This is a genomic window from Bradyrhizobium sp. FW305-F6 (assembly GCF_058782905.1).
On record NZ_JBYSYD010000002.1, the window covers coordinates 1 to 226,533 of the forward strand.

Annotated in this window: 210 protein-coding genes; 84 read left to right on the top strand and 126 right to left on the bottom strand. The window is 64.0% G+C overall.

The genetic code is table 11. The features are described from left to right. Nucleotides 1-511: 511 nt before the first annotated feature. Nucleotides 512-736 carry a hypothetical protein gene (locus AC3WLX_RS11240; protein ID WP_492335954.1) on the bottom strand — a complete coding sequence of 75 codons (225 nt, stop codon included), beginning with the start codon at nucleotides 734-736 and terminating at the stop codon, nucleotides 512-514. A 477-nt stretch (nucleotides 737-1,213) separates the two neighbouring features. Here AC3WLX_RS11240 and AC3WLX_RS11245 point away from each other — a divergent pair, with 477 nt between their 5' ends. From AC3WLX_RS11245 to AC3WLX_RS11255, 3 genes are all read left to right on the top strand, one after another. After that, entirely contained in the window at nucleotides 1,214-1,396 is a 183-nt protein-coding gene (locus AC3WLX_RS11245) for a hypothetical protein (protein ID WP_492335955.1), read from the top strand. 172 nt (nucleotides 1,397-1,568) lie between these two features. Further along, a complete protein-coding gene (locus tag AC3WLX_RS11250; RefSeq protein ID WP_492335956.1) occupies nucleotides 1,569-3,536 on the top strand; it encodes a hybrid sensor histidine kinase/response regulator in 1,968 nt (655 codons plus the stop codon). Nucleotides 3,537-3,821: 285 nt separating this feature from the next. Further along, nucleotides 3,822-3,971, top strand: a complete 150-nt coding sequence (locus AC3WLX_RS11255) for a hypothetical protein (protein WP_291621562.1) — start codon at nucleotides 3,822-3,824, stop codon at nucleotides 3,969-3,971. A 302-nt stretch (nucleotides 3,972-4,273) separates the two neighbouring features. On the opposite strand, the gene AC3WLX_RS11260 is transcribed toward AC3WLX_RS11255, so the two are convergent. Together AC3WLX_RS11260 and AC3WLX_RS11265 are read right to left on the bottom strand one after the other, a co-directional pair. Continuing rightward, entirely contained in the window at nucleotides 4,274-5,878 is a 1,605-nt protein-coding gene (locus tag AC3WLX_RS11260; protein WP_492335957.1) for a recombinase family protein, read from the bottom strand. A gap of 231 nt (nucleotides 5,879-6,109) precedes the next feature. Continuing rightward, nucleotides 6,110-6,328 carry a hypothetical protein gene (locus AC3WLX_RS11265; RefSeq protein WP_492335958.1) on the bottom strand — a complete coding sequence of 73 codons (219 nt, stop codon included), beginning with the start codon at nucleotides 6,326-6,328 and terminating at the stop codon, nucleotides 6,110-6,112. Nucleotides 6,329-6,525: 197 nt separating this feature from the next. Here AC3WLX_RS11265 and AC3WLX_RS11270 point away from each other — a divergent pair, with 197 nt between their 5' ends. Then, on the top strand, nucleotides 6,526-6,951 hold the full coding sequence (locus tag AC3WLX_RS11270) for a hypothetical protein (RefSeq protein WP_492335959.1): 426 nt from the start codon (nucleotides 6,526-6,528) through the stop codon (nucleotides 6,949-6,951). A gap of 83 nt (nucleotides 6,952-7,034) precedes the next feature. Here the strand turns inward: AC3WLX_RS11270 and AC3WLX_RS11275 are convergent, their stop codons facing one another. After that, the gene (locus AC3WLX_RS11275) at nucleotides 7,035-7,379 is read right to left on the bottom strand and encodes a response regulator (protein ID WP_492335960.1); all 345 of its coding nucleotides are present in this window, start codon (nucleotides 7,377-7,379) and stop codon (nucleotides 7,035-7,037) included. 285 nt (nucleotides 7,380-7,664) lie between these two features. Here AC3WLX_RS11275 and AC3WLX_RS11280 point away from each other — a divergent pair, with 285 nt between their 5' ends. Next, a complete protein-coding gene (locus tag AC3WLX_RS11280) occupies nucleotides 7,665-7,919 on the top strand; it encodes a DUF7662 domain-containing protein (RefSeq protein ID WP_492335961.1) in 255 nt (84 codons plus the stop codon). Nucleotides 7,920-8,180: 261 nt separating this feature from the next. On the opposite strand, the gene AC3WLX_RS11285 is transcribed toward AC3WLX_RS11280, so the two are convergent. Together AC3WLX_RS11285 and AC3WLX_RS11290 are read right to left on the bottom strand one after the other, a co-directional pair. Beyond that, nucleotides 8,181-8,384 carry a hypothetical protein gene (locus tag AC3WLX_RS11285; protein ID WP_492335962.1) on the bottom strand — a complete coding sequence of 68 codons (204 nt, stop codon included), beginning with the start codon at nucleotides 8,382-8,384 and terminating at the stop codon, nucleotides 8,181-8,183. 86 nt (nucleotides 8,385-8,470) lie between these two features. After that, the gene (locus AC3WLX_RS11290) at nucleotides 8,471-8,701 is read right to left on the bottom strand and encodes a DUF6894 family protein (protein ID WP_492335963.1); all 231 of its coding nucleotides are present in this window, start codon (nucleotides 8,699-8,701) and stop codon (nucleotides 8,471-8,473) included. A 532-nt stretch (nucleotides 8,702-9,233) separates the two neighbouring features. On the opposite strand from AC3WLX_RS11290, the gene AC3WLX_RS11295 reads away from it, so the two are divergent. Further along, nucleotides 9,234-9,437 carry a hypothetical protein gene (locus AC3WLX_RS11295; protein ID WP_492335964.1) on the top strand — a complete coding sequence of 68 codons (204 nt, stop codon included), beginning with the start codon at nucleotides 9,234-9,236 and terminating at the stop codon, nucleotides 9,435-9,437. Nucleotides 9,438-9,613: 176 nt separating this feature from the next. Here AC3WLX_RS11295 and AC3WLX_RS11300 read toward each other — a convergent pair whose 3' ends face one another. The 33 genes from AC3WLX_RS11300 to AC3WLX_RS11460 all read right to left on the bottom strand — a co-directional run bounded on the left by AC3WLX_RS11300 (nucleotide 9,614) and on the right by AC3WLX_RS11460 (nucleotide 36,468). After that, entirely contained in the window at nucleotides 9,614-9,940 is a 327-nt protein-coding gene (locus tag AC3WLX_RS11300) for a hypothetical protein (protein ID WP_492335965.1), read from the bottom strand. After that, nucleotides 9,937-10,152, bottom strand: a complete 216-nt coding sequence (locus AC3WLX_RS11305) for a hypothetical protein (RefSeq protein WP_492335966.1) — start codon at nucleotides 10,150-10,152, stop codon at nucleotides 9,937-9,939. The genes AC3WLX_RS11300 and AC3WLX_RS11305 overlap by 4 nt, the downstream gene beginning before the upstream one ends. Nucleotides 10,153-10,317: 165 nt before the next feature. After that, nucleotides 10,318-10,560 carry a Pam3-gp28 family putative phage holin gene (locus AC3WLX_RS11310; protein WP_492335967.1) on the bottom strand — a complete coding sequence of 81 codons (243 nt, stop codon included), beginning with the start codon at nucleotides 10,558-10,560 and terminating at the stop codon, nucleotides 10,318-10,320. A gap of 30 nt (nucleotides 10,561-10,590) precedes the next feature. Then, nucleotides 10,591-11,250, bottom strand: coding sequence for a peptidoglycan-binding domain-containing protein (locus tag AC3WLX_RS11315; protein WP_492335968.1), 660 nt, complete (start codon nucleotides 11,248-11,250; stop codon nucleotides 10,591-10,593). A gap of 17 nt (nucleotides 11,251-11,267) precedes the next feature. Beyond that, entirely contained in the window at nucleotides 11,268-12,377 is a 1,110-nt protein-coding gene (locus AC3WLX_RS11320; protein ID WP_492335969.1) for a hypothetical protein, read from the bottom strand. Continuing rightward, nucleotides 12,374-12,931, bottom strand: a complete 558-nt coding sequence (locus tag AC3WLX_RS11325; protein ID WP_492335970.1) for a hypothetical protein — start codon at nucleotides 12,929-12,931, stop codon at nucleotides 12,374-12,376. The genes AC3WLX_RS11320 and AC3WLX_RS11325 overlap by 4 nt, the downstream gene beginning before the upstream one ends. Beyond that, nucleotides 12,928-13,770, bottom strand: a complete 843-nt coding sequence (locus tag AC3WLX_RS11330) for a hypothetical protein (protein WP_492335971.1) — start codon at nucleotides 13,768-13,770, stop codon at nucleotides 12,928-12,930. The genes AC3WLX_RS11325 and AC3WLX_RS11330 overlap by 4 nt, the downstream gene beginning before the upstream one ends. A gap of 9 nt (nucleotides 13,771-13,779) precedes the next feature. Further along, nucleotides 13,780-14,367, bottom strand: a complete 588-nt coding sequence (locus tag AC3WLX_RS11335) for a hypothetical protein (protein WP_492335972.1) — start codon at nucleotides 14,365-14,367, stop codon at nucleotides 13,780-13,782. A 1-nt stretch (nucleotide 14,368) separates the two neighbouring features. Continuing rightward, entirely contained in the window at nucleotides 14,369-15,754 is a 1,386-nt protein-coding gene (locus tag AC3WLX_RS11340) for a three-fingered domain-containing protein (RefSeq protein WP_492335973.1), read from the bottom strand. A 13-nt stretch (nucleotides 15,755-15,767) separates the two neighbouring features. Next, the gene (locus AC3WLX_RS11345) at nucleotides 15,768-16,067 is read right to left on the bottom strand and encodes a hypothetical protein (protein ID WP_492335974.1); all 300 of its coding nucleotides are present in this window, start codon (nucleotides 16,065-16,067) and stop codon (nucleotides 15,768-15,770) included. 12 nt (nucleotides 16,068-16,079) lie between these two features. Then, on the bottom strand, nucleotides 16,080-16,487 hold the full coding sequence (locus tag AC3WLX_RS11350; protein WP_492335975.1) for a hypothetical protein: 408 nt from the start codon (nucleotides 16,485-16,487) through the stop codon (nucleotides 16,080-16,082). Nucleotides 16,488-16,499: 12 nt separating this feature from the next. Continuing rightward, the gene (locus AC3WLX_RS11355; protein ID WP_492335976.1) at nucleotides 16,500-17,522 is read right to left on the bottom strand and encodes a hypothetical protein; all 1,023 of its coding nucleotides are present in this window, start codon (nucleotides 17,520-17,522) and stop codon (nucleotides 16,500-16,502) included. Nucleotides 17,523-17,532: 10 nt separating this feature from the next. Beyond that, nucleotides 17,533-19,587: a hypothetical protein gene (locus tag AC3WLX_RS11360; RefSeq protein WP_492335977.1), complete on the bottom strand. Its 2,055-nt coding sequence runs from the start codon at nucleotides 19,585-19,587 to the stop codon at nucleotides 17,533-17,535. A gap of 24 nt (nucleotides 19,588-19,611) precedes the next feature. Continuing rightward, nucleotides 19,612-19,758 (bottom strand): hypothetical protein, encoded by a 147-nt coding sequence (locus AC3WLX_RS11365; RefSeq protein WP_492335978.1) that lies wholly within the window; start codon nucleotides 19,756-19,758, stop codon nucleotides 19,612-19,614. A 31-nt stretch (nucleotides 19,759-19,789) separates the two neighbouring features. Further along, nucleotides 19,790-21,313, bottom strand: a complete 1,524-nt coding sequence (locus tag AC3WLX_RS11370; protein ID WP_492335979.1) for a hypothetical protein — start codon at nucleotides 21,311-21,313, stop codon at nucleotides 19,790-19,792. A gap of 1 nt (nucleotide 21,314) precedes the next feature. Further along, entirely contained in the window at nucleotides 21,315-22,052 is a 738-nt protein-coding gene (locus AC3WLX_RS11375; RefSeq protein WP_492335980.1) for a hypothetical protein, read from the bottom strand. Continuing rightward, nucleotides 22,052-22,267: a hypothetical protein gene (locus AC3WLX_RS11380; protein ID WP_492335981.1), complete on the bottom strand. Its 216-nt coding sequence runs from the start codon at nucleotides 22,265-22,267 to the stop codon at nucleotides 22,052-22,054. Before AC3WLX_RS11380 ends, AC3WLX_RS11375 begins: the two co-directional genes overlap by 1 nt. Continuing rightward, nucleotides 22,264-23,685 carry a packaged DNA stabilization protein gene (locus AC3WLX_RS11385; protein WP_492335982.1) on the bottom strand — a complete coding sequence of 474 codons (1,422 nt, stop codon included), beginning with the start codon at nucleotides 23,683-23,685 and terminating at the stop codon, nucleotides 22,264-22,266. Before AC3WLX_RS11385 ends, AC3WLX_RS11380 begins: the two co-directional genes overlap by 4 nt. Further along, complete coding sequence (locus AC3WLX_RS11390; protein ID WP_492335983.1) at nucleotides 23,686-24,036, bottom strand: hypothetical protein; 351 nt, start codon at nucleotides 24,034-24,036, stop codon at nucleotides 23,686-23,688. Further along, entirely contained in the window at nucleotides 24,036-24,638 is a 603-nt protein-coding gene (locus tag AC3WLX_RS11395; RefSeq protein ID WP_492335984.1) for a hypothetical protein, read from the bottom strand. Before AC3WLX_RS11395 ends, AC3WLX_RS11390 begins: the two co-directional genes overlap by 1 nt. Nucleotides 24,639-24,706: 68 nt before the next feature. Next, nucleotides 24,707-25,162: a hypothetical protein gene (locus tag AC3WLX_RS11400; protein WP_492335985.1), complete on the bottom strand. Its 456-nt coding sequence runs from the start codon at nucleotides 25,160-25,162 to the stop codon at nucleotides 24,707-24,709. A 13-nt stretch (nucleotides 25,163-25,175) separates the two neighbouring features. Then, on the bottom strand, nucleotides 25,176-26,270 hold the full coding sequence (locus tag AC3WLX_RS11405; protein WP_492335986.1) for a phage capsid family protein: 1,095 nt from the start codon (nucleotides 26,268-26,270) through the stop codon (nucleotides 25,176-25,178). Between the two features lie 25 nt (nucleotides 26,271-26,295). Then, the gene (locus AC3WLX_RS11410) at nucleotides 26,296-27,165 is read right to left on the bottom strand and encodes a hypothetical protein (RefSeq protein WP_492335987.1); all 870 of its coding nucleotides are present in this window, start codon (nucleotides 27,163-27,165) and stop codon (nucleotides 26,296-26,298) included. Nucleotides 27,166-27,274: 109 nt separating this feature from the next. Then, nucleotides 27,275-29,317 carry a portal protein gene (locus AC3WLX_RS11415; RefSeq protein ID WP_492335988.1) on the bottom strand — a complete coding sequence of 681 codons (2,043 nt, stop codon included), beginning with the start codon at nucleotides 29,315-29,317 and terminating at the stop codon, nucleotides 27,275-27,277. After that, complete coding sequence (terL, locus tag AC3WLX_RS11420) at nucleotides 29,317-30,687, bottom strand: phage terminase large subunit (protein WP_492335989.1); 1,371 nt, start codon at nucleotides 30,685-30,687, stop codon at nucleotides 29,317-29,319. Before terL ends, AC3WLX_RS11415 begins: the two co-directional genes overlap by 1 nt. Nucleotides 30,688-30,730: 43 nt before the next feature. Continuing rightward, a complete protein-coding gene (locus AC3WLX_RS11425; RefSeq protein WP_492335990.1) occupies nucleotides 30,731-31,177 on the bottom strand; it encodes a terminase small subunit in 447 nt (148 codons plus the stop codon). A 723-nt stretch (nucleotides 31,178-31,900) separates the two neighbouring features. After that, the gene (gene nusG, locus AC3WLX_RS11430) at nucleotides 31,901-32,356 is read right to left on the bottom strand and encodes a transcription termination/antitermination protein NusG (RefSeq protein WP_492335991.1); all 456 of its coding nucleotides are present in this window, start codon (nucleotides 32,354-32,356) and stop codon (nucleotides 31,901-31,903) included. Continuing rightward, the gene (locus AC3WLX_RS11435) at nucleotides 32,353-32,553 is read right to left on the bottom strand and encodes a LuxR C-terminal-related transcriptional regulator (RefSeq protein ID WP_492335992.1); all 201 of its coding nucleotides are present in this window, start codon (nucleotides 32,551-32,553) and stop codon (nucleotides 32,353-32,355) included. Before AC3WLX_RS11435 ends, nusG begins: the two co-directional genes overlap by 4 nt. A 490-nt stretch (nucleotides 32,554-33,043) precedes the next feature. Continuing rightward, the gene (locus tag AC3WLX_RS11440) at nucleotides 33,044-33,316 is read right to left on the bottom strand and encodes a hypothetical protein (protein WP_492335993.1); all 273 of its coding nucleotides are present in this window, start codon (nucleotides 33,314-33,316) and stop codon (nucleotides 33,044-33,046) included. Beyond that, complete coding sequence (locus AC3WLX_RS11445; RefSeq protein WP_492335994.1) at nucleotides 33,313-34,899, bottom strand: DEAD/DEAH box helicase; 1,587 nt, start codon at nucleotides 34,897-34,899, stop codon at nucleotides 33,313-33,315. The genes AC3WLX_RS11440 and AC3WLX_RS11445 overlap by 4 nt, the downstream gene beginning before the upstream one ends. Then, the gene (locus AC3WLX_RS11450) at nucleotides 34,896-35,243 is read right to left on the bottom strand and encodes a hypothetical protein (RefSeq protein WP_492335995.1); all 348 of its coding nucleotides are present in this window, start codon (nucleotides 35,241-35,243) and stop codon (nucleotides 34,896-34,898) included. The genes AC3WLX_RS11445 and AC3WLX_RS11450 overlap by 4 nt, the downstream gene beginning before the upstream one ends. Then, complete coding sequence (locus AC3WLX_RS11455) at nucleotides 35,236-36,024, bottom strand: bZIP transcription factor (RefSeq protein WP_492335996.1); 789 nt, start codon at nucleotides 36,022-36,024, stop codon at nucleotides 35,236-35,238. The genes AC3WLX_RS11450 and AC3WLX_RS11455 overlap by 8 nt, the downstream gene beginning before the upstream one ends. A 42-nt stretch (nucleotides 36,025-36,066) precedes the next feature. Continuing rightward, nucleotides 36,067-36,468, bottom strand: coding sequence for a hypothetical protein (locus AC3WLX_RS11460; RefSeq protein WP_492335997.1), 402 nt, complete (start codon nucleotides 36,466-36,468; stop codon nucleotides 36,067-36,069). 551 nt (nucleotides 36,469-37,019) lie between these two features. Here AC3WLX_RS11460 and AC3WLX_RS11465 point away from each other — a divergent pair. The 7 genes from AC3WLX_RS11465 to AC3WLX_RS11495 all read left to right on the top strand — a co-directional run bounded on the left by AC3WLX_RS11465 (nucleotide 37,020) and on the right by AC3WLX_RS11495 (nucleotide 42,387). Then, nucleotides 37,020-37,907, top strand: a complete 888-nt coding sequence (locus tag AC3WLX_RS11465; RefSeq protein WP_492335998.1) for a hypothetical protein — start codon at nucleotides 37,020-37,022, stop codon at nucleotides 37,905-37,907. A gap of 84 nt (nucleotides 37,908-37,991) precedes the next feature. After that, nucleotides 37,992-38,294, top strand: coding sequence for a hypothetical protein (locus AC3WLX_RS11470; protein WP_492335999.1), 303 nt, complete (start codon nucleotides 37,992-37,994; stop codon nucleotides 38,292-38,294). Next, nucleotides 38,294-38,944 carry a hypothetical protein gene (locus tag AC3WLX_RS11475; RefSeq protein ID WP_492336000.1) on the top strand — a complete coding sequence of 217 codons (651 nt, stop codon included), beginning with the start codon at nucleotides 38,294-38,296 and terminating at the stop codon, nucleotides 38,942-38,944. The genes AC3WLX_RS11470 and AC3WLX_RS11475 overlap by 1 nt, the downstream gene beginning before the upstream one ends. 11 nt (nucleotides 38,945-38,955) lie before the next feature. Continuing rightward, on the top strand, nucleotides 38,956-39,762 hold the full coding sequence (locus AC3WLX_RS11480; RefSeq protein ID WP_492336001.1) for a hypothetical protein: 807 nt from the start codon (nucleotides 38,956-38,958) through the stop codon (nucleotides 39,760-39,762). Between the two features lie 162 nt (nucleotides 39,763-39,924). After that, nucleotides 39,925-40,875: a hypothetical protein gene (locus tag AC3WLX_RS11485; RefSeq protein ID WP_492336002.1), complete on the top strand. Its 951-nt coding sequence runs from the start codon at nucleotides 39,925-39,927 to the stop codon at nucleotides 40,873-40,875. Nucleotides 40,876-40,924: 49 nt separating this feature from the next. After that, nucleotides 40,925-41,215: a hypothetical protein gene (locus AC3WLX_RS11490; RefSeq protein ID WP_492336003.1), complete on the top strand. Its 291-nt coding sequence runs from the start codon at nucleotides 40,925-40,927 to the stop codon at nucleotides 41,213-41,215. Continuing rightward, entirely contained in the window at nucleotides 41,185-42,387 is a 1,203-nt protein-coding gene (locus AC3WLX_RS11495) for a site-specific integrase (RefSeq protein ID WP_492336004.1), read from the top strand. Before AC3WLX_RS11490 ends, AC3WLX_RS11495 begins: the two co-directional genes overlap by 31 nt. Nucleotides 42,388-42,480: 93 nt before the next feature. Here the strand turns inward: AC3WLX_RS11495 and AC3WLX_RS11500 are convergent, their stop codons facing one another. The 4 genes from AC3WLX_RS11500 to fliL are packed head-to-tail and all read right to left on the bottom strand — an operon-like array spanning nucleotide 42,481 to nucleotide 45,435. After that, nucleotides 42,481-43,239, bottom strand: coding sequence for a MotE family protein (locus AC3WLX_RS11500; RefSeq protein WP_291624079.1), 759 nt, complete (start codon nucleotides 43,237-43,239; stop codon nucleotides 42,481-42,483). A 22-nt stretch (nucleotides 43,240-43,261) separates the two neighbouring features. Beyond that, entirely contained in the window at nucleotides 43,262-43,708 is a 447-nt protein-coding gene (locus AC3WLX_RS11505) for a DUF6468 domain-containing protein (protein ID WP_492336005.1), read from the bottom strand. After that, complete coding sequence (gene fliM, locus AC3WLX_RS11510) at nucleotides 43,705-44,907, bottom strand: flagellar motor switch protein FliM (protein WP_291624074.1); 1,203 nt, start codon at nucleotides 44,905-44,907, stop codon at nucleotides 43,705-43,707. The genes AC3WLX_RS11505 and fliM overlap by 4 nt, the downstream gene beginning before the upstream one ends. A gap of 30 nt (nucleotides 44,908-44,937) precedes the next feature. Further along, nucleotides 44,938-45,435, bottom strand: a complete 498-nt coding sequence (fliL, locus tag AC3WLX_RS11515) for a flagellar basal body-associated protein FliL (protein ID WP_291624072.1) — start codon at nucleotides 45,433-45,435, stop codon at nucleotides 44,938-44,940. A 382-nt stretch (nucleotides 45,436-45,817) separates the two neighbouring features. Here fliL and flgF point away from each other — a divergent pair, with 382 nt between their 5' ends. The 4 genes from flgF to flgH are packed head-to-tail and all read left to right on the top strand — an operon-like array spanning nucleotide 45,818 to nucleotide 49,299. Next, nucleotides 45,818-46,579 carry a flagellar basal-body rod protein FlgF gene (gene flgF, locus AC3WLX_RS11520; protein ID WP_291624070.1) on the top strand — a complete coding sequence of 254 codons (762 nt, stop codon included), beginning with the start codon at nucleotides 45,818-45,820 and terminating at the stop codon, nucleotides 46,577-46,579. Nucleotides 46,580-46,595: 16 nt separating this feature from the next. Further along, nucleotides 46,596-47,384, top strand: coding sequence for a flagellar basal-body rod protein FlgG (gene flgG, locus AC3WLX_RS11525; protein ID WP_291624068.1), 789 nt, complete (start codon nucleotides 46,596-46,598; stop codon nucleotides 47,382-47,384). A gap of 10 nt (nucleotides 47,385-47,394) precedes the next feature. Beyond that, the gene (gene flgA, locus AC3WLX_RS11530) at nucleotides 47,395-48,528 is read left to right on the top strand and encodes a flagellar basal body P-ring formation chaperone FlgA (protein ID WP_492336006.1); all 1,134 of its coding nucleotides are present in this window, start codon (nucleotides 47,395-47,397) and stop codon (nucleotides 48,526-48,528) included. 9 nt (nucleotides 48,529-48,537) lie between these two features. Beyond that, nucleotides 48,538-49,299 (top strand): flagellar basal body L-ring protein FlgH, encoded by a 762-nt coding sequence (gene flgH, locus AC3WLX_RS11535; RefSeq protein ID WP_492336007.1) that lies wholly within the window; start codon nucleotides 48,538-48,540, stop codon nucleotides 49,297-49,299. Between the two features lie 131 nt (nucleotides 49,300-49,430). Here flgH and AC3WLX_RS11540 read toward each other — a convergent pair whose 3' ends face one another. The 3 genes from AC3WLX_RS11540 to AC3WLX_RS11550 all read right to left on the bottom strand — a co-directional run bounded on the left by AC3WLX_RS11540 (nucleotide 49,431) and on the right by AC3WLX_RS11550 (nucleotide 52,849). Further along, entirely contained in the window at nucleotides 49,431-50,597 is a 1,167-nt protein-coding gene (locus AC3WLX_RS11540) for a PcfJ domain-containing protein (RefSeq protein WP_492336008.1), read from the bottom strand. A gap of 361 nt (nucleotides 50,598-50,958) precedes the next feature. Next, on the bottom strand, nucleotides 50,959-51,738 hold the full coding sequence (locus AC3WLX_RS11545; protein WP_492336009.1) for a 2-keto-4-pentenoate hydratase: 780 nt from the start codon (nucleotides 51,736-51,738) through the stop codon (nucleotides 50,959-50,961). Between the two features lie 82 nt (nucleotides 51,739-51,820). Further along, entirely contained in the window at nucleotides 51,821-52,849 is a 1,029-nt protein-coding gene (locus AC3WLX_RS11550; RefSeq protein ID WP_492336010.1) for an SDR family oxidoreductase, read from the bottom strand. Between the two features lie 92 nt (nucleotides 52,850-52,941). Between AC3WLX_RS11550 and AC3WLX_RS11555 the strand changes: the two genes are divergently transcribed. After that, on the top strand, nucleotides 52,942-53,340 hold the full coding sequence (locus tag AC3WLX_RS11555) for a winged helix-turn-helix transcriptional regulator (RefSeq protein WP_492336011.1): 399 nt from the start codon (nucleotides 52,942-52,944) through the stop codon (nucleotides 53,338-53,340). A gap of 281 nt (nucleotides 53,341-53,621) precedes the next feature. Here the strand turns inward: AC3WLX_RS11555 and dksA are convergent, their stop codons facing one another. Beyond that, complete coding sequence (gene dksA / locus AC3WLX_RS11560; protein WP_085966600.1) at nucleotides 53,622-53,987, bottom strand: RNA polymerase-binding protein DksA; 366 nt, start codon at nucleotides 53,985-53,987, stop codon at nucleotides 53,622-53,624. A 215-nt stretch (nucleotides 53,988-54,202) separates the two neighbouring features. Continuing rightward, nucleotides 54,203-54,814 carry an NAD(P)-dependent oxidoreductase gene (locus AC3WLX_RS11565; RefSeq protein WP_492336012.1) on the bottom strand — a complete coding sequence of 204 codons (612 nt, stop codon included), beginning with the start codon at nucleotides 54,812-54,814 and terminating at the stop codon, nucleotides 54,203-54,205. Nucleotides 54,815-54,975: 161 nt separating this feature from the next. Here AC3WLX_RS11565 and AC3WLX_RS11570 point away from each other — a divergent pair, with 161 nt between their 5' ends. Beyond that, entirely contained in the window at nucleotides 54,976-55,347 is a 372-nt protein-coding gene (locus AC3WLX_RS11570) for a winged helix-turn-helix transcriptional regulator (RefSeq protein ID WP_291624038.1), read from the top strand. Nucleotides 55,348-55,519: 172 nt separating this feature from the next. Here the strand turns inward: AC3WLX_RS11570 and AC3WLX_RS11575 are convergent, their stop codons facing one another. Beyond that, nucleotides 55,520-55,933 carry a flagellar assembly protein FliX gene (locus tag AC3WLX_RS11575; protein ID WP_291624036.1) on the bottom strand — a complete coding sequence of 138 codons (414 nt, stop codon included), beginning with the start codon at nucleotides 55,931-55,933 and terminating at the stop codon, nucleotides 55,520-55,522. 284 nt (nucleotides 55,934-56,217) lie between these two features. Between AC3WLX_RS11575 and AC3WLX_RS11580 the strand changes: the two genes are divergently transcribed. The 4 genes from AC3WLX_RS11580 to AC3WLX_RS11595 all read left to right on the top strand — a co-directional run bounded on the left by AC3WLX_RS11580 (nucleotide 56,218) and on the right by AC3WLX_RS11595 (nucleotide 58,736). Then, nucleotides 56,218-57,342 (top strand): flagellar basal body P-ring protein FlgI, encoded by a 1,125-nt coding sequence (locus AC3WLX_RS11580; protein WP_492336013.1) that lies wholly within the window; start codon nucleotides 56,218-56,220, stop codon nucleotides 57,340-57,342. After that, a complete protein-coding gene (flgJ, locus tag AC3WLX_RS11585; protein ID WP_291631045.1) occupies nucleotides 57,342-57,710 on the top strand; it encodes a flagellar assembly peptidoglycan hydrolase FlgJ in 369 nt (122 codons plus the stop codon). The genes AC3WLX_RS11580 and flgJ overlap by 1 nt, the downstream gene beginning before the upstream one ends. An 11-nt stretch (nucleotides 57,711-57,721) precedes the next feature. Beyond that, nucleotides 57,722-58,219 (top strand): hypothetical protein, encoded by a 498-nt coding sequence (locus tag AC3WLX_RS11590; RefSeq protein ID WP_492336014.1) that lies wholly within the window; start codon nucleotides 57,722-57,724, stop codon nucleotides 58,217-58,219. Nucleotides 58,220-58,376: 157 nt separating this feature from the next. Continuing rightward, entirely contained in the window at nucleotides 58,377-58,736 is a 360-nt protein-coding gene (locus AC3WLX_RS11595; protein WP_492336015.1) for a hypothetical protein, read from the top strand. A 140-nt stretch (nucleotides 58,737-58,876) separates the two neighbouring features. On the opposite strand, the gene flaF is transcribed toward AC3WLX_RS11595, so the two are convergent. The 5 genes from flaF to AC3WLX_RS11620 form a co-directional block, all read right to left on the bottom strand. Continuing rightward, a complete protein-coding gene (gene flaF, locus AC3WLX_RS11600) occupies nucleotides 58,877-59,245 on the bottom strand; it encodes a flagellar biosynthesis regulator FlaF (protein WP_028181463.1) in 369 nt (122 codons plus the stop codon). 295 nt (nucleotides 59,246-59,540) lie between these two features. Then, a complete protein-coding gene (locus AC3WLX_RS11605; protein ID WP_492336016.1) occupies nucleotides 59,541-61,826 on the bottom strand; it encodes a DUF1522 domain-containing protein in 2,286 nt (761 codons plus the stop codon). Nucleotides 61,827-62,045: 219 nt separating this feature from the next. After that, entirely contained in the window at nucleotides 62,046-64,325 is a 2,280-nt protein-coding gene (locus AC3WLX_RS11610; RefSeq protein ID WP_492336017.1) for a DUF1522 domain-containing protein, read from the bottom strand. A 332-nt stretch (nucleotides 64,326-64,657) separates the two neighbouring features. Further along, on the bottom strand, nucleotides 64,658-66,937 hold the full coding sequence (locus tag AC3WLX_RS11615) for a DUF1522 domain-containing protein (RefSeq protein WP_492336018.1): 2,280 nt from the start codon (nucleotides 66,935-66,937) through the stop codon (nucleotides 64,658-64,660). A 357-nt stretch (nucleotides 66,938-67,294) separates the two neighbouring features. Then, on the bottom strand, nucleotides 67,295-69,574 hold the full coding sequence (locus AC3WLX_RS11620; RefSeq protein WP_492336019.1) for a DUF1522 domain-containing protein: 2,280 nt from the start codon (nucleotides 69,572-69,574) through the stop codon (nucleotides 67,295-67,297). Nucleotides 69,575-69,894: 320 nt separating this feature from the next. Here AC3WLX_RS11620 and flbT point away from each other — a divergent pair, with 320 nt between their 5' ends. Then, entirely contained in the window at nucleotides 69,895-70,335 is a 441-nt protein-coding gene (gene flbT / locus AC3WLX_RS11625) for a flagellar biosynthesis repressor FlbT (protein ID WP_291624596.1), read from the top strand. Nucleotides 70,336-70,438: 103 nt separating this feature from the next. Here the strand turns inward: flbT and AC3WLX_RS11630 are convergent, their stop codons facing one another. The 9 genes from AC3WLX_RS11630 to AC3WLX_RS11670 all read right to left on the bottom strand — a co-directional run bounded on the left by AC3WLX_RS11630 (nucleotide 70,439) and on the right by AC3WLX_RS11670 (nucleotide 84,217). Then, a complete protein-coding gene (locus AC3WLX_RS11630; protein ID WP_492336020.1) occupies nucleotides 70,439-71,938 on the bottom strand; it encodes a pyridoxal phosphate-dependent decarboxylase family protein in 1,500 nt (499 codons plus the stop codon). Continuing rightward, nucleotides 71,935-73,188 (bottom strand): ATP-grasp domain-containing protein, encoded by a 1,254-nt coding sequence (locus AC3WLX_RS11635; protein WP_492336021.1) that lies wholly within the window; start codon nucleotides 73,186-73,188, stop codon nucleotides 71,935-71,937. The genes AC3WLX_RS11630 and AC3WLX_RS11635 overlap by 4 nt, the downstream gene beginning before the upstream one ends. Before the next feature lies 1 nt (nucleotide 73,189). Beyond that, nucleotides 73,190-74,818: a hypothetical protein gene (locus AC3WLX_RS11640; protein ID WP_492336022.1), complete on the bottom strand. Its 1,629-nt coding sequence runs from the start codon at nucleotides 74,816-74,818 to the stop codon at nucleotides 73,190-73,192. Between the two features lie 10 nt (nucleotides 74,819-74,828). Continuing rightward, nucleotides 74,829-75,611, bottom strand: coding sequence for a hypothetical protein (locus AC3WLX_RS11645; RefSeq protein ID WP_492336023.1), 783 nt, complete (start codon nucleotides 75,609-75,611; stop codon nucleotides 74,829-74,831). A gap of 77 nt (nucleotides 75,612-75,688) precedes the next feature. Next, on the bottom strand, nucleotides 75,689-77,572 hold the full coding sequence (locus tag AC3WLX_RS11650; protein WP_492336024.1) for a flagellar protein: 1,884 nt from the start codon (nucleotides 77,570-77,572) through the stop codon (nucleotides 75,689-75,691). A gap of 21 nt (nucleotides 77,573-77,593) precedes the next feature. Next, on the bottom strand, nucleotides 77,594-79,477 hold the full coding sequence (gene flgK, locus AC3WLX_RS11655; RefSeq protein WP_492336025.1) for a flagellar hook-associated protein FlgK: 1,884 nt from the start codon (nucleotides 79,475-79,477) through the stop codon (nucleotides 77,594-77,596). A gap of 35 nt (nucleotides 79,478-79,512) precedes the next feature. Beyond that, nucleotides 79,513-81,765, bottom strand: a complete 2,253-nt coding sequence (locus tag AC3WLX_RS11660; protein WP_492336026.1) for a flagellar hook-basal body complex protein — start codon at nucleotides 81,763-81,765, stop codon at nucleotides 79,513-79,515. A 401-nt stretch (nucleotides 81,766-82,166) separates the two neighbouring features. Continuing rightward, nucleotides 82,167-82,679: a peptide-methionine (R)-S-oxide reductase MsrB gene (gene msrB, locus AC3WLX_RS11665; protein WP_492336027.1), complete on the bottom strand. Its 513-nt coding sequence runs from the start codon at nucleotides 82,677-82,679 to the stop codon at nucleotides 82,167-82,169. Between the two features lie 86 nt (nucleotides 82,680-82,765). Continuing rightward, nucleotides 82,766-84,217, bottom strand: coding sequence for an NAD(P)/FAD-dependent oxidoreductase (locus AC3WLX_RS11670; RefSeq protein ID WP_492336028.1), 1,452 nt, complete (start codon nucleotides 84,215-84,217; stop codon nucleotides 82,766-82,768). A 92-nt stretch (nucleotides 84,218-84,309) separates the two neighbouring features. On the opposite strand from AC3WLX_RS11670, the gene AC3WLX_RS11675 reads away from it, so the two are divergent. Together AC3WLX_RS11675 and AC3WLX_RS11680 are read left to right on the top strand one after the other, a co-directional pair. Next, nucleotides 84,310-84,840, top strand: a complete 531-nt coding sequence (locus AC3WLX_RS11675; protein WP_492336029.1) for a SixA phosphatase family protein — start codon at nucleotides 84,310-84,312, stop codon at nucleotides 84,838-84,840. Between the two features lie 82 nt (nucleotides 84,841-84,922). Beyond that, a complete protein-coding gene (locus tag AC3WLX_RS11680) occupies nucleotides 84,923-85,348 on the top strand; it encodes a universal stress protein (protein WP_291631272.1) in 426 nt (141 codons plus the stop codon). A 1,077-nt stretch (nucleotides 85,349-86,425) separates the two neighbouring features. Here the strand turns inward: AC3WLX_RS11680 and AC3WLX_RS11685 are convergent. After that, nucleotides 86,426-86,662, bottom strand: a complete 237-nt coding sequence (locus tag AC3WLX_RS11685) for a DUF1127 domain-containing protein (protein ID WP_291553955.1) — start codon at nucleotides 86,660-86,662, stop codon at nucleotides 86,426-86,428. 183 nt (nucleotides 86,663-86,845) lie between these two features. On the opposite strand from AC3WLX_RS11685, the gene AC3WLX_RS11690 reads away from it, so the two are divergent. After that, on the top strand, nucleotides 86,846-88,189 hold the full coding sequence (locus tag AC3WLX_RS11690; RefSeq protein ID WP_492336030.1) for an aminotransferase-like domain-containing protein: 1,344 nt from the start codon (nucleotides 86,846-86,848) through the stop codon (nucleotides 88,187-88,189). A gap of 8 nt (nucleotides 88,190-88,197) precedes the next feature. On the opposite strand, the gene AC3WLX_RS11695 is transcribed toward AC3WLX_RS11690, so the two are convergent. Beyond that, nucleotides 88,198-88,779 carry a hypothetical protein gene (locus AC3WLX_RS11695; RefSeq protein WP_492336031.1) on the bottom strand — a complete coding sequence of 194 codons (582 nt, stop codon included), beginning with the start codon at nucleotides 88,777-88,779 and terminating at the stop codon, nucleotides 88,198-88,200. A 61-nt stretch (nucleotides 88,780-88,840) separates the two neighbouring features. Here AC3WLX_RS11695 and AC3WLX_RS11700 point away from each other — a divergent pair, with 61 nt between their 5' ends. Continuing rightward, nucleotides 88,841-89,275 (top strand): hypothetical protein, encoded by a 435-nt coding sequence (locus AC3WLX_RS11700; RefSeq protein ID WP_492336032.1) that lies wholly within the window; start codon nucleotides 88,841-88,843, stop codon nucleotides 89,273-89,275. 3 nt (nucleotides 89,276-89,278) lie between these two features. On the opposite strand, the gene AC3WLX_RS11705 is transcribed toward AC3WLX_RS11700, so the two are convergent. Together AC3WLX_RS11705 and AC3WLX_RS11710 are read right to left on the bottom strand one after the other, a co-directional pair. After that, complete coding sequence (locus AC3WLX_RS11705) at nucleotides 89,279-91,678, bottom strand: bifunctional diguanylate cyclase/phosphodiesterase (protein WP_492336033.1); 2,400 nt, start codon at nucleotides 91,676-91,678, stop codon at nucleotides 89,279-89,281. Nucleotides 91,679-91,887: 209 nt separating this feature from the next. Then, complete coding sequence (locus tag AC3WLX_RS11710) at nucleotides 91,888-92,394, bottom strand: YciE/YciF ferroxidase family protein (protein WP_492336034.1); 507 nt, start codon at nucleotides 92,392-92,394, stop codon at nucleotides 91,888-91,890. A 432-nt stretch (nucleotides 92,395-92,826) separates the two neighbouring features. Here AC3WLX_RS11710 and AC3WLX_RS11715 point away from each other — a divergent pair, with 432 nt between their 5' ends. From AC3WLX_RS11715 to AC3WLX_RS11740, 6 genes are all read left to right on the top strand, one after another. Next, entirely contained in the window at nucleotides 92,827-93,909 is a 1,083-nt protein-coding gene (locus AC3WLX_RS11715) for a lysylphosphatidylglycerol synthase transmembrane domain-containing protein (RefSeq protein ID WP_492336035.1), read from the top strand. Nucleotides 93,910-94,000: 91 nt separating this feature from the next. Then, nucleotides 94,001-95,953, top strand: a complete 1,953-nt coding sequence (locus AC3WLX_RS11720; RefSeq protein ID WP_492336036.1) for an SGNH/GDSL hydrolase family protein — start codon at nucleotides 94,001-94,003, stop codon at nucleotides 95,951-95,953. 414 nt (nucleotides 95,954-96,367) lie between these two features. Then, nucleotides 96,368-97,273 carry a LysR family transcriptional regulator gene (locus tag AC3WLX_RS11725; RefSeq protein ID WP_492336037.1) on the top strand — a complete coding sequence of 302 codons (906 nt, stop codon included), beginning with the start codon at nucleotides 96,368-96,370 and terminating at the stop codon, nucleotides 97,271-97,273. Between the two features lie 340 nt (nucleotides 97,274-97,613). Continuing rightward, entirely contained in the window at nucleotides 97,614-99,062 is a 1,449-nt protein-coding gene (locus tag AC3WLX_RS11730; protein ID WP_291625868.1) for an aldehyde dehydrogenase family protein, read from the top strand. A 126-nt stretch (nucleotides 99,063-99,188) separates the two neighbouring features. Next, a complete protein-coding gene (garD, locus tag AC3WLX_RS11735; protein ID WP_492336038.1) occupies nucleotides 99,189-100,730 on the top strand; it encodes a galactarate dehydratase in 1,542 nt (513 codons plus the stop codon). A gap of 188 nt (nucleotides 100,731-100,918) precedes the next feature. Then, nucleotides 100,919-101,188: a hypothetical protein gene (locus AC3WLX_RS11740; protein WP_291625877.1), complete on the top strand. Its 270-nt coding sequence runs from the start codon at nucleotides 100,919-100,921 to the stop codon at nucleotides 101,186-101,188. A gap of 161 nt (nucleotides 101,189-101,349) precedes the next feature. Here the strand turns inward: AC3WLX_RS11740 and AC3WLX_RS11745 are convergent, their stop codons facing one another. The 3 genes from AC3WLX_RS11745 to AC3WLX_RS11755 all read right to left on the bottom strand — a co-directional run bounded on the left by AC3WLX_RS11745 (nucleotide 101,350) and on the right by AC3WLX_RS11755 (nucleotide 103,779). After that, nucleotides 101,350-101,703: a hypothetical protein gene (locus AC3WLX_RS11745; protein ID WP_492336039.1), complete on the bottom strand. Its 354-nt coding sequence runs from the start codon at nucleotides 101,701-101,703 to the stop codon at nucleotides 101,350-101,352. Between the two features lie 261 nt (nucleotides 101,704-101,964). After that, nucleotides 101,965-102,561, bottom strand: coding sequence for a DUF2147 domain-containing protein (locus AC3WLX_RS11750; protein ID WP_492336040.1), 597 nt, complete (start codon nucleotides 102,559-102,561; stop codon nucleotides 101,965-101,967). A gap of 189 nt (nucleotides 102,562-102,750) precedes the next feature. Next, on the bottom strand, nucleotides 102,751-103,779 hold the full coding sequence (locus AC3WLX_RS11755; protein ID WP_492336041.1) for an NAD(P)/FAD-dependent oxidoreductase: 1,029 nt from the start codon (nucleotides 103,777-103,779) through the stop codon (nucleotides 102,751-102,753). 182 nt (nucleotides 103,780-103,961) lie between these two features. On the opposite strand from AC3WLX_RS11755, the gene AC3WLX_RS11760 reads away from it, so the two are divergent. Beyond that, entirely contained in the window at nucleotides 103,962-104,429 is a 468-nt protein-coding gene (locus AC3WLX_RS11760; RefSeq protein ID WP_492336042.1) for an acyl-CoA thioesterase, read from the top strand. Nucleotides 104,430-104,460: 31 nt separating this feature from the next. Here AC3WLX_RS11760 and AC3WLX_RS11765 read toward each other — a convergent pair whose 3' ends face one another. Next, nucleotides 104,461-104,781: a 2Fe-2S iron-sulfur cluster-binding protein gene (locus tag AC3WLX_RS11765; RefSeq protein ID WP_008143731.1), complete on the bottom strand. Its 321-nt coding sequence runs from the start codon at nucleotides 104,779-104,781 to the stop codon at nucleotides 104,461-104,463. A gap of 165 nt (nucleotides 104,782-104,946) precedes the next feature. Then, the gene (locus AC3WLX_RS11770) at nucleotides 104,947-105,291 is read right to left on the bottom strand and encodes an Hpt domain-containing protein (protein WP_492336043.1); all 345 of its coding nucleotides are present in this window, start codon (nucleotides 105,289-105,291) and stop codon (nucleotides 104,947-104,949) included. Between the two features lie 424 nt (nucleotides 105,292-105,715). Here AC3WLX_RS11770 and AC3WLX_RS11775 point away from each other — a divergent pair, with 424 nt between their 5' ends. After that, nucleotides 105,716-111,490, top strand: coding sequence for an apolipoprotein A-IV repeat region-like domain-containing protein (locus tag AC3WLX_RS11775; RefSeq protein WP_492336044.1), 5,775 nt, complete (start codon nucleotides 105,716-105,718; stop codon nucleotides 111,488-111,490). A 282-nt stretch (nucleotides 111,491-111,772) separates the two neighbouring features. Here AC3WLX_RS11775 and AC3WLX_RS11780 read toward each other — a convergent pair whose 3' ends face one another. From AC3WLX_RS11780 to AC3WLX_RS11790, 3 genes are read right to left on the bottom strand one after another with little or no spacing between them, the layout of a single operon-like run. Further along, entirely contained in the window at nucleotides 111,773-112,639 is an 867-nt protein-coding gene (locus AC3WLX_RS11780; RefSeq protein WP_492336045.1) for an MlaD family protein, read from the bottom strand. A 28-nt stretch (nucleotides 112,640-112,667) separates the two neighbouring features. Beyond that, entirely contained in the window at nucleotides 112,668-113,450 is a 783-nt protein-coding gene (locus AC3WLX_RS11785; RefSeq protein ID WP_291630987.1) for an ABC transporter ATP-binding protein, read from the bottom strand. Nucleotides 113,451-113,452: 2 nt separating this feature from the next. After that, complete coding sequence (locus AC3WLX_RS11790; protein WP_492336046.1) at nucleotides 113,453-114,586, bottom strand: MlaE family ABC transporter permease; 1,134 nt, start codon at nucleotides 114,584-114,586, stop codon at nucleotides 113,453-113,455. Nucleotides 114,587-114,720: 134 nt separating this feature from the next. Between AC3WLX_RS11790 and dgcA the strand changes: the two genes are divergently transcribed. Next, on the top strand, nucleotides 114,721-115,716 hold the full coding sequence (gene dgcA / locus AC3WLX_RS11795; protein WP_492336047.1) for an N-acetyl-D-Glu racemase DgcA: 996 nt from the start codon (nucleotides 114,721-114,723) through the stop codon (nucleotides 115,714-115,716). Here dgcA and AC3WLX_RS11800 read toward each other — a convergent pair. Then, nucleotides 115,686-116,882 carry an MFS transporter gene (locus AC3WLX_RS11800; RefSeq protein WP_492336048.1) on the bottom strand — a complete coding sequence of 399 codons (1,197 nt, stop codon included), beginning with the start codon at nucleotides 116,880-116,882 and terminating at the stop codon, nucleotides 115,686-115,688. The genes dgcA and AC3WLX_RS11800 overlap by 31 nt on opposite strands. Nucleotides 116,883-116,957: 75 nt before the next feature. Between AC3WLX_RS11800 and AC3WLX_RS11805 the strand changes: the two genes are divergently transcribed. Beyond that, on the top strand, nucleotides 116,958-118,388 hold the full coding sequence (locus AC3WLX_RS11805; RefSeq protein ID WP_492336049.1) for a hypothetical protein: 1,431 nt from the start codon (nucleotides 116,958-116,960) through the stop codon (nucleotides 118,386-118,388). Between the two features lie 271 nt (nucleotides 118,389-118,659). Here the strand turns inward: AC3WLX_RS11805 and AC3WLX_RS11810 are convergent, their stop codons facing one another. Together AC3WLX_RS11810 and AC3WLX_RS11815 are read right to left on the bottom strand one after the other, a co-directional pair. Then, nucleotides 118,660-119,019 (bottom strand): hypothetical protein, encoded by a 360-nt coding sequence (locus tag AC3WLX_RS11810; RefSeq protein ID WP_492336050.1) that lies wholly within the window; start codon nucleotides 119,017-119,019, stop codon nucleotides 118,660-118,662. A gap of 134 nt (nucleotides 119,020-119,153) precedes the next feature. After that, nucleotides 119,154-119,597: an RbsD/FucU family protein gene (locus tag AC3WLX_RS11815; protein ID WP_492336051.1), complete on the bottom strand. Its 444-nt coding sequence runs from the start codon at nucleotides 119,595-119,597 to the stop codon at nucleotides 119,154-119,156. A 164-nt stretch (nucleotides 119,598-119,761) separates the two neighbouring features. Between AC3WLX_RS11815 and AC3WLX_RS11820 the strand changes: the two genes are divergently transcribed. Then, nucleotides 119,762-121,558 carry a caspase family protein gene (locus AC3WLX_RS11820; protein ID WP_492336052.1) on the top strand — a complete coding sequence of 599 codons (1,797 nt, stop codon included), beginning with the start codon at nucleotides 119,762-119,764 and terminating at the stop codon, nucleotides 121,556-121,558. 167 nt (nucleotides 121,559-121,725) lie between these two features. Here the strand turns inward: AC3WLX_RS11820 and AC3WLX_RS11825 are convergent, their stop codons facing one another. The 4 genes from AC3WLX_RS11825 to thiD form a co-directional block, all read right to left on the bottom strand. Further along, entirely contained in the window at nucleotides 121,726-122,709 is a 984-nt protein-coding gene (locus AC3WLX_RS11825; protein ID WP_492336053.1) for a threonine/serine dehydratase family protein, read from the bottom strand. Nucleotides 122,710-122,771: 62 nt separating this feature from the next. Beyond that, nucleotides 122,772-123,815 (bottom strand): glycosyltransferase family 4 protein, encoded by a 1,044-nt coding sequence (locus AC3WLX_RS11830; protein WP_492336054.1) that lies wholly within the window; start codon nucleotides 123,813-123,815, stop codon nucleotides 122,772-122,774. Between the two features lie 13 nt (nucleotides 123,816-123,828). Next, nucleotides 123,829-124,641, bottom strand: coding sequence for a UDP-2,3-diacylglucosamine diphosphatase (locus AC3WLX_RS11835; RefSeq protein ID WP_291626161.1), 813 nt, complete (start codon nucleotides 124,639-124,641; stop codon nucleotides 123,829-123,831). A 338-nt stretch (nucleotides 124,642-124,979) separates the two neighbouring features. After that, complete coding sequence (thiD, locus tag AC3WLX_RS11840) at nucleotides 124,980-125,780, bottom strand: bifunctional hydroxymethylpyrimidine kinase/phosphomethylpyrimidine kinase (RefSeq protein ID WP_492336055.1); 801 nt, start codon at nucleotides 125,778-125,780, stop codon at nucleotides 124,980-124,982. Between the two features lie 128 nt (nucleotides 125,781-125,908). Here thiD and AC3WLX_RS11845 point away from each other — a divergent pair, with 128 nt between their 5' ends. Beyond that, nucleotides 125,909-126,154: an Lrp/AsnC ligand binding domain-containing protein gene (locus AC3WLX_RS11845; RefSeq protein WP_018642903.1), complete on the top strand. Its 246-nt coding sequence runs from the start codon at nucleotides 125,909-125,911 to the stop codon at nucleotides 126,152-126,154. Between the two features lie 9 nt (nucleotides 126,155-126,163). On the opposite strand, the gene AC3WLX_RS11850 is transcribed toward AC3WLX_RS11845, so the two are convergent. Then, nucleotides 126,164-127,087, bottom strand: coding sequence for a c-type cytochrome (locus tag AC3WLX_RS11850; protein WP_492336056.1), 924 nt, complete (start codon nucleotides 127,085-127,087; stop codon nucleotides 126,164-126,166). Nucleotides 127,088-127,234: 147 nt separating this feature from the next. Here AC3WLX_RS11850 and AC3WLX_RS11855 point away from each other — a divergent pair, with 147 nt between their 5' ends. Next, complete coding sequence (locus AC3WLX_RS11855; protein ID WP_291619075.1) at nucleotides 127,235-127,654, top strand: CHRD domain-containing protein; 420 nt, start codon at nucleotides 127,235-127,237, stop codon at nucleotides 127,652-127,654. Nucleotides 127,655-127,728: 74 nt separating this feature from the next. On the opposite strand, the gene AC3WLX_RS11860 is transcribed toward AC3WLX_RS11855, so the two are convergent. The 10 genes from AC3WLX_RS11860 to AC3WLX_RS11905 form a co-directional block, all read right to left on the bottom strand. After that, nucleotides 127,729-129,012, bottom strand: a complete 1,284-nt coding sequence (locus AC3WLX_RS11860; protein WP_492336057.1) for a cystathionine gamma-synthase family protein — start codon at nucleotides 129,010-129,012, stop codon at nucleotides 127,729-127,731. Between the two features lie 240 nt (nucleotides 129,013-129,252). Continuing rightward, entirely contained in the window at nucleotides 129,253-129,699 is a 447-nt protein-coding gene (locus tag AC3WLX_RS11865) for a cytochrome c (protein ID WP_492336058.1), read from the bottom strand. A 97-nt stretch (nucleotides 129,700-129,796) separates the two neighbouring features. After that, entirely contained in the window at nucleotides 129,797-132,106 is a 2,310-nt protein-coding gene (locus AC3WLX_RS11870; protein WP_492336059.1) for a xanthine dehydrogenase family protein molybdopterin-binding subunit, read from the bottom strand. Between the two features lie 81 nt (nucleotides 132,107-132,187). Continuing rightward, on the bottom strand, nucleotides 132,188-133,714 hold the full coding sequence (gene murJ, locus AC3WLX_RS11875) for a murein biosynthesis integral membrane protein MurJ (RefSeq protein ID WP_492336060.1): 1,527 nt from the start codon (nucleotides 133,712-133,714) through the stop codon (nucleotides 132,188-132,190). A gap of 94 nt (nucleotides 133,715-133,808) precedes the next feature. Continuing rightward, nucleotides 133,809-134,222: a type II toxin-antitoxin system VapC family toxin gene (locus tag AC3WLX_RS11880; protein WP_492336061.1), complete on the bottom strand. Its 414-nt coding sequence runs from the start codon at nucleotides 134,220-134,222 to the stop codon at nucleotides 133,809-133,811. Next, a complete protein-coding gene (locus tag AC3WLX_RS11885) occupies nucleotides 134,222-134,479 on the bottom strand; it encodes a type II toxin-antitoxin system Phd/YefM family antitoxin (protein ID WP_492336062.1) in 258 nt (85 codons plus the stop codon). The genes AC3WLX_RS11880 and AC3WLX_RS11885 overlap by 1 nt, the downstream gene beginning before the upstream one ends. 93 nt (nucleotides 134,480-134,572) lie before the next feature. After that, on the bottom strand, nucleotides 134,573-135,760 hold the full coding sequence (locus tag AC3WLX_RS11890; RefSeq protein WP_492336063.1) for a DegT/DnrJ/EryC1/StrS family aminotransferase: 1,188 nt from the start codon (nucleotides 135,758-135,760) through the stop codon (nucleotides 134,573-134,575). A 9-nt stretch (nucleotides 135,761-135,769) separates the two neighbouring features. Next, a complete protein-coding gene (locus AC3WLX_RS11895) occupies nucleotides 135,770-136,774 on the bottom strand; it encodes a Gfo/Idh/MocA family oxidoreductase (RefSeq protein ID WP_492336064.1) in 1,005 nt (334 codons plus the stop codon). Nucleotides 136,775-136,956: 182 nt separating this feature from the next. Further along, nucleotides 136,957-138,369 carry a mannose-1-phosphate guanylyltransferase/mannose-6-phosphate isomerase gene (locus AC3WLX_RS11900; RefSeq protein WP_291619089.1) on the bottom strand — a complete coding sequence of 471 codons (1,413 nt, stop codon included), beginning with the start codon at nucleotides 138,367-138,369 and terminating at the stop codon, nucleotides 136,957-136,959. 7 nt (nucleotides 138,370-138,376) lie between these two features. Then, nucleotides 138,377-139,366, bottom strand: a complete 990-nt coding sequence (locus AC3WLX_RS11905; RefSeq protein ID WP_492336065.1) for an SDR family NAD(P)-dependent oxidoreductase — start codon at nucleotides 139,364-139,366, stop codon at nucleotides 138,377-138,379. Nucleotides 139,367-139,600: 234 nt separating this feature from the next. On the opposite strand from AC3WLX_RS11905, the gene AC3WLX_RS11910 reads away from it, so the two are divergent. Both AC3WLX_RS11910 and AC3WLX_RS11915 read left to right on the top strand, forming a co-directional pair. Beyond that, a complete protein-coding gene (locus tag AC3WLX_RS11910) occupies nucleotides 139,601-140,560 on the top strand; it encodes a lysylphosphatidylglycerol synthase transmembrane domain-containing protein (protein ID WP_291619093.1) in 960 nt (319 codons plus the stop codon). After that, a complete protein-coding gene (locus AC3WLX_RS11915; protein WP_492336066.1) occupies nucleotides 140,557-141,576 on the top strand; it encodes an MraY family glycosyltransferase in 1,020 nt (339 codons plus the stop codon). The genes AC3WLX_RS11910 and AC3WLX_RS11915 overlap by 4 nt, the downstream gene beginning before the upstream one ends. On the opposite strand, the gene AC3WLX_RS11920 is transcribed toward AC3WLX_RS11915, so the two are convergent. From AC3WLX_RS11920 to rfaD, 5 genes are all read right to left on the bottom strand, one after another. Further along, nucleotides 141,564-142,511, bottom strand: a complete 948-nt coding sequence (locus AC3WLX_RS11920; RefSeq protein ID WP_291619097.1) for an NAD-dependent epimerase/dehydratase family protein — start codon at nucleotides 142,509-142,511, stop codon at nucleotides 141,564-141,566. The two genes, AC3WLX_RS11915 and AC3WLX_RS11920, sit on opposite strands and share 13 nt — an antisense overlap. 35 nt (nucleotides 142,512-142,546) lie before the next feature. Continuing rightward, nucleotides 142,547-144,460 (bottom strand): nucleoside-diphosphate sugar epimerase/dehydratase, encoded by a 1,914-nt coding sequence (locus tag AC3WLX_RS11925; RefSeq protein ID WP_291619099.1) that lies wholly within the window; start codon nucleotides 144,458-144,460, stop codon nucleotides 142,547-142,549. Between the two features lie 83 nt (nucleotides 144,461-144,543). After that, a complete protein-coding gene (locus tag AC3WLX_RS11930; RefSeq protein WP_492336067.1) occupies nucleotides 144,544-145,830 on the bottom strand; it encodes an O-antigen ligase family protein in 1,287 nt (428 codons plus the stop codon). Further along, complete coding sequence (gene rfaE1 / locus AC3WLX_RS11935; RefSeq protein WP_492336068.1) at nucleotides 145,827-147,311, bottom strand: D-glycero-beta-D-manno-heptose-7-phosphate kinase; 1,485 nt, start codon at nucleotides 147,309-147,311, stop codon at nucleotides 145,827-145,829. The genes AC3WLX_RS11930 and rfaE1 overlap by 4 nt, the downstream gene beginning before the upstream one ends. A 12-nt stretch (nucleotides 147,312-147,323) precedes the next feature. Further along, nucleotides 147,324-148,304: an ADP-glyceromanno-heptose 6-epimerase gene (rfaD, locus tag AC3WLX_RS11940; RefSeq protein ID WP_492336069.1), complete on the bottom strand. Its 981-nt coding sequence runs from the start codon at nucleotides 148,302-148,304 to the stop codon at nucleotides 147,324-147,326. 160 nt (nucleotides 148,305-148,464) lie between these two features. Between rfaD and waaF the strand changes: the two genes are divergently transcribed. Next, nucleotides 148,465-149,553, top strand: coding sequence for a lipopolysaccharide heptosyltransferase II (waaF, locus tag AC3WLX_RS11945; RefSeq protein ID WP_492336070.1), 1,089 nt, complete (start codon nucleotides 148,465-148,467; stop codon nucleotides 149,551-149,553). Nucleotides 149,554-149,596: 43 nt separating this feature from the next. Here the strand turns inward: waaF and AC3WLX_RS11950 are convergent, their stop codons facing one another. The 4 genes from AC3WLX_RS11950 to AC3WLX_RS11965 form a co-directional block, all read right to left on the bottom strand. Then, entirely contained in the window at nucleotides 149,597-150,541 is a 945-nt protein-coding gene (locus AC3WLX_RS11950; RefSeq protein WP_492336071.1) for a hypothetical protein, read from the bottom strand. Nucleotides 150,542-150,625: 84 nt separating this feature from the next. Beyond that, nucleotides 150,626-151,009, bottom strand: a complete 384-nt coding sequence (locus tag AC3WLX_RS11955; protein ID WP_492336072.1) for a helix-turn-helix domain-containing protein — start codon at nucleotides 151,007-151,009, stop codon at nucleotides 150,626-150,628. Further along, entirely contained in the window at nucleotides 151,009-151,305 is a 297-nt protein-coding gene (locus tag AC3WLX_RS11960; protein WP_492336073.1) for a type II toxin-antitoxin system HigB family toxin, read from the bottom strand. The genes AC3WLX_RS11955 and AC3WLX_RS11960 overlap by 1 nt, the downstream gene beginning before the upstream one ends. Before the next feature lie 314 nt (nucleotides 151,306-151,619). Beyond that, entirely contained in the window at nucleotides 151,620-152,657 is a 1,038-nt protein-coding gene (locus tag AC3WLX_RS11965; protein ID WP_492336074.1) for a glycosyltransferase family 4 protein, read from the bottom strand. Between the two features lie 126 nt (nucleotides 152,658-152,783). Between AC3WLX_RS11965 and galE the strand changes: the two genes are divergently transcribed. The 4 genes from galE (at nucleotide 152,784) to AC3WLX_RS11985 (ending at nucleotide 157,101) form a co-directional block, all read left to right on the top strand. Beyond that, entirely contained in the window at nucleotides 152,784-153,797 is a 1,014-nt protein-coding gene (gene galE, locus AC3WLX_RS11970; RefSeq protein WP_492336075.1) for a UDP-glucose 4-epimerase GalE, read from the top strand. A 117-nt stretch (nucleotides 153,798-153,914) separates the two neighbouring features. Next, nucleotides 153,915-155,717 (top strand): ABC transporter ATP-binding protein, encoded by a 1,803-nt coding sequence (locus tag AC3WLX_RS11975; protein ID WP_492336076.1) that lies wholly within the window; start codon nucleotides 153,915-153,917, stop codon nucleotides 155,715-155,717. A gap of 33 nt (nucleotides 155,718-155,750) precedes the next feature. Continuing rightward, a complete protein-coding gene (locus AC3WLX_RS11980) occupies nucleotides 155,751-156,452 on the top strand; it encodes a fumarylacetoacetate hydrolase family protein (RefSeq protein WP_291619112.1) in 702 nt (233 codons plus the stop codon). 106 nt (nucleotides 156,453-156,558) lie between these two features. Next, entirely contained in the window at nucleotides 156,559-157,101 is a 543-nt protein-coding gene (locus AC3WLX_RS11985) for a Spy/CpxP family protein refolding chaperone (RefSeq protein ID WP_492336077.1), read from the top strand. A 112-nt stretch (nucleotides 157,102-157,213) separates the two neighbouring features. Here the strand turns inward: AC3WLX_RS11985 and AC3WLX_RS11990 are convergent, their stop codons facing one another. From AC3WLX_RS11990 to AC3WLX_RS12015, 6 genes are all read right to left on the bottom strand, one after another. Further along, nucleotides 157,214-158,143, bottom strand: coding sequence for an aspartyl/asparaginyl beta-hydroxylase domain-containing protein (locus AC3WLX_RS11990; RefSeq protein ID WP_492336078.1), 930 nt, complete (start codon nucleotides 158,141-158,143; stop codon nucleotides 157,214-157,216). A gap of 145 nt (nucleotides 158,144-158,288) precedes the next feature. Continuing rightward, nucleotides 158,289-158,444 carry a hypothetical protein gene (locus AC3WLX_RS11995; RefSeq protein ID WP_007612486.1) on the bottom strand — a complete coding sequence of 52 codons (156 nt, stop codon included), beginning with the start codon at nucleotides 158,442-158,444 and terminating at the stop codon, nucleotides 158,289-158,291. Nucleotides 158,445-158,620: 176 nt separating this feature from the next. Beyond that, nucleotides 158,621-160,081: a flavin-containing monooxygenase gene (locus AC3WLX_RS12000; RefSeq protein WP_492336079.1), complete on the bottom strand. Its 1,461-nt coding sequence runs from the start codon at nucleotides 160,079-160,081 to the stop codon at nucleotides 158,621-158,623. A gap of 158 nt (nucleotides 160,082-160,239) precedes the next feature. Further along, nucleotides 160,240-161,661, bottom strand: a complete 1,422-nt coding sequence (ahcY, locus tag AC3WLX_RS12005; protein WP_492336080.1) for an adenosylhomocysteinase — start codon at nucleotides 161,659-161,661, stop codon at nucleotides 160,240-160,242. A gap of 74 nt (nucleotides 161,662-161,735) precedes the next feature. After that, nucleotides 161,736-162,932 carry a methionine adenosyltransferase gene (metK, locus tag AC3WLX_RS12010; RefSeq protein ID WP_492336081.1) on the bottom strand — a complete coding sequence of 399 codons (1,197 nt, stop codon included), beginning with the start codon at nucleotides 162,930-162,932 and terminating at the stop codon, nucleotides 161,736-161,738. 60 nt (nucleotides 162,933-162,992) lie between these two features. Beyond that, the gene (locus AC3WLX_RS12015) at nucleotides 162,993-164,348 is read right to left on the bottom strand and encodes a hypothetical protein (protein WP_492337272.1); all 1,356 of its coding nucleotides are present in this window, start codon (nucleotides 164,346-164,348) and stop codon (nucleotides 162,993-162,995) included. A 165-nt stretch (nucleotides 164,349-164,513) separates the two neighbouring features. Here AC3WLX_RS12015 and AC3WLX_RS12020 point away from each other — a divergent pair, with 165 nt between their 5' ends. Then, nucleotides 164,514-166,232 carry a caspase family protein gene (locus AC3WLX_RS12020; protein WP_492336082.1) on the top strand — a complete coding sequence of 573 codons (1,719 nt, stop codon included), beginning with the start codon at nucleotides 164,514-164,516 and terminating at the stop codon, nucleotides 166,230-166,232. 165 nt (nucleotides 166,233-166,397) lie between these two features. Here AC3WLX_RS12020 and AC3WLX_RS12025 read toward each other — a convergent pair whose 3' ends face one another. From AC3WLX_RS12025 to AC3WLX_RS12050, 6 genes are all read right to left on the bottom strand, one after another. Next, on the bottom strand, nucleotides 166,398-167,516 hold the full coding sequence (locus tag AC3WLX_RS12025) for a cobalamin-independent methionine synthase II family protein (RefSeq protein WP_492336083.1): 1,119 nt from the start codon (nucleotides 167,514-167,516) through the stop codon (nucleotides 166,398-166,400). A gap of 19 nt (nucleotides 167,517-167,535) precedes the next feature. Then, nucleotides 167,536-168,252: an ABC transporter ATP-binding protein gene (locus AC3WLX_RS12030; protein ID WP_492336084.1), complete on the bottom strand. Its 717-nt coding sequence runs from the start codon at nucleotides 168,250-168,252 to the stop codon at nucleotides 167,536-167,538. Next, the gene (locus AC3WLX_RS12035; RefSeq protein ID WP_492336085.1) at nucleotides 168,245-169,000 is read right to left on the bottom strand and encodes an ABC transporter ATP-binding protein; all 756 of its coding nucleotides are present in this window, start codon (nucleotides 168,998-169,000) and stop codon (nucleotides 168,245-168,247) included. The genes AC3WLX_RS12030 and AC3WLX_RS12035 overlap by 8 nt, the downstream gene beginning before the upstream one ends. Continuing rightward, nucleotides 168,997-170,025, bottom strand: a complete 1,029-nt coding sequence (locus AC3WLX_RS12040) for a branched-chain amino acid ABC transporter permease (protein ID WP_291626060.1) — start codon at nucleotides 170,023-170,025, stop codon at nucleotides 168,997-168,999. Before AC3WLX_RS12040 ends, AC3WLX_RS12035 begins: the two co-directional genes overlap by 4 nt. Before the next feature lie 8 nt (nucleotides 170,026-170,033). Continuing rightward, on the bottom strand, nucleotides 170,034-170,903 hold the full coding sequence (locus AC3WLX_RS12045) for a branched-chain amino acid ABC transporter permease (RefSeq protein WP_492336086.1): 870 nt from the start codon (nucleotides 170,901-170,903) through the stop codon (nucleotides 170,034-170,036). Between the two features lie 178 nt (nucleotides 170,904-171,081). Further along, nucleotides 171,082-172,260, bottom strand: a complete 1,179-nt coding sequence (locus AC3WLX_RS12050) for an ABC transporter substrate-binding protein (RefSeq protein ID WP_492336087.1) — start codon at nucleotides 172,258-172,260, stop codon at nucleotides 171,082-171,084. A 578-nt stretch (nucleotides 172,261-172,838) separates the two neighbouring features. On the opposite strand from AC3WLX_RS12050, the gene AC3WLX_RS12055 reads away from it, so the two are divergent. After that, nucleotides 172,839-173,123 (top strand): hypothetical protein, encoded by a 285-nt coding sequence (locus tag AC3WLX_RS12055; protein WP_492336088.1) that lies wholly within the window; start codon nucleotides 172,839-172,841, stop codon nucleotides 173,121-173,123. Between the two features lie 76 nt (nucleotides 173,124-173,199). Here AC3WLX_RS12055 and purU read toward each other — a convergent pair whose 3' ends face one another. Then, nucleotides 173,200-174,063 (bottom strand): formyltetrahydrofolate deformylase, encoded by an 864-nt coding sequence (gene purU, locus AC3WLX_RS12060; RefSeq protein ID WP_492336089.1) that lies wholly within the window; start codon nucleotides 174,061-174,063, stop codon nucleotides 173,200-173,202. 141 nt (nucleotides 174,064-174,204) lie between these two features. Between purU and AC3WLX_RS12065 the strand changes: the two genes are divergently transcribed. Together AC3WLX_RS12065 and AC3WLX_RS12070 are read left to right on the top strand one after the other, a co-directional pair. Next, nucleotides 174,205-175,044 carry a uroporphyrinogen-III synthase gene (locus tag AC3WLX_RS12065; RefSeq protein ID WP_492336090.1) on the top strand — a complete coding sequence of 280 codons (840 nt, stop codon included), beginning with the start codon at nucleotides 174,205-174,207 and terminating at the stop codon, nucleotides 175,042-175,044. 123 nt (nucleotides 175,045-175,167) lie between these two features. Then, nucleotides 175,168-176,430, top strand: a complete 1,263-nt coding sequence (locus tag AC3WLX_RS12070) for an MFS transporter (protein WP_492336091.1) — start codon at nucleotides 175,168-175,170, stop codon at nucleotides 176,428-176,430. Between the two features lie 84 nt (nucleotides 176,431-176,514). Here the strand turns inward: AC3WLX_RS12070 and AC3WLX_RS12075 are convergent, their stop codons facing one another. After that, complete coding sequence (locus AC3WLX_RS12075; RefSeq protein ID WP_492336092.1) at nucleotides 176,515-177,189, bottom strand: Crp/Fnr family transcriptional regulator; 675 nt, start codon at nucleotides 177,187-177,189, stop codon at nucleotides 176,515-176,517. Nucleotides 177,190-177,525: 336 nt separating this feature from the next. On the opposite strand from AC3WLX_RS12075, the gene AC3WLX_RS12080 reads away from it, so the two are divergent. From AC3WLX_RS12080 to AC3WLX_RS12105, 6 genes are all read left to right on the top strand, one after another. Then, nucleotides 177,526-178,347, top strand: a complete 822-nt coding sequence (locus AC3WLX_RS12080) for an ABC transporter ATP-binding protein (RefSeq protein WP_492336093.1) — start codon at nucleotides 177,526-177,528, stop codon at nucleotides 178,345-178,347. Beyond that, entirely contained in the window at nucleotides 178,344-180,275 is a 1,932-nt protein-coding gene (locus AC3WLX_RS12085; protein WP_492336094.1) for a long-chain fatty acid--CoA ligase, read from the top strand. The genes AC3WLX_RS12080 and AC3WLX_RS12085 overlap by 4 nt, the downstream gene beginning before the upstream one ends. Nucleotides 180,276-180,495: 220 nt before the next feature. Beyond that, the gene (locus AC3WLX_RS12090) at nucleotides 180,496-181,389 is read left to right on the top strand and encodes a branched-chain amino acid ABC transporter permease (protein WP_291620846.1); all 894 of its coding nucleotides are present in this window, start codon (nucleotides 180,496-180,498) and stop codon (nucleotides 181,387-181,389) included. A gap of 3 nt (nucleotides 181,390-181,392) precedes the next feature. Next, complete coding sequence (locus AC3WLX_RS12095; protein ID WP_492336095.1) at nucleotides 181,393-182,466, top strand: branched-chain amino acid ABC transporter permease; 1,074 nt, start codon at nucleotides 181,393-181,395, stop codon at nucleotides 182,464-182,466. A gap of 43 nt (nucleotides 182,467-182,509) precedes the next feature. Further along, complete coding sequence (locus tag AC3WLX_RS12100; RefSeq protein WP_492336096.1) at nucleotides 182,510-183,793, top strand: ABC transporter substrate-binding protein; 1,284 nt, start codon at nucleotides 182,510-182,512, stop codon at nucleotides 183,791-183,793. A gap of 133 nt (nucleotides 183,794-183,926) precedes the next feature. Next, nucleotides 183,927-184,766 carry an ABC transporter ATP-binding protein gene (locus AC3WLX_RS12105; protein WP_492336097.1) on the top strand — a complete coding sequence of 280 codons (840 nt, stop codon included), beginning with the start codon at nucleotides 183,927-183,929 and terminating at the stop codon, nucleotides 184,764-184,766. A gap of 12 nt (nucleotides 184,767-184,778) precedes the next feature. Here the strand turns inward: AC3WLX_RS12105 and AC3WLX_RS12110 are convergent, their stop codons facing one another. Next, nucleotides 184,779-185,930: an AGE family epimerase/isomerase gene (locus tag AC3WLX_RS12110; RefSeq protein WP_291620838.1), complete on the bottom strand. Its 1,152-nt coding sequence runs from the start codon at nucleotides 185,928-185,930 to the stop codon at nucleotides 184,779-184,781. A gap of 86 nt (nucleotides 185,931-186,016) precedes the next feature. On the opposite strand from AC3WLX_RS12110, the gene AC3WLX_RS12115 reads away from it, so the two are divergent. From AC3WLX_RS12115 to AC3WLX_RS12150, 8 genes are all read left to right on the top strand, one after another. Beyond that, on the top strand, nucleotides 186,017-187,240 hold the full coding sequence (locus AC3WLX_RS12115) for a phenylacetate--CoA ligase family protein (protein WP_291620836.1): 1,224 nt from the start codon (nucleotides 186,017-186,019) through the stop codon (nucleotides 187,238-187,240). A gap of 227 nt (nucleotides 187,241-187,467) precedes the next feature. Then, nucleotides 187,468-188,844: a GHMP family kinase ATP-binding protein gene (locus AC3WLX_RS12120; RefSeq protein ID WP_492336098.1), complete on the top strand. Its 1,377-nt coding sequence runs from the start codon at nucleotides 187,468-187,470 to the stop codon at nucleotides 188,842-188,844. A gap of 22 nt (nucleotides 188,845-188,866) precedes the next feature. Beyond that, a complete protein-coding gene (locus AC3WLX_RS12125; RefSeq protein ID WP_492336099.1) occupies nucleotides 188,867-190,786 on the top strand; it encodes an N-acetylneuraminate synthase family protein in 1,920 nt (639 codons plus the stop codon). Next, the gene (locus AC3WLX_RS12130; RefSeq protein ID WP_291620829.1) at nucleotides 190,786-191,475 is read left to right on the top strand and encodes an acylneuraminate cytidylyltransferase family protein; all 690 of its coding nucleotides are present in this window, start codon (nucleotides 190,786-190,788) and stop codon (nucleotides 191,473-191,475) included. The genes AC3WLX_RS12125 and AC3WLX_RS12130 overlap by 1 nt, the downstream gene beginning before the upstream one ends. Beyond that, the gene (locus AC3WLX_RS12135) at nucleotides 191,468-192,232 is read left to right on the top strand and encodes an SDR family oxidoreductase (protein WP_492336100.1); all 765 of its coding nucleotides are present in this window, start codon (nucleotides 191,468-191,470) and stop codon (nucleotides 192,230-192,232) included. Before AC3WLX_RS12130 ends, AC3WLX_RS12135 begins: the two co-directional genes overlap by 8 nt. Beyond that, entirely contained in the window at nucleotides 192,229-193,077 is an 849-nt protein-coding gene (locus AC3WLX_RS12140; protein WP_492336101.1) for a sugar phosphate isomerase/epimerase family protein, read from the top strand. Before AC3WLX_RS12135 ends, AC3WLX_RS12140 begins: the two co-directional genes overlap by 4 nt. Further along, entirely contained in the window at nucleotides 193,074-193,835 is a 762-nt protein-coding gene (locus tag AC3WLX_RS12145) for an SDR family NAD(P)-dependent oxidoreductase (protein WP_492336102.1), read from the top strand. The genes AC3WLX_RS12140 and AC3WLX_RS12145 overlap by 4 nt, the downstream gene beginning before the upstream one ends. Nucleotides 193,836-193,848: 13 nt before the next feature. Then, complete coding sequence (locus tag AC3WLX_RS12150) at nucleotides 193,849-194,688, top strand: SDR family oxidoreductase (RefSeq protein ID WP_492336103.1); 840 nt, start codon at nucleotides 193,849-193,851, stop codon at nucleotides 194,686-194,688. Between the two features lie 112 nt (nucleotides 194,689-194,800). On the opposite strand, the gene AC3WLX_RS12155 is transcribed toward AC3WLX_RS12150, so the two are convergent. Both AC3WLX_RS12155 and AC3WLX_RS12160 read right to left on the bottom strand, forming a co-directional pair. After that, nucleotides 194,801-196,213, bottom strand: a complete 1,413-nt coding sequence (locus tag AC3WLX_RS12155; protein WP_492336104.1) for a DUF6418 domain-containing protein — start codon at nucleotides 196,211-196,213, stop codon at nucleotides 194,801-194,803. 7 nt (nucleotides 196,214-196,220) lie between these two features. Beyond that, nucleotides 196,221-197,066 carry a hypothetical protein gene (locus AC3WLX_RS12160; RefSeq protein ID WP_492336105.1) on the bottom strand — a complete coding sequence of 282 codons (846 nt, stop codon included), beginning with the start codon at nucleotides 197,064-197,066 and terminating at the stop codon, nucleotides 196,221-196,223. 416 nt (nucleotides 197,067-197,482) lie between these two features. On the opposite strand from AC3WLX_RS12160, the gene AC3WLX_RS12165 reads away from it, so the two are divergent. The 16 genes from AC3WLX_RS12165 (at nucleotide 197,483) to AC3WLX_RS12240 (ending at nucleotide 214,759) form a co-directional block, all read left to right on the top strand. Then, entirely contained in the window at nucleotides 197,483-198,685 is a 1,203-nt protein-coding gene (locus AC3WLX_RS12165) for an HAD-IIIA family hydrolase (RefSeq protein ID WP_291628747.1), read from the top strand. Nucleotides 198,686-198,818: 133 nt separating this feature from the next. Then, nucleotides 198,819-199,838 (top strand): NAD-dependent 4,6-dehydratase LegB, encoded by a 1,020-nt coding sequence (locus AC3WLX_RS12170; protein WP_291628748.1) that lies wholly within the window; start codon nucleotides 198,819-198,821, stop codon nucleotides 199,836-199,838. 16 nt (nucleotides 199,839-199,854) lie between these two features. After that, on the top strand, nucleotides 199,855-201,039 hold the full coding sequence (locus tag AC3WLX_RS12175; RefSeq protein ID WP_492336106.1) for a LegC family aminotransferase: 1,185 nt from the start codon (nucleotides 199,855-199,857) through the stop codon (nucleotides 201,037-201,039). Continuing rightward, nucleotides 201,032-202,201: a UDP-N-acetylglucosamine 2-epimerase gene (gene neuC / locus AC3WLX_RS12180; protein ID WP_492336107.1), complete on the top strand. Its 1,170-nt coding sequence runs from the start codon at nucleotides 201,032-201,034 to the stop codon at nucleotides 202,199-202,201. The genes AC3WLX_RS12175 and neuC overlap by 8 nt, the downstream gene beginning before the upstream one ends. Further along, nucleotides 202,198-203,265: an N-acetylneuraminate synthase gene (neuB, locus tag AC3WLX_RS12185; protein ID WP_492336108.1), complete on the top strand. Its 1,068-nt coding sequence runs from the start codon at nucleotides 202,198-202,200 to the stop codon at nucleotides 203,263-203,265. Before neuC ends, neuB begins: the two co-directional genes overlap by 4 nt. After that, a complete protein-coding gene (locus tag AC3WLX_RS12190) occupies nucleotides 203,262-204,260 on the top strand; it encodes a methionyl-tRNA formyltransferase (protein WP_492336109.1) in 999 nt (332 codons plus the stop codon). Before neuB ends, AC3WLX_RS12190 begins: the two co-directional genes overlap by 4 nt. An 82-nt stretch (nucleotides 204,261-204,342) precedes the next feature. Further along, nucleotides 204,343-205,389: a nucleotidyltransferase family protein gene (locus AC3WLX_RS12195; protein ID WP_291623087.1), complete on the top strand. Its 1,047-nt coding sequence runs from the start codon at nucleotides 204,343-204,345 to the stop codon at nucleotides 205,387-205,389. Continuing rightward, nucleotides 205,386-206,294, top strand: coding sequence for a Gfo/Idh/MocA family protein (locus AC3WLX_RS12200; protein WP_291623088.1), 909 nt, complete (start codon nucleotides 205,386-205,388; stop codon nucleotides 206,292-206,294). The genes AC3WLX_RS12195 and AC3WLX_RS12200 overlap by 4 nt, the downstream gene beginning before the upstream one ends. After that, nucleotides 206,291-207,007: an acylneuraminate cytidylyltransferase family protein gene (locus tag AC3WLX_RS12205; RefSeq protein WP_492336110.1), complete on the top strand. Its 717-nt coding sequence runs from the start codon at nucleotides 206,291-206,293 to the stop codon at nucleotides 207,005-207,007. Before AC3WLX_RS12200 ends, AC3WLX_RS12205 begins: the two co-directional genes overlap by 4 nt. Beyond that, nucleotides 207,004-207,825: an SDR family oxidoreductase gene (locus AC3WLX_RS12210; RefSeq protein WP_492336111.1), complete on the top strand. Its 822-nt coding sequence runs from the start codon at nucleotides 207,004-207,006 to the stop codon at nucleotides 207,823-207,825. The genes AC3WLX_RS12205 and AC3WLX_RS12210 overlap by 4 nt, the downstream gene beginning before the upstream one ends. A gap of 10 nt (nucleotides 207,826-207,835) precedes the next feature. Further along, entirely contained in the window at nucleotides 207,836-209,359 is a 1,524-nt protein-coding gene (locus tag AC3WLX_RS12215; RefSeq protein ID WP_291623093.1) for an MATE family efflux transporter, read from the top strand. Next, a complete protein-coding gene (locus tag AC3WLX_RS12220; protein WP_492336112.1) occupies nucleotides 209,360-210,250 on the top strand; it encodes an SAM-dependent methyltransferase in 891 nt (296 codons plus the stop codon). It abuts the gene before it with no gap. Then, on the top strand, nucleotides 210,247-211,179 hold the full coding sequence (locus AC3WLX_RS12225) for a hypothetical protein (RefSeq protein WP_492336113.1): 933 nt from the start codon (nucleotides 210,247-210,249) through the stop codon (nucleotides 211,177-211,179). The genes AC3WLX_RS12220 and AC3WLX_RS12225 overlap by 4 nt, the downstream gene beginning before the upstream one ends. Before the next feature lie 22 nt (nucleotides 211,180-211,201). Continuing rightward, nucleotides 211,202-212,590, top strand: coding sequence for a surface carbohydrate biosynthesis protein (locus AC3WLX_RS12230; protein ID WP_492336114.1), 1,389 nt, complete (start codon nucleotides 211,202-211,204; stop codon nucleotides 212,588-212,590). A gap of 4 nt (nucleotides 212,591-212,594) precedes the next feature. After that, entirely contained in the window at nucleotides 212,595-213,998 is a 1,404-nt protein-coding gene (locus tag AC3WLX_RS12235; RefSeq protein WP_492336115.1) for a capsular polysaccharide export protein, LipB/KpsS family, read from the top strand. A gap of 11 nt (nucleotides 213,999-214,009) precedes the next feature. Beyond that, entirely contained in the window at nucleotides 214,010-214,759 is a 750-nt protein-coding gene (locus tag AC3WLX_RS12240; RefSeq protein ID WP_492336116.1) for a glycosyltransferase family 2 protein, read from the top strand. Nucleotides 214,760-215,079: 320 nt separating this feature from the next. Here AC3WLX_RS12240 and AC3WLX_RS12245 read toward each other — a convergent pair whose 3' ends face one another. Beyond that, nucleotides 215,080-218,037: a M10 family metallopeptidase C-terminal domain-containing protein gene (locus AC3WLX_RS12245; protein WP_492336117.1), complete on the bottom strand. Its 2,958-nt coding sequence runs from the start codon at nucleotides 218,035-218,037 to the stop codon at nucleotides 215,080-215,082. A gap of 286 nt (nucleotides 218,038-218,323) precedes the next feature. On the opposite strand from AC3WLX_RS12245, the gene AC3WLX_RS12250 reads away from it, so the two are divergent. Both AC3WLX_RS12250 and AC3WLX_RS12255 read left to right on the top strand, forming a co-directional pair. Then, a complete protein-coding gene (locus AC3WLX_RS12250; protein ID WP_492336118.1) occupies nucleotides 218,324-218,548 on the top strand; it encodes a hypothetical protein in 225 nt (74 codons plus the stop codon). Between the two features lie 115 nt (nucleotides 218,549-218,663). Next, entirely contained in the window at nucleotides 218,664-219,857 is a 1,194-nt protein-coding gene (locus AC3WLX_RS12255) for a CaiB/BaiF CoA transferase family protein (protein ID WP_291629482.1), read from the top strand. Nucleotides 219,858-219,933: 76 nt separating this feature from the next. Here the strand turns inward: AC3WLX_RS12255 and AC3WLX_RS12260 are convergent, their stop codons facing one another. From AC3WLX_RS12260 to AC3WLX_RS12285, 6 genes are all read right to left on the bottom strand, one after another. After that, the gene (locus tag AC3WLX_RS12260) at nucleotides 219,934-220,800 is read right to left on the bottom strand and encodes an outer membrane protein (RefSeq protein ID WP_492336119.1); all 867 of its coding nucleotides are present in this window, start codon (nucleotides 220,798-220,800) and stop codon (nucleotides 219,934-219,936) included. Between the two features lie 168 nt (nucleotides 220,801-220,968). Next, complete coding sequence (locus tag AC3WLX_RS12265) at nucleotides 220,969-222,486, bottom strand: tripartite tricarboxylate transporter permease (protein WP_492336120.1); 1,518 nt, start codon at nucleotides 222,484-222,486, stop codon at nucleotides 220,969-220,971. Nucleotides 222,487-222,497: 11 nt separating this feature from the next. Beyond that, entirely contained in the window at nucleotides 222,498-223,040 is a 543-nt protein-coding gene (locus tag AC3WLX_RS12270) for a tripartite tricarboxylate transporter TctB family protein (protein ID WP_492336121.1), read from the bottom strand. Between the two features lie 196 nt (nucleotides 223,041-223,236). Then, a complete protein-coding gene (locus AC3WLX_RS12275; RefSeq protein WP_291628253.1) occupies nucleotides 223,237-224,223 on the bottom strand; it encodes a Bug family tripartite tricarboxylate transporter substrate binding protein in 987 nt (328 codons plus the stop codon). A 142-nt stretch (nucleotides 224,224-224,365) separates the two neighbouring features. Further along, nucleotides 224,366-225,163 (bottom strand): enoyl-CoA hydratase/isomerase family protein, encoded by a 798-nt coding sequence (locus AC3WLX_RS12280; protein WP_492336122.1) that lies wholly within the window; start codon nucleotides 225,161-225,163, stop codon nucleotides 224,366-224,368. A gap of 62 nt (nucleotides 225,164-225,225) precedes the next feature. Continuing rightward, complete coding sequence (locus AC3WLX_RS12285; RefSeq protein ID WP_492336123.1) at nucleotides 225,226-226,425, bottom strand: pyridoxal-phosphate-dependent aminotransferase family protein; 1,200 nt, start codon at nucleotides 226,423-226,425, stop codon at nucleotides 225,226-225,228. Nucleotides 226,426-226,533 lie beyond the last annotated feature (108 nt).

A 226,533-nucleotide genomic window follows, 5' to 3' on the forward strand; every position in this document is an offset into this window, starting at 1 on the left:
AACGGGTGGGCGACTTCAAATCGGAATGGTGGGCGAGATCATCTCGGAATCCTGGGCGACATCGATCGGAATCCGCACATATGATCCGCAATTGAATCGGCAGCCAGGAGCTTGGGGCTGGAACCCGAGCCTTGCCATATTTTCCCGAGGCCGGCAATGCGTACAAAACGCACGCCGGTAGTTGTACGGAATCCATTTCCGGAACGGGGTGTTCTATGGAAAGAACACCGGCGCGATTTGAGCATCAGCCAATTTCAACTTGTCGGGAAACGAGCCGCAGTGGGGCTGGACCGCACTGCGGCTTTTCCTTTTCCAGTCGCTACTTCCTAGCCTGCTCGATCGCGCTCCGTCCTAGGGCGTGTCCTCATAAATGTCAGCTTCCGACATTAAGCGGAAGCCGCCCCGCTTAGTCGGCATGGACGGCTTCTGACCCGAAGCAGACGTTGGCTCGCTTAATCTATTGTGGGTGCGTAGCCTGTTGAGCCATCGCTCAAGCGCTTACTGAGCGCCCCTAGTTGGGATCTATCCCGCTCGCATGCACCGGCGGCGCGCTTTCGTTCTTGCTCTCAAGTGACGCCAGCAGCTTCGTTAGCAAACGGAGTCGGCGCAATGGGCGCTCGGCAGTCCTACCTTGGCAGACAGTCAAAGCGATTTCTTCGATCTCTTCATCCATGCGACGCCGGATGCCCTCGATCAGTCGCGCACGATGTTCTGCATCATCGAACAGAATGAGCATGGCATGCTCCGACCGCTGACCTGCTCAATCGTAGCACATGCTAGTCCAAGTTCCAGTCCCCGCCATTGTCTGCCACAGTGCTGCTACGGGCAGGTCGCGTAAACGCAGCTTGTGCCGAGAGGTTGAAGGCCCGCCAGCTCGCCAGCCCCGGCGGGCCTCCCTGGGGCAGGGAGCGTAAGTTCCTCAAAGGAACAGCATTTTCTCTCCGCGACGAAATACAGCTGAAACAAAGCAGTGCTTTGTTAGCCATACCGGGGCTGGCTCATAGTTCACTTAGACCTCTTTCACCCGGACTATTTTCGAGAAACGAGGCCGCGGCGGCCCCTGCAGCGGCCTCATTTTGTTACAGTCGATGGGGGACGTGCATCAGAGGGCAGGACGGGTGTGGCGAGCGCGAGACCGTCCGGCGAATTGACTAGGATTTTAGATCGCCTCTAAACTCGTTCCAGCCGGAACGTAGCAGTTTGGGGCGGGATCATGCCGAACTTTCGTGCGTACATCATCGACGCCGATGGGCACATACAGCGTCGAATCGACCTTGAGGTCGCGAACGAATCAGCAGCAAGGGATAGGGCTAGGCAGCTCGTTGATGGGCATGCCGTCGAGCTTTGGGATGGCGCGACGAAGCTCGCCCGCTTCGAGCCGATCCGCCGGCATTGAGCGTCCATGAACGCAAACGTTTTGCCGGAGATGTAGACACAAGTATTAGTAAACGATACCCGCCACCCCGGGTGCCAACCTTTTTCGAGACAAGTCGTTTAGGTATTAAGGTACGGAACTAATAACCTGCCTTGGCGTTTCATAGATCCGCTGTTCTGCCGCCCCAGGAAAAATGAGCCAATCATTATTTGAACGCACCGGGGATGCGCGCTTCGAGCTGCTTGTAAATGCTATTGTCGACTACGCCATTTTCATGTTGGACCCTGAGGGCCGCGTTCGCACTTGGAATGCCGGCGCAGAAAGGCTCAAGGGCTATTCTGCTGATGAGATCATCGGAAAGCCTTTCTCGACCTTCTATACGCCTGAAGAACGGGACAAAGAAGCTCCGCAAGCTGCATTAGCTGCTGCACGCGAAACCGGCCGTTTCCATTCCGAAGGATGGCGAGTGCGGAAGGACGGCACCAGGTTCTGGGCGCTGGTCGTGATCGACACCATCCGCAATGAAGCGGGCGAACTGATCGGCTTCGCGAAGGTTACTCGGGACATCACAGAACGCCATCAGGCTCAGCTCGATCTCTTGGAGAGCGAACGCCGTTATCGCCGACTTGTCGAAGCGGTCGTCGATTATGCGATTTTCCAGCTCGATCCAGCAGGTAATGTGAGCACCTGGAATCCGGGCGCGGAGCGGATCAAAGGCTATACTCCATCCGAGATCATCGGGCATCACTTCAGTCAGTTCTACACGCCGGAGGATCTTGAGCTTGGAATACCGAAACGAGCTCTCGCACAAGCCGCCGAGACGGGTCGCTTCGAGGCTGAGGGGTGGCGAATGCGTAAGGACGGCACTCGTTTCTGGGCCTCCGTTATAATAGACCGTATTTCGGACGATGCGGGCAATCTCGTTGGATTTGCGAAGGTTACCCGTGATCTGACCGAACGTAAAAAAGCGCAGGACGAGTTGCGGACGGTCCAAGAACAACTAGCAGCGTCCCAAAAACTCGAGGCCGTCGGCCAATTGAGCGGCGGCATCGCACACGACTTTAACAACCTTCTTATGATAGTGCTCGGCAACATCGAAACTGCTGAGCGGCATAGTCGCCATCTTGTAGGCAGCGTGAACATCCAACGCGCGCTCACAAACGCGAAACGAGGCGCACAAAGGGCTGCGGCACTGACCAGTCGCCTGCTGGCCTTCTCACGACGACAAGCGCTAGATCCCAAACCGATCAATCTCAATACGTTTATAAACGGCTTGCAGGATTTTCTGCAACGCACGCTCGGAGAAGGGATCGAGGTTCAGACTGTCGGAAGTGCAGGTCTTTGGCAGATCGAAGCCGATGCAAATCATCTTGAATCGGCAATCATCAACCTCTGCATCAACGCTCGCGATGCCATGCCCAGTGGCGGCAAACTGACAGTAGAAGCCGTGAACGTCTCGGCCGATGACGACTATTCCCGGATCAATCCGGAGCTGTCGCCGGGTCAATACGTGGTGGTGTGCGTAACGGACACCGGCAGCGGCATGTCGAACGACGTCTTAGAGCACGCGTTTGAGCCCTTTTTCACGACGAAGGAGCCTGGCCAAGGAACGGGACTTGGGCTCAGCCAAGTCTACGGCTTCGTCAAGCAATCGGGTGGCCACGTCAAGATCTACAGCGAGGTTGGCCAGGGCACCAGTATCAGGATGTACTTCCCTCGCTACTATGGAAGCAGTGTTCCGACCGAAACCGAAGCCGATGAGACAGTGCCCGAAGCCGAGAAGTTGGAGACTATTCTTGTTGTCGAGGACGATGCAGACCTCAGGGCCTACGTAACGGACGCTTTGAAAGACCTTAATTACCGCGTTATTTCTGCGCCAAGCGCACAGGCTGCGCTGACCACTCTGCTGCAGGACACGCCTAAGGTCGATCTTCTGCTCACCGACGTCGTGATGCCTGGGATCAATGGCCGCGAACTCGGCAGACGGGCTCAGCAGATCCGTCCCGGCCTTAAAATTCTTTATATGACAGGATACTCGCGTAACGCAGTGGTTCATCAGGGCAGGCTGGAGGAAGGAGTGGACTTGCTGGAGAAGCCCATCTCCCTGGCAAAACTGGCGCTTCGCGTGCGAGAAATGCTGGATCGTAAAGTTGCTGATTAGCGGCACCACTTGCCTGATTGCGATTTCCGCTTATGGCCCTTCTCGGACCTCGCAATGTCCGCTTCCGCGCCGCTGCTGGGAGATGAGCGGACATCGCGGTTTATGAGTACACGCCCTAGCCCAGAATTGCGCCCGGCGAAGTCGGCGCCTGAGTCGCGGCGGGCAAAAGACTTCCGATGTAATTCCACCGCTTTACAACCTGAGGATAACTGGCGGTAGGTCAGCGGGTCTGTATTTTCCGAATCGTTGTGCCGTGCTCGCTCACACAGCGTTCAGGAGTGCGGTATGAGCCAGTTTCTATCGATGCTGCTGATGGTCGTGGCAGTCGTTTTGACCGTCTGTTTCGGAGTGGCGGCATGGCGGCTCTCCGATGGCACCGATATCACCGGCCAGATCCCACAGCAGCTTTACGATAAGTCGAAGTCAAACAACTGACGCTGCACTTGCGCTTGGCTAGCGTCAGGCGTGCAACGTTGCGCTGCACGAGGGCGCGCCTGAATCGGATGGGCGGGTTCATCGTCTCAGACGAAGACATCTGTTCACTTAGTGTCCTTATCCCCTCTGCGGATGTCTCAATACGTGACACAAAACCTTGGCATGTGTTGTGCACACTAATGATCACCGGGGAATTGCCATTCCCCCCGGGGCTGGAAGCCCGCCGCCCGCGTCATATTTAAGCGGGCGGCGTTTTTGTTGGGTGAACGGCCACGGCCATTTCCGGGGCTCCACTGCGGATGTCATCTCCCGCCGTGCGGAACTGATTTCCGACTGGCGCCGGTTGCCGAACGCCTCGCTTTGCGCGCCTTGAAACGAAGCACGGCCTCGACGGCCTCTTCCAGGGTTGCGAACTGGCTGTTGTTGATGTTGCCAGGCGTGCGCTCTCCCGTGAGCAAAAACGCGCCGGTCAAGCGCGCAGGCGGCAGCACGACATAGCTCATGACCTCGCGATTGTCCTCGTCCATGCGTGCGACCACGACGAGATCGGCCCGTTGGTCGATGCAGCGCCTGAGGCCCCACCGCGGAAATTTGCCGCGGGCAATGTTCGCGCGCGCTACTGCGATCGTGACTTTAACTGCCCCATCAATGGTGATGAGGCCTGTTTTCGGGTCGAAAGCGAGCGAATGCCCGAACGCAACCAGTTCGTCGACAAACTCCTCCCTAACTTCAACCAGAGTCGCGATGACCGCGCGGCGCCCGTCTTGATATCTCAGGCTGTCCGGGTAGTAGTCGATCGCGGCATAGGCTTTCCTGAGGCTACCGAACCTTTTGATATACGCGCCGTTGCCGGGAAGATCGAACGACGCATCGATAATCGACTTACTCAGTTCCCCTTTCCGGACCAGCAGGGCCTTCAAGCGGTCCAGCATGTCGCGATCCGACAGCAGCAGCCGTCGGCGGCTGGAAATCTTCTGAGCTTTCCAGAACAGCGATGGCTTCACGATGGGCGCAAACGATGCCTTCGAGCGGATCCAAGCCTCAGGCGGGTTTGGTTTGGGTTTCTGTCCCAGCTTCCAGTTGCTGCGATTGTAGACGTTGACTCCGATATAGTGCTCATTCTTGAGCAGATAACGGAGCGTCCAGCTGGTCCATCGCCGCCCGAACTGGTTCAGAATGCCCTCGCCGTTCAGCTCCTTGGCGATAGCCGACGGGCACTTTCGCTCCTCGACGAATGCACGGAAAATGCGCTGGACGACCTCCTGCTCCTCCGGTGGGCCGGGTCGCAGCAGCACTCGGTCTTCCTGTAAGGCCTTGCGCTGGCCGTTGGCTAGAAATCCCTTCGATCGGCCAGCCGCATCAACAAGCTCACGACGCAAGCCATAGCCCGCGGAACCACCTTGGCGAAATCCAAGTGTGACCAGGCGGCATTGCGCGGCGAAAACCTTTTTCGATAGATCAAGGCTGAACTGACCGGCGCCGATGCGCTTCAGCTGCTTTGCGATGTTCGACATGAAGCTGCCATCGTTGTCGAATTGCTCGGCACAATACTGAACCGAAACGCCGGCGCTTCTGCAGATGAACTCATAGTGGGCGCTTTCATCCGCGTCCTGGAAGCGGCCCCAGCGACTGACGTCGAACACAAGGATCACCTTGAAATCCGCCCTTGCCGTCTTCACGTCATGAAGCAGCTGCTGCAGCGCGCTGCGGCCCTTGATCGTTAATCCGCTCCTCGCCTTGTCGATGTAGCTTTGCACGATCTCCAGGTCGTGCTCGATCGCGTAGGCTGCGATCGCAAGTGCCTGGTTTGCGGTCGAATATCTTTGCTGTTCGCTGGACATGCGAATGTACTGCGCGGCCCGCACCCGCACCTGGCTTGCGTCAGCAACCCTTCGCGCCTGCGCCATGTCCCGACCCCTTCGCCGATGCCATGGTTATGCCACAGCTCTTGACGGGAGTTCGGCAAAGCTCGCCGATGGTTGGTACACTCCCAACCGATCGCGCAAGCTTCGACTCTAGTTTTTGCGAATGCCTTTAGGCGCGGCACCGCTTGAACCCTGCAGCCTTCAGGATTCGGCGCGAGCTGCTTAACAAGTGCGCCACCGGTCTCGCATATCGCTCTTCTTTCCATCGAAGGATCATCGAACCAACGAAGAAAAGTGTTGGCTCACCCACCCCAAGGCAGCCGAGCCGAGAAGCGAAGCAAGCCCGGCCCATAACCATGAACGCCCGCGGGCGGCGCTGATCGACCTCAGATACAGGAATGCGCCCAGCAGCGGACCATAGTTACGTCGGAAGTCTCCGTTAAGTTTTGCAATCCTGAAGAGTTCGGACGAGCCCTCGTCTTCGTCGGCCATATGTGCTGATCCTTGTTGATGAACCAGCGCTTCATGAACCACTGTTTTGCCCGACGGAGCAACTTCAAATTCGGTATTTCAAAATATTCCCGTTCGCTCACGTGTTAATGCTTGACCAATCTATTTGATCCGACAGCACGTGACCCTGCTATCCCTAGCGGCTTGCTTCCGGCTCCATTCGCCGGAATCTATCTCCCATGAGCACGAAGTCGCGTGAGGTCATTTGGGGCGGCCGGATCATGGGCGCGAAGATCCACGCCCAGGGCGCCCGTGAGCGCGCCGAGGCAGCCGTTCGCGAGGCTGACAGGGCGGAGGCGGAAGCCTGGTCCATCCGTATGGAGGGTTACGGCGGCCCTGCCCAGCCCTCCCCGACGATCGGTCAGTGCATCAACGGAGGGCTCCTGTGGCTTGAAGTGGAGTGCGTCCGATGCAAGCAGCGAGCGAGCCTGCCGCTCGACGCCATCCGCCGCCGCCCCGATACGCCACTCTGGAAACTCGAAGCTTCGCTGAAATGCCGATCCTGTCGCACACCGCGCTACGCGCCACCTGCCCGCATGATCAAGCTGACCGAAGCAAGGCAGATCACGCCTTATAAATGGGTGCACCCCACCGAGGAGCGTTGAAGGTCGGTCAGCTCCTCGATCGAAAACGGCTTGCTTGCCGAAGCTACTGGGCTAGGCGCCGCTAGGCCATCGGTTTAAAAGCCTCAGCACAATCCGACGGTTTGCTGCATCATCCGGGCGAGTTCCTCCTCATCGAACGGCTTCCGGATCATCGGGAAGCCATCTCGCCGTCGCTCCCGGCCGGACAGTTGGAGGATCCTGAGCTCGGGACGAAGCCTCCTGGCGCGCTCGGCCAATTCGTGTCCGTCCATGCCGGGCATGTTGATGTCCGTGATCAAAATCGAGATCCCGATGTTCGAACCGAGTGCTTCCAAGGCTTCCGTGCCGCTATTCGCTGTCAGCACGTCACACCCCAGGTTCTCCAGCATGTTTGCGACGACCTCGAGCACCATGTGATCATCATCGACAACCAGGACGATGTGTTTCATATCGCCACCTCCCCACGAAAACGCGAGTAGATGCGCTGCGTTCCCGCCTTCGAGGTGACAGAAGACTGAGGCCGCCTCACGGCCCTTTGTGTTGCCGGCAGCAGGGTGACCGCTGCAGCCAAGTCGCTGACCTCATCTGCGCGTTCTTGCTGGCATTGTCTTCTCTGGTCGGGCCGGCGTCCAACAGCCTTGGTCATCGTGAATCTGGCCTGCTCACGCGTTCCCAACTCCCCCGCTTGCACCACAACTTACCTTGATGTTCAGTGGCCTTTTTGGCTAGATCCAATGAGCATCTACGATCCACTCCGGCAAAAGCTCGAAACGATGCGAGGGCGATCGCTCACTCTCTCATTCTCCGAAATCGATGACATTATTGGAAGGCCGCTGCCAAGGTCTGCCTTCAGGTTCAACTCCTGGTGGGGTAATGAAAGCTCCATGAAGGCGGGTCACGTACAGGCAAGAGTTTGGCTTGAAGCCGGCTTTCGCACATCGAACGTTTCTCTCAGCCGAAGGTCCGTAGAATTCACCCCCCTCTCCTGAGACAACCGGCCGATCCTAAGGAAGTTTGACAGGCGGCCTGAGGCGACTTTCACTCGCTCTTGCTCAGGGAACGGCCCCCAAACGGGGCGACGTATTAGTTGTCTTGCTACACGAGTTGGTCGATTGCCCGAGCTCGTGCTTCCATCTGGTCCGCAAATCTTTGCAAAACGCGCGCAATCTCTGGCGGAAGCTGTCGGGCGATCCGTCTCAGCTCTTCAATATCCCTTTGTACTTCTATGAGCAGTTCGATCGGCGATTTGTTCATCCCGGCGGCCGCAAGCCCGGGGACTGTATCCAATCACTCAGATGAGCGCCGGTCTCGGCAATCCTCGCACGTCGCAGCAAGCGCTCGCGTTCCGCTCCGGCCGGCAATTGACTAGCCTGCTCTTTGAGCTTGGCTGCCTGCTCGGCCATCCGTTCCTCAAGGGAGCGGGTCTGCTTCAGTCTCCGGCGGTGCTCGGTCATCGGCGTCCTCCTGAAAGCCTTGCAGGGAAGATAAACAGCAAAGGGTGAGTTCCGTTCCAAAGGCGGAACGGAGGGCAGCGGAGCAGCTACTTCAATTTCTTCGATGTGATGCCGATGAAAAAGAGCGGCTTGCCGGCTTCGTTCGCCACCTCCAGGCTCCACACTTGGCCGGGCCGGAACTTACCGTCTATGTCATTCAATAGCGCGCCCGCGTAGCTCGTAGCCTCATGCCACGCGGCTTCGTCGTTCGGGAGGTCTTCGCCTTCCTGATCTTGGTTGGGCGCAACGTTATAGACGTGGAAGAAGTACCTGGGCATGCTCCTCAAATGCATGGCAGCGTTGGTAGTTCCTGCAACACTTAAGGTCGCATGCGCTGGTCTATTGCCGCTCCAGTTCTCCTGGAACGACTGAGGCTGCCTCGCTCTCCGCCAGTGTCGTAAAGCTCCGTTCTATGGCCTCAAGGTGCGAGCGGCTAAATGGGTTGGTAGCCTGCTCTCTTGCTAGCCGGTAACGCTCGGATTCAGCAAGGTACTGTCCAAGCGTCATGAACATCCGGCGGCTCCCTTCAACGGCGCGAGGAGGTCGCTTCGTAAGTTGCTGCAAGCCCAGCTCCTGAGGTCTCGCTCTCGGGAGCCGGCTCCGTCGTCGATCCTTGGCCAATGAACGTAAGGACATCATACAACGTAGCTCGTTCGGTCGTGCCCCGTCTTTCGAGCGCGGCAACTGTTTGGCTTATTTGGTGGCTCCGATAGGAAGACAGTCCGTCGGACGGCCTCATGGAGGCCCTTGTAAGATAGGTTAAAGACAGACTCGGGAAATAGTGGCAATTTCGCAGAGCGGAGAGCACCTATGAAGAAGCCGACGCAGGTCCTGTTTCGACGAGACCAGTTCAAATCGATTGTCGAAATCGAGCGGAGACTCGCCGCAATCGAGGAAATGCAGCGTGTTCTCTCAAATGAGAAATTCGATGCTCGACACATTTCCGGAGGTATGGGAACGGCTTCGCAAGATGATGCGCATATCGGGACTTTTCAGCAAAAAGCAGGGGAATGAATTACACCTCCCATCGGCTGCGAACGACAATCGAGCCGACTGGAACTCGCCATTTCCAGCCGAGTGGTGGGCCTCGCCCTGAGGTCACTCAGACGGGTCATTAGGTTGATCAAGGCGACACATCCTAAACAATACTGCAAATAAAGCCCGTTGAAGCCCCGCTGCACCTGAGTGCGTTAGCGCTTGTACTCGCCATCCACGTTGCCGCGGCGCTCCTGAATGAAGCCATTTCCACGGCGCAAGTCGGCTATTTCCTTGTTCGCCGTTTCGATCAGCCCCTCAACGGCGACAACGCGCTGATCAACAAGCGCTAACAGCTTCTCCGTCGCGTTTTGCTTCTCGATCGCGGTTGCGATGATCTTCAATGTGTCTTCAACGGCCTTGACGCGATATTCGAGCATGTCGAGTCGCCCCCCGAATTTGTACCATCCCCCGATGAAAGCGATGATGGCGAGTGCGACGACGATCAGGTTCCCGGCGTTGATGGTCGGATCAAAAGTCATGTTTTCCTATATCCCGAGCAAAGCTGCCGGTAGGTCAGTTCGTTGGCGAGCAAGCGTCGCTTCACTCCGGGAGACGCCACGATGGTGCCATCGCCCTTTTGCAAAACCACCTGATTGTAAACCTGGCAGAAGCTGTCGATCTGCTGAGGTGTGCAGCTACTTGGGTTCAAGGCCACGAAGCTCAGCATCAACGTCGTCATCAGAAAGCGCATTCACTCTCTCCAGAATTGCCTTGCCCACGTCCGTCTTTTTCAGGATGGCCTCGGCCTGCTCGGCTATGGCCTGGTCGTAGCCATACGAGATCAGCTCGCGCTCACGAGCCCATGTTATGATCGTGGAAGCGATCTTGAGAAGCGTGAGCGCGAGAGAAAGCCAAGTCATTTGGTGACGACGCCGGTCGCCTGGCTGACGGTCGGAACGTCAGAGCGCGCCGCGGTCGCTGCGGGAACGGTTGCAGTGCCCGCCTTGACGAACAGGCCCCAGCCGACCGCGAACAGTGTGCCGAGAGCGCCGATGATCGAAGTCACCTGGTCGGCCGTGACCCACCCCTTGCCCGTGGCGAAGCTGCCGGCGGCAATGAGGATATAGCGGATGATCTGCCAGATCGTATCGGAAGTCATTTCAGTCTCCATGGATGATGCGCGATGCCGTCACGCGGCGGATTGCTTCAAGGCTGCCCACGTCATGGGACCGCACACAGCGTCGGCGACCAATCCGTGAGCGGCCTGGAACTGCTTCACTGCGGCCTCTGTCTTCGGGCCGAAGTCACCATCGACCGCGACCTTGATGTCGGCGGCGAGAAGCAGGGTTTGCAGGCTCTTGACCTGATCGCCCTTGGCCCCCTTCCGAAGGGTCGGCGGCGGCGGGACATAGTCCGGCTGGATGACGGGATCCACCTGCACCGCGGTGTTGATATCCCAGTCCCGCGTGTCGTCTGCGAGCGCGCCAGACATGATCGAAATATGGCAATGATGATCGTGCGGGTTGGCCCCGCTGTACTTGCGCCAGACGCCCGGCTGCGGACCGGCCGGACCTGAACCGATACGGTGGTTCGAGATCACGTATTTGAGCCTCTTGTCCTGCTTCGCCAGCAGCATGTCCGCGAAAGCGTAGCTATCGAAGCCGATTTTAGGGTCGTGGGTGATATCGATCGCGTGGACCACGCCGGAACTGTCGGGATTATGGTCCGAGACACGCGCCGAATGAGACGTATCCCCGACACTCCCATCCGATTCCTTGGACCGTTTCGGCCATTTTTCGTTGACTTGAGCTCGCAGCTTTTCAAGCCCGCGAGCGAGGCGCCAGGACATTGGTCTCTCCATCTTCGCTATTGAATTCGAATGCCGGTGATGTAGCTGGACAGATTGCCGCCGCCCGCATTGGCAGCGTTGATCTTTCCTGACGTCGCGGTCTGTTGATTGGAGCAGGCAATGCGCAAATTGCCGGCTGGGCTCGTGACTATCACGTTGGTGAACGTGACATTCGCGCGACCGTTGGCTGTCGTGGTGTTGATCCCGCCCGTGGCAAACGTCGTGGTGCCGTCGTAGAGCTTGCAGAAGAATGGATCGCCAGTGGAATTGGTCGTGCTTAGCAGCACATTTCCGGACACCACCCACGTTCCGGACGTGCCTTGCGTCATCATGGGGCCGTCGTAGTAGGTACCGACAGTTCCAAGGCTGACGTCCGCACTGATGAAGTTGCTGGCGGTCATCAGAGAGACTGCAAGCGAGCCGGTGGTAGTGATTGGCCCACCTGTCAGGCCGTAGCCGGAGGCCACGTTCGTAACCGTACCCGTACCAGCCGTGGCGTTGCAGCCGAAAGTATGGGTCGTCGTCGAATAAGTCAGCGCGCCCGTGCAGTTGTTGATCGCAATGGCGCTGGCGGATGTCGATCCCCAATAGCCGATAACTGAGTCCTGCGTTCCGGTAGCAAGCCCGCTGAGAGCAAGAGCCCCAGCCGAACAAGTGCCGGCGCCTGTTCTAGAGATGACGCCCGTTGACGACAAAGCCGCGATACAGTCGAGATCAGTGTCCCAGGCTTGAACATTGGCTCCGATGACTAGGCCAAGGTTTGTGCGCATCGTGGATGCAGTGCAATCAGTCGGGTTCGCACTGCCGGCGGTAGCGTTGCACTTCGTCGTGTTCGCCGCCATCGTAGCGAGGTGAGCGTTTGTAACTTTGTTGGCGCCGATCGCCGTGACGCCAGAGGCGCTCATCGTGACATCGCCAGACAGCGCGGCGCAGATCGGATCTGCCGAGGTTTGGCCGATCGGAATTTGCGCATTGCCGCAGATCAGCGAAGTGAAGCCTTGAATGCCAGGGCCCTTGCCGAGCGCGAAGGCATGGTTAGAAACTGACCCAGAGGTTTGGGCCCGGGCGGAGGCAATAAAAAAGCCCGCCGAAGCGAGCACCACAAGCAGCCTGTAGTGGGATTTCATATCACGTATCCGGCTCCAGAAATGGGATCAAGATTGACGCTCGCGCCATTGGCGGCGAGGACCCAGCTCGCAAGGTTCGCTTGAAACTTGTCAGAACCGGAAAGCGCAATGGTGATGTTGTTGGTCGCGGCATCCCCCTTCCAATCAACGATCTTGACCGGACACGTCTTGATCGAAGCCAAGGGCATGTTGAGCGTGATCGGGGCGCCTACGGTCTGATTGACCTTCACGATACCTGCATTTGGCAACACCGGGACCGGCCCGCCTGTGGTAACTTCCTGCACAACCTGCGTAGCACTTGCCAGTAGCGACGAAATGCTTTGTAGCTTGTATGTCTCGCTTGCCCGATCAAGGACCACCACCATAGCGGTGCTCGGGTCAACAATGGGAGCCTCGCCAACCAGATCGTAGTCGACCCCAAACTGATAAGTGCCGTCGGAGCGCAGAACCGTCAGAAAGTTGTCCACTGAGACATTCGCCGGGAAGCGAACATCCGTCTTTGCTTTGAATACGCTAAGCCTTGCTATCTTGAGCCGGACGGACTGCGTCGTCATGCAGGGGGTCCTCCATCAACGATGGCGACCGACGCGGCCAGAATTTGGGTGGTAAACCCCTCAAGTGTCATACGGCAGAAGACGCTATACTGAGCGCTGCAAAGGCTTGCCATCGAAGCCGCGTCGAAGTGCCACTGAAATGTGTAGGCGCTCGTTAGCGTGATCAGATCGTTGTCAGTAGTCGCCGTGAGCACAGGCGTATTGGGGCAGTCAGAAGGACAGAGGTAGGCCGCGATTGAAGCGCCGGAAATGTCCAACTGCGTCCCATCCTCTTGAATGAGTTCGATCGCGAAAATCCAATCCTCCCGGTTCGAGACTGCTCCCAGCGAGCCTGTGTACATCTTTAGCTTTCCCAAAGGATTGATCAGACTTCCGGTGACGAGCGCAGCGAATGCCGCGCCGTCTTGCAGTTCCGCGGCAGCGAGGGAGCCCGAAGCCGGGTTCGAAACGCTGATACTAAACGCAAGTACGTCCGAGGCCTCGGCAGCGGCTAGAATGGCAATATTTGCGCCTGCCAGGCTCGCCGTATCCGCTGGCTCCGTCGCCGCGAAGCTGACTCTAACCGCATAGCCGGCGGCCATTGCCGCGGCGTCGGCGGCCTCCGTCGCCGCAAGCGAGCCGAAAACACCTGTACCGACGAAAGCGGCTTTATCCGCGATCTCGGTCGCAGATAGTACGCCAGAAACGCTTAATCCGACGGCAAACGCCGCGGTATCGGTTGGCTCAGTCGCCGACAGCGACCCGGATGCAGCCACCGATGGCGCAAAGCCGCGCCGGACCACCAGGGGGATTGATCCGCCGGAGCCGTACCCGCGTGTAACGACCGAACGGATCGCCATGGCAACGGACTACCTTGAGATCGCGGTCGGGTTGGTCCCGTCGTTAAGCGTGGCCGTGAACGCCGTTGTTGAGTTATCCAGCTTCCTCACCGTTTGGCTCGTCCCAGAAATGGCAAAGCTCATGAGCATCTGGTGGATTGCGTAGAGCGCCTGTATCGGCGTCGGCTGCGCTCCATTTGCAGCGTAGGATTCCGTCATGGCTACGCTGCCCTTGGCAAAATCGAACGAACTCTGCAGATCGAACGAGGCGAGCTGGATTGCCATGGAGGCTTGCACAACGCCGGTTCCCTTGAGAGTGACGACAACGCTGTCACCCGCGCCTGTTGCTAGCGCCGCGTCCGGAATGTCGAGGCGATAGAGCCCCGGCATGTTGGTCGCATCAACTTCCTTGAAGCCGCCAGATGACCACGCTGAGTTCGCTGCGGCGAGCGTCGCCAGCGTAATCGCTGTTGGCGACGCACCGCTGCGGACATAGTATGCGGTAAGCCCTGAGGTATTGTACGCCAGCCCCGTCTTGCGCCCTCCGGTGGTCGAACTCGAATCCAGGAGGTCGAAATAGACCGTTTGGCTCGTTGCACCCTTGGTGATGATCCGCATGTTAGATCATGCCTCCGCGCATGCCGGGGTGAACGAGAATTCCAGCAGAGCCACCGCCGGCGTCGAGGTGCTGCAGCGCGCCGACGTCGAGGAAATTGCTGTTGGCAGGCACTGGGAACGAGGCTGGGAACGATGCGCCGCGCAGCAGCGCGCCGCCGCCAGCGTCGCTATTGAGGCGGAAGTCGAGCGATGCCGCATTGACGAAGAATGACGAAGAGCCGGAGATCGGCAACAGGTCGCCCCAGAACTTGCCGCCTGCGATTTGCGAGCGCCCTGACGTGTTGTTGTAGTCCGCGCAATTGATGAGCGACAGCGTGCCCGCATTGAGGCGATAGCCATAGGCTCCATTCGCTTCCGCGATGCAGTTGATGTAGACGGCCCCGGAGAAGTTGACGGGGTTAAAGCCCATCCCTCCATTCCCATAGGAAACGCAATTCACCAGATAGCAGGAACTGCTATATCCATCGCAATTGTTGCTGTAGGAAATGCATGCGTAGCACAGCGATCCGGTGCCAGACGTCGCAAAAGCCCCCTGGTTCAGCGTCACTGCCAGACCGTTGTCGTGGGCGACGCACCAAAGGCACGTAAAGAAGTTGATCGGGATTGCTACGCAGCCCGTCACCTCACATAGGATTGCGATGCCGTTCGAGTTCTGAATCAGACCGCCGGCGACCCCGTTCATTCCCTTGACGTAGTACAAGATGCCCGACATCTGCGTGCAGCGGCTGCCGGTCTGCGAATTCGCATCGAGAATGATATGCTGTACGTGGTAATTGGCGTTCAAGTTGCCGAACAGCGGAACGCCCGTCACGCCGGCGCCGAGCTGGAATGTCGGCCTGTTGGCCTGTACCGGCCACACCCACATGGCCCGCGTCGTGTCATACCCGACATAGGCCGTTCCCGCCGTCCCGGAAACGATCCCTCCAGAAACGTTTGTCGACGCCGTCGTCGCTACATAGGGCGATGCATTGTACTTGATAAACACGGTCATGCCGGCGACAGTCGCGACGCCGGCCGCCTTGCCAGGCGATGCGAACGCGCCTCCCATCTTGCCGGGACACGTCTGGCCGGCCGTCCCGAGCGACCGATCGACGGTCCAGCGATTGTTGACGGTATCAGCGGCCGTGATCTCGTACACCCCAGCCGTCGCTGTTCCACCAGCGATCTGCACCGCATTGCCGACATCCGCGGCCGTTACGGTGTAGTCCGCAGCATTCACGTTCAGCTGCGTCGTCGTGCTGTGCACCACGGACGCGCTGGTTAACGTCGCCCAAGGCGTGTCCGACTGCGAGCGATCCGCGCCAGTGGCGCCGGCTTTGAAGCCGCCACCGTTGGTGTCGTCGCCAGTCAGCCGGACCTCGAAAACGAATGCGGCGTTGAGCGCCATCGCTTGCGGCCCTTTAGGAAGCCGACAGTGGCCGAACGCATGGCTTGGCGATGATCTCGGCATTGGCCTGGCCGAGCATCGCGATCAGCACGCCAACGGCGAGCTGCACCTGCGCTCCAGTCAGGCGCGACACGCCCTGCCCTTCGCGCCCGTCATCGAGCGCAGTGGTGTCGTTCGGAAACTTTGCGTCGAGGCCACCGAACCATAGCGTCTGCATCGCGGAGATCTCAGCCGACAGCGCGCGCGCCTTCTCGCACAGGGGGCGTACCTGCTCATTGACGAAGCGCACGGCTTCAGGATTTGTGATTGCCATAGCGTGCCTCTGCTAGCCGTGCGTGATCGTGCCAGACGTAACCGTCACGGTCCCGCCTGAGGCAATGGTTGTGGTGCCAAGAATGACATCCGTCCCTGAGGTCCCGACCGTGAGTCCGGAAACAATGACGGTACCGGCGTTGTTGCGGATCTCCGCTTTTGCTGCCGTACCGCCCGCGCTGGCCGTCGCGGATAGTGGAGTGCCGGCGAGGTTCAGCACTTGAGACCCAACGGTAAAAGCCGGGTTTTGCAGTGGAATAGTGGCCAGGACGCCGGTCGCGCCCGATAAGCTCGACGTTCCGATCACAAGCGATCCGGCGGACCCTGATCCGGTCCCAGCAGCATAGGTCTTTGAATTCACCGCGTCGTTGACGACATTCAACCTGTTGTCCTTGACCGTGTTCGAGTAGACCACTGACATTCGGGTTGTCTCCTAAAGCTTGATATACGTGGTCATGAGGATGGTCGGCTGGACGCGAGAGAACGGCGTGCTCGACCCGCCGCCAACGCTGCCGGTGAATGAAGCTGATGGTGCACCGAGGGATGTGCTGCCGTTGTTTCCAACAAACGAAATCTGGTCGATGACGGTGACGCTGGAGCCGCCGCCTACAGGGATCACGGCAAACCGAAACGGCACAGAGGAGGCAGCAACACTCACCGTTCCAGACGGTGTGATGGGCGGAAGGTTCGGCAGGGTCAACGCAACGGTCTCGCTCGCGCCGCCATTGCCGAGCACGGTCCCGCTGACACCAAGCCCGACGCTGGTCAGTCGACCCGCCGCCGAATTGCCCATATCGTCGAGACCGGCAATGACGCGACCTCGAGCATCCGGCAGCGCGATCGTCTTGTTTGCCGCCCAATCGGCAGCCGCCGAAGCTCCACGGCCACCACTGACCGCAAGGTTTGCATCGGCCCCCCAGAGATATTGGAACAGCGCTTGTGTATCGGCATTCGCGCGCTCAGTTGCGCCGGATGTCGCCGATCCGATCGTCCGGCCATTCGCCCGAACGAACCCGCTCAAGGCGCCTGTACCATACATCTGAATGACGTGGCCGGTCTGAAGGATGGTCGTCGGGTCGACGCTGCCACCACCACCGCCACCGCCAGAGCTCGGGCCGAGAACCAAAAGGTTGTCGCCGACAAAGATATCAAGGCCGTTCTTGTCGACCACGCGGATTTTGATCTGACCATCCGCGAGGAAGAACTGCGGCAGACGCCCGGTCGAGTCGCACGGGATAGGGTTCGGCTGCGGGATTGTTAGAGCCGAGTCCTGATAGCTGTTCTGCGGTGTCGCGGTGGTGCCAGCCTGGATCGTGTAGGCCTTACACCCGATGGCGACCTTCCCGGTTTTATCGAACTGCGGCGTGAGCGAGAAGCCGGGTAATGTGCCGGCCCCATGAGCGCTTGCTGCCAGCAGAAAGAGCGCCGCGAGCGCAGCGTAGATCCGAGCGGTCATGTGTGAGGTCCTACTTTCTGTCTTCCCGAGCGCGTTCGCCGAGATAGACAAGGCGGGTCGTGATGGCTGCAGCTCGAGCTGATTGCGGCGGGGCGGTCGCGAGCTGCCGGAAGAGCGTCGCGGCGGCCGGATTGGTCAGGAGATCGGCAATCTGAGCGACGTTGCCACCCATGCGCCATTGTTCGATGCGCTGGTTGATCTTCGACGGTAGCTTGAGGCCGCCGGACGCCACGCCAGTTAGAGCCTCGGCGACAGTCCCGCCGTTCTTGAGCTCGCGCTGGACCTCTTGATTGAACGCCGTCTGCGAGCCAATGCGCTGGCGGTTGCCCTGCGCTTCAAGGATGTTGAGGAAGCGGTCAAAACCTTGGTACGCCTGTCCGCCACGGAGTGCAGTGATTGCAGCCTCGAGGTTCGCCGCCTGCTGGGGGTTTCCGCGCAGCACGGCTGCAAAGCCGGCCCCGCCGAACTCATTCGCGCCCGACTGCAAGCGCTGAACGGCCTCATTGAATGTCTGCTCAACATGCGCCCGCACGAGCTGGGTAGCAGCTTGGGGGCTACGCTGCGCTACCGCTCGCACGGCCGTTTCAATCTCGCGCTGGCTTTGCGGCAATGGGTTGGCTGGAAAAAGCACGTCGATAGCGCGCTTGGTGGAGAGATCGTTCTGAGCCAGCCGGCCAATCGGTCCATTCAAAAGCGGCTGCAGGTATTGGTCGCGCAGGGCCTGCTGCTGCGTGCGCGCGGCCTCGTAGGCGCCCTGAACGCCTGGCCGAGATCCGGTGACAGTGTCAGCCGCGGTCATCGGCACGGTGCGCGCATCCTCGAAGTTCGCCGCAGCAAGATTCGAGGTATTAGCCTGGCCGGGCATACGGGCATTTTCGGCCTGCTCCCTCATGCGCCGCTGTACAAGATCAATCACGCCGACGCTGTCATCCGGCAGATGCTCGATCGTGCGGTTCAGGGCTGGATTGTTGCGGACCTCCTGTAGGGTCTGGGCATATAGAGGGTCTTGGGCAAGCGCCTGATGGACGGCCGGACCGACCCGTTGCTGCTCGGCGGCCTGGTAGAGCGGTCGCGTGTGGCGGTTGATCGCTTGCGTCACGTCCTGGACGGTGCCTTGGGCCGCTTGGCCGATAGCAGGCCCGATATTGCTCGGAGCGGCAGCGGCCGGCGCCAGATTGTCGAAGACGACCCGCGCTGCATCCTCAACCTGTCCCGGCCGCTGCGCCATGAACGGGCGGAGTTCTCCAGCGCCCTCCACCACGCGCTGCAGGTTGCCGAGGTTTGTCGCGCCGCCGGTCACATGCTGGAGCGCTTCCGCCCTGGTGATCGGAACGCCCATCTGCTGAGCTGCTTGGAACAGTTGCTCAGCCTGATCGATCTGCGCAGTCGTCGCACCACGCGCGGCGCGACCCACAGCGGCTTCTGCAGCATTTGGCGCCGTAGCCCAATGTCCCGTGGCTCCAGCGACCACAGCCGCGCCAGCGCGTGCCCACGGCTCAAATGGGGTGCCTTCAGTTGCTTGCCCCGCCGCTTCCGATGCCACCCCCGGCACCAGCCCGAGTGCAATTGCGTTGCGCGCCATGTTCCCCGGGCCAAGGAGCGCGGAGGGGACAAATTCCACGCCAGTCTTGGTGTACCGACCAGCCGTGGTCTGCGGCTCGTAATAGAGCGGAGAAGACTCATGAAATGCCTTGCCGGTATACGGCTCCAAAGCACTCCGCGGAATGACGGCATTTCGGTCGTTTTCTGCCCTCACCTCATCAACTGGACGGCCTTGCACATAGGCTTGCCCGCGGGTGATACCTTCCTGGGCCAGAAGCGCCAAGTCAGCAGGTGCCCCGGCCAGACCTGCCACGCCCTTGTCAAGGCCGGAAATCGCGGACAGCCCAATGTCTTTGCCGTAGCGGATGACCTTGTCCGTGGTAGATTCTGCTGGTGCAAAATCATCAAACGTCAGGGCGCCACCACCACCGTTCTTCTCGGGCTTTGCCGGGCTCACATAAAGGCGCTCGCTCGGCCTTGTTCGCGCTGAAGCGACTTCTTCATCAAAGGTCAATGCAGGCATGTGGCAAGCGCTCGTGAAGCTGGTTCAAGCCGCGATCTTCGTTGCGACGATCGGCTGGGCGATGTCGTGGGGTACTCCAGAAAGCAAAAACGGCATCGCCGTCGCAATCTTTGGCGTCATGGTCGTGTTCGTGACCACCGTCGTCCCTTGGCTCATCTTCATGATGTTCAAGCAGCTGATCGAAGACATCCGAAAACGCCGCTCAAAGCCCACTCGGATCGATGTTGTTGTCCCGGAGCTTCTTGAGGATCGCATCCCGGGCCGCTGGGTTTCTGGCGATAGCCGCCTTCGCATTGGCAAGTGACTGATCGATCTCGACCTTGGTCATCGGCACTTCGCGGACGTTGTCAGGCGCCTTGGGATTTGGCATCGTCGCGGAAGCGGGATTGGTGGGATCAGCCTTGAAGCCCGTTTTCGCGAAATCCTTGAAGTTCTGATACGGGCTCGGAAGCTCCCGCATCTGCTTGAGCGCCTCTGCCGGGGTGATCTCGCGCGTCAGCGCCTTTTCGGCGATTGCAGCCCGGTCCAACTTGTACTGGGCCAATCCAGCCAGCGTGTTGCTGATGATTTCATTGCCCTCCGGGGTGTTGATCAATTTGGGAAGGCTGTTCTTGAACATCCGGCCTTCATAATCCGACGTGGCACCAGATCCTGGGACCCGCTGTTGCGGCGTCAGCTTGTCAATGATCGAGCTGTAGGCTTCGACAGCGCCGACGTTGTCGCCGACCTTGATGCCGTAGTCGGCCAACGCCTTCTGGATCGCGGCCGGCGCACCCGTTTTGACGACGGCGCCCAGGTCACGAAGCTGCCCTACCAAGGCGAGATCGGCCTTGGCATTATCGCCCTCTTCGCTCAGCTTCTCGAAGCGCTTGGCGAGTGCCTTACCACCTTCCTGAGCAAGAGCGGTTTCACCCTTCTGATCGATGTTTATCTCGGTTTTCCCCGCGGCGCGAAGCTGCTTCTCCACGTCGAGCAAGGCGGGATTGGACTGAAGCGCCCGCAGCGTCTGGATCTTCTCCGGCTCCTTCATGTTCTTGAAGGCCTCGGTCAGCAGCATCTTCGCAACTTCCTTCCGCTCGGGAGAAACGTTGCGGGAGGACATGGCTTGTATCAAGCCGGGAACGGCTTCAGCACCGATCTGTCCGGCGGGCGCCGTCACGGCAGCGCCTGGCGCGGCGGCCGGAGCCGTGACTGTCGGCAACGACCCCGCATCAGCCATCTGCACCGGAGGGCGCTGGCCGGAGGCCTTGGGCGGATCATAGATGCCGGCAGCAACACCCTCTGCATCACCCATGACACGCGGAGACGACGGCACGGGAGCGCCGGGCGCTACGGCCGGGATGGCGGCGGCCGGCGCCGCACCTGGCACAGGGGTCGGGTTGGGCAAGGGCACGGCAGGACCCGGCTTCGCGCCATAGAGACCACCGAGCCCCGTTAGACTTTGATCGAACCTGGCATCCGCCTCACGCCCAAGCGCTTCCTTGCGTTGCTGCTCGGCGAGCGCGAGAAACTGCAAGGTGTGCGTCACGTCGCCCATGTCGGCCGTCTGTGCCGCAGCTGCTCGATAGTCGAGCGTGCCATTAGCGAGGCCTTTGCCAAGATCCGAAAGCTTCTGCTGGTTCTGAGCCTGCTTGTAAACCTGACCAAGCTGGGCCAACGACTGGCCGAGGTTGAGATCTCCGACAAAGGCCTGCGAGCTCGGGAGCTGGAGCGGGTTAATCGCCATGCTACTTCAACCAGCTGAAGGCGCCGCCGCCCGTCGCGAGCTGGCCCGCCTGAGTGAATGCTGATCCAAGCCCGCCAAGCCCACCGCCGCCGCCCATTGCCAAAGACGCGATCCCAAGACCGGCCCCGAGCAGGTTTTTTGCGCCAGCGGCCTCACCCTGGGCCTGCAAGTTGTTCGCGCCGACGTTGCCGCTCGTCACGTTACCCTGAAGGCTGATGCGGTTTGTGGCGTCGTTCTGGTACAGATTGCCGATTCCGGTATCGATGCCCGACCTTGCACCAGCGACTGTGAGAGCTTTGTCACTCAGGCCGGTCAGTCCGGTCAGCCAATTCCCCCACTGCTGGTTCTGCGCGTTCTGGCCGAACGTCAGCGCGTCCAGGTCAGCGTTGCCGCTGCTGAGCATGCCGCCGGCCGCGCGGCGCCGATTGAGCACGTCAATCCCGGCATCGATGCCGGCCTCGTAGCCGGGAGCGGTCGTGAATGCCGCCTTCGCAGCCTCATTCCCGGAGGCCCCGTTCAAACCGTATGCGTTGCCGAGCATCGTCAGAGCACCTTGATAGGTGCCCATCAGCGGATCGAACTCTCCCTTCGCCGTTGTGAGCGCGCTGAGGGAATTCTTCAGGCCGGAGTCGAGATAGCCGGTGCCCTTTGCAAGGTAGTCAGCATATTCCTGCTTGTTCTTGGCCGCGGCTTCCTTCTCAGCGCCGCCGCCAAACAGGGTATCGAAAAATCCTGCCATCAGTTGGCTCCGCCTTTGAACTTCTTCGCCGTGGCGTCCCACACCGGAACCTGGCCATTGGTGATGGCCGTGCTGTTATCGAAGTCGATTGCGCCAAGGATGCCGCCGTTGATCGCGTTCGCGATGTCCTTCAGCTTCGTGTACCAGTCCGGGTTCATCTGCCCATTGGACAACACAAGGGGCACGTCGTAGCCCGGAAGCTCGATCTTCTTCATGCCAGCCGATCCGCCATCATGTCAGCGCCCATGAAGCCGAAGTTGACGGGCGATGAAGCATCAAACCTCCAGCGGACACCCTGAACATCGGCGTGGCCCCACAAATGCGAACGCACGCGACCGGCCGTGATGGACTGTCGACCCACTTTGAGTACCCGCGGCTTGCTCCACGTCTGTCCGCCATCCCGTGAGACAGAAACTTCAATATCCGGATCGGTCTGCACAGGATCGGAACCTGTCGCGATGCCGACTCCCTTGGTCAGGTAGAGCTCGAGCGAGTTGACAGCCAGCGGAGACGGGAACGCGCCGAACGGGCCAGTTTCGATCCTCATCCGGATTGGATCGCCGATCTCGTCCTGTATGAAGCCATCAATGGTCAGCAGCTTGCCGCCGAGACTATCGCCGCAGATCCACTTTCCGAACGCGTTGATGGGCTTCACGGCCCGCCAAAAGGTCTTCAGATAACTCTGCCGCTCAACCCAGCACTGTAATCCGACATCGTAGAGCCAGCACCAAGTCGGCGACTGTACCGCGACATAGGAATGGCCTCGCGCAATGAAGCAGGTAATTACGAGAGCCGTTCGATCGATCTTAATCTGCTGCTCGATCAGGTCGTCCAGATCGTCAGGGGATATCTTGACGGTCTGGTATCCATTCAAGGTGTGAACGCCGCTATCGTCGCCGATCAGAAAGCGCCCTTTGCCAAAACCGTCCTCATGACCGCAGATGCAGTAGGGGCCGGCCAAGCCCCGGTCGATGGTGGCGATGTAGTTGAATAGATAGCCGGTGTCGTTCTGCCCGCCCCACACCTCCAGGGAATTCGACCCGCAGAGCAGCACTTGGCCGTTGCCGAGAGGTACTGGGCAATAGAGCGTGTCTGGCTTGCTCTCCGCCGTCGCGTTGGACAGCGAGTTGATCGTCAGTGAGTTCGTGTTCGAATTCTTGGTCGTGCCGTCGCCATAGGTGAAAACGAAGGCTCCCCGAAGGAAAGTGACCGCGTTTGGCTGCCCGATGTTCGGATCCGAATATGTTGAGACCACCCCACCCGCGACCGTGAACGCACCGTCTCCAGGCGACACGATGACGATATGAGGGTTCGCCGCATTGTCCCGCGCCATAAACACGAGAGCCGTTCCGTTAACCGAGCCTGTCAGCTGCGTTCCGGTTCCGCCAGCGGCCGGGAACGTGTAGACCTTCGTGTCGAACACCGCGTAGATCAGCGTCCCGACGAGTAGAGCCCCGCGGAATTTCGCTCCTCCCGCCGTGCCGAAGGCCACAAGCCCAGGAGCTCGGAAGTACGCGTACTTCTGCCCCGCAGTGTCGCTCAGCCGCTCCAGGACGACATTGATCAAGCGTCCGCCCGATGTATTGACCTGTCGTCCCGGCGCCGTGATCAGCGGAAAGGGTACGGCGACCAATCAGAAGTCCTCGAACTCGACCACGTCGCCCTTGTTCGCTCCCGTGCCGCCCAAGGCCCGCAGATCGGCCTCCGTCACCGCGGGCTGGCAATCGGGGAGTTGATCAAGAGGCACCCCGAAGCGGCCCGCAGCGGCCCAAGCGAGCCTGAGCGAAAGCGGATCAAACATCTCGTCTGGGATATCGTCTGCGTCCGGCAAATAGATCACTTGCCGGGCGTTGAGATTGGCGACAAGCGGGTCGATCCGGTCGTCAATAGCTTGAGCGGTCACTGCATCCGGCGATTCGCCGGCAACCAGCTTTTTCAGCCGCTCAAGTGCTGCGTTTCCGAGATCGACCCGCGTCCTGGACATCAGCGGCCCTGCTGCTCAGCGCGAGCGGCGTTGATCTGAGCCTGGCGCTCGGCTTCGGCATTCGCCTCGTCGTTCTGCTCGCGGCGGATATCGGCCATATCAGCTTCGTGCTCCTCAGCACGGGCCTTGGCTTCCTCACGCAGCCGGTCCTTCGAGGGACGACCACGGCGTCGCGGCTGCCGATTAAACGTAGCCTCGCCTTCGCGCCGCATCTGATCCGCAACGTTGGGATCTGCGGTGCCGTATTCTTCCATACGGTTGGCGAGAACATTGTCATCGAAGGTGAGGTTGTCTTCCTCGTCCTCGACTTTCGCTTCCCGTTCAGCCTTTTCGCGCTGTTCGTCGCCGAAGGTCTTCTCGCCTTCGATCGAGAACATCGGGTTGCCGGCGATCTTGTTGCGAAGCTCGGGGCGGACTTCCTTGGCTTCGCCAGCCTTGAACGTCGTTCCGTAGGCCTCGACGGTTTGCGGATCGCCCGGCGCCGGATGATAGGTCACGCTGAGCTTGCCATTGTCCGGATTGTCCACCGGCTGCTGGCGGGTCGCTGGATCAGCCGGGGTATAGGCGGAATCAGCCGCCGGAGTGGATTGGATCTCTGCCATCTGACTGGCTCCTTCAAAAGGGTTGAATGAAAACGAGGGCCACCGATCTCTCAGCGGCCCTCGTCCAATCAGTTGTTCGGCCAAGCCGTTCCGATGTTCTCGCGCTTGACTGCGAAGGTCATCACGACATGGGCCTTGCCGGTCGTCGCCGCGGTGCCCGACTGCGTATACTTCGCATAGACGACCTTGTCGGCCGCAAGCGGGATGCCGGTGAGCGCGCCGGTCAGGTTGCCCTTGAAGCCGGTAGCACCAGACGCAGTGCCGGCGGAGGTTGCGAATCCGTCGTCATCGTCCACGGTGCCGACCACAAGCACGTTGGTCGTGGCCGCATTGAATGCGGTCTCGATCGTAACATGGCAGTAAAGTGGGATGGTGCCCGCCTCCAGCGCGCCGATCGGGATGCCCGGGCTGGTGCCGATCGCCGCATTGCCGGTGTCCGTCATGTTGAACGTAACGGTGCGCCGGACAAACTGAAGGCCAGTGTCTTCCGGGTGCCGAACCGGATTGGTCCAATAGTTACCCATGCTCAGGGCCTCCTTACAGGTTCGATGCGGCGTAGAAGCCGGTCACGATGCCGCGCTGCTTGCCGTAGACGGTCGTGTCAGTGCCGCCGATGGTGGACGAGTAGCAGAGCTTCTTCATGCCCCACTTACCGAACATGCCGAGGCCTTCGACCTGGCCGTAGTCGTCTTCCTGCTCGCGGGAGCGGTAGCGGGACTTGATCGCCCAGCCGAGTGCTTCCTGGCCGCACAGGTAGACGGGATAGACGTTGGCGCCGCCGTTGCCGATGCCGGTATAGACGGGCATGTCGTCCACCTCGTGGATAATCACGCCGTCCATCTCGCGGTCGCCGCCCATGAAAATGGACTCGTTCCGCTTGACGACCGATACCTGGGTTTCGGTCACACGCACCGACTTCTTGTAGTCACGCATGATGCGAGGATGCACGAAGGCAACGAAGAAGCGCTGGTTGGAGCGCTCCTTGACCTCAATCGGCGTAATGCGCGGGCTGGCCGAAAGCGCAATAGCCTTGAGGTCGATCGCGGAATCCATCGTGAAGATGTCGTTAGTGGTGTCCACGTTGCCGGCCGCAGTTGCGAACGTCGTGGAGTAGTTGGCGGTCCCGTTGCCGAACAGCACCCGGTCAGCGTTGTTCGTGACCCAGTTGTTCTTGTCGGTCGTGGTCGCCGTATCGAACGGAACATCGCAGTTCGAGCCTACGTCACCGAGGCGATCGATGGTTTCCCACTTCACATCCTCGTTCGCCCAGGTCTTGAGCGTGGTGCGGGCAGCGTCGCGCAGGTTGATCGCAGCCAGATCCACGTCGAGCTCGTGCAGCGAGATGCCCTTCTTGCGCATGCGCCAGAAGGCCTTGTCGCCGTACTCGCCGAGCACATCCTCATGGCCCCGCAGCGGCTGACGATCGTAGATCGTGCCGCGCTTCAAGTTGGTGATGAACTCGAAGGTGATGCCATTACCACGGCGGGAGGCGAAATCCTCCTTCATCCGGATAATGTTGTTGGGGGACGTTCCCGCATACTGCGAGAACGGATTGGACTGGAAGAATTCAGTCGAGAACTCGTCATCCCAGATCGTGGGAGACAAGTTCGCATTGACGCGAGTCTCAGCCATCTTTGCTCCTTAAGAGCGAGGCGCCTTATCGCCCGCCCATGATTTCAGAGAGTGGTTTTGGGCCTGAGAACGCCACGGCAGCGCGAGGGCCATTGTTGCGGGCCTGCGCAAATGACGTGGGCATGTTCTGCGGCTGCTGCTGAGCCTGCTGCTGTTGACCGCCCTGCATCTCGGCAAGGAGTTCGGCCTTGATCCTCTCGCGCTCGGAATTCCTCCAAGCCTCGGGATCATCGCCATAGGTCGTGAGCGCAGACTGCTCCTTGTGCCAGCGCACGAGTTCACCGTAGGGATGGCGGCTGTTCATGATCCGCATGTACGTGGCCTGCATCCCTTGCGGGTTGGAGTTCACGCGGGCGGTCAGGTCGCTCATCGCTTGGCTAACGGCTTCCTCTCCGAACTTGTCGACTGCCATCATGTGCGAGAAGTCTTCACGCGTCTGGCCCAGACCCTGGGTCAGCGGCGAAAGAGCCTTCTGCAAACGAGCCTCAAAGGCAGCATCCGGGTTCTCGAAGAAATCCGGCGGCGGCGTGGGCGGAGCGGCGGGTTGCGCCGGCCTCTGCTGAAACTGCCTTAGCTGGTTCAGAGCCTGGTCAAGCTGACTGCGTAGGTTGGTGACCTCGCCGGTCCACTTCTCTTCGGCCTTTGCCAGCCGAGCGTCGAAAGCCTGTACCGGAATGTACCCCGGCGGCGGCTTATCCTGCTCGTTCTGCTGCTGTTGCGGCGGCGCCTCGGGCTGCTGCTGAGCTTGCTGGGCGGCTTCCTGCTCGGCCTGTTGTCTGGCTTGGCTGGCGAACCGTCCGCGCTCATCGCGGCCGTCATTGCGCTGCTGCTGTTGCTCGTTCTGTTCCTCACCCCCTTGCGGGCGCGAGTCCATGATTGCATCCAAGTCCTGCATGACACTTCTCCGATATCGCTGTGAGTTGCGGACGCCCGATTAGGCCCGGCATCGGCCATCGCCCTTGAAGCTGGCGGCGCTATCGCCCGGATCCCGGCGGCGGTAAGCTTTACTGAGCTGGTTGGCGGCTGGCCGCGGCTTCGCGGCTCTGCTGCTGATCGAAATGCTGCTGATCCTGCCAAGACGGCGTCTCGCGAAGCCGGTGGCCATGATCCGCGATCGCAAGCCCAATTTCGGCGAGCGTCTTTTTGGTCTGCGCTTCCTTGTGGCCCGCGCTGGCGTTCTTGTCCCTGATCTCTGCGGCGGCCTGGGCGGCGGCAAAGACCGGCGGCAGCTGCGGCTCTCCCGGCCCGTCCGGCATGCCTTCGGAGCCCGCCCGAGCCAGGTTGAGGGCAACCTTGGACCTGGTCTCCTCGACCTTCGCCGCCTCGCCTGCCAACGCGATCTGCTGCGCTTGCTGCTGCTCTGGGCTGGCCTGCCGCCGCTGCTGGACGATCTTCATGATCTTGCCCTTGTTGCGAAGGCTGGACATCTCAACCCAAGCCTCAGCGGGCAGCTGCTGCATTTCAGGCGACACCTTGGCGAGCTCGGTCATCTTGCCGAACTCCTCGTCCTGCATCGTGCCCGCGTGCGGCGCCTCATCGACCTCAATATCCACGTCGATCTGGGACAGCTGGTTCTGCACGATGGGCTGCCCGGTCTGCGGGTTGATGACTGGATTACCCATCTGATCCATCATCGGGACGTTGATGCCGACCCAGCGGAGGTTCTGCATGTCGTCTGTGACCCGGATCCAGTCCTGCGCGGTCCAGAACTGCCGAATGCGGTTCCAGATCTTGCGGTAGAGCTGCAGATCCATCTCATGCAGCACGTCGTAAACCGGCTGAGCCTCTATCGAGCCGCCCTGCTGATTGGCGAGGATGGCCCGTCCCGACTGATCGGCCCCGCCCTTCCCCATCAGCGAGGCGTTTGGCCCCTGCGCGAGGAAGCGGGCTTCATGCTGCTGCAGCAGCTCGAACTGCTTGTCGGCCATATCCCCGGTCGGGATGATGCCGAAGTGCTTGCCGAACTCTACGCCAGGCGCCAGCACCACATCCCCGTCCGGCCGTGCCAACTGGCGCCGCATCTCCAATGGACTTTGCGAGCCTAGCGCGGTCTCGGTCCGAAACGTCTGCCGTGTCGAGATCAGATGCTGGAACTTCGACGTGCGGTGGTTGATGCCGTCCTGAAGGTCGATCAGGTCGCGGATTTCACCATAGCGGTTGTTGTCGCGATCGACGTTGGCCGATCCCCAGGCATACGGATCTTCAGGCTGGCCGAACTCGTCAAGCCACGGCGACGGGCCATAATTGAGAAGCCCGCCCTTTGTGAACTCGGCAAAGCAAATTTGGCCCGTGCCGAGGTGCTTGAAATACAGCTGCACGACGCGGACGCGCCAGCGCTTGTTATAGGCCACCCAGGTCGTCATGCGAGGCTTGTCGTCAAACGATCCGCCAGCCCGGCCAAACGACACGGTCTCATCGAAAACCTGCCCCGCGCCCTCGCCGTAGCGCGCAATAGCCTCCTCCCGGTCCATCCACAGCACCAGGAAGCGGTAGTTCGCGTCCTCGAACATGTCGTCCGAGGAATACGGGTCCCAGCCCATGCGGTCCCAAGGACAGCGACGAACGATGACGACCGGGTTCGGGCGCCCTGGCCGTTGCTCAACCGTGACCTCGTAGCCGCCCCAGCCAGCGGACAGTACGTCCTTGAAGGCCTTGGACCTGATCTTGTTGAACTTGTTTTGGTCGCAGACAAACCGTAGCGCGTCGGTGCAAGAATTGGCATCCTGCTCATGCTGCGGCGTGCGCGGCGAGGCTTTCGGATCGGTGCGGCGGCTCTGCTCGAGGCCCTGCAAGAACCTGATCTTCGGCTTGATGTGGTTGTCCATCAAGGCAGCCTGGCCGCGCTTGCGGAGCTTCTTGACCTCTTCCTCAGTCCACTGCTTGCCGTCGTAATAGTCTACATCACGCTCGGCCTTCTGCACGTTCGGCCGGCCGGCATCCTCCGATTCCTCGAACATGGACACCAAACGCGCGTGCTCGCTCGCCCAGTCGATTTGCCCGGCAGCTGCCGGCTCCTGATACTGAGCGAGCGCGACGACTTCACCCATTAAGCGACCTTCCAGTCGTCGCCGGCTTCGTCATCACCCCCATCAAATTTGCCGAAGTAGTCCGGCTTGCGCGGGAGATCGTGACCGCGCTTCTTTTCGGGTCTGACGCCATCGGCCATCTTGTCCAAAAGCTGCCCTACGAGTCCAAGGGCATCGACTTGATCGTCGTGCTTGCCGGCAGGAAAGCTAAGGAGCTCGCTCCGGAGATCGGCGTACCATGATGCGTTGTGAGGTACGTATAGCCCTTCAAGTGCCATGCGACCGCGAATCGATTGAGCTCGGACGGCTTTGTCTCCCCGCGTTGGGAACTGCTCGCGGACGACCCAGGCTTTCCGCTCACGTTGCCTCCGATCTATGAAGGGGCCCACGCCCGATCTGATCTGCCCTGTTTCCTCTGCCCAGCCGACCGGGCGCCACTTGATTACGAGGTCACAGAACGCTTCGATCCACCTATCCGCTGCGGTCTGACCACGCCAAAGATCAAGCAGATACATCCGGCCTTCAGGATCAAGTCCGACAACCACATGGCAGGTGTAGTCGCCCCCGTCAGCCGTCACAGCGTAGTCGCTACCGCCGTAGACCCTTAGCGTTTTCGGATCTGGCGCCTTGTCGTACGGCCGCAACCAATCCGACTTGAAGTAATCCCCCTCTTCCGGAGCCGGCTGCTGCTGGTAGAGCGCGGCCCACATCATGGGCGTTGACTCTGCCTTGCGCTGCCTCAGATAGGCGCCGTAGTTGTAGCCCTTCGGGTCGTCCCAGAGAAATTCACCAGGCTTTCGGCCAAGCAGATCACCTTCGCCGGCAATTGCCGGGATCGAGATCACACGGGCATTCAGAATGCCCTTGTTAACTTGCGCAAGCACGCGGCCTGCAATGTCCTCCTCGTGCCAGCGCGTATGCATGATCACACGGCGGGCGCCGGGTTTCAGACGAGCCGAGAAGTCGTCAATGTACCAATCCCAGCGCTTTGCTCGGACCGTCTCCGACCAAGCATCTTCGCGGCTGCCGAACGGGTCATCGATCAAGCCCAGATCGGCGCGGAATCCGCTGATGCCGACACCCGCGCCAACGCCGTAATATTCTCCTCCGCTCGTCAGCGCCCACCGTGACGCGGCCTGATTGCTTTGATCGGGCTCAATTCCGAGGGTTAGCGCGTTGTCCCGAACGTCGCCGCGAACCTTCCGTCCCCAGCGCTCGGCAAACTCAACCGAGTGCGTCGCAGCCAACACGTTGTGCTTGGGATGCGCCGCCATGTACCAGGACGGGAACAGATGCGAGACGTATGTGCTCTTGGCCGAACCTGGCGGAGCGAAGATCAGCAGATTGTCGATCACCCCGAAGGTGATGTCCTCAAGGCCTTGGATGATCATCTGGTGATGCTCAGCCGGCTCAAATCCCATAGACCTAGCGTATTCAGTTAAGCTGCGCCTTATCGACCGACGCCTCTGCAGTTCCCTCGCCGCCGCTGTCCTTGAGAACGGCTGCGAGTTCCGCGTCACTGACTTGGGCGGGGTCGACAACATTACGGTTCGTGTTCTCTGCCTTGTCGATCCAAAGGCCTGCGAGCTTTGCCTTGGCCGTCAGCGCAGCGACAGCGGCGGAAATCTGCTTGGCTTCCTTGGCCGCCTCCTGGAGCTCGCCGGCTTCCCGGATCAGGCTCTCGAGCGTGACCTCCGCGCGAAGTGAGCCGACTTCCTGGAGTTCAGCTACTCGCTTCAACACGCTTTCATTTGCTTTCAGCCGCGTGGCGTTGCCGCGGTTTTCTGAATACCCAGCAAGAACATAAGCCTCATCAGCCGTCTTGCCCTTCGCAAGGGCTTGAGCAAACCGCTCATGTTTGGGATTTGGCAGTACAGGCATCGACGCTTACCCCCCCCGACGACAAGACCCCTGCGGAGGTCAGGGCGCAAAGGATGGACAAAGAGGAGCTCTTGAGACTCAGCAGCGAATCGCTGGTAAATTGCGACCGAGCGGGAGTTGCCCGCGAAGAACAACAGCAGCCTCCTGACCAAGCCTGTTTTTCAACCTCGGGTGACGGCAGGCTTTGGGCGGTAACAAGCAGGACTTTGATACTCAACTCGCCCCATAAACTGGGGAAACGCATCGCCAAGCGCAGGCGGTGAATTCTGATGCGTCCTCTAATCACCTGGAGTGTCTAATGGCAATGTCAGACGAGGAGTGGAATGTCAGGGCGGGTGCAGCCGCGCTGGCGGCGTGTTTAGTCCAAACAATCCAGGAGTCAGACCCAACGTTTAAGGATCGATTCCTAAAGAACCTGGAGCACGCCTACTATCATTTTCGAGATGATAGCGACGCCAAGACGAGCGATGGGAAGCCGCGAGATACCGTCGGTGCCCTCGAGGTTATCTCCTGGACGCGAGAAATGATCACCGGCTGGAGTCCGATAAATGGACAATCTAAGCCTCTTTTTGACTGAAGTAGAAGGGTTTCCGAACTAGCAGAAAAGGGCATAGGCGCCCCTCTGGCCTCTACCGATATCGGTAGGCCCGGCGGAAAGGCCATTGACCACATCACCGTTAATCTGAACATGCACATCGTGTGATGATTTGCCTATTGTGGAGACTACATAGACGGAGCGTTGCGCAGGCGTTTTCCAGGTCGAGGCTTGCGGCTCGACTTACGGGGCGCTGATTGTCGGTCTGGATTGTAGTAGCGGGTATAGCGAGGCGCCGCGCGCTCATCGTGGCGGCCGTGCACATGCCCCATGAACATTCGCAGCATTTCCCGATCGGTGACACGCTGAGCCTTACCCGTCGGGTTGGCCGGTACGCGATAGATGCCGTGGATGTCAGGAATGCCCGCCCAGTCGTACAGCCGCCTGTTGTCATCGGCCTCGGTCATGAAGAATACATAGCCAGTGAACAGCGGGATCTCCCTGCGGTTCTCAAGACCGTCAACCTTCTGCGATCGCGCATAGGTCGGGATAAACGCGCCGTGATTTGTCTTCTCGATCTCCCGGCGGGCGATGTGCTCCATCCTCGAAACCGTCTGCGCGACCGTCCAATAGCGTTCTGTCATACCGCTGCTCCCAGCATCTTCCGTGTCAGTTCGACGGCGTTTCTGACGCCCATTTTCTCGTAGATTTTCGCGCGATGTGCTTCGACGGTGCGGGCGGTTATGTGAAGTCTCATCGCGATTTCCTTGTTGCTCCAGCCGCGCGCCAGTAGGTCGCGAACCTCGGCTTGCCGTTCTGTCAGTGTGTGTTCTGACACCATTCGTTCCTCATCAGGTCGACTTGCAGGACTGTGTTAGTTCGTTGCTTCATCAGGCTTTCGGATGGGTTCGTCGGGGCACACTTCGCCTGTTGAGGGCGAAGCTGCTTCAGGCTCACGGATTGGGACGCCATTCAGCACATTGCAGTAGCGGTTTCCCTTTTCTTGGGAGGAGCACGGTAGGCCGGATATACCCCTGAAGCCGCTGCTTCGATTCCTACGGCACCGACCTCAAACCACTGCAACGATAGAGAGGCCGGCTCCCGGTCATTTTCAGCCGGGGTCTCGTGTGGGCAATCTCGCTTTCCGACGTCGCTTTCCCCGTTCGCTTCCGCCACACATCAGAGCGGGTGCTACTTGTAGAGGGGCTATGTTGGTCCATGTCGGTGACCGTGCACGGGGATTGCCATCCCGCTCCCGTCCAACTTTACCAGGCGACGCCTGTCAGGTTGGATGATGCCTCGCAGCGACGATGAGGCCAGCTGAAGCTAGGTCATTCGACGAGCTCCTGGGTGTAGCCAGAGCCAATCTCTGCAACCTCGAAATCCCGCATTACGGTCTCGATACATCCGGGCGCGACCTGGTTCGTCATCGCGATGGCCGCAGCCGGCGACAAGAGACCCTGGGAAAGACCGACGCCAGCGGCCTCGACTATTCCGTCGATCGATTTCAGGTTGCGGCTGATGGCACGCAGCACGGCTATGACGAAGGCCTTGTCCGTGCTCTTGTCGCGTGGAGGAGCGGGAACTGAACGTTGTCTGGTCATGCGGCCCTCCGCGTTGTCTTCCTGAACCGCTTAACTTCCCGCTCAATCAGCGAAAACTGTTCTGCCGTCACGGCTGAATGATCCACCGGGATGCGGTTGAAGCCACGGGGCGGCCAGCGCTCGTAAATGCCTTTCCAGATCCCGGCTGCCCACTTGCGAGCGTGATCCGGGCCCTTGCTCGACGCAGCTGTCGTGTAGGACAAAGCCGCATTCCAGATTTCTCGCGGATGCCGCAGGCACTCTGCACGCAACCCGGAGCGGGGCTTGAAGGAACCTGATGCGCCAAGGTCGACGTCGATCAGTTCGCCTTGCACGATTTGGATTTCGCCCCGCTGAGGACGCTCCCAACCACACGAACTGCAGGCTATGCTGCCGGCCACCATCTGCATGCCGCAGTCGGCGCAGAATTGCTCCTTGCGGGTTTTCTCCTGCGGCTCGCGGACTACGCTGTCCTTTTTCTGAGCGTTTGACAGGCTATCGACGCCATTCTCGAACAGCCACGCGGTATCGTCGGCGAACGCAATACTGTTCCCGGAGTGATCAAGCCAAAGCCCGAACTCCTTGCCTGGTGCAATACGCATCACCCGGCCCATCTCCTGGATATGCGAGGAGAACGACTTGCGATACGGGCGGCATGAAATTCCGACCTTCACATCCGGAACGTCGAAGCCCTTTGTGAGCACAGCGCAGCTCACTAGCCCGTCGACCTCGCTGTTGGGCTTCCGGAATTCAGAGATCAACGACCGGCGGTCATCGTCATCGCCATCGAGATAGCTGATTTGTTCAAAATTGAATCCGGCAGCGTTGAACTGCTTGCACAACTCCGCTCCGTGCTTCACGGACGGCGAAAAGACGATCGTCTTGGCCTTCCCTCCGAAGTGCTTGCTCGTTTGCTCAATCCATGTGCTGACGACATCACCTACGATGGTGATGCCGCGCGCTCCCGCCTCCTCCTCCTCGTACTCGCCGTTGAATTTCTTCCTAGCTCCGCTCATGTCCGGCGACACGCACGCCTTGATTCTGAGCGGAGTTAGGAAACCTTGCGCCAGGAGCTGGTTGACGGTGATTGAGTTGACCAGGCCGTCCCAATCCTCGGCCATTCCAGCGGTAAATGGCGTCGCCGTGAGCCCTATCACTCTGGCGGCCAAGACGCGCGCGACAATGTCGGCCGTTGACTTATAACGGCAATGGCACTCGTCAATTACGATCAGATCGGGGAGAAGATCATCCTCGATCTTGCGCCGGGCCAGAGTTTGCGCGCTCGCGATCTGGACCCGGCGTCCGTAGTCAGTCAGCCAATGGTCGGCCTGGATAACACCGTGGTCAATCCCGTGGCGCGAGAATCGTTCGCTGGTCTGGTCGATCAGCGAAACCCGGTCCACGATGAACCAGACGCGCGAACCCTTGCGCTGCGCCTCCTGGATCACCTTCATCGCCATCTCGGTCTTACCAGCCGCTGTCGGGGCCACCAGCACTTGGCGCCGGCAACCTGCGCGGATGCCGCAGCGCAGCTTCTCGACGACGTCGGCTTGATATGGCCGCAGCCTGATCTCTGTTGCCGGAGGCGCAAAGAGCATGTTCATGCTGCCCTCCGCGGCACGGATCGATCGATGATCTGCGATGCCTGTCCGACGAACCAGGACCAGTCGCTTTCGGCCCCCTCTGGAGGCGAGGCCATCAGAAGCCGCGTCAGATACTCGGCAACTGCTCGGTTCAGACCGCCCTCGTATTCGATGATGGCAGCACGCTCCTCGAAGTCCGCTTCGCGGTCCAGAAGCGCCGCAATGTCCCGACTGTGTTGCTTGATGACGTCCATCGCGCCTGCCGGGAGTTTATCGCGGTTCACGACGATGAGTTTGCCCTTGTCTGTCATGACATTGGCGCCAAATGATCTGATGCGGCTGAGGATGGAACTGGCGTCAGCCATGCTTGACCTCCTCGAGAGTTTCGAGGTCGATCACCACGTGATTGGAGTATCCAGCCTCGATGGCCTTCCGTTTCCAGTACTCGGCCGAACGCAGGTTTTTGACCTTGTCTTGGCTCTCGGATTCAACACGGGTCTTGAGCACTCGGATCTGCTCGCCAAGGCCTGCGATCACCTCGGCAAACCCTCCGCGCTCATATTCCAGACGCATCGGCTCCAAGGCAGCGATCTTAGCCTTGAGTTTTGCGTTCTCCTCGGTCAGGTCCTCGACGGTCGCCTCGAGCTCTTCGATCCGGTCCTGGCGTTTGTCAGCAAGGTCCGGCGGCGTTGACGAGAGGCGCGGCGCAGGAGCGGTCGGCGGAATCGGCGCGGCTGGCTGACGCTCGGCGAGCGCTAGATCAACGACGCCTCGGAGCGCTGCGGCCGGCTCCTCGCCGGCTTCGACCCGCTCCTTGAGCTCGGCAATCGCCTCAGGTCGCGCCTTGATTGCCTTGACCTCCCGCGCCGAAATGTCCGACGCGTCGGACAAAACGGCGCCCGTGGCGGTTTCGATGTCAGCGACCACGCCGGCCTGGTCGATCAACTCGTAGGCGCGGCTTCGGCTGTAGCCCCAACGCTCCCGGCAGTACGCCTCGAAAGTATCGTGGGAGGCGCGGTACAGTTTGCCGTCGCGAATGTCGCGGAGCGACCGGCCCGCCTCGGTGAATGCTGAGCGCGCCCGTTCAATGACACGCTCGCACGCTTCCAATTGGCTCAGCTCGTCCGGTGCAAGCAATTGGCTCATGCCTCTTCCTCCAGCGTCGGGTCGATCCACAGCGCCAAGGTCTCAACCCACTTGGCGCCCTTGATCCCGCAGGACAGCAAGCGTCTCGCTATGAAACGACGCGTCGCTCGTCTCCAGGAGGCGCTCGAGCCGAGATATTCTGTCGCGAAGTTCTTCAAGCTCATATTTGCCTTCCGCGCGCTTCGCTCCGGCTACGGCGCGCAATTGCTCTAGCTCTTCAGCGCGGATACGCACGCGCTCGTCCCTGTGCCATACGTCACGCACGCGACTGTCCGACCACCCATTGAGGCGCCGGCTCAGGCGTCGAAACACGCCTTTGATGCTTTCGCCGGCTTCGCGCTCCCCTGCGATCGTACGCAGCAGCTCCGCCGCCTCGGTCAAAGTCGTTTGACGCCCCACACTCATTCTTCCCTCCGACGTCTTGTCGGATTTTTCCGATGTCATCCGTGCTTTCTCCTGTTTCCAGGAGAAGGCACGGATGTTCGGTACGCTTACTCAGACGCTTACGAAGTTTGTTTTGCGGTCCGCTTTGTTTCCAGGCGCGGCGGATCCGCGAAATTCAATCGTGGCCGGAGGCGTGCTCCTGCTCCTGAGAGGATGGTTCGGATGAAGACGAGACACCGCAGGAGCGAGCCGCAGTATCGGGCTCGCGATTTGAATCAGCTCGCGGCTCTAATTCGGTTTCGGGCGTGGGATGCGGACATGATCCGGCGTCACGGGCCCTTGTATTATCGGAGGATGGGCTGGACGTTGCATTAGGTGCCAGCCGCTCGATTGCCCTCTCCACAGAGCGCCATTTGGAAAGGGTCGGACTAACTTTATCAGCTCGCCACCTGCTCCAAGTGGAGCGGTTGACTTTGGCATCCGCCAGCAACCGCTCGAGCGAAACTTGGGCTTGGCGAAGCCGCGCCTGAATGGCGCAAATATCTCGACTGATCTGCATATCGTGCATTTATACACGAAATAAGGCGATCTGCAAGGACTAAAATGAATTAATGCACGATGCCGTGCAAATAAGCATCATATACAGTGCTGAGATGAACCTCCAAGCCGCAGCATTAGCCTACGTCCGTCACGTGTTGGAAACCCTCGAGCTGAAGCCCGGCGCCCTAGCGCTTAAGGCCGGCGTGCAACCTTCGACGCTTACCAGAGCGCTCAACGACCCGAACCACAAATTCGCGCTTTCAACCAAAACAATCGAGAAAATAGCGAATTTCTCGAAGATCAATCCGGCGCCTTTTCTGGACGCAAAAGATTCCGCGGACATTGCAGCGGCGATTTTTCACGACAATCGCCGCATCGATGACAATCCCCTGACTGGGGATCCTACCAAATGGCCCTATCGCGGAACGATCGTTGCCGGCAAAGTCGCCGCGGGCGTCTGGCAGACAATGTCTCCGCTCCCAGAGTTCGAATTGATGCCACTCCACTTGGTCGACACTTCCATCAAGCCTGAAAATGCTTTCGCCTGCATGATGGCTGATAACAGCGCAAGCTTGATAGCAGACGAAGGAGATTTTCTGCTTTGTGAGCGGATCACTCCAGAGTTCTTGGCCAGAGTGAAAACCATCAACATTCCTCACGGCATAGGGGCCGGACCAGTTATTGTCGAACGTCGTTCGAAAGATGGCTTTCAATTCGAAATGACAGCTCGTTTCATGAGGCGCATCCAAGCTCCCGGCCATTGGCAGCTCGTGAGTGCATCCTATGAGGATCACTTAGATCGCAAAAAGAAGCTGCGGCCTCACTTGGAGCCAGTGCTGTTGGACAATTATGAAGGGAATGATGAATATCGAATCATCGGAAGAATTTCTTCGATTGTCAGAGGCGGAGAGGATAGAGCCCTTCAATTCATCGTCTACGAACTACCGTACGAAAAATGACGACAGTGAATAAATACACGATTTCTGTTGACGTAATCGTGCATAAATGCAATTATGACCCTGTCACAACGACGGGGCCATACTATGATTGCTTCACCAGACGATCGTCTTCCTACTTACTTTGAAGTCAAATCTTTCGATCCTGCCACCGCCTGGGATCGCCTGACGCCTGCTCAGCAGCGGCACATCGGAATCCTCGCCGTCCAGCTCGGCGTCGTCGGTGGCGTGCTCAGCTATCAGCACGACCACCTGACCAAGGCCGAAGCCGGCGAGATCAGCAACATGGAGTCCGATCTCCTCACCGCCTTCACGCAGGAGATCGAGCCGCTGTGGGGGCGGCTTTACGGCTGGACGCTCGACTGGCCGGAAGTGCGGAGGGCTGCGTGATGGCAACCCCGAACCTCATTCTCCCGACCGCCCGCGGCACCACCCCGCGCAAGCCGGCAAGCAAGACGCTGGCGGGTCTTATCGACAAGCTCAATGCAGCGGTCGCCGAAGTCGAGAAGTGGTCCAGTCGCGAGGACCGGCTGAGCGACGAGTTTCGCAAGGCGGCCGGCGCAGGGCCGAAAGTGAAAGGCGGTACCCGCCTTCCCTCCCGGATCGTGATGGACGGCAAGCCCGATATCGAGCTTGAGGGCGGGGACTGGTTCTACCCATCGCGCGAGGCGATCGACGAGGACCGCCCGAAGATGCTGGCTCGAGCTGCCAGCGAGGAAGAACGCCAGCAGCTAGAAGCGCGCTTCGTTGCCCTTCTCGCTGATTGGGACGCTCAGGTTGCCGCCCGCGAGCAGCATAAGCCGCGTGGCCTCGATCATGCCAAGCGTATGCTGAACAAGGCCCATAGGGCCTGGTCGGCGGCTGAAGACGAGATCGTCAACTACCGTCCGCGCACCATCGAGGAGGTCATAGACCTGCTGGCGTTCGCCGGCCGCGATGGAATGCGCAACGTTTTCTTCACGCCCGAGGACGGCCAACTGAAATTCATGATGCGGACCGCCGCCGAAGTCCTCGGTGAGCGCTTTCCCAGCGCCAGATAGGAGCACAAGCGATGCTAGAGGTCCAAAGCACGAAGCCGGCGGCCTTTCTCAGCCATGGCACTGCTATCGGCACCGCGAAGGCTCCTCCATTCTTCGTCCCGGCTAGAGGGGCGTCGAGCGGAGCCAAGGCCAAGTCGGCTCGCTTCCCTGAGCCGAGCGCGCGTCTCAGAAATCAGACTTCCTTCCACGATCTGTTTTACAAGGCGAGGCTGGACAGAAGCGTGGAGTTGTTGAAGGCCACCCGCAAAGCGCGCAACGGTGATCGATCGGCAGCCGTGCTCTTCGCAGATGCGGAGAAGGCGTTTCAATCGTTCAAGAACGCCCAGATCCGCCTCCGGAAATTGGAGGCCGAACTGCCTGCAAACCGAAAGGTACCCTTTCCTTCGGTTCAGATGAGCTTGGGCGGGCTGGAAGCAAGCTCCGCCAGCGAGATCATTCGCTTCTATAACAACTGGATCGACGACGCTCGGGACCAGGGCGAAGGATCCAACAACATACTTTGCTTGAAGCAAAAGAAGATCGCCCTGCTTGAACGTTTGAAGCTGGCCACTGAGGCGCTGATCGAAGATCAGAAGCGGTCCGGCCTGTGGTCACTGCGCATCGAAGCGGGCGCCCGCCGAATGACGCTCAGCAGGCTCCTCCTCGAAGCTTGCTGCAAGGTCAGGCTGACGCCGCAGGACGCCGGCCGGGCGGCGAACTTCCTCGCGTTTCTCACGCGGATGGAGCAGGCGAAGCCGCGCTATCGTTACGAGCTGAGCGCCTACCAAGTTGCCTCCTTGAGCAAGCGCCTTGCCGCTTGCCTCGCCAAACCAAAATGAAGCTTCCAATGTCTCCGCCCTCCGTTGACATTGGATCCCAGGCGGACGCGACGGCTCTGGCCCCGGGCCAGTCGCGTCCGCCTCTCAGGCCACAGATCAGTCAATTGTCCCGCGCCTCCTCGGAGTGCCGGTGATTCGCCGGCTTCAAACCACGAGAAAGGCTTGGCTATGAAAACCCAACAAAAGACAAGCGTTCAGTGTGTGAGCAGTGCTGCCAACCCAAAGTCCGAAAACGTGCTTATGTCCAATGTTTACGCCTCACGCAAAGGACGCTCGCCAAATGAGCTCAAAGGGATGGCGAACGCGGATATCGTCATGGCACGTCTAGAAGCCGGCGCCGTTCTGAAAGATGCTTTGATCCCGGGCGCTTCCTACGAAGGATATCACTCCCATTGCCAGCTCTTCCCAGAGTGGGCCGCAAAGGCGAAACCCTTGGTCGAGCGCAACGCAGAGCCGGGCAAAAGAAGCAAGCTTGAGAAGATGGGGGTCTTCCGTAGACGGGCAATGACGCACTGCAAGCGTGGCCACGAGTATACCCCTGAAAACACCCTCCGCAGGAAACTCGGACGTGAATGCAAGGCTTGCAAGATCGAGCAGGTGATGAAGACCGGCCCTTCGTTAAGCCCTGAACAACGCGCAATAGCCATCGACGCAATGAAACGCGGACTCACCTATGGTGCAATAAGAGCACTCGTCGATGTGAACGCACTCTACCGCACGCGACGCCGTGACCCAGAGTTCGACGCTATCTGCCGCAAATGGGCTTCCGGTGCCCGGCAGAGGATGCTCCGACGAAAGGTCGCGAAGAACGGCCGTCAGCAATATCAATGGATCCTGTCGCTTATTCCTGCCCACTTACCACGCAGCGACAAAGACGAGATCGTCGGTATGGTTATCGAAGCGCACCGGAGACGCGTCTTCCGGCGGGTGCCGTTCGGCATCACAAAGACGCCAAGTCGCATGAAGGAATTTATCTCCGAGTTCTACAAGCAAAATCCGACGAAAGCATATGGTGGCGTGGATTCGCCGTGGTCGCTCGATGCCCCAGTCGGGCACGACAACAACACGCGGCTGATCGACACGATAGGCGGCGATCAATCCGTCTGGTCATAGCTTCTATTGGCATGCCGCCCCGCGGCATGCCTCTAATCCAGGTCGAGACATGTCCAACCGCTTTCAGTCGCTCGACAATTTGCCCCTCTTCGCCGAGGAAGAGGCAATTTCGGTCGCCCTGTTAGGACCGGGGAAATATGCTCACTGGCGCCAGCTTGCCCCTTTACTTGAGGGTCGCGGCTTCCCCAAAATCGACGCCGAAATGGGCGGCCGGTACACCCCGGCAATCAAGCGTTTTTTCGACCACGAGTACCGCCTGGACACTGCCCAGCCAGTCGCCTCGCGTGACGGGCCGGAGGATTGGGGACCGTGGAAAACGAAAAGCGCCCGCCGGGCCTGAGATACAATGGCAAACGCCCGGTCTGGCGCGCCAGCAAGGCGGCCATCGCTGAAGGCTATCCCCTCAAATCCGTGCACCTGACCTCGCTCGCCGATAATTCGGCGCAGCTCCGGCAGCGCTGCGAGCGCCTGCAGGCCGAGATGCTGTCCTGGCTGAACGGCAAGCGGTCGAACATCGATCCACAGTTCGACGGGACCTTCCGCTCGTTATTCGACTTGTATCAGGTCGATAAGGAGAGCCCCTATCACAAGCTGAAGCGCTCTTCGCGCGTGCCGTATGATGTCTATTTGCGCATGATGCGCACCAACATCGGCGAGCGCCTGATCAACGCCTGTGATGGCCGCGACGTGAAGCGCTGGTTCGCAGCATGGTCCGAGCCGGCGGAAGGCAAGACAAAGCGCCAGGTAGCGAAAGCGCGCATGGCCGTCTACGTCCTGAAAGCCGCCCTCTCCTTCGGGATTCTGTGCCGCAAGCCAGGCTGCGTTGAATTTCGCGCCGTGCTCGACGCGATCCGGTTCGAGACTCTCAAGCCGCGTGATGTTGCGTTGCCGGCGGAGGTGATTGTGAAGGCCCGGGCCGCGGCGCATGCAATCGGTCATCCGCGTGCGGCACTCTGCTACGCGATCCAGTTCGAAGGCGCGGTACGGCAATGGGATGTCACCGGCCAGTGGTTTCCGATCTCGGATCCTCAGCCGTCGGCCGTGCACGATCACGGCACGAAGTGGATCGGACCGACCTGGGCTCATGTCGACGAGAACCTCATCCTTCGATGGACGCCGACGAAGACGGAGTTTACGACCGGGTTGCCGGTGGTGATCGACCTCGCGGCTTGCCCGATGGTGATGGAGGAGCTCGCGCTTATTCCGGAAGCCGAGCGCATTGGCCCGCTCATCGTCAACCCGAAGACCGGCTTTCCCTACCGCCACGACAAGTTCCACGACGTGTGGTGCGAGGTAAAAGAGGCTGTCGGGCTATCGGCGAAGGTCTGGAGCCGCGATCTCCGCAAGTCTGGATCGACTGAAGCGCGTGCTGCCGGCGCGCCGCTCGACGATGTGAAGAAGTTGATGGGGCACACCGCCGACTCTGACACCACGGCCAAGGTCTACGATCTCGCCGTGCTCGAGGCTCACCGTCGCATCGCTGCCGCGCGAGTGGCCTCGCGAAAGAAATAGCTGTGCGACCTGCCGGCGCACAGGGCGCACAGCCTCATTGATTTTCAGCAGCTTTTCGGGCGTCCTATCTAAGGACTTCTTAAGTATGAGCCCTCAATTCGGCTTTTGCGTCGGCCTGCCGTCGATCTTCGGCAATTCGCCGGCCGAGGCGGATTGATCGCCGCCGCCATTGGCCCGTCGGGCCATCTCGACGGTCAGCTTCTCGGCCGCTTCCGGCGACATCAGCCCCATGATGTCCGACATCTTCCGCGGCGCGATGGCCGAGGCGATCTCGATCAGCACGCCCATCTCGAGCCGGTCGAACACCCGCGCGGCATCCTTCGGCTTCATGCCTTCATACATGATGACGAGGCCCTTCATGCGCTGGGCTTCGGCGGCCTTCTGCTCGGCCTGCGTCGCGGAGATGCGGGTTTCCACCGCCTTCATCTCCTCGACCTTGTTCTCGATACGCTTCTCTGCGGACTTGAGCAGGCTCTCGCGGATGTCGATCTCGCGCTGGCGCGCCTCGATCTCCTGCCGCCGCGCCTGCAGCCGTTCCAGCACCGCGCGCTCCGAGGCCGAGATCTGCGGTTGGGTCTCGTCGATCTTGACCGGGGTGCCGCCCTCCATCTTGGTCTCGGGTGCGGCCGGCTTCGGCGGTTCCTTCGGCGCGCTGGATCCCGTGATATCGAGATCCTCGCGGCCGGTCGGAAAATTCAGGTTCTCTTCCGCCCAGGATTTCTTGCCCTGGTTCGGCTTGTAGTCGAACACATAGCCGCCGTTGATCGCGAGGCCCGCCACCTTCAGCGTGGCGAGGCCTGCGACGGCAACCAGGACGACTGGAATGACGCGGATATTACGAAAGGACTTCATGCCAAGTCTTCATGCCAGGGCTTCATGCGGCAAGGCCGTTGGATCGTCGGCGTTCGGAAAAGGCTTCGGCCGCCGCCGCCACCGCCTTCGCCGATGACGGCTTGGCCGCGGGCGCGGCAACCGCCTCGGGGTTGGTCACGGGACGCGCGGCGCTCGCGATCTTGGACAGGCGGCGCACCACGTTGTCGGCTTCGCCGAGCTGCTTGTGGAGCTGGTCCGACATCTGCGTCGCGGCGGCGAGCTGGCTGCCGAGGTTCTCGTTGACGTCGCGCACGGCGAGCTTCAGCCCGCCGATCGCGCGCTCGGCGATCTCGGTCGCGGTGATCAGCTCGCCGATGACGGCTTTCAGCGAATGCTCGTCCGCCTTCAGCCGCGTCAGCCGCTTGTTGAGCATGACGCAGTAGACGATCGTCAACATCAGCAGGATAGCCACCAGCGTCTCGATCGCCATTCCCAGGGAGTGGTTCATGGGGCCTCCATCATCTTGTTCTGCTCGTCGACCTTCTCGAACATCGCAAGTGTCGTACTTGGCTTGCGCAAGGGTTTCGTCACCCGGATCGCCACGCGGTCGCCGACCCGGCCCATCCGCCCCTCGGTCAGCGTGACGTCGCCGCAGCGCACGGTGACGTTGGCGTCGGCGCGCATGTCGAGCGGCAGCGTGTCCCCGACCTTGAGCCGCATCAGCTGCTTGAGCGGAATGTCGGCCTCATAGAGCACGGCATCGACGGCGATCTCGGCCTGCACGATCTCGGTGGCGAAGTGGCCCTCCCAGACCGGGTCGCGGCCGAACTTCTCGCCCATGAACATCTGGAGCAGGACGCCCCGGATCGGCTCGATGGTCGCGTAGGGCAGCAGCAGCTCGATATTGCCGCCGCGGTCTTCCATGTCGATGCGCAGGCGGACCAGGATCGCGGCGTTGGCGGGGCGGCTGATCGCGGCGAAACGCGGATTGGTTTCGAGCCGGTCGATCGTGAAAGTCACCGGCGACAGCGGCCGGAACGCCTGCTCGGCATCGGTCAGCACCACCTCGACCAGCCGCTTGACCAGCTCGGTCTCGATCGTGGTGTAGGGCCGGCCCTCGATGCGGAGCTGGCTGGTGCCGCGGCGGCCGCCGAGCAGCACGTCGATCATCGAATAGATCAGGTTGGAATCGACCGTCGCCATGCCGAAGTTCTCCCACTCCTCGGCCTTGAAGACGGTGAGGACGGCAGGCAGCGGGATCGAGTTCATGTAGTCGCCGAAACGCACCGATGTGATGCGGTCGAGCGAGACTTCGACGTTGTCGGAGGTGAAGTTGCGCAAGGACGTCGTCATCAGCCGCACCAGGCGGTCGAAGACGATTTCGAGCATCGGCAGACGCTCGTAGGAGACCATCGCCGAATCGATGATCGCGCGAATGCCGGAATGGTCGTCGAGCGTGATGTCGCCGACGGTGAAGCCGAGGAGATTGTCGATCTCCTCCTGCGACAGCACCCGCTCGCCGGAGTTCTTGCCGCTGCCGAGATCGCGGCTGCCGTCCTCGACCATGGCCGCCCATTGCAGGGCCATGGTCTCCGACAGCTCGTTCTCGGCGGCAGCCTTTGCGGCCTCCGCGGGATCCTCGGAATCGAGCGACGCCTCCCATTGGGCGGCAATCGCATCCTGGTCCATTTGCTCGTTGCCGGCCATGACGCTAGTCCGTCACCTTCCCTGACGCCATCACTGGACCACGACTTCCTTGAACAGCACCGCGCTGACCTGGATCGGGGCGACCGCCGCGTTGACGCGCTTGGTCAGCTCCTCCTTGAGGCGGAAGATGCCGGCGGAACCGTTGAGGTCGGAGGGACGCAGCTCGCGCACATAGGTCTGGAAGATGTCGGTGACGCGCGGCATCGTCGGCTTGATCGCCTCGACCTGCTTCTCTTCCTTCAGCTCCAGCACGATCTTCAGCCGCAGATATTGCACCCGCTCGCCGGGCGAGCCGGCGAGGTTGACCATCAGGTCGGGGACGTCGACGAAGGCCGGCGGCTTGGGCGGCGGCGCGGCCTCGGCATGGTGCTCGCCCTCGGCGTGACGGAAGAAGAAGAACCAGGTCGCAGCACCGCCGCCGAGCACGGCGAGCACGCCGACGACCATGATGATGAGCTTGAGCTTGTTCTTCGGCGGAGCGGCTTCCGCACCCTCGGCGGCTGCGCCGCCTTCTTCATTCTCTGCCATGTGTGCCGCGCTCGTTCATCTCTCAAAGGGGTCGAAAGAGCGAAGCCTCCTGGCAGACCGTGACGCGGTACGAATGCCCCCAGCGCAGTGCGCTCCTCTGATGTCAAACGCTACGGTAATAATGGTTAACGGAACCTTTCGATTGCGCCTCCGCTAGGAAAAATCTGCCGGGCAAGCATGGCTAACAGAACCTTTCTGCCGCCCTTTCGCACCCATCAAAAATCGACAACCATCTGAAATCGCACAGCTTTTAAAACTGGCACGGCTTTCGCTGAGAAAGCGCCGAGACCTTACGGTTTGGGAGAACCCGAGGTCTCGTTCACGGGATCCGCCGAGGCGCTTGGGAGAGCGAAATGGCAGATCCGCTCAGGGGAGATTTCCGATGCAGAACGCGCGTCTGATCGGCTTGTCACGGCAGATGACGTTGGAGCGGCAGATCGATGTCATCGCCAACAACGTCGCCAATGCCAACACCAACGGCTTCAAGTCGGACCATTCGCTGTTCGAGGAGTATCTCAACTCGAACGCGCGCGAGGACAATTTCATCGGCCGCGACCGCCAGGTCTCCTATGTCCACGACCGCGGCACTTTTCGCAACATCGCCCAGGGGCCGATGGAGCCGACCAACAGTCCGCTCGACATGGCGATCAACGGCAACGCCTATTTCGCGGTGCAGGGCAATGGCGGCGAGTTCTACACCCGCGACGGCAAGTTCTCGCTGAACAGCACCGGCCAGCTCGTCACCGCAGACGGCAATCTCGTGCTCGGCAATGCCGGCCCGATCACCTTCCAGCCCACCGACCACGACATCAACGTCGCGCCCGACGGCACCGTCACCGTGCTCGAGGGCACGGCGCGGACCGACTCGATCCGCGGCAAGATCCGCATGGTCTCGTTCGACGATCCGACCAAGCTGACCAAGCTCGGCGCCAATCTCTATGCCGCCGGTGGGGCGAACCCGCAGGCCGAGACCAAGTCCACCCTGCAGCAGGGCTACGTCGAGAAATCGAACGTGAATGCCGTCAGCGAGATGACCCGCATGGTCGAGGTGATGCGCAGCTATACCGCGGTCGCCAATTTGCTGCAGCAGCAGAGCGACCTCCACAAATCGGCGATCGAAAAGCTCGCCGACGTTCCGGCCTGATTGAAGGAGAACTGACATGCAGGCGCTTCACACCGCAGCGACCGGAATGGCGGCACAGGAACTCAACGTTCAGGTGATCTCCAACAACATCGCGAACCTGCGCACCACCGGCTTCAAGAAGCAGACGGCGGCGTTCCAGGACCTGATCTACGAGCACGTCCGCCGCGTCGGCGCCCAGTCGTCGGACCAGGGCACCATCCTGCCGGTCGGCGTCGACATTGGCGGCGGCGTCAAGACCGTCGGCACCCCGCGCAGCATGACGCAGGGAACGCTGTCGCAGACCGGCAACGACCTCGATCTCGCGATCTCGGGCGAGGGCTTCTTCAAGATCCTGATGCCCGACGGCACCTTCCAGTACACCCGCGACGGCACCTTCCAGATGGACAATCAGGGCCGCGTCGTCACCGCGCAGGGCAACCCGGTGCAGCCCACCATCACGATCCCGAACAACGCCTCGGGCATCGCCGTGAGCGAGCAGGGCCAGGTCTCGGTGACGTTGCCGGGCTCGACGACCTCCTCGATCGTCGGCCAGATCGGCGTGACCCGCTTCATCAACAAGGCGGGCCTGCAGCCGGTCGGCAACAACCAGTTCACCGAGACCCCCTCGTCCGGCGCGCCGCAGGATGGCACCGCGAACACCGAGGGTTACGGCAAGCTCACGCAAGGAAGCCTCGAGCAGGCCAATGTCGACGTCGTCTCGGAGATGAGCGACCTGATCGCCGCCCAGCGCGCTTACGAGATGAACGCGAAGGTGATCAGCGCCGCCGACCAGATGATGCAATCGACCACGGCGCTGTTCCGCTGAGGTGATGACGATGATCCGCGCCACCCTCGCCACGATCTCCACCCTACTCGCGCTGGCCTTGCCGGCAGCGGCCGCAGACGATTTCATCGCCGCGCCGACGCTGCGCGCGAGCGTCTCCGTGACCTCGGACGTGGTGCGGATCGGCGATCTCATCGACAACGCCGGATCGGCCGCCCAGATCCCGGTCTATCGCTCGCCCGATCTCGGCACCACCGGCACGCTGACGGTCGGCCAGGTGCTCTCGGTGTTGCGCGCCAAGCAGGTGATCGGCGTCATGACGGGTGACATCAAGGAGGTCCAGGTCACCCGCCTTGCGCGTACGCTCGCGAGCAAGGACATCGAACATGCTGTCGCCGGCGCGCTCGAGCGCCGCTTCGGCCTCGGGGAAGCGGCCAACATCACCATCACGTTCGATCGCAGCGTCGGCGAGACGCGCCTGGAGGCCTCCAACACCGGCACGCTGCAACCGGTCGCAACCCGTTTCGATGCCCGCAGCGGCCGTTTCGACATCGCCTTCGAGATCGCCAACGACGGCAACGCAAGCCCGACCAAGTTGCGTTTCACCGGCACCGCGGTCGAGACCGTGGAAGTGGCCGTGCTCACCCGCGACATCGACCGCGCCGAGCTTCTGAAGGCTTCCGACCTTTCGATGGAGCGCCGGCCGAAGGCCGAGGTCACCGGCGAGCCCGCCTCGCGCGATCGCAGCATCGGCATGCAGCTGCGCCGGACGATGCGGGCAGGAACGCCGGTCCGCGCCGCCGACATCGTCAAGCCCGATTTCGTGGTGCGGGACCAGGCCGTCACCATCATCTACCAGGTGCCCGGCCTCTATCTCACCACGCGCGGCAAGGCGATCGAGAGCGGCGCCGAGGGCGACAGCGTCAGCGTGCTCAATCTGCACTCCAAGCGTACGCTGACCGGCATCGTCACCGGCCGCGGCCAGATCACCGTGCAGGGCGCCAGCCAGGCCGCGCCGATGGCGCCGGCGGTCGAGCAGACCTCGTCGATCAAGCGTGACGAAGCGCCGGCCCCCGTCGACACCGCGGCACTCCTCCGCAACCTGGTGCAGGCCCCCGCGTCGCCCGCCCAGACCGCAGAAGCCCAGATCCCGCAAGCTCGCATCTCGCAAGCTCAAGCCAAGTAAGAGTTCGTCATGTCCGCTTTCCGTTCGGCTTACCGTCTTCGTCGCATCGCGATCTCCGGCCTCCTGCTGGCCTCTTGCGCGCTGGGCGGCTGCTCCTCGATCGACCGCCTGTCGCAGATCGGCGAACAGCCGAAGCTGTCGGCGATCGACAATCCGACGACGCAGCCCGGCTACAAGCCGGTGCAGATGCCGATGCCGAAGCCGGAAGTCGCCTCGTACAATCCGAACTCGCTGTGGCGCAACGGCAGCCGCGCCTTCTTCAAGGACCAGCGCGCCCGCCAGGTCGGCGACCTCCTGACCGTGACCGTGAACATCACCGACAAGGCCAACATCGAGAACGACACCTCGCGCAGCCGCACCAACAAGGAAGATTCCGGCATCACGGACTTCATCGGCTCTCAAACGATCACCCAGGCGAACAAGATCCTGCCCGGCCGCATCCTGACCGCCGACTCGACCTCGTCCAGCGAGGGCAAGGGCAGCGTCGATCGCAAGGAAGCCCTGCAGACCAACGTCGCCGCCGTGGTGACCCAGGTGCTGCCGAACGGCAATCTGGTCGTCGAAGGCAAGCAGGAGATCCGCGTCAATTTCGAGATCCGCGAGCTGATCGTGGCCGGCATCGTGCGCCCCGAGGACATCCAGAGCGACAACACCATCGACTCCACCAAGATCGCCCAGGCCCGCATCGCCTATGGCGGCCGCGGCCAGATCACCGACGTGCAACAGCCGCGCTACGGCCAGCAGGTCATGGACGTGCTGCTGCCCTTCTAGAATCTCCCGAGCTCCCACATCGTGCTCGCGATCCTAGGCGCGAACGACGATGTACGACGCGGCCTCCGGTAGCTCCCCTGCCGGAGGCCGCATGTATTTTGCCTGCGCCGCCGAAGCGGCGCAGGCGTCTCTCACAGCAGCATGATCCCGCGCGCTTGCGCCCACCGGTCGAGGATCTTGCTCTCCTCGGCAAGTGGCGGGCGGTTGGCAAACCCGCGAACCTGAACCGCCCGGGAACGGGCATCAAGCTCGATGGTCAGCAACCGCTGGACGTCACCCGAGGCACGGCGACGGAGCGACCAGATCGACGCATGCCCAGCGATGCATTTCGACGCGTAGCTGGCAACGCAGTGACACATGCCGCGCGTCTCAGCCACGAGATCGGCCGCGGTCCGCAACTGGACCACGACGTATTCTTCGCGCTTGGTCCGGTCCTTGGAAGACTTGGTCCATGACCAATCCGCAATCGCTGCACCGAGCCAACGGTCCTCGCTCTGCTCGGGGCCTTCTGCCAGCCCCCGCGCACGGTTTCGCGCCGCCTCGGCGCGACGGCGTGCGGCCTCGATACGAGCAATCGCATCGAGATCGCGATGCCATTCGCGCATCTGCCGCCCAAGCGAGATCAGTGAGCGCCCCTTGAGGGTGTACTCGGGATCACGCTGGTGGCAATCGGCGAGGTAGTCATGGAAGTCATCCATATCCTCGACCGTGGTCGGATGCGCGCAGAAGAAGCGCACCACCTCGCGCCAGAAGCGATGCTGAGCGCGCTGCGTCTGCGTGATCCTGGTGCGCGCGATCCGCATCGCAACAGCCGGATCGGTCGCATAGGAACGCGCAATCGCCTGCCAGATCGCAGCCTCGAAGCCGGCCTTCCCCAACGGATTGAGGAACGCATGGACCTCCTTGCGAGACAGCCATTCGGCCGCACCGGCAGCGTAGAGCGAACCGCCGCCGGCCGCCGCGATGTACCAGCGCTTGCGCAAGCGGATCTCGTCGACGCCCAGTCCCGCGCCGTCGATCCAGATCTGCTCCAGATGTTCTGCGACGGGATAGCGCGCTAAGAGATGGCGAGCCGCGGCAAGACGAAGACGCGCGGCATCGCGAGTCTTCATCCGCGGCTGCCAGGCCTCGGCATCGCGCACGATGTCGGCCTCGAAGCCACGCTTGGCCTCGCAGATCGCATTCTTGAAATCCGGTGGAGGGCGCGTCCGCTGCGACACATGCCGCAGCGACAGCTCGTAGGCTTCAACCCGCGCGCGCTCGGCCTCCCGCCGGCGCTGAATCAATGACTGTGCCATTGTCGTTCAACATGATTGGATGACTGTCAGCCGGACGCACTGAGAGCGTCGGCACGGAATGTGTCGATCGCCACAAAGTACTCACGGCTGGTCTCCTCAGAGTTGAACGTACAGGTTGAACGGGACGGGGCTCATAGACCCGATCAAGGGCGAGCGCAAGAGTGTCTCGTCGGGATGGTGTCGGAAACTGCGTACTGCAAGCCAGGTCCGCGACATTATTGCAACGCCGCTACAGCACATTCCGTCACTGCGGCGGACGATCCAGTACTCCGAGATGGAAAGGGATCGTACCGATGCAGCGCGGCGTACTGGCTTCCCCACTTTCGCGGGGAATGAACTGCGGAGACTACTACCGGTGCCCTCACGTAAACTCCGCCTCCACCACGCCGAGCCCGTCCACTTCCATCCGCACCTTGTCGCCGGCCTTCAGCCACAGCGTCTTCACCAGGCTGCCGGTGAGCACGAGTTGGCCGGCGTGCAGCCCCTTGCCTTCGGCGGCGAGGTGGTTGGCGAGCCAGGCGAGCGCGTTGTGGGGATGGCCGAGCACGTCGGCGCCGGTGCCGTGGCTGACCTCCTCGCCGTTGACGATGGCACGGCCTTTGACCGCCCTAAGGTCCGGCACCGACGAGCGCGGCACCGGCGGACCCAGCACGCAGCCGGCGGCGAAGAAATCGTCGGCGATCAAGGTCGGCGCGCCCATCGTCTCCCATTTGACGTAGCGGTCGTCGACGATCTCGATCGCGGGCTGATAGGCCTCGACCGCCTCGCCGACCCATTCGGCCGTGAACGGCCCCTCGCCGGCGGCAAGGTCCCGCTTCAGCCGCACCGCGATCTCGCATTCGACGCCGACCCGGACATAATTTGAGGCAGCGAGCCTGGCGCCGCTGTCATGGACGCCCTTCTGGAACACGCCGCCGCCGCAGGGGTGCGCGATACCGATATAGTCCTGCATCACCTGGCTGGTGCAGCCGATCTTGTAGCCGACCAGCGGCCCGACATGCGGCAGCAGCAGATCGTGCAGGGTGCGCTGGACCTGATAGCCCTCGGCTTCATCCGCAGGCGGACGCTCCAGCGCCGCCAGCGGGGCATGGTTGCGGCGCGCCAGCGCGATCGCCTTTGCGGCTTCGAGAATCCCGTCCATCGGCGCCGCCTCCCACGCTACGCAGTCGCAGGCGGCACTTCAGCATCCCCGCTCCGGCCTGACAAGCGCGGGTGGCGTGCGTTCACCCCTTGACGAGGCCGAGCCGGATCAGGCTCTCGGCAGTCGCAAGGATCGCCTCCTCGTTGGAGCGCGCCTGCCAGCCGAGCAGCGACCTGGCCTTGGCGCTGGTGGAATGCCTGACCTTTCCGAGCATCGGCACCACCGCACGCAGCAGCGGAATCCGGTTCGCGGCCAGCCGCACCAGCCAATCCGGAGCCTGGAGCCGCGGAACCCGGCGTGCCCTGGCTCCCAAGTTCCGCCGCAGCACCCTGCCGATGTCGAGAAGGGACAGCGTCTCACCGGCGACCGCAATGAAGCGCTCGCCTTTAGCCGCAGGCGCGGTCATGGCACGCAGATGCAGATCGGCGACGTCGCGGACGTCGACCACGCCGAGATACACCCGCGGCACGGCCGGCATGGCACCGTCGAGCAGCGATCTGACGATCTCGATCGAGCCGGAAAAGTCCGGACCCAGAACGGGCCCGAATATGCCGGCGGGGTTGATCACCGCGAGCTCCAGCCCTGCGCCCTCGCCCGCGACGAAATCCCAGGCCGCTCGCTCGGCCAGCGTCTTGGACTTGATGTAGGGCTGGCCATCGACACCGGCGAGATTGGTCCAGTCGGTCTCGTCGAAGGGCTCGTCGCGCGGGGGATGGCCGTAGCCGATCGCGCCGAGCGACGAGGTGATGACGACCCGCTTGACGCCGGCGGTGCGCGCGGCACGCAGCACCCGAAGCGTTCCGTCGCGGGCCGGAATGATCATCTCGTTCTCGTCCTTGGGAACGGTGGTCGAGAGCGGTGACGCGACATGGAGAACGTAGTCGCAGCCCGCAACGGCCTGCTGCCAGCCATCGTCCCGGGTCAGATCGGCGGTGAAGAAGGCCACGCCCTCGGGCCGCGCCGCTCCGCCCTCGCGCAGCATGGCGAGCACATCGGCCTGCCGCTCCGGCCGACGCACCGTCGTGCGCACCGCGTGGCCGGCCGCGAGAAGCTGCAGGACGACATGGATGCCGACGAAGCCCGATCCGCCGGTGACCAGAACAGTACTCATGACCAGGATTCCCCTCCTTGCGGGCCGGCACATCGGTTCCGTGGCCCTGCGCAACGACGCATCTGGTCACTATGTCCTGGCGGACAAGTAGAATGGAATTCGAGACCGGTATGGAAAAGTTGACCAACGCCTGTGCAGACCCCTGCGAGTGCAGCCCCGACCCTGCTGTGCTGGCCGACTTCGAGCGCGCCATCCACGCCCTTGGCGGCAAGTGGAAACTGGAAATCCTGTTCGCGCTGATGAACGGCGCGGTACGGTTCGGCGTACTGCGCCGTTCGATAGGCGGCATCACGCAGCACATGCTGACGATGCAATTGCGCGAAATCGAACAGGACGGGCTGGTATCCCGAACTGCTTTTGCAGAGAAGCCGTTGCGGGTCGAGTACGAGCTGACGGATGCGGCCTACGGCCTGTTGCCGGCGTTTAAGGAAATATTGATCTGGTCGAGGCTTTATGGAGATAGCCGCCTTGCCACGTCGCAGCAGGCGTGATTGCAGCGATGCTTGATGCAGCTGCACCGGGATCTCAAGTCCGGACTCGATCTCGTTGATGCGACTCGGAAAATCTCCCGCACCTGAAGTGAAGGCTATTTCTCATCCGAACTCACGTTAGCTCGGAGCAATTGAGCCTAGCCCGTTGATCGCGATTCACTTTTCGTGATTAGGCTCTCGCGCTCGTGGGCGCGGCGGTAAGCCGCGGGCAAAATCCCGAGCACGGCGCGAAATCGCGCCCGCCTCCAAAAACGAAGAGCCGCATCGCTGCGGCCCGGGCTCTATTCGTCGCGATAAACCTTCTCGCGTTTCTCGTGGCGCTCCTGCGCCTCCACCGAGAGCGTTGCGATGGGCCGGGCCTCGAGCCGCTTCAACGAGATCGGCTCGCCGGTTTCCTCGCAATAGCCGTAGGTGTTGTCCTCGATGCGCTGGAGCGCGGCGTCGATCTTGGCGATCAACTTGCGCTGGCGGTCACGGGCACGGAGCTCGATGGCACGATCGGTCTCGGACGAGGCCCGATCGGCGAGATCGGGGTGGTTCACGTTCTCCTCCTGCAGAGCCTGCAGGGTGAGCTTGGACTCCTTGAGGATCTCATCCTTCCAGGCGAGGAGCTTCAGACGGAAGTACTCCTTCTGCCGGTCGTTCATGAAAGGCTCTTTGTCGGTCGGTCGGTAGTTTTTCAACTTTTCCAAGGGAGGCCTATCTTCCTAAGCAACGACTCGCGACGGACAGGGGTCCGTTGAGCCGGGCCTTATATAGCGGCCTCCCGTGACAGACAATATTTCCCTCACCGTCCGGTGCTCCCCCCAAGCCCTTGCACAGAAGGTTTATCCTGGAGGGGCTCGGAGAGGCGGCCGGTGGCTTAGTAACCGACCGTGAAACGCTGCTTCAGATGGGCGGGCCGTTCGATCTCGTCGGCGAGCGCGATGGCGTAGTCGGCGAAGGTAATCCAGCTCTTGCCGTTCGCATCTGCGAGAAGCTGGTCCGTGCCGAGCCGGAACTTGCCGGTGCGCTCCCCCTCCTCGAACAGCGCGGAGGGCGAGATGAAGGTCCAGTTCAGGTCCTTTTCCTGCCGCAACAGGTCCAGGAAGGCCGAGCCTGCCTCCGCTTCGGCCTTGTATTGGGCCGGGAAATTGGGGGTTGTGACCAGCTTCACACCCGGAGCAACTTCGAGGCTGCCGGCGCCGCCGACCACGAGGTAGCGGCCAATCTTTGAGTCCTTCGCCGCACCGATCAGCTTCGACGCGTCGCTGGCCAGGAAGTGCACGGAACTCACGGCGACGTCGTGCCCGGCCCACAGCTTGGCGAGACCAGCTTGGTCGAGCACGTCGCCCTTGGTCGGCGTGACGTTGGGCAGGGCTGCGATCTTCTCGGGGTTCCGAGCGATGGCCGTGACCGTATGGCCGCGACGGGACAGTTCCTTGGTGATCTCCGACCCGGCCCGGCCCGAGGCGCCCGCGACTGCAATTTTCATGGAAGGTACCTTTTCTCCAATGGTAACTAGTAGAGACTAGATATCGAAAAGAATGCTGGTGTTAAGAGAGCACTTTGTGCTTACCTGATTACGCTGAGGTAACTGATAACGTTCAGCCGCCAGGCGGACGCCAGCAACGGTGTGCATTCCGAGGACTGCCGATGAAGCCCGACGTCTATGCAGCGAACTGCCCCACCCGCCAGATCCTCGATCGCGTCGGCGACAAATGGGCGGTGCTGATCCTCTTGCTCCTGCGCGAGGAGCCGATGCGTTTCAACCAGTTGCGCCGCACGATTGAAGGCATCTCGCAGAAGATGTTGAGCCAGGTTCTCAAGTCGCTCGAACGCGACGGCCTGATCAGGCGCCACGCCATCGCGACGGTGCCCGTCACCGTGGAGTATTCCATCACGCAGCTCGGGCTGACGCTGGCGGCCGCCGTCGATCCCTTGCGCGATTGGGCCGAACAAAATCTGAAAGACGTGCTCGCCGCCCAGCGCCGCTACGACGCGCAATTGAAGGAAGAGGCAGCGTAGGCACGCGAAGAACGCTTACGGGATTTCGGTCATCCTGAGGTGCGAGTGGCGCGATGCAGAGCAGCGCGCCGGGAGCCTCGAAGGACGAACGGCCGAGATGCAGCCGGGCCGTCGCCCTTCGAGGCTCGCCCTGCTTTTGCAGGGCGCGCACCTCAGGCTGACGGATAACAGCTTACGCCTGCCCGGCCTTGGCCAACTCGACCTCGACACGCAGCTCGATCTCGGAGAGCACGGCATCGAGACCGGCATCACCCGACGACGACTTCAGGTTCGCCGCAGCATCGCGCAGGCGCATGACCGTCGAGGCGTCGAGATTGCCGGACAGCAGCCCCATCTTGAGATCGTCGAGCACATCGAGCGCCGTCCTGCCCCGGGCAACCGAGCGCTTGCGGCGCTCGACCGGATCCTCCTCGACACCCTGCAACGCCAGCAGCGCATCGATGTTGGCGGCGGCCTTCGGTGCCGCGGCGCTCCGCGTCTCCTGCGCCGATGACGTGTCGGGCAGCACGAAGGTGCCGGAGCCCGTCCGCCTGGCCTGACTGGCTGGCGTTCCAAGCGTGGTGCCGTTCGGTCCGTAGATGCGCATCGGAGGGAATCCGGGTGATCGATGCCTCACCTTCGCTGTTTCATGGTTAACGGTGCGTAAACGGCCCGGCAAAATCTGCCGAGGGGCGGCAGTTTCGCTCCTCAGGGCGAACGACCGCTGACATCGGCCGAAACAGATTTATTCAACCTATTCAGCCACGTATCCCCGCTACTCCGGGTTGGCACAGCGCTCGCAAGGAAAGCGCCGGACCAGCTCGTCATGGGAGTGTCGTTCAGGTCTTGTCGATTTGAGGAGCCTTTTTCCAGGGGCTTGGGGAGCACAGGATGCCGGGCGTTCGTTGGGTTAGGATTGTTGGGGTGGCCTGCGCCGCGCTGTCAGCGCTGGCACTCTCGGTCACGTCAGCGGCTGCGACCTCGCGCATCAAGGATCTCGCCAACATCGAGGGCGTGCGGCAGAATCAGCTCATCGGCTACGGCCTCGTCGTCGGTCTCAACGGCACCGGCGACACTCTCAACAACATCCCCTTCACCAAGCAGTCCCTGCAGGCGATGCTCGAGCGCATGGGCGTCAACATCCGCGGCGCCACCATCCGCACCGGCAACGTCGCTGCCGTGATGGTCACCGGCAATCTGCCGGCCTTCGCCACTCAGGGCACGCGCATGGACGTCACGGTTTCCGCGCTCGGCGACGCCAAGAACCTCCAGGGCGGCACGCTGCTCGTAACGCCGCTGTTAGGTGCCGACGGCAACGTCTATGCGGTAGCGCAGGGTTCGCTCGCGATTTCCGGCTTCCAGGCCGAGGGCGAGGCGGCCAAGATCGTGCGAGGCGTTCCGACCGTGGGACGGATCGCCAACGGCGCCATCATCGAGCGCGAGATCGAGTTCGCGCTCAACCGGCTGCCGAACGTCCGCCTGGCGCTGCGCAACCCCGACTTCACCACCGCCAAGCGCATCGCGGCTGCGATCAACGACTATCTCGGCGTCAAGACCGCCGAGCCGATCGATCCCTCGACCGTGCAGCTGTCGGTGCCGCCGGAATTCAAGGGCAACGTCGTCGCATTCCTCACCGAGATCGAGCAGCTACAGGTCGACCCCGATCTCGCCGCCAAGATCATCATCGACGAACGGAGCGGCATCATCGTGATGGGGCGTGACGTCCGCGTCGCCACCGTCGCGGTGGCGCAAGGCAACCTCACCGTCACGATCTCGGAGAGCCCGCAGGTCAGCCAGCCCAACCCGCTGTCGCGCGGCCGCACCGTGGTCGCGCCGCGCAGCAGCGTCACCGTCAGCGAAGACGGCAAGAAGCTGGCGCTCGTCAAGGACGGCGTCTCGCTCCAGCAGCTCGTCGACGGCCTCAACGGCCTCGGCATCGGGCCGCGCGACATGATCAGCATCCTCCAGGCGATCAAGGCCGCCGGCGCCATCGAAGCCGACATCGAGGTGATGTGATGCAAGCCAGCGCCATCAATACGCCGCGCGTCGCCACCTCTTCGGCGTTCTCGGTCGAGAGCCGCAACGGCCGCCCCGATTTCGAGCTCGCCGCCGCGCTTCAGAAGGTCTCGCCGCAGCAACAGGCAAAGGCGCAGAAGACGGCCACCGATTTCGAGGCGATGTTCCTCAACAGCATGTTCGCGCAGATGACCTCCGGGCTGAAGGGCGAAGGCCCGTTCGGCGACACGCCCGGCACCGGCGTGTGGCGCTCGATGCTGACCGAGCAATATTCCAAGAACTTCGCCCAGGCCGGCGGCGTCGGCGTCGCCAGCGACGTCTACCGTACCCTGATCCTGCAGCAGGCGAGAACGATCCGCACGGCATAAGGTCAAACGAGATGAACCAATTCAACGCCTCACGTCAGCCGATGCAAACCCAGCGTCCGAACACCGCGCCCGGCAGCGCCGAAGCGCGCAAGCTCGCCGAAGGTCTGATGGATGCGATGAGCGCCCTGCTCGCACTGATCGAGCGCGAGACCGAGCTCGTCCGCGCCGGCAAGGTCCGCGAGGCGATGACGCTGGAAAGCAAGAAGCAGGAATTGTCGCGCAACTATGTCGGCGCGGTCGGCCAGTTGAAGGCGAACCAGGCCCAGCTCGCGAAATCCGCGCCGGAACTGCTCTCGACCTTGCATCGGCACCATGACGCGTTTCGCGCGATGCTCCAGGTCAATCTCACCGTGCTCGCGACCGCGCACGCGGTCTCCGAGAGCGTCGTGCGCGGCGTCAATGCCGAGATCCAGAAGCGCAACGTGCCGAACACTTATACGGCCGCAGGGCGCCGCGCAGCCCCAGGCCCGCGCCACATCAGCCCGCTAGCGGTCAGTCGATCGCTCTGAGCGGGCGGAAACAAGCGACAATTTTACGAAAGATTGCGCGGCGATATCGTCGCGCGGTTAGGCACGTTTCCTTACCAGGTCTTCAAACCTGGTGATCCATGGTTGCGCTATTAGAGGGGTTGGGATTTGACTCACGTAAGGCAACCAGGAGGCTGCCATGAGTACAGATTTCAGCATCAGGCCGGTGGGGATCCCGGCCCCCGTTCAGATCGTGACGACGTCCAATGCGGCGGCGAACGAGGCCGTGCGAACCGATCTTCCGCTGAGCCAGACGGTCGCCGCGGCCGATACCAGCGCGCCCATCCGCAATGACTTGCCGAACCACGAGAACGTCTCGCGCCAGGTCGTGTTCGATCAGGCGGCTGCGTCCTTTGTCTTTCAGGTTGTCAACGAGAAGACCGACGCGGTGGTGAACCAGTTCCCGGACGAGGCGATGCTGCGCCGGCGCGCCTATTTCCATGCCCTGGACATGAAGACCGAGCCGTCACGTCCGCTCAGCACGGACGTCAGCGCCTGATCATCGGGTCTCGATCGTCGCAATGGCTGGATCGACATAGGGCGAGCCGGCCGCGCTTGTCGTCGCGGCGCACCATCTTCGTCAAAAATCATTAGCGTGAATTTGGTGCGGCCACGTATGCTCGGCCGCGACGGCTCCCGTCACGGGCGGCCGGACAGGCCCGCAGCGATATTGCGATTGATCTCGATCAGCGGACGGAAGTGATCGAACTGCGGGCTCATCTGCAGCGCGGCGGTCTGACTCAACACGAACACGCTGATGTTGGCGATCTTCTGCCGGACGTCGATAGGCTGCGGATTGGTGTCGCGCATCGCCTCGCTCAGGAAGATGGTCCAGAGCTTGCGGTTGAACATCAGGGCCTGCATGGTCTGCTCGCTGAGCGGATCGGCGTTGTTCACCGCGTCCTGGAGCTTGTTGGCGGCCTTGAGCAGGGTCTGCGCCTCGATGTCGCGAGGAGATGCGGTGGTGGTTGCAACACGCGCATAGGCCGAGGCAGCGGAATTCGACATCAATCACACCCTGGAGGTTACCTAGCGCGTTGTACGCGCTTAAGGATTTCTTTCCCAACCCTAGGCAGCACCGCTTAAGATTTGCTTACGTGTGTGCTTTGGAAGCACTCCGGACAATTACGGGGCGCGGAGTTCTTCTTCACCACAACGCTAGATGCACGCACGCACGATGTAAACTCGCTTGCCGTGATGCGCGGCGATCTCGGCTAATCTTGTCTTAGCGATCTCCCTCAAAAAGAACGGCGGAGCCTTGGCTCCGCCGCGAAAATTCGAATCGTTACGCTGCGCGTGCGAATTAGCGGAGGAGCTGCAGCACGCTCTGCTGCGACTGGTTGGCTAGCGACAGCGCGGAGACCGCGATCGACTGGCGGGTCGACAGCGCCTGGCTGTTCGCCGCTTCCTCGTTGGTGTCGGCGAGCGTCAGGTTGGCCGAGCCGGTCTGCAGCACGTTGATCAGGTTCTTGGAGAAGTCCTGGCGCACCTGCACGATCGACAGATTCGAACCGAGGGTCGAGCCTTGCGAGCGCAGCGTGCTCGAGGCCGCATTCAGGCTAGCCAGCACCTTGTTGGTGGCGCCGTTGTCGATGAAGTCGACGCCGTTGACGAGATTGCTGAGGCCGAGACCGGCGGCGTTGAACACCACGCCGTTGATGCTCAGCGTCGAGCTGCCGGTCTCGTTGAACACGAGCTTCAGCGTGTCGCCGTTGAGCAGGTTGACGCCGTTGAAGGACGAGTCCTGCGAGGTCGTGTCGATCTGGGCCAGGATGTTGTTGAACTGGTTGACCAGGTTGGAGCGTGCGGTCTGCGCCACGGGATCCTGGACCGGCGGCTGCGCGGTGGTGAAGGCCAGGACGCCGGTGATCGTGCCGCCGACGGCGCCGCCCGCGGTCGTCGAGCCCAGCGTCGAGGAGGCGTATTCGTTGACGGTGGTCACCGTGAGCACGCCGTTGGCATCGATCGTCGCCGTCAGGTGGTTGGCCTGCAGCTGCGCGTTGAGCTGGTCCAGCGTCTTGACGGTGCCGTTGGTGCCGTCGCCGAAGGTGACGCTGACCGGCGTGCCGCCGTTGAAGGAGGTGAAGGTCAGCGTCTTGCCGGCGATGCCGCCGACGCCGGAGGTGCGGGCCGCGGTGAAGGCGGTCGCCGTCCCGGTGTTGCCGCTGAGACCGAAGGCACTGAGGGCGTTGCCGGTGCCGGTGATCGAGAGATCGGAATTGACGCCGGTGGAGAGCGCGAGCTGCCCGCTGCTGTTGACCGAAGACGGGATCTGGCCCGCAGTGGTCGACAGCGTCGCCGTCCCGGTGAAGATGCTGGCGGTCTTGACGCCTGTGGCAAGGTCGACGGCGTTGAGCAGGTCGGTCAGCGTTGCACTCTGGATGTAGACCGTCGAGTTGCCGTTACCGTCCGTGACGATGTTGCCGCTGACGCCGAAGCCGGTGGCCACGCTCGCTGCCGATTGCGGCGTCTGCGCGTTCTTGAAGGTAACGGTGCGGCCGTTGATGTTGAGCGTCGAGCCGTCCTGGACGAGCGTGCCGAGCGAACCCGACGTGGTCGAGCGGTTCGCGGTCACGTTCGCATTGCCCGCGCCGGTCGCGGATGTCAGACCGAGCGCCTTGAGGAAGTCGGCCTTGCCCGTCACGTTCAGATCAGCGCCGGTCGAACTCTTCAGCGTGACCGCGCCCGCCGTGATGGAGGATGGCGTCTGGATGGTACCGACCGTCGCGCCGCTCGTCGCGATGGTCGCCGCGCCTGCGCTGATGGTTGCGGCCTTGACGCCGCTGGCGAGGTCGATCGCGGTGAGGACGTCGTTGATGGTCGCGCCGGGCGCAGCCGGCGTCCCCTCGTAGACGATCGAGTTGCCGTTGCCGTCGGTGGCGATGTGGCCGCTGGCGTCGAGGCCCCAGCCGGTCGGCTGCGTGTTAGGAGCGACGCCGGTGCGGAAGGTGATGGTCTTGCCGTTCACCGTGATGGTGTCGCCGTCGGCGGGCGCGGCGCCGAAGGTGGTGGACGCGGTGGTGCCGACCAGCGTGGCAGTGCCGGACAGCGCGGTGGTGCCGTCGGCGGCGAGCGCGGCCGTGCCGGTGAATGTGCCGGCGCTCGAGCCCAGCGAGGCGCCCAGTGCGGCGGTTCCCGTAACCGGGGTCACGCCGCCGGCCGCGCCGGTGTAGAGCACGTTGCTCTTGGCGGTCGCGCTCGCGTAGGAGGTCGTCCCGCGCAGGTCGGCCGGCGTCGCACCGGGAATGGTGGTGGAGACGTTCGACTTGGTGGAGTAGCCGACCGTGGTCTGCAGCGCCTGGTTGGCGATCGACTTGGCGCTGTCGATCAGCTTTTGCAGCGAGGTGATGCCGGTGTTGGCGGCTTGCAGCACCTGCACACCGTTATTGATGCCGTCGAGCAGGTTGCTGATGTCGCTCGCCCGGTTGTCCAACCCCTGTGCCGTGAAGAAGTTGGTGGGATTGTCGAGTGCCGTGTTGACCTTCTTGCCGGTCGCCAGCCGCTCCTGCGTCGTGGCCAGCAAGTCGGCCGTCGACTGCAGCGACAACAGGTTCTGGCGAACGGACGCCGAGAGAACGATGTTGGACATTGGCGAGTCTTCCTCTTGAACCGGATACGAATCGGCCACGCGGTCTGCAAAGCGGGGCTTTTATCCAGTTCTAGGGGGTGTCCTTTAAAGTATGGTTAACGCCGGTTTAAGGGATACGGTTAATGGCTCATGAACGTCCTGCCCGTCCCCCGACGCAAAAAAGAGCGGCGGGGCAAAGGACCCCGCCACTCAATTTAGTTTAGTGATTTCAGTTGTTTACTAGCGGAGCAGCTGCAGCACGCTCTGCTGCGACTGGTTGGCCAGCGACAGCGCGGAGACCGCGATCGACTGGCGGGTCGACAGCGCCTGGCTGTTGGCCGCCTCGACGTTCGTATCCGCCAAAGTGAGGTTGGACGAGCCGGTCTGCAGCACGTTGATCAGGTTCTTGTTGAAGTCCTGACGGATCTGCACCACCGAGAGGTTCGAGCCGAGGCTCGAGGCTTCCGAGCGCAGCGTGCTCGAGGCGGCGTTGAGGTTGGTCAGCACCCGGTTGGCGGCGGCGTTGTCGATGAAGTCGACGCCGACGGTCAGCGAGGCGAGGCCGAGACCCTTGGAATTATAGGTCACGCCGGTGATGTTCAGGCTCGACTTGCCGGTCTCGTCGAACACCAGCTTGAGCTGGTCGCCATTCAGCAGGTTGACGCCGTTGAACGAGGAGTCCTGCGCCGTCGTGTCGATCTGGTTCAGGATGTTGTTGTACTGGGACACCAGGTTGGCACGCGAGGTCTGGGCAACCGCATCCTGGACGGGGGTGGAAGCCGTCGAGAAGGTCAGTGCCGAGGTCAGCGTGCCGCCGATCACGCCGCCCGCCACGGTCGAGCCGAGTGTCGAGGAGGCGTAGTCGTTGGACGCGGTGATGGTCAGCAGGCCGTTGGCATCGATCGTCGCGGACAGGTTGTTGGCCTGCAGCTTGGTGTTGAGCTGATCGAGCGTCTTGACCGTGCCGTTGGTGCCGTCGCCGAAGGTGACGTCGACCGCCGTGCCGCCGTTGAAGGAGGTGAAGGTCAAGGTCTTGCCGGCGATGCCGCCGATGCCGGAGGTGCGCGCCGCCGTGAAGGCAGTCGCATTGCCGGTGTTGCCGGCGAGACCGAACACGTTGAGCGCATTGCCGGTGCCGGTGATCGACAGGTCGGCATTGATGCCGGTCGAGATCTTGAGCTGGCCTGACGTGTTGATCGTCGAGTTCGACTGGCCTGTCGCGGTTGCGAGCGTCGCGGTGCCGTTGGCAGCGATCGTCGCGGTCTGCACGCCGGTGGCGAGGTCGATCGCCTTCAGCACGTCGTTGACCGTGCCGCCCTGCAGATAGACCGTCGAGTTGCCGTTGCCGTCGGTGAGGACGTTACCGTTGGCACCGAAGCCGGTCGGAATGCTGGGAGCACCGGTCGAGCCCGGGATCGGCGCGTTCTTGAACGTGATGATGTGACCGTTGACGTTCAGCGTCGAGCCGTCTGTGAGGGCTGCGCCCAGCGAGGCCGAGCTCGTGGTACGGTTGACGTTGACGGTGGCGTTGCCGCCGCCCACCGATCCGCTCAGACCGAGCGCCTTGAGCAGGTCGGCCTTGCCGGTGACGCTCAGATCCGCACCCGTCGAGCTCCTCAGCGTGACGGCGCCCGCAGCAACGCTGGAAGCGGTCTGGTTGAAGCTGGTCGCGATCGTCGCGGCACCGGTGCTGATGGATACTGTCTTGACGCCGCTGGCGAGGTCGACCGCTGTCAACAGATCGGCGACGGTGGCAGCCGGGGTGCCGGCGGTGCCGAGATAGACGGTGGTGTTGCCGTTGCCGTCGGTGACGAGGTTGCCGCTGACGCCCGAGCCGGACGGAACGGCGGTCGAGGCCGGAGCAGCGCCGCTGCGGAAGGTGATGGTCTTGCCGTTCACCGTCAGCGTGTCGCCGTCGGCGGGCTGGGCATTGCCGATGAGGCCCGTGGCGGTGGTGCCGTTGGTGGCGATCAGGGTGATGGTGCCGGTCAGGGCGGTGGTGCCGTCGCCGGCCGTCCCCGCGGTGCCCGTGAACGCGCCGATGGTGGCGCCAAGCGTAGTGGTGCCGTTCGCGGCCGTCGTGCCGCCGGCCGTGCCGTTGTAGAGCACGTTGCTGCTCGCGGTTGCGCTGGCGAAGCTCGTCGTGCCGCGCAGGTCAGCCGCGGTCGCGCCGGAGATCGTGGTCGAGACGTTCGACTTGACGGAGTAGCCGACGGTGGTCTGCAGCGCCTGGTTGGCGATCGACTTGGCGCTGTCGATCAGCTTCTGCAACGAGGTCAGGCCGGTGTTGGCGGCCTGCAACACCTGCACGCCGTTGGCGATGCCGTCGAGCAGGTTGTTGATGTCGCTGGCGCGGTTGTCGAGCGACTGTGCGGTGAAGAAGTTGGTGGGATTGTCCAGGGCCGAGTTGACGCTCTTGCCGGTCGACAGACGGTTCTGTGTGGTGGCGAGAAGATCGGCGGTGGACTGGAGAGAGAGCAGGTTCTGACGAACCGACGCAGAGAGAACGATACCGGACATGACTCTTACCCTTCTGGCTTACGCGTCTTCGTTCGATCGCTTCTGGATCGAGTGACGGGGCCAGCGTGCCGTGACATGGCTAACAAAGGGTGAAGCCCGTGCGGCCTGCATAAGCGCCGATTCACCATAAGCCGGCGGAAGGGTGTGGAGACGGATCGCAATCCATCTGAAATCATTGGCGATTCCCGGTGCTTACGCTCCATTAACCATAACCGCTGGTTACTTTTTCGAGCATCCGCCTGCTCTCCGGAGCATCTCCAGGCCGCGAGCAAAAAGAAAGCGGCGGGGCCGAAGCCCCGCCGCCGGATCCTGCTTGCGATGCCGTCCGCTTGTTAGCGGAGCAGCTGGAGCACGCTCTGTTGCGACTGGTTCGCCAGCGACAGCGCGGAGACCGCGATCGACTGGCGGGTCGACAGCGCCTGGCTGTTGGCCGCCTCGACGTTGGTGTCGGCCAGCGTCAGGTTGGACGAGCCGGTCTGCAGCACGTTGATCAGGTTCTTGTTGAAGTCCTGACGGACCTGCACGATCGTCAGGTTCGAACCCAGAGCCGAGGCCTGCGAGCGCAGCGTGCTCGACGCCGAGTTCAGGTTGGTCAGCACCTTGTTGGTGGCAGCGTTGTCGATGAAGTCGATACCGCTGGTCAGCGCAGCAAGGCCCAGACCCTTGGAGTTGTAGGTCACGCCGGTGATGCTCAGGCTCGACTTTGCAGTCTCGTCGAACACCAGCTTGAGCTGGTCACCATTCAGCAGGTTGACGCCGTTGAACGAGGAGTCCTGGGCGGTCGAGTCGATCTGCTGGAGGATGTTGTTGAACTGGTTGACCAGGTTGGCACGCGAGGTCTGGGCAACAGTATCCTGGACGGGGGTGGAAGCCGTCGAGAAGGTCAGCGACGTCGTCAGCGTGCCGCCGATCGAACCACCCGCGGCGCTCGAACCGATGGTCGAGGACGCGTAGTCGTTGGTGGTCGAGATCGTCAGCAGGCCGTTGGCGTCGATCGTCGCGGACAGGTTGTTGGCCTGCAGCTTCGAGTTGAGCTGATCGAGCGTCTTGACCGTGCCGTTGGTGCCGTCGCCGAAGGTGACGTCGACCGCGGTGCCGGCGTTGAAGGAGGTGAAAGTCAAGGTCTTGCCGCTGATGCCGCCGATCCCGGAGGTGCGGGCCGCGGTGAAGGCGGTCGCAGTCCCGGTGTTGCCGGCGAGGCCAAGCGCGTTCAGCGCGTTGCCCGTGCCGGTCACCGACAGGTCGGCATTGACGCCGGTCGAGATCTTGAGCTGGCCCGAGGCGTTGATCGACGAGTTGGTCTGGCCGCTGGCCGTCGCAAGGGTCGCGGTGCCGTTGGCAGCGATCGTCGCGGTCTGCACGCCGGTGGCGAGGTCGATCGCCTTCAGCACGTCGTTGACCGTGCCGCCCTGCAGATAGACCGTCGAGTTGCCGGCGCCGTCGGTGAGGACGTTGCCGCTGGCACCGAAGCCGGTCGGAATGCTCGGAGCACCGGTCGAGCCCGGGATCGGCGCATTCTTGAACGAGATGACTTTACCGTTGACGTTCAGCGTCGAACCGTCCGTGATCGTCGCACCGAGCGAGGCCGAGCTCGTGGTCCGGTTGACATTCACGGTCGCGTTGCCGCCGCCCACCGACGTGCTCAGGCCGAGCGCCTTGAGCAGGTCGGCCTTGCCGGTGACGCTCAGATCCGCACCCGTCGAGCTCTTCAGCGTGACGGCGCCAGCAGCAACGCTGGACGCGGTCTGGTTGAAGCTGGTCGCGAGCGTCGCTGCACCCGAGGTGATGGATGCCGTCTTGACGCCGCTGGCCAGGTCGACCGCGGTCAACAGATCCGCGACGGTCGCAGCCGGGGTGCCGGCGGTGCCGAGATAGACCGTGGTGTTGCCGCTGCCGTCGGTGACGAGGTTGCCGCTGACGCCCGAGCCGGTCGGAACGGCGGTCGAGGCCGGAGCAGCACCGCTGCGGAAGGTGATGGTCTTGCCGTTCACCGTCAGCGTGTCGCCGTCGGCGGGCTGGGCATTGCCGAGCAGGCCGGTGGCGGTGGTGCCGTTGGTGGCGATCAGGGTGATGGTGCCGGTCAGGGCGGTGGTGCCGTCGCCGGCCGTTCCCGCGGTGCCCGTGAAGGTGCCGATGGTGGCGCCGAGCGTGGAGGTGCCGCTGGCCGCGGTGGTGCCGCCCGCAGCGCCGCTATACACGACGTTGCTGTTCGCGGTCGCGCTGGCATAGGAGGTCGTGCCGCGCAGGTCGGCCGCCGTCGCACCGGAGATGGTGGTGGAGACGTTCGACTTGGTGGAGTAACCGACCGTGGTCTGCAGCGCCTGGTTGGCGATCGACTTGGCGCTGTCGATCAGCTTCTGCAGCGAGGTGATGCCGGTGTTGGCAGCCTGCAGCACCTGCACGCCGTTGGCGATGCCGTCGAGCAGGTTGTTGATGTCGCTGGCGCGGTTGTCGAGCGACTGTGCGGTGAAGAAGTTGGTGGGATTGTCCAGGGCCGAGTTGACGCTCTTGCCGGTCGACAGACGGCTTTGTGTGGTGGCGAGAAGATCGGCGGTGGACTGGAGGGAGAGCAGGTTCTGACGAACCGACGAGGAGAGAACGATACCGGACATTGTGTGTTACCCTTCTGGTACGCAACGCAACAAACTTCGATTAGGATTAATCGATGCCCGGGACGGTGAACGTTGAGGGCTAACAAAGCATGAAGCGTGTCGCGCCAGTCCTCGCGCGGATTCACCATACGCGCGTTCGGAGCCGGATCTTGCTCACCAATATCGTGATGATAGGACGATGCTTTTTGGCGCAGCGACGCGCATTTGCGACTTGTCAACCATAACTGAGAGTGAGCAATTGGCTACACTCGAATGCATCACTGCGGTTCGCAAGCGGCGCAATGATGCCGCGAGCAAAAAGAAAGCGGCGGGGCCGAAGCCCCGCCGCCGGATCCTGCTTGCGATGCCGTCCGCTTGTTAGCGGAGCAGCTGGAGCACGCTCTGCTGCGACTGGTTCGCCAGCGACAGCGCGGAGACCGCGATCGACTGGCGGGTCGACAGCGCCTGGCTGTTGGCGGCCTCGACGTTGGTGTCGGCCAGCGTCAGGTTGGCCGAGCCGGTCTGCAGCACGTTGATCAGGCTCTTGTTGAAGTCCTGACGGACCTGCACCACCGAGAGGTTCGAGCCGAGGCTCGAGGCCTGCGAGCGCAGCGTGCTCGAGGCGGCGTTGAGGTTGGTCAGCACCTTGTTGGTGGCAGCGTTGTCGATGAAGTCGACACCGCTGGTCAGCGAGGCGAGGCCGAGACCCTTGGAGTTGTAGGTCACGCCGGTGATGCTGAGGTTCGACTTGCCGGTCTCGTCGAACACCAGCTTGAGCTGGTCACCATTCAGCAGGTTGACGCCGTTGAACGAGGAGTCCTGCGCCGTGGTGTCGATCTGGTTCAGGATGTTGTTGAACTGGTTGACCAGGTTGGCGCGAGCCGTCTGGGCAACAGTATCCTGGACGGGGGTGGAAGCCGTCGAGAAGGTCAGCGCCGTCGTCAACGTGCCGCCGATCGAACCACCCGCGGCGCTCGAACCGATGGTCGAGGACGCGTAGTCGTTGGTGGTCGAGATCGTCAGCAGGCCGTTGGCGTCGATCGTCGCGGACAGGTTGTTGGCCTGCAGCTTCGAGTTGAGCTGATCGAGCGTCTTGACCGTGCCGTTGGTGCCGTCGCCGAAGGTGACGTCGACCGCAGTGCCCCCGTTGAAGGAGGTGAAGGTCAAGGTCTTGCCGGCGATGCCGCCGATGCCGGAGGTGCGGGCCGCGGTAAAGGCGGTCGCAGTCCCGGTGTTGCCGGCGAGGCCAAGCGCGTTCAGCGCGTTGCCCGTGCCGGTCACCGACAGGTCGGCATTGACGCCGGTCGAGATCTTGAGCTGGCCCGAGGCGTTGATCGACGAGTTGGTCTGGCCGCTGGCCGTCGCAAGGGTCGCGGTGCCGTTGGCAGCGATCGTCGCGGTCTGCACGCCGGTGGCGAGGTCGATCGCCTTCAGCACGTCGTTGACCGTGCCGCCCTGCAGATAGACCGTCGAGTTGCCGGCGCCGTCGGTGAGGACGTTACCGCTGGCACCGAAGCCGGTCGGAATGCTGGGAGCACCGGTCGAGCCCGGGATCGGCGCATTCTTGAACGTGATGACCTTACCGTTGACGTTCAGCGTCGAGCCGTCCGTGATCGTCGCACCGAGCGAGGCCGAGCTCGTGGTCCGGTTGACGCTCACGGTGGCGTTGCCGCCGCCCACCGACGTGGTCAGGCCGAGCGCCTTGAGCAGGTCGGCCTTGCCGGTGACGCTCAGATCCGCACCCGTCGAGCTCTTCAGCGTGACGGCGCCTGCAGCAACGCTGGACGCGGTCTGGTTGGCGCTGGTCGCGAGCGTCGCTGCACCCGAGGTGATGGATGCCGTCTTGACGCCGCTGGCCAGATCGACCGCGGTCAACAGATCCGCGACGGTCGCAGCCGGGGTGCCGGCGGTGCCGAGATAGACCGTGGTGTTGCCGCTGCCGTCGGTGACGAGGTTGCCGCTGACGCCCGAGCCAGTCGGAACCGCGGTCGAGGCCGGAGCAGCGCCGCTGCGGAAGGTGATGGTCTTGCCGTTCACCGTCAGCGTGTCGCCGTCGGCGGGCTGGGCATTGCCGAGCAGGCCGGTGGCGGTGGTGCCGTTGGTGGCGATCAGGGTGATGGTGCCGGTCAGGGCGGTGGTGCCGTCGCCGGCCGTTCCCGCGGTGCCCGTGAAGGTGCCGATGGTGGCGCCGAGCGTGGTGGTGCCGCTGGCCGCGGTGGTGCCGCCGGCAGCGCCGCTATACACGACGTTGCTGTTCGCGGTCGCGCTGGCATAGGAGGTCGTGCCGCGCAGGTCGGCCGCCGTCGCACCGGAGATGGTGGCGGAGACGTTCGACTTGGTGGAGTAACCGACCGTGGTCTGCAGCGCCTGGTTGGCGATCGACTTGGCGCTGTCGATCAGCTTCTGCAGCGAGGTGATGCCGGTGTTGGCGGCCTGCAGCACCTGCACGCCGTTGGCGATGCCGTCGAGCAGGTTGTTGATGTCGCTGGCGCGGTTGTCGAGCGACTGTGCGGTGAAGAAGTTGGTGGGATTGTCCAGGGCCGAGTTGACGCTCTTGCCGGTCGACAGACGGTTCTGCGTGGTGGCGAGAAGATCAGCGGTGGACTGGAGGGAGAGCAGGTTCTGACGAACCGATGCGGAGAGGACGATGCCTGACATGACTCTGTTACCTTTCTGGTAAGCGACGCTACTGTTACACGTCTGCTTGGATCGCGATTGATCCAGCGACGGCGGACGGTGGCGCCGAGTCCTCTAACGAAACATGAAATGAAACCCGCGCTTTTGCCCGGCTGCGCGTGATTCGGGCACGGAAGCTGCGCGCATCGCCGCATCGCCAGACCAACGCGACGTTGAAAACATTGATCTTTTCCGAGTAGATTCACGGAATTTACAACTCGTTAACTCATTCCGAGCGAGAATCGGACCTTGGTGAGCCGCAACGAACGCTCGGTTACGAAAGCGTTGATGGAGAACAGGCAATGGCCCTCAAGGTCGAGCTCAGACCGCACGAACGCATCATCGTCGGCAATTGCGTGATTACCAACACGGACCAGCGTGCGCGGCTCTTGATCGACGGTGACAACGTGCCGATCCTGCGCGAGCGTGACATCCTCACGCCGGAGACCGCGGATACGCCAGCCAAGCTCGTCTATCTGGCGGTCCAGCTCATGTACATCTCGCCGGATCCGCAGACCCAGCACGGCACCTATTTCAACCTAGTGCGCGATATCGTCACCGCGGTGCCGAGCGCCTGGCCCATCATCGAGGGCATCAACAACAACATCCTGAACGGCGACCTGTACCGGGCGCTCAAGGACGCCCGCAAGCTCATTGCCTATGAAGAGAAGCTGCGGAGCCAATTCGAAGCCACCCATCCCAAGACGGAAGCGGCCAAGGACGACGTGAGCTCCGCCGCCTGACCGGGCGCGTTCGCATCGCCACGCCGCGCCAACGAGCCTTCTTGGAACGGCAACGGCCCCGGATCATCTCCGGGGCCGTTGCCGTTTCAGCCAGGCACGGATGTCATTGCGCCGCGAGCGGCGGCGCCTCGACCTCGACCAGTTCGTTGCCGCAGCGCCGTCCACCGAACTCCAGCACGGCCGAGACCAGCGCATCGATGTCCGTCGCCTCGGTGCGATGGTTGACGATCGCAGCCCGGATCGCAAACCTGCCCTCGAGCGTCGTGCTCGACGGCGCGGCGATGCCGGCCTCCTGGATGTCGGCGACGATCTCGCGATTGACCGCATCATCGGCGCGGTAGCGGAAGCAGACGATGTTGAGATTGACCGGCGCCAACAATTCGAGGCGAGGTTCGGCCAGCACGCGCGCCTCCAGATATTTCGCCAGCGCGCAGCTGCGCGCGATCGCTGCGCCGATCCGATCGATACCGAACGTCTTCAGCGTGAACCACGTCTTCAATGCGCGAAAGCCGCGCGACAGATCGGGGCCGAGATCGCAGGGCCAGACCGCACCCGCTGCGAGTCCCCTCGCCTCGCGGCGCAGATAGGCCGCCGGCTGCGCAAAGGCCTGCCGATGCTGCTCGCCGTCGCGCACCAGCAGGAAGCCTGCGTCGTAGGGCACCTGTCCCCATTTGTGGAAGTCGAGCGCAATGGAATCCGCAAGCTCGATGCCGCCGAGCATCGGCGCCAGCTCGGGCGACAGGATCGCGAGCGCGCCGAAGGCGCCGTCGACGTGAAACCAGATGCCTTCCTCGCGGCACAGCTCGGCAATCGCCCTGAGATCGTCGACCGCACCGATATCGACGGTGCCGGCGGAGGCGACAACCAGGAACGGCTTGAAGCCGATCTCGCGATCGACGGCGATCTGCGTGCGTAGCGCGGCGACGTCGATGCGATGATCGGTATCGAAGCCGATCTTGCGCAGTGCATCGGTGCCGAACCCGGCAATGTCCATCGCCCTCGACACGCAGCCATGCGCAGCCTGCGACGTATAGGCCGTGAGCAGCGCGCCGTCATTGCCAATGCCGTGCTGGCGCGCCGACGTGCCGAGCGCAGCCGTGCGCGCCACCAGCACCGCCATCAGATTGGCCATCGAGGTGCCCGTGACGAAGATGCCGCTCGCGCCGTCGGGAAACGCGAACAGGCGGCGCATCCATTCGACAATCTGTCGCTCGACCTCGATCGGCATGTGGTCGCGTCCGCCGAGATTGGCGTTGAGGCCCGCCGCGAGCATGTCCGCCAGCATGCCCACCGCCGTGCCGCCGCCATGCACCCAGCCCATGAAGCCGGGATGAACGTTGCCGGTCGCATAGGGCGCGACGTGCTCGGTGAACTCGCGATAGACCTCGGCGAGGTCGCTCGCCTCGCGCGGCACGTCGGTCCTGAATGCTGCGCGAGCCTCGTCGGGAATTGGCCGCCAGACCGGGCGTGCCCGAACGTTGGCGATGCCGTCGATCGTCTCGTCCAGCATGCGATGGGCGAGCGCGCGAAATTCGCTCCAGTCCTGCGGATCGAGCGAACTGCCCGTGAGGGAGCTTTGCGTGTCGCGGATGATCTCGTTCATGCCGCGCTCTCCCTGCCGGTCTTTGCGTGCCGCGACAGCATCGCCGTGAACGCGGCAAAGATCTTGCGCATCTGCGGCGGCTTGTAGGGAAACACATCAGGCGAATCCATGTTGTGCACGACGGCCGTGTTGTCGGCCTCGAACACCAGGAGCTCGCCCTTGTCGTTCTCGGCACAATCGACGATGAAGTAATCGAGGCCGACGCGCCTGCTCATCTCGTCGAGCGCGCGCTCATGGCGCGCGGCAAAGGCGGTGTCGAAGTCGCGCATGAAGACGGCTTCCTCCGCCCGCTTCTCCTCGCTGAACGCCATGTAGGCGTTGAGATACCAGATGTCCCAGCGGTCGGCGATCGCCATGTGACAGGCGTAAGGCCTGCCGTCGACCATGGCGAGGCGGTATTTGCGGTAGAGTCCGTCAGCATTCACGTAGTCGACGAAACGCGCGACGAAGAAATCCTGTTCGCCACGCTCGGCAAGATAGGACGCGAGCGCCGCCGCGTCGTCGAGCTTCGCAAGCCCGACGCCCGCATGCGAGCCGCGCGGCCGCGCGATGAGCGGAAAGCGCAGTTCACTTGCGATGTCGCCGCAGCCAATCTGCCCTTGCGAAAGATCGGACAATTGCGCGCGCGTCGCGTGGATGGTGGCGGGAATGTCCAGGCCCGGCACGCCGGCCAGCAAAAGGTGCAGCTTGTCGCGATCGAGATTACCGATGCGATCGGGACGGTTGAGCAACGGCCGCGGCCAGTGCGGCGCGGCTTTCTCGATCAAAGCGAGCGCCTCGCGGCATTCCTCGGAATCCGAGGCGACCACGATGGCGACGTCGTGCTCGGGCAAGGTTTCCGGCAGGCCGGCACCCTTGACCACGTAGAGCGTCAACAGCTCGACGTCGGAGCCTTCGAGCAGGAAATCGATCGGCGTGTTGCCGCCCATGTCGATGTCCGCTGCAAGCGCGAGCAGGCGCAGGCCCGGCTTCGGCGCCGGGCTCGGCGTTCGGAACAATTGATGGAAGTTCAATACCTCCGACTGGATCGCCAGCCCCTGATCCTTGTCGCCGAGGAGCTGGGTGATCAACGACAGATCCAGTCCCTCGCCCGCCAGCGCCGTCCCGGCCGCGATCCGCGCCACCAGCTGGTCGCGCAACGGATGCAGATCGACGCCCTCGAAGGCGCGGCGCGTCAGCTGCGCAAAGCCGATGCGGTCGGCAAAATTCGCCGGGCTCAAGCCGATCGGCGCGGAAACCGGATGCTGCATCTCACACCTCGAAAGCTGTCTTGACCGGCACGGCCGCGGCTGTGCCACGGGCGAGCAGCAGCTCGGTCTTCACGAGAACATGGGCAATGCGGTCGAGAACCTGCTGCACGTTGCGTCGCGCCGCCGCCCTGTCCGCCGACCAGGCCTCCGTCACGAGCCGTGCGCCGATGCAGAGACGCAGCACCGCCTGCGGCGTCTCGTCCTGCCGCTCCAGCCGGACCGGCTGGCCAACCAGGCAGCGCTGTGCGGCGACATCCCGATCCGCCGCGCTGCCGCTGATCTCTTCACTGAAGTCGCGCGCCAGCGCGCGGTGAACGGCCGCGGTTTCGGCGATCGTGACCGGCTTGCCGTCGCGCAGCAGCGCGAACGGAAAAATGGTGGGTTGCGCGAACTCCTCGTCGTCCGTATCCGCCATGCTGCTCGCCGCTGGAACACGGCGAAGCGAGGCGGACAACGCGATCATGCTGTCGATGCCGGCGGCAAGCTCGGCGAGCATCCCGGCGCGGAATGCGGCGGGGACGGCGTAGTAGCTGCCGATTTCGGCGAGCGCCGCCTCCCAGCGCAGCCATTGACCGAAGTTCGGGCGGCGTTCGAAGCGCGAACGCAGCGCCGTCCAGGCCATCGGCCAATCGCAACGTCCGGCATAGTCGAGGATGCCGGGCGCAATCCCCTCAGCCCGATCGAGCGAGCGCGAGAGGCCCTTGGGCACCAGCAGCGCACCGCTGAACGCCGGCCCTCCGAAGAATTTCGAGCCGGTGATCAGCACCATGTAGCCGCGGTCGAGATAGGAGCGCAGGCGGCGGCGGCCGAGCCGGGCCTGGCAGGCATCAACGACGACCTGAACCTGGCGCGGCCAACGCCGCGCGATCTCATCGAGGCAGGCCGCGCTCGGCGCGCGCCATCCGAGCTTCGAGCAGTCCATGATCTGGAGCAGCACTGGCGCGCCTTGCGCGATCGTGGCCTCGACCGCATGCAGCACCGCCTCGTCGGCGTCCGCGCGCATCGCCGTCCCGGCCCCCGCCTCGCGCAGTGGCACCGCAAGACTGGCGCCGGCGAGCCCGGCAACCGGGCGGTCCTTGCGAACGGCAAGGCCGCTCGCCGTCATGGCGCTGAAATGATGTCCCCGTGCGGTATGGGCGGTCCCGCTACCGGTCTGGTCGGCGCCGACCACGATCGTCACCGGCGGCGCGCCGAGCATCGTGCGCGCCAGGAACAGGGCGTGGAGCTGGGAGTCCGTGCCTGAGGGCGAGAACACCACGTCGACGCGCGCCGAGAGCTGGAGATGGCCGCGCAGCTCCTCGCGCATATCCTCGCAGCGCGCATCGAAGGCGACCTCGACCTCGTCGAACAGGCACTTGTGCATCAGCTCTTCGCGGGCCAGCGCGGCACGGTCATACGCCGCCTGCGAGATCGTCGATGCGGTCGAAGAGGCGAACTCCCAGACCTCCGGCTCCGGCGAGGCCGTGCAGCCATAGGCGTTGACGCGATCGCCTGCGTCGAGCGTCAGCCGCGGATCGCCGCCGGAGGCGAGCAGCGTCTCCAGAGGCGTGAAGAGATCGCGCAGGCGGTAGCGCGAGCCGCCGCCGGACGCGCTCTCGGATTCCGACAAACGGGATGCGCCGCCACTCATCCCGGAGCACTCACGCTGCGTCGGCGGTCGCTGCGGGCGCCGGCGCGAATTGCGAGGCAATGTCGCCGTAGAATACCGACGGCCCGACATGGTCGAGCGAGCTCTGGATATCGGCCCAGATCTCGCCGCCGATGTCGGTCCAGCGCTTGCAGAAGGCGAAGTCCTCGGAAAGATACGTGCCGGTCGCCGGATCGATCATGCATTCGAACAGCGCGAACCGGTTCCGGCTCGCCGCCAACGTATCGTGCGAATGCTCGCGGAAAAACTGCAAATTGGCATAGTCGGGGTGGCGGCACATCGCCTCCAGCACGTGGCGGCGGATCATCAGGAAGCCGGTGCCGGCATAGCGCACGCGGGTGAAGCCGTTGACCACGACGATGCGGTCGGGATCCTCGATCTCGAGCACGTAATCGAGCGAGGCGGCCGGCACATCGGCCCGCCCCGACTGGATCGCCCGCGCGGCCTTGTCCCAATTGACCCGCTTGATCGGATAGCAGCCGGCAACGACGTCCGCGCCGCATTCGATCAGCCGGAACACCTGCTCCGCCTTGAAGCCGATATCGGCATCGACGAACAGGAAATGCGTCGCCCTGGGATCATCCAGGAACATCGCGACAAGGTTGGCCCGCGCCCGGGTGATCAGCGCGTCGCCGTCGCGCAAGAGCACCTTGAGTTCGAGATTGGACATGCCGTGCACGGCGCGCTGCAGCGCGAAGATCGAGCTCGCATAGATGCTCGACACCTGCCCGCCGAAGCACGGCGTCGCCACCACCAGCTGCATCCTGTCCGACATCGCCCGCTCCGCCCCCGCTTGCAATCCTCACCAAGAGGTAAAGAGGCATGGTTAACGGCGTCTTAACGCGGCCGGCCCTACAGGAACTTGACCAGCGAGAGCTGCGCCAGGTTCGAGGTCACCTGATAGGACGCCTGCAGCGCGTTCTGCAGCGCCAGGATCTCGCTGGCGACCTGGTCGGGCGAGGCCGATTCCGCCTGGTCGATGATGGTCTGGAGCTGCGCCTTGGCCTGGGTCTGGCGCGTGCTCGCGTCCTTCATCGTGTTCTGGGCCATCGCGATGTCGGTCTGGATGTCCTCGATGCGCTGCTGCCCCGGCTGCTGGGTCAGCGCCTGGGTCGTGCGCAGGCTCAGCGCCGAGACCTGCCCGCCCGAATACTGCCCGGTCGGCGAGGTCGAGAAGGTCCCGAACACCGCGATCGCCTGCAATTGCCGGCGGATCGCATCCTCGTTCGCCTGGGCGCCGTACTGCACCGTGATCGCATCGTCCACCCGCGCCATCGCGGTCGACCGCGGCGAGCCGGGGCCGTCATTGCCGAGATACCACTTCACCGTGTTGGCCGAGCCGTTCACCAGCGTGGTGGCCGAGCTCGCCGGCGAGGAGCCGACGCGCAGCGGCGGCTGGGTGGCGGTGACCGGGGTCGAGCCGAAGCCGAGCGCGCCCAGCGCACCCGTGTTCGAGGTCGTGATGCTGAGGCTGGCCGCATCGTCGGTGTTGACAGTGATCGCGCCGCCATGAATGGTCGAGGGCTTCGACGTGCCCGTGATCTGGTCGATCTTGCTCATCAGCGCCTGGATACTGTCGGTGACGTTGAGCTGGTTGCCGGTCGCCCCTGAAGCCACGAAGGTCAGCGTGGTGCCGTTGACGGTGATGGTGTCGCCCGCGACGAAGCCCGGCGAGATCGAGTCCGAGGGGCTCGCGCCTGACAGCGCCGTCGTGCCGCTGATCGGCGCGGGTATTGCAGCCTGGTTGTTGACGGGCGTGCCGCTCGCCGAGCTCGCGGTGTTGAAGAAATTGTCGCCGGCGACGATTGCCGACGCCGCCACCAGCGAGGTGTTGGCGAGCTTGGTAATCGCGGTGTTCAGCGCCGTGTTGAGGTTCGCGGCAGTGTTGTCGGGGTTGACCGGGGTGCTCGCATCGATCGCGAAGCTGCCGAGCGGGGTCGGCGTCGCCGAGGACGCGGTCAGGTCGATCTGCTCGGTGGTGCCGTCCGGCAGCGTGAACTGGATGCTCAGCTTGTCGCCGTTGTTCGGGTTGACGCCGTTGAGGTCGACCGAGAACGACACCGGCGAGCCGGCTGGGCCGGTGACGGTCGCGCCGGTCAGCGTCGAGGACACCGCCTTGATCTTGAGCCCGAACGGCGATCCGGCGACGTCCTCGGAGACCTGCACCGAGCTCGGCGTCGGCTGCGTCTGCACCAGCCGCCCCATGCCGTTGGCTCCGAGATCGGCGGCCTGGCGCTCCGCCATCACGGTCTTGAAGCCGGCCTGCGTCGTGGTGCCGTTGATGATGTCGCCGGCATCGGCGACCGACTGGGTGTTGACGGCCGTTCCGGAGAACAGATAGCGGCTGCCGGTCTGCGTGTTGAGGACACCGATCATCGAGCCGAACTGGGCGGCGGCGGTGTTCTGGGCAATCGTCTGGCCGTTGACGTTGAGGTCCTGCGCGGTCGACGCCGAGCCGGTCTGCACCGTGCTGCGAATCTTGGTCAGCGACTGCAGCGCGGTATTGGCGAGGTTGATGCTGACGTTGACGTTGGTGATCGTGTCGGTATAGGCGGCGATGTTGGAGAGCTGCGCGCGCCCGGCGATCGCAAAGCCCTCGTTGGTGCCCATGCCGGCATAGTTCTGCGACAGCTTGCCCGTCGAGAGCTGCGTCGAGAGGTCGGTGAGCTGCTGATTGATGTTGCGGATCTGCGCGCCGAGAATCGACGAGGAGTAGTTGATGCTGCTGATCGACATCTTTCAGAGCCCTGTTACTGGTTACAATTGAGCCTGGATCAACGTGTTCATCATGCTCTGCACCACCGACATGACATGGGCGTTGGCGGCATAGGCATTCTGAAGCTGGATCAGGTTCGACATCTCCGAGTCCAAATTGACCTTCGAGGTCGAGTCGAACTTGGCCTGGAGCGTCGAGACCACGACGCTCTGGCCCTGCTGGAGCTGGGTCGCCTGGGTCGCGGCGTTGGCCTGCACGCTCAGGAACTGCTGGAGAAAATTCGAGACGCTGCCGGTGAAGGGCTGGCTCGCCGAGCCGAGGCCGCTCTGCGGCGAGTAGGAGAACACTGCACTGGTGAGCTGCGAATAGAGATAGTCCGAACGCGTGGTGTCGCCTGCGGGCGTCACCGGCGAGGTATTGTAGACCGACATCCGGGTGGGATCGGTCACCAGTTGCGTGTTCACGGCGATGCGCCCGGCAAGACCGGTCATCTGCGAGCCCGACGCCGTGATCGCGCCGGTGTATAGCGCCTGCCCGCCGTCGGTGAACAGCGGCAGCTGCGGATTGCCCGAGGTCAGCGACGAGATCGTCTTGGTGGTCGAGGCCGAACCGACCTTGGCAAGCCCGGTGTTGTCGTCGGTCACCCGCAGCGTCGTGGCTGTCGCCGGCGACGGGGCGGCGGAGAACGACAGATGCGCGCTCGGCAGCGCGGTGTTGAGTGCAGAGGCGATCGCGCCCATGCCGCCGGCGAAGTCGACGCCGATCCGCATCGGGTTGGCGTTGGTCGCGTTCTGGAGCGGCAGCGCGGCGGGGTCGGTCACGTTGACGAGCGTGATCTGGCGCTGCGTGTTGGTCGCCGTGTCCGTATAGGTGATGTTGACCGTGTTGCCCGGCAGCGCACCGGCGAGCTCGAGATCGAAGCCGGCCGGCGGGCCGGAGACCGTGCTGCCCGCCGTGGTCTTGTCGGACAGCGCGCTCGCCATGGTGGCGGCGAGCTGGTCGATCTGGTTTTGCGCCTGCACCAGAATGTCGTCACGCAGCTTCAGGTCGGCCGCGATCTGACCGGACGACACCACGTTGTTGGCGACGACGTCGACTTGCGATCCATTCGGCAGCTTGATGTTGAACGCGCCGACGCCGGACTTGGCCGGGTCGATGTTGTAGAGCGACGTCGCCGACAGCGCGCCGGCGGAAGCAAAGGAGAATTCCGAGGCGAGCCCGGCGCCGACCAGCTGAATGCCGGTCGTGGTGTAGATATTGGCCTGGTTCGAGTTGTCGGTGGTGACGCGGACGTCGACATATTTCGACAGCGTGTTGATGGCCTGGTCGCGCTGGTCCATCAGCGTTGCGGCCGAAGGATCGTTGGCCCCCAGGCCCTGGAGCCTGGTGTTGATGTCGGCGATCTGCTTCATGGCCGCATTGGCGGCCTGCGCCGAATTGCCGAGATCCTGCTCGACGTTGGAGCGCAGCGACTGGATGCCCTTGGTGGTGACGTTGAGCTGCGTCGCGAGCGCTTGCGCAGCCCCGAGCGCGACGGTCTGCGCCGACGACGAACCCGAGCTGGTCGACAGCGCCTGAAGCGCCGTGGTGAACTTGTTCAGCGCGCTTTCGAGCGTGCCGGAATTGCCGGGCGTGCCATAGACATTCTGAAGCTGCTTCAGGATGTTGGCCATCTGATCGGCGTAGCCGCTGCCGCCGGTCTCGGTCCGCAGCTGGTTCTGCACGTAGGTGTCGAGCAGGCGGCTGACGCCGGTGGTCATCGCCGTCGAGCCGAACTCGCCGGTGGTGACCTCGATCTGGTTCGGGGTCTGGACGACGTAACCCGGCGTCTGCGCATTCGCGACGTTCGAGGAGACGATCGAGAGCGCGGCCTGGTTGGCACGCAGGCCGCTCATCGCACTGGCGAGGGCTGAACTCAAACCCATATCACTGGCCCGCCTTTGGTTGCCTCATGCGCCGATCAGCGCAACACGTTCAAGAGATCCTGCACCATCGAATTCGCGGTCGTGATCACCTTGGTGTTGGCCGAATAGGCCTGCTGCGTCACGATCAGCTTGGTGAACTCGTCGGCGATGTCGGTATTGGATCCCTCCAGCGACGAGCCGCTGATGGTGCCCGAAGCGCCGTCGATGGCGTCACCCGACTGCTCGGTCGCGGCATAGGCGCCGCCGTCCATCGCCTTCAGGTAGTTGGTGCCGTTGAAGTGCGACAGCTGCACCTGGGCGAGGTTCAGGTTCTGGCCGTTCGAGAATGTGCCGACCACGACGCCGTTGTTGTTGACGGCGACCGAGCGAAGCTGGCCGGCGGCATAACCGTTCTGCGTGATGGTGTTGATGGTCACCGCGCCGCTGGTGCTGGCATATTGCGTCAGCCCGCCCGAGGAGATGTTGAAGGCGACCGAGCCGAGCGACTGGCCGCTGACGGTGACGTTGTTGATGGTGATGCCCGAGCCGCTCGGCGAGGTCAGCGAGCCGTCGGCGGCGAAGGTGAAGGTCTGACCGGTGTTGACCCAGCCGACCGTCGTTCCGGTCGCGTTCGGGTCGGTCTGGTAGAACAGGTTCCAGCTATCCGAATGACCGGCGCCCAGCGAGGCACTGTCGGTCTTGGCCCAGCGCAGCTGCAGGTTCACCGGCGTGCCGGCGGCGTTATAGGCGGTCACCGCGCCTCCGCTGATCGATTCCTTGGTGAAGGTGGAGATGTCGTTGCCGATCACGCCGCCGGTGCCGGCCGTGCCGCCACCCTCGCGATTCCTGGTGATGGTCGAGGTGAAGCCGAGCGCGGAGAAGGCGGCGCTGTTGGAGCTGGACACCACCAGGTTGGAGACGGTGCCGGTGTTCAGCGTGATCACGCCGCCGCTGCTGACCGACGACCCCGAGGCGCCGGAGAGCGCATCGATCTTGCCGAGCAGGGTCGTCACGTTGTCGGTGACGTTGATCTGGTTCGCACCGGAAGCGCCCGAGGCCATGAAGGTCAGCGTCTGGCCGTTGACGGTGATGGTATCGCCGGCGGAGAAGCCGGATGTGAGCACCTGGGCGCCGCCGGGCGTTGCACTGCCGCTCAACACGGTCGCGCCGGAGATCGCCGGCGACGACAGCACGTTGCCGCCGCGTGTCACGCTGCTGATGCCGAGCGCGGTGGCGGCCGTGCCGCTGCCGATCGCGACGTCCGTGCCGGTGCCGCTCGCGATCTGGATATTGCCGCTGACCGAGAGCGAGGCAGTGACGCCGGCGCCGCCGGCGGTCTGGATCGCATTGAGGATGTCGGCCACGGTCGCCGTGGTGCCCGCACCGAGGCCGATCGTGGTGTTGCTGCCGACGGTCGAGACCGTGGTGCCGCCGTTGAACGTGATGGTGTTGCCGTTGATGGTCAGCGTCTGGCCGCTCAACGCGGTCAGAATGCTGGAAGCCAGATGCGTGCCGGCGGCATTGTCGAGCGATGTGGTCGTCGAGGCCACCGCCGAGGAATTGTTCTGCAGCGCCACCGTGCCCGTGGCGGTCGTCGACGAGTAGGCCGAGCGGATGTTGCCGGTTGCGGCCGCACCCGAGACCGTCGCGTTGGCATAGGGTGCCGGCGGCGTGCCGACCGGCAGCGGGTTGGCGGCGAAATCGGACGGGTTCAGGCCGCCGGCCGCGAGCAAGGTGCCGGTCGAGGCCGTGGTCTTCGCCACCGTGTTCGGCTGGGTCGGCAGGTTCGCCGCGTACTGGATCGACGTGGTCGCCTGCGCCGGAATGAAGTTGTTCTGGAACTGCAGCACGTTCGCCACGCTGCCGGTCGGGTTGCCGGTCTTCGGGTCGACCGTGACGCCCATCAGGTAATAGCCGGCGCCGTTGACCAGATTGCCGTTGGCATTGAGCTGGAAGTCGCCGCGCCGCGTGTAATAGGTGACGCCGGTGAACACCGGCACGTTGTCGACGACGCCGCTTGCCTTCTGGATCGAGAAGAAGCCGTCGCCGGTGATCGCCATGTTGGTGGCGACGGTGGAGGACGAGATCGTGCCCTGCGTGGTGATGGTGGCCTTCGCGTTGGCCTGCACGCCGCCTGCAACCTGCTTGCTCGGGACCGATGAGTCCGGGATGAGGTCGACGAAGCTGGTGCCGATGCCCTTGTAACCGGTGGTGGATGAGTTCGCGATGTTGCCGGAAATGTTCTGGAGCGCGAACGACTGCGCCTGCAGGCCACCCACCGAGGTGTTCATTGCATCGAAGATACCCATAACTTTGTCTCCAAATCCGATCCCGGCGGCCGGTCGACCATGGCCGCAATCGGAGGAGACAATCGCAAGGGCCATGCCAATGCGGGTATCTTCAGGATATCAATGACTTAATGAAAAAGCCCCGGCCTGACGACCGGGGCACATTTGCCGGGCCCGGCAACAATTGCCGGGAGAAACTGTCGTTGAGGGCACGATACGAGACCTCAAAGCGGAATGTCTTTTGGTTGGATCGGTGCGTGCCGAGAACTCCGTTCACCTGTCCCGTAGGGAGAGGTCGGATCGCATCGAAGATGCGGTCCGGGTGAGGGGTTCTGGCCTCACTGGATGCCGCGGCCCTCACCCGGATTGCTGCGCAATCCGACCTCTCCCCGTCGGGGAGAGGTGATCCCCGACATTGCTCTTTACGTCGCCGACGCCGCGGCGGGATGGAAGACCAGCCCGAAACCGTCGATGCAGTAACGCAATCCCGTCGGCTTCGGGCCATCGTCGAAGACGTGGCCGAGATGGCCGCCGCAGCGGCGGCAATGCACCTCGGTGCGGACCATGCCGTAGGTGCGGTCCACGGTCTTGCCGACATTACCCTCGATCGGCGCATAGAAGCTCGGCCAACCCGTGCCGCTCTCGAACTTGGTCTCGGAGGCGAACAGCGGCAGGTCGCAGCCGGCGCAGGCGAAGGTGCCCTTGCGGTGCTCCTTCAGGAGCGGGCTGGAGCCGGGCCGCTCGGTGCCGTGATTGCGCAGGATCTCATATTGCTGCGGCGTCAGCTGGGCGCGCCACTCGGCCTCCGTCTTCGTGATCTCGAACTTTTGCGCGGCCTTCTCGCCGGCTTCAGCCGGGGATGTTCTCAGCCAGCGGAAGGCCGAAAGGCCGAACAGGCCGGCGACGGTCGTCAGCAGGATGCGGCGGTCAAACATGTCATTCTCCGTGCGCGGGACGTCTTCGCCCTGAGATACGGACTCTAACGGCCGACGTTACAGGTCCGGGCGGAATTTCTGTCAACTTATTGCGAGACGCGGTCGTCGTGGGCGACTGGTTCCGCCGCTTCGACCGCGGGCTTGGGCGGCCGCGCCGGCCGCACGCCGGGCGGCGGACGGCGCCGGCCGGTGCCGGCGGCCCGGTTGGCTTCGGCGAGGCGCGCCTCGCGTTCCCTGTCCTTGATCCTGGCACGCTCCCGATAGCGGGCGAGCGAGCCCGCGGCGGCGGAGCTCGCCCTGTTCCAGATGCCGACCAGCTGGCCCGCGACGCGCCCGGTGGCGCCGCCCGCCCAGACCAGTTCGAACGGCGAAAACAGCTTCCAGCGCTCCTCGCCCCACAGGATGCTGCGCGCGATCATCTGTCCGGCCATGCCCGAGGTGTTCATGCCCTGGCGGCCGAACCCGCTCGCCACCCACAGGCCTTTGCGAAGCTGGCCGATCTGCGGCATGCCGTGCACGGTCTGGCCGGTGGCGCCGCCGAACATCTCGGTGATCTCGACATTGCCGAGTTCCGGAAAGATCGTGCGTATCCGCCGCTTCACGGCGCCTGCGAAGCGCTGCGGACGCGCCGCCCAGGTGGTCTCCGGGCTCTCCCACATCAGCCGGTCGCCGTCGACGATCCGGAATTGGTCGACACCGTCGGAATCCATCACGGATCCCTTGAAGGCGATGATCTCGTGCACCCGCTCGCCGAGCGGCGCGGTGATGCCGGCATAGCGCCAGACCGGCAGCAGCGTCTCCGACAGGCGCTGCAACGGCGAGCCAAGATGGATGTTGCCCGCGAGCACGATGTGGGTCGCTCGCAGCCGCGCCGAGGGTGTGACGATGCGCTTGCGGATGCCGGAATGATCGATGCTGACCACCGGCGTGTCCTCGAAGATGCGCGCCCCTGCGCGGCGTGCCAGCGCCGCCAGGCCATGCACATATTTGCGGCCGTCGACCTGGAACGCTTTTGGATAATACACGCCGTGGAAGTAGCGATCGGTCTTGAGCAGCCCTCGGACGCGATCGACCTGCCAGCCCTCGACCTCGGTGTCGAAATCCTCGTTCAGCATCTGCAACCGGCTGATCAGACGGTCGCCGACATCGACGTTGGAGACCTCCAGAACGCCCTCGGTGAGGCCGATGCCCGGCATGTTCTCTTCGGTGGCATTGGCGCGGACGAACTCGGCGCCCTCCTGCGACAGCGTCCACAATTCGCGCGCGTCCTCGAAGCCGATGCGTTCGATCAGGTCGGCGAGCGGCAGCGCGAAACCCGGCATCACGGTGCCGAGCTGGTTGCCGGAGGCGTTCCAGCCGATATGGCGGCCCTCGAGCACCGCGACGCTGGCCCCGAGCCGGGCCGCTTCCAGCGCGACGGACAGCCCGGCGAGCCCCGCACCGATCACGCAGATGTCGGCGTCGAGATCGAACGACAGTCGTGTGCGGTCGCGAAAGCCGGCTTCGTCCTGGGACGCGCTTGTGAAAGTCTCGCTCATGGCGTTTCTTAGGATACCCACAGGCCGCTTGTCACCTTGTCCTCAGCCGGCGCCTGTAGATTATCCTGGACGCGAAACGATTCGAGAATGCCATGCGCCGTTTGATGCTGCTGCGTCACGCCAAGACCGAGACCGACGCGCCGAGCGGCCGTGACCAGGACCGCCGGCTCGACGAGCGCGGCCACAAGGATGCCGCGCAGATCGGCGATTGGATCGCCTCCCATCCCCCCTTCCCCGATGCCGTGCTGGTGTCGCACGCCGTGCGCGCCCGGCAGACCTGGGACATCGCCTGGGAGGCAATGAAGGACCGCGTCCCTGCGCCGCAGGTCGAGGTCGTGCCGGAACTCTACGGCGCCGATCCCGCGGAGATCCTCGACGCCATTCGCACTGCAACGGCCCCAGGCGATCCCAAGCAATTGCTGCTGATCGGCCACAATCCCGGCATGCACGAGATCGCCCTGATGCTGACCGGCGGCGGCGATCCCGATGGCGCCAGGGCGCTCGGCGACAACCTGCCCACGGCGGGGCTTGCGGTCTTCGACTTTGACGTCAAGGATTGGGGAGACGTGGCCTACCGCCGCGGCAAGCTGGTGCTGTTCGTCAGCCCCAAGTTGCTTAGATGAGCTGCTTAGATAAGCTGCTTCGATTGGGCTGATCGCGCGACGTGCCGGCCGGACGTAGCGACCTGGAGATTTGGAGGCGCAGATGTTCAAGTCCATCCTCGTGCCCATTGACCTCGCCGACACCGATCTCGCCAAGCCGGCGATCGCGACCGCGGCGACGTTGTCGCAGACCTGGAGCGGCCAGGTGCGGCTGCTCAACGTGCTGCCGATGACACCGGTGATGCTGGCCGAATATGTCCCGGCCGATTTCGACGAGCAGCAACGTCAGACCTCGGAAGAGGCCCTTGCCATCGTCGCGCGCGAATCCGGCATCGAGGCATCCCGCATCTCCAGCGTGGTGCGCCAGGGCGGCATCTATCACGAGATCCTGGAAGAAGCCGCGCAGATGAAGGCCGACCTGATCGTCATGACCTCGCACCGCCCGGCGATGCGCACCTATTTCCTCGGCTCCAACGCCGGCCACGTGGTCCGCTACGCCAAATGCTCGGTGCTGGTGGTGAGGCATTGAGGGCTCGATCAATACGCTCGTAGCCCGGGTGAGCGACTTGTCCGCCGTAGCTCATCGAGCCAAGGCGGAAGCGACACCCGGGACCGCTCCTGCCGCGAATCCCGGATCTCGCTTCGCTCATCCGGGCTACAAGATATCGCGTTGCCCGACGGGCAAAACACCCCAGCGATAGGACAATCCGCCTCGCGTAAAATATTCCGCTTTACCGAAATTCGGAAACGGCGTAGGTGTTGCGGCAACCCGGCCCAAGGAAGAGGGGCGTATCGCGATCGTCACGAACGCGGGCCGGGCGGCGGTGGACGCGGGTCACACCGGCGTGGAAGGTTCGCAGGGCGGGTAACCGTGAGCGAAAACCATCGCGCCAATGACGGGTGTGATCGGCGTACGGCAAAATCGTGTGGTCCTGGCGCCCGGGGTCTGTGCGCCAAGTGTTGCGGTGATGCGGCGGCCCGACCGGGCACGCGCATCAGCCATCCGCAAGGCGACGGGGGCAATAGTGCATCGCTCCCCGGGGAGAGCACGACATAAGCCGTCAAACCACTGCGCAGGGAAGGCCGGGATGTCCTGGCTACACCTGTATGCCGCTGTGCAGCTTCTCACCACGCAGATTCGCACAGTGGACCTCGGGTGCCTGCGGGCTCCCGGTCTTCCCTGCGCCCTCTTTCATTTCAGAGGGTGAGGCGACAAACGCAAAGCTCGGGCAAGATGCGCCGCGAGGCCGCGAGGCGTGTCTACGACATGAGCTGCGTGCCACAAGCTCGATCTCGTAGGGTGAGCAAAGCGCAAGCGTGCCCACGCCCTGTGGCTCATCGAAGGAGATCGTGGGCACGGCGCTATGCGCCTTTGCCCACCCTACGCACCGCCGCTGGGATGTGCACTGGAGCATCGCTAATGACGACGTGCAGACAGTATCTGCCATGACCCAACTCTCGTGCCCCGGACGCAGCGCAGCGCTACTTCAGCGGTGCGCTGCAGAGCCGGGGCTCATGCATCAGCACGTGCCGCGGCTTGCTGGGTCCCGGCTCTGCGCAGCAGCGCAAGAGCGCTGCAGCGCGTCCGGGACACGAGCATGCAAGTTCACAGATACCGCGAAAGCTCGGCCTTGAACTGCCCGTACACCGCATCCTCGATCTGGCTGCGGGTGATGCCGATGTCGCGCAGGGCACGGTCGTCGAGCTCGTTCAGCGTCTTGACGGCGGAGCGGCGCTCCAGGCGGTTGAACAGCACCGAGACGCTATGGGCGAGCGCGCTGAGAAATCCGCTCGATGAAGATGGGCGTAAATTCCGCCCGGCAGTTTGCGAGATCGTGGTCATTCTCTTCTCCGGTCTGTCGTTCCGCGCGGCGAAGCAGATGCCGTTGGCGCCGGCGCATTCAGCGCCTGCACCTCATTTGCCATCGGGTTACTCTCGCTACCCTCGGCTCAATCGCGGACTTGATGGAACTTAAATGCTCCAGTACATTGCTCGGAGCAAGTAAAACATTGCTCTCGGTGCAATATGTCCAAGTTCGAGTATGTGAAGCTCGCCGATGCCATTGCGGCCGATATCACTAACGGCACGTTAAGGCCCGGCGACCGGCTGCCGCCGCAGCGCGATTTTGCCTATGACCGCGGCATCGCGGTCTCGACCGCGAGCCGGGTTTACACGGAATTGCTCCGCCGCGGGCTCGTCGTCGGCGAGGTCGGCCGCGGCACCTTCATCTCCGGCGACGTCAGGCGTCCCGTCGAAACGATGAGCGAGCCGGTCGAGGCGCGGATCAATTTCGAGGCCAATTATCCGCTGTTGCCGCAGCAATGGGCGATGATCGCCAAGAGCCTTGCGGGGCTCGAGCGCATCGACACGCTCGAATCGGCGCTGCGGGTGTCGACCAGCACCGGCACGAAGAGCGCGCGCGTCGCGGCCGCCGCCTATCTCGCGCGCAAGGATTATGCGCCGCAGCCCGAGCAGATATTCTTCACCTCCAACGGCAAGCAGTCACTCGCCGCCGCGCTCGCGGCGCTCGTTCCCACCGGCGGCCGCTGCGGCGTCGAGGCGCTGACCTACCCTTACGTCAAGAGCATTGCCGCGCGGCTCGGCATCACGCTGGTGCCGCTTGCGATGGACGAATTCGGCGTGCGCCCCGACGCCATCCAGAAGGCGCATCGCGAGGCGCATTTGTCGGCCCTGTATCTCCAACCCATCATCCAGAACCCGCTCGGCGTGACCATGAACGCGACGCGGCGCGCCGACATCATGCGCGTCGCCGAGAAGCTCGATCTCACCATCATCGAGGACGCCGTCTACGGCTTCCTCGCCGACGACACGCCGCTGGCTGCGCTCGGGCCGGACCGCTGCATCGTGATCGACAGCCTGTCCAAGAAGGTCGCGCCGGGCCTTGCGCTCGGCATTCTCGTCGCGCCGCCTCACTTGCGCGATAGCATGATGAGCGCGGTCCGCACCGGCAGCTGGATCGCCTCCGGCCACGCGCTGGCGGCCGGGCAGCGGCTGATGGCCGACGGGACCGTCGCCGAGCTGACGCGGCTGAAACGCATCGACGCGGCGCGCCGCCAGCAGACCGCCGCAAGGCTGCTCGCCGGCTACCAGCTCGCCGCCGACCCGCGGTCCTATCATCTGTGGCTGACGCTGCCCCCGCACTGGCGCTCGCAGACCTTCGTCACCGCCGCCGCCCGGCGCGGCATCGCGCTGACGCCGTCCTCGACCTTCGCGATCGCGCATGGACACGCGCCGAACGCGGTGCGGCTCGCCCTCGCCCCGCCTTCGCCCGAGCAGCTCGATGCCGGCCTGCGCACCGTCGCCTCGCTGCTCGGCACCAAGGAGGACGATTTCGATTCGACGGAGTAGCGACCTGCCTAAGGCAGCACGGCCCGGGGCAGCTGATCGAACCCATAGCTCTGCGGCCGGTTGCGGCGGACGAAGCCGCCGACCTGCCAGGCGAACAGCGCGGCAAAGCCGAGGATGAACAGCACGCCCGCGAACTCGCCGACCGCGAGTGCGCGGATCAACAGCCCCGCCATCGCCACGGTCAGCACCGCCATGAACGCCAGCACCGCCGCATAGGTCTTGCGGCCGAGCCCTGCGGACAATTGGGCGCGGCTGCCCGCTTTGGCCATCCGCGCATGCAGCTCGATCAGAAAATCGCGAAAGCCGTTGTCCTGCGGCGCCATCAGGGCCGCGGTCTGCCAGCTGGTGGACAGGATCGCGATGCGTCCACCGCCGGCGCGGCTGATATCGGCACGAAAACGGTGCTGCTGCATCGACACCGGACGAAACGACAGCCGGATCGCGGAGATCTCGTCATACCGCCACAAGCCCGAGCGTCCTCCGATGTGCCAGGACAGTCCCTCCTCCGTGAGCGCGAAGCGATGCGCCGAGCCGATCAGCGAGGCCTTGTAGGCGTAGCTCGTGGCAGAACCAGAGTCGGCTCCCGGCATGTCGACGATCCCACCGGCGATCGCCTTGCGTGATCGCCCCCGCCCATCCTACAAGCGAGGCATGGCTGAGACGACCTTTTTTCCGCGCCGCCTGATTCTCGGCGCCGCAATGATCTCCGGCGTGCTGCTCGCGCTCGCGGTGCACATGCTGGGCGCGCGCTACGGGCTCGATCTCGGCGGCCTCTGGCGCTCCGGCACGCAAGAGTTCATGCCGACGGGCGCGGCGATCGCCTGGTGGCTGATCGCGACCGTCGGCTTCTCCGGCGGCTATTTCACCGCAAGCCTGATGCAGAGCGCCGTCTCGGGGCAGATCCCGCAACGGATGCGGCAATTCCTGATCGCGGTCGGCGTGCTGCTGCTGGCGGGTGCGGGCCAGGCGGCCTCGGCGCCGAGCCCGATCCCGACCGTTTCGGGCGTGCTCGCCGGGCTTGCCGCGCTGTGCCTTGGCGCCGTGATGGCGTTTTGCGGCGCGCATTTCGCGCTGCGCCGCGGCTGACACTCAGGCGGACGCGCGCAGCCGCGGACCTTCCAGCATCATCGCGACTTCGGAAGCGGGCCGCGGCTTGCTGAACAGATAGCCTTGCGCCTGGGTGCAGCCCTCGCGCCGCAGCAGCTCGAGCTGGGCGTCGTTCTCGACGCCTTCCGCGGTGGTGACGATGCCGAGGCTGCGGCCGAGGCCCGTCACGGCCCGGACGATCGCCATGGAATCCTCGCGCGTCGCCAGCTCCGACACGAAGGAGCGGTCGATCTTGATCTTGTCGAACGGGAAGCTGCGCAGATAGCTCAGCGACGAATAGCCGGTGCCGAAATCGTCGAGCGAGATGCGCACGCCCATGGCACGCAGCTCGTGCAAGGTGGCCAGTGTCGCCTCGCCGTTCTGGAGCAGCACCGTTTCGGTGATTTCGAGCTCAAGGCGGCGCGCATCAAGGCCCGAAGCGGTCAGCGCCTCGGCCACGGACGCGATCAGGTTCGGGCTCTTGAACTGCACCGGCGACAGGTTGACGGCGACGTCGACATCGCTCGGCCAGGTGGCTGCGTCGCTGCAGGCGGAGCGCAGCACGCACTCGCCGAGCTGAATGATCAGGCCGGTCTCCTCGGCCAGCGGAATGAAACCGATGGGCGCGATCAGCCCGCGCTGCGGATGGTTCCAGCGCAGCAACGCTTCGAAGGCGACGACGCGGCCGCTCGCGACGTCCCGGATCGGCTGATAGTACGCCTCGAACTCGTCGCGTTGCAGAGCCGCGCGCAGATCCATTTCCAACAGGCGCCGCGCCTGAGCACGCGCATCCATGCCGGTCTCGAAGAAGCGATAGGTGCCACGGCCGTCCCCCTTGGCGCGGTAGAGCGCGAGGTCGGCGTTCTTCAGCAACTCGTCCGGGTTGGTGCTGTCCTGCGGCGACAGCGATATGCCGATCGAGACGCCGATCACGATCTGATGGTCGTCGATCTCGTACGGCGCCGAGATGACCTCGACGAGGCGCCCGGCGAGCGACCTCGCCGCGGTTTCCTCAGACCGCCCGATCTGGACGACCGCGAACTCGTCGCCGCCGAGCCGGGCCACGGTGTCGTGTTCGCCGGCGGTCGCCTTGAGCCTGCGGCCGACCTCCTTGAGCAGCGCATCCCCGATGGGATGGCCGAGCGAGTCGTTGATGTCCTTGAAGTGATCGAGATCCAGACAAAGCACCGCGAGCTGGTCGCCCGACTTGGTCCGCTGCAGTCCCTGCTCGAGCTGCTCGTGGAACAGCACCCGGTTCGGCAGGCTGGTCAGCGCGTCGTGGCGCGCCATGTGCGAGATCTTGGCCTGCGCCTCCAGCCACTCGGTGATGTCCTCGAAGGTCGCGACCCAGCCGCCGCCTTGCATCGGCTGGTTGACGACCCGGATCGAGCGGCCGAACCGGTTGACGACGTCGGTTGTGGTGCGGCTCTCGCGCGCGTCGGCCACGAGGCGGGCGAAGAACTCGTCCGCATTGCCCTGCCACTGGCCCTTGGCCTGCTCTTCCCTGAGCACGTCGACCAGGCGCCTGCCGGTGAGCAGGATGTCTGTGCGACGGAGCATTGCGGCATAGCGCTCGTTGAACAGGATGATCTTGCCCTCCGCATCAAACATGCAAAGGCCCTGCGACATGTTCTCCAGCGCACTGTCCAGCACGATCTGCTGTCGGCCCAATTCGCCCTTGGCGCGGCGGTCGAATAGCGCGGCCACGAGCGCAATTGCGATGACCGCGACCGCAGCGCTGGCGGTGAGGAAAGACAGCGAGGCCGGTGCGATGGACAGCCCGCTGATCGCGAGCCCGGAGTCAGGCGTCAGCAGCACCGCGCCCATCGCGGTGAAATGATGTGCGACGATCGCAACCATCAGGAGCGCGGTCGCCGTCAGCGCATGGGAAAGGTCGTCGCGCCGCGCTGCGAGGAACAATGCGCCGGCCGCAAGGACAATTCCGAACAGCACCGAGGCGGCCGCCGTGCTTGCAACCCAATTCACCCGGGCCGGCATCTCCAGCGCTGCCATGCCGGTGTAATGCATGGCCGCGATACCCGCGCCGACGATGGCGCCGCCGAGAATGATCCAGAGCGGACGCGAGGACGAGACCGCGATGCTTAATCCGACAAAAGTCACGGAGATTGCGATGATCAGGGAGAGGACCGTCATCGGGATGTTGTAGGCGCCGGTCCCGCCCGGCGCGTAGGCGAGCATCGCGATGAAATGCGTCGCCCAGATGCCGCATCCGCTGACGGCGGCATCGAGGGCGATCCAGGCCAGGCGCCCGGAGCCTCGCGTCGCACGTGCCCGCTGGAACAGGCTGATCGCCGCCGCGCTGGCGAGCAGACACACAGCCGCGGCAAGAGCGACCAGTCGCCAATCGTGCTCGTCGGTGAGACAGTAGAGAACTTGATACATTGCGGGCCCCTATCGGCCGGCAATTGAGACGACAGAGGTGGACGATCGGTAACCGGCTACGAACCTGCTCCGGGAATGGTGAACGAGAGATGTGCGGGTTTGCTCGCATTGTGTCCCGGCCGACGCACCTTTGCGGGTCACGACGGCGGATGGCGAACAAGCGAAGGCGCCGCGCGAGACTCCGCGCGGCGCTCCTGGCTACGCCTTCATCAGCTCGCCGCGCGCAGATTGACCTTGCTCTCGGCGAGCGTTGTCAGCTTCTGGTCGGTCGCCTTCTCCTCCTCGAGCGTCTTGGCCAGCACCGCCGCGCAGTCGTTGCGGCCGAGCTGCTTGGCCCAGGCGATGAGGCTGCCATAGCGGACGATCTCGTAGTGCTCCGCCGCCTGCGCCGCGTTGATCAGCGCCGCGTCCAGCACCGCCTTGTCGTCGACTTCGCCGGCGGTCTCGTCGGCTTCCTCGATGATGCCGTCGATCGCCGGGCAATCCACCGCCTTCGCGGCGACGCCGTGCATCTTGAACACTTCCTCGAGCCGCGCGACGTGCTGCCTGGTTTCCTCGAGATGCGTCAAAAAGCCCTGTTTCAGCTCCGGATCGGTGGCCTTGCTTGCCATCTTCGGCAGCGCCTTGGTGAGCTGCTGCTCGGCATAATAGATGTCCTGGAGCTGGTGCACGAACAGGTCGTTCATGGTCTTGATGTCCTTGGTGAACAGTCCCATCGTTCCGATCCTCTCTCGGTTTTGGGAACACGGGCACGCCGGCTTGCAAGAAAAAGCCTGCGTATTCCACCATGTTCGATTGCTGATGCACCCTAACGAGCATGCGGCATCGACGTTCCAAGAAGGCCGATCACGGCTTGCGCTGGAACAATGCGGGCGGCACCGGGATCTGAAATCATGTCGGCGCATCGAAGGAGCGAATGGATCGTCGCTCGCCGACTCGTATGCTTAACGCGCAGCCGATATGAACTCCGTATGACAAAAGCGGCCGGCCGAACGCAGAACCCATTGTTGTCAAGGGCTGCACAAGCCGCTGTTTTTGCCTTAAATGAGCTGGATCATGCCTAGCGGTCGGCGCCCTTCTTTGGCGCGATCGCGCCCGACCGGCCAATGCCTGGCCCGGCCGGTCTTTGCCCCCCGCCGGGAGGATGAATGCACGGACTGCTGCCCGCGCTGAAACGCGGCTTCAAGAGATGGATCGGCTGGCGAAGGCTTGGGATTGCCGCGAGCATCTTGATCATCGCCCTCGCGATCACGACGCTGGTGCGGACCCTCAAGGGCATCGAGACCGGCGTCATCCTGACCGCGCTGACCGAGATTCCCCGGGGCAACATCGGCCTGGCGGCGATCTGCGTGTTCTTCGCGTTCTGCACGCTGACCTTCTACGACTTCTTCGCCTTGCGAACGATCGGCAAGAAGCACGTGCCTTATCGGATCGCGGCCCTCTCCAGCTTCACGTCCTATTCGATCGGCCACAACATCGGCGCCACGGTCTTCACCGGCGGCGCGATCCGTTTCCGGATCTATTCGGACTACGGGCTGAACGCGATCGACGTCGCGAAAATCTGCTTCCTGTCGGGCCTGACCTTCTGGCTCGGTAACATCTTCGTGCTCTCGATCGGCATGGCCATCCATCCCGAGGCGGCCTCCTCGATGGATCAGCTGCCCGCATCGCTCAACCGCCTGATCGCGCTCGGCGGCCTCGTCTCGATCGGTGCCTATCTGGTCTGGCTCTGCATGGGCGAGAAGCGCCGCGAACTCGGCCAGAAGGGCTGGAAGGTGGTGCTGCCATCGGCGCCGCTGACCCTGGTGCAGATCCTGATCGGCGTCGTCGATCTCGGCTTCTGCGCCCTCGCCATGTACCTGCTGATGCCGGCCAATCCGCCGATCGACTTCATGTCGCTCGCGGTGGTGTTCATCCTGGCGACCCTGATCGGCTTTGCCAGCCATGCGCCGGGCTCGATCGGCGTGTTCGATGCCGCCATGCTGGTGGCGCTGCCGCAATTCGGCCGCGAGGAACTTCTGGCGACGCTGCTGGTGTTCCGCATCCTCTATTTCGTGATCCCGTTCGCCCTCGCCATATCCATCATGGGCGCGCGCGAGCTCTGGATGAACGTGGTCGCTCCCTGGCAGGAGCGGCGGCGGCTGGCAGAGGCCTGTGCTCAGGCCAACCTGCCCAAGCAAGTGGCCGCGATGGAGCGCGAAAGGACGCTGCGGCGGGCCGGCAAGCGATAGGCGCCGATCCTCCATACGTCAGACAAGGGTTGCAGGCGGGGGAGCAATCCCCTCTTATTTCCGCCTCAACTTTGCCGTTGAACCCCGGGCCATGATCCCTCTCCCCTTTCCGAAACTTTGCGCAGGCGCCCTGCTCTTGGCGGGCATTCTGACCGCCTTGGCGCCCGAGCCCGCCGCCGCTCAGGACGGCGGCCAGATCCAGATCGAGTGGGAGGTACGTAACCGCTTCCGCCTGTTCCGCGAGGAGCGCGACTTCCTGCTCCATGTCGAGAACGCCCGCAACCGCAGCATCCTCGCTGCCGAGCAGTCGCTGGAGCTCCAGAGCGAGGGCCGCGGCTGGGCCCGCAACATGGTCAACCGGCTCTGCATCGACCTCCAGGGCCGGGTCAACCAGCCCTGCACCCGCGACAACGTCAAAGAGAACTACATCACGCCGATCGACCATCCAGTGACGGTACGCCTGACCGGCACGGTGCCGGTCGGCGCCACCTGCGCCTGGTCGTTCGACGACGGCGACGGCCCGCAGGCTTCCACCTTCGACTGCGCCGAGCCGGTCAATTTGCGCGTCCGCTACGGCAGGCAGACGGTCGCGAGCGTCGATGTCTCCGCCGGCTCCGACCCGACACAGCGGGTTCAAACCGAAATCCAGGTGCGCGACGTCTTCGTCGCCGGCCTCGGCGACAGCATCGCCTCGGGCGAGGGCAATCCGGACCGGCCGCTGGCCCTGTCGGACGAAGGATTCTGCTTCCGCTCCTATCTCGGCACCGCCGGCGCGCAGTTTTACCGGCCGAGCCGCCAGGGCTTCAAAGGCGGCCGCGCCTGCGAGGCACCGGATACGCTCGCCAACTGGCAACGCTACAGCGCGCTCTGGTTCAACGCGCCCTGCCACCGCTCGCTCTACAGCTATCAGGCGCGCACCGCGCTGGCGCTGGCCGTGCGCTATACGCACATCGCCGTGACCTTTCTGCCGCTCGCCTGCACCGGCGCCAGCATCGCCGACGGCCTGCTCGGCTCGCAGCGCGCCCGCGAATGCCCGCCCGGCAAGACCGGCGTCTGCAACACCAGCGTGAACGCGCAGGTCGCCGAGCTGCGGGAAGCGCTCACCGCTGCGAAGAAGCGCCAGCCCGAGCGCACGCTCGACCTCGTGCTGCTCTCCATTGGCGCCAACGACGTCTACTTCTCGGGTCTGGTCGCCGACGTCATCGTCGACACCGCGACCGAGCGCGCGCTGTTCCGCCGCTCCGGCGTGATGGCGACCGTCGATGACTCCCGCGATGCGCTGCAGCGCGAGCTGCCGCAGAACTTCGTCAAGCTGCGCGAGGCGCTGAAGCCGCTCGTTGGCGGCGAGCTCTCGCGTGTGGTCTATGTCTCCTACGCCAATCCCGCGCTCGCCGAGGCCGGCGCGCCCTGCCGCGGCGGCCGCGCCGGCTTCGACATCCATCCGTCCTTCAACGCCGATCCGCAGCGCCTCGCCCGCGTCTCGACCTTCGTCGACACCGAATTCCTGCCGCAGCTGAAGGGGCTCGCCACCTGCACCCGCGGCGCGCTGTGCCGCGATCCCGAAGCCGACCGCATGACCTTCGTGGACGCGCACCAGCCAGCGTTCGCCGAACGGGGCTTCTGCGCGCGATCCGGCAGCGATCCCGAGTTCGACCGGGCCTGCTTTGCCGAGAACGGCCAGAGCTTCAACCCGGATATCGTCAGCGCGGCGAGCCAGCCGATGCTGTGCGGCCGCGGCGCCTCGGAATATCGCGCCTACCTGCCGCGCGCGCGCTGGATCCGCGACGCCAATGACAGCTATTTCGCTGCGATGACCTATCCGCAGGGCTTGCCGGCGGCGAGCCAGCCGACCGACATCCACGATGCGACCTGGGGCGTGCTCTCCGCGGTCTACGGCGGCGCGGTGCACCCAAGCGCCGAGGGGCATGCCGCGATGGCGGACGCGGCGCTGCCGGCCGCAAGCGCGGTGCTCGGGCTCGATGCGGTGCCGCCGAACGTGACGCGGGGATCGCTGCCGCAATTGTTGCCGAGCGCGCAGCAGTAGCGCGCCGCCGTCGTAGCCCGGATGAGCGTAGCGACATCCGGGACTGCTCTCCCCGCATGTCGCTACGCTCATGCGGGCTGCGCGCGTGGCGTCGTCTCGCGCATCACCACCACTCGCGCATTATTCTATTTGATGCCGGCATCGCTCCCCTCACCTGGCGTTCGACAATCCAAAAACGGTATCGATCGATACCCGCTTGAACTTGGACACGCCGCGGCGTGCGCCTCTACCACTCGTGACGGTGGTCATCTGCGAGAGCGAGAGCCGACGACGCACCAACGTTTCTCCTGAGGGCTCCCATGGGAGTTCGACCAGGCAACTCAACGGCGGCTTCACGGCCGCCGTCTTTTGTATCAGGGATGATCGATGCTAAAGCTTCCGGGGAAGCGCCTTATCCATCTAAGGCATGCATCGATGTTCGACCTCAACCAGCTCCGCTGTTTCGTCGCGGTGGCGGAAGAACTGCATTTCGGCCGCGCCGCCGCGCGGCTCAACATGACCCAGCCGCCGCTGTCCCGGCAGATCCAGGTGCTCGAGCACATCATCGACGCGCCGCTTCTGGAGCGTACCAGCCGCTCTGTCCGCCTGACGCCCGCGGGGCGCAGCTTCCTGCCAGAGGCACGGCGCATCCTCAAGCTCGCGGAGAGCGCCTCGCAGGTCGCCCGCCGCATCGCGCTCGGCAAGACCGGCTCGCTGAAGATCGGCTTCACCGCGGCCGCGGCCTACGGTTTCCTGCCCGAGCTCCTCGCCGCCTGCCGCGCCAGACTGCCCGAGGTGGACTTCTCGCTGAAGGAGATGGTGTCGGGCGACCAGTTCGAGGCGCTCACCTCCGGCCAGATCGACGCCGGCCTGCTGCGGCCGCCGATCGCGCGGCCCGAACTCGCCAGCCGCCGCGTCGTCGCCGAGCCCCTGCTAGCGGCCATTCCGAAGAAGCATCCGCTGGCGAACGCTGAAAGCATCACCATCAAGGATTTCGACGACCAGCCCTTCGTGATGTACTCGCCCTATGAAAGCCGCTACTTCCATGACCTCCTGGTGGCGCTGTTCACTCGCGCCGACGTGCTGCCGCGCTACGTTCAGCATCTCAGCCAGATCCACTCGATCCTGGCCATGGTGCGTGCCGGGCTCGGCCTTGCCATCGTGCCGGCCGCGGCGACGAGTCTGAAGATCTCCGACGTGCGGCTGCGGCCGCTGAAACCCCGCAACCGCGTGCCCGTCGAGCTGTTCATGGTCTGGCGCCGCGATGACGAGAACCCGCTGCTGTCGCCGCTGGTCAAGATCGCCGGCGAATTGTCCTCCGCCGAGGCGCCGGAGGATTGATGCTCAACCCAGATCGGACGATGTACCGACCTCACCGAGGAGGAGATGGCGGAGCTGACAGTGCTGGTGCAAAAGCTGCCCGCCATGCGATCGTCACAACAGGCTGCAGAATAGCGTCCTGAAACTCGCAAGCACGCACCTCGCGGCCATCCACGCGGCACATGAACGCGACAAGAAGCATGGACTCGGCGCCCGGGTTGAGGCTATGGCCATACAGGAGCTGATCCAGGGCTGGACCTTCGAGAACGAACGTCCGTGCCTCGTGCGTTAGAACACGTCGGGCATGATCCCGGAAAGCAGTTTCCGATGGAATCATGCCCCTTGAACAGGGAGGAAGAAGATGACGGCAATCCTGAAGAACTTCATCGGCGGCGAATGGGTAGACGGCTCCGGCGTCACGAAGAACATCAACCCCTCCAACACCAATGATCTCGTCGGCGAATACGCCAAGGCCGACAAGGCACAAACCGAGAAGGCCATCGCCGCCGCCAAGGCCGCCTTTCCTGCCTGGGCGCAATCGACCCCGCAGACGCGCTTTGATGCGCTGAACAAGATTTCTCTGGAAATCCTCGCCCGCAAGGAAGAGCTCGGCCGCCTGCTCGCCCGCGAGGAAGGCAAGACGCTGCCGGAAGGCATTGGCGAGGTCGGCCGTGCCGGCCAGATCTTTGCGTTCTTCGCCGGCGAAGCGCTGCGCCTGATCGGCGAGAAGGGCGCTTCGGTACGTCCGGGCATCGACGTCGAGCTGACCCGTGAGCCGGTCGGCGTCGTCGGCATGATCACGCCCTGGAACTTCCCGATCGCGATTCCCGCCTGGAAGATCGCCCCGGCGCTCTGCTACGGCAACACGGTGGTGTTCAAGCCGGCCGAGTTGGTGCCTGGCTCTGGGCATGCGCTCGCCGAGATCATCACCCGGTCGGGCATTCCCGCCGGCGTATTCAACCTCGTGGTCGGCTCCGGGTCGGTGGTCGGCCAGACCCTGCTCGAGCACCCGGACGTGGCCGCGATCTCCTTCACCGGCTCGGTGCAGACAGGTCGCAAGATCGCGCAGGCCTGCGTGCTCTCGAACCCCATGAAGAAATTCCAGCTCGAGATGGGCGGCAAGAATCCGCTGGTCGTGCTCGACGACGCCGACCTCAAGACCGCCGTCGAAGTCGCGGTCAACGGCGCCTATTTTTCGACCGGCCAGCGCTGCACCGCCTCCTCGCGCCTGATCGTCACCGAGGGTATCCACGACCGTTTCGTCGCCGCGGTGGCCGAGCGCCTGAACAGCCTGTCGGTGGACGATGCGCTCAAGGCCGGCGTGCATATCGGCCCGGTGGTCGACCAGAGCCAGCTCGACCAGGACCTGCGCTACATCAAGATCGGCCAGGAGGAAGGCGCCAAGCTCGCCTTCGGCGGCGAGCTGCTCAAGCGCGAGAATCCCGGCCACTACCTCCAGCCGGCGCTGTTCACCGAAGCCAACAACAACATGCGCATCGCGCGTGAGGAAATCTTTGGCCCGGTCGCCGCCGTCATCCGCGCCAAGAACTACGAGGAGGCGCTTGCCATCTCCAACGACACCGAGTTCGGGCTCGCCTCCGGCATCTGCACCACCAGCCTGAAATACGCCTCGCACTACAAGCGCAACAGCGAGTCCGGCATGGTGATGGTCAACCTGCCGACCGCCGGCGTCGACTATCACGTGCCGTTCGGCGGCCGGAAGGGCTCGAGCTACGGCGCCCGCGAGCAGGGCTCGTACGCGCGCGAGTTCTACACCACGGTGAAGACCGCCTACACGTTCCCGGGCTGAGACGCCGTCGACCGTAGAGATCGTAGGGTGGGTTAGCGCAGCGTAACCCACCTCTTCTGCTTCCCAGGACAAAGGCGTTGGTGGGTTACGCTGCGCTAACCCACCCTACAAATCCCGGAGTCCGCGATGGACCAGGACGTCGCAGCGAAAGAGCAGCCCCGCTACATCAAGCTCAACGAGCGCGACAATGTCGCAATCGTGGTCAATGATTTCGGGCTGCCCGCCGGATCGCGCTTCGCCAGCGGCCTGACGCTGCGTTCCTTCGTGCCACAGGGACACAAGACGGCGCTGGTCGACATCGCGGAAGGCGCACCGATCATCCGCTATGGCGAGGTGATCGGCTACGCGCTTTCCCCAATCCTGGCCGGCGAATGGGTGGACGAAGCGCGCATTCGCATGCCGGAGGCCCCTGACCTCGACAAGCTCGAGATCGCAACCGCCATTCCCGCCGCGCAGCCGCCGCTCGAAGGCTTCACCTTCCAGGGTTATCGCAATCCCGACGGCTCGGTCGGCACCAAGAACATCCTTGGAATTTCTTCCTCCGTGCAATGCGTCAAGGGCACGATGGAGTATGCGGTCAAGCGGATCCGCGCCGAGCTGCTGCCGAAATATCCTGGCGTCGACGACGTCGTGCCGCTGACCCACGCCTATGGCTGCGGCGTCGCCATCACCGCTCCTGATGCAGTCGTGCCGATCCGCACGTTGCAGAACCTCGCGCTGAATCCGAACTTCGGCGGCGAGATCCTGGTCGTCGGCCTCGGTTGCGAGAAGCTCGCGCCGGAGCGGCTGGTGCCGGAAGGCGTCAGCGATGCCATCATTCGCATGCAGGACGAGGCCTTCGACGGCTTCGGTGCGATCGTGGATGCCATCATGACCCAGGCCGAAGCCCGCCTGAAGGTGCTCAATACGCGCGAGCGCGAGACCTGCCCGGCCTCCGATCTCGTCATCGGCCTGCAATGCGGCGGCAGCGACGCCTTCTCCGGCGTCACCGCGAATCCCGCCGTCGGATTTGCCGCGGACCTCCTGGTGCGCGCAGGCGCCACCGTGATGTTCTCGGAAGTGACGGAAGTGCGCGACGCCATCCAGCTGCTCACGCGGCGCGCGATCAGCGAGGACGTCGGCCGCGCGCTGGTGCGCGAGATGGCCTGGTACGATTCCTATCTGGCCCGCGGCGGCGCCGACCGCAGCGCCAACACCACGCCCGGCAACAAGAAGGGCGGCCTTGCCAACATCGTCGAGAAATCATTGGGCTCGATCGTGAAGTCCGGCTCGAGCGCGATTCAAGGCGTGCTCTCGCCCGGCGAGAAGGCGACGCAGAAGGGCATGCTGTTCGCGGCAACGCCGGCCTCGGACTTCATCTGCGGCACGCTCCAGCTCGCCTCCGGGATGACCCTGCAGGTGTTCACCACCGGCCGCGGCACGCCCTATGGCCTGGCCGCCGCGCCGGTGATCAAGGTCGCGACCCGCAGCGAGCTCGCCCGCCGCTGGAAAGACCTGATCGATTTCGACGCCGGCAGCATCGCCACCGGCGAGAAGACCATCGAGGAATGTGGCTGGGACCTGTTCCGGCTGATCCTCGACGTCGCCTCCGGCCGCACCAAGCCGTGGTCGGACCGCTGGGGCATCCACAACGATCTCACGCTGTTCAATCCCGCGCCGGTGACGTGAGGCTTCGAGCCTGGCTCCGCGAAACCGTCAGGAAATACTGGCGCAGAAAACTTCTTCCGCGTTTCGTCCCTTCGCATCACGCAATCAATATCTGCGCCATGGGTAACGGGAATGTTCGCATACCGGCGAACCTGTTCCGCCATCGCGGCGACCAAACCTCCGATTGACATCTTCCACGGAGATTTCCAATGCGTGTTCTCTCGATGATTGCCGTTGCCGGTGCCATGATCGCGGGCTCGACCGCGGCGTTGGCAAGCGAGCTTCCCTCCTACGAAGTGACGTCGTTTCCGATCACGGCGACGCAGGTCCAGATACTCGGGGGCGCCGGCGTCGAAGAACAGTCGGCAAGCCCTGCGATGATCGTCGCCGGCATGCCGGCGTCGCCCGTGCAGGCCTCCGTGCTGTCGCCGCGGACGAAGCGGTTCGCGAGCGCGGGTTCGAATAACCAGGCGCGCTGAGCTCGCGCCGACGATCACTTCTTGCGCGCTGAATTCTCCACCACGTCATGGCCGGGCTTGTCCCGGCCATCCACGTCTCACTCAGCGGCACCAAGAACGTGGATGCCCGGGACAAGCCCGGGCATGACGGCCTCTTCCACCTCACGCGGACTGACGCGCGTCTACGTCATGCTGCCCGGCATGAAACAGCGCACGCGCGGATGGCCGTCGATATAGTGCTTCCACACCATGGTGCGGCCGAACTTGTTCGGAACGGTGATCACGGCGCCGTCGGGCACCACGACCCACTCGTCGTCGATACGCACGCGGTAGCGACCACGATCGGTCTCCCAATCGACGTCGGCAATGACGTAGCCGTCGGCATCCGAGCAGCATTGCCCGAATTCGCTGTGCAGACTCTCGAACCAGGGTTTCAGGGGCGAGTTGGCGAACCGGCCGTCGTCACGCGCCGACGCCGAATGCACCACAACCGTCAGCCCCAGCAGCACGGCGGCACACTGTCTTGCAGGTCTCATGTAATCTCCGCGGTCGAAGTGATCGCCGCGGGGCAAACGCTGCCGTCCGCCGTCCGCCGTCCGCACGGTGCGCGGCAGGCGCGGAGGCGGCGACTCGTTCCCCCGGCAGCTTTGCGGACAGCTATGCAAATCCAGCGCCAGCGCGCATTCCGGGGAACTACGAGGAGCGACGTGGCGGCACGGACCAGCGGCCCGGTGACGAGGGAGGACCGCGTGCCAAAGCAAGAGAGCTATTGAGGCCGCGCGGCGCGGCCGGCGCCCTTACTGCTTGGGGGCGGGCGCCATCATGGCGCCGCCCTTCTTCGGTGCGGGTGCCGGCTGCTTCGCGGCCGCAGCCTGCGCCGGCAGGTACTTTGCGACGATCGCAGGATCCACCTGGGCGATGTTGGCGTCCGGTAGACGCGTCCAGGTCTCGTCCTTGCCGAGCAGCGCGATGCCGAGATAGCCGCGCAGCGTGAGGGTCTGGCCGTCAGGGCTGACCTTCATGTTGGCCTTCCAGATCTGGCCGTCGCGCGGATTGAGCACGTTGCCGCCTTCGTACTTCAATCCTTCACGCTTCATGTTGCGGACGAAAGAGATGCCCAGCACCGGCGCGTTCTTGCGATCGTCGGTACACTTGGAGCACACCTCGTTCGGATCGTCGGTCGGCCGCGGGAAGGTCTTGGCGATCACGCCTTCGAAGACGCCGTTCCGGTCGACGAAGAGGAACCATCCGACGGTCTTGCCGTCTTCGACCTTTTGCCAGAGGCCTGCGGCGGTGGGCTCGGCGGTCTGCGCCGCGGACGGTGTCATCGTCGCGAGCGGGAGTGCGAGCGCGAGGAAGGAGAGCAGCCGAAAGCTGGAAACGAGAGTCCGCATTATCATCACCTTGCTGAGCCAATCACCTTGCCGAGCCGAGACTTCGAAGAACCGAGACTTCGTAGAGCCAAGACCTTGCCGAGCCAAAAACTTGGCTGAGCCTACAATCGAAATGGCCGCAGACTACGGCGATTTCGCGAACGCTTCCAGCACCAGAAACATGGGGCACCGCCGCCCCGCCGCGTTCCGTCAGTTGACACCGAGCTTCTTTTGCAGGCTGGAGGACGACGTCGTGTACTGGAACACGAGCCGCTTTTCCGGATAGACATAACGATGGGCTTTTTGCGACATCAGCGCGCCCTCGTGGAAGCCGCACAGGATCAACTTGATCTTGCCGGGATAGGTGTTGATGTCGCCGATCGCGAAGATGCCGGGAACGTTGGTCTCGAACGCGGATGTCTCGACCGGCACCAGATTGTTCTCCAGCGCAATGCCCCAGTTCGCGACCGGGCCGAGCTTCATGGTCAGCCCGAAGAACGGCAGCATGGTGTCGCAGGCGATTTCCGCGATGCTGTTGTCGTTGCCCTTGAGGGTCGCGCCGGTGAGCTTGCCGTCGGAACCGGACAGCGCGGTGACCTGACCGAGCCGCAGATCCATCTTGCCGCCGGCGACCAGCGCGCGCATCTGCTCGACACTGTGGGGCGCGGCGCGAAACTCGTCGCGCCGATGCAGCAGAGTGATGCGCTTTGCGATCGGATGCAGATTGAGCGTCCAGTCGAGCGCTGAATCGCCGCCGCCGACGATCAGCACGTTCTTGTCCCGGAACGTCTCCATCTTGCGCACGGCGTAATGCACCGAAGTGCCTTCGTAGGCCTCGATGCCCGGCACCGGCGGACGTTTGGGCTGGAACGAGCCGCCGCCGGCCGCGATCACCACCACCTTGCATTCGAACACCTTGCCCGCATCGGTGGTGCAGCGAAACAAGGGATCGCCGATCTTCTCCACCGTCTCGACCATCTCGCCGAGATGGAAGGTCGGATGGAACGGCTTGATCTGCTCCATCAGCGCATCGGTGAGGCCCTGGCCCGAAACCTGCGGAATTCCCGGAATGTCGTAGATCGGCTTTTCCGGATAGAGCTCGGCACACTGGCCGCCGACCTTGTCGAGGATGTCGACGAAATGCGCCTTCATGTCGAGAAGGCCGAGCTCGAAGGCGGCGAACAGACCGCAGGGGCCGGCGCCAATAATCAGCACATCGGTTTTGATCACGTCGCTCATGTCGTCTCTTTATCGGTCGTTATCGGTTGGACGGCGCCCGTTGGGCCGAGGTGACCCTGCCTGTCTAGCCAACGGGGATGGATCAGGGAAGGCATAAAAGCGGCATCGCCCTGCGGCCCCGCCCACTTGCCGGTCCAGAATAACTGGGCTGTAACGAGGATGGATATGACGGAGATCAATCGGTGAACGCACCAGCCCGCCTCGACACGACGCCTCGCCTCGAGGACTATCCGTTTCGCCTCGGCGACAACGTCCGCTTCGGCGACCTCGACCCGAACCAGCACGTCAACAATGCGGTTTACGCCACCTATTTCGAGACCGGCCGCGTCACGCTGATGAAGCTTCCGGAATACGGCCTGACGCCGCCGGGCCTCGCCTGGATCATGGTCCGGCTCGACATGCATTTTCGCGCCGAGCTGCACTGGCCCAATACGATCGAGCTTGGCCTCGGCGTGGTGAAGCTCGGACGGACGTCGGTGACCTTCGAGCAGGTCGTGTTCTCGAACGGGAAGTGCATCGCCTCGGCAACGTCGGTCGGCGTCCTTCTCGACGAGGCGACGCGGCGGCCCGCGCCGCTGACCGCGGAGGTGATCGAGAAGCTCAGACCCTGGCACAAGCGCGGCATCGAGGTCGCGCCGCCAGCAAGCTAGTCTATTGATTCAGCCCTGTTCAGGGGACGGATCAGGCCTGGCGCTCGGGCGTCGCCACCACGAGCCCGTCGAGCTCGTCGGAGACCTTGATCTGGCAGGACAGGCGCGAATTCGGGCGTACGTCGAAGCCGAAATCGAGCATGTCCTCTTCCATCGGCGTCGGGCTGCCGACCTTCTCGCGCCAGGCTTCGTCGACATAGACGTGGCAGGTTGCGCAGGCGCAGGCGCCGCCACATTCGGCCTCGATGCCGGGAATGCTGTTGCGGATCGCGGCTTCCATCACGGTTGCGCCGTTCTCGATTTCTACCGTGCGGGTTTCGCCCTTGTGGTCGACAAAGTGAATCTTGGCCATATGTGCTCGTGCTGCCGCGGTGCTTGGAATGAAGGAGGGTCCGGGCTGTCCTATAACGGGTCGGTCAGTCCGGCGCCATAGCGTTTTGAAGCCAAATGAATCCCGCTTTGCGGGAAGAAAACGCGTCAAAACAAGAGACTAGAAACCGGGCTCGACCCTGTCGGCTTACGGCTTCAGGATCGCCTCGATCGCGGCGCTAGCCTCCGTCACCGCTTCCTTCAGCGCAGCGAACGCATCGGACCGGCCACGGCCGGTCCGGATCGCTGTTTCCAGGCCGGCGGCTGCATCGGCCACCGCAAAGGCGCCGATCCCCCGCGCGGACCCCTTGAGCTTGTGTGCAAGCGCGCCGGTCTCGGTGGGCATCGCTGCCATCGCCGCCAGCAGGCGAGCCGCCTGTTCGGCGAACATTGCCAGCACTTCCTGCTCCAGTTCTGCGTCGCCGAGCGTCATCCGGGAGAGGTGATCGCGGTCGAGCGGGCTGTCGATGGGCGCAAGCGGGGGCGAAGGCATCCATTCCATCCGTTGCAGTTCAGGCATCATGGCGCAGGCCCCGGCATCGCGCGACGGCCGCGGGCGCGGCGGTCAGGTTCCCGCACCCAAGCATGAAAATGGTTAACGAAATGTTCGGGCCGCTTGACGCAAATCCACCTGTTTATTGACAACAAGTTGCCGCAATCGCCCGAGTTCGGTGGAGAATTGCATTGATTGCTAAGGCGTTACGCAGCGATCCTGTTAACGATGATTAAGAATGTCTTAATCGCGGGCATTTCATTCGCGACGCTCTGCCAATAGGATGTTGCAGAAATTGGCGGACAAGCCGTCCGGGTGGGGACGGCTCGGAGATCCGCGTAAGCGGCATGATCCGGTCTGTGGGCTTGCGCGGCGCGCCGAGCTCGCGGGGGGACGCGTACAGGTAACGAGGGCTCGGACTGACATGGCGAACACTCCGAAAAAGGTCAAAGACCCCACAGAAGTTGCGCTTTCTGCGATCCAGGAAGCCCTGAACATCAGCGACACGGCCGCGGATACCAGCCGCAACGCCACGATGCGCAACGAAACGGCGCCCCCGGTGTCGCCACCCGCGCCCCCGATCTTCGACGAGCCGAGCTTCGAGCCGCGACCGGCCGCCAATGAGCGGTCGACCGTGTTCGACCCGGTCGAGGAGCCGCGCACCGCACGCCGCGCCGCCAACGACGACCGCGAGACCATCGGACAATTGCTCCAGGCGCTCCAGAAGGGCCGCCCTGCCCGCAGCGTCTACACCTTTGCCACCATCTTCGCCGGCATCTGGCTCGCGGCCTGCGCCGCGCTGACCGTCGGTTTCCTGCCCTCGATCCAGGCCGCCATGGGCCAGAGCGGCGGCGTTCTCGTCATCGCCGGTCTCGTCGCGATGTTCTTCGCGCCGATCATGCTGTTCTACTTCCTGGCGAGCCTGGTCTGGCGAGGTCAGGAAATGCGCATGATCGCGCAGGCGATGGCGCAGGTCGCGATCCGCTTCTCCGAGCCGGAAGGTTCGGCCTCCGATTCCATGGTCACCGTCGGCCAGGCCATTCGCCGCGAGGTCGCGGCGATGGGCGACGGCATCGAACGCGCCATCGCGCGCGCCGGCGAGCTCGAGACGCTGGTCGCCAACGAGGTCGCCGCGCTCGAACGGGCCTATTCCGACAACGAAGTGCGCATCCGCGCCCTGCTCCAGGACATCGCCCATCAACGCGACAATCTGGTCGGCCAGGCCGAGCAGGTCCGCAGCGCCATCTCGGGCGTGCAGATCGACCTGCGCCACGACATCGCGCTGATCTCGGACGCGATCGCCTCCCGCGTCGACGAGGTCGCCAAGTCGATCACCGGCGCCCTCGAAGAGCGCGGCGCCCACATCACCCAGGCGCTGAGCAATGCCGGCGACAACATGATCCTGGCGCTCGGCGAGCGCGGCGGCGACCTGCTCGACCGCCTCGAGGAAGCCAGCAACGAGACCACGCGCGCCGTGCTCGACGCCAGCGAGCGGCTGACCACCAGCCTGAACTTCAAGACCGGCCACGTCCACGACGAGTTCGTCGACCTCGCCGACCGCGTCCACGAGATGCTGAACGAGCGCATCGACCGCATCACCGGCGAGTTCGAGCAGCGCTCCGCCGCGATCGTCGACGGCATCTCCGAGCGCACCGAGCAGGTGCACGACAGCCTGAAGAACTCGTCGGATTCGCTGCTGCTCGAGCTCGAGCTGCGCTCCAACGACATCTCCGCCAAGATCGACGATGCCGGCAACCGCCTCGCCGGGCAGATCATGACGAGCGGCGACAAGGCCAGCGAGGCGCTCGACGCCACGGTCAACGCCCTCGTCGCCAAGGTCGTCAACCAGACCGAGACCGCGCACGATTCGCTGTCGCTGCAGATGAGCGCGTTCGACGAGTTGGTGCGGAACCAGGGCACCGAGCTGGTTGAGAAGTTCGCCCGCGATTCCGGCACGCTGGGCGCGCTGATCACGCGCCATATCTCCGAGTTCGACCGCACCGTGAAGACTTTCGGCGGCGAGATCGTCGAGCGCATGGGCCAGCGCACGCAGGACATCCATGAGTCGCTGAAGACCTATGTCGACAATTTCGACACCCGCTTCACCGCCAACGGCGGCGAGATCACCGCGATCCTCGACCAGCGCCTCGCGCAATTCGAGACCACGATCGGCGAACGTGTCGGCAATATCGACGCCTCGCTGGACGGCAAGATCGCCAGCCTCGACGGCACCATCGAAGGCCATATCAGGACGTTCGACGAGCAGCTCGTCGGCCGTGTCGCCGCGCTCGAACAGTCGTTCGACACCCGTGCCAAGTCCATGACCGAGACCATCGACGGGCGCATCAGCACGCTGGCGACGTCGCTGACCGACGGTGCCGCGCAGGCGATCCAGTCGATCGACTCCCGCCTCACCCACCTCACGACGACGCTCACCGGCGGCGCCTCGCAGGCGATCGAAACCATCGATGCGCGCCTCAACCACCTCACGAGCTCGCTGACCGACGGGACCTCGCAAGCCATCGAGACCATCGATGCGCGCCTCAACCATCTCACGAGCTCGCTCACCGATGGGGCCTCGCAAACCATCCAGTCGATCGATACCCGCCTGACGCATCTCACGATGACGCTCAGCGGCGGCGCGACGCAGGCGCTCGAATCCATCGACTCCCGCCTCACCTACCTGGCGACCGCGGTCACGAACGGCGCCTCGCAGGCCGTGCAGTCGATCGATACGCGCCTGACCCTCCTCACCTCCACCCTCACGGACGGCACCGCGCAGGCGATCGAGGCGGTCGACCGCCGCATCACCGGCGTGACCGAGATCATCGACGGCCGCAGCACGCATCTGACCGACACGGTCACCGCGCGCTTCCAGGAGATACAGCAGGCCATCGAGACCAAGGTCGGCTCGGTCGCCAGCGACATCGATGTCCGCGTGGCGCAGTTCGAGGACCTGCTCGGTTCCCGCGTCGAGGCCGTCGCCGGCCGCATCGAAAGCAGCGGACGCCAGGCGAGCGAGGACATGATGTCCCGCGCCGAGATGATCTCGACCGCGATCCGTTCGCATGTCGAGGACGCCGAGCGCTCGCTCACCAACCTCGTCGTCAACACCAGCGAGACGATCCAGACCGGCGCGCGCACCGCCCAGCAGTCGCTGCTGACGGTCTCCTCCGACGTCAACGCCCAGCTCAAGATGACCTCGGCCGAGGTCGAGCAGGCGCTGACCGCGGTCGGTACCGGCGCCGCCAACTCGATCCTGACCAGCGCCCGCGAAGCGCAATCGACGCTGGTCGCGGCATCGGGCGAGGCCTCGAACCAGATCAAGGGGCTCGCGGCCGACGTGGAACGCACGCTGTCCGCAGCAGGCTCCGCCACTGCGGCCTCGATCCTGGCCGGAGCCCGCGAGGTGCAGACCACGCTGGTCACGGCGTCCTCGGATGCGGCGAGCCAGGTCAAGACCCTCACTGCCGACGTGCAGCGCTCGCTGTCGATGGCCGGCACCGCCACCGCCGAATCGATCACCGCCGGCGCCCGCGATGCGCAGAGCGCGCTGATCGCGGCCTCGACCGAGACCGCCAACCAGATCAAGGCGCTGTCCTCGGACGTGCAGCGCTCGCTGACGATGGCGGGGACTTCGACCGCCGAGACCATCATGAGCGGCGCCCGCGAGGCCCAGAACACGCTGGTCACGGCGTCGTCGGATGCGGCGAGCCAGGTCAAGTCGCTCGCCGCCGAGGTGCACCGTTCGCTCTCGCAGGTCGGCCAGTCGACCGCCGAGACCATCACTACCAGCGCCCGCGACGCCCAGAGCACCCTCCTTGCTGTCTCCGCGGAACAAACCAGCCAGGTCCGTTCGCTCGCGGCCGAGATGCAGCGCGCGCTTGCGACCGCCGGCGGCGCCACAATCGAGGCGCTCACCAGCGGCGTTCGCGAGGCCCAAGGCTCGCTGATCTCCGCTTCGACCGACGCGGCGAGTCAGATCAAGTCGCTGACCACCGACATCGAGCGCACGCTGACCTCGGTCGGCGCCGACACCGCATCGACCATCCTCAGCAGCGCGCGCGAGGCGCAGATCTCGCTGACCTCGACCTCGGCCGACGCCGCAAACCAGATCCGCACGATCTCGACCGAGATCGAGCGCACGCTGAGCACGGCCACGGCCAACGCGACCAGCGACATCCAGACCAGCGCGCTCAACGCCCAGAACGCGCTGATCTCCGCCTCCAACGAGGCGAGCTCGCGCGTCAAGTCGAGCTCGGCCGACGTCGAGCGTTCGGTGCTCGCCGCCACCTCCAGCTTCGGCCAGGCCATGACCGGCAAGACCGACGAGATCGTCACCTATGTGCAGCAGCAGGCCGACCGCCTGTCGAGCATGATCGACACCAAACGCGGTGCGCTGGTGGACGCGATCGGCTCGAAGGCCAGCCAGCTCACGCTCGACATCGACCGCGTCACATCCGATGCGCTGAAGTCGATCGAGACGCGCGGCCAGGCCTTCTCGCAGACCATGATGGGCAACGGCTCGGAAGTCGCCCGCACCATCAACGTCGCGAGCGAGATCGCCACCGGCGCGGTCAGCAAGTCGCTCAAGGACCTCGAGCAGGCCTCGCGTTCCGCGATCGACCAGTCGCGCCAGGTTTCGATCGCGGCCGTCACCGAGATGCAGGAGACCAGCAAGATCCTGCGCACCGACACGGTGGCGCTGTTCGAGCGCCTGCGCGAAGGCAACATCCTGCTCCAGGAGGTGCTGACCGGTGCGCACGACAACCTCAACTCGCTGGAACGGGCGCTGGTGACGCGCGTCGCCGACTTCGTGTCGGCGATGAACGACGTCACCTCGCGCAACGGCGCTGCGACCCAGAACCTGGAAGAGCAGCTCAACGTCTTCAACAGCAAGACCACGAAGGCGCTGCAGGACCTCGGCGAGCTGTCGACGCAGTTCGACAAGCACGGCCAGGCGCTGGTCGAGGCCGCGCAGGTGGTCGAGCAGAGCAACAAGAACACCACCGCCTCGCTCGCCGAACGCAAGCAGGCGCTGGAATCGCTGGTCACCACCATCGACCTGCGCACCGCCGATCTCGACCAGCGGCTGTCGCGCTTCACCGGCCTGCTCGATGAATCGCTGGCGGCCGCCGAGGAGCGCGCCCGCGACATCGCCCGCGTCGTCGCCGAGACCGCCGGCGCAGGCTCTGCCGCGATCACCCGTCAGTTCGAGGCGGTGCGCGTGGCGTCCGAGGAGGAGCACCGGCAAACCATCGAGGCCATGCACGACATCTACCGCCAGACCACGGACGAGGCGGATGCGATGTTCAAGCAGTCGACCGAGAAGTTCACTAACCTCGTCGCCAGCATGAAGCAGATGGCTCTCGAGATGCACAACGAGCTCGAAGCCACCCGCAACGAGCTGCGCCGCGGCGTGCTCGAGATGCCGCAGGAGGCCGCCGAAAGCACCGCGCAGATGCGCAAGGTGATCGTCGACCAGATCGAGGCGCTCGCCGAGCTCAACCGCATCGTGGCCCAGCACGGCCGCGGGCTCGACGTCACCACGGCGGGCCGCGCGAGCGTGCACCGCCAGGAAGAGCCGGTGATGGCGATTGCAGGCGCTCGTGTCGCCGAGACGCGCATGCGCGACACCGGCAGCGCGTCCACGCTGCCGCCGCCGGACCTCGGCATGCCCGCACCCTCGCGTCGTACCGAAGCGCCGCCGGTTGCGCCTGGCGGCAACGACCAGGGCCGCGACGGCTGGCTGTCGGACCTGCTGAGCCGCACGGACGCCAACCAGGGCGCTCCGTCCGGACGTGAGGCCCCGCGCCGCCCCGCGGCGCCCGCGCCGCAGCCGCAGGCCCCGCAAGCCAGCGGCAATCCGCTGGAATCGCTGTCGCTCGACATCGGCCGGTTGATGGACCGCAACCTCGCCGCCGAGATGTGGGACCGCTACCAGCGCGGCGAGAACAAGGCCTTCACCAAGCGCCTCTACACGCCGGCCGGCCAGAAGGCCTTCGACGAGGTCGCCCGCAAGTACCGCGCCGACCGCAACTTCAAGGGCACGGTCGACCGCTACGTCGTCGAGTTCGAGCGCCTGCTCGACGAAGTCGCCCGCGACGGCCGCGGCCCGCAGGAGCTGCGCAGCCACCTGACCTCGGAGACGGGTCTGGTCTACACGCTGCTCGCGCATGCGGCGGGACGGCTGGGGTGAGACGCGAAAGCAGATAGCGAATGAAAACGGAGGCCTCACGGGCCTCCGTTTTTGTTTTGGGCGCGTGATTCGCACTCGTGCCCCGGACGCAGCGCAGCGCTATCCCGGCGATGCGGAGCATCGTCCGGTCAGCGGTGCGCTGCAGAGCCGGGGCCCATCTCACAGCTCGTACCCGTGTTGCCGTCTGGGTCCCGGCTCAGCGCAGCAACGCTGACGCATTGCTGCGCGTCCGGGACACGAGACCTACGACAACCAAAGTGCGAAGTGGACGAACGCGTGCCCCTACCGCCTCGGCGCTGCCGCCGGCTTCGGCGGCTCGGGCGGCGGGGCGGGCTGCGACGAGTTGCTGGCGCCGAACAGCACGCGGGTCGGGTTGCGGTCGAAATTGTTCACGGCGCGGCTGATGTCGCCGAGGGTACGTCGGCCGTCGGCCATCAGCGCCCCCGAGCGCTTGTCGAAGTCGTCGGCCAATTCGCGGATCGACTTCACCGCCTGGAACAGCTCGCCGCCGTCCTTGCCGCCGGCCAGCGTATTGAGGCCGAGCATGAGGCTGTCGGCCTTGAGCATGACGCCGTCGACCTTGGCCATCACGCCGTCGATCTTCTCGGAATTGCGGGCGAGCGAGTTGGTGAAGGTCTCGAGGTTCTTCAGCGAGTTCTTCACGGACTCCTGATTGTCGGCGACGATCTTGTTGATGTTCTGCAGCGTGGCGCGGATCGCCTCGGTGACGTCCTGAAGCTTGTTGGGATCGGCGGTGAGCGTGGGGATGCCGTCCTGGTCGAGCGGCGGCGGCGCCGCGGCCTCGTCGCCGCCCTTCAGCGAGATGGCGGCGACGCCGGTGAGACCCTGGAATTCGAGCCCGACCAGCGTGTCCTTGCGGATCGGCGCATTGTTCTCGATCATGGCCAGTGCGACAACCCGCCGCGGGTTGTCCAGCTTCACCGAGACCACCTCGCCCACCCGGATACCGTTGAAGTTGACGCTGCCGCCGTTGCGCAGGCCCGCCGCCGGGCCCTCGAACACCACGCGCAACGGGCTGCGCTGCTTGGTGGTGTGCAGCGACTGGAACCACAGCACGAAGCCGACCGCCGCCGCGATCACCGCCAGCGTGAACGAGCCGATCAGAATGTAATTCGCCCGCGTTTCCATCAGTGCTCCGGCTACTCAACCCTGCTGCTCAACTCATGACCGCGCGGGCACGCTTGCCATGGAAATACTGCCTCAGCCAGGGATGCTGCGAGGCCTGCATGTCGGCGATCGACCCTGCGGCAATGATCTTACCGTTGCCCAAGACGGCGATGCGGTCACATGCTGTGTAAAGGCTGTCGAGGTCATGGGTTACCATGAAAACGGTCAGCCCCAAAGTGCGCTGGAGCGTCTGGACCAGTTCGTCGAAATCGCCGGCCCCGATCGGGTCGAGACCCGAAGTCGGCTCGTCCAGGAACACGAGGTCCGGATCGAGCGAGAGCGCGCGGGCCAGAGCCACGCGCTTGATCATGCCGCCCGAGAGCTCGGAGGGAAAGCGTTCGGCAACTTCGGGCTTGAGCCCGACCATCGCCAGCTTGGCCATGGTGATCTCGTCCATCAGCCGCTGCGAGACACGCAGATATTCGCGCATCGGGAACTGGATGTTCTGCCGCACCGTGAGCGAGGAGAACAGCGCGCCCTGCTGGAACAGGACGCCCCAGCGCCGCTCGACGTTGCGCCGCTGCAAGGTGCTGGAGGAATCGAGGTCGACGCCGAACACCTCGATGGAGCCCGCAACCTTCGGCACGAGGCCGATAATGGTGCGCGTCAGCACCGACTTGCCCGCGCCGGAGGGACCGACGAAGCCGAGGATCTCGCCGCGCCTGACGTCGAGGTTGAGGCCGTCGAGCACGCGCGTTTCGCCGAACTGCACGGTGATGCCGCGGACGCGGATGATGGGGTCCTGGATTTCGCCTTGAGTTTCCCTTGCCATCGTCACATCCCGATCGAGGCGAAGAAGATGGCGAAGATGCCATCCATGACGATGACGAAGAAGATTCCCTTCACCACCGAGGCCGTGGTGTGCTGACCCAGCGATTCCGCGCTGCCCTGCACGGCGAGCCCTTCGACGCAGGCGACGATGCCGATCACCGCCGCCATGACAGGCGCCTTGACGATGCCGACGATGAAATGATCGATCGAGATCGCATCGCGCAGGCGCAGCAGGAAAGCCTCGGGCTGGACCCCGCCATAGAGCCAGGCCACCAAACCGCCGCCATAGAGCGCCGCCATCGCGCCGAGGAAGGCCAGGATCGGCAGCGCCAGCACCAGCGCCATCATGCGCGGCAGCACCAGCACCTCGATCGGGTCGAAGCCCATGGTGCGCAGCGCGTCGATCTCCTCGCGCATCTTCATCGAGCCGAGCTCGGCCGTGTAGGCGCTGCCCGAACGGCCCGCGACCATGATCGCGACCAGCAGCACGCCGATCTCGCGCAGCACCAGCACGCCGAGCATGTCGACGACGAAGATGTCGGCACCGAACCTGCGGAAATGGAAGATGCCCTGTTGCGCGATGATGCAGCCGATCAGGAAGGTGATCAGCACGATGATCGGCACCGCGCGCCAGCACACCTGCTCCAGGTGATGCACGGTCGAGGTCAGACGGAGCGATCTGGGATGGATCAGGACGCGGAACCACGCCGCGAGCACGGCGCCCAGCATGTCGACGAGGCCCGCGACCGTCCCGGCGACGCCGGCCACGGTCCGGCCGATCTGCTCCAGCATGCCGGAGATGGTGATCGGGCTGGTCTCGACCACGGCCGTCGCCCTGACCCGCCGCACTTCGTCGACGAGGCTGGAGTAATTCGCGGACAGCCCCGCGATCTGCGCCTCGACGGAGCCTTGCGTGAGACTGCGGCGCAGCCGCTCGATCAGCCAGGCGCCGAAGGTGTCGAGCTTGGCGACCTCGGAGACGTCGATGAAGATGTTTTGCGGGCTGCCTGCGAGCTTCTCGGCCTCGGTCACCATCCGCTCCAGGACCGGCGCGAAGCTCGCGGTCCAGGTCCCGGTAGCGCAAAGTGCCAGTGCGTCGCCCTTGGCAATCCGTTCGAGCTTCGGATCGCTGCTCAAAGTATCCGCTCCCATACCGGGGCGGAGAGAATCAGATGGTTGCGCACGCGCCCTTACCCAGAGAAGGTATCCCCAAGGGGTTAACGTTAGTTGCTAGAGGTAACTAGCAGGTTCAGATTTCGCCAGAGTTCAAAATGACTTCCACGACATTTGCCGCTCTGGCGGCGCGAATCGAGCGCTTCCCGATCTCGGGAAGTTTCACCATCAGCCGGGGTGCCAAGACCGAAGCCGTGACTGTCGTGGCGGAGGTCGGCTGGGGCGGCCTGACCGGCCGCGGCGAATGCGTGCCCTATCCCCGTTATGGCGAGACGCCGGAGGCAACGCTGGCCGCCGTAGAGGCGATGCGTGAGGCCGTGGCAGGCGGGCTGACGCGGCAGGCCCTCCAGGCCGCGATGCCATCAGGCGCGGCCCGCAACGCGCTGGATTGCGCCCTGATCGACCTCGAGGCCAAGAAAGCGGGCCTGCGGGCCTGGAACCTGCTGGACCGCCCCGTGCCGGGCGAGCGCACCACCGCCTACACGATTTCGTTAGGGACGCCCAAAGCGATGGCCGCGGCGACCGCCAAGGCGGCGCACCGTCCGCTGCTCAAGATCAAGCTCGGCGGCGACGGCGATCCGGAGCGGATCGCGGCGGTGCGCAAGGCCGCCCCTGAATCCGAGCTGATCGTCGATGCCAATGAGGCCTGGACCGAGGCCAATCTGGAAGCGAACCTCGCCGCCTGCGCCGCGGCCGGCGTCACCCTGGTGGAGCAGCCGCTGCCCGCGGGCAAGGACGAGGCGCTGGCGCGGATCAAGCGGCCGCTTTCCGTCTGCGCCGACGAGAGCGTGCATGACCGCGCCTCGCTCGCGCCCTTGCGCGACCGCTACGATGCCGTGAACATCAAGCTCGACAAGACCGGCGGCCTCACCGAGGCGCTGGCCATGGCCGATGCCGCGCAGGCGCTCGGCTTCGAGATCATGATCGGTTGCATGGTGGCGACCTCGCTGTCGATGGCCCCAGCCATGCTGGTGACGCCGCAGGCCCGCTTCGTCGACCTCGACGGCCCCCTGCTGCTGGCACGCGACCGCGACCATGGCCTGCGCTACGACGGCAGCTTGGTCTATCCGCCCGACGCTTCGCTCTGGGGCTGAGCCTTGAGCCGATGCCGCGCCGACCAGATCAGGATGGCGCCGGCCGCGGCCATCGCGGCCATGACGTAATAGACGACGTCGCCGATGCGGGCGTAGATCGCGCCTGTTGCGATCGACGTCAACGCGCCGAGCAATCCGTTACAGGCGGCGTAATAGCCCTGCCCGCGCGCGATCTGATGCGAGGGTACCCGCTGCACCAGCAGGTTCATGGTGCCGAGAATGGTCATGCCGAAGCTGAAGCCGTGGCCGAGCTGGGCGATCGCGAGCAGCGCGAGCGGCGGCTCGCTGGCGGTGATGATCCAGCGCAACACGGCGGTCAGGCCGCCGATCGCCATCAGCGTGGACGGATGCAGCGAGAAGCGCGGCGACAGCGCGAACACCACGATCTCGGCGATTACGCCCAGCGTCCACAGCGCCGCGATGGTCACCCCACTGAGGCCCTGGAGCTGCCAGTTGATGGCCGAGAAGGTGTAGAACGCGATGTGGCTGCTCTGGATCAACGCCGCCGCTGCGATCACGGCCCAGAAGCCGGCATCGCGCAGCAAGGCCTTGCCGACATGCGTCTGTGGCGGCCTCCGCCCGAGATCGTCGAGCGGCTGCAGCAGCAGGCTGGCGAGAACCGCAACAACGGCCCAGGCCACGATGACCCAGATCAGGTCGCGCGGAGCAATGACGTCCACGAGATAGCCGCAGGCGAGCGAGCCGGCTGCAAACGCCGCCGACCCCCACAGCCGCAGGGGCCCGTAGTTGAGCCCGTAACGGGCGACGCCGCGCAGCGCATAGGCGTCGGTCAGCGGCATCGTCGGCGTCCACATCATGCAGGTCAGCGCGTAGAGCAGGAACAGCGCCAGCGGCTGCTGCTGCAGGCCGACGGCCGAAAATCCGACAGCCGTCGCCAGCACCGACAGCATGATGCCGGCGCGAATGGCATGCCGCTTCTCGGCAAAGGCCGTGACTTGCGGCAGCGTGGTGAAGCGCGTGATCGCCGGCAGCGCGTTGATGATGCCGATCCAGGCTGCGTCCACGCCGATCGCCTTCAGCCAGACCGGGAAGAACGGCATATGCGTGCCCAGAACGGCGAAGAAGGCCGAATAGAACACGGCGAGGTTCACCGCGAATCGCCGCTTCTGCGCTGCAGTGATGGGGATTTGTGATTCGGACTGCATCAAACCAATTGCGATTCGGTCGATATCGTGGTGATCGTTACAATAACGCGCGGTGATTTGCGCGACGAGATCGCCATGGCCAACGAAGCATTTGCCCTTTCGCCGATGTCTGCCCGCGCGGCCGAGCCGAACGAGCAGGATTACGACGCGATCCGCGAAGCCTTCATGGAGACCGCGCGGGGCCGCTGGTTCCTCGGCGAATACGCCAAGCGCAACCGCAACGCCGACACGCGCATGGTGCTGGACGCGGTCGCCAGGATCGAAGAAACCCTTGCGGCGCAGCGACAACCGGTCGTCGAGGACCGCCTGCCCGAAGCCCTCGTCGAGATCCGCCGCGCCATCCGCGAGGCCGAGGCGATCGCGCTGGCGGCGTTCGACCCCGCTGCGATCGAGGCGAGCCTCGCGCCAATTCCGCGCGGGGTGCGCATCATCAAGGAGATCTCCTGGCGCTGGCGCGAGATCGGCGCCGACGGGCGAATCTGCGACCTCATCGATTCGCAGCTCGCCTCGATCGAGGCCGCCTGCGGCCAGGCCCAGGCGATCGATCCCCGCGTCGAGCTCAGGATCGCATTCGATCTGCTCAAGGACCGGGTCGACCAGACCGACGGCGGCGGGGCGCCGCAGGCGGCGCCCGCGTCTCCGGTGCAGGAAGCGGCTTCACCCTTCGCGGAGGCTCCCGTCGAGCACGCGCCTGCGGCGATGGCGAGCGAGGCACCCGTGGCTTTTACGGAGGTGCGCGAAGAGATCTCAGCAGCTCCGGAACGCGATGCCGCCGTCGAAGCAAGCACCGTCGCTCAAACCGACGCCATGGCGGAGCGGGCGATGGACGCGGCTGCCGCACAGGAGATCGCGGCCGAAAGCCAGATCCCTGCCGAAGGCGCGCCGCTCGAAACCGTCGCACCTGATGATGCCGGGCTAGAAACCGTCGCATTCGAAGAGCCGGCCACTCAGCCGGAGGCCTTGCCCGAAGCAAGCGACGGGCTCTCGCTCGACGCCGCTGCCGAGGCCGAGGATGAAGCCATCCTCGACGCGATCGCGCTGGAGATGGCCGCACCCGATCCGGAGTTCGACGAGATCATCGTGCAGGCCGAGATGGAAGCGGCGGTTCCGGAGCCGATGGTTACGGAAGCCCCAGCGTCCGTCGCGGCCGAGCTACCGGAGCCGATCGCGCCTCAGCCCGTCGCCGTGCCCGTGATGGAAGAGCCCGCCGACGCGCCGATCGCAATGGACTCGCTGGCGCGACTCACCGACGCCATTGCGGAAGCCGCCGCCGAAGTGATGGAGCAGCAGGCCCCACCGATGGCGGCCGCAGCATCATCGGCCCCGACCGCAACGCTGCCGATGCCCTCGCCCCTGCCCGCCTCCATCGCCTCCATGTCCGACGCCTCGCTCGGCGCCACCATCCTCGCCAGCGGCATCCTGCAAAAACCGCGCGCCCCGGCCAACGACCCGCTCGCCCCGATCCGCCGCATGACCCAGGCCGAGAAGATCGCGTTCTTCTCGTGAGGAGGCGCTGCGTACTCACTTTCGTGTCCCGGACAAGCGAAGCGTAGATCCGGGACCCAAAGCCACGCCCTCGGCCGCAAAACTGGGCCCCGGCTCAGCAGCGCACCGCTTAAGAAGCGCTGCGCTGCGTCCGGGGCACGAGATCGTTGAGGCGCACACTCCCACCTTCCCGTCCTTGCGAGCGCAGCGAAGCAATCCAGAATCCCTCCGCGGAAAGACTCCGAATTGCTTCGCTGCGCTCGCAATGACAGCAGGCGCCGTCAGCTACTCCTCACCCGCAATTCCACACCGCACCGATCGGCGTGCGGGTCCAGCACGGGCCATAACTGCCGCCGTTGTAGCGGCCGCCGTTGAATCCGGGACGGCCGAAATAGTGCCACTCGCCGTCCCAGCGATAATATTGCGGAACCGGGTCGATGTACCAATGGCGCCGGTCGGCGCGCGACAGGCGCTGCATCGCGTCCTTCTGCTTGTAGAGCGGGATGCTGTTGCTGAGCGGCTGCCGATAGCCCGGCAGGAAGCCATAGCCTTTCCAGACCGGCTTGGGACGCTTTTGCGCGGCCTCGACGGGCGCGACGGCCGGCAGCAGCGACAGGATGATAGCAACGAATAGACACATAAGGCGAGACATGGGTTGATTTTAGACAGTCGGCCGCGAGAACGCCATTCAAATTCGAGTGCTGAATGAACGGGGCCATGCGCGGATCATCGTACGCGATGACCGCATCCGATTTGCACCAAGCGTGCGTCATCGAACGCGGCACGCTAGCTGATCACGCCCTTGCGGATCAGGAAGCAGCCATAGCCCCTGCTATCGCCAACCTGCACCACACCGAAGCTCGCTGCAGCCGCACGATAGAAATCCGAGCGCGAGAGCTTGCCGGGCGCGACGGCGAGCCCGGCGCCGCGCACGATCTCGGCCAGCACCGCATGCTGCACCTCGGGCACGCGGTCGGGACCGTCCACAGGCATCATCACGCGCACCGGATCGGGATCAAAATCGTCGAGCGGATAGACCGACATGATGGCGCGGATGGCGACCTCCATGCTCATGCCTGGCAGCTGGATCAGGCGCTGCGACGATGTGCTTTGCGCTATACGCGCCGCCGGATGGTTGGCGTCGACGACCGCGAGGTCGTCGCCGTGGCCCATGGAGGCGAGCAGCCAGAGCAGATCGGGCGTGAGGATGGGATCGATCGATTTCAGCATGTGGCGGAAGGTCCTCTCATCGATCGTTCACCATAGCAGGTTCCCGGCGTGATTCAGATCACGTCCACCGTCATGGTGACAGGGATCACGGTATTCAAACTCGAACGCAGCCAGGCTTGCTCGCAACCAATCTCGCATCGAGATCAGTGCCAGAGGAGCACGCCATGTTCCGCCTAAAGCCTTTCCTGATGACGGCAAGCCTGCTTGGAAGCCTGTTCGGCTTTACCTGCGGGCCCGTTTCCGCGCAGGTCGCGCCGGTCCAGCCTGCCCCCACTGCGCTGCAAGGCCCGGAGCAGCGGGTCGCGCTGGTGATCGGCAATGCGAACTACCGGAACGCGCCGCAACTGGCGAACCCCGACGACGACGCGCAATCGATGGCGCAGTTCCTGAATTCGGCGGGCTTCGAAGTGGTCGCCGCCACCGATCTGACCCAGGACGACATGCTCCGCGTCGTTCAGGACTTTTCCGCCAAGGTCGCCTCGCGCGGTCCGAACACGGTGGCGATGGTCTACTACGCCGGCCATGGCGTGCAGCTCGCCGGCGAGAACTATCTCGTTCCCGTCGACGCCAAGGTCTCCAGCCCGACTGAGCTCGTCAACAATTCGGTGCGCCTCGTCGACGTGATGTCGACGCTGGAGACGATCCCGAGCCGCATGCGCATCGTCATTCTCGATGCCTGCCGCAACAATCCGTTCCCCGAGGTCAACGACGCCGGCCGCGGCCTTGCAATCGTCGACGCGCCGAACGGCTCGATCGTCGGCTACTCGACGGCTCCGGGCACTGAGGCGCTCGACGGCACCGATGGTCACAGCCCCTACACGCAGGCCTTTCTGAAGGTCGCGCGCGAGCCCAACGTGCCGATCGAGCAGCTGTTCAAGCGTGTGCGCCTGCAGGTCAACCAGACCACCAGCGGCGCGCAGATCCCGTGGGAGAGCTCCTCGCTGACCTCAGACTTCACCTTCTTCGGTGACACCGCCGTCGCCGCCAACCGCGCGCCGGTGAAAGCGCCCGTGGTGCAGGTGGCTTCCAACCTGCCGAGCCGTTCGACGCGCCAGGCCTATGACTACGTCGTGTCCGAGGGCCGTCCGGAATATTATCAGGAGTTCATCCGGATGTATCCGCACGACCCGCTGTGCGACCACGTCCGCTGGCTGCTCAACAACATCCTGATCTCGCAGGCCTGGCACAAGGCGGTGCTCGCCAATTCGCCGGTCGCCTACAAGAGCTTCTATGACAGCTACGGCAACAGCCCCTATGCGCAGGTCGCGCTGAAGCTGCAAGCGCAGCCGAAGCAGATCCCCTTGATGCAGGCGACCAAGTTCCTGGCGCCGCAGACCATTGCCCCGACCATCAAGATTGGCAGTCTCGGCCAGCCCAAGTACATGCCGCTGCTGCAGCAGGGTAATGGCGCGCAGGTGAATGGTAATTTGCCGGTTGTGCAGAAACCGCTCGACGGCAAGGTGATCGGCAAGCTCGGCAATGGCGGTCAGATCGTCAATCTGCCGACCGGCAACAACAACCAGCCGAACCAGCCGTCGCAGACGCCGGGCAAGATCGTCACCCTGCCGGCGCCGACCAATACCACCAACAACGCTGGCGGCTCCGGCAAGATCGTGACCTTGCCTGCCACCAACACCACTCCGAATGGCGGCAACGCCAGGCCGGGCAAGATCGTGAGCATGCCGGTGAACGTCGGCAAGGGCGGTTCGACTGTCGACGTGAAGCCCGTTCAGACGCAGAACCATCCCATCCGCGTCAACAACGGCAACACCGGCATCGTCAAGCTCAACAACAACCCGGTGAACAAGGTGCAGATGCAAAACAACGTGCCGAACCACCGGCCGCAGCTCAACACGGTGCCGAGCCGCATGGTCAGCAGCAACAACAACTTCCGGCAGTCGATGAACCAGGCCCCCAGCATGAACAATGGCGGCAATCGCCGCGGCGGCTTCATGCGGTGATTGCGATGAGTCGCAAGACGAGGGGCAGAGCGTGACCGCTCTGCCCCGTCTTCATGTTTTTGTCATTCCGGGATGCGCCGCAAGGCGCAGGCCCGGAATCCATCGGGCGGCAGAGTTGGTGGATGAATGGATTCCGGGCTCTCGCTTCGCGAGCCCCGGAATGACAGCTACGCCACCAGCTCCGCGAACAATTCTGCATCGACATTGCCGCCGGACAGCACGATGACGACGTTCTTCCCCGTCACATCCAGGCGTCCCGCGAGCAGCGCGGCAAGGCCCACCGCGCCGCCGGGCTCCACCACGAGCTTCAGCTCGCGATAGGCGAAGGCGACGGCCGCGCCGACTTCCTTGTCCGACGCCGTGACGCCACGCGCGAGCAGCTTGCTGTTGATCGCAAAGGTCATCTCGCCGGGGATCAGCGCCATCAGCGCATCGCAGATGGTGCGGCCCGCCGGTGCGTGCGGCTCACGATGGCCAGCCGTCAATGACAGGCCGTGGTCGTCGAAGGCTTCGGGCTCGGCCACCACGATTTCGGCGCGCGGATAGCGCGCCTTGATCGCGGTCGCGACGCCCGCGATCAGGCCGCCGCCGGAGGCCGGGGCCACCACGATATCAGGGGCAAGACCGAGCGTCGCCATGTCCTCCGCAATCTCGCGGCCGGCGGTGCCCTGCCCCGCAATCACAAAGGGATCGTCATAGGGCTTGACCAGCGTCGCGCCACGCTTCTCGGCGATGCCGCGCGAGATCGCCTCGCGGTCGTCGCGGTCGCGGTCGTACAGCACGACCTCGGCGCCGTAGGACTTGGTGCGCTCGCGCTTGGACAGCGGCGCATCGGCGGGCATCACGATGGTGGCCTGCATGTCGAGGATCTTTGCCGCCGCCGCCACGCCCTGGGCATGGTTGCCGGAGGAGAACGCGACGACGCCGCCGGCGCGCTTGTCCTGCGGGATCGAGAACACCTTGTTGAAGGCGCCGCGGAACTTGAACGAGCCGGTGCGCTGGAGCATCTCGGGCTTCAGGAAGACTTTCGCACCGACGCGCTCGTTGAGCACGGGAAAGGACAACAGCGGGGTGCGGATGGCGTAGGGCGCGATCACGCGCGCTGCCGCGTCGATATCGGCGGGGCCGATCGGGAGGAGCTGTTCGGTCATGGCTGATGTTATCGCGGCCGATGAGGGCCGGGCAAGACACCTCCGCGAGAGGATCCTCCCGCTCAGGCCACCCGGAGTGGCTGTTCCGCCCCGATACGGCCGGGCAGCACCGCGCCGACCGCCGAAATGCTGTCGATGAAGACGCGCGCCGAGGCCTCCCAAGTACAATTCGCGGCGAATTCAACACAGTCCTGACGGCTGATGTCGAGTGCGGCGAAGCAGGCATTGCGCAGATCGTGATCGAGTGCGCCCACCGGCGCGCCGCCGATCACGTCGCGCGGGCCCTTCACCGGGAAGGCCGCTACCGGCAGCCCGCTGGCGAGCGCCTCCAGCAGGACCAGGCCGAAAGTGTCGGTCTTGCTGGGGAACACGAACACGTCGGCCGCCGCATAGATGTCCGCCAGTTCCTCGCCGTGCTTCTCGCCGAGGAAGATCGCATCGGGATAGGCCTCTTCCAGCGAGGCGCGCGCGGGGCCGTCGCCGACGACCACCTTGGTGCCGGGCAGATCGAGCGCGAGGAACGCCTCGAGATTCTTCTCCACCGCGACCCGGCCGACCGACAGGAACACCGGTGCGGGCAGGCAGAGATCGATCACGCGAGGATGGAACAGGGCCGTATCCACGCCGCGCGGCCACAGAACGACATTGTCGAAACCGCGCTCGGTGAGTTCGCGCGCAAGCGCAGGCGTCGCCGCCATCACGGCGCGGCTGGGGCTATGGAAGCGGCGCAGCGCCCGCCAGATCAGCGAGCCCGGTACCGGCACGCGGGCACGGACATATTCGGGGAAGCGGGTATGAAAGCTGGTCGTGAACGGCAGCCTGCGCTGGCGGCAATAGCGGCGGACCATCAGGCCGATCGGCCCTTCCGTCGCGATGTGGATGCTGTCGGGGCTTGCTTCCTCGATCAGCTTCGCAATGCGCGCCGGACGCGGCATGGCGAGCCGCACGTCGCGATAGCTCGGCATCGCAAAGGTGCGGAACGATTGCGGCGTCAGGAACGTGAATTCGACGCCGAATCCCTTGGCGGCGTCGGCGAGCTTGGTCAGCGTCCGAACCACACCATTGACTTGCGGGTGCCAGGCGTCGGTCGCGACCAGGATGCGCATCAGGCGGCCTCTGTCATGCAGCTCGGGCTGCAACCTGCGGAACCGCCGCCGGCTTCTGCAAATGATCCGCCCAGGTGATGATCTCGAAATGACCGTCGTCGTGCTCGACCAGCGCCGTGCAGCTCTCGACCCAGTCGCCGCAATTCATGTAGCGGATGCCGCCCTCGTCGCGGATCACGGCGTAGTGGATGTGGCCGCAGATCACGCCATCGGCGTCGTGCCGCCTCGCCTCGGCGGCGAGTGCCTGCTCGAACGCGCCGATATAGTTGACGGCGTTCTTGACCTTCTGCTTGGCCCATTGCGACAGCGACCAATAGGGCACGCCGAACAGGCGGCGGAAGAAGTTGACCAGGCGGTTCATCTGAATCGCGAAGTCGTACGCCTTGTCGCCGAGATGGGCGAGCCAGCGCGCGTTCTGCACCACGAGATCGAAGATGTCGCCGTGGATGACGAGATAGCGCTTGCCGTCCGCGCCGGCGTGAACCGTGTTCTCGACCACGTCGATGCCGCCGAAATGCGTGCCGTAATAGTTGCGCAGGAACTCGTCGTGATTGCCGGGGATGTAGATGATCTTGGCGCCCTTGCGGGCCTTGCGCAGCAACTTCTGGACGAGGTCGTTGTGCGATTGCGGCCAGTGCCAGCTCGATTTCAGCGCCCAGCCATCGACGATGTCGCCGACCAGATAGATGGTCTCGGCGTCGTGGTAGCGCAGGAAGTCGAGCAGAAGATCGGCTTGAGAACCGCGGGCTCCGAGATGAACGTCGGAGATGAACAACGTGCGAAAGCGCCGCTCAGGGCTCTCGTCACTCACATCGTAACTTCCCATGCGCCAGCCTGTAACAATGTCCCGTGACAGGGGGATGACCAACCCTTGAGGCGCCCTCAGATACGAATCAAACCTCGCCTCGCCCTCCCCGCGAATATCAGTCGCATGCGACAATCAGGCGACATGGGGTCGCAGGGGTGCGCGAGACCCCGGAGCCAGAGATGAACTCTTACCCTCCCCTGGAGGGGGAGGGTCGATCGCGCGCAGCGCGAGCGGGGTGGGGTGATCTCTCCTCTAGGGCACTGTCAGACGCGGAGAGGCCTTCACCCCACCCCGTCTCACATCTCGCTGCGCTCAATGTGAGCCGACCCTCCCCCTCCAGGGGAGGGTGAAACGGATCAGTAGAACCTGTGGAAATGGTGGATCGGCCCGTGGCCGTGACCGACGCTGAAGCGGTCGGCGGCTGCGATCGCGGCGCTGATCCAGGCCTTGGCATTGCGCACGGCGGTCTCCAGATCCTCGCCCTTGGCCAGCCCCGCCGCGACGGCCGAGGACAGCGAGCAGCCGGTGCCGTGGGTGTTGCGGGTGGCGATGCGCGGCGCGGCGAGCGCGATCACGGTGTCCGTGCCGACGAGATAGTCGATGCTCTCCGCGCCCTCGCCGTGTCCGCCCTTGATCAGGACCGCACGGCAGCCCAGCGCCAGCAGCCGCCGTCCCTGGCTTTCGATCTCCGCCTCGCTCGCCGCGACCTGTTCGTCGAGCAGCGCCGCGGCCTCGGGCAGATTGGGCGTGATCACCGATGCCAGCGGGATCAGCCTGGTGCGCAGGGCATCGACGGCTTCACTGGCGAGCAGGCGGTCGCCTGATGTCGCCACCATCACGGGATCGAGCACGATATGCCGCGGCTTCCAGCGCGACAGCGCGGCCGCGATCGCATCGATGCTGGCGACCTGGGCCACCATGCCGATCTTCACCGCGCCGACGTCGAGATCGGAGAACACCGCGTCGATCTGCGCGGTGACGAACCCGGCTGGCACCGCGTGAATGCCGGTGACGCCGCGCGTGTTCTGCGCCGTCAATGCCGTGATCACGGAGGCGCCGTAGACGCCGAGCGCGGCGAAGGTCTTCAGGTCCGCCTGGATCCCGGCGCCGCCGCTCGAATCGGAGCCGGCGATGGTGAGTGCGACCGGGGTCGTCATGACGATTTTCCGCGTTTTCGAGCCATCACCCGTCTTAGCAAGCTCGCGCCGAACCCAGCAAGCACGCTTGCTAAATCCGGCCGGTTTTGGCCTATTAGCCGGAAGACTACGCTTTCGGAGTGTCCGCGATGGTTCCTTTCTTCGTTCAGATCAAATGCAAGCTCGGCCAGTCCTATACGGTGGCCAATGCGCTTGCCGAAGCCGAAATCGCCTCCGAGATCTATTCCACGGCCGGCCAATACGACCTCCTGGTGAAGTTCTACGTCGACAAGGATACCGACATCGGTCATTTCGTGAACGAGAAGGTGCAGGTTCTGCCGGGCATCCAGGACACCCTCACCATCATCACCTTCAAGGCGTTCGGCACGGGCTAGCGTTGCGGCTCAGCTGCCTTGCTGGCGCTGGGGCGGTGTCGGTCCCTGCACCGGCCGAAGTGACTTCAGATACACGGCCATCGCGGCGCGGTCTTCCGCCGTCAGTTGCGCCAGATTCTTGATCACCGCCCGCATCGCGCCCGACGCGCTGTCGCCCTCGGGCATGTCGCCGGTCTCGAGAAAATCCGCGATATCCTTCTCGCTCCAGTTGCCGATGCCCTGCTGCGTGATGTTGGGCACCCAGCCCTCGCCTTCCGGATTGGGCCCGCCGGCAAAGCGCTGGCTGCCGATGATGCCGCCGAGCGCATTGCGCGGGCTGTGGCATTCGGCGCAATGGCCGAACCCGTTGACGAGATAGGCGCCGCGATTCCATTGCGGCGAACGTGCGGCGTCCGCGACGAACGGCGCAGTGTCCATGAACAGCTGTTTCCAGATGCCGAGATTGCGGCGAATGTTGAAGGGAAACGGCAGCGCGTGGTCGCGCACTTTGCCGGACACCGGCGGCAGCGTCTTCAGATAGGCAAAGAGGTCGCGGACGTCATCGATGCTGGCAAGACGATAGGACGTGTAGGGAAACGCGGGAAAATAGTGCGTGCCCGTGGGCGAGACGCCGCGCATCACGGCGTTGACGAAATCGGCCTCGCTCCAGCGGCCGATCCCATCGGCCGGATCGGGAGAAATATTGGGCCCATAGAAAGTCCCGAACGGCGAGCCGATCGCCAGCCCGCCGCCAAGCCGCAGGCGATCGGGCTGGTTGGGGGTGGCATGACAGGATGAGCAGCCGCCGGCGTTGAACAGTTCCTGCCCGTTGGCGAGGTCGGGGCTGCGGCTCGGCGCCGGCAAGGCCAGCACGGCCGGGGCGGTCAACCACCAATAGAGGGCGAACGCCGCGCCGGCGGCGATCACGGCGGCAAAAAGCGTTCGTAGCAGCATTCGATCATTCCATCGTGAGCGCGCGAACTTAAGGGTCATGTTGCGCCCGAGCCAACCACGAATATTTTAGACCGCCAGCTGCCATGCCGGAATAAATCGCATGACATACTGTTTGAAGGGCAATCAGGCCTCAACAGGGAGAGACCCATGACCAAAGCCGTTCTTGCCATACTGGCACTCGGAGCTGCCGTTGCCTTCGCCGCCCCGGCCGGCGCGGAGAAACTGAAGGCGACCCTGGACGGCAAGTCCGAAGTTCCCCCCAACACCAGCAGCGCCACCGGAACGGCCGATCTGGACTACGATGCCGCCAGCAAGAAGCTGTCCTGGACGGTCACCTATTCCGGCCTCTCCGGCCCCGCCACCGCCGCGCATTTCCATGGTCCGGCCGAGGCCGGCAAGAACGCCGGCGTTGCCGTCCCGATCCCGAATGCGGCCTCGAGCCCGGTCAAGGGTGAAGCGACCCTCACGGACGCACAGGCCTCCGATCTGCTCGGCGGCAAATACTACATCAACATCCACACGGCGGCGAACCCGGGCGGCGAGATCCGCGGCCAGGTGACGAAGTAAGCCTCAGGGCTGCACTTCACGGAGAGGCCGGGCGCGACGGAGGGCGCGCCCGGCCTTTTCGATTCCCGATGCCCTCAAGCCGCGTTCAACGCCTGCGTGAGGTCGGCGATCAGGTCCGACGGGTTCTCGATGCCGATCGACAGCCGGATCGTGGAATCGAGCACGCCGATCTTCTGGCGGATGTCGGCGGGCACGCCGGAATGGGTCATGGTCGCGGGCAGGCTCGCGAGCGATTCCGTTCCGCCGAGGCTGACCGCCAGCTTGAGGATCTGCAGCGCGTTGAGAAACTTCACTGCGGCCTCCTTGCCGCCGGCGATGTCGAAGGAGAAGGTGGAGCCCGCCCCCAGGCATTGCCTCGCGAACACACCCCCCGCCGGCGAAGCCTCCGCGTGATGACCGAGGTAGTGGACCTTCGCCACCTTCGGATGATCGCGCAGGAAGTCCGCGACCAGACGCGCATTGTCGTTGGCCTTCTCCATGCGCAGGCTCAGCGTCTCAAGCGAGCGGTTGATCATCCAGCAGGAATGCGGATCGAGCTGGGTACCGATGGCACCACGCAGCGCCTTGATGCCTTTCATGATCGCCTTCGAGCCGAGCGCGGCGCCCGCGATCAGGTCGGAGTGACCACCGATATATTTCGTCAGCGAGTACAGCGAAATATCCGCGCCATGCTCGATCGGCCGCTGAAACACCGGCCCGAGCAGCGTGTTGTCGCAGGCAATTATCGGCGTGGCGCCTTGCTCCTTTCCGATCACTTCGGCGATCCGGCGCATCATTGCGACGTCCACCAGCCCGTTGGTCGGATTGGCGGGCGTCTCGATCAGGATCATCGAAACCCGGCCCTTGGCCATGGCTTCCTCCGCGGCCTGCCTGACCGCCGCCTCGTCGACGCCGTCGGCAAAGCCGACGGCGCCGATCGACAGGCGTGCGAGCGTGTTCGTCAGCAGGGTTTCCGTCCCGCCATAGAGCGGCTGGGAGTGCAGGATGACATCGCCGGGGCGGACGAAGGCCAGGATCGTGGTGGCGATGGCCGCCATGCCGGACGAGAACAGCGCACAACTCTCGGTGCGCTCGTAGATCGCGAGCCGGTCCTCGACGATCTCGCTGTTGGGGTGATTGAAGCGCGAATAGACCAGGCCCGCGCCCATGCCTTCCGGCGGCTCGCGCCTGCCGGCGACGTAGTCGAAGAAGTCCTGCCCGTCCTCGGCTGTCTTGAACACGAAGGTGGAGGTCAGGAACACCGGCGGCTTGATCGCGCCCTCCGACAATTGCGGATCATAGCCATAGGTCAGCATCAGGGTTTCCGGATGCAGCATGTGGTTGCCTATATGGGTCTTCGACGGGAACGGTTTTACCATGGCCTGTCTCGCTGTTGATTGAGGTGCTCGCCGTGCGTTGGAACTCCCTGATGTCCTAAGCGTGTCGGGAGGAGGATGCATCGTCTCGTATGAACGCACGGCCGTTGGTGCAAAGATAGCCGCTCTCAAAGCGATCCGTCAGACCTTGCGGACAGAATTACTGCCTCGCCGCGGCTCACTGACACGCAAAAAAGGCGGCTGCCTTCGCAACCGCCCCTTCACCGCGTCCTCGTCGCCCCGTTATTTCAACTTCACACGATAGGTTTCGTGACAATCGTTGCAGCGGTCGTTGATCGAGGTGTAGGCCGCTTTCAGGCTTGCGTTATCGGTGATCTTGCCTTTGACGTCGGCGATCGCTTTTTGCACCGGCGGAATCTTAGAATCGAAATCGGCCTTGTTCTGCCAGACCTTCGGTGAGGAGCCGTAGGTCGCGTTCACCACGTCCTGCTTGGGATTGATCTCGAATATCTTGGCGATCTTGGCAACATCGGCTTCGATGGCGGCGATGGCCTGATCGGCAGCTGCCTTGTCGAAGGGGATATCGCCCTTGCTCATCTTCTGCAGGACACCGTACTGGTTCTTGGCGATCGATCGCATCAGATTGTCCTGCTGGACGGCAATCTCCTGCTGCGCCATCACGGCGCCCGCACCCAGCAGCAGGGTGCCTGCGACAATCGTACGTTTCATCGGGATTTTTCTCCGGCTCGCCGAGTTCTTGGGAGATCGGCCACATCAATAGACCCCCGCGGCGGACGTTTATTCCGTCCGCGGGGAAGGTCACCGTTCACAGGCTGTGCCGCCGGTGATGCTCGTGGATCGCGATCCACACCCGCTCCGGCGTCGCCGGCATGTCGATATGGTCGATCTTATACTCGCGCCAGAGCGCATCGACGATGGCGTTGACAATCGCCGGGCAGGAGCCGATCGCGCCGGCCTCGCCCGCCCCCTTCACCCCCAGCGGATTGGTCTTGCAGGGGATGTTGTTGGTCTCGAACACGAAGGCAGGCCCGTCCGCCGCGCGCGGCAGCGCGTAGTCCATGAAGGTCGCGGTGATGAGCTGCCCGTCATTCGGCCCATACACCACCTGCTCCATCAGCGCCTGGCCGATGCCCTGCATGGCGCCGCCATGCACCTGGCCCGCAAGCAACAGCGGATTGAGCGTCTTGCCGAAATCGTCGACGATCACGTAGTTGACGATCTTGATGATGCCGGTGGCCGGATCGATCTCGACCTCAGCCACATGGGTGCCGTTCGGATAGGTACCGTCGGCGCTGGCGAAGGTCGCGCTTCCGTTCAGCTTCGACGGATCGACGCCGGGCCGCTTGGCGAGATCGGCAAAGGAAATCGAGCGGTCGGTACCGGCGATGCGGATAACGCCTTCCGAGATTTCGAGGTCACCGGCGCTCGCTTCCAGCGCCTGCGCCGCGATCTCCTTCAGCTTCTGGCCGAGCTCGCGCGTGGCGCGTTCGACGCTGACGCCGCCCGAGGGAATCGAGGCCGAGCCGCCGGTGCCGAGGCCGGTCTTGATCTCGTCGGTGTCGCCCTGGTGGACGTGGACGCGCTCCGGGGCAACGCCGAACTGCTCGGCGACGATCTGCGCATAGGCGGTCTGGTGGCCCTGCCCGCTCGACTGCGTGCCGATCAGCACGGTGATGTCGCCGTTGGGGTCCATCCGCACATGGGCGGTCTCCTCGCCCATGGTGCCGCAGATCTCGACGTAGCTCGCAAGACCGATGCCGCGGATCAGGCCGCTCTTCTTGGCGAGCTTGGCGCGCTTGGGAAATTCCTTCCATTCCGCGATCTCCATCGCGCGCTTGAGATGCGCGGCGAAGTCGCCGGAATCATAGACCTTGCCCGTGGCCGTCTTGTAGGGCAGCGCCTTCGGCGGGATGAAGTTCTTGCGGCGGATGGCGTCCGGCGTCATGTCGAGCTTTCGCGCGCAGGCATCGACCAGGCGCTCGATGACATAGGCCGCTTCAGGACGGCCCGCGCCGCGATAGGCATCGACAGGCACGCTGTTGGTGAAGATCGTGCGCACCCGGCAGTGGAACGCCTGGATGTCGTAGAGGCCCGGCAGCATGCCGGCACCGCCATGCGGGATGTAGGGCCCGAAGGTCGACAGATACGCACCCATGTCGCCCATCAGGTCGCAATCCATCGCGAGGAACTTGCCGTCCTCGGCCAGCGCCATCTTGGCGGTGGTGACGTTGTCGCGGCCCTGCGCATCGCCCATGAAATGCTCGGTGCGGTCGGCCGCCCATTTCACCGTCTTCTTGAGCTTCTTGGCTGCAACCGCCATCAGCGCGTATTCGCGATAGGGGAACAGCTTCGTGCCGAAGCCGCCGCCGACGTCGGGGCAGATCACCCGCATCTTGTCGGTGGGGATGTCGAGCACGTTCTGGCAGAGGATGTCGCGCAGGCGGTGGCTGCCCTGGCTGCCGATCGTCAGCGTCAGATGGTCGCGCTTGGCATCGTACTCGCAGACCGCGGCGCGCGTCTCCAGGAAGCTCGCGACCACGCGCGGATTGACGATCGAGATTTCAGCGACGGCATGCGCCTTGGCAAAGGCGGCTTCGGTCGCCGCCTTGTCGCCGATCGAGACGTCGAACAGCACGTTGCCGGGCTTGTCCGGCCAGACTTGCGGCGCGCCCTTCTTGATGGCGTTGACGACGCCCGTCACGGCAGGCAGCGGCGACCATTTGACTTCGATCGCCTCGATCGCGTCGCGGGCCTGGTCGATGGTCTCGGCGACCACAAAGGCGACGGCATCGCCGACATGGCGCACTTCGTCCTTGGCCAGGATCGGGTAAGGCGGGCCGGTAAACGGATCGGTCTCGAGGTTGAACAGGCACGGCAGATTGCCGAGATCCTTCACGTCATCCGCCGTCAGGATCAGCGCGACACCAGGCAGGCCGCGGGCGCGGCCCGCATCGATGGTGTATTTGGCATGCGCGTGCGGCGAGCGCAGCACCAGGCAGCGGAGCGCAGCCTGCGGCGCGTAATCGTCGGTATAGCGGCCCTTGCCGCGGATGAGCGCGTCATCCTCCTTGCGCAACACGCTTTGGCCAACGCCGAACTTGATGGGAGCCGCCATTGTCTGTTCCCGTTCTCATGGTTGTTTTGTGGGCCATATTGCCGTGGAAAAACCGGCAAGGCAAACGGTTGGCAACAAAAACTAGCCGCGTACCAGCGAGACCAGCCAGTTGCGGCCAAACAGCGCGAGGATAGTAACCGCGTAGACGATGGTGCCCCCGAAGGCGAGCAGAACCAGCGTCAATTCGTCCCGCAAGTGCATTGCACCCAGCAAGGCACCGCTAAAGTGCGCGATCAGCCAGAACGCGGCGGCCAGGATCAAACCGGTCAGCAGGAATTTACCGAGCGACAGCAGCCAGGCGCGGTCCAGCACGAGGAAGCCGCGCCGCACGGCGAAGAACAGCACCAGCAAGAGATTGGTCCAGACGCCGACGGCAGTTGCGAGCGCGAGGCCGATCTGGGCGAGCGATCCCATCAAGGCGACCTTCAGCGCGACGTTGACGGCGATGCCGGTGAGCGACGCGCGCACCGGCGTCGCGGTGTCCTTGCGCGCATAGAAGGTGGCGACTGCACTGCGGATCAGCACGAAAGGAATGAGGCCGATGGCGTAGGCTGCGAGCGTGCCGCCGGCGGCAACCGCATCGGCCTGCGAGAAGGCTCCGCGGGCGAACAGCGCGCGCATGATCTCGTCGGGCACGGTGAGGAAGGCCGCCACGAACGGAATCGAGAACAGCAGCGTGAAATCGAAGGCACGGCGTTGTGCCCTCATCGCGCCGTCCTGATCGTTGGCTGTGATCCGCCGCGACATCTCCGGCAACAACACCGTGCCGATGGCGATGCCGATCACGCCGATCGGCAATTGGTTCAGACGGTCGGCATAATAGAGCGCCGACAGAGCGCCCGCGGGCAGGAAGGTCGCGATGATGGTGTCGGCAAACAGCGCAACCTGCGTGCCCATCGAGCCCAACGTCGCCGGTCCCAGGGCTTTGAAAAATCCGCGGACGTCTTCGTCGAGCTTCAGCGGCGCAAAGCGCGGCAGGCCGCCATGGCGGGCGAGATCGCCGGCCAGCAGGAAATATTGCAGGAAGCCGGAGATCAGCACGCCCCAGGCCGCGGCGTGGCCGGCCGTCGGAAACCACGCGGCGAGCGCCAGCGTCATCATCATCGCGACATTGAGGAAGATCGAGGCGGCCGCGGCGCTGGCAAAGCGCTGCATCACGTTGAGCATGCCGCCATAGAGCGTCACCAGCGTGATCAAGAGCAGATAGGGAAAGGTGATCCGGGTCAGTTCGATCGCGAGCTTGCGCTGCTCGGCGTCGTTAGAAAAGCCGGGCGCGAGAATGCTCATGGCCTGCGGCATGAACAGCCAGGCGACGACCAGCAGCACCACCTGCGAGGCCAGCAGCAGCGTGAAGATGCGGTCGGCGAACAGGCTGGCTGCGCCTGCGCCCTTCTCGCCATGGACATGGGCATAGGCCGGCACCCAGGCCGCGTTGAAGGCGCCCTCGGCGAAGATCGCGCGGAAATGATTGGGCAGCCGAAGCGCCACGAAGAACGCGTCGGCCACCGGGCCGGCACCGAGGATCGCCGCGAGCATGATGTCACGGGCAAACCCCGTCAGCCGCGAGAGCAGCGTGTAACCACCAACCGTGAAGATGCGTCCGAGCATGCGCCTGTTCTAGACCGTTATCTATCGGCCGATAAGCCTGCGAAGTGATGACTCTGGCAATCCGGCTGCCCGCCGTTCCGATTGTTTTGATGGTTCAAGTGCGGCCGCTGAAGGGATCGAGCACCGTAACTCCGGCGGGTTTGAAGTCGGACACATTTCGCGTAACCACGGTAAAGCCATTTTCAAGCGCAGTCGCCGCGATCATGAGATCGGCGCTGTCGTTGCCCAGGGCGGCGCTCAGCGCGCCCCAACGGCGGGCCGCACGCAAATCAAAAGGAACGATCTGCTCGCCGTAGAGATTCACGACCTGATCCAGCCAGGCAGCAAGAGCGACGGCAAATTCCGGGTCGGCCGCGCGTTGTCGGATAATGCCACGCTCTATTTCGCCGATGCTGACGACACTGAGAAAAAGATCGGTGGTTCGCTGGCGCTCGAACCATTTGACGACACCCGGATTTCGTTCCCGTCTGCGCAACTCGGACAGGATGACGGTGTCGATCAGAAACATCAGATTCCGGACTCGCGCATCCGAACTTTGGCCCGAGGAAATTCGTGATCATCCTGCGGCATGGCGAGTAACACATCGGCGAAGGACGGCGCCTGAGCGCGTTCGAGGCGCCGCAGGCGTTCATACTCCGTTACGTCGACCACCATCACGGCCGGCTTGCCGTGTTTCGTCACCGTCTGCGGCGCGCGGCGCGCGGCCTCGACGACCTCGCTGAACCGATTCTTCGCGTCCTGTATGGACCAATTGCGCCGGGACATGAGCGATCTATTCTAGCTAGAATTTCTAGCCAGAATAGTCACCCTTCGCTCATTCGTCAATGCGTCCGGCTGTCCGGCGTTGAACCGCCGAAATTACCTCGCGAGCGCGCCTTGCACTGCGGCGATCACCCGCTCCTGGTCGGCCTCGGTCAGATAGGCGTGCATCGGCAGGCTGATGACGTCCTGCGACAGGCTCTCGCAACCCGGCAGGCCACCCTCGGCGACCGGATAGTGCTTGTAGGCGGTCTGCTGATGCATCGACTTGCCGTAATAGATCGCGGTCGGCACGCCCTGGGCCTTGAGCGCCGCAGCGAAGCCGTCGCGGTCGGTGCCCCTGGGAAGACGAATGGTGTACTGCGCCCAGACCGAGGTATTGCCCGGCGCGAGGCGCGGAACGGTGACCACGTTCGACAGCCCGCGCGCGTAGCGCTCGGCGACCCTGTTGCGCGCGGCGATCTCGTCGTCGAAGATCTTCAGCTTCTCGATCAGGACCGCGGCCTGCATGGTGTCGATCCGGCCGGTCAGGCCGAGGCGGACGTTGTCGTATTTGTCGACGCCCTGCCCGTGCACGCGGATGCTGCGCAGCGTGGCCGCGAGCTCGTCGTCATCGGTGAAGATCGCGCCGCCGTCGCCGAAGCAGCCGAGCGGCTTGGCCGGGAAGAAGCTGGTCGCGGTGGCGAGCCCGAAGGTGCCGAGCTTGCGGCCCTTGTAGCTCGCGCCGAAGCCTTGCGCGGCGTCGTCGAGCACGAACAGGCCCTCGTCCCTGGCGATCTCGGCGATGGCATCATGATCGGCCGGCTGGCCGAACAAATCGACCGGAATCACCGCGACCGGCTTCAGGCCCGCCTTCCGGGCGGCCGCAATGCCGCGCCTCAGCGATTCCGGGCTCATGTTGAAGGTCGTCTCGTCCACGTCGACATAGACAGGCGTCGCGCCGGTCCGCGCCACCGGCGAGGCGGTTGCGATGAAGGTGAAGGACGGGCACAGCACGGCATCGCCCGGCCCGACATTCTTCGCCATCATCACCATCAGGATCGCATCGGTGCCGCTGGCGCAGCCGATCACGTGCTTGGCGCCGCAATAGGCCGCGAGCTGCTTCTCGAGCTCGAACACTTCGGGGCCGTTGACGAACTGGCAATGGTCCATCACGCGCTTGACCGCCGCATCCAGCGAGGCGCCGAGCCGGCGGCGCTGGGAAGCGACGTCGATGAAGGGAATGGGTTCAGAACGCAGATGCTGGTTCATGGTCTGGTTCTTGGCGCCTTCTCGATTGGTCGACATGGAAACGGGTCAGCCGGCGACGCGGCGTGGCGCCTTGCGGGCCGGCGAGGTGGCCGCGGGACGCGAGGGCGTCTCCAGGCACTGCGTGGCGATCTCGAGGCTGGCAACGCCCTCGTCGCCCGTCACCGCCGGAGCTTCGCCGCTACGCACCGCCTTCAGGAACGCGATCAGCTCGGCGCGCAGCGGCTCGTCGTGGCCTACAGGCAGATGCCGCATCGAATAGCTGCCATCCGGCTTGAAACCGAAGCACTCGGTGACCTGGCGCGTGAGCAGATCACCCATCACGTATTTGCCGCGGGTCGCGACCGTGACGCTGCGCGCCTTGAACGGCGTCAGCCAGTTGGTGTTGATGTGGGCGAGCACGCCATTGGCGGTACGAAACTGCAAGAGCGCGATGTCCTCGCGCTCGGCGACCGCGCTCGACAATTGCGGCTGCACCTCGACGATGTCGGATTCGGTGAACCACCGGATCAGGTCGATGTCGTGCACGGCGAGGTCGATGACGACGCCGACATTGGACATGCGCGGCGGGAACGGGCCGACGCGGGTGATCGCGATGGAGAGGATATCCTCGCCCGCGATCGCCTGCTTGACCGCGGCGACGGCCGGATTGAAGCGCTCGACATGGCCGACCATCAGCGTGACGCCGGCCTTTTGCGCGGCGGCGACGATCTCGCGCCCCTCCTCCACCGTGGACGCGATCGGCTTCTCGACCAGAACGTGGATGTTCTCGGCGATGCAGGCGAGCGCGACCTCGTGATGCAGATGCGTGGGAGCCGCGATGGTGACGGCATCGACGCCTTCGGCGAGGAGCTGCTCGAGCGTCTCGAAGCTTTCGCAATTGGCAAGTTCCGTCGCCCGCATGCGATGCGCCGGTGAGGGATCGACGACGCCGACGAGGCTGACGCCGGGAAGGCCGCTGAGCACGCGCGCGTGGTTGCTGCCCATCACGCCGGCACCAATGACGCCGACGCGCAAGCCGGCCTTTGCCGGCGCAGATCCCCTGGAACTCATCTGAGCAAACCCCGATTCAACCCAAATCCCCGGCGCGCTTCTAGCACGGACGCCACATTTGTGGCGAATGGCGGGCTAGCGGGCCGGACACGATTTGATTCAAAAAGTTACACGTTCCCCGGGCCTTAAGCCGAAAAACATACCGCTTCTCGGCCCAGGTCGCGTGATTCGGAGCTTGCTGGTTACGACCTTTGATAGTCGTCTTCAATCCGGATGATGTCGTCTTCCCCGAGATAGCTTCCAGTCTGGACCTCGATCAGTTCCAGCTGGATCTTGCCGGGATTCTCCATCCGGTGGACGGCGCCCATCGGGATGTAGATCGATTCGTTCTCATGCACCGTCTTCACGGTCTCGTTCACCGTGACCTGGGCCGTGCCGCGCACCACGATCCAGTGCTCGGCGCGATGGTGATGCTTCTGCAGCGACAGGCGTCCGCCCGGCTTCACCACGATGCGCTTGACCTGGTGACGCTCGCCGTTGTCGACGGATTGATAGCTGCCCCAGGGCCGGTGCACCTTCAGGTGCTCCTCGGTGACCTTCGGCGCGACCGTCTTGAGCTTGGTGACGAGCCGCTTCAACCCGTTGGCATCCTTCTGGCGCGAGACCAGAATCGCATCCGCGGTTGCGACCACGACGAGATCGTCGACGCCTTCGAGCGCGACCAGCGCGGAATCGGTGGTGACGTTGCAGTTGCGGGAATCCTCGAACACGGCGGTGCCGTGCGCCGCATTGCCTTGCGCGTCCTTCTCCGACAGCTCCCATACCGCGAGCCAGGAGCCGACGTCGGACCAGCCGCAGGACACCGGCACCACGGCGGCGCGCGATGTCTTCTCCATCACCGCATAGTCGATCGAGATCGCCTTGGCCGCGGCGAATGCCTGCGGCTCCAGCGTGACAAAGCCGAGATCGCGGCCGGCATTGTTGACGGCGCTTGTCACGGCATCGACGCTTGCCGCGTCGACCTTGCGGTACTCGTCGAGCAGCACACCCGCCGGGAACATGAAGTTGCCGCTGTTCCAGAGATAGCCGGAATTGACGTAATCGGAGGCCTTCACCGCGTCCGGCTTCTCGACGAACCGCGTGACCGCATGCACCTCGCCGGAGATCACTTCGCCCGGGTTGATGTAGCCGTATTCGGTCGCCGGCCGCTCCGGCTTGACGCCGAAGGTGACGATGCGCCCGGTACTCGCGGCGTTGAGGCCCTCGCGGCAGGCGGCGACGAAGGCGGCCTTGTCCTGCACCACGTGGTCGGCGGCGAGCGCGAGCACGATCGCCTCGCTGTCGCGGTTCTGCGCGAAGGCCGCGCCTGCGGCGATCGCAGGACCGGAATCGCGCCGCATCGGCTCGAGGATGACGTCCGCCTCGATGCCGATCTCGGCGAGCTGCTCCAGCACCATGAAGCGATAGGACGCGTTGGTGATGACGATCGGCCGGTCGAACAGGGCAGCGTCGGACACGCGCAGCAGCGTGTCCTGGAAGGTCGAGCGCGTGCCGAACAGCGGCAGGAATTGCTTCGGGCGCACCTCGCGCGAAGCGGGCCACAGCCGCGTGCCGGCACCGCCGCACATGATCAGGGGGATTATGCGTTTGTCCATGGTGATTTCAAACCTTGAAATAGTCGCGATACCAGGTGACGAAATTATGGACCCCATGCTCGATCGGCGTTGACGGCGCAAAGCCGGTGTCGCGCATCAGATCCTCGACATCCGCGAACGTTTCCAGCACATCTCCCGGCTGCATCGGCAGCAATTCTTTGATCGCCGTCCGGCCCAGCTCCCGCTCCAGAAGACCGACGACGTGCATCAGTTCCTCCGGATGGTGATTGCCGACATTGTAGAGCTTAAACGGCGCATTTGCGGCAGCCGGATCGTCCGCAGGCACAAGATCGACCAGCTTCGATACGACGCGCGTCACGTCGTCGATATAGGTGAAGTCGCGCCGCATCTTGCCGTGGTTGAAGAGCCGGATCGGCTTGCCGGCCAGGATGGCATTCACGAACAGAAACATCGCCATGTCGGGCCGGCCCCACGGGCCGTAAATGGTGAAGAAGCGCAGGCCGGTGACCGGCAGCCGATAGAGATGGCTGTAGGACTGCGCCATCACCTCGTTGGCTTTCTTGGTCGCGGCATAGAAGCTCACGGGGTGATCGGTACGGTCTGCAACGGCAAATGGCAATTTTGTGTTGGCGCCGTAAACGGAGGATGACGAGGCGTAGACGAGATGACGACAGGAATTGTTGCGGCAGCCCTCCAGCACGTTGAGAAAGCCCACGAGATTGGAATCGGCGTAAGTCTGCGGCTGCTCGATCGAGTAGCGAACGCCGGCCTGCGCGGCGAGATGCACAACCTTGGCAAAACGATGTCGCGCAAACAGCGCCGCCATCGTCTCGCGGTCGGCAAGGTCCGCCTCGACGAAGGAGAAGCGGGGCTGGTCCCTGAGCAGCGCAAGGCGCGCTTTCTTCAGCGCCGGATCGTAATAGCTGTTGAGATTGTCTAGCCCGACGACAGGACGGCCTTCGCCCAGGAGCTGGCGGGCGACGTGAAAGCCGATGAAACCGGCCGCGCCGGTAACCAAAATCGCCTGATCCGTCATCCTGTTCCCTGGGGATCGCTAGCCGCCCCTGTTTAGCCGCCACCTCGACACGGTCGCAATAGGCTCCCTGTTGCTCCGACCGGCTTCTTCATGACGCCCTTAACGACGGCTCTTAACGACGGCTCCCAAGAAGGGCTATTGCAAGATCGGCGCCAAAACCATACCACAGCGGCCGAATTCGGCGCCTTGCGTCGGGTCGCCTCAATCTTCGCAAACCCTGTTCATGCGGGCGAGATGCGCCGAATCCTGCTGTCGACTGCCAAAATCGTGATCTCCGCGGCGCTGCTCTATCTGGCGTTGCGCAAGGTCGATCTGTCCGAACTGTTCTCGCGCTTTACCGTGACCAGCCTGCTCTGGATCGGCGTCGCGATCATGGTCACGTTCGTGCAGATCTTCGTCGGCGTGCTACGCTGGCGCGAGATCAGCGCCGTTTGCGGCGCGCCGCTCGAGCTCGGCCGCGCCATGCGCTACAACGTGATCGGCTCGTTCTTCAACCAGACCCTGCCCTCGGCCATCGGCGGCGATGCGGTCCGGCTGTGGCTGGTCGCGCGCGCCGGCGCGGGCTGGCGTGCAGCGACCTACTCGATCTTCGTCGACCGCGCCGTCGGCCTGATCGCGCTCGCGGTTCTCATCGTCGCCAGCCTGCCCTGGAGCTACGCCCTCATCACCGATCAGCACGGGCGCTCGGCGCTGCTGCTCGTCGATCTGCTGGCGCTCGCCGGCGGCCTCGGCTTCCTGGTTTTCGGCGCGCTGAAATGGCCATGGCTGAAGACCTGGTGGGCGACGCATCACATTCACGCCTGTGCCGTCATCGCCAACCGCGTGATCTTCAGCCGCACCCGCGGTCCGCTCATCGCCATCCTGTCGGTCCTCGTGCACGTGCTTGCCGTCGTCATCGCCTGGTGCGTCGTGCAGTCGATCGCGGCCCCGGTCCGCTTCAGCGACGTCTTTCTGCTGGTGCCGCCGGTGATGCTGATCACGATGATGCCGATCTCGATCGCCGGCTGGGGCGTGCGTGAAGCAACGATGGGCCTGGCGTTCGGCTTCGCGGGACTTGCCCCCAACGAGGGCGTCAACGTCTCGCTGCTGTACGGCGCCGTGTTCTTCATCGTCGGCGCCGTCGGCGGCCTGGTCTGGATCCTCAGCGCGGAGAAGGCCGCGCAAGGGTCGGCTCCGATCGGAGTGCCGGAGTGAGCTCGGCTGCCGAGGCGCTCGCTGGTGCGCCACTCTTGCTTGCGGTCGTGGCCGCGGCGCTGATCTCGGCGCTCGTCACCTGGATCAGCCGCCCCCTGCTGCAGCGCTACGCGCTTGCGCGGCCGAATGCGCGGTCCTCGCATCGCATCCCGACGCCGCAGGGCGCCGGCATCGCGGTGATCGCCGCGACGCTGATCGTCGCCTCGCTCTGGGCGGCCTCGGCCAATGTCGCGATCCCGCCGGCGCTGGTCGCTGCGACGGTCGTGATCGCGCTGGTCGGCTTCGCGGACGACATCGTGTCCCTGCCCGTGCTGGTGCGGCTGGCGCTGCAGGCCTCCTGCGTCGGCGCCGTGGTGTTCACCGCGCCCGAGACCGCGCGCATCGTGCCTGCGCTGCCGCTTGCTCTGGAGCGCGGCCTCGTCGTCCTTGCCGGTGTCTGGTTCGTCAACCTCGTCAACTTCATGGACGGGCTCGACCTGATGACGGTGGCGGAAGTCGTGCCGGTCACCGCTGCCCTGCTGTTGCTGGGAATGTTCGGGGATCTCTCGTGGCCGGCCCTGCTGATCGCCGCCGCGCTCTGCGGCGCCATGCTCGGCTTTGCGCCGTTCAACCGTCCGGTCGCAAAAGTCTTCCTGGGCGATGTCGGCAGCTTGCCGATCGGCCTCTTGCTCGGCTGGTGCCTGCTGGAGCTCGCCCTTCGGGGCCAGCCGGCCGCGGCGCTGCTGCTCGCCGCCTATTATCTTGCGGATACCACCATCACGCTGTTTCGCCGCATCATCAGGCGCGAACCGTTCTGGTCGGCGCACCGCACGCATTTTTATCAGCGCGCGACCGACAGCGGGTTCACGGTCAAGCGGGTGATCGCCGAGACATTCGCGCTCAATCTCGTGCTGGCGTTGCTCGCCATCGTCACCGTTCGCGCCGGCTCGACGGCGATCACGATGATATGCCTCATCGCTGGCGCGGCCGCCGTCGCCTTCGTGCTGCGGCGATTCGCCGGCGCTCAGCCGGCTTGAGCGGACACCGCGAGCCGCAGACCCTCGTCGAGGGAAACCTCCGGCTGCCAGCCGGTCGCGAGCGCCTTGGAGAGGTCGAGTTCGAGCGAGCCGACCAGGCCGTCATTCATATCCTGGCGCCCCATCATGCGCAGGGCCGTGCTGAGCAGGGCCGGCGGTATGCCGAACAGCCGGGCGCTCTTGCCGGAGGCTCTCGCCAGGCGCGCGATGAATTCGGGCGTCGAGACCCGCTCCGTGTCGGCGAGCAGGAATATCTCGAAATTGCTTGCGGGGTCGGGATAGCCGAGCCGGTGCAGGATGAATGACGACAGGTTCTGCACGGATAGAAAGTTGCGGCGATTGCGGATCGCCGCAAAGGGCATAGGCAGCCCCAGCCTGACTGCGCGCGCCAGCAGCGGGAAATTGCCCTTGGCGTGCGCACCGTAGATCAGCGGCGGCCTGATCACCGAGATCTTCATGCCGGCTTCGCGCGCCAGCAGCCTCAAGCCCGCCTCGGCCTCGGCCTTGGACGTGCCGTAGAGGCCACGCGGCGTCGGGACGTCGCTCTCGCTGAACGGCGCACGGCCGTCATTGCTGCGGCCGTGAACGAGAACGGTGCTGATGAAGATGAAATGACGCACGCCGGCCCTCGCCGCACAGCGCGCCAAGTGCAGTGTGCCCTCGACATTGACGTTGCGGTAGAGCTCGACCGCGTGCTCATCGTTCTTGTAATGCACGCGCGCGGCGAGATGGACGACGGCGTCGACGCCTGCCAGCGCGGCCTGCCACTCGGTCTCCGGGCCGATCGATCCGATCACGACCTCACTGTCGCTCCCCTTCGGGCTGCGCACCGCCGGGCGAACCGACCACCCCGCCCGCGCCAGCGCTGGCACGACATGCCGGCCCAGGAAGCCGCTCGCCCCCGTCACCAGCGCGACCGGTTTCCGTTCGCTCATCGTTGCTCCCCGAGCGCGAGATTGCGCAACAAAGCTCAGGCCGCCGTTGACCCGAACTCGGGCACGGCATCCTTCAGGATGGTCCTGATGGTGGCGCGATCGTCGCGCGCGATCGCCTGCTCCAGCGCCACATTCCATTTGCGCAGCGTTTGCATCGGCGGCTCGTTCGGCTGCGCAGCCATGATGCCGGGCACGCCGATCTCGCGGGTCGGCTCCTCCGAGGCGAACAGGATCTCGTGCAGGCGCTCGCCCGGCCGCATGCCCGTGAACACGATCTCGATATCGTAGCCCGGCTGCAGCCCGGACAGGCGGATCATGCGTTCGGCGAGATCGACGATCTTCACCGGCTGCCCCATGTTGAGCACGTAGACCGAAACGTCGGGACGCTGCGTGCCAAGCGCATGCGTCGCCGCGGTGATGACGAGATCGCAGGCCTCACGGATGGTCATGAAGTAACGGACCATATCGGGATGCGTCACGGTCACGGGACCGCCGGCCTCGATCTGGGCCTTGAACTTCGGCACCACCGACCCGTTCGAGGCCAGCACGTTGCCGAAGCGGACCGAGATCAGCCGCATCGGCGGCTTGGTGCCGTTGGCTCCGGCTGCGAGGTCGCGATCGAGCGCCTGGCAGTACATTTCGGCGAAGCGCTTGGTGAGGCCGAGCATTGACACCGGCTCGATCGCCTTGTCGGTCGAGATCATCACCATCGCCTCGGCGCCGGCCGCAACGGCGGCGTCCGCGACGTTGATGGAACCGAAGATGTTGGTCTTGACACCCTCGCTCCAATCGCGCTCCAGGATCGGCACGTGCTTGAGCGCCGCGGCATGGAAGACGATGTCGGGCTTGAACTCGGCCATCAGGCGCATGATGCGCTCGCGGTCGCGGATGTCGGCAATCCGGCCTTCGATCTGGGCAGTCGCACCACGCGCGGCCAGCGCCTCGGTTACCGCGTAGAGCGCCGGCTCGGAATTTTCCACGATCAAGAGACGCGCCGCGCCGAACGCGACCACGCGCTCGCAGATCTCGGATCCGATCGAACCACCGCCGCCGGTGACGATCACGGCCTTGCTCCTGATCAGGGCCTCGAGGCGCGCATAGTCGATCTTCTCGCTCGGACGCAGCAGGAGATCCTCGACCGCGACGGCCGTGAGCCTTGGCGTGTCGCCGCTCTCCAGCGAGGGCATCCGGCTCACGATCACGCCCAGCTTGCGTGCCCGCATCAGGATCGATTCCGGATGCGAGTCCGGCTCGAAAGCCGACGGCGTCATGATGAGGCGCGCGATCGCCTTGTCGCGCTTGGCGAAGTCCGAGATCACGTCCTCGACGTCGTCGATCCCGCCCAGCACCGGCACGTTGCGGATGAGTTGGCCAAGGTCGGCACGCGATGGCGACAAGACGCCCACCGGCCAGATGTGCTTGATCGCTCCGCTCTCGATGCCGCGCAGCAGCACCTCGACATCAGCGGCGCGGCCGATCAGCAGCGTCGGCGCGGCCTCCCCGCCTCTCGCGTGACGCCGCACCCGCGTATAGCGGAAGTAGCGATAGGTCATGCGCAGCGCGCTGAGGAAGAAGATCTCGAGGAACCAGTAGAGGATGATCGTCACCTTCCCAAGGAAGAAGGCGCCGCGAACGTTGGGGGCAACGAGGATGTAGTCGAGGACGAGCAGGGCAACCGTGAGCACGGTTGCCGCGCGAATGATGTTCAGCGCGTCAGGCAGCGAGATGAAGCGCCATTTCGTCGTGGTCAGATTGCTGAGGAAGAACACCACCACGCTGAAGGCGAGGAAGTAGGGCAGGATATGGAACAGCAGCGGCAATCGCGCGTAGAAACCGTCGCCACCTTCGAATCGAAGATAGAAGGCAACGAAAAGCGCTGCCGTCGTCGCCAGCAGGTCGTGGAGCGCGATGAGGAAATTGCGCGAGGTAAGATGCGTAAATCGCGTCATCCGCCGACCGATGAAGACCCAGTTAGATGCAACCTGACCGCGCTGATAGCCCATCTGGACAAGACTTGCCAGCCGCGCGACGCTCAGGAACCCACTTCCGCGCTCTCGGCCCGGCCCTGCTGTGCCCGGATCACCATGCCGCCGGCAACGCCGACGCCGATGACGTACATCCAGCCCTCGTGGAAGTCGAACAGATGCGAGTTGAACAGCGAGGTGAACACGTTCTGCACCACCACCAGGAGCCCGATCCAGTTGGCAAGCCCGTCGCCGCGGAACAACCGGAGATGCAGTATCCAGATCGCGTAGAGGATGACGATGCCGATCGCGCCCCATTGCACCGCAACGTTGAGCGTCTGGTTGTGCGGGTTGCCGATCACCTCGGCTGACGCCCGGCGCTCACCGGCGGGCGTTGCGACGCGTTCGAACAGCCCGCGGGTCGAACCGGTGCCGTGTCCCATGATCGGCGCTTCCGCGAAGAAGCCAAGCGACTTGCGCCAGAACTCGAGCCGCATGCCCATGGAGGTTGCCTCGCCCCGCTCCACATAGCCGGTGTAATCGGTCGTAAACCGCTCGGCGGTGTAGCGCAATTGCGGCGAGGCCTGCCAGGCGAGAACTGCGCCGAACAGCAGCACAACGGAGATGATCGCGATGCTGCGCCATCTGAGGTGAAGCAGCGCGAACACGCCGAACATGATTGGAATGGTGACGAGCGCGGTGCGCGAGACCACCACGAAGGTCATGTTGATGAAGAAGCTCAGCGCCAGCGCCGTTAGCAACGCAGCGAACCAGTACCGCTTCTCGCGCAACAGCATCGCGATCGGATAGGCCAGCGCGACCGCGCAAAGCGCGAATTCCTGGCTCTGGTTGATGTAGTTCTTCACGAAGATGCCGTGTTCGGGCGGATCGGTCTTGAGCGCGAGGTTCGGGTAGAACGCGACCAGCCAGGACATCACCGACAACAAGGCGCAGGACACCAGGAAGGCGATGAAGACCCAGTGTCCGCGCGAAGAGCGCTCGAAATGATAGAGCAGGACCGGCAGCACGAGCAGCTTGAGGGTCGGATTGACCGCATAGAAGCGCGCGCCCCACGCGGCATCCGACCACAGCGTTCCGATCAGCGCGAGAACGACCAGCGCGATCGGCGCGATGCAGATCGGCCGCTTCAAGGACTGCAGGAAGTCGCGCAGATCGAGGAACGGCACCATGCACAGCAGCATCAGCGCGTTGAAGATCCCGGCAAGCGATGTCGACCAGGGCAGCGAGGCCGCGGTCAGGATCGCAAACAGATCGACCGTCTCACGCCAGGCCGCCGGGCTGCGCAGGCGTCGCCGCAACATCTGGCCGGAGGTCTCGCGGGCAAGCGCCGTCACTTGCCCCCTCCCCGGGCGCGATGAACCAGCGCCGTCGTGCTGAAGCCCTGCAGGATGTCGACCAGCACGACCACCCCGCCGGCGGCCTCGACCACCTCGTGGCCGACGACCTGCTCGCGGGTGTAGTCGCCGCCCTTCACCAGCACACCGGGCTTGATCCTGGTGATCAGGTCGATCGGCGTGTCCTCCGCGAAGATGACGACGAGATCCACGGCCTCCAATGCCGCCAGAACCTCGGCACGCGCGCGCTCGTCCTGCACCGGGCGATCGGCCCCCTTCAGCCGCCGCACCGAGGCGTCGCTGTTGAGCCCCACGATCAGGCGGTCGCAGGCGGCGCGCGCCGCGGTTAGCACCTTGACGTGACCGGGATGCAGGATGTCGAAACAGCCATTGGTGAAGCCGACCCGCTGGCCCTGCCTCTTCCATTCGGCGAGCTGCGCATCGAGCGCGGCCGGATCGAGCACGATCTTCTCCTCGGCCGCGAGCGTGGCATGCGGCAGGATCTTGCGGCGCAGCTCGGTCGCGGTGACGCTAGCGGTGCCCTGCTTGCCGACGGCGACGGCGGCGGCGGCATTGGCCACGCGCAGCGCCGTGTCCCAGTCCGCGCCGGCGGCGAGCGACACCGCAAGCGCGGCGGCGACGGTGTCGCCGGCACCGGAGACGTCGCGGACCTTCACCGGGAAAGCCGGCACGTGAACGGCCCCGCCACCCCGCGGCACGAGCGTCATGCCGTGCTCTCCTTGCGTGACCAGGATCGCCTCGCAATCGGCGAGTCGCATCACGTCCTCGCTGGCCTCGACGATGCTCTGCACCGTCTCTGCGCGGCTGCGGGTCGCTTCGGAGAATTCCTTGCGATTGGGCGTGAGCAGCGTGGCGCCGCGATAGATCGCCCAGTTCAGGCTCTTGGGATCGACGATCACGGGCTTGCCGAGCTTGCGCGCGGCATCGATCGTGTGGCGGATCACGCGCGCCGTCAGCACGCCCTTGGCGTAGTCGGACAGCAGCACGATGTCGGCGCGCGCGATCTGCGGCAGGATCGCGGCGATCATTTTCGTTTCGACGTCATCGGATGCGGGCAGCGCCTGCTCCCAATCCGCGCGCAGCATGTGCGTGGAAAAATGCTCGGAGACGAAACGGACTTTTCGCGTGGTCGGCCGCGAGGCATCGCGCACCAGCACGCCTTCGATGCCGGCTTGATCATTGAGCGCGGCCTCGAGCCGCGCACCGGCCTCGTCCTCGCCGACGAGGCCGACGAAGATGCAGCGCGCGCCGAGCGAAGCGATGTTGCGCGCGACGTTGCCGGCGCCGCCGACGTGGATCTCGCTGCGCTGGGCTGCGATGACCGGCGTCGGCGCTTCGGGCGAGATCCGCGACACCTCCCCGTAGACGAACTCGTCCAGCATGATGTCGCCGATGCACAGCACGGTGCGGCTTGAGATGGCTTGCGCGAGGGCATCGAAATCGAGAATGGGCGTCGGCATGTCCAAAGGGCCTCAGCGAAAGCGGTCGGGGCGGTCGAGATAATCCCCGACATAGGCCTTGACCGCGTCCTCGAGCGTCGTGAAGCCGCCGTTATAGCCGGCGCGATGGAGACGATCGACCTTGCTCTGGGTGAAATACTGGTAGCTGTCGCGGATCTGCTCGGGCATGTCGATGTATTCGATGTTGGGCCTTGTGCCGAGCGCCGCATAGGCCGCCAGCATCAGGTCCTTGAAGCTGCGCGCCTTGCCGGTGCCGACGTTGAACAGGCCGGACACCGAGGGTGTCGCCAGCAGCCACATCATCACGCGCACGACGTCGTCGACATAGATGAAATCGCGGCGTTGGTCGCCATCTTCGATGCCCTCGCGATGCGACTTGAACAGCTGCACGGGTCGGCCTGCCCTGACGTCGTCGAAGCGCCGCGACAGCACGCTCATCATCGCGCCCTTGTGGTACTCGTTCGGGCCGAACACGTTGAAGAACTTCAGGCCGGCCCATTGCGGCGGCAGCCGATCACCGCGCGCGACGCGCTCGGCGACGGCGAGATCGAACAGATGCTTGCTCCAGCCGTAGAGATTCATCGGCCGCAATTTCTTCAGCGCCGGCAAGGAGGCGTCGTCGTCAAAGCCTTGCAAACCGTCGCCATAGGTTGCCGCCGAGGATGCATAGATGAACGGCACCCCGTTCATCGTGCACCAGTCCAGAAGGCGCATCGAGAGGCGGAAATTGGTCTCGACGACGAGGTCGCCGTCAGTCGCGGTGGTCGCGGAAATCGCCCCGAGATGGATCGCGGCCTCGAGCTTGCGGCCCTTCAGCCAGTCCATCAGCTCGACCGGCGGCACGATATCCACAAGCTGCCGTTTGGCGAGGTTGCGCCACTTGCCCTCGGTGCCGAGCCAGTCGCAGACCACGACGTCGCTGCGGCCGGCCTGGTTCAGCGCGGCCACGACATTCGATCCGATAAAACCGGCCCCGCCGGTCACCAGCAACATTCCACCACTGCCCGATTTTCTTAATGCCCGGTCCTGCCCTAGCGCATGATCCGCCAAAGTGTAAGCGGTTTTGGGATCGTCGCTTCTGTCGGCTTTACCTGCCGCCCGGGAGCGGCTACCGAACCGCCGACATCAGCACGTCGTCGGTCCCCGTTAACGAATGAATATTGATTCGCAATTTGCTGGAGATGCAGACCGGAGCGACACCCGCCCGATCCTGATCATTCCCTACATGTGGATCGGCGATTTCGTGCGGAATCACACCGTTGTGCGGGTCCTCAAGCAGCGCTGGCCGAACCGCCCCGTCGATCTCCTAACCACGTCCCTGTGCGCCCCGCTGGTCGATTACATGCCCGGCGTCCGCGAGGGTATCGTCTTCGACCTCCCGCGCGGCCAGCTCGCCTTGGGCCGCCAGCTGGCCTTGGCAAGGCTCCTGCGCGAGCGGAATTACGGCACCGCCCTGGTCCTGCCGCGCACCTGGAAGGCGGCCATCGCGCCGGCGCTGGCCGGTATTCCGGAACGGATCGGCTTTGTCGGCGAATTCCGGTTCGGCCTGCTCAACCGCTGGCGCTGGGGCGAGAAGAAGCTGCCCCGCTTCATCGACAAGAACGCTGCCCTGGCCCAGCCGGACGGCGCTCCCTTGCCTCCGGAGTGGCCGGTGCCGCAGCTGCGTGTGCCGGCGGATGAGGTCGACCGCTGGCGCAAGGCCAACGGCCTCAGCGCCGGCGCCGCGGTGGCGCTCGCCCCAGGCTCGGTCGGCGTCTCCAAGCGCTGGACCTCTTATCCCGAAGCTGCCCGCCTGCTGATCGAGCGTGGCCTCGAGGTCTGGGTGGTCGGCGGCCCCGCCGAAAAGGGCCTCGCCGAGGAGATCGTCGCGGCGGGCGGCCCTGGGACCGCAGGCGGCCCTGGGGTGCGTGACCTCACCGGCACGGACTTGCGCAACGGCGTCCTCGCCATGGCGGCGGCCGGCGTCGCCATCTCCAACGATTCAGGCCTGATGCACATCGCAGCCGCCTTGGGCACACCGACCATGGGCATTTTCGGTCCCACCGACCCCTACCTCTGGGCGCCGCTGAACGGCCTTGCGGCAACGGTGGTGCAGGACAAGGAAAAGCTGTCCTGCCAGCCCTGCCAGAGCACGATCTGCAAGATGAACGACCACCGCTGCATGCGGAATATCGCGGCGAGCGAGGTGGTGGAGATTGCGGAGCGGGTGCTGGGGGAAGCGGGGGATCGGGCGGAGACGTGAGCGGAAAAACGGCGATAGCAACGCCCACCCACTTCCTTGCTTACTATGGAAGCCTCTCCGCGATGAACGAGAGATAATTGCTGACGCCTTTAGCTGGTGCAAGCCCAATGGGCTTTCCGAAGATCAGCGTTGCTCTTCCATTCCTAGTCAGCGTCGACCAGGCTTGAGCCTTGACTACGTTCTTCTCGTTTGGCTTTGCATCGGGGATCTCGACCCAGCCAACTCTCGCCGCGATCGCATTATTGAGTTGCATGGCCTGTTCGAGAAAGTTCGCCTTAAAGTCCTCTGTCGCCTTCTTGTTCAGTTCGCGTCGCCGTCCGTCACTCAGGTTAATCGCGATCTGATCATCGATACTGTTCTGAAGCGCATCCAGCGCTTCAGAAATTGCAGCGATGCGCTGTTTCAGGTCAGAGTTCGAAAGGCCCTTCATCGCCTCTGTTGGAGATGGAAATGAGCATTTCGTGTCTGGAGCAATCCCGGTAAAATCCTCGAGTTTGAACGAGCCGTTAGAGCCTGGCTGGCTCTTAACGACCGTCATCTCGCCGCACGTTCTCACCTTGTTGACCTCGATATCTCCGTTCCCTCCGATGTCGAACGCTGCCTTTCCCGAATCGCGATGTTCGGCGGCCTTCGCAACAATTTGACGTCGCGCTTCGAATAACTCGCTTTGAGTTACTTCCAACTGATCGTTGGCCGTCTTGATCTGAGTTTTAAGGGATACGTTCTGCCTGATCTGCTCCTTCAGATCCAAATTGACGTGATCGAAGGCCAAGAAACATGAGATTATGAAGCCAACAACAGCCAGACCCTTAAAAACCCAGTGGCGGCTTTCTTGCGGCCACAGAGTAGAAATCCGCTCATTGGTTGCGTTAGGCCAGAAATTGCGACTGAGAAGTTGATCGACAACAAAGGGCACGGCGGTCACCCACCAGTACCAATAGCCAGCAACGGCTGTGCTGAACTCCCATGATCGCCAGACGTGATCCATTAGCCGCCGTCCCTCTAGCTATTAACCTGACAGCAAACGATCTTGGAAAAATGGAATGACATCAAAAAGGGGGGATTGACAGGATTATCCGTAGGCTCGTCCCAGCTCATATTGCGCTGTGAGAGCACCAATTGGAATGCTCCATTCCCTGCTAATGGTCCGGATCATATCCAAAGTCAGCGGACGGACACGATTCAAGATCTCGGACGCCCGATTGCGCCCAATCAGAGCCGCGAGTTCTGCCTGCGACCGCCCCATGGACTCGATTGCGAAATGGAGCACGTCGATCGGATCGCCACGGGTGGTTGCGAAGTGATTGTCTTCGTATTCCTTGATGAGCGAAGACAAGACTTCGAAGCGATCACCGTCAGGCGTGCCGGGCATCGGCTCGACCTCGAAGTAGCGGGCCACTTCGCGGATGGCCCAATCGTAGTCCTGTTCGTTGTGGAGAGGCCTGACGTCCATCATCACACAGTCTCCGCATCTATCCCGTCATACTCTTCGTGCGTGCCAACGAACTTGATGAGCGCTGTCTTGAACTTGTAGGAGAAATGGACCACGAGGCGATATTTGTTGCCGCCTACGTCGAAGATGGCTCTGTTGTCTCCAACAAAGTCTACGTTGTTTCCGAATGCCTTCTTCAGGTCTACCGGACCGGCCCAGTCCCCCTTGGAAACGATCTCATACCAAGTTCCAAGCGGAACCTCGGCCTTTGGGTGTCGCTCCCAAAAAGCCTTAAGCGTGCGTCTCGCTATAACGTTCATGAAAGCATGTTCCCGCTATGGGATCAAGCGAAATTCCCGGGGCGGGAACATGCTCCATTCCTCGGTGTCGCGATATGGTCGGTTGCAAGGAGCCGCACCTGCGCGGACTGCAGGCCCGCAGCAGCGAGAGAGCACGACGCCATCGATCGTTTTGGAAGGTACCTGTTTACAGCTGTTTTGCCCGACAAGTCAAAATCCACTTCGCAAAATCCGCCAGCAAATCGAATTCTCCGCCAACGCCTTGATTTTGCTGACACCGGCTACTGTGCATGGGGTTGTTTTCGCGATTTTGTTTGCGGCGGCCGAAAACTGCCTCAAAGCAGCAACCGATAGACCTCACCGATGCGCGCCGCCTCCGCATCGAGGCTGAACCGTTCGAGTACCCGTTCCCGCCCGCGCTCGCCCATCGCCGTCGCGGCGGCCACGTTGCGCATCAGCGGCTCCAGCGCCACAGCGAGTGCATCGGCATCACCGGTCGGGACCAGCACGCCGGAAACGCCATCCTCGACCACGAGCTCGGCCGCGCCGGCGCGTGCGGCGACCAGCGCGCTGCCGGCCGCCATCGCTTCGATCAGCGTCAGGCCAAAGCCTTCGTTGCGTGAGGTGAAAGCGTAGATCGTCAGCCGCTGATACCAGCGCTGCACCGCTTCGATCGGCAGTTCGCCGGTGATGACGATGCGCGATTGCAGGCTTGCTGCTTCGATGCGCTTCTTCAAGTCGTTGGCAAAGGGCGTCTGCTCGGCCGTGACCTGGCCGACGATGACCGCGGCGAAATCCGGATAGCGCGGCAGCAGGCGGCACATCGCGTCGACGAACAGATCGGTGCCCTTCTGCGCACGCACGCGGCCGAAGCAGCCGATGGCGTATCGGCCCGGCAGGCCGCTTTCGGCAAAAGCCGCGGCGCGGTCCTGCGGCGGCGCGTAGACGTCGGTGTCGACGCCGTGCGGAATCACCGTCGCCCTCACCTTCAGGAACGAAGCCGAGATGTCGCTCGTCGCGATGATCGCATCCATCTGCCGGATCAGCCAGCGCGTGATCCAGCTGTGGTGCCGCTGCGCCGCCGAGGTGAACACGAGCTTGAGCGGCCAGCCGAGCGCGCGCAACGCAACGCCCGCGATCATCTCGTTGTTGCGCCGCGCGTGCCAGATCACCGGCCGCTTGCGGCGCCAGAGCTTGATGAAATCGGCAACGCTCAGACGCGCGATCCCCGCCGGCGCGTCGGAGCCGAACCAGGCCGCGCGATACAGTTTCGCCAGCCGCGGCGCCACCATCCGGTTGGTCGCGGTGACCCCCGAATAGCGCCTGTGCAGATTTGGCACGATCAATTCGAGATCGCCGGGGAAACCCGCCACGTCACACTCCATTTCGCAAAGTCCCTATACGCAACATTAAGCATAGTGACCAGTTCAGCTCCGCCGATACCCCCTCTTCACCACGCAAGCGTTAGCTTCGCGCGTTGATCGAAGACGGGTGAGATCATGACTGTGCTGGTCACCGGCGGCGCCGGTTACATTGGAAGTCACACGGTCCTTGCGCTGGCGGAAGCCGGCGAGGACGTCGTCGTGATCGACGATCTCTCCACCGGTTTCTCCGCCTATCTGCCCGAAGGCGTGCCGCTGTTCATCGGCGATGCCGGCGACGAGAACCTGCTCGAAGGCGTGATCGCCCAGCACGACATCGAGAGCATCATTCATTTCGCAGGCTCGGTCGTCGTGCCGGATTCGATGCGCGATCCGCTCGGCTACTACCGCAACAATTTCACCACCGCCCGCAACCTGCTCAACGTGGCGGTGAAGCGCGGCATCAACCGCTTCATCTTCTCCTCGACCGCCGCCGTCTACGGCAATCCCGACCAGGTCCCGGTGCCCGAGCACGCGCCGACCCGGCCGCTGTCGCCCTACGGCTCGTCGAAGCTGATGACCGAGATCATGCTGCACGACGTCGCCGCCGCATTCGGCATGCAGTACGTGACCTTGCGCTACTTCAACGTCGCCGGCGCCGATCCGCAGGCGCGCATCGGCCTTGCGACCGTCGGCGCCACGCATCTGCTCAAGATCGCGGTGGAAGCCGCCACCGGCCAGCGCGCCAAGATTGACGTGTTCGGCACCGACTATCCGACCCCTGACGGCAGCTGCATCCGCGACTTCATCCACGTCACCGACCTCTCGCAGGCGCATCGCTCGGCCCTGGCTTACCTGCGCAATGGCGGCGCCTCGACCACGCTGAATTGCGGCTATGGCCGCGGCTATTCCGTGCTGGAGACCATCGACGCGGTGCGCCGGGTTTCGGGCCGCAGCTTCGCCGTGCAATACGCCCCGCGCCGGCCGGGCGACATCATGACCATGGTCGCCGACACCAGCCGCATCCGCGGCCTGCTCGACTGGCGGCCGCAATACGAGGACCTCGAGACCATCGCGGCCCACGCGCTGGCCTGGGAGGACAAGCTGTTCCGCGAGCGCCATGGCGAGCTCCGCCACGCCGCCTCCGCCTAGAATCATCCCAAGCGCAAGCCCTTAATTGGGCTTGAAAAACCGTAGCTGAGCGGGCACAGAGGCCCATCGATCCCTGACGCGCGGGCAGGCTTGTCCTGCGCCGTCAATGGACCCCGGATGGCCCAGTTTCCAAAGAAGATCACCGACGACCCCTACGCGGCTGCGGTCCTGATTCGCCGCCTGATCACGGAACAGGGCATCGTCTACTGGCGGCGCTACCTCGTCGCCTTCGCACTGATGGCGCTTGCCGCGGGCGCGACCGCGGGCGCGACTTACGTGCTCGGCCAGGTCATCAACCAGGCCTATGTCGACAAGAACATCCCGGGCATCGCGATGTTCTCCAGCATCACGGTCGCTCTGCTCTTCATCAAGGGCGTGGCGACCTACGGCCACATGGTAATCCTGACCAAGATCAGCAACGCCATCCTCGCCAACAACCAGCGCCAGCTGTTCGCCAAGCTGATGCGCGAGAGTGTCGGCTTCTTCTCCGAGCGGCACTCCTCCGAATTCCTGGCGCGGCTGACCGCTGGCGCCAAGTCGATCACCGACGTCCTCAACATGCTGGTCAACGCGATCGGTCGCGATCTCTTGATGCTGGTCGCCATGATCGGCGTCATGGTGTGGCAGGATCCTTTAATGTCGTTCATCGGCCTCGTCGCGGTGCCACCGGCGATGCTGGTGCTGCGCAAGCTGGTCAAGCGCATCAAGGGCCTCGCCTTCAACCAGTTCACCGGCACCGCCGACATCATGGAGACGATGCAGGAATCGCTGCAGGGCATCCGCACCGTCAAGGCGTTCACGCTCGAAGACACCATGCAGAAGCGCATCGACGAGAACATCGCGATCGTCGAGCGTAATGCCAACAAGATGGCCCGCGTTGCCAACCGCTCCAACCCGCTGATGGAAATGCTCGGCGGCTTCGCGGTGGCCGGCTGCCTGATGTACGGCGGCTATGCCGTGGTCGCGCTCAACGCCACGCCGGGCGCGTTCTTCTCCTTCATGACCGCGTTCCTGATGGCGACCGAGCCGGCCAAGCGGCTGGCGCGGCTCAACATCGATTTGAACAGTCAGCTGGTCGGCGCGCGCATGTTGCTCGAGATCATCGACAGCCCCGCGAGCGAACAGTCCGAAGACGACAAGCCGGCGCTGAAGCTGACAGATGCCCGCATCGAGCTGCGCGACGTCAGCTTCTCCTATCGCACGAACGAGACCGTGCTCAACCGCATGAGCTTCGTCGCCGAACCCGGCAAGGTCACCGCGCTGGTCGGCCCCTCCGGCGGCGGCAAGTCGACCGTGCTGGCGCTGCTCTTGCGCTTCTACGAGGTGACGCAAGGGGACATCGTGATCGACGGCCAGTCGATCTCGTCGGTCTCGCGCAAATCGCTGCGCGCGCAGACCGCCTATGTCGGCCAGGACGTCTACCTGTTCCGCGACACCATCCGCAGCAACATCGCGTTCGGCCGGCCCGGCGCGAGCGAGGAAGAAATCATCGAGGCCGCGAAGGCGGCCTGCGCCCATGATTTCATCATGGGCTTCCCGCTCGGCTACGACACGCCGGTGGGCGAGCACGGCACGCAGCTCTCCGGCGGCCAGCGCCAGCGCATCGCGGTGGCACGCGCGCTGATCAAGAACGCGCCGATCATCCTGCTGGACGAGGCCACCGCCGCGCTCGATTCGGAGTCCGAGCGTCAGGTCCAGGAAGCGATCGAGCACCTCTGCCAGAACCGCACAACCATCGTGATCGCCCACCGCCTGCACACCATCATGCACGCGGATGCGATTCTCGTGGTCGAGGGCGGCGAGATCGTCGAGCAGGGCCGGCATGACGAGTTGCTCCGCCGCGGCGGGCGCTATGCGTCGTTCTTCCGGCTGCAACACCACGATTCCGGCGCCCTGGCGCCGATCAGCGCTATCGCCTAGAGTTCGTTCCACCTCAAGAGCAACGAGACCCGCATGAACGCCGCCTCCTACGTCATCCCGCTCCCGCCCCAGGCTTCGCTTCCGGTCGTCGGCGAGAGCGGCCGCTATCCGGTGCGCCGCATCTGGTGCGTCGGCCGCAACTATCTCGAGCATATCCGCGAGATGGGCAATGACGAGCGCGCCCCGCCGTTCTTCTTCGCCAAGCACGCCGACATGCTGGTGCCCGACGGCGCCACCATCCCCTATCCGCCGCTGACCAAGGATCTGCATCACGAGGTCGAGCTGATCGTCGCGATGAAGAGCGGTGGGCTGAACATCCCCGCCGACAAGGCATTGGACCACGTCTACGGCTATGCCGTCGGCATCGACCTGACCCGCCGCGATCTCCAGATCGCCTCGCGCAAGAAGGAGCGCCCCTGGGAGATCGGAAAGTCGTTCGACCATTCGGCGCCCTGCTCCGCGATCGAACCGGCATCGAAGATCGGCCATCCCGCAAAGGGCAAGATCTGGCTGACGGTCAACGGCAAGGAAGCGCAGAAGGGCGACCTCACCGAATTGATCTGGAACGTGCCCGAGATCATCTGGCAGCTCTCGCAGCAGGTGAAGCTCGCCGCCGGCGACATCATCATGACGGGCACCCCGGCCGGCGTGTCGCAGCTCCAGCCGGGCGACAAGCTCGAATGCGGCGTCGATGGCGTCGGCACGCTGAAGGTGTCGATCGGCCAGCCGGAATGAGATTGCACACGTTGGTGTTCACTTCGCCCCGGCGCGGAGGGTGAACACCAACGCGGGGCTGACGTGCCGGGGCCGATCGCCGGCTCGACCTGATGGAGCCAGATTCATGAACCGCCTCCTTCTGCTTGCGGCCTCACTCCTCCTCACCAGCAGCGCGGCCAGCGCACAGTCCAGCCAACCCTATGCCGGCCTCGATAGCCGGCCCATCAAGGCGCTGTCGCAGCAGCAGATCGAGGATCTCCGCGCCGGACGCGGGATGGGCCTGGCTCTTGCCGCGGAGCTCAATGGATATCCCGGTCCCAGCCACGTCATCGAGCTCCGTGATCGCCTCGGCTTGACCGCCGATCAACGCGTCCAGGTCCAGCGGCTATTCGACGCCATGAAACAGGAAACTGTTCCTCTGGGTAACAAGCTCGTCGAACAAGAGCGCGCGCTGGAAGACCTTTTCTCTACCCGTGCGGTCACATCGGAATCGCTCAAGACCAGCATCGCGGCCATTGCCGAAACCCAGGGACAGCTCCGCGAGAGCCACCTCAAATATCATCTGTCGACTGCTGCCTTGCTCGATCAGAGCCAGATGCAGCGATATGCGGAGTTAAGGGGCTACCAGCATCCCGACCGGTCCGGAGGGCACAAGCACCGTCACTAGACGACGTCGCCCGGGATCGGACGATCTTGGCGCGGCGAGCAGAGCACAAGCCCCGATATCAACGGGACGCGAGGGCGGACCAAGCTTCGCCGATCCGCCCTATGCATGCGCCTCACTTCAGTGCCGACCACACGATCAGGCCGAGGATCAGCGCTGTCAGCGAGTATTTCAGCGTGTAGTAGACGTTGCGGTTCCACTCCTTGACCTTGCGGCTGGCGAGGTGGATCTCGTAGAGCTTGCCGAACACCTTGTTGAGCACGCCGACATTCTCGCCCTCGACATTCTGGGTCGCCGACGCCTTGACGATGTGATGGCTGACCCAGCGGTTGATCGCGGTCATGAAGCCGTACTTCATCGGCCGCTCGACGTCGCAGAACAGGATGATGCGGTTGACGTCGGTCGCATTCTCGGCGCTGTGGATGAAGGTCTCGTCGAACATGAAGGCTTCGCCGTCGCGCCAGACGCATTCGACGCCGTCGACGAGGATGCGGCACTTGTTCGAGTTCGGCGTGACGAGGCCGAGATGGTAGCGCAGCGAGCCCGCGAAGGGATCGCGGTGCGCGCCCAGCTTGCCCCCGGGCGGCAGCATCGCGAACATCGCGCCGTGCACGCTCGGAATCGACTTCAGCAGCTCGACCGTCTTCGGGCACAGCGTGTTCGCCGAGGGCAGGAAGTCGTCGTACCATTTCAGGTAAAACCGCTTCCAGCCGCTCTTGAAGAACGAGTAGAAACCCCAATCGTTGTTCTTCGCGGCGGCGCGGATGAAGCCTTCGTCGAACAGACGCACCGCCTCGTCGCGGATGGTCTCCCAGTTCTCGCTGAGGGGCTTCAGCTCGGGAAACTGTTCGACCGAGATCACCGGCTTGTTCGGCACCGCCGAGCCGGCGTACATGAGCACGTTGTAGGGCGCGAGATAGGTCGAGTGATCGCCGAGCTGGCGCGCGAAGCGCAGCCGCTGCTTACCGCGGAAGTGAACGTAAATGGTCGAGGCCGCAAGCACATAGAGAACGACAAGTTGCGGCGCAAAAAGCTGTTTCAGCATTTCCCCAGTTCCCAAGTGAACCCAGCCGGGGACGTCATCTACTCCGGCCGAGCCCGAGCGACAAGATATTCACCGGAGGGTTGCAATCACGCTGGGGAGAACGTTCCGACGGAACCGGAAGCTGAAAGGGCCGAAACCGCCCGAATCAGGCCCGCGACAGCGCCTGCAGGCCCTTGAAGGTCAGGCGCTTGGGATCCGTGACGCCGGCAAGGTAGAGCCGGCGGATGAAGGCGATGACGGCATCGCGGTCGCAATCGGTCAGCGCCACGACGGCGTCGACCGCTATTCTCTGGGCTTCCATTGGGCTCACCTCGGCCTTGCGAGTAACCCCGGCCGAGACAGGCTAGGACTCATCCGTTAAATCGGCGTTAACCGTTCCGGAACCATCGCCGATTCAGCCGCCCCACCGTATACGCGAAACCGCGCATTGCTCAGGACGCGAAGCGGGCTCCGGTCGCACGCGGCGCGGCGGCGCGATCAGGAATACTGCATCACGCCATCGTCGATCCGGCCGAAGCGCAACGAGACGATGTCGAGCGCGTAGTTTTGGTGGAGTCGCCACGGCCGTTTCGATCCCTGCTTCGGCATTTTGGCGATCGAGCGCTGCACGTAGCCTGAGGTAAAATCGAGCGATGGCTGCGCGGTGATGGTGGGATCATCGTTGTGCGGCATGCACTGGCGGAAATTGTGCCGGTCCATGTAATTGATGAGGCGGCAGACATATTCGCCGGTGAGATCGCATTTCAGCGTCCAGGACGCATTGGTGTAGCCGAAGGCCGAGGCCATGTTCGGCACGTCGGCATACATCATGCCCTTGTAGGTCAGCGTGTTGGCAAAATCGACGGAGCGGCCGTCGACGCTGACCTCGAGGCCGCCGACCACCTGGAGCACCAGCCCGGTCGCCGTCACGATGATGTCGGCGGCCAGCTCGCGGCCGTCCTGCAGGCGGATGCCTTCATGGGTGAAGGTGTCGATCTCGCTGGTGACGACGCAGGCGCGCTGCTCGCGGATCGCCTTGAAGAGGTCGCCGTCGGGCACGAGGCACAGCCGCTGGTCCCAGGGATTGTAGCGCGGCGTAAAATGGGTCGCGACGTCATAGCCCGGACCGAGCGCGATTCTCACGCCCTTGAGGATGAGATCCTTCACCTTCGCCGGCCTGCGCCGGCTGAGCTGGAAGAAGAACATCCCCCACATCACGTTCCGCCAGCGGATCAGATGATAGGCAAGGCGCGCCGGCAGATTGCGGCGCAGTTTGTTGGCGAGCGGATCCTCGGCCGGGCGCGACACTACATAAGTCGGCGAGCGCTGCAGCATGGTGACCTGCGCCGCCTGCTTGGCGAGCTCCGGCACCAGCGTCACCGCGGTCGCGCCGGAGCCGATCACCACGACGCGCTTGCCCGCGTAGTCGATGTCCTCGGTCCATTTCTGTGGATGCACGATGCGGCCGGCGAAATCAGCGGCGCCCTTGAACTCCGGCGTATAGCCCGCGTCGTATTTGTAATAGCCCGAGCACAGAAACAGGAAATTGCAGGTGAAGCGCACCAGCTCGGTCGCGCCCTCGCCCGTGATGCGCTCGGCCGCGACGGTCCAGCGCGCCTCACTCGTCGACCACGAAGCGCGCTTGACGCGATGACGGAAGCGGATGTGCCTGTCGATGCCGTTCTCGCTGGCGGTCTCGCGCACATAGTTCAGGATCTGCGGTCCGTCCGCGATCGCCTTCGCGTCGGTCCACGGCTTGAAGGAATAGCCCAGCGTGAACATGTCGCTGTCGGAGCGGATGCCGGGATAGCGAAACAGGTCCCAGGTGCCGCCGATGCAGTCGCGGCCCTCCAGGATAACGTAGCGCTTGGTGGGACACTTCGTCTGCAGATGATAGCCTGCGCCGATGCCCGACAGGCCGGCACCGACGATCAGCACGTCGACATGTTCTGGTTGCATGGTTTCCTCCGCCGCCGGCAAGTGTCCGCCCACCGCTGCTGGCCGTCAATCGGCAATCAGCCGTGCAGCAACTAAAAGGCGAACCGAATTCCATGCGCCGAAAACTAAGAAGCCCCGGATCGCTCCGGGGCTTCGCGTCGAGATCGATCGAACCAGCATCAGTACCGGTAGTGGTCCGACTTGTACGGGCCTTCCTGCTTGACGCCGATGTAGTCGGCCTGGTCCTTGCGCAGCTCGGTGAGCTTGACGCCGATCTTGGCGAGGTGCAGGCGCGCGACCTTCTCGTCCAGCGACTTTGGCAGCACGTAGACTTCCTTCTTGTACTTGCCGTCCTTGTTGTTGGCGAACAGCTCGATCTGCGCCAGCGTCTGGTTGGTGAAGGATGCCGACATCACGAAGGACGGGTGGCCCATCGCGTTGCCGAGGTTCACGAGGCGACCTTCCGACAGCAGGATGATGCGATGCTTGTCGGGAAATTCGATCTCGTCGACCTGCGGCTTGATGTTGGTCCACTTCAGGTTACGCAGACCCGCGATCTGGATCTCGTTATCGAAGTGACCGATGTTGCAGACGATGGCGCGATCCTTCATCGCGCGCATGTGGTCGATCGTGATGATGTCCTTGTTGCCGGTCGCGGTGACGAAAATGTCGGCGCGGGGCGCCGCGTCTTCCATCGTGGTGACCTCGTAGCCTTCCATCGCGGCCTGCAGTGCGCAGATCGGATCGACCTCGGACACCATGACGCGGCAGCCGGCCTGGCGCAGCGAGGCGGCCGAGCCCTTACCGACGTCGCCGAAGCCAGCGACCATCGCGACCTTGCCCGACATCATCACGTCGGTGCCGCGGCGGATGCCGTCGACCAGCGATTCACGGCAGCCATAGAGGTTGTCGAACTTCGACTTGGTGACGCTGTCGTTGACGTTGATGGCGGGCCACAGCAGCGTGCCGGCCTTCTGCATGTCATAGAGGCGATGCACGCCCGTGGTGGTCTCTTCGGAGACGCCCTTGATGCTCTCGGCAATCGCGGCGAAATAGCCCTTGGGCTTTTCCTTGAGCTGCTTCTTCAGCAGCGCGAAGAAGACTTCCTCTTCTTCCGAACCCGGCTTGTCGAGGAAGGCGGTATCGCCCTTCTCGGCGCGCAGGCCGAGATGGACGTACATGGTGGCATCACCACCGTCGTCGAGGATCATGTTCGGGTGACCGCCGCCATGCCAGTCGAACAGCTTCGCGGTGTAATCCCAGTACTCCGTCAGCGTCTCGCCCTTCACGGCGAAGACGGGAATGCCGGCGGCCGCGATCGCGGCTGCGGCGTGATCCTGCGTCGAATAGATGTTGCAGGAGACCCAACGGATGTCGGCGCCGAGCGCGGCCAGCGTCTCGATCAGCACGCCGGTCTGGATCGTCATGTGCAGGGAGCCCGCGATGCGCGCGCCCTTCAGCGGCTGCTTAGGGCCGTACTCCTCGCGGGTGGCCATCAGGCCGGGCATCTCGGTCTCGGCAAGCGAGAGCTCCTTGCGGCCGAAATCGGCGAGCGAAATGTCCTTGACGATATAATCGGTGAAGCCGGGCTTCGCGTTCATAGGAGGTTCCTGTTTGTTTGGCTCGTCATTCCGGGCCCACCGCAATCACGGCGTCCCGGAATGACGCAAGAGAATTACAGCGCGCGCTTGAGCTGCTCGACGAGATCGGTCTTCTCCCAGGAGAAGCCGCCCTCGTTGTCCGGCGTGCGGCCGAAATGACCGTAGGCCGAGGTGCGCGCGTAGATCGGCCGGTTGAGATCGAGATGGCTGCGGATGCCGCGCGGCGTGAGATCCATCGCCTTGGCCGCGGCCTTTTCGAGCTGGTCTTCGGACACCTTACCCGTGCCGTGGGTGTCGATGTAGATCGACAGCGGACGCGCCACGCCGATGGCGTAGGCGAGCTGCAGCGTGCAGCGGTCGGCAAGACCGGCGGCGACGATATTCTTCGCGACGTAGCGCGCGGCATAAGCCGCCGAACGGTCGACCTTGGTGGGATCCTTGCCGGAGAACGCGCCGCCGCCATGCGGGGCCGCGCCGCCATAGGTGTCGACGATGATCTTGCGGCCGGTCAGGCCGGAATCGCCGTCGGGCCCGCCGATGTAGAACTTGCCGGTCGGGTTGATGTGCCAGATCGTCTTCGGCGTAATCCAGTCCTTCGGCAGCGCCTCGCGCACATAGGGCTCGACGATCTCGCGGACCTGGTTCGAGGTGAGGTCCGGAACCAGATGCTGGTGGGAGACCACGATCTCGCGGACGCCGACCGGCTTGCCGTTCTCGTATTGCACCGTGACCTGGCTCTTGGAATCCGGACCGAGCACCTTCTCCTTGCCGGAGTGACGGGCTTCGGAGATCAGGCGCAGGATCTTGTGGGCGTAGAAGATCGGCGCCGGCATCAGATCGGGGGTCTCGTTGGTGGCGTAGCCGAACATGATGCCCTGGTCGCCCGCGCCCTCTTCCTTGACCTCGCCCGGCTGAAGCGCATCGACGCCCTGCGCGATGTCGGCCGATTGCGGATGCAGGAGGATCTCGATGTCGCAGGTCTTCCAGTGGAAGCCTTCCTGCTCGTAGCCGATGTCCTTGATCGCGGCGCGGACAACGCTCTCGATCTGCTCGTTGGTCACCGACTTCGGACCACGGGTCTCACCGGCGATCACCACCTTGTTGGTGGTCGCGAGCGTCTCGCAGGCCGCACGGATCTGCCAGGGGTCGATGCCCGCCTTCGGCCCTTCACGATAGAACAGGTCGACGATCTCGTCGGAGATCCGGTCACAGACCTTGTCCGGATGGCCCTCGGACACGGACTCGCTGGTGAAGAGATAGGACGCGCGCATCAGTAACCCCTTGTTCCGCCGCTACCCGGCGGGCGTTGCGATGTTTACTTTTGAATGATGTCAATCACGCCGGCGCGAGATGACGTAGGATTCGTCGAGAAACCAGAGCCCATTGTACTTGCGCAGCACGTCCCTGGCGGCGTCCAAGGTGCGGCCGTTTTGAGTCATTTCTGTCAATCGGTCGTCCTCAATCTGAGCGACATACACCGCCGCATTCCAGGCTGCAAAGGCCGTAGAGGTACCGATGGTGCCGGTGACCTCGTTGGGCAGCGCTTCCATATCATACCTGAAGATCGAACGGTTATCCGCGTACGCGTTAAAATTTAAGTCGCGGCCCACCGATCCAAGTTCATACTTAACTGCTCGCAGTAGCTCATGACGGCTGACGGAGAAAGGATTTTCTCCGGGCCAAATCGCCTGGATCATTTCCATGCCCGGATCCTGGCCATGGGAGTGGATGCCGATCAGCCGGCCGCCCGGCCGAAGCGCCCGCGCAAGGGGTGCAATGATACGCTTGGCCCGAAAATTCACCGATGACAGGGCCCGGTAGGGCTGGGACGCGATGACCAGGTCGAAATTGGCCTCGGTCTGGCCCGGCCGCGGAATGGTCGAATCCAAAAGGAACCTGTGGTCTTCGCGATAAAGCACCAGAACGACGGGCCGCTCGTAGAGCGGCATGGCCGTGCGTGGGCTGATCGCGGCGCGCCAGTTCTGCTCCAGGAACGGCCGGAGTTCTGCGATCTGCTGCTCGAACTCGCCCGACGACGCGCCGCGGAGCGGCACCTCGTGCCAGACGGTGGCCGCGGCCGCTGCAGGCGACGCCGGCGTGAGCCAGGGCGCCTCAGCGTAGAACATGTTGGTGAAGACGAACACCGACGCCGGATGCTCGAAAATGCGATCCGGCACCTTCTCCAGGGTCAGGCGCAAATCCTCGAGGCTGAGCTCCTTGCCGGCGACATAGAACGGCATGTGCGGAAAGCGCTGGTGCGTCGCGCGCAGCACCCGTGCCAGCACCGTGCCGTCGCCGACGCCGGCGTCGAACATGCGCAGCGCCGGCGGGCGCGGATGGATGGAGGCGAGTTCCAGCGCAACCCTGTCCGCAATCACCCGCTTCTCGCTGCAGGTGTGGACGAAGAGCAGATACTTCTGGCGATTCTCGAAGAAGCGGAAATTGCCGCGCGGGTCGCGCTTTTCGGTAGGCACCTGAAGCCCCCGCGGCGGCGGCAGGCCGCCGGCCATCGAGGCCGCCATGTAGGCCTGGATTCGCTCCAGCGTGTCGATGGTGATGCGCTTGCCTTCGCGAAGGCGGTGCACCAGCTTCCCATCGTTCACCGCGCGCCGGCCGAAAGTCGATTCCGCCATGTCCGCCTTGCGGCAGAACTCGGTGATCTGGCTGAGGATTTCGTCGTTTTTCATAAGTGGGAAGCCAGTGGGCAGGCCGGTTGGGACCAGGGTCGTATCAAATTCTGCCCACTTAGGGAATAGCGGATGCAGGACCTGGGTGCGCGCATGGAGCGTGAACCCCTGCAGCTGGCCGGGCAACAAACAAGCGCCCCCTCCTCTCCCGTGAAAGACACCCGCATGCGCCGCCTCCGCGTCACGCTCTGCCTGCTCATTCTCGCGCACTGGTCGGCGCCGGCGGTGGCGCAGCCGCGCAACCAGCTCGGCCCGCTCTGCACGACCGACACGACGCCGGCCGACCAGATGATCAATGCCTGCAACAAGATCATCGCGTTGAAGGTGTTTGGGGGCCAGCAGCTTGCGACGATCCACTTCTGGCGCGCTGTCGGCTGGAACAAGAAGGGCGACTATTCCAAGGTCATCGCTGATGCGACGGAAGCGATCCGGCTGCAGCCCAGCCAGGCGGCCTATAACCTCAGGGGCTCGGCCTATTACGACAAGGGCGACTACGACATCGCGATCGCCGATTTCGACGACGCCTTGAAGCTCGGCCCGCCGAGCGGCACCATCTTCCACAACCGGGGCAATGCCTGGCGCGGCAAGCACGATTACCCCAAGGCCATCGCCGACTACGACATGGCGATCAAGTCCGATCCGAAATCGGTGTTCTCGTTCCAGAATCGCGGCATCTCGAAGGAGGCGCTCGGCGATCTCGACGGCGCGCTGGCCGACATCAATCAGGCGATCCGGCTGGATCCGGCGCTGCCGCAGCCCCTGATCAACCGCACCGCGATCTGGCGCGCCAGGGGCGATCTCGAGCGTGCCATCACCGACGGCAGCGAGGCGATCCGACTCGCCAAGGACAAGCCGCCGGTCAACATCATGACGCCGCCGAACAGCGTGCTGATCTCCGGCTATACCCATCGCGCGCTGGCCTATGAGGCCAAGGGCGACTACGCCCGTGCCCGCGAGGACTACAAGGCGACGCTGGCGATCGTTGCGTCCGACGCCGGCAGCAAAGCCAACCAGGCCACAGCAAAGGTGCGCCTGTCGCTGCTGACGGACACGACCACACCGACCCCGAGAGACACGCCCTCACCGGCGATGCAGCCGGCGCCGTCCCCTGCTCCGCAGCAGACCGGCGCGGCACCGGCACCCTCGCCTGCTCTGGCCATCCGGGGCACGCGGATGGCGCTGGTGATCGGGAACGGCGCCTATACCCATGTCAAGGCGCTGCCCAATCCGCCCAATGATGCACGCGCGGTCGCGAAGAGCCTGCGCGACATCGGCTTCAGCGTATCGGAGGGCGTCGATCTCGATCGCGCTGCAATGCAAAAGATGACGCGCGATTTCCTGCGCGAGGCTGCGCGGGCGCAGGTGTCGGTGGTCTATTATGCCGGCCATGGCGTGCAGGTCGACGGCCGCAACTATCTCATTCCGGTCGACGTCGCGCTCAAGCCGGGCGCGGGCATGACTGAAGCGATGATCGACATGGATACGATCATGGCCGGCCTGGACGACCAGGTCCGCACCAACATTTTGATCTTCGACGCCTGCCGCAACAATCCGATGTCGCAGCATGTGGCGAGTGCCGGTACCAGTCGGGGTCTCGAAGGGGCCTCGGGCCTTGCCGCGCCGACGAGCCTGGGCGTCGGCGCGACGCTGGGCGCCGGGACGCTGATCGCATTCGCGACCGCGCCGGGCCAGGTAGCGCTCGACGGCGAAGGCGCCAACTCGCCGTTCTCCGCCGCCCTCTCGCGCCATATCGGCACGCCGGGAATAGAAGTGCAGCAGATGCTGACGCGGGTGCGGGCGGAAGTGGTGTCGAGCACCAAGAACAAGCAGGTGCCGTGGTCGAACTCCTCGCTGCTGGGCGAGGTGTATCTGGCCGAGAAGTGAGATGCTCTCGTGCCCCGGACGCAGCGCAACGCCTCCTCAGCGGTGCGCTGCAGAGCCGAGGCCAATCTCTCCGAACAAGTCGAGCAGCATGGGTCCCGGCTCTGCGCAGCAACGCGAGAGCGTTGCAGCGCGTCCGGGACACGAACGTGGCTCGCTACGTGAGCCTCAATTGCCCCACACTTCCTTCGAGATCTCGACGGCCAGGCTGAGCTTGGCCCACTGCTCCTCCTCGGAGAGGATGTTGCCTTCTTCCGTCGAGGCGAAGCCGCATTGCGGCGAGAGGGCGAGCTGCTCCAGCGGGACAAACTTCGCGGCTTCCTCCAGACGGCGCTTGATGTCGTCCTTCTTCTCGAGCTCGCCGAACTTGGAGGTGATGACGCCGACCACGACGATCTTGTTGCCCTTGGGCAGGAAGCGCAGCGGCTCGAAGCCGCCGGCGCGGTCGCTGTCGTACTCCAGGAAGTAGCCGTCGTAATTGGTGCCGGCGAGCATGGTCTCGGCGACCGGCTCGTAACCACCCGAGGAAATCCAGGTCGAACGGAAATTGCCGCGGCAGACGTGAGTGGTCACCACCATGTCGGCGGGCTTCTCGGCCAGCGCGTAGTTGATGATGCGCGCATAGATCTGCTGCAGGCCATCAGGGTTGTCGCCGCGCTCGCGTGCCTTCTGCAATTCGTCCTGCGAGCAGAGATAGGCCCACACGGTGTCGTCGAACTGGAGATAGCGGCAGCCGGCGTCATAGAACGCCTTCACGGCCTTGCGATAGGTCTTGCCAAGGTCTTGATAGAAGGCCTCGAGATCGGGATAGACGTCCTTGGAGATCGACTTGCGGCCGCCGCGGAAATGCAGCACCGCCGGCGACGGGATCGTCATCTTGGCGGTGACATGGGCCTGGTCGGCCACCTTCTTCAGGAATCGGAAGTGGTCGAGCATCGGGTGATCGTCGGGAAAGTCGAGCTTGCCGATCACGCGCACCGCGTCGTGGCGGGTCTGCACCCCCGCGAACTGAATGCCGGCGTCGGGGTGGAACAGCTCGCAGCCGGTGAGCTTGGCGAGGAAATCGAAATGCCACCAGGAGCGGCGGAATTCGCCGTCGGTCGCAAGCTTGAGCCCGATCGAAGCCTGCTTGTGCACGACCTTCTCGATCTCCATGTCCTCGATCTTGCGCAGATCGTCGGCCGAGATCTCGCCGTTCTCGAGACGGCTGCGGGCTTCCTTGATCTTGGCCGGACGCAGGAGGCTGCCGACCTCGTCGGCGCGGAAGGGGGCTTTGGTTCGCTGCATGTGTTACTCCCTGGACATCCTAGTGGGCCGCCGCCCCGGCGACGCCGAGATGGCGCTCCAGGACGGAGGGATCGGTCTTCAGCGCGGCGCTCGGGGCATCGTGGACGATCGCTCCGCGCTCCAATATCACAACGCGGTCCGCCAGCCCCAGAATCTTTTGGGCATTCTGCTCGACGATGATCGAGCAGATGCCGCCGGATCGGGTGATGGTCCCGATCGCCTTCAGCAATTCCTCGACGATGATGGGGGCAAGACCTTCGGTCGGCTCGTCAAGCAGCAGCACTTTCGGGTTGAGGGTCAGCGCGCGGCCGATCGCCAGCATCTGCTGCTCGCCGCCGGAGAGTTGGTTGCCAAAGTTGCTCCGCCGCTCCTTCAGCCGCGGGAACATCTCGTAGACCTTCTCGACAGTCCACGGACCAGGCTGCGCCACCGCCGTCATGTTCTCTTCCACCGTGAGCGAGCGGAAGATGTTGCGCTCCTGGGGCACCCAGCCGATGCCGGCGCGCGCCCGCTGGTCGGGTCGCAGGGCAGTGACGTCGGCGCCGGCAAGCGCGATGGAGCCGGAGAAGCGGCGGGTGACGCCGACGATGGAATTGATCAACGTGGTCTTGCCGGTGCCGTTGCGGCCGAGCAGCGCCAGCACCTGCCCCTCGCCGAGGCGCAAGGACATGTTGGGCAGCACCACCGCCTCGCCATAGCCGGCGCGTAGCGAATCGATCGCGAGCAGGTCAGACATGGACCGCCTCCTCGCCGAGATACACCGCCTTCACCTGCGGATCGCGTGCGACCTGCTCGGGCGGCCCCTCGGTGAGCAGCGCGCCGGAGACCAGCACGGAGATGCGGTCAGCGAAGGAGAACACGAGATCCATGTCGTGCTCGATCAGGAGCACGGTGACGTCGCGCGGCAGCGCGGCCACGACAGCGAGGATGTCGTGGCGCTCGCTCTCGGGCACGCCGGCAGCGGGCTCGTCGAGCAGCAGCACGCGCGGCTTGGCCGCGATCGCGACCGCGATTTCGAGCAGGCGCTGCTTGCCGTAAGGCAGCGTCACCGTCTGCTCGTTCATGACGTCGAGCAGGTGGAAGCGCGAGAGCAGTTCGGCGATCTCGCCGTTGACGTCGCTGCGCGTGCCCATGCGCCGCCACCAATCGCCGCCATGGCCGAGGCGTTCGGAGACGGCAAGCCCGATGGTCTCGAGCGGGGTCAGGTCGGGATAGAGCTGGTTGATTTGGAAGGTGCGTGACAGGCCGCGCAGCACGCGCTTGTGCACGGGCAGATCGGTGATGTCCTGGCCTTCGAGCAGGATACGGCCGGAGTTCGGCTTGAGCACCCCGGTGAGCTGGTTGATGACGGTGGTCTTGCCGGCGCCGTTCGGGCCGATCAGCGCGTGGCGGGCGCCCTGCTCGACCTTGAGCGAGAGATCACGGGTGACGCGCAGCCCGCCGAACTGCTTTTCGAGGTTCTTCGTTTCGAGCGCGATGGTCATGAATCGCTCTCCGGCACGGCAACTACGGCCTTGCGCCCGGCCAGCTGCCTGATGACCAGGTTCGGCACATACAGCACCCAGCGGTGCAGGCGTTGCCGGCCGACCAGCACGATCACGACCAGCACGAGACCGATCCAGAACTGCCAGTATTGCGGCGTGATGGTGGAGAACAACTCCTGGAGCAGGCGGAAGATCACCGCACCGATCAGGCCGCCATAGAGATAGCCGGTGCCGCCGATGACGAGCACCAGCATCAAATCGGCGGAACGCTCGAAGGCGAACACGTCCAGCGAGGCGATAGCGGTGGTCTGGGTGAACAGCGCGCCGGCGATGCCGGCATAGAACGCCGCCAGCGTGTAGATCGCGATCAGGCGGCGGTTGACCGGGATGCCGATCGCGGCGGCGCGCAGCGGATTGTTCTTGATCGCGCGCAGCGACAGGCCGAACGGCGAGTGCACGACGCGGCGGGCGAACAGGAACAGCAGGAACAAAACGGCCAGCGAATAGAAGAACCCGGCCTTGCCGAACATGTCGAAGGGGATCTGGCCGAGGATCGGCTGCATCTCGATGCCCTGCAAGCCGTCGGTACCGCCGGTGATGTTGGAGAAGCGTTCAGCGAGCGCCTCCAGCAGCAGGGCAATGCCGAGCGTCACCATCAAGCGGGTCAGGTCGACGCCGCGGATGACCAGGAAGCTCGTGGCAAAGCCGAGCACCATCGCCACGAGACCTGCGACGACCAGCGCCAGCACGGGCTCGTTGACGATACCATGCAGCGCAAGAAGCCCCGCGGCATACGCACCCACGCCGAAGAAGGCGGCATGGCCGAGCGAGACGATGCCAGCATAGCCGAGGATGAGGTCGAGCGACATCGCGAACAGCGCCAGCCGCAGGATGTCGGTCATGATCAGATAGCGCGACGGGAACAGGAACCCGCAGGCCAGCACGATGAGCCAGAACGCGATCTCGCCCCAATGCCAGCGCGCCTGGCGCTGAGCGTGATAGCCGACGTCGGAGGAAGCGGTCATCGGCGAACTCAACGCGCAGCGGTGCGGCCGAACAGGCCGTTCGGGCGCCAGATCAGGATCACGATCATGATCGTGTAGATCACGAAGGGGCCCATCTTCGGCACGTAATATTTGCCGGCGACATCGCCGATGCCGAGCAGCACGGAGGCGAGGAACGGGCCTGTTATCGACGACGAGCCGCCGACGGTGACCACGATCAGGAAGTAGATCATGAACTTCAGCGGAAAATACGGATCGAGCCCGAGGATCTCGGCGCTGAGCGCGCCGCCGAGGCCGGCAAGCCCGCAGCCGAAGGCAAAAGTAAAGGCGAACACCTGCGGAACGTTGATGCCGAGGCCGCTGGCAGCGCGGGGGTCGTCGACAGCGGCGCGCAGACGGCTACCGAAGCGCGTCTTGGCCAGCACCAGCTGAAGCGCGACGGTGAGCAGGCCGCAGATCACGATGATCATCAGGCGGTAGCGGCCGATGCCGACGCCGAACAGGTCGAACTGGCCCTGGAGCGCGGCCGGCAGATTGATGAAGACGCGCGAGGAGCCCTGGATGTAGTCCACCGCGGCAACCGACATGAAGGTGAGGCCGATCGTGAACAGCACCTGGTCGAGATGGCTGCGCGCATAGAGGTGGCGGTACAGCGTACGCTCGAGCGCGATGCCGATCGCCGCCGAGGAGACGAATGCGAGCGGCAATGCCGCGAAGAACGGCCAGCCCATCCGGTTGACCAGCACCATGCAGACATAGCCGCCCGCCATCGCGAAAGCACCGTGGGCGAGATTGACGAAGTTCATCAATCCGAGCGTGACCGCGAGCCCGCAGGCGAGCACGAACAGCAGCATGCCGTAGGCGACGCCATCGAACAGGTTGGTGAGGATTGCGGTCATCGAAGGTCGAAGATCATTTCAGATGTGGCCGAGGGTCGCGCTGCGCTCCCTCTCCCGCTTGCGGGAGAGGGGTGGGGAGAGGGTGTCTCCGCAAAGGGACAACCCCCTGGTGGAAAGAGCCCTCACCCGACGCTTCGCGTCGACCTCCCCCGCAAGCGGGAGAGGTAAAACTAGCACGTCACTTCTTAGTCTTGCCGAGATCCTTGACGGCTTCGAAGGTCGCGAACTCGACGTTATAAAGCTCGCCATCAACCTTCTCGACCCTGCGGATGTAGATGTTCTGCACGATGTCGCGGGTTTCGGGATCGATCGAGATCGGGCCGCGCGGGCTTTCCCACTTCTGTCCCTTCATGGCTTCGATCAGCTTGTCGCCGTTGGTGTCACCGCCCGTCTTCTTCAGCGCCTCGTAGATCAGGTGGATGCCGTCATAGCCGCCCACGGCCATGAAGCCCGGACGGTTTCCGAAGGCCTTCTTGTAGGCCGCGACGAAATCCTTGTTCATCTGCGAGGGATGCGCTGCGGAATAGAGATGCGCCGTGACGGTGCCGAGCACGGCATCGCCCATGTTGTTGAGAAGGTCGTCGTCCGTGACGTCACCCGGTCCGATCACCTTGATACCGGCCTTGTCGAGACCGCGCTCGGCATATTGCTTCATGAAGTTGCCGCCCTGGCCCGCCGGCACGAAGACGAAGATCGCGTCCGGCTTGGCGTCCTTCATGCGCTGGAGGAACGGGGCAAAGTCGGGGTTCTGCAGCGGCACCTTGACCTCTTCGACCACCTCACCGCCGCCGGCCGTGAAATGCTGCTTGAAGAAGTTGAGGGCGTCATTGCCCGGAGCGTAGTCCGAAGTAAGCGTCGCGACCTTCTTGATGCCGTTCTTGACGGCCCAGTCGCCGATGATGGTGGAGGACTGCGCCAGCGTGAAGCTGGTGCGCACGATATAGGGCGATCGCTCGGTGATGATGGAGGTGCCGGCCGCCATCACGACCTCCGGAATCTTGGCCTGCGTGGCCAGTGGCGCCGCGGCGAGAGCAGCCGGCGTCACGCCGAAGCCGGCGATGAAGCTGACCTTGTCGTTGACGATCAGCTCCTGCGCGGCGGTCTTGGTCTTGTCCGGGATCGCAGCGTCGTCCTTGACGATGATCTCGATCTTCTTGCCGGCGACGGTGTCGCCCTTCTGCTGCATATAGAGCTTGATCGCGTTCTCGATCTGCTTGCCGGTAGAGGCCTGGCCGCCGGTCATCGGCAGGATGAGACCGATCTTGACGCTGTCCTGGGCCTTGGCAGGCACGAGGCCCGCGAGGCCCGCGATGGCAGCGATCACTGCGCTTCGTGAAAAAATCATGCGTTCGAACATCCGATGTCCCTCCCCTTCATTCCTTGCTCTTGTGAGCCGGACCGAGTGCCCGGTCCTTGCCGCGCTTCACTCAACGACAAGCCATGCCGTGCGGCCACATGGCGTCCTCTGCAACCCCGTTGTCAATCGGACGTTGGGCGACCATTCGGCGAAAGCCGCGTGGCCCGCCTCGACCGCGGCGTAGAAAGATTTGTACGATTGTACAAATGGCATGGTCCTGTCAACGAATATGCCTTCATGCGCTGGGCCGATCAGCCCACGGCATGTCGATGTGCCACCTTAGGCGAGCCGCCCGACGCAGTGGATGGAGGATTCTTCCCGCCATTTGCCGAATACGGACATCTCAACTGCTTCCGGCACGGCCAAACAGTGACGCCAACCGAACGAGAAATACGCGATGTATACCGTATCAGCTCATCGCGACCCTTCAAGAGCGAAATTTGCGTACTATAATACCACTAATGTATACACCTTCGCTGACCCTCGAATAGGCCAATTTTACCTGTTGAGAGCTATGGTTCGCCGCCGGCGCTTTTCCGCCGTCCCTCCATACGCGCCCGATCGGCTCGACCCGGAAGATGTCCATGCGTTCCCGTTCGCTTTCGATCGCTGCTGTGGTCGCTCTGCTCGCTCCCAACCTTGCAGGCTGCGGCACGGTCAACGAAAAGCTCTCCGCCGGGGTGGGCGACTATGTTCCGCAATGGGCCGGCGGCCTGCCCGCCGATGCCCCGCCACGCCCGGGCACACCGCAATACGACGCCTACATGAGGGAACGCGAGCGCAAGCGACTGCTGCCGGCCGCGGAGCGCGAGAAGGAAGAGCAGGCGCAGAAGGGGGCAGCGTCGGGCGGCACGGGGCGGTAAGGAAGCGAATGGCGAATAGGGAATGGCGAAGAAGGCGGTCTCCCGCTTCCACTCCCTATTCTCCACCCACCATTCGCTAGTCGACGAACACCACCGTCTTGCGGCCGTTGAGGATGACGCGGTCGTCGAGATGGTAGCGGATCGCCCGTGCCAGCACGCGGCGCTCGATGTCGCGGCCCTTGCGGACGAGATCATCGGGCGTGTCGCGATGACTGATGCGCTCGACGTCCTGGTCGATGATCGGACCCTCGTCGAGGTCGCGCGTGACGTAATGCGCGGTCGCTCCGATCAGCTTGACCCCACGCTCATGCGCCTGGTGATAGGGTTTTGCGCCCTTGAAGCCAGGCAGGAACGAGTGATGGATGTTGATGCACCGGCCCGAAAGCTTGGCCGACAGATCGTCCGACAGAATCTGCATGTAGCGGGCGAGCACGACAAGATCGGTCTTCGTCTTGGCGACGAGGTCCATGATCCCGGCCTCCTGCTCGCGCTTGGTATCCTTGGTGACAGGCAGGTGGTGAAACGGAATGCCGCCGAAATCGAGCCCGGCATAGACTTCGCGCGGATGGTTGGAAACGATCGCCGTTGGTATCATCGGCAATTCGCCGGTGCGCCAACGATAGAGGATGTCGACCAGACAGTGGTCGGATTTCGACACCAACAGCATCACCTTGCGATGCGCGGCTCGGTCGCGCATCTGCCACTCCATGCCGAAACGTTCGGCGATCGCGGCGAAGCCTGTCTGAAGCGCCGACAGTTCCACGGCAAGATCCGCCGCTGTGAACACGACCCGCATGAAGAACTTCTGCGTCTCGACGTCGTCGAACTGCTGGGCGTCGAGGATGTTCTGTCCGTTGTGGGCGAGGAATGTCGAGACCGCCGAAACGATGCCGGGGCGATCCGGACAGGACAGGGTCAGGACATATTGATGATCGGGCAAGGCTTGGCTCTTGATCAGGGTTTGTGCAGCGGAACGATCCAGCGATTTGCGCCCTGCTCTAGCACCGACCCCGCCCTTGCGCCAATCCCAACCGCGGAGTCAGGATGAACGGACAATTGCGAATTCTCACCGGAGCATCCCATGGCCGACCGCTTGAACGGCACCCGCATCCTGATCCTGGAAACCCGCGAGGAGGCGCAGTTTTCCAAGCTTCTGGCCGAGCAAGGCGCCGAGGTCGTGCAGTGCCCGATGTTCACCATCCACGATGCGCCGGACCCGGCTCCCGTGGAGGCCTGGATTCGCCGCGCCATCGACAGGCCCCTCGACGACCTCGTGCTGATGACCGGTGAAGGCTTGCGGCGCATCGTGAAGCTCGCCCGCACCCGCGGGCTCGACGCCGCCCTTATTGCGGCGCTCGCCAAGGCGCGCAAGTTCACCCGCGGCCCGAAGCCCGGCAAGGCGCTGCGCGAGATCGGACTCGAGGCGCAGCAGACCACGGAGAAGCCGACCACGGAGGGCGTGCTCGAGATGCTGGCCAAGCTCGACTTGAAAGGACGACGCCTCGGCCTCCAGCTCTATCCCGACAAGGACCACGGCGCCTTGACCGGCGCGCTGGCCGCACAGGGTGCCGAGATCGATAGCGTGCTGCCCTATGTCTACGATTCCAAGGCAGCGGATGCGAACATCGTCGCCGCCATCGACGAAATGGCCGAGGGGCGGATCGATTCCATCGCACTGACCAATCTCGGCCAGGTCCGCCGCCTGGTCGAGGCCGCGAAAGCGCACGGCGTCGAAGCGAAGCTGCGTGCGGGCCTCGACCGGACATTGATCGCCTCGGTGGGGCCGGCGGTCTCAGGTGAACTCGCCGCGCACGGTCTGCGCACGGACGTCTCGCCGGCGGATGAAGCGTACTTCATGCGGCCGCTGATCTCGGCGATGGCGAGCGCACTGGCGGAGCGGAAACCGGCTGCGACCAGATAAGAGCTGAGCGCGGGAGCGGCATGCGGCGGCTCTGATTGACACGCGCGTCGGCGGCCCTACGTTGCCGGAAATGAAAAGAAACCACACGGGCCAGGGAATCGCCGTGACACGCGCCATCGCGTCTTGAGCACAGCCGCGCGACCTTCCGCCCTCGCGCCGTTCCGCATCCGAAATTACCGCTTTCAATGGCCATCGGATCTGCTCACCTCGTGGGCGTTCGAGGTCGAGACGCTGGTGCTCGGCTGGTACATCATCGTGGAGACCGGCTCGGTGCTGCTGCTCACCGTGCTTGCTTCACTCCAGTTCGTCGGAACATTGGTCGCGCCCGTGCTCGGCATGATCGGAGACCGCATCGGCCATCGCGATCTCCTGGTCATGATGCGTCTGGCCTATACTATTCTGTCGTCGACCATCATGGTCCTGGCCCTGACCGGCCACCTCACACCGATGAACGTCATGATCATTGTCGCGATCATGGGCCTGATTCGTCCCTCGGATCTCGGCGTAAGGGGCGCGCTGCTGGCCGAGATCATGCCGCCCGGGCAATTGGTGGGAGCTATCAGCGTCGCGCGCACGACGCAGGACAGCGCGCGTATCGCCGGAGCGTTGACGGGCGCAGGACTGTTCGCCGTCCTCGGCATTGGCCTCGTCTATGTGGCGATCACCTGCCTCTATCTGATGGCCGCACTCCTCATGCTATGTCTGAGCCGGCCGAAGCGGACCGTCACGATGAGCGATCTTCCCGCGAACAGCGGCGCCATGTCCCGATTGTTTGGCGAGCTCAAGGAAGGCGTCGTTTATGCCTGGAACGGCCCGGGAATGCTCGCGGCGCTGTGCGTCGCCTTCCTCGCCAATCTCACCGCATTTCCCTTCACGGGCGGATTGCTGCCGTACATCGCGCGGGAGATTTTTCATACCGATCAGACCGGGCTCGGTTATCTCTCTGCGAGCTTCGCCGTCGGCTCGCTGATCGGCTCCATCACGCTCAGCCTCGTCAGCGGCGTGCGCATCGCCCGGCTGCTGATCGGCGCGACGCTGGCCTGGTACGCCATGCTGCTGGTGTTCGTCGAAGCCGGGACCTTGCCGGTGGCGATGGCCTGCCTCGTTCTCGCCGGCATCGCCCAGAGCATGTCGATGATCTCGGCCGCCGTGATCCTGATGCGCACCGCGAGCGCACATCTGCGCGGCCGGATCATGGGCGTGCGCATGATGGTGATCTACGGCCTGCCGATCGGGCTGCTCGCGGCTGGCAGCCTGATCGACATCATCGGCTATTCCGCGACAGGTGCTCTCTATGCCGTATCGGGGTTCGTCGCGATGCTGGCGATCGCGGTACACTGGCGCGCCGACCTCTGGCCGGTGCGCGCCCCCGCCAATGTGAGCTAGAGCCCCGTTCCGATGAATCGGAACGGGGCTCTAGATTCTCGTTTCCACGCGTTTCCTTGACGCGAACCGGTGTCTACTTCCGCTCTAATCCCCGTAGCCGCGCAGCCGCTCGATATCGAGGATGGTGACACCGCCATATTCCAGCCGCAGCAGCCCCTCCTTCTCCAGCCGGTTCAGCGCGCGATTGGCGTTCTGGCGGGACATGCCGGAGAGGGCGCCGATCTCCTCCTGGGTGATCTCCAGATGCGCGGTCGATTCCGGATAGAGGATCGGATTGAACAGCGAGGCGATGCTGCGCGCTAGGCGTGCGGTGGCATCCAGCGTGCGGTTGACCTCGAGCATGCCGATGAACTGCCCGAGCCGCTCGTTGAGCTGGCGCACCAGGAAGCGGTTGAAGCCGACGCTGTTCTCGAACAGCCACATGAAGGCGCTGCGTTCCATCAGCGCGACGCGGCTATCGCGCAGCGCGACGACGTCGTAGCGGCGCGGCTCGTTCTTCAGCACGCTGCCCTCGCCGAACCAGGCCCCTGCCGTCAACCCGGCAAGGCTGGTCTCCTTGCCGTCGCGCGAGACCCCGCCCATCCGGGCAAGGCCACTCACCATGCCGGCCCAATAGGCAAAGATATCGCCGCGCATGAACACGCTCTCGCCGGTGCCGTAGGACCGCTCCGTAATTCCGGAACGCGCAACCTCGATCTCCGCTCGGCTGAGCTCGCGCGACCAGGCGGCGACGCGCTTCAGATGATCCTCTGAAATCATGATCTCGCGGCCAGCCGCACCGTTTCGTCACTCCGCCGTCTTTTGCATTGCAGCATGATGATCCCGCGTGCCATTCGACCAAAGATGAAAGCCGCCGCCGCCCCGCCGAACTTTGTCGCAGAATTGTCAGCCGGGAGACATTTCAAAATAGCGCTTTCCCCTATTGAGGACCACCTTGGGCGATACGGCTTTTGATCCCTGACGGGAACGAGAGCGAGGCGGCTACGGTCGAGACCATCTGCTGCATGGTCTCACCGCGACCGCCGTATTAGGATCGCCGGGAGAACGGACGAAGAGCGCCGCTAAAAAGCGCCATCACCGGGAGGGAATCGTTTGGTGGCTACCAGTCTTGAAGTTCGCGGCGTGTCCTTGCGATTCGGCGGTGTCCGCGCGCTGACCGATGTCAGCTTCGCCATTAGGGAGGGCGAGCTGTTCTCGATCATCGGCCCCAACGGCGCCGGCAAGACCTCGATCGTGAACTGTATTTCCGGCCGCTACAAGCCGACCGAAGGCCAGCTCTTCTACCAGGGCCGGGACATCACCGGCCTGACGCCGAATGCCCGCGCCTCGCTCGGCATTGGCCGCACCTTTCAGAACCTGGCGCTGTTCCACCACATGAGCGTGCTCGACAACATCATGGTGGGCCGCCATCACCTCCTGAAGAACAATTTCCTCACGGGCTCGCTGTACTGGCTCACCGGCGCGCGCAAGGAGGAGCTCGAGCATCGCCGCAAGGTCGAGGAGATCATCGACTTCCTCGACCTCCAATCGGTGCGAAAAGCCACCGCCGGCACGCTCTCCTACGGTCTGCGCAAACGCGTGGAGCTCGCCCGTGCCATGGCGCTGGAGCCGCGCCTGATCCTCCTCGACGAGCCGATGGCCGGCATGAACTTCGAGGAGAAGGAGGACATGGCCCGCTACATCGTCGACCTCAACGAGGAGTTCGGGATGACGGTGGTGATGATCGAGCACGACATGGGCGTGGTGATGGACATCTCCCATCGCGTCATGGTGCTGGATTTCGGCAAGAAGATCGCCGAGGGCGATCCCGCAGCGGTGCTTGCCGATCCCCACGTCAGGCGCGCCTATCTCGGCGAGGAGGACGAGGTGCTGGTCGACCCGGACGACGCCCCGGCGGCGCAGGAGAGCGCGGCATGATGGATTATGCAGGCCGCGTCGCGCAGGCCGACACCTATCCCAAGATGCTCCGGCTCAACGCCAGGGAGCACGGCAGCGAGATCGCGCTGCGCGAGAAGGATCTCGGGCTCTGGCGCATCTTCACCTGGAACGACTACCAGACAAGGGTGCGCGATTTCGCGCTTGGCCTCGTCGAACTCGGCCTTGGCCGCGGCGATGTCATCGGCATCATCGGCGACAACCGGCCGGACTGGGTCGCGGCGGAAATTGCGACGCACGCGATCGGCGGCCTCAGTCTCGGACTCTATCGCGACGTGCTGGACGAGGAAGCCTCCTATCTCCTCACCTATGGCGAGGCGCAGCTCGTCTTCGCCGAGGATGAGGAGCAGGTCGACAAGCTGCTGGCGCTCGCCGAGCGCGTGCCCCGGCTGAAGCACATCATCTATTCCGATCCGCGCGGGATGCGGAAATATGACGATCCACGCCTGATGTCGGCAGAGAAGTTTGCCGACCTTGGCCGGGCGCGTGCAGCGCGCGAGCCGGAGCTCTACGACAGGCTGGTCGATGCCACCAAGGGCGAGGACGTCGCGATCCTCTGCACCACCTCAGGCACCACCTCGCATCCGAAACTCGCGATGCTCGCGGCAGGCCGTGTGCTCGGCCACTGCGCGACCTATCTCGCCTTCGACCCGAAGGGGCCGGACGACGAATACGTCTCGGTGCTGCCGCTGCCCTGGATCATGGAGCAGGTCTACGTGCTCGGCAAAGGCCTGTTGTGCCGGATGAAGATCAATTTCGTCGAAGAGCCGGACACCATGATGAACGATCTGCGCGAGATCGCACCGACCTTCGTGCTGTTCGCGCCGCGCGTCTGGGAGTCCATCGCCGCCGACGTCCGTGCCAGGGTGATGGACGCGACACCCTTCAAGCAGCGCCTGTTCGACATCGGCATGAAGTCGGGGCTCGCCGCGCTCGAACAGGGCAAACGCTCCGGCTTTGCCGACGCGATCCTGTTCCGCGCGCTGCGAGACCGCCTCGGCTTTACCCGCCTGCGCTCGGCCGCGACCGGCGGTGCTGCGCTCGGCCCAGAGACATTCAAGTTCTTTCAGGCCATGGGTGTGCCGCTGCGCACCTTATATGGCCAGACCGAACTGCTCGGGGCCTACACGCTGCATCCCGAGGGTAAGGTCGATCCAGACACCACGGGCGTCCCGATGGCCGACAATATCGAGATCCGGATCGATAATGCCGACGTCCACGGCGTCGGCGAGATCGTGGTGCGTCATCCCCACATGTTCCTCGGCTACTACAAAAATCCCGAAGCGAGCGTCGCCGACATCAAGGACGGCTGGATGTGCTCGGGCGATGCCGGCTATTTCAATGCCAACCAGCAGCTCGTCGTCATCGACCGCATCAAGGATCTCGCCGAGACCTCGCGCGGCGAGCGTTTCTCACCGCAATTCATTGAGAACAAGCTGAAATTCTCGCCCTATATCGCCGAAGCCGTGGTGCTTGGCGCCGGTCGCGACGCGCTCGCAGCCATGATCTGCATCCGCTATTCCATCATCTCGAAATGGGCGGAGAAGAACCGCCTCTCCTTCACCACCTACAGCGACCTCGCCTCGCGGCCCGAAGTCTATGCGCTGCTTCACAAGGAGGTCGAGACCGTCAACGCCACGCTGCCGCCGGCCCAGCGCATCTCGCGTTTCCTGCTGCTGTACAAGGAACTTGATGCCGACGACGGCGAGCTCACCCGGACCAGAAAGGTCCGCCGCAGCGTCATCAACGAGAAATACGAAGGAATCATCGACGCGATCTACCGCGGCGATTCCGAGATCCCCGTCGACACCGTGATCCGCTTCCAGGACGGCACCACCCAACGGGTGCGAACGACGCTGCGGGTGGTGGATCTCGGCGGCCACGGGCACATGGCGGAGGCGGCGGAGTGAGCTTGCTTCCAGTCCAGCACGCGATGCCTGCCGATGCGCCCTCTCCCCTTGTGGGAGAGGGCATCTCCGCCGTCAGCCACCCTCTCACTCGGGTGAGTGGTCCTCTCTCCGCACCGTCACTGCGGAGACAACCCCTCACCCGTCTTCGTTTCGCGAAGCCACCCTCTCCCACAAGGGGAGAGGGAAAGCGCGCGCCGGGTCCGTCACCGAGCATCACCACATGAACACCGCCTTCCTCATCCAGCTCCTGGTCAACGGCCTCGTCGTCGGCACGCTCTATGGCGTGGTCGCGATGTCGTTCGTGCTGATCTACAAGGCGACGCAGGTCGTCAACTTCGCGCAAGGTGAATTGCTGCTGGTCGGTGCCTGGGTCTGCTGGGCCTTGCTGGCGAAATACCAGGTGCCGTTCTGGATCGGCATGCCGATCACGCTGGTATTCATGTTCCTGTTCGGCATCGCGGTGCAGGTGCTGATCCTGCGACCGATGATCGGCGAGCCCATCATCTCGGTGATCATGGTGACGATCGGCCTCTCCACCGTGCTGCAGGCGACGCTTAAATGGATATTCGGCGTCAATCCGCAGCCGTTCCCGCGCGTGTTCGAAAGTCAATCCGTCAGCCTGCTCGGCCTCCAGATCCAGACCGTCTACGTCATGAGCCTCGTGGTATCGGTCGCCATGATGATCGGCATGGCCTGGTTCTTCCGCGCTTCGAAATACGGCCTCGCGATGCGCGCCACCGCCTTCAACCAGCAGGTCGCGCAGTCGCTCGGCATTTCCGTCAAGAGCGTGTTCGCGATGGCCTGGGCGATCTCGGCCACGGTGTCGGCGGTCGCGGGCGTCGTCGTTGCCGTCGTCAACGGCGTGTCCTCGGGCCTTGCGGCCTACGGCATCAAGGTGTTCCCGGCGGCGATCCTCGGCGGGTTGGATTCAGTTGGCGGCGCTGTGCTTGGCGGCATCATCATCGGACTGCTCGAGAACGTCGCCCAATATGTCGACAGCGAGTATCTGCACTGGGGCAATCTCTACGAGATCGCGCCGTTCTACGTCCTCATCATCGTGCTGATGATCAAGCCCTATGGCTTGTTCGGCACCCACGACATCGAGCGGATCTGACCCATGGCCGGCCCTGCCCTCATTCCTGCTGGTGATTTCCGCACAACCTACGCCGCGGACACCACGATCTTCCCGACCGCCACCAGCCGCAATTTTGCGATTCTCGGCGTAGCGCTGCTCTGTCTCGCACCGCAATTCTTCAGCGGCTACTGGCTCAGCATCCTGATCCAGATCGGCATCTTCTCGATCGCGGCGCTCGGCCTCAACATCCTGGTCGGTTTCACCGGGCAGATCTCGATCGGCCATGCCGCCTTCTTCCTGCTCGGCGCCTTCACCTCGGCCTACATCTCGAACAACGCGCCGATCCCGGTGTTCTTCGCGATCCCGCTCGCGGGCCTCGTCACCGCGCTGGTCGGGTTGATCTTCGGCATTCCGGCGGCTCGGCTGAAGGGTCTCTACCTCGTCATCGCCACGTTGGCCGCCCAATACATCCTGCTCGACTTCTTCTCGCGCGCCGAGTGGTTTTCCGGCGGCTCGGTGCCGGCAAGCGCCGCGCCTTTCTCGATCTTCGGCTATACGCTGCGCGGCGACAGGCAGTACTTCTACGTCGTGCTGGCCTATGTGCTCGTGAGCTACATCCTGGTCACCAACCTGATGCGCACGCGCGACGGCCGTGCGCTGGTGGCGATCCGCGACCATTATCTCTCCGCCGAGATCATGGGCATCAACCTGACGAAATACAGGACGCTCTCGTTCGGCCTCGCCGCCTTCTTCGCCGGCATCGCAGGCGCGCTCTATGCGCACTATCAGCTCGTGGTCTCCCAGGAAGGCTTCGGCATCGAGCGCTCGATCCTGTTCCTTGCCATGATCATCATCGGCGGCACCGGCTCGATCATGGGCACGCTGATGGGCACCGCCTTCGTGGTGCTGCTGCCCGAGGCGATGGAGTTCATCAGCCATCAACTGAAGGGCGGCGCGATCGACAAGTCGCTCTCGCTCAACACCAACATCACTTTCCTGCGCGAGATCGCGATCGGCGTGATCATCATCGCGTTCCTGATGTTCGAGCCCGACGGCCTCGCGCATCGCTGGCGGCAGATCAAGGCATACTGGAAACTCTACCCGTTCTCGCATTGAGCGCGGGCACTTCACTTAAACAATAAACAGGAGGAACCGACCCATGACGATGAAGTCCCTTTTGAGCACCGCATCGCTCGCGATCGCGATCGCCGCATACTCGGCCGGTGCGCAGGCGCAGATCGCGATCGGGCATCTCGCCGACTATTCCGGCGGCACCTCCGACGTCGGCACGCCCTTCGGGCAGGCCGTCGCCGACACCTTCGCCTGGGTCAACAAGAACGGCGGCATCGGAGGCAAGCAGGTCAATCTCGACACCAACGATTACGGCTACCAGGTGCCGCGCGCGATTGCGCTCTACAAGAAGTGGTCGGCGCCGGACAACAAGGTCGCCGCGATCATGGGCTGGGGCACCGCCGACACAGAGGCGCTGACCGGCTTCCTCGCCCAGGACAAAATCCCAGACATGTCCGGCTCCTATGCCGCCGCTCTGACCGATCCCGAGGGCGTCAGCGGCAAGGCCAAGCCCGCGCCTTACAATTTCTTCTACGGTCCGAGCTATTCCGACGCGTTGCGCGCGATGCTGATCTGGGCGGCGGAGGACTGGAAGGCCAAGGGCAAGTCCGGCAAGCCGAAATTCGTGCACATGGGCGCCAACCATCCCTACCCGAACGCGCCCAAGGCCGCCGGCGAAGCCATGGCGCAGGAGCTCGGATTCGAAGTGCTTCCGCCGCTGGTCTTCGCGCTCGCGCCGGGCGACTACAGCGCCCAGTGCCTGAGCCTGAAATCGTCGGGCGCCAATTACGCCTATCTGGGCAACACCGCGGCCTCCAACATCTCGGTGATGAAGGCCTGCAAAACCGCCGGCGTCGAGATCCAGTTCATGGGCAACGTCTGGGGCATGGACGAGAACGCCGCCAAGACGGCCGGAGACGCCGCCAACGGCGTGATCTTCCCACTGCGCACCGCGGTGAGCTGGGGTGGCGATGCTCCCGGCATGAAGACTGTGATGGAAATCTCCAAGATGTCCGATCCCAGCGGAAAGGTATATCGCCCGGTGCACTACATCGCAGCCGTCTGTTCGGCGCTCTACATGAAGGAAGCGCTCGACTGGGCCGCCAAGAACGGCGGTGCCACCGGCGAGAACGTCCGCAAGGGATTCTATCAGAAGAAGGACTGGGTCCCGGCCGGAATGGAAGGCGTCTGCAACGCCTCGACCTGGACCGACAAGGACCACCGCGGAACGCTGAAGGTCGATCTCTATCGCACCAAAATCTCGGGCACGACGGACGGCGACCTCAACGACCTCATGGCCAAGGGCGCGATCAAGCTCGAGAAGGTCAAGACTGTCGAGCTGCCGCGCAAGGCCGAGTTGCTGGGGTGGTGAGCCGCACTCCGTTCGTCGTTCCGGGGCGATGCGAAGCATCGAGCCCGGAACCTCGAGATTCCGGGTTCGGTCCTGCGGACCGCCCCGGAATGACGGAGGTAGAGCAGCGCCGACATCGAGAGAACCATTGACCATGAGTGAAACGGCTCACATCGAGCGCTCCTCCCCAAGCGTCGTGCCCGCGCCGCCCCTCCTCGCCGTGCGCAACATCGAGGTCGTCTATGACGACGTCATCCTGGTGCTGCGCGGCCTCAGCCTCGATGTGCCCAAGGGCGCGATCGTGGCGCTGCTCGGAGCCAACGGCGCCGGCAAGTCGACGACGCTGAAGGCGATCTCGGGGCTGCTCAAGACTGAAGATGGCGAGGTTACGCGCGGCGAGATTCTGTTCGAGGGTGAGCGCATCAACGGCATCGATCCCGACAAGATCGTCCGTCGCGGCATCTTCCAGGTGATGGAGGGCCGGCGCATCATCGCCGACATGACCTCGCTGGAGAACCTCAAGCTCGGCGCCTTCACGCGCAGGGACCGCGAGGTCGATTCCGACCTCGACATGGTTTTCAATTATTTCCCGCGCCTGAAGGAGCGCACTGGCCTTGCCGGCTACCTCTCCGGCGGCGAGCAGCAGATGCTCGCGATCGGCCGTGCGCTAATGGCGCGGCCGAAGATGATCCTGATGGACGAGCCTTCGATGGGCTTGTCGCCGCTGCTGGTGAAGGAGGTGTTCTCTATCATCCAAAAGATCAACCGCGATCTCGGCGTCACCATCCTGCTGGTCGAGCAGAACGCACGCGCTGCGCTCTCCGTGGCCCGCCACGGCTACATCATGGAACAAGGCAAGGTCGTGCTCGACGGCAGCGCGGACGAATTGCGCGACAACGAGGACGTCAAGGAATTTTACCTCGGCGGCGCCGGCGATCAGCGCAAGAGCTTCAAGAACCTCAAGAGCTTCAAGCGGCGCAAGCGCTGGCTTTGATCCATCAGAAGCCTAGCCCAGCACCTGTTCCGCTTCCGTGACTGCGCAGAGAACATGATAGAACGACGACGCAGGAATGGTGTCGATCAGCGATTTGCCGTCGCGATCGAACTGGTCATACCAGCCGCCCTTCACGGGATGGCTGAGATAATGCCGTTCGAGCCGCACCAGCGCCGCGCGCGCCTCGTCCGCCGCCCCCACCTCGCCCGACTCGGCTTGCGCGATCCACGCCTTCGCGATCTCGGTCTGCGGCCACAGCCGGCGCGTGCTGCGGCGGATGTTGCCGCTTGCGTCGCCCTCGTCGACGAGGCAACCCGTCGTCTCGTCGCGATAGCGCAGCGAAGTCTCCAGCAGTTCCGCGCGTCGCTGGCCGGTCGGGCAGCCCGTGATGCGCTCGAAACCTTTCAGCAGCCAGACCCATTCCGCCTGGTGGCCCGGCTCGACGCTGACCGGCTCGATCTTCGACCAGTCCTCCTCGAAATACTCCGACAATACGTGCTTCTGCTTGTCGTAGAGGTTGGCCAGGAACAGTGCGAAAAATTCTCCGGCACGATTCTGGAACGACAGATCGTGGGTCGCCTCGAAGCACGCGATCATCGCCTCGAACAGGTGCATGTGCGGGTTCTGCCGGCGCGGCAGCGAGACCGGAAGGCCTTCGTGAACGCCGCCGTGGGGCGAGCGCAGATGGCCGTCAAGGAAGGCGAGCAGCGCATCGATCTCGGCGCGGACCTGCGCATCCTGGTCGAGCGCGTAAACACTGGCGAGCGCAAACAGGATGAAGGCGTGATCGTAGGCATCGCGCCGGGCATCCAGCACCGCACCCTCCGGCGTCAGCCGGTGAACATAGCCGGGGCGGCCGTCGGGCGCCTTCGCTTTGGTCAGCAGGTGCTCCAGCCCCTTCAGCGCAATCATGCGCCCCTCGGGATACCAGCCCATCTGCGCCGCCTTGGCGTAGCACCAGATCTGTCGGGCCTGCACGAACACGCGCCGCGGCGCGGCCGCATCCGCTGCGCCGTCGCGGTGCAGCCTGTCGATGAAGCCGCCCGCGGCGTGATCCCAGCCCACCGTGGACCACAGCGGCAGGGCCTCGTCGATCATGCGGCGCTTCAGGCGCGCGACGACGTTCGACGCCTCGTCCGCCGCAATGATTCCTTCGTCCGCCATCGGATCCCTTTCAAGCCTCACCAATGGCGGTCTGATAGCCATGCCGGCGGCGGCGCGCAACGGATGCCAACACGGAAAGAACAGCCATGACCGCCCATTACGACGCTCGCGAGACGCGTGAGCAAGCCGCGCGCGAGGCCGACCTGTTTGCCCACCTCCCGGAGGTGCTGCGAGCCGCGCTGGCCGCCCCGGCCTATGCCGAGCGGCTCAAGGGCCTCGATCCCGCCGCCGTGACCTCCAGGGCGGCTCTGGCGCAGCTACCGGTGTTGCGCAAGTCGGAACTGCCCGCCCTACACAAGGCCTCTGCGCCCTTCGGAGGCCTCGTGGCGGGGGCGCCAGGCTCGTTCGCCCGCCTCTTCACCTCCCCAGGCCCGATCTTCGAGCCGGAAGGGCGACAGGCCGATCCCTGGCGCGGCGCAAGGGCCCTGTTCGCGGCCGGGTTCCGCCCCGATGACATCGTTCTCAACACCTTCAGCTACCATCTCACCCCCGGCGGCTTCATCTTCGATGCGTCGGCGCGCGCGCTCGGCTGCGCCGTGATCCCCGCAGGGCCGGGCAACACCGAGCAGCAATTCGAGCTGATCGAGGCATATCGGCCGGTCGGCTACAGTGGCACGCCGGATTTCCTGAAGATCCTGCTCGACGCCGCGGCAAGCTCGGGCCGTGACGTGTCCTCGATCAAGCGCGCGCTGGTCTCGGGCGCCGCCTTCCCGCCATCGCTGCAGGCCGAGATCAAGGGGCGCGGCATTGACGCCTACCAGGCCTTCGGCACCGCCGACCTCGGCCTCATCGCCTTCGAGACCGAGGCGCGCGAAGGCATGGTCGTGAACGAGGACCTGATCCTGGAGATCGTCAAGCCCGGCACCGGCGATCCGGTCGCGCCCGGCGACGTCGGCGAGATCGTCGTCACCTCGCTCGACCCGCACCATCCCTGGATCCGGCTCGCGCTCGGCGACCTCACCGCGGCCCTGCCCGGCACGAGCCCATGCGGGCGCACCAATATGCGCATCAAGGGCTGGATGGGTCGCGCCGACCAGACCACCAAGATCAAGGGCATGTTCGTCCGGCCCGAGCAGGTCGCCGAGATCGGCAAGCGCCATGCCGCGCTCGGAAGGCTACGCCTCGTCGTCACGCGACAAGGCGAGGCCGACGCCATGACGTTGAGAGCGGAAGCCGTGAGCGCAAGCGACTCGCTCCGCGACGAGATCGCGGCCAGCTTGCGCGCCGTGACCAAGCTCGGCGGAGCCATCGAGTTGGTCAGTCCCGGCACGTTGCCGAATGACGGCAAGGTGATCGCGGACGAGCGCTAGCTTAAGTTGGTCTCCACAGCAGGTGATTACTGAGGCTCAACAGATCCTCCGCGAAGCCGGAGCGCGCAACGAGCGCGCGGCATGACGGAGATGACGAGCGTAGAGCCCAATTTTGGGCTATGGCTGCGATGCCGCTGGGCGCAGGAACCTTGCATCGTCCTTGCCGCTCCCGTATTACCAGACCCTGCTGCGATATGGCCGGAATCGGCCCTTTCTGGACCCAAAACGTGCTTGACCGAACCCTCGTCACCATCGCCGAGACCGAGACCATTGAGGAAGCGTTTCGGCGACTGAATGCGAACATGCTCGGCATCCTGTTCGCGCAGGATGCCAGCGGGCGAATCGTCGGCGCCGTGACGGACGGGGACATCCGCAGGCGCATGCTGACCGGCACCACGATCCAGGATCGGGTTGTCTCTTGCATCAATCGCAACTTCGTCTGGGCGCCGACCGGCGGACCGCGCGAGCAGATCCTCAAGCTGCTCGACCAGCGCGTCCACGTGGTGCCGATCCTCGATGCCGAGAGGCGGCTGGTCGACGTGTTCAGCCGCGAGTTGTTCAACCTGTCGGAAGAGAGCGAGGTGTTCGCGCGCGCCCGCTCCCCGGTGCGGATCAGCTTCTCCGGCGGCGGCACAGACCTCACGCATTACTTCGTGGCGAATGACGGAGGCGCCGTCATCAGCGCCACGATCAAGATGTACGCTCACGCGACGCTACGGCGCCGGAGCGACCCGAGCATCCGGATCTACTCGCACGACTTCCGCCGCACGGTCGAGGCGGGCAATCTCGCGGAGCTCGGATCCGGCGGAGATCTCGCGCTAATCAAATCGGTCGTCCGCCTGATCAAGCCGACCTATGGCTTCGAGCTCGAAGTGTCCGCCGACTTCCCGGTCGGCTCCGGCCTCGGCGGCTCCGCGGTGGTCTCGTCCGCCATCATCGGCTGCTTCAACGAATTCCGCAGCGACCAGTGGGACCGCCACGAGATCGCAGAGATGGCTTTCCAGGCCGAGCGGCTGATGCTCAACATCCCCGGCGGCTGGCAGGATCAGTACGCCACCGTGTTCGGCGGCTTCAATCACATGGAGTTCTTCTCCGACCAGAACACCATCGTGCCGCTTCGCCTCGATCCCAACATCATCGCCGAGCTCGAGGAGAGCCTGGTGCTCTGCTACACCGGCTCGGGGCGCGACTCCGGCGCCATCCACCGTGACCAGAAGGCTCAGCACGAGACCAGCGACGCCGTCGCCGCAGCTGCCAAGCAGAAGGAAGTGACGCGCGACATCAGGCGGCATCTGCTGCGCGGCCAGCTGCTGGACTGCGGCCGGCTGATCGACGAGGCCTGGCACGCCAAGCGGAAGCTGAGCTCCAAGATCTCGTCCGACGCGATCGACGCGATCTACGATTTTGCCAAGCAGCATGGCGCGGTCGGCGGCAAGTTGCTCGGCGCCGGCGGCGGCGGTTACTTCATGTTCTTCGTCCGCCCGTTCGAGCGCTACCAGCTGATCGCGGCGCTGGAACAGCAGGGGCACAGCTGCTCGCGCATCATGTTCGAAGAGAACGGGCTGCGGACGTGGAAATCGCGTGTTCCCGCCCAGCTCACCTGACGCATACGAGACGAGAATGTTGATGACATCGCCCAAACAGCCTGCTCCGGTCCGCATCGGCAACCGTCTTCTGGGCAACGATGAACCTTGCTACGTCATCGCCGAGATCGGCAACAACCACAATGGCGATTTCGACCGCGCCATTGCGCTGGTCGATGCCGCGGTCGCTGCCGGCGCCGATTGTGCCAAATTCCAGATGCGCAAGCTCGACGAGGTCTATCGCGCCTCCAGCCTCTCCGGCAAGGACGACGACCTCGCCGTCGAATATACGCTCGATCTGTTGCGGCGTTTCGAGCTGCCGACCGCACAGCAGAAGAAGATCGCCGAATATTGCGCAGCCAAGGGCATCGAGTACCTCTGCACGCCCTGGGACGCGAAGAGCGTCGCCGTGCTCGAAAGCTTCGGCGTCGAGGCCTACAAGGTCGCCTCGGCCGACCTCACCAACCTGCCGCTGCTCGCTTGCCTCACCGCCACCGGAAAGACGCTGATCGTCTCGACCGGGATGAGCACGACGGACGAGATCAAGGCCGCTGCGAAATTCCTCGACGACCGCAATGCCAGCTACGTGCTCCTGCATTGCCAGAGCACCTATCCGGCAGCGCTGCACAACATCCATCTGCGTTTCATGGAGACGCTGCGCGAGATTCATCCGGTCGTCGGCTATTCCGGACATGAGCGCGGCATCGCCGTTTCGACGGCCGCTGTCGCGCTCGGCGCGGTAATCATCGAACGCCACATCACGCTCGACCGCGAGATGGAAGGTCCGGACCATGCCGCGAGCCTGGAGCCGGAGGAATTCAAGGCACTCGTCTCCGGCATCCGCGAGGTCGAGGCGGCGCGCGGCGAGAAGCTCGCCGAGCGCGCGCTGAGCCAGGGTGAGCTGATCAACCGCGAAAACCTTGCCAAGAGCCTGGTGGCCGCGCGCGACCTAGCGGCCGGCACCGTGATCTCCGAAAGCGACATTGCCGTGAAGAGTCCGGGACAGGGCCTATCGCCACTGAAGATGCCCGCACTGCTCGGCCGCAAGCTGACGCGGACGATGGCTGCCGACGATTATTTCTTCCAGAGCGACCTCGACGAAGGCGCCGCGAAGGCCCGGCGTTACCGGTTCGACCGCCCGTGGGGCGTGCCTGTGCGCTATCACGATACTGAGCGTTTCCTGGAGATCTGCGAGCCCGACATCATCGAGTTCCACCTCAGCTACAGCGACATGGAGCGCGATCCGGCGGCGTATCTGTCCGGCACCTATGATCTCGGCTTCGTCGTGCATGCGCCCGAGCTGTTTGCCGGCTCCAAGCTGATGGACCTCGCAACGCCCGACGAGGCGCTGCGGCGCTACTCGCTGGAGCAGACGCAGGCGGTGATCGACATCACCCGCGGCCTGAAGAAGTTCTTCCCCAAGACCAAGCGCCCACCCATCGTCGCCAACATCGGCGGCTTCACCATGGACGAACCGCTGCCGCCGGAGGAGAAGGCAGAGCGCTACCGCATCTTTGCGCAGAGCTTGACCGAGCTCGACATGGACGGCGTCGAGCTGACGCCGCAGACCATGGCGCCGTTCCCCTGGCATTTCGGCGGTCAGCGTCACCAGAACATCTTCATCTTCCCAGAGGAGTCGGCCGCGTTCTGCGCCAAACATGCTCTGCGCATGTGCGTCGACATCTCCCACACCAAGCTCGCCGCCAATCATTTTGGCTTCGACTTCGCCCAGGGCCTCGCGCAGCTCGGGCCGCACACCGCGCATCTGCATTTCGGCGACGCCAAGGGCCTCGACGGCGAAGGTCTCCAGATCGGGGAAGGCGAGATCGATTTCGACGAGATCGGACAGGTGTTGCGCCAGCACGCGCCGACAGCATCGTTCATTCCCGAAATATGGCAGGGCCACAAGAACATGGGCGAAGGTTTCTGGACCGCGCTCGAGCGCCTCGAGGCACATATCTGATGGCGCGCAAGACGCTGGCCGTGATCGCCGCGCGGGGCGGCTCAAAGGGCATCCCACACAAGAACCTGCTCGATCTCTGCGGCAAGCCGCTGATTGCCTGGACGGTCGAACAGGCGCGCGCCGCACGCGGCGTCGACGTGGTGGCGGTGTCGTCGGATAGCGACAACATTCTCGCGGCAGCCGAGGCCGCCGGAGCTGTCGGCGTGCCCCGCCCCGCCGACATTTCCGGTGATCTCGCCTCCTCTGAATCCGCCTGGCTGCACGCGCTCGAAGCCATCGACGCGCGCCTCGGTCGCTTCGAGCGGATCGTCGCGCTCCAGGCGACCTCCCCGATCCGCGAACCCACCGACATCGAGCTGGCGCTGGACACCTTCGACCGGGAGCGCCTCGACAGCCTGCTCTCGGTCTGCGAGGTCGAGGACTACTTCAACTGGCGGATCGGCGATAACGGCCCGGAGCCGATCAACTACGACTATCGCAACCGCCGTATGCGGCAGCAGATCGAGAAGCGCTACCTCGAGAACGGCTCGTTCTACGTCCTGATCCCCTCCCTCCTGCGCGAGCAGAACAATCGTCTCGGCGGCAAGATCGGCTTCCACGTGATGGAGCGTCACAAGATGTTCCAGATCGACCGCCCCGAAGACGTCAAGCTTTGCGCCGCCATCATGCGCAGTTACGGCTATGCCTGATCTCAGCGCCTTCTCTCTCGCAAGCAAGCTCGCGGTCGTCACCGGCGCCTCGCGGGGCATCGGCGCGGCGATTGCGAGCGGCCTCAAGGATGCGGGGGCTACCGTATTCGGCCTCAGCCGGTCCGGAACCGCGCCGCAGGGCGTCATCGCGGTTGCCTGCGACCTTTCCGACGAAGGAGCGATCGAAAGCGCGTTCCGCACCATTGGGGCAAAAGGCGATCGCATCGACGCACTCGTGAATGCCGCCGGGATCAGCCTTCCCGCCCAAAGCAGCGAAACCGAGCTCGCACGCTTCCGCGCCACGCTCGCAACCGATCTCACCGGCGTCTACGCCACCATCCTCGCCGCCTATCCGCTGCTGAAGAACGCGGGCTCGGCGGCGATCGTCAATGTCACCAGCATCAATTCGGTGCGCGGCTTCCCCGGCAATCCCGGCTACGTCGCGGCTAAGGCGGGGCTTGCCGGGCTGACGCGCGCGCTCGCCGCCGACTACGCACTCGATGGCATCCGCGTCAACGCGCTTGCGCCCGGCTACGTCGCAACCGAGATGACCGCGAAGAGTTACGCCGATCCCATCATGCACGAGGATCGACGCCGCCATACCATGCTCGGCCGCTGGGGGCAGCCGGCCGACATGGTGGGCGCCGCCGTTTTCCTGGCGTCGGAGGCCTCCGCCTACGTGACCGGCCAGGAGATCTTCATCGATGGCGGCTGGATCGCCAAGGGACTCGCCATCAGTTCGGACCGCACATCGTGAGCGCAACACTGGAACGCATCGGCTTCATGCAGGGGCGCCTGTCGAATTTGGTCGACGGCAAGATCCAAGCATTCCCGTGGAATGAATGGCGCGAGGAGTTTCCCCGCGCCAAGGCGCTCGGCCTGACGCGGATGGAATGGACCATCGATCAGGAGCGACTGCGGGAAAATCCGCTCATGACCGAGCCGGGACAACAGGAGATTCTAACGCTCGCACGCGAGAACGGCGTGCGCATTCCAAGCCTGACCGGCGACTGCTTCATGCAGGCACCGTTCTGGAAGGTCGATGCCGTGGTACGCGATGCGCTCGTCGCCGACCTCGACCTCCTGATCGCCGCCTGTAGCCGCATCGGCATCGAGTTCGTCGTGATTCCGCTGGTCGACAACGGCAAGATCGAGCGCCAGAGCGAGAGCGACACGTTGAAGCGCGTCCTGCTTGCTCGCTCCGAACAACTCACCAGGCGGCACGTCAAGATCGTCTTCGAATCCGACCTGCCGCCGCGTGAGCTTGCCCGGTTCATGGAGGCGTTTCCGGCCGACGTCTTCGGCATCAACTACGACAGCGGCAACAGCGCCTCGCTGGGCTATGACAGCGACGAGGAAATCGAGGCCTATGCGCCCCGCATTCTCAACGTCCACGTGAAGGACCGCGTGCGCGGCGGCACCACCGTGCCGCTCGGCACCGGCAACGCCGACCTCGCCAAGACGATCCGCCTGATCGAGCGTTCCGGCTACAAAGGTCAATACATTCTGCAAACCGCCCGTGCCGCGGACGGCGATCATGCCGCAGCGCTCGCCAGATATCGCGACATGACGGTCGGCTGGATCGAGGACGCGGCGCAATGAAACTCGAGCTGCAGGATCGCGTCGCGCTCGTCACCGGCGCCAGCCGCGGGATCGGGCTTGCGATCGCGACCACGCTCGCCGCGGAAGGCGCCAAGGTCGCGCTCGCGGCACGCGGCGCCGGTGCGCTCGATGCCGCGCGGGCCGCGGTCGGCGGCAGCACATCGGTACACTCGGCCGATGTCACCGATCCCACCGCCGCAGCAGGGCTGGTGCACGAGGTCGAACGGCAGTGGGGACAGCTCGACATTCTCGTCTGCAACGTCGGCAGCGGCGCTTCGGTACCGCCCGGGCAGGAAACCACAGCGGAATGGTCGCGGGTGATGGACCTCAATTTCTTCGCGACGACCAACATGATCGAGGCCAGCCGGCCGCTGATGGCGCGCGGCAGCGGCGACCGGTCCATCGTCTGCATCTCCTCGATTGCGGGCATGGCGGCGCTCGGAGCCCCTGTGACCTACTATGCCGCGAAGGCGGCGTTGAACGCGGCCGTGCGCGGACTGACGCGGCCCCTCGCGCTCGACGGCATCCGCATCAATGCGGTCGCGCCCGGCAACATCCTCGCCGCCGACGGCACCTGGGCGCGCAAACTCGCCGAGAACAGGACCGCGGTCGAGGACATGCTTGCGCGCGAGGTGGCGTTGCGCCGGCTCGGCAAGCCGGAAGAGGTTGCCGACCTCGTCGCCTTCCTCGCCTCGCCGCGCGCGGCGTTCATTACCGGCAGCGTCATGGTAGCCGACGGCGGCCAATTGCGCAGCTGAACAGGAGCTCTCGATGGCAAGCCCGTCCTCACGCTATGACCTGACCGGCCGCACCGCTCTCGTGACCGGTGCAGGCGGCCTGCTCGGCCGGCAGCATGTCGCCGCGCTCTCCGAGGCCGGCGCGCGTGTCGTCGTCACCGACGTCGGGCTTGCGCAGGCCGAAGCCGCCGTTGCCGCGATCAAGCAGAACGCGCCGTCCGCCGACCTGATCGCGCTTGCGATCGACGTCACCACGCTCGATTCGGTGTGCGCTGCCAACGAGCAACTTTCCGGCCGCGGTGTCTCCGTCGACATTCTCGTCAATAACGCGGCGATCGACCCCAAGGTCACGTCCGCGCCGGGCGTGATGCATTCGTCGCGTTTCGAGGCGTTTCCGGTGCCGCAATGGCAGACCGAGATCGCCGTGGGCCTGACCGGCGCGATGCTGTGCGCACAGGTATTTGGCGGCGCGATGGCCGCGCGTGGCCGCGGTGTGATCCTCAACATCGCCTCAGATCTCGGTGTGATCGCACCGGACCAGCGGCTCTACCGCCAACCGAAGGTCACGCGCGAGGAGGAACAGCCGGTGAAGCCGGTGACTTATTCCGTGATCAAGCACGGCTTGATCGGGCTGACGAAATATCTGGCCACGTACTGGGCCGATCGCGGCGTCCGGGTCAACGCGATCTCGCCCGGCGGCGTCTTCAATAACCAGGACCCGGCCTTCGTCGAACGGCTGACGCGCCTGATTCCGATGGGTCGCATGGCCGATGTCGAGGAGTACCGTGCGGCGGTGCAGTTCCTCTGCTCGGATGCCTCGAGCTACATGACCGGACAGAACCTCGTCATGGATGGCGGCCGGAGCGTGTGGTAGCGGCGGCCGGCCACTCGCGATGAACCAGACCTGCCGTACACGACTGGTCGGCGATTGTCACAGATCGAAAGCAGATCAGGGGTGAATGGTCACTCAGCCGATTGGCCGGGACTTAGTTAGGCACTGCGGAACGGCGAAACAACCGAGTTCTGTCGGCCAACACCCACGGAAGGATCGGGCGGCCCAGCTTCTGCCAGCGCTCCTCCAGAATGATCGCGGCCAACAGAGCGGCAATCTTGATCCAGTATGTCGGAGTCGCCACGAAGTTCAGCATGCCGCCGATGTACATCACGTAGAAGCCATACAGCACGTAGAACGACAAAGCTGCAGTCAGATATCGCCCGGCAACGATTGAGCGAACCATGATTGCGGAAATGAGAGCGGCCAGCCACGCGACCCCCAGCAGAAAGAACCAGCTCAAATACGGACCGAGCAGTTCGAAGAAGATCTCCGGAAATCCGCCGGCGAATTGAAAGCCACCCGTAATGTGCTCCGTCGTCCGAGGTTCGCCTATCGTCACGGACATCAGGAACTGCGGCGTGGTGTTACGCCCCGCAACGATGGGGCGCTCGAACAAGGCATCGAAGGCATGGCGAGCATCCCAAACTCCGTTGACCAGAACGCGCTGGTAGGACGCCCATCCGATCTCCGACGGCTGCACGAGGGCGCGCTCTACAAACGCTCCCCGAGCGGCCTCGCCCTCGAACCCTCTGACCTTCGTCAAATTCCAATAGAGTGCGAACCCGATCATCGCGACCGTCACCGCCATGACGCCGGTGCCGGCGAGTATCATGCGCCGATCCGCGATGCGGGGCATCAAGCTGAACAAGCTTCCGGCTCCGGGGGATCGGGCCTGCACCAGCAAGGCGGCCGAGAACGGTATGACGAAGAATGCACAAGACCGGTAGAAGGGCGAGAATCGCCCGCCTACCAGAAACATGTAAAAGATGAGGGCGGCGAGCAAGCCGAGGAAACGGTAATCGTATCTCTGGCGTCGCAGCCGTTCCGCGGCGAACATCGTCCCCCACCAGAAGCAGATCATGTCGCCGCGCTCGATCACGAAGCGATGGAGGATGTTGGCCTGCTCGTTGAAGGTCCAACGTTCGATCTTGGCGAACAGTGGAATGACGCCGCCGTGGATCAGGGCGCCAAAAAGCAAAATCAAAAAGAGCACCGATGCGTAGAACGTGGCATCCGAGAGTGTCAGCTGGGCTCGGCTCGCCGTCAGTTCGGGCGTGGGAGCGGTGCGCGCCCAATCGTCCAGCGCGCGCGCATTGAAGACCCACAGAAAGGGAAGAAGCGTCAGGAAGTATGCGATCGATTGGAACACCGTCATGACGCCAGGACCAACGAACATCTGAAGCTGGGATGAAAAGACCGGCCCCGCAACGTCGATATACAACGACGAGACTGTCCGCCATGCGAAGGTAAATAGCAGAAAGGCGAGGCAGACGAAGATCGCCGGCCTGCGGAAGCCCAGCCAAACAATGAAGAGAAGTATGGACACTCCGGCGAGAAGGGCCATTGCAGTTCTATCTCACCCGGGCGGGTCGCTTCAGGAAGAAAGTCAAAAGGCCAATGAAGAGAACCATGCCTAGCCCCGCGAGGATGGCCCTTTGCACCAGATTGACCTCCCTCGGCCCCTGCGTCGCAGGAGAGTACCCATTCTGCAGACCCGTCATCCTCGCGGTGCGCTCGGTATAGGCCAGCAACGCGATGCGTGTATCGACATTGAGAAGGCCATCGACTGAACCGCCAGGGCTCGCCATCAGGATAGGGCCGGCAGGCGTTCCATCCGGCCGGGACGGCGTCACGTAGATGTCGCCCTTTTTGAGGGAATCGCTCAGGCGGCCCCTTGCATCTTGCAGACTAGCGCGGACCGAACGCAATAATTCCATTCTCGGCTCGAAACGCTTCTGATGGGCAGCCTGGATCGCAAGGACGGTTTGTTGAAGCAGGGTCAGCGCCTCCTCCTTGGAGGCGGAACTAGCCTCCAGGCGGATGGCGTTGTCGTCTATGACGATCCCCCGCAGGGAGGCGCCGGCAAACGCTCCGCGCGGATCGTTGAGCGCTTTCCGAGCATCGGCCAGAACATTGTCTTGAAACTGGCTCTCCCCGATCCTGACCACCAGATCACGGGCACTCTCGACGCGCTCGACGGGCGGCCCAGGCTGCCCGAGGATGCCTTCGACGCTAGGCATCGTACCGATCGCAACCGTCGCGGTCGCAGTCCAGGACTCCACCTTTCGGCCGACGCCCAGAGACCCCAGAGCAGCCAACAGCATCGCGCCGATCGCGAGCGAAAGAACCCAATGCCTCCGTACCATTCGGATAGCAAAAAGAACCGCAGCCTGCGGCGTACGCTCAACCATCGGCATGTACTCTCGTCCCCGAAAGGATATGAATGGGAATTCCAGAATGCGAATGGGGCGCACCCGAAGACATCATACTTGGCGATCTAGGGTTCATCAATCGCCCCTTACCCAAGCACTCTCCGCTCGGCAATGGTCGAGTTTGACGAGCGGCTTTGGACCCGGGCGATCCACGAAACGATGCAGGAGTTTTCCCTTGCTCGTTGCTTCCGGCCGCTGCTAAGCACATACCCTGCATCCGATCTAAACGCGCAGCGCGATTGTTCCTGCTGTGGTATGGGGCGCCGTCAGTAGCGTTGCTCCAGGGCTTGATCCGGCGCCGAGCGCGGCCGGGGGAAGGTTCCGTTGGTCGAGCAGCCGAGAGCATCGAGACGGAATTTGCACTGTTCACCTTCGACTGATACGCCTAGAGACAAGTTCTCATGCTGAGACAGGCCGTCATCCTCGTCGGTGGGCTCGGCACCCGCCTCGGCGAACGCACCAAATCCGTTCCGAAGCCGATGCTCGAGATCGGTGGCCGACCGTTTCTCGACACTCTGATCGATGAACTCGCCCGCTATCACGTCTTTGATGAAATCCTGTTGCTCGCCGGTCACAAGGCTGACATCGTCGAAAGCCATTATGCCGGCGCGGCGACAGGCCGGGCGAAGATCTTGGTGTCGCGCGAGACCGAGCCACTCGGTACCGGCGGTGCACTCGTGCATGCGCGGGAGGTGTTGCACGACCGTTTCCTCCTCCTCAACGGAGATTCACTGTTCGACTTCAACCTGCTCGATCTCATCGCCCGCGCGCGCGGCGGGCGCGTCCACATGGCATTGCGCGACGGCGTCGTCGGGGATCGCTATGGGCGCGTTGTCCTCGACGGTGACATTGTTCGTGACTTCATCGCCCCGGGTGCGGGTGCCACCGGGCCGGTCAATGCCGGCATCTACGTCGTCGACAAGACCGTTCTCCACGAGATCGAGACCCTCCCCGCCTCGCTCGAGCAGGATGTATTCCCCGGCCTTGTGAAGTCCGGCGCGCTGCGCGGCACTGCCTATCGCGGCTACTTCATCGACATCGGCATCCCCGATGATTTCGCGCGCGCCGACCGCGAATTGCGCGACAAGCTACGGCGGCCGGCGGTGTTTTTCGATCGGGACGGCGTGCTCAACCATGATTCAGGATACACCTTCGAGAGCCACAGGCTCGCATGGATCGAAGGCGCGCGCGAGGCCGTGAAAGCGGTCAACGACGCCGGCTACTTCGCTTTCGTCATCACCAACCAATCCGGCGTCGCACGCGGCTACTACGAGGAGCATCACGTGGTCGCGCTGCATCGCTGGATGGCGGACCAGATGGCGCTGATCGGTGCGCATATCGATGCATTCGAATATTGCCCCGATCACCCCGATGGAAGCGTCGCACGCTATTGCCGCGTCAGTGACCGACGCAAGCCGGCGCCGGGCATGATCACCGACCTTGCCCAGCGTTTTCCTGTCGACATGACGCGCAGCATGGTGATCGGAGACAAGCCGAGCGACATCGAGGCAGCCCGGGCCGCTGGTCTCCCCGGCCATTTGTTCGAGGGCGGCAATCTGGAGACGTACGTCAGAGAGCGCCTCATCCCTGCCGGGCATCCCTAGGCACACATCACGAAATCCGCTGCATCGCCCGGCATTTGGCACTATCAGGCTCTGCTCTGTTGCACGCAACCGCCAGTGTGCTATAGCGCCATCTTGTTGCGAACACTGGCTTAATCGCCTTTTGGGGGCCGGAATGGCAGATCTGAGGGACGCCCGCGTCCTCGTTACCGGCAGCGACGGCTTCATCGGTTCGCATGTCGTCGAGGAACTGGTGAAAGCCGGGGCTCGCGTCAAGGCGATCGTCTATTACAACTCCTTCAACTCCTGGGGCTGGCTGGACACGGTTCCCGCCGACATCATGAAGTCCGTGGAAGTCGTCGCCGGCGACATCCGTGATCCACATTTCATGATCCAGGCGGCCACCGGCTGCACCGACGTGCTGCATCTGGCGGCGCTGATCGCGATCCCCTTCTCCTACGTCGCGCCTGACTCCTATGTCGACACCAATGTGAAGGGCACCGTGAACGTGCTCCAGGCCGCGCGGATGGCCGGCGTGCGCCGCTTCGTGCAGACCTCGACAAGCGAGGTCTACGGCACGGCGCAGAGCGTCCCGATCAAGGAAAACCATCCGCTGGTCGGCCAATCGCCCTACTCGGCCTCGAAGATCGCATCGGATCAGATGGCGCTGTCCTTCCACGCCTCGTTCGACATGCCGGTGGTCGTGATCCGCCCTTTCAACACCTTCGGTCCGCGCCAGTCGGCCCGCGCGGTCATTCCCACCATCATCAGCCAGATCGCGACCGGCAAGCGCAAGATCCGTCTCGGCGCCGTCAGCCCGACCCGCGACTTCTCCTTCGTTACCGACACTGCGCGCGGGCTCATCGCAGGCCTCACCGCGCCGCCCGAGCAATGCGTCGGCCAGACCATCAATCTCGGCAGCGGCTTCGAGATCTCGGTCGGTGCGACCGTCGAGATGATCGCCGACGTGATGGGCACGACGATCGAGATCGAGACCGACGAGGCGCGCCTGCGTCCCGCGAACAGCGAGGTCGAGCGGCTCTGGGCCGACAATTCCAGGGCACGCCAACAGCTTGGCTGGAGCCCTGAATTCGGCGGCGTCGAGGGCATGCGCCGCGGCATGGTGAGGACCGTCAGCTGGTTCACCGATCCGGCAAACCTCAACCGCTACAAGGCAGATGTCTACAATGTCTGAGGCGATGGACAGTGTCGTGACCAGTTCGGACTTCAAGCCCGAGACGATTGTCGATGCCGTGCGGCGCGCGGTGGGAACGCCGAACGGCGTTCTCGGCCTGCACGAACCGGTGTTCGCGGGAAAGGAGATTGCCTACCTGGAAGAGTGCATCAAGAGCACCTTCGTTTCCTCTGTCGGCCCCTTTGTCGATCGGTTCGAGCGCATGCTGGAGCAGGTCACCGGCGCAAAACGCGCAGTCGCTGTGGTCAATGGTACGGCCGCGTTGCATGCCTGCTTCAGGCTCGCCGGCGTCGAGCCGGGCGACGAGGTCATCTCGCCGGCGCTGACCTTCATCGCGACGACGAACGCGATCGCCTATTGCGGCGCTACTCCGCATTTCGTCGACAGCTCGCTTGCAACGCTCGGCATGGACCCGGCCGCCCTTGCGCTGCGCCTCGAGGCGATCGCAGAGCGGACCGCGAGAGGCACGATCAACCGCGAGACCGGACGCCGCATCGCGGCGATCTCGCCGATGCACACGTTCGGTCATCCCGTCGCGCTCGACGAGATCGCTGCAATCGCGCACGACTGGGGCATTGCGCTGGTGGAGGATGCCGCGGAATCGCTCGGCTCGACCTATAAGGGCCATGCCGTCGGATCGCGGGCGCGGCTCGCGGCGCTGAGCTTCAACGGCAACAAGATCGTCACCACGGGCGGCGGCGGCGCCATCCTCACCAATGACGAGGAACTGGGACGTCGCGCCAAGCATCTCACCACCACCGCGAAGCTGCCGCACAAATGGGCCTTCGTGCACGACGAGATCGGCTTCAACTACCGCCTGCCCAATCTGAACGCCGCGCTCGGCTGCGCGCAGCTCGAACAGCTCGACGGCTTCCTGGCGAGCAAGCGCCGGCTGGCGGCCGCCTATGAACGCGTCTTTGCGGACGTGCCCGGCGTGCGCTTCTCGTGCGAGCCCGAGGACACCACGAGCAATTACTGGCTGAACGCGGTCCTGCTCGCCGAGCCGTACGCCGAGCGGCGCGACGAGGTGCTCACGGCACTGAACGAAGCCGGCTTCGGCGCGCGCCCGGCCTGGACCTTGATGCACCATCTGCCGATGTTCGCGCAGAGCCCGCGCGGCAATCTCGCCACCGCCGAATCCATCGAGCGCCGCCTGATCAATCTTCCCTCCAGCGCCAGCATCCGGGCCCGCGATGAGTGAACAAAGCCGCAAGATCTGTTTCGTCACCGGCAGCCGCGCCGATTTCGGCCTCATCATCTGGCCGATGCGGGCAATCCGTGAAACACCCGGGCTGAAGCTCCAGCTCATCGCGACCGGCATGCACTTGTCGCCCGAGTTCGGATACACCATCGACAACATCCGCGACGAAGGCTTCGTGGTCGACGAGAGCGTCGAGACGTTGCTGTCGAGCGATTCCGGCGTCGGTGTCTCCAAATCCGTCGGCCTTGGCGTGATCGGATTTGCCGACGCTTTCGCGCGACTGAAGCCGGACCTCGTCGTCGTGCTCGGCGACCGCTACGAGACGTTTGCGGCGGCGCAGGCTGCGATGTTCATGCGGCTGCCGATGGCACATCTGTTCGGCGGCGATGTCACCGAGGGCGCCATCGACGAAGCCATCCGTCACGCCATCACCAAGATGTCGCATCTGCATTTTGCCACGAATGCCGCCTCGGCGCGCCGGCTGACCCGGCTCGGCGAGGACCCGACACGCGTCTTCACGGTCGGCTCGCCCGGCATCGATTCGATCAAGCGCCTCAAGCTGATGGACCGCGAGACCATCGGCCGCGAGATCGGGATGCAGCTCGGCAAGCGCAACGTTGTGGTCACGTTCCATCCGGTCACCGTCGAGATGGACCAGTCAGTCGGCGCACTTGATGAATTGTTCGCATCGCTCGCAACGCTTGATCGGGAGTTCAGCCTGTTCTTCACGCTCGCGAATGCCGACGCGGAAGGCCGTGCGCTCAACAATCGAATCAAGGCGTTCGTCGCCGGCCGGGCGAACGCCGTCGCAGTCGCCTCGCTCGGACAGCTTCGTTACATCAGCCTGTTGAACCAGGCCGATGCCGTGGTCGGCAATTCGTCGAGCGGCATCTATGAAGCGCCCTCGCTCGACGTTCCGACCGTCGACATCGGGGACCGGCAGAAGGGACGCCAGCGCGCGGCTTCGGTGTTTCACGCAGCCCCCGATCGCGAGTCGATTTCGAAGGCCATCGCCGATGCGCTTGCGCGCGGGCGACAGCCGACGGTCAACCCTTACGGCGACGGAGAGACCAGCCGGCGCGTCGCCGACAAGATAGCATCCATTCCCGATTTCAGGGCGCTGTTGAAGAAGGGCTTTTACGACGGCGAGGCCACCACATGACGCGTACGCTCATCATCGCCGAAGCCGGGGTCAATCACTCCGGCAGCCTGGACACCGCACTTGCATTGGTTGACGCGGCCGCCGATGCCGGTGCCGATGTCGTGAAATTCCAGACCTTCAACGCCAACTCGCTCGCCGGGAAGAGTGCGCGCAAGGCTGATTACCAGCAGCGCACCACGGATGCCGCCGAGAGCCAGCACGCGATGCTGAAGCGACTCGAATTGCCGCATTCGGCGCATCCGCCACTGATCGACCGCGCCAAGGCGCGCGGCATAGAATTCTTGTCGACGCCGTTCGACCATCAATCACTGAGCTTCCTGCTGACGCTCGGGTTGACACGACTCAAGATCGGCTCGGGCGACCTCACCAATGCTCCGCTGCTCCACGCAATCGCACTCGCGGACATGCCCTTGATCTTATCCACCGGCATGGCGACGCTGACCGAGGTCGAGGAAGCGCTCGGCGTGCTCGCGCATGGCTACATCCGCAGCAAGGCGCCACCAGGCCTTGCGGCGTTCCGCGCAGCCTGGCGCGACGAGGAGGCACGCAGGCGTTTGTCCGAGCGCGTCTGCCTGCTCCACTGCACGACCGAATATCCCTGCCCGCCCGAGGACGTAAATCTTGCGGCGATGCATACGATGCAGACCGCCTTCCAGCTCCCGGTGGGCTATTCCGATCACACCGACGGGATCGAGATATCGCTCGCCGCGGTGGCGATGGGCGCTACCATCATCGAGAAGCATCTCACGCTCGACCGTAACGCGGTCGGGCCCGACCACGCGGCGTCGCTCGAGCCCGGCGATTTCAAGCGCATGGTCTCCGCGATCCGCCGGATCGAGCAGGCGCGCGGCGACGGCATCAAGACGCCCAGGAATTCCGAGATCAAGAACATCGACATCGCCCGCAAGAGCATCGTTGCCGCACGAGCGTTGAAGGCCGGCGAGGTGCTTGCGCCCGCCGATCTCACCTGCAAGCGGCCCGGCTCCGGCCGGCCGCCGATCGAATACTGGTCGCTGATCGGCACGGCGGTCACCCGCCCCTACGACGAGGAAGACCATCTATGAGGATCGGCTATTTCGGGGACGGCGTCTGGGCACAACGCGCCTTCGCCCGGCTAATCGATGATTCTCGTTACACCATCGCTTTCGTCGCCGTACGCAGCTCCCGGCCCGATTCGATCCTTGTTGCTCTCGCGGAGTCAAAAGGCATTCCCGTGCTGAATCCTGCGACCGTCAATTCGCCGGAGAGCCTTGCCGAGATCGCGGCCTTCGCGGCCGAGCTTCACGTCTCGATGTCTTATGACCAGATTCTTCGCGAAGCCATTCTGGCGCTGCCGCCGCGTGGCACGCTCAATTGTCATGCCGGCGCGCTGCCGTTCTATCGCGGCCGCAATCCGCTGACCTGGGCGCTGATCAACGGCGAAGAAGAGTTCGGCATCACGGTTCACTGGGTCGATCTCGGCATCGACACCGGCGACATCGTCCGACAGATCAAGGTGCCGATCTCCGCGACCGACACCTATGCAACGCTGCTGAAGACCGCGGAGACGCTTTGCGCCGATACGCTCGTCGAAGCTGTCTCCGATGTCTATGACGGCACAGACAAGCGTGTCGTGCAATCCACGATCGATCCGGTCGGCCTTTATTGCTGCCGGCGCAGGGAAGGCGACGAGGAAATCGACTGGAAATCCGGCAGCGTCGCGCTGGAGCGCTTCGTCCGCGCGTTGGTGCCCCCCGGCCCCGGCGCACGCACGATCTGGAAAGAGCGCTCCTACGCCATTCTCGCGGCCGAGCTGGTGCCGGGCGCGCGGCCCTATATCGGCATTCCCGGCGAAGTGATCGGCAGTGACAGTCTGGGCATCCTGGTCAAGACTGGCGACAGCCTCATTCGGATCACACGCTGGGCCGCGATCGGAACCGAAGGCGCCCTCGGCGCCCCGCTCGTTCCCGCAGTTGCGCGCGGCAGCCGGCTTGGCCGAGACCTCGCGGCCGCGCTGGCCCAGGCCGAGGCGAGATTGGCGGCTCTGGAGGCGAAACCAGGGCGAGCCCGCGGGGATTGACGTCCACGTCATCAGCCGCGATATAGCTGCTTTCTGATCGGGTGAGCGCCGTGGCGCGCAGCCTCCGGCGAGGTCCAGCACCATGAAATCCTGGCAAAAGGCCGTCGTTGGGATCGAGGCCACCGTGAGCGAGGCCATTGCCGCGATTGAAAGCGGCGGCATCCAGATCACACTGGTGCTCGACGACGGCAGGCTGACCGGCATCGTCACCGACGGCGACATCAGGCGCGGGCTGTTGCGCGGTATTCCTCTGAGCGGGCGCGCGATAGAGGTGATGAATCCGGACCCGGTGTCGGCTTCAGTTGCGCTGCCTCGCGATGAGCGGCTGCGCCTGATGCGACAGAAATCGATCAAGCAGCTTCCGCTGATCGATGCGAGTGGCAAGGTCATCGAGGTCGAAACGTTCGACGAACTGCTCGAATCGCCGCAATACGAGAATCCCGTGCTGATTATGGCCGGCGGCCTGGGCGAACGCTTGGGCGCGCTTACCCGCGAGATGCCGAAGCCGATGCTTCACGTCGGCGGTCGCCCGCTGCTCGAGACCATCGTGCGCAACTTCGTGCAGCAGGGATTTCGGAACATCTTCATCTCCGTGAACTACAAGGCCGAGTTGATCCAGCATCATTTCGGTGATGGCACTACTTTCGGCGCGTCCATTCGTTACATCCACGAGACGGAGCGTCTCGGCACCGCAGGCGCGCTCGGCCTGTTTCCCTCGACGCCAGATCTGCCGCTCGTCGTGACCAATGGCGATATCCTGACCACGATCAACTACGGCGCTTTGGTGGACTTCCATAACGCGACACCGGCCGAAGCAACGATGGCCGTACGCGAGCACAAGGTGCACGTGCCCTATGGCGTTGTCACCGCATCGGAAGGGTATCTTGAGGTCATCCGGGAAAAGCCAACCGAGAGCTGGTTTGTCAGCGCCGGTATCTACGTGATTGGCCCCAACGTATTCCGGCTCGTCGACCGCGGTGTCAGGGTAGACATGCCCTCGGTGCTTGAGCGCGTCGTCGCGAGCGAGGGCCGCGTCGCCGTGTATCCGATCCGAGAGTACTGGCTCGACATCGGTCGTGTCGAGGATTTCGAGCAGGCGCATGCCGAGTTTCACGAGGTCTTCCAGTGAGCGCGAGCAGGGCCATGGTCGCAGGCCTGGGTTCGATCGGAACCCGTCACGCTCGCATCCTCACGGAGCTCGGGCTTGCGGTCACGACAGTCAGCCGGCGCGGCGGCGGTGATCACCGCAGCATTGGCGAAGCGCTTTCGCGAGGTCAGGTCGACTATGTCGTTATCGCCACCGAGACGGCACGACACATCGATGCCCTGCGCGAGCTCGCACAGGCAGGATTTCGTGGAACCGTTCTGGTCGAAAAACCGCTGCTCGCAAGGCTCGAGCCGCTCCCCAACTTTCCGTTCGCGAAGCTGTTCGTCGCCTACAATCTGCGTTTCCATCCGGTGATGACTGCGCTCGCACGGCGGATCGAAGGACGCCCGGCGATTACGGTCTCCGCCTATGTCGGACAGGACATCAGGAATTGGCGGCCCGGTCGCGATCACCGCGATACCGCTTCCTCGACGGTCGCCGCCGGAGGCGGCGTGCTACGCGACCTCAGCCATGAGCTCGACTATCTTCTCTGGCTGTTCGGGCCATGGCAACGCGTGGCCGCGCTCGGCGGTGCATCCGGCGCGCGCGACCTCGAGGTGGATGATCACCTCGCGCTGCTGGTGGAAATGGAACGGGCGCGGGTCGTGCAGGTTCATCTCGACTACCTCGACCGCCCGGGCTTGCGCCGAATCCGCATCAATCTTGCGGACGAGACGATCGAGGCCGATCTCGTCGGCGGCAACCTGATCGTCAACGGCACCGCCACGCCCTACACGAGCGAGCGTGATACCAGTTATCGCGCGATGCATCAGGCCGCTTTGAGCGGCGATGGCCCGCTTTGCTCGCTCGCCGAAGGGGTCGCCGCCATGGATCTGATCGACGCCAGCGAACGTGCGCTGAATTCGAAGAGCTGGGTTTTCGCGTGAGCCTGATCTGTACCATATGCGCACGCGGCGGCTCGAAAGGCGTCGTCGGCAAGAACAGCCGCATGCTGTTGGGACGTCCGATGCTGGCCTGGACGATCGAGCAGGCAAAGCAGACCGGCCTCTTCACGGCCATCGCATTCAGCAGCGATTCCGATGTGCTGCTCCAGGAAGCGCTGCGCTCCGGCGCCGACATCGCGGTCAAGCGCCCGGCCGAGATGGCGACCGATGCGGCGCCGAAAATCCCGGCGATCCGCCATTGTCTCGAACAGGCAATGCAGCGAACCGGACTTACGCCCGAGATCTTCGTCGATCTCGACGTCACCGCGCCGCTGCGGCTTGCCTCCGACATCACCGGCGCCGTCGCCTTGCTTCGCGACAGCGGCGCTCCAAGCGTCATCACCGGCGCACCCGCCCGCCGCTCGCCCTATTTCAACCTGGTCGAAGAGCGCAGGGACGGCACTGTGGGCCTTTCGAAGATCGCCGATCCTCCGATCGTGCGCCGACAAGACAGCCCGCGCTGCTTCGACATGAACGCCTCGATCTACGTCTGGAACGTAGCGGCTTTTCTGGACGATCCGCGCGTATTCTATCCGGACACACGCTTGTTCGAAATGCCGGAAGAGCGTTCGGTCGACATCGATTCGGAGATCGATTTCACGCTGGTGGAGCACTTGCTCCGCAAGCGGCTGGCGCAACAAGGGACATCACCATGACCACGAGCTACAAGGCTCTGTTCGCTCTTACCGGCCGCATCGCGGCAGTCACGGGCGGCTGCGGCATTCTCGGCCGGCGTTTCGCCGAAGGGCTTGCCGAACTCGGCGCCGATGTTGCCATCATCGACCTCGACCAGGCGGCCGCGGACAGCGTCGCGAGCGAGATCGCCTCCCGCCATTCCGTGCGCGCCCGAGGTTACGCCTGCGACATCACCGAGCCCCTCGCCCTCCGCAGCACGGCTGATGCGATCGAAGCCGACCTCGGACCGGTTTCGATCCTTCTCAACAACGCTGCCAGCAAGACCCGCGACGTCGATGCGTTCTTCGCGCCGGTCGAGAAATTCTCACAGGAGACCTGGCGCGAGATCATGGCTGTCAACCTCGACGGCATGTTCAACGTCGCGCAGGTGTTCGGCGGCCGAATGGCTGAGCGCGGCTACGGCGCCATCGTACAGACCGCCTCGATCTACGGCCTCATGGCGCCCGACCAGCGCATCTACGAGGGCTCCGAATATCTCGGTCGTGCCATCAACACACCCGCGGTTTACACTGCGTCCAAAGCCGGCGTAATCGGCCTGACCAAACACTTGGCAACCTACTGGGCGGCGAAGGGCGTTCGCGTCAACACCCTTACCCCGGGCGGGGTGGAGAGCGGACAGAACGAGACCTTCAAGGCGCGCTATGGCGCCCGCATCCCGCTGGGCCGCATGGCCAGAGCGGACGAGATGGTCGGCGCGATGCTGTTCCTGGTGTCGGATGCAGCGTCCTACGTGACCGGCCAGAACATCGCCGTCGATGGCGGCCTGAGCGCGTGGTGACAAAGAACAAATGATCAAGCGCCTTGTCCAGAACACGGTGATTTCGGCGCTTTCCTTCGGCGTCGCCGCCTTGCTGGGCTTGGCGGTCATTCCACTTATCATTCAAACCTGGGGAGTGGCCGAATTCGGCCTGATCGTCATTTCGCGGCTGCTGCTGCCGAGCGGCATGATGGCCGTGCTGGACCTTGGGCTGTCCGAGGTCGCGACCCAGGTCGTCGCGCGCGCGCGCGAGCACCGCAATTGGACGCAGGCCAGCCGCCAGATCGCATTCTTGGGAGCGATCTCCATTGCGCTCACCCTGATCCTGAGCGCCGCCATCTGGCTCGCGACCCCGCTTCTCGTCATCTTGATGAAGGTTGATGCCGCACATCTGGAGACGTTCACTCGGATCATGCACTACACGGCCCTCGCGAACCTGATCTTCGTTCCGGCGCTGGTGTGGGAAGGCATTGTCAAGGGCTTCGAACGCTACAACCTCCTGCGCGTCGCGGAGGTCACGTCGACGGCGGCCTATGTCGCTCTGACATTTGCGGCCGCGAGGGCGGAGACAGGCTTTGAAGTGGTCGCCTACATCTATCTCGCCGCGCTGGTGGCCCGCGCCGTCGTCATAGGAATTGCGGCATTCGTCGCCCTGCGGCACAAGCAGGTGCGATTGCTGCCATGGACCCGCGAGATCCGGCAGGATATCCTGCATCGTTGCGTGCTGCTCCTGCAGGGCAAGTTGATGGGCGGAGTATCCGGCCCGCTTCAGCCGTTCCTGATCGGATTGCTGTTCGGTCCGAAGGCTGTCGGAACCTATGACGCGCTGGTCCGGTTGCCGCGGATATCGAAGATCGTGGTCAGCCTGCTGACCTCGGCCCTGCTTCCCGTTGCCAGCCGCCTCGATGAGCGCGGCAACGCGACATCATTTCAGCGCCTCGGCGATCTCGGCCTGATCATGATGCCGATGTTCGTGGTACCGCCGCTTGCCGCAAGCGCAATTCTCTCGCCCGAGATCATGAACCTCTGGATCGGTCCTCTGCTTGCACCCTACGCATTCTGGATGGGTCTGAGCTTCCTGGTTCCGATCTGCGCGCAATACGTGACGATCGGCAGCTTGATCTTCCTGACGCGGCCTGAGGTGCAGGCCCGGCTCAACAGGCTGATGGCCGTGCAGCTCCTGATCTGGGCGGCAGTCGCTGCCGCAACATTGCATCTGTTCGCGGAACGCGCCCTGATTCTCGGCCAGGTCGTTGGCGCGATCGCCATCCTGCCCTGGCAACTCAGGGAATTGCGCAACGCACTCGAGCTCGACCGGTCTCGCTTCGCGAAGGCGATCGGAACTCAACTTGCAATCCTTGTCGTGGCCAGCATTTTTCTAGCAGTAATTGCAGGTTACATTCGGTTTGACAGCGTGCTAAAGCTCGCGCTCGGTTCCATGGTCTTCTGTCTGATGACTTGGGCGCTTCAATACCTCCTGGTGCTCGAGAAGCGGCATCGGGCGGTATTTCCGGCGGTCGGGCAATTGATGGGACTCACGTCCAAAAGCACTTGAATGAGCACTCACGCGACACTCCGCAACGCCATTAACGCAGATTTCGCTCCGGCGTCCTTGCCGGACCGCGCCGCGACCTACGCGCTCGATGCGGCGAGGAGCATCGGACGGCTCGCTTTGCGTCGCGTCAAGCGCACGGCAGACGTGGTCAATTCCGAGTACAATCTTTCGCATTGGCAGCGGATGCTGTCGGCCAAGACCTGGACGACGGCCGCAAGCGTCGGTGACTTCCTGATCCCGAAGAATCCCGAGCTGGGTCTGCGCAAGGTCGACAATCGGATTTGCAGAATCGCGGCCGACGACTACTATCGCTATCGGGCTAAGGCGCTCGGCGAACTGCTGGCGCGGCACGCCGGTGGCGCCACTGAGATCGTCGAGCTGGGCGCAGGCTACGGCTACAATCTGCTGGCGCTGCACCTCAATCATCCCGACTGGACGCTGCGCGGATTCGACATTGCACCGAACGGAGTCGCCGCGGGCCGCGAGATCGCCGCGCATTACGGCTTATCGGACCGGATCTCGTTCGACAGGATCGATCTGACTGACGGCAACGACCCAAGCTACGCCGCCATCAGGGACAAGGTCGTCTTCACCTATTTCTGCATCGAGCAGATTCCCTACGACGTGCGAAAGGTGGTGGACAACATCATCGCCGCACGGCCGAAGCGGGTCATCAACATCGAGCCGACGACGGAGTTGCTGGATCTCTCCAATCCGCGAGACATCGTCAGCTTCCTCTACATTCGCTCGGTCGACTACCAGACGCAGCTCTTCTCGACTCTGAACGACTACGAGCGACAGGGCCGCGTCCGCATCCTGGCACGTGAGCGGATGCCGTTCGCGCCGACAATCCACAATGATGGCTTTTTGTATTGCTGGGAGCCCACATGACAACCATCGATGCGACGCCCGATCGGCCAGCCCCGAAGAAGCAGAAGATCAACCAGTTTCGTCGCCTGTTGTGGCACATCAACCGGACCGATCTCGGCTGGGTCACCAAGGCGGCCCTGACTACACTTCAACCGGGTGCCCGGGCGAAGCGCGCCCGGCTGCTCGATCAGCTTCCTTCGAAAGCAGAATGGAGCGAGGCCAGCCGGAAGCTCGACCAAGACGGCTATGTCGACGTATCCGCGCTGATGGACCGCGGCCTGGCGGAAGCCGTAGCGGCAGTCGCGGACAGCAAGGTGAGCCGGCTCAACGAGCTCTCGGGTAAGCAGCAGCTCGGCCACAAGTCCTTCTGGGTGAGTCTCCTTGACGAGGATCTCGTCAACGGTGCATTCGCGACCGACCATCCTTTCGTGCGCTATGCACTGCAGCCGGCGGCACTGCGCATCATCGGCGATTTCATGCATGACCTGCCCCAGCTCTCCGACGTGCTGCTGACGCTGTCACAGCCGACCCCGAACCAGAATCTGAGCTATTCCCAGCTCTGGCATCTCGATCACGATGACAAGCGCGTCTGCAAGCTCTTCATCTATCTCACCGACGTCCGCGATACCGCCGACGGTCCGTTCACATTCATTCCGGCAGGCCCCTCCAGGCCGTTCCGCAATACGCTGAAGAGCCACATGAGCGATGCGCAGGTGTTCGCCAAGACCGGACCTGATGCGGTCAAGGAGATGGTGGCGCCGCGCCTGTCGGCGTTCATCGTCAACACGGCCCGCTGTCTGCACATGGGAAGCCGGATCCAGTCCGACCACAGACGCCTTCTCTACACGGCGACCTATATTCAGCAGCCGCGCATCTATCCCGAGCCACCCCCCCGTTTCCGAGCGAGCGGCCCTCTGACGGATGTCGAGCGCGCCGCCATGCGCCTGTGAGCCGCTGCGGGGAACTCACATCGTGCGCATAGGTCTGGTGGTCGATCACCCCAAGCGTGACCTGCCGGGGGCAGTCATGCTCGGTTATCAGCTGGCGCGACGCGGCGTCTCCGTCGCGCTGGTGCCGATGTACGAGCAGGCCGTAGACGTCCCACGGCTCGGACTTGATGCGCTGGTCGTCAACTACGCGCGCCCGGTCAATCTCGACCTGATGCGCAGCTTTGCCAAGGCCGGCCTCGCGCTCTACGTGCTCGATACCGAAGGCGGCGTGCTCGCCGAAAAGGGCGGCAATTCGCCGCCGGCCATGGCGGCCAACATCAAGGACAGCGGCTACGCCGACATTCTTGCGGGCTATTTCTTCTGGGGCAGCCGCCTGCACGACGCCTTTCTCGCGGCCGGCACCATGAAGCGGGAGCAGCTTCACCTAACCGGCTGCCCGCGCTTCGATTTTGCGGCCCCGCGCTGGCGCACGCTGCTCGACGGCGAGCCGCGCGGCTATCTGCTCGTCAACGCCAACTTTCCGCTGGTCAATTCCCGCTTCACCGGCAAGCCCGGCGGGGAGCGCGAAGCCATGGTGCATTCCGGCTGGGATGGCGCCTATGTGGATCGCTTCATCACGGACCTGAAGCAGGTCTTCGCCAAATATCTCGCCGAGATCGACCGGCTCGCCGCAGCGCGGCCCGACCGCAGCATCCTCGTTCGTCCGCATCCCTTCGAGAGCGAGGACGTCTATCGCAACGCACTCTCGCGCCATGCCAATGTCGTGATCGACGGCACCGGCAGCGTGCTCGATCGCATCCGCAACGCGGCAGCCGTCATTCATCTCAATTGCGGAACGGCTGTTGAATCGGTTCTGCTGGGCAAGCTCCCGCTCCAGCTCGAGTACCTGAACACGCCGACAACGGCCGGCCATGCCGGGCTTCCTGCCCGCGTGAGCCGGAAGGTCGGCTCATTCGACGAGCTGCTCGGCGCGATGGACCAGATCGAGCGGGAGACCGCGAACTTCGATTTTGCCGGCGTTCACGCCGCCGATATCGAGGCCTTCTTCCATCTCAACGACGGACAGGCCGCCGAACGCGTCGCCGAGGTCCTGACCCACGCAACGGTTTCGCGCCGACCTTTCGTCTCGCTGCTCGCGACCGTCAGGGGAACCCGCGAGAAACCAAGCTTCGGCCAGATCATCAAGGGCACCGCCAGCGCCGCGTTGGGCTCGGCGGTCACCGAGCGGCTGCGCAGCCAGATCAATCCCGCCCGGCGCGACAAGCGGATCGCGTTGTCCATCGTCCAGCCGCTGCTGGGGCGCATCGCCGCTCACGATCAGGCATCTACGTCGCAGTTCACGGCAAGGCGGGCATATTGTGCGACGACGGGCTTGCCGCTCGCGAGCATTGCGATCGAACGGGCCTCATAGAGCCATGACGACAGCTGCAAAGACCATTCTCATCACGACGCTCGCCGAATACCAGACCCGATTCTGGATTCCGGTCGCGCAGCGGTTGCGCGCGGCAGGCCACGAGGTCGAGCTGCTCGCCTTCGACGATCGCAGCGCAGAGATGTCGGCCGCCGAAGGCGTGCCGGTCACCAACATGTATCGCGCGGGCCTCGAGGCCGGCCCTTCGCCCGACGATCGCAAGGCCTTCGATGCGCGCGTCGCTTGTTACGGGCTCGACGGGACCAATTTCCTGTTCAGCCATGAGCGCTTTACTTTCGGCATCAGGGATACCGCCGCGCTGCGCCGGCGCTTCATGGTTTATGCCAACGCCATGGAGGCGCTGCTCGACCGGTTGGAGGCTCAGGGGCGGAGTGCCGAACTGGTCCAGGAACTCGGCGGCTTTCTGTCCGTGATCGCGAGCTTCTACGCCGCAAGACGCCGGAGCATCCGCAACTGGTTCATCGAGCCGTCGTTCTTCCGCGGCCGGATGTATTTCACCCCGGACAGCTTTGCCGCGCCCGACATGATGGCAGAGCCCGCCGATGCCGTGTCGCCTGAGGTGCGCGCCTATCTCGAGGACACGCTGAGGCAGCGCGCGATCGTCATTCCCAAGAAGGATCAGCATCACTATTCGGCGGCGTTCAAGAAGGTCGCCAATTTGCGCAACGCCAATCGTCTCGTCGAGAAGCTCTGGGACCAATTCGCGCTCGGCAAGCACCAGGAGTTCGGGCATAATTTGCGCCATGCGCAGGTGCATGCGGCAATGGCGCTCAACGCGACGCGGCTGCGCAGGCTCTACCGGCCGCTGCCCGAAACGCCCTTCGTCTACTATCCGTTCCACGTCCCGGCGGACATGGCGCTGACGCTGCGCTCGCCGGACTATCTCGACCAGGTTGCGACTGTCGACTTCCTGCTGCGGACGATCCCGGATTCGCATGTGCTGGTCGTGAAGGAGCATCCAGCGCAGATCGGCGCGATCTCCGCCGCCCGCCTGTTCGAACTGGGGCGCCGGTTCGACAATTTCGTGCTGTTGCCGCCGCAGACCAACAATTACACCGTGCTCGATCGCGCCGACGCCGTGGTCTCCGTCAACAGCAAGTCGGGGGCCGAAGCGCTATTGCTCGGCAAGCCGGTCGTGGTGATGGGCGATGCGTTCTACCGCTCCTGTCCACTGGTCTATGCCGTCGATCGTCTGGCCGATGTGCCCGCACGGTTGCGCGAAGCGCTCGCCGCGGGACCGTTCGATCCGGCCAAGGGGGCACCCTATTTCGAGTCTGCCTGGCGGCGGTCGTATCCGGGCGAACTCTATGTCAGCGACGCAAAACTGCTCGACACGTTTACGGCCACCTTGCGTGCCGCAATCGCCGAGCCCGCCCGCGCGAACTGAACGCACCCGTCATGCCGCTCGTGTCGATCATCACCCCATCCTGGAACGTCGAAGGTCTGATCGAGGAAACGATCCGCTCGGTGCAGAGCCAGACATTCGCGGATTGGGAGCTGCTGATCGCCGACGACTGCTCGACCGACAGCACGCCTGCGATCATCGCCTCCATCGGCGAGCGCGATCCCCGCGTCAAGCTGATCCGGCAGGCCAGGAACGGTGGCCCGGCGCTGGCGCGCCAAGCGGCGATCGACGCCGCGCAGGGGCGCTATCTCGCCTTCCTCGACAGCGACGATCTGTGGCTGCCCGGGAAGCTGGAGCGGCAGCTCGCCTTCGCGAAGGCGAAGCAGGCCGCGCTCAGCTACACCGCCTTCCGTCGCATCAACGAGACCAACGCGGTCACGGGGCGGCTGATCGAGGTGCCGGCCTCGCTCACCTATGGTCAGCTCCTGAAGAACACCGCGATCGCGACGCTGACTGCGATGGTCGACCGCGAGATCGCAGGTCCCGTCGCGATGAAGAACGAGGGCTACGACGATTTCTGCCTGTGGCTGTCGATCCTAAGGCCCGGCCGTACGGCCTACGGCCTCAACGAGGATCTTGCTCGTTACCGCGTGAGGGGGTCCTCGGTGTCGAGCCGTCCGATGCGCTCGGCCAAATGGGTCTGGCAGATCTACCGCAATGTCGAGCACCTCTCCCTGGTCCGATCGGCCTGGTGCTTCGGGCATTGGGGGGCGCGGGCCTGGCTGAAGCGGCGGGAGTTTTAGCCTGATCAGCGGGCGCCCGGCGCTCCCAGCCTGACGAAAGTGCGAAAACAACCCCATGCACAGTAGAGGTGATTTGATACCTCCAACTAAGCGATTTGTGGGTTGATGATTTTGGCGGTCGACGATGCCACTCCCGCCGCACTCCTGCGAACGGTCGGGACTCCGCTCAATGCCGTTCGAAAATGACAGGAATAGGCCTTTCCTCGTGACCGAGGGCGCGGGCTTCATCGGATTGCACCTCTGCGAGCGACTGCTCGATGCCGGCGCTGCAGAAGGTGTCCGCGGGCAATTACTCCCCCGGCAGGGGTGCGACATGGCCTTCAGATCAGCAGGACATTGAAATCGTGACCGGTCTGGAGAAAGCCGGTGAGATTGTCGATTGCAGCCGTGTCGTGACTGTCCGTCGCTCCAATCCACTCCTCCAGAGCGGTCGCCGGATCGGCAGGCGCCGGAATAAAGTCCGGCGGCTCGGACGGCGCAGTCAACGATCCGGTCTGGGTGAAATCGAATGCGAAGCCGTCGCCGGATGTCGTTGCAAGCGGCGCAGCGCCCACCGCGCCGTCGCCGTTGAGATCCTGCTGCAGGACCGGCTCCAGAGCTTTCAGAGACGGATCGGACCCGAGCACCTCCGGGGCTGCGGCAAGGGTCGTCAGGAAGTTGCCGTTCGCATCCGTGCTCCAGACCGAATAATGAGCGTTCGCCGAGTTCTTCCAGACTACGTCGTAGCCACCGCCGGACACTTTCTCGGCGCCGATCACCGACCAGGTGCCCCAGTTTGCCGTGATCACGGCGGAACCTGCATACTTCAAGGTCGGCCCGGTCCCCGTCGCGATGCTCTCGAGATGATAGTTGCCGCTCGATAAAGCGACCCGCGTCGATCCGACCGCCTCGATCGTAGTGCTGACGGCAGCAGCGACGCCGATCGTACCGTCACCGTTGAGATCTTGCTGCAGCGTCGGCTCCAGCGTCATCAGGGATGGATCGGATCCCAGCATTTGAGGTGCCGAGCCCAGCGTGGTCAGGAAGTTGCCGTTGCTGTCCGTGCTCCAGACGGAATATTGCCCGCTCGCACTTTCTTTCCAGACCACATCATAGTTTCCACCCGAGACCTGCTCGGCACCGATCACGGACCAGGTGCCCCAGTTCGCTGCGATCACCGCAGAGCCTGCATACTTCAACGTCGGCCCGGTCCCCGTCGCGATGCTCTCGAGATGGTAGTAGCCGCCGTCTGAAACGACGCGCGTCGATCCCAGCGCCTCGATCGTGGTGGTGACGGCAGCGGCGACGCCGATCATGCCGTCACCGTTCAGATCCTGCTGCAGCGTCGGCTCCAGCGTCTTCAGGGACGGATCGGTTCCCAGCATTTGGGGAGCCGAACCCAGCGTGGTCAGGAAGTTGCCGTTGCTGTCCGTGCTCCACACCGAATATTGCCCGCTCGCACTTTCCTTCCAGACCACGTCATAGCTGCCGCCCGAGACCTGCTCGGCACCGATCACCGACCAGGTGCCCCAGTTCGCTGCGATCACCGCAGAGCCCGCATATTTCAAGGTCGGCCCGGTCCCCGTCGCGATGCTTTCGAGATGGTAGTTGCCGCCGGACGAAACGACGCGCGTCGCCCCCAGTGCCTCGATCGTGGTGGTGACGACGACAGGGACGCCGATCATACCGTCACCGTTCAGATCCTGCTGCAGCGTCGGCTCCAGCGTCTTCAGGGACGCGTCGGTTCCCAGCATTTGAGGAGCCGAACCCAGCGTGGTCAGGAAGTTACCGTTGCCGTCCGTGCTCCACACGGAGTATTCGCCGCTTGACCCTTCCTTCCAGACCACGTCATAGCCGCCGCCAGACACCTGCTCGGCGCCAATCACCGACCAGCTACCCCAATTGACTGCGAGCACCGCAGCGCCTGCATATTTCAGGGTCGGCCCGGTCCCCGCTGCGATGCTCTCGAGATGGTAGTTGCCGCCGGATAAAACGACCCGCGTCGATCCGAGCGACTCGATCGTGGTTGTCACCAAGCTGGAGCTTGCGAAGGTGCCATCGGCGAATTGGAGATACTCTACACCAACCGCCGTGTCGGTGCCGTCGGGCAAGCCGGAGCGTTGATCGACGATCGTGAATATCTGCGTCCCCGCGTCGTACGAAATCAGATAGTTGGCCCTGCTGCCCGAATACACCGCGGTGTCGGTGCCGGCGCCGCCATTGATGGCGTCGTTGCCCGCACCGCCCGTGATGGTGTCGTTGCCGCCGCCACCGTTCAGCGCGTTGGCGATGGCGTTGCCGAGGATCGTGTCGTTGCCGGACCCGCCGATGGCGTTGTCGATGTAGGAGCGCGCGTCGCCATTGTAGAGATAGGCGTTGTAGACGTTGCCCGATGCGTAATGGCCGTTACCGAGATAGGCCAATTGCACGGAGGAGAACACCGATGCCGCGCCGGGATTGAGGTTGATGCTCAGGTTCGTCGTGTAATTCGAGAGATCATAGGTATCGACGCCGCCTCCATCCCAGACGGTTTCGTAGATGCGATTGGCCGAGCCGCCGACGCCGCCGCCCGGCGCGAGCTGCCCGACGCCGTTGATGAATTGCTGGCCGGTGGTCGCATTCCACGTGTAGACGGTGTTGCCGCTCTGCGTCGTGTAGTCCGCGCCGTACATCGTCTGGAGCGCAAGGATATCGTTCGCCATGTAGGTCTGCGAATATCCGTAGGCTTCGTTGGTGTAGCCGCCCGTGGTCGAAGCACCGACATAGCTGCGATAGCTCATGACGGTGTATTCGCTGCTGTCGTGCGCGCTCGGCACCGCCACGTTGCCGGGGCCGCCGGCCTCCTGGCTGTGCTTCAGGCCAAGGGCGTGGCCGAGTTCGTGCAGGGCAGTGGTGAAGTAATAGTTGCCGAGCTTGGCCAGCGAGAAATTGTATTGAGTCCCGAACCAGATGTCGCCGCCGGGCGCATAATTGCCGGGGTAGTAGGCATAAGCGGTCGGGTTTGCGGCCGGCGACTGCGCAATCATGAGGTCGGCGCCGTTCGTGCCCGCATTTTGGATGTTGGCGTTGGTGTAGCCGAGGATCAATCCGACGGCATAGTTGATCGCCGCCTGGATCTGCGTGGGTACCGAGGCAAAGCCCGAAGTGGTCGGCTCGCCGCTGCCGCCGGAGTAAGGGTTCGAAAAGTCGCCGGGCGCGTCGGGGAAGCTGTAGGTGATCGTGCCTGACCATTTGTAGCCGGATAGCAGACCGTCGATCTCGGCGTTGTTGGTGGCACTGACATAGACAGCGGTGGCCAATTGACCCTCCAGAGCGACGCATCGGGCGTGATTCGCCGGGACGGCATATGATTCAAGCTTGAGAGTTAAACGTTTGGTGTATTTGGGCGGCGCCGCCTGCCTCTTTCCTAAGGCTTGGTTAGCCATCAAATCCCGTAGTCATACGGGGCACGAACGACGGCCGCTGTTCACCTGGCATCCGTAATATTGCAGGGGCATGAAACGAAGTCCTTTCCCGGCCGGCCTGCTTGGCGTCCTGATCGCGTTCGGCGGGCCGGACCATCAACCCTTCGGAGGACTGCCAGCCATGGCACAGAAAGCCAATGCGGATGTCGAAGGGAGCGAGAGCCGCAAGGCGGAACGCGCGCCCTCCATGCCAATGGCGCGCGATCCTGCCGCTGCGGTGAGGGAGGAATACGAAGCCGCTCGCCGGAAGGGGACGCGGGAGGCCTTCGAGCTCTTCATTGCGCGCCACGGCGACGACCCGTTGGCCGAGCAGGCCCGCGCGGAATTGAAGCGCCTGTCGCGCTGATCTCGGGCGCCGTGCAGGCACGGCGTTTCGGCAGACGGCGTCGGCGTCGGCCCGGCTTGCCGCATGGTCTTTGGGCACTATGGTTGTCCAGCAATCTGTCCCGGAGCCTTTCACGATGCCCTTTCCGCATGCCTCGGAAGCCCTGTCACGCTTCACCGTGCTCGACCTGACCCGCGTCCGCTCCGGGCCGACCTGCGTGCGGCAGCTCGCGGACTGGGGCGCCAACGTGGTCAAGATCGACGCGCTGACCGAAGATGCCGGCGGCGAGCAGCCGGGCGGCCCGCGGCACGGGTCCGACTTCCAGAATTTGCACCGCAACAAGCGGGCGATGACGCTGAACCTGAAGGACGAACGCGGGCTTGCGGTGTTCAAGCGCCTCGCCGCCAAGGCCGACGTCGTGGTCGAAAATTTCCGGCCCGACGTGAAGAAGAAGCTCGGCATCGACTATGACAGCCTCGCCGCGATCAACCCCCGCATCGTCTATGGCAGCATCTCCGGCTTCGGCCAGGACGGCCCCTACCACAAGCGGCCCGGCTTCGATCAGATCGCGCAAGGCATGGGCGGCCTGATGTCGATCACCGGCGCGCCGGGCGAAGGCCCGATGCGGGTCGGCATTCCCGTCGCCGACCTCAGCGCCGGCCTGTTCTGCGCCATGGGCATCCTCACCGCGCTGCTCGAGCGCGAGGTCTCGGGCAAGGGACAGTGGGTGCAGACGTCCCTGCTCCAGGCCCAGATATTCATGCTGGATTTCCAGGCCGCGCGCTGGCTGATGGAGAAAGAGGTCGCAAAGCAAGCCGGCAACAACCACCCGACCAGCATCCCAACCGGCGTGTTCAAGACCTCGGACGGCTACATCAACATTGCCACCACGGGCGGGCGGATCTGGGAGCGCTGCGCCCAAGCGATCGGCGCACCGGAACTCTATGCCCACCCCGACTATGCGACCGCCCCTGCCCGCTCCAGGAACCGCGATGCGCTGAACGCGGAGATCGAGAAGCGCACGGTGTCGAAGTCGACCGAGACCTGGGTCCGCGAGTTCAACGAGGCCGGCGTGCCGTGCGGCCCGATCTATGCGATCGACCAGGTGTTCGAGGACGCGCAGGTCAAGCATCTCGGCATTGCGCAGGACGTGCCGACTGACGATGGCCGGCATATCCAATTGATCGGCCAGCCCGTGACGCTGTCGCGCACGCCCAGCAGGATGGCGGCGCGGCCGCCGGAATTCGGCGAGCAGACCGACGAGGTGCTGAAGGAGTTCGGCTTCGCCGCCGACGAGATTGCTGGGCTCAGGGACGCCAAGGTGGTGTGAAGGTCACTGCGCCCCGTCTGCAACGACAAAGCCCGGCGTGAGCCGGGCTTTGCTGCTTGTTGACGCCTTGTTGATCTTAGTATCTGGCCACCACCGGGCCACCGAACTGATAGTTGATGCCGGCGCGCAGGATGTGATCGGTGAAGCGCGACGACACGTTGGCGCTGATTGCAGCGGCCGGTGCGAGCGTGAACGGACCGGACGAGAAGCGCCCGAGGTCCATGTAGAGATATTCGAGCTTGGCGCTCCAGTTCTGCGTGATCTTGCCTTCGACACCCGCGCCAACGATCCAGCCGGCGCGCGTCGTCGAGTTTGAACCGACCGAGGCGATCGCCACACCCGCGGGGGTGAAGCCGGTCATGGTGCCCGTGGTCTTGATCTCGCCGAAGGCCAAACCGCCGGTGCCGTAGAACAGCACCTTGGGGGTCGCCAGGATGCCGACCCGGCCGCGAAGCGTGCCGAACCATTGAAGATGCTGATCGACCGTCAGGGTGGTGCCGGCGAGACCGCCAGGGGGGAGGAACGTCAGGCCGGGAAGGCATGGCCCGGCGGCAGGCGCGACGCCCACGCAGCTGAAGGTCGCGCGGCCCTTTTCGTCGGACCAGTTCAGGTCACCCTCGATGCCGTATACCCAATTGGCGCTCTGCCAGTTGTAGCCCGCTTGGCCGCCGGCAACAGCACCGTTCATGTCGAACCTGCCGCTGGTGAGGGATCCGGCCGGAGGCGCGATCGGTGCACCCGTGACCGAGCTGAAATAGGAAACGTCGGTACGCGAGCGACCCCAGCTGTATCCGCCGTTGGCGCCGATATAGAAGCCGGTCCAGCTCCAGACCGGCTCGACGATCGGCGCCTTGACATAGGGTTTTGCCGCGAGATCGGCGGCCAGCGCACCCGTCGCAAACAGCGACATCGCCGCCGCCATTCCAATCACTATCCGCTTCATGGAGAATCCCCCTTGCACGATCTTGTGATCGAAATATACGCGCCCACCTGCCCAATGGCTGTGCCGCAGCGGCAACATTCAGCAACATTCGCGTTCGGGGTAGTGATCGAACAGGAACGCCACCTTCTGCCTTAAGCGATTGATGTAGAAAAGAATTTCGTGCACGCCTCAGCCGGATGTCGCCCTGGTCTTATGCGTCAATCCGACACGGGCGAACAAATGGTCGATCACGGGCCAGAACAGCAGAATAATCGCCAGGGTTGTGATCGAGCCGACCAGGGGGTTCGACCAGAACACCTTCAGCGTCCCGCCGGAGCCGATCATCGACAGGCGGAAGGCATCCTCGGCGCGGTTGCCGAGCACGAGCGCGAGCGTAAACGGCGCCAATGGAATGCCGATCTTCTTGAAGACGTAACCGACCACGCCGAAGCCGAGCATCAGCCAGATGTCGAACATCGCGTTCTGAATCGCGTAGGCGCCGATCGCGCAGGACACCACGATCATCGGCGCCACCGCGGCGAACGGCACGCGCAGGATCGAGGCGAAGATCGGCACCGTCGTCAACACCAGCACGAGGCCGACCACGTTGCCGAGATACATCGAGGCGATCAAGCCCCAGACGAAATCCTTGTGCTCGACGAACAGCAGCGGCCCCGGATTGAGGCCCCACACCATGAGGCCGCCGAGCAGGATCGCGGCGGTGCCGGAGCCGGGAATGCCGAGCGCCAGCATCGGCAGCAGCGCCGAGGTACCGGAGGCATGCGCCGCCGTCTCCGGCGCGAACACGCCTTCGATGCGGCCCTTGCCGAAACTGCCAGGGTCCTTGGCGAAGCGCTTGGCGAGGTTGTAGCCCATGAAGGAGGCCGCGATCGCGCCGCCCGGGGTGATGCCGAGCCAGCAGCCGATGAAGGAGGAACGCAGCAAGGTCACCCAGTATTTCGGCAGGTCCTTCCAGACGCCGAGCACGACGCGCAGCGAGATGCCCGCAGCATGTCCGCGCAGCGCCAGGCGCTCCTCCATCGTCAGCAGGATTTCGCTGATGCCGAACAGGCCGATGACGGCGACCAGGAAGTTGATGCCGCGGAGCAGCTCCGGCGAGCCGAAGGTCATGCGCAGGTTGCCCGATACGGTATCCATGCCGATGCCGGCGAGCAGCAGGCCCAGCGACATCGAGATGACGGTCTTGTGCTTGGCCTCGCGCCCCAGGCCGACGAAGGAGCAGAAGGTGAGCAGATACACCGCGAAGAACTCGGGCGGCCCGAATTTCAGGGCAAAGGACGAGATCATCGGCGCAAGGAACGTGATCAGCAGCACCGCCACCAGCGAGCCGATGAATGAGGACGTGAACGCCGCAGTCAGCGCCTCCGCCGCCCTGCCCTGCTGAGCCATCGGATAGCCGTCGAAGGTGGTCGCGACCGACCAGGCTTCGCCCGGAATGTTGAACAGGATCGAGGTGATGGCGCCGCCGAACAGCGCGCCCCAATAGATGCAGGACAGCATCACGATCGCCGAGGTTGGGTCCATCGTGAAGGTGAGCGGCAACAGGATCGCAACGCCGTTGGGACCGCCGAGCCCGGGCAGCACGCCGACGAAGATGCCGAGCACCAGCCCGACCATCATCAGGACGAGCGTCTTCCACGTCAGCAGGACGGCAAAGCCGTGGAGCAGGAGACCGAGAGCTTCCATCGCGTGCCCGCCTAGCGACCGAGGGCCGCTTCGAGCGGCCCTTTCGGCATGATGACGTCGAAGGCGACGTCGAAAGTAACGAACATGACCGCAGTGAACACGACGGCGGTCAGCAGCGACTTCCACAACGCGATCTTGCCGACCAGCCGCATGAAGCCGGAGATCAGAAGGAAGCTCGCAACATAGAGACCGAGGAACTGGGTCGCCAGGCAGAACAGCAGCGTCGGCACGAACACCGCCAGCACGCGGCGGCCCTGCGCGCGCGTGACGAAGTTCTGGCGCGCGGTGCGGTGCGAGACGAGCGTCGCGATCAGGCCGTAGAGGCTTCCGCCGCCGAGGATGATGGAGAGATAGAACGGGAAATAACCGGGCTCGGGCCCGGTCGAATCCCAGGACGCGCCGGTGCGCCAATTGTCGTAGCCGAGCGTGACGGCGAGCGCGAGCAGGAGCAGGCAGACGGCGATCTCGACCGTGCCGGAGGAGACGACGGAGGGGGAGTCCTCCTCGGGCGCAGTCGGATCCTCGACGATGATTTCGATATCGGATTGGGACATGGGCTGCTGTGGCCAATTCCCTCTCTCCCGCTTGCGGGGCCGCGACGAGCTACGCTCGCGCTGAGAGGATTAGGGTGAGGGAAGTCTCCGCAGGAACGGTGAAAGTCGGACTCGCGGAGAGTCCCCCCTCACCCGGATCGCATCTTCGATGCGATCCGACCTCTCCCCGCAAGCGGGGCGAGGTGAAGAAGACCGGTTACTTCGCGACGAAGCCGGCTTCCGACATCAGCGACTTGTTCAGCGCATCGTCTTCCTCGAGGAACTTCACCATGTCCTTGCCGGTGAGGAAGATCGGCTTCAGCGCCTGCTTCTCCATGTACTCCTTGTACTCGGAGGTCTGCGTCACCTTGTGGAAGAGATCGACGTAGAACGCCTGCTGCTCGGCCGTGACCTTGCCCGGCAGGAACATCGCGCGCAGCATCAGATACTGCACGTCGACGCCTTCCTCCTTGCAGGTCGGGATGTCAGCCCAGGACTGCGTCTCCGTCACCTTGGTCGTGTAGGAGATGCGTTCCTTGTCGAACACGCAAAGCGGACGCACCTGGCCGGCGCGCCAGACTTCCAGATTTTCCGAGGGGTTGTTGACGTTGGCTTCGGTGTGGTTGCCGACCAGCTGGGTCGCGGCCTCGCCGCCGGACTTGTAGGGCAGATAGGAGAATTTCGCACCGGTCTTCTGCTCCAGGAACACGGTCAGGACGTGATCCTCGCGCTTGGAGCCGGTGCCGCCCATCTTGAAGGGCGAGCTTGCCGCCTTTGCGGCCGCGACGAACTCCTTCACCGTCTTCGGTCCTGCGCTGTTGTCCCACAGCACGAACTGGTCGAGCGCAACGACCGAGACCGGGGTCAGATCACGCCAGTTGAACGGAATCTTGGCCGACAGCGGCAGCATGTAAATCAGCGAATAGGCGATCAGCACCTTGTTCGGATCGCCCTCGCTGGACTTCATGTACATCAGCGCTTCCGCACCCGAGGCGCCGCCCTTGAGCGAGACGACCATCGGCTGCTTCATCAGATTGTTCTTCTGGATCGCGGCCTGCATCATCCGCGCCATCTGGTCGGAGGCACCGCCCGCGCCCGCCGCCACCACGATCTCGACCGGCTTGGTGGGCTCCCAGCCGGCAAAAGCCGGCGTGCTCAACAACAGCGCCGTCGCAGCACCGACGGCCTTGACTGAAATTCGCACGAGTTTCGTCCCCTGATGTTTTTTGAGTTGTAGTGCGGAAGAACTCTATCCCTGCATAGTGCGGACTAAAGCCGACGAGTGCAAGCTGCCCGGCAAATCGGCGCCTATGACTTTCGGCGGACGACGCCGACGGCTCATATGCTTACTTGCCCTTCCAGACAGGCGCGCGCTTGTTGAGGAAGGCGTCCATGCCCTCGCGGAAATCTTCGCTCATATAGGCCTTCAGGATCAGATCCTCGCCCTCCTCGCGCGAGAGCGTGCGGCGGATGCGGCGCACCGCTTCCTTGGTCGCTTCCAGCGTGAGCGGCGCGTGGCTGGCGACGAGCCTTGCGGTTTCATCAGCGCGGCGCTGCAGCGTCTCGACATCGGGCACGATTTCGTTGAGCAGGCCGAGCGCCAGCGCCTCCGGCGCCTCGACCAGGCGCGCCTTGAAGATCATATCCTTGGTGCGGGCAGGTCCAATCAACGCGACGACGCGGCTGATGTTCGACATCGACAGGCAGTTGCCGAGCGTGCGCGCGATCGGAAAACCCATCCGCGTCGTCTCGGTGCCGATGCGAAGATCGCAGCAGGCCGCGATTCCGGCACCGCCGCCGGTGCAAGCGCCCGCGATGGCCGCGATCACCGGCACGCGGCACTGCTCGAGCGTGCCGAGCACACGATCGATCCGGGCCTCGTAGTCGAGCGCATCCTGCGCGGTCTTGAAGGCGCGGAACTGGGAGATGTCGGTGCCGGAGGCGAACGCCTTGTCGCCCGCGCCGGTCAGGATCAGCGCCTTGATCGAGCGATCGGCGTTGATCTCCTGGCAGATCTCCGCCATGCGGTCGTACATGGCGAAGGTCATGGCGTTGCGCGCCTGCGGGCGGTTAAAGGTGATCCGCGCGATGCCGTCCGTGACGGAGTAGAGCAGGTCTTCGTTGGTCGTCGTCGGTGCGTTCATCGCGCGCTCTCTTCTTCTCTGAGTTGGCTCAGGTCGTCTGGATTTCTAGGCCACCTGAATCTCTAGGCAACCTGGGCTTTGGCCATCGGCACCGCGTCACGTCCCTTCAGGACGTCCATGGCCGCGAGCACGCCGCCGCTCCGGTGCGGGATCTTTGCAAGATCGAGGCCCATCTCGACGCCGGCGAGCGTGCCCATCAGCATCAGATCGTTGAAATGGCCGATATGGCCGATGCGGAATACCTTGCCCTTGACCTTGTTCAGCCCGGTGCCGAGCGACATGTCGAAGTTCTCCAGCACGACCTTGCGGAAGGCGTCGGCGTCGTGTCCTTCGGGCACGCGCACGCCGGTCAGCGCCGGCGAATGCGCGGCAGGATCGGCACATTGCGTCTCCAGGCCCCAGACCTTGGCCGCGGCACGCGTCGCAGCGCTGTGGCGCTTGTGGCGAGACCAGACATTCTCCAGCCCCTCCTCTTCCAGCATCTTCACGGCTTCGCGCAGGCCGTAGAGCAGGTTGGTCGCGGGCGTATAGGGGAAGGTGCCGAGCTTGTTGAAGTTGATCACCTCCTGCCAATCCCAGTAGGAACGCATGCCGGGGTTGGCCTTGGCCACGGCAAGCGCCTTCTCGGAGACCGCGTTGAAGCCGAGGCCCGGCGGCAGCATCAGGCCCTTCTGCGAGCCGGCGACCGAGACGTCGATGCCCCAGGCGTCGTGCTCATATTCCATCGAGCCGAGGCCGGAGATGGTGTCGACCATCAGCAGCGCCGGATGCTTGACCCGATCGAGCAATCTGCGCACCTCGAGCGGCGGCGTCACGCAGCCGGTCGAGGTCTCGTTGTGGACGACACAGACCGCCTTGATGGCGTGCTGTTTGTCGGCGGCGAGGCGCGTCTCGATCTCGGCGAGGTCGGCGCCGTGGCGCCAATCGCCCGGGATGAAGTCGACGTCGAGCTTGAACTTGGCCGCGATGCCGCGCCACAGCACGGCGAACTGGCCAGTCTCGCACATCAGGACCTTGTCGCCGGGTGCGAACACGTTGACCATCGCCGCTTCCCAGGCGCCGGTGCCGGACGAGGGGAAGATGATCACGGGCTGCTTGGTGCGGAACACGCGCTGCATTGCGGCAAGGACGGCAAAACCAAGCTCGGCGAACTCCGGACCGCGATGGTCCAGCGTCGGCATGTCCATCGCCCGCAGCACCCGGTCGGGCACGTTGGTCGGTCCAGGAATCTGTAGGAAATGCCTTCCAGTGTGCACGGTCATCGGCGTCCTTCCCGGTCTTTGAAGCTGTCTTGGCTCGAGCGTCCGTGGGCCCGCATTGAGGGCTCCCGCAAGCCGCTCGCATATCACTATTCGCCGGGCTTGTCCCTC

Coding starts and splice junctions, on each gene's coding strand:
- dgcA (WP_492336047.1), top strand. CDS start 114,721: ATGACTTCCACGACATTTGCCGCTCTGGCGGCGCGAATCGAGCGCTTC.
- neuB (WP_492336108.1), top strand. CDS start 202,198: ATGACGCGTACGCTCATCATCGCCGAAGCCGGGGTCAATCACTCCGGC.
- AC3WLX_RS11330 (WP_492335971.1), bottom strand. CDS start 13,770: ATGGCGATCCGTTCGGTCGTTACACGCGGGTACGGCTCCGGCGGATCA.
- AC3WLX_RS11245 (WP_492335955.1), top strand. CDS start 1,214: ATGCCGAACTTTCGTGCGTACATCATCGACGCCGATGGGCACATACAG.
- AC3WLX_RS11475 (WP_492336000.1), top strand. CDS start 38,294: ATGGCAACCCCGAACCTCATTCTCCCGACCGCCCGCGGCACCACCCCG.
- AC3WLX_RS11405 (WP_492335986.1), bottom strand. CDS start 26,270: ATGGCTGAGACTCGCGTCAATGCGAACTTGTCTCCCACGATCTGGGAT.
- AC3WLX_RS11575 (WP_291624036.1), bottom strand. CDS start 55,933: ATGCGCATCTACGGACCGAACGGCACCACGCTTGGAACGCCAGCCAGT.
- AC3WLX_RS11745 (WP_492336039.1), bottom strand. CDS start 101,703: ATGAGACCTGCAAGACAGTGTGCCGCCGTGCTGCTGGGGCTGACGGTT.
- AC3WLX_RS11260 (WP_492335957.1), bottom strand. CDS start 5,878: ATGGCGCAGGCGCGAAGGGTTGCTGACGCAAGCCAGGTGCGGGTGCGG.
- metK (WP_492336081.1), bottom strand. CDS start 162,932: ATGCGCGCGTCCTATCTCTTCACCAGCGAGTCCGTGTCCGAGGGCCAT.
- waaF (WP_492336070.1), top strand. CDS start 148,465: ATGAATATTGATTCGCAATTTGCTGGAGATGCAGACCGGAGCGACACC.
- AC3WLX_RS11490 (WP_492336003.1), top strand. CDS start 40,925: ATGTCCAACCGCTTTCAGTCGCTCGACAATTTGCCCCTCTTCGCCGAG.
- AC3WLX_RS11595 (WP_492336015.1), top strand. CDS start 58,377: ATGAGTACAGATTTCAGCATCAGGCCGGTGGGGATCCCGGCCCCCGTT.
- AC3WLX_RS12270 (WP_492336121.1), bottom strand. CDS start 223,040: ATGTCCCAATCCGATATCGAAATCATCGTCGAGGATCCGACTGCGCCC.
- AC3WLX_RS11740 (WP_291625877.1), top strand. CDS start 100,919: ATGCGTGTTCTCTCGATGATTGCCGTTGCCGGTGCCATGATCGCGGGC.
- nusG (WP_492335991.1), bottom strand. CDS start 32,356: ATGACAGAACGCTATTGGACGGTCGCGCAGACGGTTTCGAGGATGGAG.
- AC3WLX_RS11445 (WP_492335994.1), bottom strand. CDS start 34,899: ATGAACATGCTCTTTGCGCCTCCGGCAACAGAGATCAGGCTGCGGCCA.
- AC3WLX_RS11565 (WP_492336012.1), bottom strand. CDS start 54,814: ATGAAAATTGCAGTCGCGGGCGCCTCGGGCCGGGCCGGGTCGGAGATC.
- AC3WLX_RS12030 (WP_492336084.1), bottom strand. CDS start 168,252: ATGTCTGACCTGCTCGCGATCGATTCGCTACGCGCCGGCTATGGCGAG.
- AC3WLX_RS11780 (WP_492336045.1), bottom strand. CDS start 112,639: ATGGAAACGCGGGCGAATTACATTCTGATCGGCTCGTTCACGCTGGCG.
- AC3WLX_RS11860 (WP_492336057.1), bottom strand. CDS start 129,012: ATGGTAAAACCGTTCCCGTCGAAGACCCATATAGGCAACCACATGCTG.
- AC3WLX_RS11715 (WP_492336035.1), top strand. CDS start 92,827: ATGCACGGACTGCTGCCCGCGCTGAAACGCGGCTTCAAGAGATGGATC.
- ahcY (WP_492336080.1), bottom strand. CDS start 161,661: ATGAACGCGAAGCCCGGCTTCACCGATTATATCGTCAAGGACATTTCG.
- AC3WLX_RS11630 (WP_492336020.1), bottom strand. CDS start 71,938: ATGAACGAGATCATCCGCGACACGCAAAGCTCCCTCACGGGCAGTTCG.
- murJ (WP_492336060.1), bottom strand. CDS start 133,714: ATGCTCGGACGCATCTTCACGGTTGGTGGTTACACGCTGCTCTCGCGG.
- AC3WLX_RS12025 (WP_492336083.1), bottom strand. CDS start 167,516: ATGCAGCGAACCAAAGCCCCCTTCCGCGCCGACGAGGTCGGCAGCCTC.
- AC3WLX_RS11960 (WP_492336073.1), bottom strand. CDS start 151,305: ATGAACGTTATAGCGAGACGCACGCTTAAGGCTTTTTGGGAGCGACAC.
- AC3WLX_RS11885 (WP_492336062.1), bottom strand. CDS start 134,479: ATGTCCCGGCGCAATTGGTCCATACAGGACGCGAAGAATCGGTTCAGC.
- AC3WLX_RS11990 (WP_492336078.1), bottom strand. CDS start 158,143: ATGCTGAAACAGCTTTTTGCGCCGCAACTTGTCGTTCTCTATGTGCTT.
- AC3WLX_RS12065 (WP_492336090.1), top strand. CDS start 174,205: ATGGCCGACCGCTTGAACGGCACCCGCATCCTGATCCTGGAAACCCGC.
- AC3WLX_RS11770 (WP_492336043.1), bottom strand. CDS start 105,291: ATGCCTTCGCCCCCGCTTGCGCCCATCGACAGCCCGCTCGACCGCGAT.
- AC3WLX_RS11555 (WP_492336011.1), top strand. CDS start 52,942: ATGGAATTCGAGACCGGTATGGAAAAGTTGACCAACGCCTGTGCAGAC.
- AC3WLX_RS11650 (WP_492336024.1), bottom strand. CDS start 77,572: ATGTCGATCAGCAGCATCAACTACTCCTCGTCGATTCTCGGCGCGCAG.
- AC3WLX_RS11480 (WP_492336001.1), top strand. CDS start 38,956: ATGCTAGAGGTCCAAAGCACGAAGCCGGCGGCCTTTCTCAGCCATGGC.
- AC3WLX_RS11590 (WP_492336014.1), top strand. CDS start 57,722: ATGAACCAATTCAACGCCTCACGTCAGCCGATGCAAACCCAGCGTCCG.
- AC3WLX_RS11275 (WP_492335960.1), bottom strand. CDS start 7,379: ATGAAACACATCGTCCTGGTTGTCGATGATGATCACATGGTGCTCGAG.
- AC3WLX_RS11500 (WP_291624079.1), bottom strand. CDS start 43,239: ATGAAGTCCTTTCGTAATATCCGCGTCATTCCAGTCGTCCTGGTTGCC.
- AC3WLX_RS11300 (WP_492335965.1), bottom strand. CDS start 9,940: ATGACTTTTGATCCGACCATCAACGCCGGGAACCTGATCGTCGTCGCA.
- AC3WLX_RS12085 (WP_492336094.1), top strand. CDS start 178,344: ATGATGGATTATGCAGGCCGCGTCGCGCAGGCCGACACCTATCCCAAG.
- AC3WLX_RS12015 (WP_492337272.1), bottom strand. CDS start 164,348: ATGAAAAACGACGAAATCCTCAGCCAGATCACCGAGTTCTGCCGCAAG.
- AC3WLX_RS11835 (WP_291626161.1), bottom strand. CDS start 124,641: ATGGGAAGTTACGATGTGAGTGACGAGAGCCCTGAGCGGCGCTTTCGC.
- AC3WLX_RS11460 (WP_492335997.1), bottom strand. CDS start 36,468: ATGACATCGGAAAAATCCGACAAGACGTCGGAGGGAAGAATGAGTGTG.
- msrB (WP_492336027.1), bottom strand. CDS start 82,679: ATGTTTGACCGCCGCATCCTGCTGACGACCGTCGCCGGCCTGTTCGGC.
- AC3WLX_RS11880 (WP_492336061.1), bottom strand. CDS start 134,222: ATGTTTCTGATCGACACCGTCATCCTGTCCGAGTTGCGCAGACGGGAA.
- rfaD (WP_492336069.1), bottom strand. CDS start 148,304: ATGTTGCTGGTGACCGGCGGGGCCGGTTTTATCGGATCGAATGTCGTG.
- AC3WLX_RS11645 (WP_492336023.1), bottom strand. CDS start 75,611: ATGTCGGACAGGATGCAGCTGGTGGTGGCGACGCCGTGCTTCGGCGGG.
- AC3WLX_RS11325 (WP_492335970.1), bottom strand. CDS start 12,931: ATGACGACGCAGTCCGTCCGGCTCAAGATAGCAAGGCTTAGCGTATTC.
- flaF (WP_028181463.1), bottom strand. CDS start 59,245: ATGTCGAATTCCGCTGCCTCGGCCTATGCGCGTGTTGCAACCACCACC.
- AC3WLX_RS12280 (WP_492336122.1), bottom strand. CDS start 225,163: ATGAACGCACCGACGACGACCAACGAAGACCTGCTCTACTCCGTCACG.
- AC3WLX_RS12265 (WP_492336120.1), bottom strand. CDS start 222,486: ATGGAAGCTCTCGGTCTCCTGCTCCACGGCTTTGCCGTCCTGCTGACG.
- AC3WLX_RS12055 (WP_492336088.1), top strand. CDS start 172,839: ATGTCCATGCGTTCCCGTTCGCTTTCGATCGCTGCTGTGGTCGCTCTG.
- AC3WLX_RS11620 (WP_492336019.1), bottom strand. CDS start 69,574: ATGTCAGGCATCGTCCTCTCCGCATCGGTTCGTCAGAACCTGCTCTCC.
- AC3WLX_RS12125 (WP_492336099.1), top strand. CDS start 188,867: ATGACATCGCCCAAACAGCCTGCTCCGGTCCGCATCGGCAACCGTCTT.
- AC3WLX_RS11400 (WP_492335985.1), bottom strand. CDS start 25,162: ATGGGTAACTATTGGACCAATCCGGTTCGGCACCCGGAAGACACTGGC.
- flgJ (WP_291631045.1), top strand. CDS start 57,342: ATGCAAGCCAGCGCCATCAATACGCCGCGCGTCGCCACCTCTTCGGCG.
- AC3WLX_RS11950 (WP_492336071.1), bottom strand. CDS start 150,541: ATGGATCACGTCTGGCGATCATGGGAGTTCAGCACAGCCGTTGCTGGC.
- AC3WLX_RS11280 (WP_492335961.1), top strand. CDS start 7,665: ATGAGCATCTACGATCCACTCCGGCAAAAGCTCGAAACGATGCGAGGG.
- AC3WLX_RS12020 (WP_492336082.1), top strand. CDS start 164,514: ATGCGCCGCCTCCGCGTCACGCTCTGCCTGCTCATTCTCGCGCACTGG.
- AC3WLX_RS11250 (WP_492335956.1), top strand. CDS start 1,569: ATGAGCCAATCATTATTTGAACGCACCGGGGATGCGCGCTTCGAGCTG.
- AC3WLX_RS12000 (WP_492336079.1), bottom strand. CDS start 160,081: ATGCAACCAGAACATGTCGACGTGCTGATCGTCGGTGCCGGCCTGTCG.
- AC3WLX_RS11660 (WP_492336026.1), bottom strand. CDS start 81,765: ATGGGTATCTTCGATGCAATGAACACCTCGGTGGGTGGCCTGCAGGCG.
- AC3WLX_RS11580 (WP_492336013.1), top strand. CDS start 56,218: ATGCCGGGCGTTCGTTGGGTTAGGATTGTTGGGGTGGCCTGCGCCGCG.
- garD (WP_492336038.1), top strand. CDS start 99,189: ATGGACCAGGACGTCGCAGCGAAAGAGCAGCCCCGCTACATCAAGCTC.
- AC3WLX_RS11550 (WP_492336010.1), bottom strand. CDS start 52,849: ATGAGTACTGTTCTGGTCACCGGCGGATCGGGCTTCGTCGGCATCCAT.
- AC3WLX_RS11900 (WP_291619089.1), bottom strand. CDS start 138,369: ATGGACAAACGCATAATCCCCCTGATCATGTGCGGCGGTGCCGGCACG.
- AC3WLX_RS11370 (WP_492335979.1), bottom strand. CDS start 21,313: ATGGCGATTAACCCGCTCCAGCTCCCGAGCTCGCAGGCCTTTGTCGGA.
- AC3WLX_RS11470 (WP_492335999.1), top strand. CDS start 37,992: ATGATTGCTTCACCAGACGATCGTCTTCCTACTTACTTTGAAGTCAAA.
- AC3WLX_RS11345 (WP_492335974.1), bottom strand. CDS start 16,067: ATGGCAATCACAAATCCTGAAGCCGTGCGCTTCGTCAATGAGCAGGTA.
- AC3WLX_RS11750 (WP_492336040.1), bottom strand. CDS start 102,561: ATGCGGACTCTCGTTTCCAGCTTTCGGCTGCTCTCCTTCCTCGCGCTC.
- AC3WLX_RS12220 (WP_492336112.1), top strand. CDS start 209,360: ATGAGCACTCACGCGACACTCCGCAACGCCATTAACGCAGATTTCGCT.
- AC3WLX_RS12050 (WP_492336087.1), bottom strand. CDS start 172,260: ATGTTCGAACGCATGATTTTTTCACGAAGCGCAGTGATCGCTGCCATC.
- AC3WLX_RS11890 (WP_492336063.1), bottom strand. CDS start 135,760: ATGTCGACCAATCGAGAAGGCGCCAAGAACCAGACCATGAACCAGCAT.
- AC3WLX_RS11255 (WP_291621562.1), top strand. CDS start 3,822: ATGAGCCAGTTTCTATCGATGCTGCTGATGGTCGTGGCAGTCGTTTTG.
- AC3WLX_RS12095 (WP_492336095.1), top strand. CDS start 181,393: ATGGCCGGCCCTGCCCTCATTCCTGCTGGTGATTTCCGCACAACCTAC.
- AC3WLX_RS12170 (WP_291628748.1), top strand. CDS start 198,819: ATGGCAGATCTGAGGGACGCCCGCGTCCTCGTTACCGGCAGCGACGGC.
- AC3WLX_RS12145 (WP_492336102.1), top strand. CDS start 193,074: ATGAAACTCGAGCTGCAGGATCGCGTCGCGCTCGTCACCGGCGCCAGC.
- AC3WLX_RS11670 (WP_492336028.1), bottom strand. CDS start 84,217: ATGAGCGAGACTTTCACAAGCGCGTCCCAGGACGAAGCCGGCTTTCGC.
- AC3WLX_RS11825 (WP_492336053.1), bottom strand. CDS start 122,709: ATGACCGAACAGCTCCTCCCGATCGGCCCCGCCGATATCGACGCGGCA.
- AC3WLX_RS11380 (WP_492335981.1), bottom strand. CDS start 22,267: ATGAAGAAGATCGAGCTTCCGGGCTACGACGTGCCCCTTGTGTTGTCC.
- AC3WLX_RS11920 (WP_291619097.1), bottom strand. CDS start 142,511: ATGAGCGAACGGAAACCGGTCGCGCTGGTGACGGGGGCGAGCGGCTTC.
- AC3WLX_RS11605 (WP_492336016.1), bottom strand. CDS start 61,826: ATGTCCAACATCGTTCTCTCGGCGTCCGTTCGCCAGAACCTGTTGTCG.
- AC3WLX_RS12215 (WP_291623093.1), top strand. CDS start 207,836: ATGATCAAGCGCCTTGTCCAGAACACGGTGATTTCGGCGCTTTCCTTC.
- AC3WLX_RS12210 (WP_492336111.1), top strand. CDS start 207,004: ATGACCACGAGCTACAAGGCTCTGTTCGCTCTTACCGGCCGCATCGCG.
- AC3WLX_RS11830 (WP_492336054.1), bottom strand. CDS start 123,815: ATGCGCATCCTGGTCGCGACCGACGCCTGGCACCCGCAAGTCAATGGT.
- AC3WLX_RS11305 (WP_492335966.1), bottom strand. CDS start 10,152: ATGCGCTTTCTGATGACGACGTTGATGCTGAGCTTCGTGGCCTTGAAC.
- AC3WLX_RS11955 (WP_492336072.1), bottom strand. CDS start 151,009: ATGATGGACGTCAGGCCTCTCCACAACGAACAGGACTACGATTGGGCC.
- AC3WLX_RS12195 (WP_291623087.1), top strand. CDS start 204,343: ATGAAATCCTGGCAAAAGGCCGTCGTTGGGATCGAGGCCACCGTGAGC.
- AC3WLX_RS11390 (WP_492335983.1), bottom strand. CDS start 24,036: ATGTCCAGGACGCGGGTCGATCTCGGAAACGCAGCACTTGAGCGGCTG.
- AC3WLX_RS12160 (WP_492336105.1), bottom strand. CDS start 197,066: ATGCCGATGGTTGAGCGTACGCCGCAGGCTGCGGTTCTTTTTGCTATC.
- AC3WLX_RS12285 (WP_492336123.1), bottom strand. CDS start 226,425: ATGACCGTGCACACTGGAAGGCATTTCCTACAGATTCCTGGACCGACC.
- AC3WLX_RS11690 (WP_492336030.1), top strand. CDS start 86,846: ATGTCCAAGTTCGAGTATGTGAAGCTCGCCGATGCCATTGCGGCCGAT.
- AC3WLX_RS12130 (WP_291620829.1), top strand. CDS start 190,786: ATGGCGCGCAAGACGCTGGCCGTGATCGCCGCGCGGGGCGGCTCAAAG.
- AC3WLX_RS12165 (WP_291628747.1), top strand. CDS start 197,483: ATGCTGAGACAGGCCGTCATCCTCGTCGGTGGGCTCGGCACCCGCCTC.
- rfaE1 (WP_492336068.1), bottom strand. CDS start 147,311: ATGCCGACGCCCATTCTCGATTTCGATGCCCTCGCGCAAGCCATCTCA.
- AC3WLX_RS11295 (WP_492335964.1), top strand. CDS start 9,234: ATGAAGAAGCCGACGCAGGTCCTGTTTCGACGAGACCAGTTCAAATCG.
- AC3WLX_RS11755 (WP_492336041.1), bottom strand. CDS start 103,779: ATGAGCGACGTGATCAAAACCGATGTGCTGATTATTGGCGCCGGCCCC.
- AC3WLX_RS11240 (WP_492335954.1), bottom strand. CDS start 736: ATGCTCATTCTGTTCGATGATGCAGAACATCGTGCGCGACTGATCGAG.
- terL (WP_492335989.1), bottom strand. CDS start 30,687: ATGATCATCCAAGGCCTTGAGGACATCACCTTCGGGGTGATCGACAAT.
- AC3WLX_RS11410 (WP_492335987.1), bottom strand. CDS start 27,165: ATGCAGGACTTGGATGCAATCATGGACTCGCGCCCGCAAGGGGGTGAG.
- AC3WLX_RS11640 (WP_492336022.1), bottom strand. CDS start 74,818: ATGAGTGGCGGCGCATCCCGTTTGTCGGAATCCGAGAGCGCGTCCGGC.
- AC3WLX_RS11320 (WP_492335969.1), bottom strand. CDS start 12,377: ATGAAATCCCACTACAGGCTGCTTGTGGTGCTCGCTTCGGCGGGCTTT.
- AC3WLX_RS11450 (WP_492335995.1), bottom strand. CDS start 35,243: ATGGCTGACGCCAGTTCCATCCTCAGCCGCATCAGATCATTTGGCGCC.
- AC3WLX_RS12235 (WP_492336115.1), top strand. CDS start 212,595: ATGACGACAGCTGCAAAGACCATTCTCATCACGACGCTCGCCGAATAC.
- AC3WLX_RS11315 (WP_492335968.1), bottom strand. CDS start 11,250: ATGTCCTGGCGCCTCGCTCGCGGGCTTGAAAAGCTGCGAGCTCAAGTC.
- flgA (WP_492336006.1), top strand. CDS start 47,395: ATGATCCGCGCCACCCTCGCCACGATCTCCACCCTACTCGCGCTGGCC.
- AC3WLX_RS11995 (WP_007612486.1), bottom strand. CDS start 158,444: ATGGAAGCCCAGAGAATAGCGGTCGACGCCGTCGTGGCGCTGACCGAT.
- fliM (WP_291624074.1), bottom strand. CDS start 44,907: ATGGCCGGCAACGAGCAAATGGACCAGGATGCGATTGCCGCCCAATGG.
- AC3WLX_RS12100 (WP_492336096.1), top strand. CDS start 182,510: ATGACGATGAAGTCCCTTTTGAGCACCGCATCGCTCGCGATCGCGATC.
- AC3WLX_RS11360 (WP_492335977.1), bottom strand. CDS start 19,587: ATGCCTGCATTGACCTTTGATGAAGAAGTCGCTTCAGCGCGAACAAGG.
- AC3WLX_RS12040 (WP_291626060.1), bottom strand. CDS start 170,025: ATGACCGCTTCCTCCGACGTCGGCTATCACGCTCAGCGCCAGGCGCGC.
- AC3WLX_RS11800 (WP_492336048.1), bottom strand. CDS start 116,882: ATGCAGTCCGAATCACAAATCCCCATCACTGCAGCGCAGAAGCGGCGA.
- AC3WLX_RS11265 (WP_492335958.1), bottom strand. CDS start 6,328: ATGGCCGACGAAGACGAGGGCTCGTCCGAACTCTTCAGGATTGCAAAA.
- AC3WLX_RS11820 (WP_492336052.1), top strand. CDS start 119,762: ATGTTCCGCCTAAAGCCTTTCCTGATGACGGCAAGCCTGCTTGGAAGC.
- AC3WLX_RS12240 (WP_492336116.1), top strand. CDS start 214,010: ATGCCGCTCGTGTCGATCATCACCCCATCCTGGAACGTCGAAGGTCTG.
- AC3WLX_RS11425 (WP_492335990.1), bottom strand. CDS start 31,177: ATGCCTGTACTGCCAAATCCCAAACATGAGCGGTTTGCTCAAGCCCTT.
- fliL (WP_291624072.1), bottom strand. CDS start 45,435: ATGGCAGAGAATGAAGAAGGCGGCGCAGCCGCCGAGGGTGCGGAAGCC.
- AC3WLX_RS11355 (WP_492335976.1), bottom strand. CDS start 17,522: ATGACCGCTCGGATCTACGCTGCGCTCGCGGCGCTCTTTCTGCTGGCA.
- AC3WLX_RS11765 (WP_008143731.1), bottom strand. CDS start 104,781: ATGGCCAAGATTCACTTTGTCGACCACAAGGGCGAAACCCGCACGGTA.
- AC3WLX_RS11850 (WP_492336056.1), bottom strand. CDS start 127,087: ATGCTGCTACGAACGCTTTTTGCCGCCGTGATCGCCGCCGGCGCGGCG.
- AC3WLX_RS11905 (WP_492336065.1), bottom strand. CDS start 139,366: ATGACGGATCAGGCGATTTTGGTTACCGGCGCGGCCGGTTTCATCGGC.
- AC3WLX_RS11310 (WP_492335967.1), bottom strand. CDS start 10,560: ATGACTTCCGATACGATCTGGCAGATCATCCGCTATATCCTCATTGCC.
- AC3WLX_RS11910 (WP_291619093.1), top strand. CDS start 139,601: ATGCGCCGAATCCTGCTGTCGACTGCCAAAATCGTGATCTCCGCGGCG.
- AC3WLX_RS11395 (WP_492335984.1), bottom strand. CDS start 24,638: ATGGCAGAGATCCAATCCACTCCGGCGGCTGATTCCGCCTATACCCCG.
- AC3WLX_RS11270 (WP_492335959.1), top strand. CDS start 6,526: ATGAGCACGAAGTCGCGTGAGGTCATTTGGGGCGGCCGGATCATGGGC.
- AC3WLX_RS11635 (WP_492336021.1), bottom strand. CDS start 73,188: ATGCAGCATCCGGTTTCCGCGCCGATCGGCTTGAGCCCGGCGAATTTT.
- AC3WLX_RS11845 (WP_018642903.1), top strand. CDS start 125,909: ATGGTTCCTTTCTTCGTTCAGATCAAATGCAAGCTCGGCCAGTCCTAT.
- AC3WLX_RS12105 (WP_492336097.1), top strand. CDS start 183,927: ATGAGTGAAACGGCTCACATCGAGCGCTCCTCCCCAAGCGTCGTGCCC.
- dksA (WP_085966600.1), bottom strand. CDS start 53,987: ATGAACGACCGGCAGAAGGAGTACTTCCGTCTGAAGCTCCTCGCCTGG.
- AC3WLX_RS11710 (WP_492336034.1), bottom strand. CDS start 92,394: ATGGGACTGTTCACCAAGGACATCAAGACCATGAACGACCTGTTCGTG.
- AC3WLX_RS11610 (WP_492336017.1), bottom strand. CDS start 64,325: ATGTCCGGTATCGTTCTCTCTGCGTCGGTTCGTCAGAACCTGCTCTCT.
- AC3WLX_RS11855 (WP_291619075.1), top strand. CDS start 127,235: ATGACCAAAGCCGTTCTTGCCATACTGGCACTCGGAGCTGCCGTTGCC.
- flgK (WP_492336025.1), bottom strand. CDS start 79,477: ATGGGTTTGAGTTCAGCCCTCGCCAGTGCGATGAGCGGCCTGCGTGCC.
- AC3WLX_RS11440 (WP_492335993.1), bottom strand. CDS start 33,316: ATGACCAGACAACGTTCAGTTCCCGCTCCTCCACGCGACAAGAGCACG.
- AC3WLX_RS11720 (WP_492336036.1), top strand. CDS start 94,001: ATGATCCCTCTCCCCTTTCCGAAACTTTGCGCAGGCGCCCTGCTCTTG.
- AC3WLX_RS12155 (WP_492336104.1), bottom strand. CDS start 196,213: ATGGCCCTTCTCGCCGGAGTGTCCATACTTCTCTTCATTGTTTGGCTG.
- AC3WLX_RS11675 (WP_492336029.1), top strand. CDS start 84,310: ATGCGCCGTTTGATGCTGCTGCGTCACGCCAAGACCGAGACCGACGCG.
- AC3WLX_RS11810 (WP_492336050.1), bottom strand. CDS start 119,019: ATGTCTCGCCTTATGTGTCTATTCGTTGCTATCATCCTGTCGCTGCTG.
- AC3WLX_RS11615 (WP_492336018.1), bottom strand. CDS start 66,937: ATGTCCGGTATCGTTCTCTCCTCGTCGGTTCGTCAGAACCTGCTCTCC.
- AC3WLX_RS12115 (WP_291620836.1), top strand. CDS start 186,017: ATGACCGCCCATTACGACGCTCGCGAGACGCGTGAGCAAGCCGCGCGC.
- AC3WLX_RS12075 (WP_492336092.1), bottom strand. CDS start 177,189: ATGATTTCAGAGGATCATCTGAAGCGCGTCGCCGCCTGGTCGCGCGAG.
- AC3WLX_RS11705 (WP_492336033.1), bottom strand. CDS start 91,678: ATGTATCAAGTTCTCTACTGTCTCACCGACGAGCACGATTGGCGACTG.
- flgG (WP_291624068.1), top strand. CDS start 46,596: ATGCAGGCGCTTCACACCGCAGCGACCGGAATGGCGGCACAGGAACTC.
- AC3WLX_RS11975 (WP_492336076.1), top strand. CDS start 153,915: ATGGCCCAGTTTCCAAAGAAGATCACCGACGACCCCTACGCGGCTGCG.
- AC3WLX_RS11700 (WP_492336032.1), top strand. CDS start 88,841: ATGGCTGAGACGACCTTTTTTCCGCGCCGCCTGATTCTCGGCGCCGCA.
- AC3WLX_RS11730 (WP_291625868.1), top strand. CDS start 97,614: ATGACGGCAATCCTGAAGAACTTCATCGGCGGCGAATGGGTAGACGGC.
- AC3WLX_RS12045 (WP_492336086.1), bottom strand. CDS start 170,903: ATGACCGCAATCCTCACCAACCTGTTCGATGGCGTCGCCTACGGCATG.
- AC3WLX_RS11285 (WP_492335962.1), bottom strand. CDS start 8,384: ATGACCGAGCACCGCCGGAGACTGAAGCAGACCCGCTCCCTTGAGGAA.
- AC3WLX_RS11980 (WP_291619112.1), top strand. CDS start 155,751: ATGAACGCCGCCTCCTACGTCATCCCGCTCCCGCCCCAGGCTTCGCTT.
- flgF (WP_291624070.1), top strand. CDS start 45,818: ATGCAGAACGCGCGTCTGATCGGCTTGTCACGGCAGATGACGTTGGAG.
- AC3WLX_RS11805 (WP_492336049.1), top strand. CDS start 116,958: ATGGCCAACGAAGCATTTGCCCTTTCGCCGATGTCTGCCCGCGCGGCC.
- AC3WLX_RS11695 (WP_492336031.1), bottom strand. CDS start 88,779: ATGCCGGGAGCCGACTCTGGTTCTGCCACGAGCTACGCCTACAAGGCC.
- AC3WLX_RS12110 (WP_291620838.1), bottom strand. CDS start 185,930: ATGGCGGACGAAGGAATCATTGCGGCGGACGAGGCGTCGAACGTCGTC.
- AC3WLX_RS11680 (WP_291631272.1), top strand. CDS start 84,923: ATGTTCAAGTCCATCCTCGTGCCCATTGACCTCGCCGACACCGATCTC.
- AC3WLX_RS12260 (WP_492336119.1), bottom strand. CDS start 220,800: ATGAAGCGGATAGTGATTGGAATGGCGGCGGCGATGTCGCTGTTTGCG.
- AC3WLX_RS11465 (WP_492335998.1), top strand. CDS start 37,020: ATGCACGATGCCGTGCAAATAAGCATCATATACAGTGCTGAGATGAAC.
- AC3WLX_RS11545 (WP_492336009.1), bottom strand. CDS start 51,738: ATGGACGGGATTCTCGAAGCCGCAAAGGCGATCGCGCTGGCGCGCCGC.
- AC3WLX_RS11925 (WP_291619099.1), bottom strand. CDS start 144,460: ATGACGCGATTTACGCATCTTACCTCGCGCAATTTCCTCATCGCGCTC.
- AC3WLX_RS11335 (WP_492335972.1), bottom strand. CDS start 14,367: ATGCGGATCATCACCAAGGGTGCAACGAGCCAAACGGTCTATTTCGAC.
- AC3WLX_RS11865 (WP_492336058.1), bottom strand. CDS start 129,699: ATGAAACGTACGATTGTCGCAGGCACCCTGCTGCTGGGTGCGGGCGCC.
- AC3WLX_RS11505 (WP_492336005.1), bottom strand. CDS start 43,708: ATGAACCACTCCCTGGGAATGGCGATCGAGACGCTGGTGGCTATCCTG.
- AC3WLX_RS12150 (WP_492336103.1), top strand. CDS start 193,849: ATGGCAAGCCCGTCCTCACGCTATGACCTGACCGGCCGCACCGCTCTC.
- AC3WLX_RS11775 (WP_492336044.1), top strand. CDS start 105,716: ATGGCGAACACTCCGAAAAAGGTCAAAGACCCCACAGAAGTTGCGCTT.
- AC3WLX_RS12255 (WP_291629482.1), top strand. CDS start 218,664: ATGCCCTTTCCGCATGCCTCGGAAGCCCTGTCACGCTTCACCGTGCTC.
- AC3WLX_RS12090 (WP_291620846.1), top strand. CDS start 180,496: ATGAACACCGCCTTCCTCATCCAGCTCCTGGTCAACGGCCTCGTCGTC.
- AC3WLX_RS11725 (WP_492336037.1), top strand. CDS start 96,368: ATGTTCGACCTCAACCAGCTCCGCTGTTTCGTCGCGGTGGCGGAAGAA.
- AC3WLX_RS12225 (WP_492336113.1), top strand. CDS start 210,247: ATGACAACCATCGATGCGACGCCCGATCGGCCAGCCCCGAAGAAGCAG.
- AC3WLX_RS11435 (WP_492335992.1), bottom strand. CDS start 32,553: ATGGTGTCAGAACACACACTGACAGAACGGCAAGCCGAGGTTCGCGAC.
- AC3WLX_RS11895 (WP_492336064.1), bottom strand. CDS start 136,774: ATGAGTTCCAGGGGATCTGCGCCGGCAAAGGCCGGCTTGCGCGTCGGC.
- thiD (WP_492336055.1), bottom strand. CDS start 125,780: ATGACGACCCCGGTCGCACTCACCATCGCCGGCTCCGATTCGAGCGGC.
- flbT (WP_291624596.1), top strand. CDS start 69,895: ATGGCCCTCAAGGTCGAGCTCAGACCGCACGAACGCATCATCGTCGGC.
- AC3WLX_RS12250 (WP_492336118.1), top strand. CDS start 218,324: ATGGCACAGAAAGCCAATGCGGATGTCGAAGGGAGCGAGAGCCGCAAG.
- AC3WLX_RS12190 (WP_492336109.1), top strand. CDS start 203,262: ATGAGGATCGGCTATTTCGGGGACGGCGTCTGGGCACAACGCGCCTTC.
- AC3WLX_RS11290 (WP_492335963.1), bottom strand. CDS start 8,701: ATGCCCAGGTACTTCTTCCACGTCTATAACGTTGCGCCCAACCAAGAT.
- AC3WLX_RS11415 (WP_492335988.1), bottom strand. CDS start 29,317: ATGGGTGAAGTCGTCGCGCTCGCTCAGTATCAGGAGCCGGCAGCTGCC.
- AC3WLX_RS11870 (WP_492336059.1), bottom strand. CDS start 132,106: ATGGCGGCTCCCATCAAGTTCGGCGTTGGCCAAAGCGTGTTGCGCAAG.
- AC3WLX_RS11815 (WP_492336051.1), bottom strand. CDS start 119,597: ATGCTGAAATCGATCGATCCCATCCTCACGCCCGATCTGCTCTGGCTG.
- flgH (WP_492336007.1), top strand. CDS start 48,538: ATGTCCGCTTTCCGTTCGGCTTACCGTCTTCGTCGCATCGCGATCTCC.
- AC3WLX_RS11455 (WP_492335996.1), bottom strand. CDS start 36,024: ATGAGCCAATTGCTTGCACCGGACGAGCTGAGCCAATTGGAAGCGTGC.
- AC3WLX_RS12135 (WP_492336100.1), top strand. CDS start 191,468: ATGCCTGATCTCAGCGCCTTCTCTCTCGCAAGCAAGCTCGCGGTCGTC.
- AC3WLX_RS11350 (WP_492335975.1), bottom strand. CDS start 16,487: ATGTCAGTGGTCTACTCGAACACGGTCAAGGACAACAGGTTGAATGTC.
- AC3WLX_RS11375 (WP_492335980.1), bottom strand. CDS start 22,052: ATGGCAGGATTTTTCGATACCCTGTTTGGCGGCGGCGCTGAGAAGGAA.
- AC3WLX_RS11540 (WP_492336008.1), bottom strand. CDS start 50,597: ATGGCACAGTCATTGATTCAGCGCCGGCGGGAGGCCGAGCGCGCGCGG.
- AC3WLX_RS11340 (WP_492335973.1), bottom strand. CDS start 15,754: ATGGCGCTCAACGCCGCATTCGTTTTCGAGGTCCGGCTGACTGGCGAC.
- galE (WP_492336075.1), top strand. CDS start 152,784: ATGACTGTGCTGGTCACCGGCGGCGCCGGTTACATTGGAAGTCACACG.
- AC3WLX_RS12035 (WP_492336085.1), bottom strand. CDS start 169,000: ATGACCATCGCGCTCGAAACGAAGAACCTCGAAAAGCAGTTCGGCGGG.
- AC3WLX_RS11570 (WP_291624038.1), top strand. CDS start 54,976: ATGAAGCCCGACGTCTATGCAGCGAACTGCCCCACCCGCCAGATCCTC.
- neuC (WP_492336107.1), top strand. CDS start 201,032: ATGAGTGAACAAAGCCGCAAGATCTGTTTCGTCACCGGCAGCCGCGCC.
- AC3WLX_RS11785 (WP_291630987.1), bottom strand. CDS start 113,450: ATGGCAAGGGAAACTCAAGGCGAAATCCAGGACCCCATCATCCGCGTC.
- AC3WLX_RS11985 (WP_492336077.1), top strand. CDS start 156,559: ATGAACCGCCTCCTTCTGCTTGCGGCCTCACTCCTCCTCACCAGCAGC.
- AC3WLX_RS11685 (WP_291553955.1), bottom strand. CDS start 86,662: ATGACCACGATCTCGCAAACTGCCGGGCGGAATTTACGCCCATCTTCA.